The following is a 230,686-nucleotide window of genomic DNA, read 5'->3' as shown; positions in this document are numbered from 1 at the left end:
TTTAGTTGTGAGTTCTATACGGAAACCACGATTGCCATCACTGGCGCAGACATGGGGGCGACCCTAAATGACCAACCTATTGAAGCGTGGCAGTCTTATTCTATAAAGCAGGGGGATAGGCTGGCGTTACGAGGAGCTCGAGCGGGGATGCGGGCTTATCTTGCTGTGAAAGGTGGATTTAAAGCCCCTCAATCCCTTGATAGCTGCGCGACGGTAATCCGAGATCAGCTAGGAGGTTTGCATGGAGCTGGAGAAAAACTCAGCGCCAAGGACTTACTGCGTTACTCGGTCAGTAAACCTATTTTGACCAAACGGGTGCCCCACCACTTTATTCCGGCTTACAGCCAGTCTTTGATCCTTGAAGTGATCCTTGGCTATCAATCTGAAGATTTTTCACCTGTGGAGCGAGAGCGCTTTTTTAGTTCTACCTATACCCTGACTCCGCAAATGGATCGGATGGGCTGCCGTTTATCTGGTGAGGCGATTGAATGCCAGCGAAAGAACTTGGTGTCAGAAGGAATAGCCCTGGGTGCGATCCAGATCCCCGCCGATGGCCAGCCGATCATTTTGCTCAAAGACAGGCAGACTATAGGTGGTTACCCCAAAATTGGTTGCGTGACGGCAAAGGGGGTGAGTCAACTGGCGCAGTGTTTGCCAGGAGCTGAAATTCGGTTTGTTGAAAAGGATATATACCAAGCTGAAGCCGAACGAATGGTAGAACAAGAGTTTTTCCGAGGTTATGTGGGAAAGCGGCGCTGCCAGACAGCGCGTGTATCGACTAACTGAAAAAAGAAATATAAAGAGCAGCATTTGGATGTCGCTGCATTGAAACACTTACAGGAGTAATACATGACAACAGAGAGAGTGGTTCAACAACCTGCAAGCAGCCCTATTGCGCAGCCGTCAGTTCCGGGGCGTTTTAACTGGTCATTGATCATGGGCGCGGCATTCCTGATGGCAACATCGGCCGTCGGCCCCGGTTTTTTAACCCAGACCACTGTGTTCACCCAGACCCTTGGGGCAAGCTTTGCCTTTGTGATTTTGGTTTCGATCATTCTAGATATCGGCGCCCAGCTCAACATTTGGCGGGTAATTGTCGTTTCGAAAAAGCGTGCTCAAGATATTGCGAATGACTTGCTTCCGGGGCTTGGTATCGCAATAGCCGGTACTGTTGCACTGGGTGGGCTGGCCTTCAATATCGGTAATCTTGGTGGCGCTGGTATGGGGATGAATGTGCTGTTTCCGGGGATCACACCCGTTGCCGGGGCGGCGATCAGTGCGGTGATAGCCATTACCATCTTTTTGCTCAAAGATGCAGGTAAAGTGATGGATCGCTTTACTATTGTGATGGGCGGTTCGTTGATTGCGATGACACTGTATGTACTCTTTTCGACTTCTCCTCCAGTTGGCGCAGCGCTGTACCGTTCGGTCTGGCCGGAAAAACTGAATGTGCTGGCGATTATAACCCTGGTCGGCGGTACGGTGGGTGGCTACATCACCTTTGCGGGTGCACACCGCTTAATTGATGCCGGCGTCACGGGCAAAGAGGCGCTACCTCAGGTCAACCGGGGCTCGGTATCCGCGATTAGCTTGGCGTCTTTGGTGCGTGTGATTCTGTTCTTGGCCGCACTGGGCGTGATCAGTACCGGTGTTGTATTGGACCCGGAAAACCCACCGGCGTCGATGTTCCAGCACGCTGCGGGCAATGTGGGCTACAAGATTTTTGGGTTGGTACTGTGGACGGCGGCAATTACCTCGGTCATAGGTGCAGCGTATACGTCGGTGTCATTTTTGAAAACACTTCACCCGTTTATCGAGCGCAACTCTCGTGCCTTTATTATTGGCTTTATCATTACCTCTAGCTTGATCTTCTGCTTTATCGGCAGGCCTGTCACCTTGCTAATCGTTGCTGGCGCGCTGAACGGCTTTATCCTGCCGGTGACACTCGGCATCATGCTGATCGCAGCCCGTAAAGCATCCATTGTCGGCAAAGACTATAAGCATCCTGTTTGGCTATCAGTTTTCGGCTGGTTAATTACGGTGATGATGGCTGCAATGAGTCTTTATACCTTATACACCATGTTATTTGGTTGACCGGAATGATGCAGTAAAGCCCTTGCTGGCCAGTTGGTTAGTAAGGGCTTTTATATTCACTGCTTGTTTTTTCTTCGTACTATCACCAGTATCAAAGTGCATTTGAGTTGCCTGTATCTCTCATGTAACCTTCTTCGCCGTATCAATATTATGAAAAAACAAACAGCTATGTGGTGAAGAGAAAATGAGTGATCGATATGTAAAGGGAACGGACAAGCTCAATGAGCTTGATCCCAATGCGGTAGACGCAATGACGCAACAGTTCGCGGACATATGCCCAGATCTCGCCAGGTACACCATCGAATATCCGTTTGGTGATGTGCTCCAACGTGAGGGGGTGGATTTCAAAACCCGAGAGCTAGCCACCATTGCAGCATTAACCGCGATGGGCAATTGCCAGCCCCAGCTTAAAGGGCACATCAAAGGCGCGCTCAATATTGGCTGCACGCAAAAGGAGATCACTGAAATCATCTTGCAGATGTCGGTGTATGCCGGTTTTCCTGCCGCTATCAATGGCATGAATATCGCCAAGGAAGTGTTTGAAGAAGCGTAGAGGTGTCAGGTGTTGGGCTGGAATGGTGACAATGCAGGGTGAACGCTATGCGGGCATTATCAACGGAACCGCTTAGCCCGCGGAGGTCGATACAATAACCTAAACTCAAAATGTTAATGTCTAACGACAGTCGTTGGCTTCGAGCATTTGAGGTTGGAAAACATGAAAATCTATTTGTGGCATCTGTGGGAGCTCTTGAGGACGAGCTTTTGGTTTGTTCCTCTTTTTATGATGTTTCTCTCAGCTGTAATAGCCATTGCTACAATATGGGTTGATCTTCATGTTCACCTCTCTGGACTACCTTTGCAATCTTGGCTAATTTCAGCCAGCCCTGATAACGCGGCTGGCCTCATTTCGACGATCGCAAGCTCGATTATTACTGTCGCTGGGGTCGTATTTTCAATGACAATGGTGGTGCTCTCTTTGGCCTCCAGCCAACTAGGGCCGCGTCTACTGCGCAACTTTATCCGTGATCCCATCACTCAAATCGGGTTGGGCATCTTCACGTCAACCTTTTTATATTGCTTGCTCATTTTGGCCTGGCTACTCACCTTAGCGGAAAGTAATGTCAGGCTACAATTGTCTTTGAGTATTGCTATTTTTTTAGCACTAACCTGTTTGATAATGCTGATCCGATATATTCACCATGTCGCTGTGTTTATTCAAGCTGATACTTTGATTCAGTCTGTATCGGATGAACTGTGTTGTGCTATTGATACTCTTTATCCTGATGATATTCATGACGATAATACTGAACTTGTTATGAACGCCGGTATTGATGGGCCTCCTTCTCGCTTTCACATTCCGTCTTTATCCAATGGATACATTCAAGCTGTGGATTTGCAAAAGCTATTCTTGCTCGCTAAAGAACAGGAATCCACAATAGAGTTACTTTACCAGCCAGGTGAATTCATTATTGAAAATATCCCATTAGCGATCATTTACCATCATGAGAGCCCAAAGAAAACGGTGGTAAAAGCAATAAATCAATGCTTTATAGTGGGAGACGTCGCAACACCGGAGCAAGATATTGTCTTTAATGTGCGTCAACTTGAAGAGGTTGCTTTGCGAGCTCTTTCTTCTGGTATAAATGATCCTAGAACGGCGATCGCATGTATCAATCGGTTGACTATAGCCCTAGGGCTTTTGCTGCGGCGAAAGTTTCCTCCCAACAATCACTATGACGAAAACCAAAATTTGTGCTTGATTGTAAATAATGTGAATTTTGAAAATATTGCCGATGCCGCGTTTGATCAAATACGACACAACTGCAACCAAAATCATGCCGTCTCCCTTTCTCTGCTCGACAGTCTACTTATGCTTGCTAAGCAAGCCATACGAACCGTCGATAAACATGCCATTGAAAAACATGCTGTATTAGTTTCAAATGCTTGTATTGAAAGTTCTAATGAGCCAGTAGATAGAGCAAAGATAGAAATAAAACTTAAAGCAATAAGGGAGACCTTACAGCAAAACTCCGCAACCTTTACTAATATCTAAACACCCAAATATCAGTTTGCTTGTAAAAAGGTATCTCATATGGATCGCAAAGCACTTATAGACAACTTACATAAGCAGTTGCTTCGTTGGAATACAGAGATCGATAAACTGGAATTAAAAGCCCAGCAAGCTTCTGGAGAAGCGAAGCGTGATTTGGACAATACAGTAGCGGACATGAAGCAACGCAAAGAAGAGGCTAAAACAAGAGTTGCCGAGCTACAACATGCCAGCGATAGTGCCTGGGAGGAGATTAAAAATGGTGCAGATGAAGCCTTTGACTCGTTAAAGCGTGCTTTCGAATCTGCAAAGTCTAAATTTTAGTCTGGCTCTACGCCTGTGAGTGATGGTGGAATTAATTTAGGGCTGTTTTCAGTCCTATTATCCCCGTGAATCATCATCGAAACTACGATGGGTTGTATTGTCTGCATCATAATCATTTTGCATGATAATACCTTTACCCTCTTTTTTCTCAATATCGATACTCAATCTTTGGTAAAGCCCTAATGCCACGACAGAGATTGAAGAAACCAAAATAAGGCATGCTGGATAAATTAAAAGGTGTAAATCTTCTGTTCCCGCTTTAAATATGTATACCAAGCCTTCAATGCTAACCGCGATGGATATAATAACCATTATTTTAGTAATCGTTCTACGTGCTTCTTCTGGGTCACGAAGCTCCTTATCGTGAAAAACGTCTTCTTCTATCATATATCGAGCAACATCAACGATGGCAGCGGCGATAATCGTGGCGCCAATTGACTGAAGTATAAGAGGTAAAAACTCTTCTTTATTGTCTGCGAGAAGATGGATAATTATTTCGTATACAGACCACACCATCGTGATCAATGCAATGGCAATAAGTATCAAGGCTGCAAAAAAATGAATCACAGTCAACAGTTGCGAAAATATCTTCTCCATAAAACCCTTGTAAACAGTAAGCTTGAAAATGGTTAGTGAGAAATAGTGAATAGAGCAATATTAAATTATTATAGTATGAAACCTTGTTGGTGTTTTTACATCGCGATGTATAAAAGCTGATCTACAGCGCTGTTTCACCGTTCGGCTTGGGCTAAGTTGGATAGGTAAGTTCTGTTTCTTCGCCTGGTGGGTTTAGCCTTAAGGGGGGCGGGCTATGGTTCAATCTTTGGGCGTAAAATTACCTTTTGCCATTTCCAAGGAGCGGTTTGGCGGCCTGCTCTTGATCACATGCTGCCTACTGGCCTTTGCTTGGGCAACGCTTCACTTACCGTCTTATACGGCATTTAAACATTTCCCCCTTACAGAGAGTGTTACATGGCAGCTTTTTGTCAATGACGCCCTGATGGTGCTCTTCTTTTTAATGGTTGGCCTTGAGTTAAGCAACGAAGCAAAGAGTGGGGCATTTAGAACGCTTCGAGCCATATTGCTGCCATTTGCCTCTGCATGCATGGGTTTTCTTTGCCCTGCGGTGATTTACCTATTCTTAGTCGGTGGTGTTGCCTCACCGCTCGCTAATGGCTGGGCTATCGTCACCGCAACTGACATAGCGCTAGCACTGGGGTTGTTGTCATTGTGCAGCCGCGTACCTGTAAGCCTCAAAATGTTTTTGCTTGCCGTGGCTATCTTTGACGATGTGCTGGCGATTATCACAATTGCTTTGTTTTATACCGCCACCGTAGAGATGGCTTATGTGGGGTTGTCTTTGTTGATGACCACTTTGATATTCGTGTTGTCCTACCGTCAGGTCAAAAGTGCACTCTTATATGTGATGCTTGGTGCTGGCTTGTGGTTTGCACTACTGCAAGCGGGTATCCACCCTGTGCTTGCGGGCGTAGTTATTGGCATAGCCCTTAGCCAGAGTGGGTGTGCAATTGACCACAAGACAGAGTCTATCTTACAGTGGGCAGTCACCTTGCTGGTGCTGCCTTTATTTGCTATTTCGAACGCCGGGGTATCGCTGTCTGATGCGTTTAGTGCTGTCGGGTTTATCGAGCCCATTGCGATTTATGTGGCTATTGCGATGCTGGTCGGCAAGCCTTTGGGGGTATTTGGCACGGTGTGGCTGGGGGTTAAATTCAAGCTATTTGAACTGCCGGAAGCGACGAATATGCTGATGGTTTTTGCCATGTCGATTTTTTGCAGTATTGGCTTAACGCTGTCACTGTTTATTGGTGAGCTGTCAGATTTGGAAAGCGGCCATTATAAACTGGGTATTGTATTGGCGGCCTTGATAGCGAGCCTGTTAGGCTTGGTGATAATGTCCATTGCAACCAGGCAGCGCAAGGAGGTTATAAATACAGGGGTTATTAATAAGAAAGGTGAGAATTAAACTTTCCTAGTGAAGTTGAATGTTTATGAGCAGGGGGAGGTATGCCTCACCCTGCTTGATGTTGTTTTTGTATGAAGTTGTTTTTTATGAAGCTGTTTTGTAAGAATTTGTGCAGCAATTTTTACTGCATCAAGCTCTTGGACTTGATTGCCTTTTTCGACAGCTCCTTGGCGAATTCGGCAATATCCGCTTCAATAGTCCGCACTGCCTGCTGCATCTCATCCATATCGATGTTTTTGATTTCCCGCTCTTCCATTACGATGTCGCCATTGACGATGGTGGTGCTGACATTGCTTGGGTTGGCCTGGTACACCAAAGTCGCGTACGGGTTGTAATTGGGCATCATGTTCGGCGACTGGGTCTCGACAATGATGATATCGGCCTTCTTGCCCACTTCCAGCGAGCCGATCTGATCTTCCATGTGAAGTGCCCGTGCCCCACCGATGGTGGATAGCTCAATTACTTGCTCCGGGATCATGATGGTGCGGTCGTTATGCTTGAGGCGCTGCATATTGGCGGTATAGCTCAAGGTACGCCATAGGTCGACTTGGTTTGAGCTCATTGGCCCGTCGGTGCCTAGCCCCAAACGCAGTCCTTGGCGGTACATTTCCCATGCCGGGGCAATACCGGTTGCCCCTTTGGCGTTGGCCATCGGATTGTGCGCCACGCTGGCATCTGCTTCTTTGATCAGATCAATGTCATTCTGGTCAAGGTGGATACCGTGGGCCAGTACCATGCGGTTATCAAGTACGCCAATTTCCTTCAGCCAAGCGACTGGACTAAGCTTCTGGTCATTGCCTTCGATACGCTCGGCTTCATTGCCAAACTCGGCAACGTGGATCAGCACTGGTGCATCCAGCTTGGCTGACAGGCGGTTGATTTCCTGCAGCTTCTCTTTCGAAACAGTATATACCGCGTGCGGCGCGAAGGCCGGGGTGATCAGAGGATCGTTCTGGTACTGCTCGATAAACTGGGTGGCGTAGTCGATGCCGCCGTAAGGCTCCGGTGCATCAACTACCGGGAATTTAATCACAGTTTCACCGAGTACCGCACGCAGGCCGACTTCCTTGGTGGCTCGGGCCATATCATCAACGTGGTAGTACATGTCGGCATAGGTGGTTACACCGCTTTGGGCTAAATCCACAGCACCTAGTTTCGTTGCCTGGTAAATCAAATCACGGCTGAGTTTTTCTTTTTCCAGCGGGAAGAAGTAGGCAAACAGACGGTTCTCAATTCCTTCTTCACCCAAGCCGCGGAACGCGATCATCGGCAGGTGGTTATGGGTATTAATCATGCCCGGCATAACAATGCCATCTTCGGCATCAATGACTTTGGGGGCCTGATAGCGGTTAAGCAGGCTTTCATCACCTACTGCCACAATGGTGTCGTTTTCGATGACGATAACACCATTTTCAATTACATCTTTTTCATCGTTGATGGTAAGCACCTGGCCATTGGTAATGATCAGGCTAGCATTGTATTGAGATTCGGCTTGAGGCTGGAAAGCGGTAGAACAACCAGCAAGTAGCAAAGCGGTTGTGATGATGGAAATTTTAGTTTTCATTGTACTCAGTGGACTATTGATAGAAGGCGCATGCATTGTAGGTATCATTATTCCGCTTGGCAATCGTTTGCTTGGTGGTAATCACGTCGACTTCACGAAAAAGTTACGGTGGGAGTGTGATGTTGGAACATTGATGCATGGCAAAATGAATGTCGTTAAATGACCTCCATCCCAACAGTTTGGGTTGTTAATATCACGCCCGTTTATTTTGATGGCAGAAAACTACTCAAAGGTAACTAATATGAAAAAATCAGCACTTGTTGTCGTAGTGACCGCCGTCATTACAGGGTGCGCTGCGAATCCTGTGACTTACGAAGGCCAACGAGTACGTTATATTGATAATGACCGTGTTGCCGTCGAAATAGAACGGTACTGCGAATGGCTGGGGGATGTATCAGGAAACCAAGGCAATTTCTTTACTGCAGATCTGACGTCTGAGCGAAACATGATGGAAGGAGCACGCAATGATCTCCGGAACGAAGCTGGAAAGCTCGGGGCGACTCACGTTGTCGTGCAGAGTCACAGCTCAGTTCAACCCGAATATGCGATTGGCTCAATTGGACATAATTTCACAGGCTCGGCCTTTAAATGTGACTCTCAAGAAATCAAACAAGCAAGGGCTGAAGAAGCATAATAAGCTAGAGTGTCAGGCAAATATTTTGTCTGTGGGAGTTTAGCGTGCTTTGGGTAACATGAGGAAATATCAGCACCTTGGCTAATCTTATTAGCTATGAGTCTCGTATGCTTAATATCGAAATGGAGAACACAAGATGCTGACTATTTTTTACGACGGTGCCTGCCCGCTGTGTGCGCAAGAGATGGATGCCCTCAAGCGCCATGACTCTAATAACGCTATCCAGCTTGAAGATATTCACCAGGACGACTTTTCCGAGCGCTTTCCTGATGTAGATCCTGACGCGGCGATGAAGATCCTCCATGGGGATCTGGACGGTAAGCCATTGTATGGGCTGGATGTGACGTATTACGCTTGGAGTCTGGTCGGTAAAGCATGGCGAGTCGCGTTTCTGCGCTGGTGGTGGATAAAACCTTTTGCTGACAGGGCTTATCTGTTCTTCGCCAAACATCGTCAGCAAATATCTAGGCTGTTTGTTCGTCGCTCCCGCTGTGACAGCAACTCTTGTTATAAATAACCGCCGTAATCGTACCCCGCGCCATCCAAGCTCAGGCACTTGGGGTTGTAGGTCATGGTATCCAGTGCCTGTTTGGGAACAATCGCCATCGTGCCGTCGGTGTAGGTAATCTCTGCCGCATTGATGATGGCGCAGGCAATACTTGTCGAATCAGAAGCTTTTTGTGTCCAGACGTGGCTCCACAATGGATGTGTCCCTCCTCCCGGTTTCAACGTTTGGCTGAAGTGTAGAGGTTGAACGCCTTCGACTAATGCCCCTTGCTGGTCATAGGCACTGACATGGAAAGTCATTGACTGGATTTCCCTCGGCGAAGTGTTGCGCAGGTAAACCCGAAAACTGGTTTCCCCCTGATGATTCGTTTTTGTGGTGCCGTAGTGGGTAATGGCAATGAGTTTTTGCGGATCGGCCTCGGCTTCCAGTTCAAACTGGTTTCTCATTTCACAGCCGGAAAGGAGCCATACCGCAAGGCTTATGCCAAGGGGTTTCCCAAGGTTGCGCAAGAGGAGTTTCGATGAAATGAAAAGCCACATGAGATTCTGACATTAAGAAAACCGGGGTAGCAATATAGCAATAACCCCACCTGATGAAAATCTGGCGGGGTTACTGCACAGTTGGTAGATACCTAACGCTTAGCCAATAGCGATTTTCTCCTCAGCTTGTTGGATATCCACACTGTCGTTGTTGAAGTCGATGAGTATGGTGTCTGCGCCGGTAAAGATTGCCAGTGTCTGATTGCTAGCGAGCTGATGGGCGATAGGCTGCTTCTCACAGCAAGAGACAATCAGGTGTTCTTGTTGCTCTGGCAACGTCCATTCAAGATGGTACATGTGCTCGCTGGCATCGGAGATCACCTCTTCATCGTGGGAGGTATCGTTGTCATAGCCAAAGGATAACTGCGGGCTGATTTGGTCATGGCTTGGCAAGCTAACCTGATAATGACAGCCTTGCCCTGCGAGGTTAACGTGCGGGCCATCAGTAAAGGCACCAAGTGGGGAATGCAAGCGCCACTGGACCGGCTGCGCCTCGTGCAAGGAGATTTGATCGCAGATCAGCATTCCCTTGCCGTCCACCATCACAAGGGTACGGGTGTAACGATAAGCATCTTCATAGGCAAGTGCCAGCTCGAGCTGAACCAAGCTCCAACCCATTCCTTGTTCCTGTCGAAGTACCTTTGCAGTCGCAGCTTCGTTATCAAGGATTTGGCCATTCCCTTTTTCTTTACCGCCAAATAGCGGCAAGTTATGGGCCTGGGTGGTGCGGGTCCATTGGCTGTGGTGGCCGCTGCCAAAACGGTATCCGTAGCTGCCGCTTGGTGTCAGGATGCTTTCGCCATTATCAAACAAGGCGATATTTCCCTGATCCGCATGGCGGTGGGAGCTATTGCCAAATTGGCTGGCCCGGTAGTATAGCGCCAGCTCATTAGCCTGCATTTTGCCAAGCCCGGCAAAGGCATAGTATTGGCTATATAGCGTTTCTTCGTTATTTAAGCCTGCTTTATCTATGCCTTTTACCTGAGGTGTGTTTGTTGGCGTATTACCTTCAGCAAAAGCCAATTGCTTAACCGTCGGGACGACATCAAGCAAGTGCAGATGGAATACCTCGATTTTCGCTTCTAGTTGTTTGCAGGTTTCACGGGCGTGTTCATCACCGAAACGCTCGGCATAGATCCGCAGCGGGTTCTGGGCAAAAAAGCCCGGCCACTCGCAGCCATCGCGCTTGCACCAGAAGCCATCACCGAACGGGTGGATGTCTTGCTCAGGTGCCACAAAATCCATCGCAAACTGGCAGTAGTTTTTGTAAAACGGGTGGTCATAGAAAGAGAACCCGCTTAGCCGTTCAACCGAAAGGAAGAAAGGGTGGTGCCACTTGCTGTAAGACGATGAGTAGAACGGCCCTTCCGCCCAGCTGCCGTCTTCGCCGCCATAAAATGGCAATACACTCTGGTAGATCATCAGGGCGTAGTTGAGCCAGCGTTCGCACACCTGCTCATCATATTCCTTATGCAGTGCCAGTGCCGCGACACCTAGGTAAGCAGGCAAACGGGAAGTGTGTGAATGGCCCGGGAACTGCTTGAACTGATCTTGCTCTAAGCGCTGTTCCATTTGATAGGCAATACGAACCAGCATTGGCCTGATAAAGTCTTTTTCGCTGTCGGTCAGCAGTGGTGCCAGCCAGTGGTAGGCAAGATACAGGTTGCGGGCCAGAGACAGGCCGACCTCGTCGCCCCAGGTACATGGGCGCAATAGTGAAGCCGGGCCTTCCGGGTTCCATTCCGCCAGTCGCAGCATCAACTGTACGGCCAGCTCACCGCTTTCTTCTTCGCCCCAGATTTTGTAGAGCAGGGTCAGGGCCATCAAATCGCGGTCAATCCAGTTGCGCACGTTGGCAATGGCGGTGCGTTTGCCTTCTTCCTGCCCGCGGCGGTAATGCGTCGGGTAGCTGATGGCATCAATATCAACTAGCTTCGCCGTGTTTTGGAATTTCTGATAAGACTGCGCTGAAAAATCACGAACGCTCGGGATATCCTGGTCAAAATACATCAAAAACTGCTGGTGTTCGCTGCACAGCTCGAACAGCTCTTTGGCGCTTGGCGGCAGGTATGTCTCAGTTTGGCTGTCAATGGCAAACGTCATCCACTGCGAGGTGTTGTTGTCGGTGCCCTGTACCCGCCAGCGATATTGGCCTGAGGACAGTAGGAACGGCAGGCGAAATGGCGAGCTGACATTCTCCCAGCGCCATTGCAGTTGCTTTTCGACATGCTCCAGTTCGATGCTGTAGGTGGCTTGGTAGTCTGACTGTGGCCAGTTGAAACTTGGCGGGTTAACCCGGGCAGGCTTGTTTTGTTCCGGGGTCACAAATTTTTGAAAGTCATGGGTTCGGCGTAGAGACAACATATTACACCTCCTTGTTGTACCAAATATAATCGCCGCTTTGCGGATTGATTTCCCCGATCTGCTTGGCAGGGGATCCAGCCACAATCGCATGGGGAGCGACATCACGGGTAACGACCGCGTTGGCGCACACCAAGGCCGATTTGCCAACGGTGACCCCGGGGGTGATCACGACACCTGATGTCAGCCAAACACCGTCTTCAATGACGACTTTGCCTTTTTCAAGGCAGGTACGAGCGCTGAAGTGGCCCGTTGTCGGATCAAAAAGGTGGTTGGATGCCACGATAGAAACATGCGGCCCAATCAACACATTCTCGCCGATGGAGACGTCGCCGTTGATGTAGCTATACAGGCCGACATAACTGTTTTTGGCAATTTGGTTTTCGCCGATGCGGACGATAGCGCCCGGGGCAATGCGCACCCCTTCGTTTTGGAAGCCGAGGATTTGGGCGCGGGTATTGTCATCCTCGAAGTTGTTGCTTTGGGTGGTGTAGAGCGTGAATTTTTTGAATTCTTCTTCGCTGAGCTCGCCCCCAAAACGTTTTTGTACTGACATGGTTGTCTCCCGAAAAGAGATAGGAGCAAGGCGCTCCTATCTCTATTTATTCAAAATAACTGGTTGTTCAAAATGCTATTTATTAAAAATATACTTTGGTAAATCGCTTAGTTGGTTGCCAACTCGGCACTGGTTGCTTCATTCAGCTTGCGCTTGGAGCGCAGCAGCAGGAAGCCGATAAAGCCGACAATCGAGGCAACCACAACAAACAGCGCACGGCCCCACAATGGGTTTGGAACAAGGGCCAGCGAGGCGAGGAATACCGCTGCAGTTAGAAGCATCTTGCCCAGCATGTCGTGCTGTTTGTTATCCATGCGGATGCTAGCTTCCGTATCTTCAACCACCACTTCAGTGTCGATGTTGTTGAAGAACTTGTTGATTTCCGCTGCGCGCTCTGGCGATGGCTCTTTGTAGAAGAAGCGCGATAGAACAAAGAACGGCAGGGTAATAGACATGTGTCCGATAACACCCAGGGTGACAGACTTCATTTCGGCAAATTCACGGGCGCTGATTGGTGCATCTAGGCCCAGGACCGCTTCAATGGTTTGCGGGGTGATACCGAAGGCGATGATGGCTGACACGCCCATACCGACAAGGATTGTGCCCCAGCCAGCCCAGTCAGGTGTTTTACGGATGAAGAAACACATGATGGAAGGAATAAGCACCGGGAAGCCAACCAGCGTACCGACCAGCATCATCAGGTCAAACAGGCCGAACTCTTTTAGCGAGGTGAGGAACAGACCGGTTACGATGATCACTACACCGAATACCGCAGTTAGGATCTTACTCGCTAGCATCAGGTGTTTTTCAGAGAAGTCTTTACAGAAGTAAGGTTCGTAAACACTTTTCAGGATGATACCTGCGTTACGGTTCAGGGCTGAGTCCATTGAAGACATAGTGGCCGCAAACATTGCCGCTAGCATTAGGCCAACCATACCGACAGGCATTTCACGGCTAACGAAGATGTAGTAGGTCGCATCGGCTACTTTGTCGCCCAGTCCTTCCAAGCCCCAAGTCGCTACATCTGGGTAGTTTCCGGCAACAAACCAGGCTGGCAGGAACCAAATCATAGGGCCAAGGATCATCAGCGAACAAGCTAGAAGCGCAGCCTTACGGGCGTTCTTGGTATCTTTTGATGCAATGAAACGGTAGGAGTCGACCATGTTATTGGTGCTGAAGAACTGCTTGATAAAGATACAGATAAACCAGCCAACAAATAGGTGAGTGTAGCTATAGCCGTCACCGATAAGCTGCTGGGTTGGCAGGCCAACTTCCATCAGGTTACCCACACCGCCCGATTTCCAGATTGCGACCATGGCAGCCACGAACGTCATCACGGTAATGATGATCATCTGCATGAAATCTGATGCGATTACCGCCCAGCTACCACCGACCAGCGACATGAACAGTACAACCAGGCCGGCACCGATGATGGTTTGCTCGAGAGGAACCCCGACAACAGCACTGGTAAATACGGCTAGGCCGTTTAGCCAGATAGCCGCCTGAAGCACACTGAGTGGTACGTTGGCCCAGGTGAAAACTTGCTCGTTTACTTTACCCAGGCGCAGTCTTACACCTTGTAGTGGGCTGATCACACGCATTTGGCGCGCTTTGGCGGCAAAGAAGAGGTAGTTACAGAAATAGCCGAGGGCGTTGGCAATAAAGACCACACCCACTGACATGCCGCTAGTTAGCGCTTTACCCATCAGGCCGGTAAAGGTCATGGCGCTTAGTGCCATCATGAACGCACTGGAGCCCACCATCCACCAGAGCATCCGCCCGCCCCCGCGGAAGTATTCACTGGTATTGGCGGCAGCAGAGCGGAAGACCCAGCCGAGGCTCATCAAAAAGACGAAGTACACGAGTACGACAAGAATATCGATATCCATATTTGTAGGTTCCTATTGTGATAGGGCAAAGGTGTTATAAGGCAACGTTGAGATGTCTCATCCCTTTTGTAGTTGTTTTGGTGCAAGTAACCATGCGGATAAAAAGCATGAGACCTGATACACGTTTCACTATAGAGACCCTTATCAATCCATGGAAATGATATTAATGTATAACAATAATACAAATGGCGAATGGGCAGTTGGATGGATATAAAAACACTCAGAACTTTCATAACCGTGGCGAAATTAAAGAACTTTTCAGCTGCAGCGAGGGAGCTGCATACGGTGCAGCCAACGGTGTCGCGCCATGTGTCCGAGCTGGAGAATGAACTGGGTGTGAAGCTGTTTCAACGCACAACCCATCAGGTTGAGCTGAGTCAAGCGGGAGCAATACTGCTGCCTGAAGCGCTGAATATTATTGCCAACGACCAACGGGTAAAGTCGCTTGTGGGGCAATCCATGGAGCAAGGGGAGTGCCAAATCAATATTGGCTATTTGGCGACGGCCTGTTCGTTCTTCTTGCCGACGCTGCTGAGCAACTTCATGGCGACCAATCCCAACACCCAGGCTAATCTTTTCGAAATGGCGGCTGACGAGCAGTACCAAGCCTTAACCGAAAACAAGATTGATATCGCTTTTTCCCGCCGCCAGCCAAAGCTGGACGGTAACCAGTTTATGGTCGAGAAGATCTACTCTGACCGGCTAATGGCGATTTTGCCGCTTAACCACCCGCTGGCCGAGCGCAAGTCGCTTACCTTGAGCGAGCTTCGTAACGAGCGGTTTATCTTGTTCAGGCCTAATGAGTGGACCGAGATGTATGAACATATCTTGCTGCTTTGCCAGGAAAATGGCTTCTCGCCTAACATCACCTGCCACCCAGATAATATGCGCCATCTGGTGACGTCTGTTTCTTCGGGGCTCGGGATTTCCATTGCTCCCAAGTGCATCAAATTCATTGCCCAGGATAACTGTGTCTGTGTGCCAATTGATGAAGTGAACTTGGTCTTGCCGCTCTACATGTATTACAAACGCGAAGGGCTTGCGCCGCAGTTGTCAGAGCTGGTCAAAGCGTGCCTAAACAAAGCGCCAGATATCCAGCTGATGCTGCAAAGCTGAATACTTGCAAAAAGCTGCCTCCAGCAAGCTGAAACTTCCAGCAATAAAAAAACAGGCTTACCTCTCGGTAAGCCTGTTTGTCATCCAAATGTGGAGCAATTGGAATTCGATAGAGTCAATGGATTAAGCGCTAGCCTCAGCTTCAGTAGCAGCTGCAGCCGGTACTTTCTTGCCAAGTTTCTTCGCCATAGCTTCTTCCATTTTCTCCAAGCTGACGCCTTTGGTTTCTGGTACATATTTCACGACCACAAACATACAGATTAGCGACAGGGCAGCGAACAACCAGAAGCTGAATGCGCCGTTGAAGTTCTCTTTCAGGAAGGCATTTTCGTTCAGCATTGGGAACGACTGGGTAACTAGGAAGCCGGTGAACCACTGCGCACCTACTGCGATAGCCATAGCACGGGAACGGATGCTGTTCGGGAAGATTTCAGAAATCATTGTCCAACATGCGCAGCCCCAAGAGGTTGCGTACGATACTACGTATAGACATAGGGCAAACAGTGCAGCGTAGCCTTCAGTGCCGGTGTACAGCACGAAGCCAACCACTGTCATACCCACAGCACAGCCGAACGTACCGTATTTCATCAATGGCAGACGGCCGACTTTATCAATCAGGTACATACCCAGGGCGTTACCCAGGATGAATACGACACCGACGAAAGTAGTCTGGAACAATGCGTTCTCTGTGCTGCCTGTGATTGGGCGCAGGATTTCCGGCGTGTAGTACATGATGACGTTGATACCGGTCAGCTGCTGTGCTGCGGCGACGAAGGTACCGATGACCAAGATAGCGAACAGCAGCGGTGAGCGCAGGCTAACTTGTTTTTTGCCTGGTTGATTGGAGTCAGCAAGTGATGCCTGGATTTCGCCGATCAGCTGGTCAGCATGTTTCGGGTTAGAGATGCGCGACAAAGTGTCCTTGGCTTCAGAAAGTTTGCCTTTTAGTACCAACCAACGTGGCGACTCAGGGATAAGGAACAATAGACCGGCAAACAAGGCTGCAGGAATAATTTCTGAACCCAGCATCCAGCGCCAGCCCATATCAACCAGCCATGCTTCACTCATGCCTTTAGCAATCAGGTAGTTAACATAGAAAACACCGGTTTGGCCGACAACAGCGGACTGCTGGAACATACTCACGGCACGGCCACGGAAGTCTTTCGGTGCCACTTCCGACATGTACATTGGCGAAACCACACAGGCCAAGCCCACAGCCACACCACCAACGATGCGTAGCATAACGTAGAAAGTAAAGGTGGTTGCCAGCGCAGAACCGATGGCGGAGATCATGAAGAGGATAGCGGCAATGAAGAGGGTTTTACGACGTCCGTATTTTAGAGCGGACCAACCGGCGCTGACGGCACCGATAATACTACCTAGAACAACACTTGATACAGCCCAACCGGTTTGTGCCGGGGTTAAGCCAAAGTGCTCTCTGATAGGACCAATAGCGCCTGAAATAACAGCGGTATCGTAACCTAATAAAATTCCCCCTAGGGCTGCGATACAACAAATTCGAATAATGTAAGCAAAATTATGTTTTCGGGCTTCTGCCGCGGTTGTGGGTGACATGTGTTGCTCCTTGATTTTTTCCCCTTCTCTCACTCAACCATCGAATAAGCATGAGCTGGGTAGCGGTCCGATACGCTCATTACTGTAGGGCATAGGTATCGGCTGTTTAATTCACCCTTTTATCTGTAGTAGTTATATGTTGCTTTGAAAATATTTTTTCATAAGGTGATGGTTTTATCATATGGAGTTGATCTTGATTCGACCATACCCAAAGTGGGTTTTTATTCGTAAATGATATCTTGATCAAATTAAGAAAAATATTTTTCAAAATCTATATTGATTATAAATATCTGTTTTTAAAGTATTTTATCTGTTTGTGATCTTGCTCAAAAATCCGTCTCAAGCCGCGTGGCGACTGGGTTTTTTCCGATTTTTCCAAAAAAATGAAATCCTTTTCAATAATCGAAAAATATTTTTCATTTTGATTTTTTTGGTTATAGTAATTTCCAAGTTAAGCGAACTGGTGAAGTGAGCGAAGTTCTTTACCTTATGTGAGAAAGACATAACCCGAAGAACAAAAAAGCTATCTCATCACGTTAAATATTTTTATTAAGTTATTTTTGGAGAACAAACATGAGCAATGTGCAATACGGAATCAGCCCACTAACTTGGACTAACGATGATATGCCTGAACTGGGCGGCGAGATCCCATTGGAAACATGTTTGAGTGAAATGGCTGAAGCGGGCTTCACTGGTACTGAGCTAGGGACTAAATACCCACGTGAGCCAGAAGTACTTATCCCTCTTCTAGAAAAACACGGCCTGGTTCTAGCTTCTGGCTGGTACAGCGGTAACTTGATGACGCTAACCGCAGAAGAAGAAATCGCGGCGATGCAAGAGCACATCAAGCTACTTAAAGCGGCTGGCTGTAAAGCGATGGTATTTGGTGAAGTGAGCAACACAGTTCACGGCGACATCAACACGCCTCTTTCTCAGCGCGTCATCCTGACTATGGATGAGTGGAAAACTTACTGTGAGAAGCTAACCACAGTTGCTGAGTACCTACTAAACGAGCACGACATCAAGCTGTCTTTCCACCATCACGTGGGCACCATCTGTGAAACAGAAGACGACATCAACATCATGATGGAGCTGACTGGCGATGCTGTTCACCTAACGCTGGACACTGGTCACATCACATACGGCGGCGGTAACCCTGTCACTATGATCAAGCGCTGGGGCCACCGCATCGGCCACATGCACTTTAAAGACCTACGTCTAGAAGTGATGAACGCCGCTCGCGATGCAGACAAATCATTCCTTAACGCAGTGCTTGATGGTGTATTCACCGTTCCTGGTACTGGCGACGTGGATTACGACGACGTGTTCGCTGCACTGAAAGAGCGCGACTACAAAGGCTGGCTACTGGTTGAAGCAGAGCAAGACCCTGCCAAAGCACACCCACTGACTTTCGCTAAAACAGCCTACGAGAACATCACTGGCTACGCGAACAAGTACGGCCTGTAACAAAGAACCCCTGGGGGTGATAGCCCCCTAAAGTATCCCCGGCTGCGCCATTTGGGAGGTGGGCCGGGGTAGGGATACCCCATCGGGTACTGATTATCGAGGAAGACAATGAATACTGTACGCCTGACTGTTGCTGAAGCGCTTGCTAAGTACCTTGCAGCACAAATGATTGAAATTGATGGAAAGAAAGAACAACTTTTCGGTACGGCCTTTGCGATTTTCGGTCACGGTAACGTGACGTGTTTTGGCCAGCAGCTAAAAAATATTGAAGATAAGATCCCAACCTGGCGCGGTCAGAACGAACAGTCGATGGCAACAGCGGCCATTGCGTATGCTAAGGCTAACCAGCGTCGCCGTATCGGTATTGCAACTAGCTCTATCGGCCCAGGTGCAACTAACATGGTTACCGCTGCCGGTATCGCTCACACTAACCGTCTACCTCTTCTACTTATTGCTGGTGACGCTTATGTTAGCCGTCTACCAGATCCAGTTTTGCAACAGCCGGAGAACTTCGAAGATCCGTCTGTAACTTCAAACGATGCCTTCAAGCCGCTAACTCGCTACTGGGACCGCGTACTATCGCCATCTCAGCTAATGCACACGCTGCCACAAGCGCTTGATACCATGCTTGACCCAGCCACTTGTGGCCCAGTATTCCTTGGCCTGCCACAAGATATCCAGGGCGTCGCTTACGATTTCCCTGAAGTGTTCTTCGCCGAGAAAGTTCACCGTATCCGCCGTCCAGAGCCTGAAATGGTTGTTCTGGAAGAAGCGAAAGAAATCCTGATGAAGGCGAAGAAGCCACTGATCATCTCAGGTGGCGGTGTGCACTACTCACTAGCGACTGATGAGCTAGCTGACTTTGCTGGCAAGCACAACATCCCTGTGGTCGAGACCATTGCTGGTCGCGCTACTATGCTACAGGACAACCCGCTGAACGCAGGCCCAATCGGTGTTACCGGTTCAAATTCTGCCAACCACATGGCTAACGAAGCGGACGTGGTACTGGCTATCGGTACCCGCCTGCAAGACTTCACGACTGGCTCTTGGTCTGTGTTCAAGAATCCAGAGATGAAGCTGGTCAGCATCAACGTGGCGAAATTCGATGCCATCAAGCACATGTCTTACCCAGTATTGGGCGATGCCAAAACATCGATGACCAAGCTGTCTGCACTACTTGGCGACTGGCGCTCAGGTGACGAGTGGTCGGCAAAAGCCAAAGCAGAAGCGGACGAGTGGAAAGAACTGGTTCACCGCCGTACTCACCCGCAAGAGGGTGATCTTCTTCCTGGCATGTCTTCTTACGCAGAAGTGATCGGCAAGCTAAACAAGTCGATGGAAAAAGGCGATACCGTACTGACGGCTGCAGGCGGCCTGCCAGCTGAGCTGTCAATGAACTGGCAGAACTACCAGATCGGTAAGTTCGATATCGACTTCGGTTACTCATGCATGGGTTATGAGATTGCCGGTGGCTGGGGCGCGAAAATTGCCAACCCAGACAACGACGTTGTAGTGCTAGTTGGTGACGGCTCATACCTTATCCAGAACTCAGACATCTACTCATCAGTACTGACTGGCCACAAGATGATTGTAGTGGTGTGTGACAACGGCGGTTTCGCGGTTATCAACAAACTACAGAACAACACCGGTAACGAGTCGTTCAACAACCTGCTTGAAGACTGCCGCCGCCCAGAAGGCGAGTTGGCCCGTGTCGATTTCGCCAAGCACGCCGAAGCACAAGGTGCGATTTCCGAGAAGCTGACCTCTGTCGACGAGTTCGATGCAGCATTCGCCCGCGCTAAAGAAGCTGACCGTACATACGTAATCGTGGTTGATATTGACCCAGTATCACCAGCGGCATGGTCTAAGTGTGACTGCTGGTGGGAAGTAGGTCTGCCTGAAGTGACTCGCAACGAGCACACCGCGAAGAAAGTCGCGGATTGGGAAGAAGGCCGAGCAACCCAGCGCCGTGGTGTATAGGGACGCGGTGTTCAAGCCCGGTTCCTAACATAAACGAATTCAGAACATTTAAATCTTAATATTTCCAATAATTTACCCGCAGGTATCACAGCTGGCTACACGAATAAAAAGCTGGTTGTGATGCCTGCCAAGGAGTGAACCATGTTTAATGAAGAACGTCATTTTGACCAACCAATCCGCTGGGCAATGGTAGGCGGCGGTCGTGGTAGCCAGATCGGTTACTCGCACCGTAATGCCGCACAGCGCGATGGCCTGTTCAAGTTGGTAGCCGGTGCATTCGACCTAGATCCAGCACGTTGCCGTGACTTCGGTGAAAACCTAGGTCTTGACGGCGACCGTTGCTACGCCAACTACAAAGAGATGTTCGAGCAAGAAGCACAGCGCGAAGACGGCATCCAGGCGGTATCTATCGCAACGCCAAACTCGACACACTACGAAATCTGTAAGGCGGCGCTAGAAGCAAACCTTCATGTAGTGTGTGAAAAGCCAATCACTTTCACTACGGAAGAAGCAGAAGAGCTAAAAACAATCGCTGCGCAGAACAACCGTGTTATCGGTGTGATGTACGGCTACAGCGGCTTCCCAATGGTCCAGCAGGCGCGTGAAATGGTTCAGCGTGGCGACCTAGGTGAAGTTCGCGTGATCAACATGCAGTTCGCCCACGGCTTCCACAACGAAGAGTACGAGCTAAACGATCCAGGCCTGAAGTGGCGTGTAAGCCCAGAAGTTTCTGGCCCAACTTACGTGCTAGGCGATATCGGCACACACGCATTCTACCTATGTGAAGTGATGACCGGTCTAGAAGTCGACCGTCTATCTTGCATGCGTCAGAGCTTCATCAAGTCGCGTACGCCGCTAGAAGATAACGCCCACGTGATGATGGAATTCAAAGGCGGTGCAGTCGGCACGCTTTGGGCATCAGCCGTTAACTCAGGCTCTATGCACCAGCAGAAGATCCGCATCGTAGGCTCTAAAGCGTCTATCGAGTGGTGGGACGAGCAGCCAAACCAGCTTCGCTACGAAGTTCAGGGTGAAGCACCACGCATTCTAGAGCGCGGCATGGGCTACCTGCACCAGGATGCACCGGGTGTTGCCGCTAACCGTGTTGGCGGTGGCCACGCAGAAGGTTACTTCGAGTCTTGGGCAAACCTATACCACCGCTTTGCACTGGCATTCGACGCGGCAGACCGCGACGACCAAGCAGCGCTTGCGGATATCTGGTTCCCAGGTATCGATGCCGGTATCGAAGGCGTACGCCTATGTGAGAAGTGCGTTGAGTCAGCAGACCAGAACGCAGCTTGGGTTGATTACGAGTAATAGGAACGGACCATGACAAAGATTGCACTTCAGCAAGACCGCAAGCTGGATGCCATCGTGTTGGGACGTGCGGGCGTAGACCTTTACGCCCGTGAATCAAACACGGACATGGCAGACATTTCAGGCTTCAACAAATTCGTCGGTGGCTCGGCTGCCAACATCGCAGTAGCTGTGAGCAAACTTGGCGGCAAGGTCGGGTTTATAGGCTGCGTTGCTGATGATGCCTTCGGTGGCTATGTGAAGCAGTACATGTCAGGCCAGGGCATCAACCTAGACGGCATGATGACAGACAACTCGGGCTCGCGCACTTCTGTTGCCTTTACCGAGATGAAGCCAAGCGACTGCACAGTATTGATTTACCGTAACAAAGCGTCTGACTTGACCATCAAGCCAGAGCAGGTAGACCCAGAGTACATCGCGAGCTCGAAAGTGTTGGTAGTAACCGGTACTGCGCTTTCTGAAAGCCCAAGCCGTGAAGCCACACTGATTGCGATGGAACATGCGCGCCGCAGCAACACACTGGTTGTACTTGACGTTGATTACCGCCCGTATTCTTGGCGCACCGATGTTGACGCGTCCATCTACTACGGAATCGCAGCTGGCTTGTCCGATATCGTTATCGGCAACCGCGAAGAATTCGACATGATGGAAACCGTGTTGGCTCCGGGCAACAAAGATGACGATGCAACGGCAGAGCGCTTCCTGCGAGCTAATACCCAGGTTGTCGTGATCAAAGCCGGTGAGTTTGGCTCTAAAGTCTACTGCCGCGACGGTCACAAGTTCCAGCAAGGTATTTTCCGCGTTGAGGTTCAGAAGCCATTTGGCTCGGGCGACTCATTCGCTGGCGGCCTAATTTGGACACTGGTAAATGGCGGCGAATTGGAAGACGGCGTCAAGCATGGTTCAGCGGCTGCAGCGATTAACGTTAGCGGCAACAGTTGTACCGAAGCGATGCCAACCAAAGAGCAGTTATTCGACTTTATTGAGACCAGAGAGCAAAGCCTTTAACTAGCGCCAAGCGTTAAGGAAGGGTCATTTTGGTCAGCCGGGCCAGTATCGCATGGCTTATCAGTCTTCCATCGGTACATACCATCGAGGTCCGGCTTTTTTATTCCCCCAAGCCTATAGCGATAGGCGCCGATTAACAGAATCAGATAATTAAAAGGCTGCACTGACTAATCAAAAACAATAAGTCGGGCAGTGAGGAGAGAGCCATGGGTAAGCATATCCCGCCGTTTGATAACAAGAACCAACCAATCATCGATATTAACGACGAAGTGACACCTCTATGTTACTTCAACCAAGTTCGCCTAGCGCAGGGCGAACAACACCAGCATGTTGTCGAGGGCTATGAATCTGTCATCGTCCTGGCTGGCGGTACCTGTTCAATCACAGTGACCAATGGCGAGAAGACCGAAGTATACGACAACATCGGTAAGCGTAAATCGGTGTGGGATGGCAATCCTGAAGCGGTATATGTCCCGCTTGGCTATAGCGCAACCGTTGATTGTGTTAGCGACACCGCTGATGTGATGATTGCGGGCGGTAAGTTCGAGCAGTCTCTGGAACCTTTCTGCATCCGCGAAGAGAATGTCGATATCGTTCAGTACGGCTCTGATGACACCAAAACCCACCGTAAGATCAAACACGTACTGGGTCAGTCAAACTCTGACAACCGTGGCCGCCTATTGGTGAGCGAGTTGTTTACCGTCGGTGCCGGTGGTTGGTCTGGTTTCCCTCCTCACAAGCATGATGAAGACCGCGTTAAGCCTGACGGCAGCAAAGAAACTTTGTACGAAGAAGTGTACCAGTTCCGTTTCAACCCAGATTTCGGATTCGGTGCCCAGTTCCTGTACGAGCACGAAGACGATTTCGGCCCGGTGTACCACGTGCGCACCGGCTCTGTGATTGCTATCGACAAAGGCTACCACCCAAGCGTCGCGGCACCTGGCTACGAAATGTATTACTTCACCATCATCGTGGGCAAAACAGAAAAGTCGCTGATCCAGCACTTTGACCCGCACCACGAATACCAAGTAGAGACGATCCCTGGCATCAAGGACATGATCGCCAAGTTCAAATAACACGGAGGCTTACTAATATGCTCGTTAACCTAAAAGATCTTTTGCCAGAGGCTGCAGCCTCCGATTATGCCGTACCTTGCTTCAATGTGTTTGGTTACGAAGATGCCCGTGCCGTGGTAGAAGCGGCAGAAGAAGTGAACAAGCCAGTGATCCTCGCTTGCAACAAAGATGTGGCTGATTTCTACGGCGTTGAGACCGCAGCGGCGATGTTCCTGACCTTGGCGAAAAACAGCACGGTGCCAGTATGTTTGCACCTAGATCATACCTACGAGGAAGAGATCGTTTATCGTGCCCTGAAGGCGGGTTTCAGCTCAGTGATGTTCGATGGCTCTCAGCTATCGCTGGAAGAAAACATTGCCCGTACCCGCGCGGTGGCAGACGTTGCCCACGCAATGGGTGCTTCAGTTGAAGGCGAGATTGGCTCGGTGCCTTACGATGAAGGCCGTGACCACATCAAATCTATCTATACCGAAGCAGAAGAAGCGGCACGTTTTGCCAAAGAAAGTGGTGCCGACTGTGTGGCCGTTTCAGTAGGTAACGTACACCGCCTTACCGAGCCGACTTGTACCATCGATTTTGGCCGCTTGGACAAGATCGCCAGCATGGTCGATGTCCCGTTGGTTATCCATGGTACGAGTGGGATCCGTAACGAAGACATGGAAGTGCTCAAGCGCACCCGCGTATCGAAATTCAACATCGGTACTTGTCTGCGTCAAGCACTGGGCCATGGTCTGCGTGATTTCATGAATGAAGAGCCAGAGAAATTTGACCGCATTTACTTCATGAAGAAGGCAATGCCTGCGGTGAAGGAAGAGGCGATTCGTAATTTCAAACTACTGTCGTAATAAATGTCGTGACCATTTGCCCTGTTAATACAGGGCATTTTTTTCGCAGGAGAGCATCAATATATGGAAGTAACCGAGCTTGTTCCCACCGATTTAGACACCCTCAAAGATCACATTGTCCGTCGCTACGACGATTTAAGCCCGCGCCTGCAACAGGTGGCTGACTTTGCCATGGCCCAGCCAATGCTGGTCGCGGTTGAAACCATGGTGACCATTGCCGAGCAGGCCAATGTGCCGCTGTCTACCCTAAGCCGCTTTTCTAATGCGATGGGTTTCTCTGGGTTCAGTTCGATGCAAGCTGTCTTCCGCGAACACTACTTCAACCGCCCGCGGGATTATAAAGAGCGGGTGCGCAAGGCGAGAAACGAGGCTGAATTTGGCCCCGATTCCGCTGCGGCTATTTTCCATGATTTCGGCGCGGCAAATATCGAGGCTTTAGAGCAGCTGCAAATCACGGTATCACCGCAAAAGCTGGATAGGGCTGTGGCTTTGCTTGAAGGGGCAGGGACGATTTATATCCAAGGTATGCGACGAGCCTACCCCGTTGCTTTCTATCTCTGGTATGCCTTGATGAAATCAAACAACAACGTTGTGCTGGTTGATGACAACGGCGGCATGCTATCGCCGCTGACCCGCCAGATGAACGAAAAAGATGTCTTGGTCACTTTCACCTTCAGCCCTTATGCTCCGGAAACCACCGACGTTATTGAGCTGGCTTACAAAAAGAATGTGCCGATTATTGCCATTACCGACAACCAGATGATGGAGCAGGGCAACAAGATGGATGTCTGCTTCGAGGTGCAGGAAGGGGATAATTTAGGCTTCCGCTCGCTGAGTTGCTCGGTCTATCTGGCCCAGACACTGGCGGTGAGTTTGATGTGCAAAGATACCAATTAGAGCCTCGCATGAGGCTCTAATTTTATTGATTGGATTCACTAACAGCGGTTATTCGCCACACTCTTCATTGAGGTAGGCTACCGCAACCGTTTGGGCTTCGGCATTGGTGTTTAACCTCTGGCCACAATGCTGATAATGCGGGGATAATCATGCCCACTTTATGCTGTAAACCTTCGAAGGTAAAATGATGTATCTGATTTATGTTATAGACACTAAAGTGGTTTAAAGTAGACAGGCTGTAAATGGATTCATATACCCAAATGGAAGGGGAATATCGCAATGAGAAAGTTAACGGGATCAACGTTAGTTCAAAAAGAGGCACTGTTATTGGTGTCTTTGGTATTTATCGTTGTTTTTTTGATTTTTGTTCTTGTCTCTGGTGTTTATAAAGAAAACCTTTTCGCGTTACTCATACCTATATTTGTGAGTGCTGTGGCTTTTATTTTATATAAGAGAAAACTCAGTGATGTGTCATCTGAAGTAATAGATTATGGCGATTACTTACTGTTTAAGAAAGGTGGTACGAGCCAGCTTGTCGATTTCAATGAAATTAAGCACGTCTACGGAGAGAAAGGAAAACCGGAAAGAATCATTATTGAGCTTAAAGAAAGCGGCACTATAGGGAAAAGCCTTGTATTTGCGGCTCCCGATAGGATTTTTCAATATACAGAGCATCCACTTGTGATTGAGCTAAGAGCGCGAATGGAAGCTACTTAACCATTTGGATATCGACGCCAAGCAACAATTAGCGCATGCGCTGAGCCAATATCGGGGCGCGTTTATCTTGGTAAGCCATGATCAGGACTTTGCAAGGGCGATTGAGTTTGAGCAGCAATTGAACTTGGCTAAAAGGAGATAGACAGCCTGCTTAAAGTAGAAAGCTGATAGGCTTGGCATGGTTTCAGAGCCTATCGTAAAAATACACATCCTATGACTTGAGAAACACCCCGGCAAAATGCACCAAGCGGGCTTGGTTTAGCTCATTGGCCGCCCCGCTGACCCCTGCCACTGCCGTTAGCTTTCCATCGAGGTACAGGGGAATAGCTAGGCAATTGAGGTTGGGCTCAGCCTGCTCTAAATCCAAGGCATAACCTTGCTCTTTCACTTGGCTTAGCTCTTGTTCTAAGGGTGGGGGGATTTGACCGCCCAAACGTAGAGAGCGTTTCAACTCCTCATCAAAAGCCAAAAATACTTTGCCTATCGCTGAGGTTGCTAGGCCTTCGCGTTTACCTCGTGGGCTGCGGATAGTCAGAGGGTTGGCACGCTCAATTGCATCAATATAGAGGTATTCTTGGCTGCCGCTTTGTACGGCTAGGTAAGCGGTATTGTCGGTAAGCTGGGCCATATGTTTGAGCAAAGGGGCGAAGTGTTGGCGGATAGACTCGTCATGTTGCTCTAACGGTTTGGATAATTCCCTTAAACGCAGGCCAAGGGCGTATCCCTGTTTGCTGCGGTTGATATAGCCAAGGTTGCTCATGGTCGCAAGGATGCCGTGCACAGTACTCTTGCTCAGGGATAAAGCCTTGCTGATTTCCTGCAGGGATAGCGGTTTGCCTGCTAGCGAGAGAAGCTCAAGCATGGCAAAGCCGCGCTCAATAGATTGGATCGTTTTAGGCTCTTTGGTATTGAGCTCTTTTGTCTTGGTCTCTTGGGTTTTGGTTTTGTTAGTTTTAGTTTCTTTGGCCAAAATGGATCCTCAACTACAGCACTTTATCAATATTGCTGACCAGATAGTCGATCAGTGTCCTGACTCGAGTTGGGAGGTATTCTCTTGACGAGTAATAGACCCAAACTTGAATCGGCTCTCCCCAGTAGTTCTCTAGCAGCGGCACCACTTGGTTTTGCTCCAGCTCTTGTTTGAACATCCAAGTGCCCAAGCAACTGATGCCGGCACTGGCCAAGGTGGCTTGCTTGGCTGCCCGGAAATGGTTGACGATAAGCTTGCCCTTGGGCTCGTAGAGCTTGTTGCCTTCACCATCATTTAACCGCCAACCGTGGAATCGACCTGATGTAATAGAGCGCACTGGAATACATTTGTGCGCATCCAGCGCCTTGATGGTGGTCGGCTTGCCATGGCGCGCCAAATACTCGGGAGTCGCAAACACCCCGATACCCACCTCAAACAGCCGCCGCGCGATCAGGCGCGAGTCTTGGTTAATCGCAGTGCCGATACCCAGATCAAAACCGTGCTCAACTAGATCTACGACACGATCATCAAAATGAAGATCACAGGTGATCTCCGGATAGGCTTCCATGAAGTCCAAGATCAACGGCAGGATATGTTCTTGCCCGATGGAGCTAGCGGGCAGGTTGATCTTGAGTGTGCCGCTGAGGCTTTGCGAGTCATCGGTGATCCGTTCGATGGTGTGCTGGATAGATTCGACAGAAGGCGTGAGGCTATCAAACAACTGCTCGCCCATCTGGGTCAGGCTTAGCGAGTGGGACGAGCGGTGGAACAGCTTAACCTGCCACTCTTCTTCCAATTTACCAATGGCTTTGCTGACTGCTGGTGCGGAGATCCCCAGTGCCCTTGCAGCCTTGGCAAAACTGCCGGTTTTGGCAACCTGGATAAAAATGGGAAGCTGGGTCGGTAATGCTTTCATTAACTAATGGTTACCTTGCTAATAACTCAATGCACACTACAGGTTAATGAGGATTTGTTCAATACTGTATCCAACACAGCAAAGTTCAACATAACAGCAGAGATGAGCGAGACAGATTATGACCATGCCAACCCTACATCAACTGATTATAAACGGTGATATTGACGGCTTTCGTCAAGCCATTGAGATGAAGGCTGATGTGAACCAGCTTGATCCGGTGATGGGCAATTCACCGATGCACATTGCCGCGCAGCAAGACTCTGCAAGTTGGGTTGAGGCGTTGCTGGCTGCTGGGGCATTTATCAACCTGCAAACGCCCAAGCATGGCGTGACCCCGTTGATGGTCGCGGTGTGGCACCGCAAGCCGTCCGTGGTCGAGGCTTTGCTCAAGCAGCCAGAAGTGAATGTCGAGATTGTCTCTACCTTTGGCCTGAAAGCCGAGCAGCTGGTGGATTTTGGTGCGTCAGAGCAAGATGTTTTTGGCTTGCAACAGGCCGATCAACTTCGCCAGTTATTTGATGCCTACCGCGATCAGCGATCTCGTTCTCAAGCTCAGCTAAGTGCCTACCAGCTAGTGACGGATAACAGCTTGGATGATGAGGAAAAGGCTCGCCAGCTCAAGGCTCATTTCCAGGGAATAACGGATAACGCCATGCTCAACACCCCATCGGCAATTACTAGCTCGGGTAATGATGAGCATACGGCGGTGATGGTCGCTGCCCGTGACGGGTTGGTCGAAAGCCTCAAGGTACTGATGGAGCAAGGTGGCGATCAGACAGTGCCGGATCATTACATGAAAGCCATTCCGCTGCATAAAGCCGCCTATAACGGCAGGGCTGATGTGATAGAACTGCTGTCACACTATCCGGGCTTCAAGGAGACCTTGGACGCACAAGGGCCGAACAACGGTTATACCCCGCTGCATGATGCCGTTTGGCACGGTCATACTGAAGCGGCAGCGAAGCTCATTGCATTTGGTGCCAGAACAGATTTAACCGGCTTTGACGGTAAAACACCGCTCGAGTTGGCAAGAGAATATCAGTATTCATCGATTGTTGAGATGTTGGAGAAAAAAGCATGAAAGTCCTCGTCGTTTACTGGCACCCAGAGCCAAAAAGTTTCAACGGTGCAATGTTCAACCAAGCAGTGTCAGCACTAGAAGCGGCTGGTCACGAGGTCGAAACCTCCGACCTTCATGCTATGGACTTTAATCCGGTTTCGGGCCGTCATAACTTCCAAACGGTTAGAGATCCTGAGTTCTTCAAGCAACAACTGGAAGAGATGCATGCTAGCGATCACGATAGCTTTGCCCCTGAACTTGAGACGGAAATTCAGAAAGTTGAGTGGTGTGATTTGCTGATTTTCCAATTCCCGCTGTGGTGGTTTAGCATGCCGGCAGTGATGAAGGGCTGGGTAGAGCGCGTGTTTGCCATGGGGCGCACATACGGCGGTGGCCGCTTCTATGATAACGGGGTGTTCAAAGGCAAGAAAGCCATGCTGAGCCTAACTATGGGGGGCGGGGAGGATATCTACGTCAAAGGTGGCTGGAACGGTGATCTGGAAGGGATCTTACGCCCTATCCATCGCGGTATTTTGGAGTTCAATGGCTTTGAGGTGCTGGAGCCTTTCTCGGTATTCGGCCCTGCACGAATGAGCCAGGAGCAGCGTGTAGCTGAGCTCGAAAGATACGCTGCGAGATTGCAAAACATCTTCGCTGACCCTGCGATGGCGGTCGGTCAGTATTAACTTGATACCCATCTAACGCTGAAAAAGCAGAATAGTACTGATGACATTAACAATAAATTATGTTTTGGCTGTATTCATTTTGGAGGTTTCGATATGATTTATACCTAAATAAAATAATGCCGCAAAAGCCTGCGGCTTAATGTGGTCGGCGGTGATGATCCTGGACAGTGATATAAAATTACAGCGAGTCAGTGTGATTTATGTTCTCCCTCTTGTATTGATATTTTTTACTGTGCTGTATGCCAGTGAAAGGAGTATCGAGGAAGCGACGAGAACTATCGCCCAGAATTTTGTCGATACTGCAGAGCGGGTGATTGCTGGTGTTGAAATTGAAAACCGGACTAATTTGCTATATCCGGAAGACTGCCGCCGTATTCAGCAAAATTTGCGCTACGAGCGTGATATTGAAGAGCTTCAAATTGTTTCGGCCAATCAGGTCCACTGCTCATCAATAAGAAGTGATAACCCCAATCCGCTCATTAGGCCAGAGGCTCTTTCTGAAGAAATTGTTTATCTTTATTCTCTGCCCGTCGAGGGAATGGGGGAGTCTATCGTTGTGGTCACTCGTTCAAATGAAGACGAGCGATACATGGCGATGGCGCTGGTGGATAGGGATTACATGCGCGCCACGGTCGGTTACCGCAACGACCACCGTGTAAAAAGCGCTGTCTTAATTATGAACGGCGAGGCTACAACGCCAGCTGATATGCTGGCTGCTACCAACCCTTCATACATGGCGTCTTCCTCCCTGTACGGTTTCGAGGTATTTGTAGAAGCAAGCGATCAGTTGGTGGAGGAAAAACGGGTATTCTATGCGCTTGTCTCTATCCCGGTATCTATGGCGGTACTGCTGGTTATGGTGGTGTCGCGATTTCTGCTCAAACGCAATCGGTCGATGTTCTTCCAGCTGAAACAGGCGCTTATTCGCCGTGAGTTTGTGTTGCAATACCAGCCGCAAGTCGATGCCAACACCCTTGAAGTAAAGGGTGTTGAAGCCCTTGTCAGGTGGCAGCATCCTGAAAAGGGGATGTTATATCCGGACGTCTTTATTCCTCTGATGGAAGAATTCGGCTTGATCAATGGCCTGACGGATTACGTGATTGATGCGTCTCTCAAGGACTTATCCGCCATACAGTTGCCCGAAGGGTTTCATCTTGGCCTCAATGTCCCACCAAGTTACATCAAAGCGCCTGCTCGCTGGGTGTATTTGCGGCAAAAGCACCGGGAATTTGCCGCTAAGGGCATTAGACTAGGGCTTGAAGTGACGGAGAGGCAGTTTCTTGATAAGGAAGCGAGAATTGCCTTGGAAACCATGCGTCAGGTAGGTATAGAGATTTTATTGGATGATTTCGGCACGGGGCAAACCTCGCTGTCGGTTCTGCAGGAAACCAAGATTGATTTTTTGAAAATCGACAAATGCTTCGTTGACTCCATCGGCCATGAGAGCGTGAATACTCCGGTGCTTAACGCGATAATCAACCTAGGCAAGCTGCTGGGTGTGACTATGGTGGCCGAGGGGGTGGAGAATGAAATACAGGCTAATTATTTGCTTGAACGAGGCGTGGTGCTTCAGCAAGGATATTATTATAGCAAACCTAAAGAAATTGGCGATATTGATATTCGCTTGAGTCATAAACCTGAGCTTATTAGCGCCCTACTCTGAAAAAGTATCTACTTGTCGCTTCATTTGCGGTACTGATCCGAGGTTAAGCGATACTTTTCAGAACTCAGTAAACAGAGCGGTTGTCGATGGCATCATCCCAGCGCTCTATCTCTTTTGGCATAACAGGCTTCAGATTCCCTGCTTGTTATTGAGTGACCCGCCTCAGCTTGCTCTTGGCCTTATCGAACATAAAAGGAATAAGGAAGATAGCGAAACAGACCAGCCAAGGGCGCACATCATCTTTGACGTATAGACTATACCCAGCCGCAGCCAGCAGGTAGATAAAAGGGATAGTCTTGCTGTGTGTCTTGAGGAATCGCAAAGCCAGAAAATAACACGCAATGGCATTTAAACCCAGCCATATTAACGATTCTGTTGCCCCAATTGAATTGCTCATTGGCGCAGGTAGGTATACCTGAGAGTAACCGCTCATAGGGGAAATCACGCTAGCAGCTAAATGAATACTGATTCCCGCACTCAGTCCAGCGGCAATAGGTTTACTGTAATTGGATCGCAGCAATACCATTACAAGTAATGGCAGCAGTATGCTGTGGGTGAGGATAGAGCGGTGATGGAGCAGGGACATCAGGTGTTTATCAACATCAGGCCAATATAGGCCGAGGTATAGAAACAGCGCGAAAACCACCAAGAGTAAGTGCTTCATGAAATGTCCCTTTCAAAAGGAAAATAATAACTTAGCTTGGCGGGAGGGGGTAGAGGGGAAATTGCGTGTATTAAGAATAGGGCAAGATATCATTTGCTGTATCCTTTAACTGGTATGTTTTGTTGTGAGTGCTGTTTGCTATAATTTCCGTTTTTATTTGAATTAAAGTACTGATAGATATATGAATAAAGATGTTGTTGCGGGCCAAGCGGTGTACTCGAAGAAAGTCCTCTCAATCTATGACCTCTGGGTTTTAGGCTTTTCCAACCACTACCTATGGAAATGCCCAACACGTCTAATCAGCCAGCAGTTTGCCGATTTAGTTACAGCTAACCACCTTGATGTCGGGGTGGGTACAGGGTATTACCTGAAGCAAAACTTGACGGCTGGTGGCCAAAGAATTGCGTTGGTTGATCTGAATGAAAACAGCCTCGAGTCAACGGCGAAAGCCATTGAGCACTTTAAGCCTGAGGTCTACTGCCGCAATGTGCTCGAGCCGTTTGGGCTGGGGTGTGAGAGGTTTGACTCGGTAAGCATAAACTACCTGCTGCACTGCCTGCCGGGAAGCATGTCTGAAAAAAGCATCGTTTTCTCGCACATTAGGGAGGTAATGAATACTGGTGGAACGGTATTTGGCAGTACGATTCTCGGCCAGGGGACGTCGAAAAATGCCTTCGCCGAGAAACTGATGTCGTTCTATAACAAGAAAGGTATATTCTGTAATAAGAACGATGAACTTGGCGCTTTAGAACAGGCCCTGCATCAGTACTTTTCGAATGTGAAGGTAGAAGTGATTGGTTGTGTCGCCCTGTTCTCGGCAACCAAAGCATAATAAATTAATGCTCTGTTGTGAGCTTTTTTCAAAGAGAAAACCAATGATCCAATGGCCTTGTATATTCAAACTCGACGGTGACGATGAGCTGCTTTATCTCGCCTCGGAAGCGAGCCTCATCGCTGAGTTTGAGTCCCTTATCTGGAGTGATGATGACTATCTAGTAGATAGTCAGGGGCAAGGCTATAAGGTGCGCGAGGCTCAAGCGGGCGTTTTTGCCTATGAGCCTTGCGGCAGACCGTTCTCTGTCTCACAAGTTACCGATCTCATTCAGGCTCACGAGTTTTCAAAAGCAGAAGTCTGCCTGACTAAGATTCAGTTTTTAACTGTCAGTGAGGCGATAAGAGCTTTGGCGAATTAGCGATATGGCTTAGCGATATCACTCAGCGTGTTGTCCTAAAACCATCGCTCCAAACCAGCGCCCGATAGCAAGGACCAATAGTATCGCTGCATTCAGAAGAATGAACCGCAAGCAGGAGGACTGATTGTCCGTCAAAATCTATCGTTTTCCATTTATTGGCGAGAAATTCATAGGGTTTTCCATCAACCACTACCCATAAGAAGGTGCCACCTGAACCACCCCACATGGAAGCCGACGTTGAGCAAGAGAACTGCGATGCGTCCACGATTTCTTCTGGTTGGCCGTCACCGGTAAAGTCATGGTGTGAGATGGCCTGTTCAGTTGCATAGAATTCGCCATCCTCAAATCTGGCACATTCTTCCTTAGCATTTTGAAAAATCTCGCTCGCGGCTTGGGACTGCTCTGCGCCAAAAGCCAATGGGGACAAACAAAGAAAAATTAGGCTGATAGATAGAAGTGGCTTCATTCAAACTTTCCTATTTTCACTGCACGACACATTAAATGTAGCAATGAAGAGTGAAAAGCCGTTTATAAGATAGCTCTATTCATGTAGAGATCTTGCAGCGATTAATGACGATTGGAGAGGGTGGCAAATCAAGCATGGAGAGTTGGTAACGCCAAACGGATGGACGTTAACGCCAGACAGGATCGTAACGGGGAATGCTCTTTTACAAATCGATGCCGAGAGTGATCAATGCAGAGAGTAATAGGGAGATGAAGGCTGCGATTACCAGAATTGCTAGGATGATTAAAAAAAGTTGTCTTCAAATTAGTACTCTGATTAATGGCTTTTTCGGTTAATTTCATCACTGGAATGTACACATTTTCTAGTGATTTAACCTATAGGCGATCTTACAGAATCACGTATAATGCTTCGTTTTTCTGATAGGTAAGTATCATGAACAGAACACTGAAAGCTTGGCTCCTTTTCTTTGTACTGTTATTTGGCGGAATGTGGATGATTCGTGAGGTGACTGGGCCAACATGCCTGAATAAAACCTCCGTATCAAGCCATCTGCGTCAGGGAGTCAAGGTTTCGTCTCACAGTCGATGCCTGACACGTAGAGATCAAAGCGTGTGGGAAGTGTTAGCGATGGTCGTTACAATATTTGGTAGCGGATGGGGGGCTATCCAATATTTCCAAGCCCCTGAACGTAAAAGACTTGCCAAATTAGAAGCTGAAGAAAAAGCCAAAAATACCGAGTGGGATCAAAGCCTGAGAGAGGCTCAAAGACAGCGGAAGATAGATCGAGATAGACAGAAAGTAAGTTATAAGAGTTCTAGAAAAAGCGCAATCGAGGGAGTGATAAGCCAAGAAGAACTTGCCAAAATGAACTATGCCGAAGCAATTCTTAACGGAGATACTGAACTTGCTGAGAAGATACGTAAAGCAAGAATAAAATGAATTTTTTTGTTATCTCTTCAAAAATTTGGAAACCGTCGAACCGTACTTAGCTGTAGGGTATAACGACTCCATAAACTTTCCCCCGTATTACTAGGCGGGGGAAAAAACATCCGAGCACTGTAAAAACTATGATGAATAATATGCTCTATTTAGTAATGATGTGGTAGCCCGGTAAGCGATGAATTACAGAGCATAAGTCAGTTACAGGTATATCCAGTTTCATACCCATAGCTATGACCAGTAAAACCTCTATAAATTTGGTTTTTTTATATAAATCATGCTCTTCAATATAAAAGTCATTTGCATGAGTCAAATCATTTCTTAGCCTACATACACTCGCAATATCATTCTTTGATACTGACCATTCATCAGAAGTATCAGTAGGTATTTGGGTATAAAAATCTTGAAGGCATTTTTCAGTGTTGTATTTAGATTGGTTGTATCGAGGCAGGCCCCTAAGAAAAGAGTTAACACCTTTGGTATCTTTAAATTTCTTTTTTAAATATGGTTTGGACCTTTGTATGACATCTGATAATAATTCGGAATCTAGATGATTTTTTGTCTTATAACATAATGATTCCAATATCCTAAAAAAACCAAGAAACTGCTCCTCCGGATTTTGCAGTCTCCTATATTTCAAAAACTTGTGGAAATGACCTTTGTGTTTATTATCCATACAAAAGTAATTATTTAAATAATTAGTTGACACCTCAGGCAAACAAAGGCTATCAAATGCTAAATCAACCCCTAATGGAAAAAAGTCATAACCCTGATCGTGTTTTGGTAATGTGTTTTGGACTGGAAAATAAAGCATTCCTTCACACTTTCTACCATAAAAATCATACCCTAATGTGATACGCTCAACTTCAAAGTCATTACTTATGAAGAACGCTAAAAGGGTATATATTTCATCATATTTTGATTTAATATTAGATGAGTTAATGGTTTTATTAAAATATAACGTGAGAGAAGGAGGGAAACTCAATCCTGCGCTAAATTCTGGTGAAGAAAAGTGGGTTGATAAGTTATAAGAAATAGATAAATACGAGCCATCATCAATTAATAAAGATAACTGATTTAGAAGCTCGCCTGATTCAAATATACTCTCCCTTTTTCCATATATATCAATTATTTTTTGCTGTTTTTTTGTTGTCCCAATCCATCTGCTGATAGATTTAGATTTAATATCAATTAGATTAAAACATTTTTCATCATAAAAATGATCAGTTGGAACAAATACCACGAAATCAACTGAGTATTCTCGTTCAAAATAACCAATATTTTCAGGATAAGAGTCTATTGCTCGACTTACTCCTCGAGTTGCCCTAAGGTTATGTAATATAAAAGTCTTATTTATATCATTGCATATTAATTTATCTACATCATTCCAAAAGTCAGGATAACTTCTTCCTTCTCTCGTCTCACCCATAACTTTTAGAGTAATAGCCTTTGGGGTCAATGTTAATGTTCCCGCAAACCTATTACCATTTTCACCTAATGTGACATTAACCTCATAATTTTTATATAAGTCTAAAGTATCTTCATTTATATCCATAATAATTCACTTATCATGAAGCAGAACATTGTACTAAACAAATCTGCTTCGTATACACCCCACGCAGAATAAGTGGTGAACATTATGCTTCGTTATGTTAAATGCCTAACATAGCTTGCTTTTCCAAGCCATTCGTCTACACAACATATTAATACTCTTATTTTTGCATATGAATGTTAGCTAAACCATACTTGTGTGGCATGAAATTTAGTTACTTTTCCATAAGGCGATTTACATCAAACAAAACGAAGTTGCTGTGGCCGCAATTTGGCGGAAAAGTACAGGTTACAGACGAAAAAAAGCCGGCAGCCTTGCTATTCCTGCAAAAACTGCTTGGCCATTTCGACTTCCTGTGTCTTCATCAGCTGGTGGGCGGTTTGCATGTGCAGCAACATCACACGCCTGGCTTGCTCGGCATCGCCGTTTCGCAGTGCTGCAACGAGCTGCTGCTGGCTTTGCACGCCGGTTTGCCACAATTGATGGTTTTCTGGCTCGTAGAGTTTTTTATAGATGGTGAGATCGGTCAGCATCTGGGCCGTGAAACGGACGATGAACTTCAGCAGTTCATTGCTCGAATAGCTGGCTAGCAGGCTGTGAAATTCAATCGAGGCGATGTGGTGCTCACGCTCCTGGTAGATATCGGCAGGAGGGGTGGCATATTTTTCGATTTGCACTTCAAGGAGCTGCAGCTGCTCTTCTGACAGCTGCCCTGCCAGTGACGCTGCGACGTCGGGCTCCAGCGACTGGCGGATCTGGTACAGATCGGTAATGGAAATGTCTTTGAAGAAAAAGTAATTGCTGAGCAGGGAGTTCGCCTTGCCCTCACTCATGGCGGAAACGAAGGCGCCGCCTTTGGGGCCCGTTTTTGTCGCTAATACCCCTTGCGCTTCCAAGATACGCATACTCTCACGGACCGTGCCTTTCGACGCATCGAATAGCGCCATGATCTGGAGCTCATTGGGAAGCCGATCTCCAGGCCGCAAACGTTGTTCGACAATCCATGATTTGATTGACTCTGCAAGTTGCTGGGGACGTCTGCCTTTAGTACTGCCTGTCACGTTTACCTCGGGGGCTGGGGTTTGATTATTCGATTTGCCGTTAGCGGTTGATTCTTACCAATATTCTCTCGGTTGTCATCATCTTTTCTTCCCGCGAAGGCAGATAAAAAATATGCCTACAGTAGATTATTATCAACAAAATTATAACTATTTATCATGATAAATGGCTTTATTTTGATATTTATCATGATAAATTAAATGCAAATTTGATGGAAAAAAGAACGGTTTTGACATGACGGGACTAAAGGAGTCTGCCAGCCTGACTTGGGAATGGCTGGAAGAAATAGCATGTTGTTCGCAAACGACCGATCCGGATCGGGAGGGCGTGACCAGGTTGTGCGCTTCCGACGAGCACGGCCGGGCGAACGACAAACTGCGCCAATGGATGCTGGCTGCCGGCATGCAAGTAACAATGGACAATGCGGCTAACCTCATCGGCCGCTATCCCAGTACCGCCCCAAATGCGAAAATGCTGATTTTTGGCTCCCACCAGGACACCGTGCCCAATGGCGGCAAGTACGACGGCATTCTTGGGGTGATCGCGCCGCTTGCGCTGGTCCACTATTTCAATCAGCACCGAGTTGAGTTCCCCTACCATATCGATGTCATTGCATTCAGTGACGAGGAAGGCACCCGCTTCCAGTCTACCTTACTCGGCTCCAAGGCCATTTCCGGCACCTTCGATCCAGCGATGCTGGACGCGGTCGATGCCAAGGGCATCACGATGCGCCAGGCGTTGGCGCAATTTGGCTGTCGCCCTGAATTGATCAGCCAGGATGCCTATTCGCCGGAACAGGTGCTGGGCTTTGTCGAACTGCATATCGAACAAGGCCCGCAGCTGGAACAGGCTGATTTACCGGTTGGCGTGGTGAGCGCTATCACCGGTATTGAGCGCCATACGCTGTCGATAAAAGGCAAGGCAGGCCATGCCGGGACGGTGCCTATGAACATGCGCCAGGACGCGCTGGTGGGGGCGGCGCAGGTTATCCACTTCTTCGATCAGCTCTGCAAGGGGCAGGATGATTTGGTCGGAGTGGTCGGTAAAATTGAGAACTTCCCCAACGGGGTCAATGTTATCCCGCAGCAGACGGATATCACTATCGAGCTGCGTTCGCCAAACGATGCGTCACGGCTTGCCGCCCGCGAGGTGTTGCTCGCCGAAATTGACCGGTTGATGACGACATATGGCTTGGGCTATGAGCACGCGCTGATTTATGAGCAGGCAGCGGTGACATGTTCGCAGGATTTGTCGTCGATGCTGTCGCAGGCAACCTCAATGGCGGGGATCGCGCCGGTGCAGTTGTTCAGCGGGGCTGGGCATGACGGGTTGGCGGTCACTCACCTCACGGATATCGCAATGCTGTTTATGCGCTGCAAGGACGGTGTGAGCCATCACCCGGATGAAGCCATCACCCAGGCTGATCTGCAGTCAGCGCTGGAAGTGCTTCAGCAGTTTTGTCTATTGCTCAAGGGCGATAGCCGCTGTAGCTAGGAGAGGCTACAGGTTTTGGACCAGGCCTGCTCGGATGGCAGGCTGTTTATTTGTACGACGGAGAAAAATATGGATATAACGGATAAACTGGCTTCTGAGGGAAAAAAGCCGTGGTATAGGAATATGCCAGACCCGATGGTGCTCATCTTTATGATTCTGGTGGCCACCTATGTGCTGACTTTTATTGTGCCGGCAGGCGCGTTTGAGCGGGTCGTCACCGGCGGCCGTACCACGGTGGTGCCGGAGTCTTTCGCCTACCTAACCGATGCACCCGCGCTGCACCTCTTTGATATCTTTGTGGCTATTCCCAAAGGCCTTATCAGCGCCGCACCTTACCTGTTTATCGTGTTCATTGCAGGCGGCCTGTTTCATATCTTGCAAAAGACCGGCGCGCTCGAGAACGCGATAGGTGTGGCAGTCAATAAAGCGGGCATCGAAAACCGCAATATCATCATCACTATCGGTACCTTCATTTATGGTTTCTTCGGTGTGGCCGTCGGGTTTGAAAACAATATCGCCCTGGTTCCGGTGGCGGTGCTGATTTCATCGGCGGTGGGCTATTCGAGCCTCGTCGGGACGGTGATGGCGGTGGGCGGGATCGGCATCGGCTTCGCGCTGTCACCGATTAACCCTTATACCGTCGGTGTGGCACAAGGGGTTGCTGAGCTGCCGACGTTTTCCGGCGCATGGCTGCGAGCCTTGCTGGTCGTCACATCGCTTGCCCTGCTGGCCTACTTTATCTGTGCCAAAGTAACCAAAATGGAATTCAAAGAGCCCGAGGGGGCTGAAGGGCTCAAGAAAGATCTGGCGGACTACCGACTTGCAGGCAAAGACAAGGCAACACTGGGGGTATTCTTGGTCGGCCTTGGCATCATGCTGTACGGCGTGTTTGCCAACGGCTGGTATATCAATGAAATTGCCGGTCTATTCCTCGTCATGGCGATTGCAATTGGCCTGGTTAACGGCTTGAGTGCCAACGGTATCGTCAAGCAGATGATGGAGGGGGCTTCCGGGGTGACCGCGGGTGCCTTGGTGATCGGTGTGGCGGCGTCTATCCAGGTGATCTTGGACCAGGCCCAGATCATCGACACCATCGTGAATGCTCTGAGCGCACTGATTCAGGATATGCCGATTGCGGTATCGGCGATTGTCGCCAGTGTGGTGCAGGGGGTGATCAACTTATTTGTTCCGTCGGGCTCTGGCCAGGCTCTGGTTACCATGCCGATCCTCGTGCCGGTAGCCGATTTGGTGGGTATGAGCCGTCAGCTGATGATCACGGCTTTCCAGGTGGGCGATGGCCTGACGAACCTGATTGTGCCGACATCCGGCGGTACGCTTGCGATGCTGGCACTGGGCCGCGTGTCCTACGAGCAGTGGTTGAAGGCGATTTTGCCATTCATGCTGATGGTCTACGCGCTATGCTGGGTTGCGTTGTTTGTCGGCCAACTGGTCGGCTATTAAGGGCAATACAGGCTGGAAAACGATGACAATTTCACTTATCCACTTCAACCCCCAGACCGGTACATCCGCCTCCATCACGGCAACGGGCGGTGTGTCCGTCGGTGGTTATGTCAACCATAGCTGGCGGGGGCTAGGGGGGTGTGCGACTCAGGGGCTGTACACCAACCCCTGGTATGCCGAAAAAGCCAAACAGCTGCTGGGCGAGGGTTACACTAGCCGCGAGGTTATCAAACGGCTGAAAAGTGAAGATGCGGGGTATCAGCAGCGACAGTGCATGGTGATGGATCGCCATGGCAACGCCGGCGTTATCGATGGCGGGGAGAATATCCCTTACATGGGGTCTGTGGCTTTTCCCCATATCGCGGTTGCCGGCAACATGCTGGAGAGCGAGCGGGTACTTACTTGCTTTGCCGAGTCCTTTATCACCGCGGTCTGTACGAATGCCGAACAAGTGCTAGCTGGCCGTGAGGCTCCACGCTATGCCGAGGGCTACGAACAAACCCTGCCCGAGGGGCTGATCTGTGCTCTGGAAGCCGCGCTGGATTCCGGCGGTGACAAGCGGGGTACCTATTCGGCTTCCTTGCGTGTTGAAAGTTTGGCCCAGGCGCCGATAGATATCCGGGTCGATTGGTCTGATAACAGCTTGATCGCCGATATGCGAAAGGTGTTGGGGCATGTGAGAAGTGCTGATTTCCAATCGTTCTTGAGCCAGCTGCCCACGACGTAATCCCATACTCGACGGAATATAACGGCTACCGAAAAGGTCGTAGAGCGTTAAAAGCCCGACATCCCCTAGATCGCCGTTAGGCCGCTGGCAGGTTGCCGCGAAGCTTGGCGGCTTCTTCAGCGCCGCTTTCTTATCGAAAGCGGCGCTGTTTTATGTATTCATTAGTCGTTGCTTACTGGCTCAACAAGGTAGTCATGGATAGTCACTTTTCCATTATCGTCCAGGCTTACCGACCAAGTCTCGTTGACCAGCAGGTTAACGCTCTCGCCTTTGAGCGCTGACTCAGCAAAGCTCTCCGATTGCAGCCGGATACGGAGTTCAACCTGGTACAAGTAACCTTGAGTGTCACCTTGCGGTTTGATTTCAACTTGCTCCACCTGGTGGTCACAGCCCGGCTTGAAGGTCGCACGGGCAATGGCATACCAGTCGCGGAAGCCCTCGTGGCCGATAAAGGTGCCCTCTGGCATAGTGATATTCACATCGTCGGCCAGGAACTCGGTGAAGAAAGCATTCACTTCCGGCAGCTTGTCGAACTCGGCAAACCAGTTGGCGACGAACTTCTGGATTTTGTTATCAGCAGGGCCGGTGATAGTTTCAATTTGTGCCATTAGTTTGTCAGCATGGGCACGGGCGCGGCCTTCTACTTCGTCTTGGGTGTTGTAGACACCAGGAATGTAGACCATGCGGTGGCTGTAAACCGGTTTGTGGTACACCATGCCAGCAAGGTACGCAGTCTGCTGTAGCGGGTACATAAATTGCTCAACCGTAAAGTGGTTGTAGCCCAGAGGGTCGTATGACTCTTCCGGCCCGCCAATAGTGAATGACAGGATGAAGTCTTTGCCTTCCAGTACCGTTTTATCGCTTCCAATCAATTGGCTCCTCTCAGGTTGAATAACAAAGGGCAGGACATAACGGTGGACATGCCGCTGGGTCTCATCGTCAATGATACCGATGTGATGGTTGATGCAGCGGTTAATGGCTTAGGGATTGGCCGGATTATTGAGCCGATGATTGATGACTTGTTGGCAGATAACCAACTTGTCCCAGTGCTGGAACCATACTGGTACCCCTATTCTGGCCTTTATGTGTATTTCCATCAGAACACACAGAAGGCCAAGCGGGTGCGGGTGCTTATTGATTATTTGATAGAGAAGCTGGCTGCAAAAAAAGAATAATCAGCAGACGGATGGTAAGGCCTGGCAAAGGGATACGGAAAATAAAATAGAAACTATCTTTTAAAAATGCTCTTTGAGTATTTTTTTGGGTCTTGGTGGGTATAGGTGTTAATTTCACACCTATAATCATAAATGTCACTCCGATAATAGTAAATTCAACTATCAATATAGTAATTTCTCAATTTTCACTCATTATATAATCAACTCTCCAAGAGGGAGGGTTATTATGAGCATTGAAGCATTTTTGAGTTGTCCATTATTAAAAGATATACCAAATGATATTTATATGCCGTCACCATATGTACGACCATGTCGACCACAGGATTTAAGTGTAGTCGATTTATCTGAACCGATACGCTTAGATAATTACTCATCAAATGAAAACTTAGTTATTCAACGTGCTCTATTGAATGCATATGAACTAGACTTAGTCTTCATACCAATAAGAAAAAAGTTTCTCTTGAAGAGTACCGTTATTGCTAATGAAGGAGAGTTAGAGATATATTTCTCGCCAGATAAACAAGTCAATATGAAGGCGGGAGATAAAATTATTATCCCTAAAGGTATTATGCATATGTCAAAAATAATTTCAGACAAATGTTTATACTCGGTAAAGCACTTGGAGGAAATTTAATTGTCTGTTATATCATTCAAGTTAGATGAAGCTAACCGTATATCAAGTGATACTGGAGGGTATTTTGTTAAATATACCAAACAAGACAATAAATATTGGGTTTTACCTTCAGAATGCCCACATAGAAGTGGACCACTTCATCTAGGTAAGCAATGCCGACAAACAGGAGCAATTGTATGCCCTTGGCATGAAAACCGAATTAGTATGCGTTGCTTAAAACGTAACTCTATGCCTGTGGTTGTGAATAGAGATACGATAAATATTGTCTTTTCAGATGATAGTCATAAAGTGTGGAAGGAATTTCATTTATGAGGTACTCATCATGACTAGCAATGTAATCAAGGTTTACGCACTGCTTGCGATTACAGTACTCTTTGATATGTCAATACAGATTGCAATGATCTGGAAAATACTTGAGTTGACAGGATCTACCGTATATATGGGAATTATTGTCAGTATTGGTGCTTTCACCCCATATATCATTTCAAATATAAAAAGATTAAGTGGTAAAATATATCTTACCAGAAATATATTCTTTTTGAGGTTGTTGTTGTTCTTCATAACTCTTATATCAATTATGACTAACTCTGTAGAGATAACTGCAGTTATCTTTTTGATTGCAATCATATCTTCATGCAATATGATATGTGCAATAAATATGTTTGAAATTAAAAACTCAAGTTTTGTTAGGGACGAATTGATCGAAGCATCAAATGCCTCTAGAATTTTACAAACAACTATTCAAATCGGTGCATTTTTCGGCGCGTTATTGGGAGGTTGGCTATTAAAGCAGTATACCTTGAATGAGTTTTTTTCATACATATTAATTTTATCTGGCTTGATTTCTTTATTTAACTTATTTATTCCTAGGCACCAAAGTGTTGCCCAAAAAGTTAATAATCAGGAGATACCAGAGTTATCACAGCGGGAGTCATTCTTTGTTCCCGTTTTACTTACCGTGCTGACAGGGTTACATATTGGCTCTTTCAATGCTTTCGTTCCCATATTTTATCAACTTTATCGTGACTGGGGGCCTGAAGTATTAGGTCTAGCATCTGGTTTGGCAGGGGTAGGTGCTCTAGGGGCTGCATTGTTACCACAAAATAAGTGGGTGTATTTAACCAGTGCTTTTTTGATAGTGATTGGTGATGTAGGTTTGTTTTTATTAGAATTGCCTTACTTATCTATATTATTTTGTTTGTTTATTGGGTATGCAGTCAATTCAGTGAGAATTTCATCCCGGACAGATATACTTAAGTCAAAAGCAAATGAAATTGATGTTAATACTGCAATAAGTAATTCTAATTATTATTTCTACATTGTTTCTGGCACCGTTCCAATGTTGATAATTATGAGTTTGTCTTTCTTTTCATTGTCACCACTGATATATGGCGTTGCGTTAGTGTTAATTGGATTGGCAACCTCAATAAGTATTCTTATTCTCACTATAAAGCAGAGTGTGAAGCCTGCTCAGGTATTAGGAGAGTCCTGTGATTAGTAAAGTTTTGATAGTTAACCCTGGTTCAAGCGGGCGGCTTATTCGTCCAAAATTACAGGCGCTGGGTCTTGTATGCGATGTTTATTTTGAAAATATTGAAGATCCTTATAGTATGCTAGATCGAGAGAATACGGAACTTTATAATTCTGACATATCAAGTGTTGAGATCAATGATATAACATTTCTTGGCTACGAAGCGATTATTGCTGGTTCTGAGCTTGGTGTAGAACTCACTGATATAATAGCGGATAAATGCGGTCTTAAAGGTAACTCGGTCGAAACAACGGAGCTAAGGAGAGATAAGTATGCTATGCAACAAGCGTTAAAACGTAATAATCTTTCCTATATTGAAACTTATAAGATAAACAAAGACTGTCTGGGCTTATCTTCTCTAAATACCAATCATGCCGAAAAATATATTGTTAAACCCTTGAACTCCGCAGGATCGGAACATGTATATTTTTGCAATAGTAGAGATGAAGTTATTAATAAAATATCATCATTACCTTGGGAGAAGGCTAACTATACAGGCAAAATCAATGAATACTTCTTAGTTCAAGAGTTTATTCAAGGAGATGAGTATGTTGTTGACTTAATTGTTAATGGTGATGATATTTCGGTATTGTCAACATGTAAATATCAGAAGGGAAAAGGAAGTAATCCCTTTTCTTATAATCAGCTTGAATTATTAGATCCTAAAGATAAAGGTTATTCCAAATTGCTAGACTACGCAAAAAAAGCAACAAAGGCACTAGATATTTGTTTTGGCTTAGTACATATGGAAGTTATTTTATCGCCCGAACGTGGACCTGTAATGATAGAAGCGGCTAACCGTTTGCATGGTGGAGTTGCGCCGAGCCTGTTTGAACAATGTTATACAACAAGTTTATTGGATGCACTAGCCAAACTAATCATCCATAACACTGTTCCTAAGCAGGGCAGTGAGTTGTCAAAGCCAGGAAAGATCTATTTTTATTCTAACTCTAACCTGCGAATGTTCAGTGGATTTAGTGATACCGATAAAGACGAGCTCCTTCGCATACCATCAGTTATCGACTATCTGCTGACAGTTACCCCTGGTAGTTATCTCCCGGTGACAGTTGACTTGCTAACTTGTCCTTGCCTTGTATGGATGGCCAATGAATCAGAAGAGCAGCTTCAATCTGACACCCTGCAAGTTGAACGCGTTTTGAGTCAAGTTTTTGGAAGGCAAAGGCATGGTTAAGTTAACAATTAAAGATACCCAAGAAATTGTTGAGGCAGAACAAGGTGTTGCTGTTAGTGATCTATTTGAATTTGATGGACTGCGTAGTGTTCCATTTAATTGCATGAGAGGGAGTTGTGGCTCATGTGTCGTAAGGCCGTTAAGCAATATTTGGCATTTGGGTGAAATGGCGTTTGAAGAAAGGTTCAAACTCGAATCAATGGATCTTAGTCCAAATGAACATAGGTTACTTTGTCAATGCCACTTGCTAGATGATTCAGAAGTAGAGTTAGTGTAGGAAAATAATGAATATTGAATCTTTATACAAAAAAAACATTGAGTTATTTAATGCTATTAATCTTGATTATAAGTCTTATAACCATGAACCCATCTTAGATTATGCGACAGATTTAAAAGTATCCCAGAAACTAGGTTGGACTGCAGCCCCGAGCAAAAGTTTATTTTTGAAATAAAAGTAGGGTTATTTATGATTTTATGTCTAATACTGGAAGGATATAAACCATCTCAATACCATTAATGCTTTTTATAAGCTCTTTCATTTCATATAGTACTGGAAGACGGGAATTCGCTACTTTAATCATGCAATCGAACTCCCCATAAATTGACTCCAGCTCGAAGTGATAATGGTAGCACTTTAATAAATCGAATATTTTTTGACACTTAACTTTTCCGGCCTTTACTAGTAGGTATGAATGTATTTCAGTGCTTTTTTTTTCGTCAAAACATGTAGAGACTGTAAATCCTGTAATTACCTTTTCGTTTATCATGTTTTGTATACGTTTATCGACAGCACTTCTTGATAAGTTAACTTCTTCTGCAATTTTCTGTATAGCCATTCTAGAGTTTATTCTTAGAAGTGCGAGTATTTTTTTGTCTTTATTGTCTATTTTCATACTTGAACCATTTATAAATACCACTTTAATTCCCTTTAGGTATATCCAGTTAAGCGGCAAATAATACTAGGAGAAGGAAGTACACCAACGTAACCACTTGGTGGGTGAGTTGCAGTGCCTAATACAAAAATATCTTGTGAAAAAATATGCTTTTTTTCATAAACGTTGTAGCTATTTAGTGGTGTTTATCGATATGATGAAATTCTAAGTGAATGTTTAACCTATTACTTACATACAGATAGCGATAAAGGTCACAGGTAATGGCAAAATCTACTGAAATTTATTTTCTATTATCTCCTGATACACATTTACTGGATTTAGCTGGCCCTTGCCAGGCATTTCATGAAGCAAAAAACTATGGCCTTGATTTAACCTTGCACTACATAGGGGCAAAACGCTCTCTGTTAAGTTACCAGGGGTTAGGCCTTTCAGGCATTGCGCCACTACCAGTGTCAATACCTGAGAAGGCAATAATTGTTGTCTGTGCTTCAAAGTACAGTGATGCCATCGACTGCAACGATACGGTTCAGTGGCTCAAAGTAGTACCAAGACCCTGTACAAAAATAGTAGGTATCTGCACTGGGACTTTTTTATTGGGTTCGGCCGGTTGGTTAGATGGCCGCTCTTGTACTACACATCATCAGCTTACCGCGCAACTAGCCGCCCGCTTTCCTGAAGCGAATGTTCTTCATGACAGAATTTATGTTCATGATGGCCAAGTGTTTACCAGCGCAGGTGTTACTGCTGGTATAGATTTGGCACTGCAACTCATTGAAAATCTCAGTAGTCCGGCTTATGCAATGGATATTGCCCGTGAGCTTGTCGTGAACAGACGCCGTATGAGCAATGATCCTCAGCTATCTAAGCAAATCAGTTACAGAAGCCATATCTCTCCTTTGGTTCATTCGATACAAGACTATTTGCAATTGCACTCGGATGAAAAGTTATTGTTAAATGATATCGCCAACATTTTCAGAGTGTCTGTACGTCATATGCAGCGTGAGTTTAAAAGTGCGACAGGCATTACAGTTCGGCAATACCTCGTCGAAATTCGTTTGGAAGATGCTAAGGGTTTTCTTGAACAAGGCTATACGATTGAATCGGCTGCATATAAAGCGGGCTTTCCGCAAGCAAAAGCCCTCCGCAGCGCTTGGAAAAAGAAGCATCAGTCACTCCCTCGCCAACTGTAGCACTTTTTCTTTCATTACCGTGTTATAACGAATGTTCAAAGTGCTCTAGAAAAAAAGATGTCGATAGCATCGTAGACAGTTTGGTTGCTTCCTGATTGTACTTAAGTGGCACATGACCGCCTTCTCCACGGAATGCATATGGGTCATAAAATGTTGAGTCTTGCTGTATTAGGTCAAAGGCGTGGGTCGCATTTGGCAATACTTTTAGCGTTGTGTTGGCGCGGCTCTCTGGCGGTAGTTGCTCCACCAAGTTAATGCAGTCCTGTGGGCCGTCGTATTGGTCCTCTTCGCCTGAAACGATTAATAATTGTTTTTGCCCGGCAACCTCCTTGAAAGGATATCCTGGTACTTTATTGTAAGCCCAGCAGACAGGGTAATTGGCGACTAATGCTGTGATAGCTTGGCTTTCTTTGGCTCCAGACATCAGCATAGCCACGACGCCTCCCCAAGAGAAACCAATCAATCCTAGCTTTTCACTATCGACATCTTGCCTCGATTTAAGATATTCAATGGCGGCATATATATCCGGCAGGGTGTCACGTACATGTTTGGGTCTTGATAACCCGCCTTCAAGCCCCCTTGCTGCCCACATATCAATTTCAAGTGTCGCCATGCCCGATTGATTAAAAGCTTTGCTATACGTTGTACCTCTCGCATCTACTCCACCTGAACCATGCACAATGATGATGGTGGGTAAGGGAAGCACAGCCTGCTTGGGCTTGGAGAATCGTGCAGCGACGGTACGCGGTTTTTCTTCACCTGTTTGAAAGGCAACATAGGAATGTTTGTATGTTTGTTGAGGTGCTGTCCCATGAGCATACCCGCTCAACAAAAAAATACTCACGCAGGCAAGAAGAAGCGGATGTAACTGTATTCTCATTAGACCACTTCCCTCAGTTGTTTCTTATCGGATTGAACCAAGGCCTGTTCAATATCATCAATTAGGTCATTTGATGTTTCTAAACCTATACATAAGCGAATTAACCCATCGCTTATCCCGTATTTTTGTTTTTCCTCTTCGGTATAACGACCGTGTGTCGTTGTTGATGGATGGGTGACCATCGTTTTCGTGTCACCAATATTGGTGCATCTCGTGATCATCTTGAGTGAATCTATAAATTGCCAAGCGCTTTCTTTCCCTCCGCACACCTCAAAGCTGATAACTGGGCTGTGTCCGATTTGTTGAGTTGAAATGATATCTGTTTGTTCATGGGCCTGGTTAAAAGTGCTATAGACAGTATTAATATTGGGATGGCTAGACAGCCATTCAGCAATAATTTTTGCATTTTGTATATGTAGAGCCATACGGGCTTTTAGAGTATCTAAACCATGACTCAGTACCCAGGCTGTAAAGGGGCTCATACAAGTCCCCGAGCTTCTTAGGAAGTCTTTTAGTGGGGAGATCATGGCTTTTTTGCCGGCAATGACGCCACCTACTGTTCTTCCTTGCCCATCTATAAATTTTCCTGTTGAATGCAAGACTAAATCGGCGCCGTGATCAAGTGGGCGTTGGTTTACTGGTGACAGCAATGTATTGTCTACAACCAATAATGCACCATTAGCTTTAGCGAGGTTTGACAGCCATGAAATATTGGCGATTTTCAGCAGGGGGTTGGTTGGCGATTCTATTAATACCATTTTTGGTTTTGTTTTGAATGCCTTCTCCCAAGCTCGGTGATCATCAACATCGACACTGGTTGCCTTAATACCAAACTCCCCAAAGTATTGCCGATATAGATGAGTCGTTGTGCCAAAAATACCACTTGCGAGGAGTACATTATCTCCCTGTTTAAGATAGGTGATGGCTAAGGCAAGATAGGCCGCCATCCCTGATGCAAACGCGACGGCATCTTCTGTATTTTCCATCTTGGCGAGCTTTTGCTCAAAATGTGATACCGAAGGATTAGTAAATCGGCTATACACATTTCCTTCGACTAATCCGCTAAAACGGTCGCTTGCTTCCTGCGCATTCACGAAATCATAAGCAGATGTCATTGATATCGGCGCTGCGTGGCTATCACCACCTTGGGGGTATTCTTGATGTATAGCTAAAGTAGAGAGATCCATATAAATTCCTTTTTTATAGACTTGGGTTGATAACACTAGGGAGTCGCTGTTACCCGCGATTTGGCACTGGGATTGTGCGAATCCGAATAATAGAAAAACAAACCTATTCCCATCGATATCAAGCACAAACCTGTCACACTCCATGTAATCAGGTCGTAACTACCCGTCCAGTCGTATGTCAGTCCACCTAACCAAACGGTGCCAAAGACAAATAATTGATGAACGGTAAATAGACAACCAAATATTTGTCCTTTGATTTTTTCACCGTAAGCTTTAAGACACATAAGAGAGGTTACAATGACTGTGCCCATGTAACTGAGGCCAAATAACACGGCAAATATGAAGCACATGAATAAGTCTTGAGCATAGATAACAATCACAAGTGATATCGCTCGCACCAAGTACAATATCGATAAAACAATCGCTGGTGTTGAGAACCGCAGTATATAACCAATGACAAAAGCCCCGATTAGTTCTGCCGCCCCTAGTATGCTAAGCGAAGAGGCCACAATAGTTGCACTGCTATTAGGATTGCTAAACCTTTCTTGTAGCAAAGGCACTAAGTGCACATCAATATAGGCCATCGAGGCACCACATCCGCCAAAAGATATCGCAAGCAATATGAATAATGGTTGACGCAAGTGGTGGAACCACGGCTCGGAGGTAGTGTTCATGCTCTTTACGGTAGAAACAAATTGCCTTCGCGGGAAAACTTTGCATAACCATAAGCAAGCAGGAAAAATGACAGAAGCAAAGACGGCCAAAATGATGAAGCTAAGTTCTTTCCAGGTTAAAAAACGATTTAGCCAGACCCATAAAGGTGACAACACCATAAACCCGATTGCAGTGCCGTTTGTTATTGCTGCATATGCCATGCCTTTGTTTTTATTTGCAAATATCTTATCCACCAATAATGCAAGAGGGACAAAGGTCATTGCAGTCAGTGAATAGGCAGCCAGTACACCAAATAAAAATAAAAAGGCCCAAAAGTTAAATGGCAGCATCATTGCTAAATAGGTAACAATTGCTACAACAACACCAGAAAGTATTGTCAGGGCTGGGCCTATTCGATCACATATCCAACCTACGACTGGAGAAAGGATGCCTATCGAAAGGCCAAACAAGGCACTGCTCAGGGAAAACATTCCTCGACCTAGCCCACATAGACTGGCTAAGTCCAGAAAATAAACTTGATAGCTCCCTTTAATCGATGAAGCCCAAAAAGTGACTAGGATCCCGACAGTAATAGCAATGATCTTTTCCTGATGTGCAAACGCCATTAAGCCTCCACAGTTTCGTCCTTGCTAGCCTTGGTTTGATCCAATTTGTCATAACCAAAGTGCTCATAGACTCCCTGATACATGCCGTAAAACAAACGGCAAGTGCGATCAATGGCATCAATGGCTTCTGCTTGCATTTGAGGTGTCGTACAAAGATCGGCCAATAATGCCAAGCCTTGTTGTACATGGCCTACATCTTCCTCCTGATGAACAGAGAAAAAAAGCAGATCCTTTTCAGTGAGCCCGTATACTTTACCTAAAATATTATGCCGAGCTTGATCGCCAACACTTTCAAGGTTTTGCCCTTCGCTGGCAACGAGAACAGCAGCTGCACCGATATGATAAAGCTCAGGATCCTTGCAAGGCTTCATCCGGTAATCGATAAGAGCTTGAGTTTGGTGTAACGCCACAGCGGTATCTCTTTCATCGTCACTAATACCGATGGCTTTGATGAAATCTTGCATTAAGACGACATGATTCTTGGTGTTAGACAACCTACCCGTCTCTTCCTCGTACATATTATGAAGCAGTGCCCTTTTATGTTTTGGCAATGGGCAATAAAAAAATAGGCATTCAATATAAGTTAGGAAGTGTTTGGTTAGCTGATAACCTTGCAATGTGGTGAATTTCAATAAAGCCTCATTGGGGTTATTCTCATCCATTAGATATTTAAATAAGGGATGACCAAGGGTTAGGTGATCCTCCAAGGTGCTCTTCATTAAAATGCGAAAATCTTTTTTATTTAATAACGTCGTGCCTACTGACATTGTTCCATTCCTTTTTGAGAGAAGTGCTTAAATCGATTCCATAGATCGATTGTTTTTTGATGCATAAAGTAGCCATCATAAGATTGATGTCCATAACGGCTGTAATCGCTTAAAACGCCATACGTTTCAAAACCACATCGCTGCCATATGTGATGAGCCTTGCTTCCACCCCTGACATCTAGGGTGAGCAAGTCGATATTCTGAGCTATACATGCTTGAGCAATCTCAGCAAGGGTTTGTTGCAATAATCCCGAGCGGCGCAACGATGGGTGGATCATGCCTTTTTGAAGATCACATATATGACGAGTTGTTTTCTGGTGGCTCTTTTTTAAGAAGCAGCAAACAATTAAGGACTCTTGTTTGTTTCCAATTAAGATCTGCAAAGTTTTCGATGTGATTTCATTGGCCAGATCGTCAAGGTAAAGGCTGGAATCTGTATCATTGAATGTTTCATCAAAACCTAAAATAGCCTCATCTGCTTGGCTGGCTTTGAGTAACTCAAGCAGTTTGTTTCTATGAACATTGAATGTTTCAATATTATCGATGAGTATGTAGGCAATATCCTTTGCCATTATCAATCTCCCTTAACACTTTAATTTCAAATTTATAATGAAATTAAAGTGGCTGCTTTTCTAGGCATAAAAAAGACATTTTTTAGGCAAATTAATGACATTCAAGTAAAGATAATGTGGTTCAAGCAAAAGGAAAAAGCAGGTGTTAATAGTGATGATGCTAAAGATCCACCTTAATCACTGTGTGCTAAATGATTTTTAGGTAAAAGATATTCTCATCGCAACGCGGTTTGGCGTTTCGGCGAGGATCAGCACCCCGCCGGATTGGTACTCTACTCGATAGGCGCTATCGAGGAAGGCATTTGAGTGCTAGAAGCCGGAAACGCCTTGATAGATAGCCGTTAGACCGCTGGTGAGGCAGAGTAGCAAGGCGAATTTTCTTACCGCGCCTTGAGATAGGTTGCCGACAACCTTGTTCGCCATCCAGTAGCCCAAAATAGCCGCTGGCAATAATGGTAAGGTGATCCGAATGTGCTCTATGCTGAAGTGGCCGTAAAACGACAGCACAACCAGCGACATGACTGAAGTGATCACAAAGAATGCTGACAAGTTGCCACGAAGTTTGGCAGCTTCTTCGTGCTGCATCAAAAGCGCCATCGGCGGTCCACCGATGGAAGAGCTGGTACCCATCACACCAGACATAAAGCCGGCAACCAGCATTCTGTTTGGTGTTGGTTTCAGCCTGTAAGGCAGCGCACTGATTGCAACGGCAATCAGCACCATGGCTCCGAGCCATAACGACAGCGTTGCGCCCGATACCACGGTAAGTAGGTAACCGCCCAGCAGTGATCCGGGCACCCGCCCAATAATGGCCGACTTCAAGCCGCCGATAGACACACTGCTTCGTAGTTTGAAGGCATTGATCAACGAGATCACTAACGCCACCAAACAGATAGGGGCCGGTACATAATGGGGTGAAAGCTGAAACAGTAACGGTGCAGCAACTATCGCTAAACCAAAGCCGATAGCGGTTTGCACAAAAGAGCCAAGAAAGATCAGGGTGGCCGCAAAAAGGACTGTCGACTCAAACATGGAAGATACTCAAAATACCAACAATAACAGCTATTTAGTGCTGTCATTAAAATAGGTCATAAGCATATCATGATGAGCCGATGAGGTAGAAGGATACCTAGCGGGATTTTAGGCGAATAGTTTCAATTTCTTCGGCATCGATGTTGAGTGACTTAAGAAATTCCTGATGGGCACCGGGTTCCACTTTTCAAATTGCTTGTGCCAGTTTGTCATGTCTTCTTCATTAAAGCCTGCTTCACGCATGATCTCGACCCAACGGGCTTTGGTGAGGTTGTGAAAGGGAGTAGTGTAATGGATGATTAATGCTTGTGGTGGTATGTTAAGTATCTAATTTAAAGGGATAAGATAAGGATCGTTAAGGATGGACGCACTGATTGAACAATACACCAGCGCAGATGAAGACAGTCGTTTAACTCGGCAATACATTACCCGCATGGAGTTTGATACCACCATGCATGTCTTATATGGCTGGCTAACACCGGGGACCTGTGTGGCGGAACTCGGAGCGGCGACGGGGCGTTACTCACTGACGTTTGCCCAAATGGGCTGCAAGGTTACTGCGGTTGAGCTGGTACCTGATCAGGTCAGGATATTACGAGAGAAAGCAGGAGTGTCTGATATCGATATAGATATCCACCAAGGCTCTGCCTGTGAAGTATCGTTTATTGCTGATAACTCGCAAGATCTGTGTGTGATCCTTGGTCCGCTTTACCACTTGCAAACAGAACAAGAGCGCAGGCGAGCACTGGAAGAGGCGATGCGTATTCTAAAACCCGGCGGGGTAGTGGCGGTTGCCTATATTTCACGTTTCTTTGTTGCTGGTCTGTTTGCCCAACAATTTCCTCACCTGATGACACCGCATGTGCTTGATGAGTTAAAGAGAGGTGGCTTAGTGTCATCTCCTGAAGCGGCACAGTTCTTCAATGTCGGCTATTTTGCGACTCCAGAAGAGATGACTTTGTTGGTTGAAGAACGGGGCTTCGCCATTGAGCGCCATATAGCAACCGATGGTTTTGGCCGATATTTAGCAAGCGGGATAAACCACTTCAACCCGGAACAGTACGACGCTTGGCTAGCTTACCACCTTGAAACCTGTGATGAGCCTAGTTTACTGGGGGCGAGCAATCATGGTTTGGTGATTGCCAGGAAGTGTTGTTTATAAAGCTTCATCGGCGTGACCGGCGCACCATAAAAATCCACTGTTTTGCCCGTCACTTCGGCTCCAAGCTGAGTCAATATCGCGACGGTGGTATCCCTAGCATCGCTGACTATGTAGTCGGAGATGTTGGCAAAGATATCGCTTAGTGACTCGGCAGCCAGCTTTTTGCCGATACCAAAACCGCGGAAGTTGGCGTCGATAAAATAGCGCCCCCAGTGCCACTCACCATCTATTTCCCAGCAGGCGACCGCACCTATGACATATTCGCCGCAGCGGGCAACCCACCATACATAAGGCTGGTCAGGATCAAGAGGGATAAGCTCCTCGGGAATGCCTTGCTCACCATTGAAGACATGCTTGATAAGGGTATCGACTTCGTGCTGGTAATTGGGGCTTAGCCTCTCGACTTTGACCCGGAAACCGTCAGGTTGGAAGTTGCTCTTGAATGCGTTTAATCGCAGCGTTCGCAGGCCATTTTCTATGCTATTAAGCTGGTCAGTTTCGAGTCCTTCAAGGAAAGCCGCGAAAGCGGTGTCAGCCGACTGGTTGGCATGCTGCAGGGCTGCTTCGCCATCAGGCAGGAGCTGATAGATTTTCTGGCGCTTGTCAGCAGGATCAAGTTCAACGGATAGGTATTCTTTATCGATCAACGTCGTCAATGTCCGGCTCAGTGACGCCTTTTGGACATTGAGCTGGATCGCCAACTCATGAAAAGAAGTACTGCCATTGCGATGCACATAGGTCAGGATGTGGGCCTGTGATAGGGAGAGGTTGGAGTTCAGGCAGTTTTTGTCGAGTAGCCCCAACTCCCTGATGAGATAGCGTAATTCACTGCGTATATTGCTGATAGTTGTCATTGGTTCAGACATGGAGCACTTCCTTTAGGCGTTGTAATACACTTACGCTACCGCCGATTGTTGATAGTGTCAACAAAACTGCCTGTCTACCAGTCTCTGCTAGTTTTCTCTAGGGCTGTAAAGCGTTTTGATGGTCTTTTTCAGCCAGGCAATTTTGGGGTTTTGGCTGTTGCGCTTGTGCCAAATCATAGTGAACGGAATTAGCAGCGAATCAAGCTGCGGCTGCTCCAACGGGATCGGCAGCGAGACCAAGTCTGGGTGCATTTGCTGGCAATAGCGTTGGCAGTACTCCGGTGCTGTCGTGATCATCTGGTGACCGGGCTGGGCTGCCATAAACAGCGATTGCTCGAAGCTTGCCATGGTCAGGGCGACATGGCGGGTGAGCCCTTGCTCTGCAAGCACTTCATCCAATGCCCAGCTTTCGCTTTTCTCCCAAACGATATTGATATGTGGGTATTTGAGGAAGGCCTCCATGTTCCATTCCTTCTGCAGTGCCGGGTGATCTTTGCGCAGGTATATCTGCGGCAGATCGGTAAACAGCACTTCAAAATCGATGAAATAGGGCAGTAAATCCAATGACTCTTTCGAACGGGGATGACTCTCCCTGCCGGTAAAACCGATATCGGCCTCGCCGTGGGTAATAGACTCTATTGAGTCGTAGTCCCAATTACTGACTTTCACTTTGGCATCTGGGTAGCGTTGGTATATCTGCTGAGACAACTCATTGAACATGATCAGCAGCAGCGGTGATTCCATGGTGAGGTTGAAGTGCACCCCTTTGGGCGTTTCATCACCGCGCTTAGCCAATAACTGGCTGCCTATTTGCAGCCAGTCAGAGAGATCTTGCGCCATGCTGAGTGCCAGCGGTGTCGGCTTTAGCCCCTGAGGAGTCTTGACGAACAAGGGATCGTCAAACCACTCCCTGAGCTTGCTGAGGGATTTGCTGACCGTTGGCGGGGTAACATTTAGCTTCTTGGCCGCCTTGGTGACGCTTTGCTCCTGCAGCAATAGCTGCAGGGTGAAGAGCAAATTGAGATCAAGGCGTGCTAGTGATTTCTTCATTGGCATTACAAGAGGTTGGCATCGAAGGCAGTGCTACCAATAATATTAGAGCCGCTGAAATAACACCACCCAAAGCCAAAATGATAATCAGCATATTGAGTGCCGAGACACCCATCAGACCCATCAACCAGATATAAAACGCCGAGGCACAGACTTGGGCAATACCAAGGATGGAACTGGCCATTCCTGCGCGAAGCGAGAAGGGGCTCAATGCTTGGCTCATAGTGACGCCAAATCCAATCGAGAAACCGGCACAGATAAGGCCAAAGCCCATCAGGTTAGCCTGCTGATCTAACACATTCAGCCCCGAAGCCATCAGGACGATTGCCGCAGTGGCAAAAAGCCCTTGCGAGAACAGCATCAGGCTTCGCTGCTTGAAGATATTCAGCAGGAATGGGGCGGAAAATGAGGTGATCATGCTAACCAGTGCGGTAAGCGCCATGGTGGTTGAGTAGCTGCCACGATCAAAGCCCATCACGTCCATAACAAGCATGGGCGAGACATTCACATAAGTCAGAATAGTGGTTACGCCGATTGAAGTGATGACAACGCGGCTGATGAAAAAGCGCTCGAGGAAAGGCTCGGTAGCATCAAGCGTGGCATCGCTGGATTGCTGTGAGTCAGGTCCTTTTATACGTTTTTTGCTACGACGGTTCACATTGCTTTCTTTAAGTACAAGGGTTGATAGAAGGCATACCACCACACCCATACCTGCCATGGTGGTGAACAGGCTTGGCCATGGGAACTTGAGCATGATCAGGTGGCCGATCACCGGGGCAATCACAGGCACTATGCAGGTAATGCCATTGAGCATCGACAACACCTTGGCCCGGCGCTGGTCATCGAGGGTATCGCGCAAAATTGCAAAGGCGACCACGTAGCAGGATCCCGCGCCGATCCCCTGGGAAAAGCGGGCAATCAAGAAGGTGGTGCTGCTTTCCGCCTGGCCGCCCAATAGCGAGGCGAAAATAAAGATGATGGCGCCGGTAGTAACAACCGGTTTGCGGCCGATGGAATCAGATAGCTTGCCTGCAAAGAACATGGTGGTCGCCATGCCTGCGAGGTAGACCGAAAAGGCGATGTGAAGCTGTGACTCTGTAGCACCGAGGTCGCTAGCAATTTGTGGCAGGCCGACCAGATACAAGTCAATCGCTGTTGGGTAGAGCAAAACAAGTGCAAAACTGCACAGAAGAAACCGGATCATAAATACCTCTTTGTTGTGTCGCGAGAAGTGTAGAGGTGATCCGGCAGTCTAACGAGTTGCCATTTTGACAACAGGTATTTCCATTGGCGACATGGATGTCACCATGTGCTGAGGAATGACAGCTGTTCGAGACTAGCCTTGACTGCTACTTGGCTACTCAAGGCAGAGCTGGCGGGCAACGTTGCCTAGTTCATGTTTCGTCTCTTCAATATCTTCAATATGGTGGTGAACCGTTTTTGAGTTTAATGTCATAAAAGGGATGGTAATAACCGCCATTAGCTCACCCAAGGCACCAAAGATCGGAAAGCTGATATTGGTGACGCCTGAGATCTGTGGACTCGGCCCGACGTAGAAACCCTCTTTTTGGGTTTTGTCTACTTGCCCCAGAGCATGAGTGATTTCACTTTCGGTTGCGTTTGTTTTTTCAAGGATTTCTTGGCGTTTCTCTTCACTTGAGAAGGTCAGCAAAACAATTCCAGAACCGGAGGAGCAAATATCTAGACTAGCGCCTAGACGTAAGCCAAACCCCATTTTATATGGGCTTTCTTGCGCACCGATAACCACTAGTTCGCCATGTTTATATTGACTTAGGTGGCATGATTGATTGACCTTCAAACACAATTCTTCCATCAAGGGTATGGCGCGCTTAAGCATTTGGGCAATTGGAGGATGCTGGTTTGATAGGACAAACATCTTAAGGCTTAAAGAGTAGGTCAACTGCTCGCTGTCACATTCGATATATTTTCGTTCTACCAGCACTGACAGCATACGAAAAATCTCACTGACACTTCGTTCTAGTTTTTCGGTGATTTGTTTTTTGGTTAATGGTGTAGGGCTTGCAGCAAGCAGTTCAAGAATATCCAATCCTTTTTCAAGCGCTGGCGCTCTGTATTCTGTTTTTTTGTCGTTCGTCATGGTCATGTAATGCTGTCATACAGATTACGCCAGTATGACAGCATGCGTATAGCCTTAAAAGAAATAGCGGTAAAATTAGCGAATCAGCCCCATCCATTGGGGGATAGTCATTGATATTGCCGGAACGTAGGTTACCAGCATCAATACAGCAAAGATCATCAAGAAGAACGGTAACAGTGTGCGAATAACACTGTCGATGCTTATTCCACTGACTTTGCAACCCGTAAACAAAATAGGTCCTACCGGAGGCGTTATGGTGCCCAATGAAAGGTTAAAGACCAGCAAAATACCAAACTGGACAGGATCCATGCCTAGCGATGTACAGATCGGTAGGAAGATCGGGGTAAAGATAAGAACCGCTGGTGTCGGATCCATGAATGTGCCGACAAACAGCAGAACGAGGTTGATAATCAAGAGGATCAAAAATGGGTTATCAGTCAGTCCAAGGAGACCGTCGGCTATCATGCCTGGGATCTGGGTAAACGCCATAACCCAAGACATAATTGAAGACGTTGCCAGCATGAATATAACGATGGCTGACATTTTTGCTGTGTTTAAAAATATCTTGGGTAATTCCGATATTTTCAGTGATCGATAACAAAATGTTAGGAATAGGGCATAAACCACCGCAATGGCCGAGGCTTCGGTGGCAGTAAAGATACCACCGAGGATACCGCCGATAACGACCAAGACCAGGGTCAGGCTGGGGATGGCTTGCAGGGTAACGGTGATGCATTGCTTCAGCGTCATCGAGTGCTTGCCGACATAGCCTCTTTTTTTGGCCATGAAACCGGCAATGATCATGACGCTCAGGCCCCAGAGAATACCCGGTAGGTAGCCACCAACGAATAAGGCTGAAACAGAGACACTACCTGCAACGGTGGCATAGACAATTAGGGTGTTACTGGGTGGAATAAGCATGCCGGTTGGGGCCGAGGCAATATTCACAGCTGTACTGAATGCCGGGTCATAGCCTTCCTTCTTTTGGATGGGAGACATAATCCCTCCAACCGCGGCGGCAGAGGCTACACCCGAGCCACTGATAGAACCAAAAAGCATGTTGGATACCACGTTGGTCTGTGCCAGCGAGCCTGGGAAAAAGCCACTGATGATCTTGGAAAAGTTGATTAGCCTGATGGCGATGCCACCATTGTTCATGATGTTGCCGGCAAGGATGAAGAATGGGATAGCCAGCAGGGCGAAAGAATCTAACCCTACGAACATCCTCTGTGCCGATGTAGTCATGGCACCGGGGAAGGGCAGAATAACCGTCATTGCTGCAAAAGAGGCGGCGCCAACACTGATTGCAATAGGTGCCCCAAGGACAAGCAGGAAAATAGCACCAATGAACATGACCAAAGAGGCGGTAAGTGCAATATCCATATCAGACCTCACTGTGCGAAGATTGACGATTTAAGGCTCTTAGTTGGTTGATAAGGCTTAACTCGTTGTAAATAAAGTAGAAAAATATCAAGCCGCCGGCGATGGGAATGGCAGAGTAAATCACGCCCATGGGAATTTGCAGGGCTGAATCAAGTTGCCACATCTGCCGGACTGCACTGTTATATCCGCCTATGATCATAATGGTGTAGGCGAAGCTGACAGTGACCAGCTCGATGAACATCTCTGTGAGCAAGCGGAACTTCTTATTGAATTTATCTTTTATAAAGCTGATGGCCATGTGCTCCCGTAAGCCGAACACATAAGCACTACCGAATAGAATCAACCAGATGAAAAGGTATCGTGATAACACTTCACTGACGGCACTGGGGCTATTAAACAGGTACCTTGAAGCAACTTGATAGGTGACCAACACTGTCATTGTGCCTACTATCGTGATCAAAAACAGCGAAAGAATTTTGTCTATCCACTGCTTGAGAAATGTCATTCCTGACAATAGATGAGAAAGTATATTTTTTTGCATGGCTGTGACCCGAAAAGGGAGCCAGACAACTGGCTCCCAATATTAACTTATTGCAAGGCGGCTATTTTTTGGAACAGGGCTTTTTGAGCTGGAGAGTCAGTTAGCGCTTGTTGCAACGGCTGGCAGTTTTCTTGGAATGGTGTGATGTCAACCTCGTTAAATTTTGCGCCATGGGCTTTGGCTGTTTCCATTGCGGCGCTGATACGGTCGTTCCAAATTTTGAATTGCTCAGGAGTGCTCTCCTTGGCTAAGCGACGAAGTGTTTCTTGATCTTCTTTCGACATGGTGTTGATGAAGTAGCTACTTATCACCACCAAATCAGGTACCATCAAGTGGCGGGTTGATGAAAAGTAAGGTGCGACTTCGTACTGCTTCAGATCGGCATAGGTAATTTCGTTGTTTTCTGCACCATCAAGAACACCCTGTTGAATGGCGGTGTAAACCTCACCCTGGCTCATTGGTACCCCGGTTCCCCCCATGCATGAGAGCATTTTGATCATTGTTTCTGATTGCATGACCCGGATTTTATTACCTTGCATATCGCCGACTGTGTTGACCGGTGCATTTTTGGTGTACATGCTTCGTGCACCCGCCGTGTAAGCTGTCAACACCTCAAATCCAAATCGGTTGGTGGAAGCAAAGAGCTCGTCCAGTGCGCCGGAGGTGAACACTTTTTCTTGGTGCTCTGGACCGGTATAGACATAAGGCATACCGATAACACGGTAGGTTGCGTCGTAGTTTTCGATAAGTGGGTTAGCAACCACCGCCATTTGGATCGCGCCATTTTGAACCAGTTCTAGTGCGGCGCGCTGATCACCCAGTAATTCATTTGGGTAAATTGAGAGTTTGTAGCGGCCATCAGTTTCCTCATTAAGCTTTTGGCCGAAGGCTTGCAAGGCCTCGTATTGAGGGTGGCTATCGGATTGGTTAAAAGCTGCTTTAATTTCGATAGCTGCATTGGCAAAAGTTGATAAACCCAGAGTAGCGCTAATCATTGCGGTAATAGCAGTGAGTTTCAGTGTTTTTTTCATAGCTAGAGTCCTTTTTTATAGGGTATGTATTTATCGATGGCAGTTATCGAATTGCAGACATTTCAATAAAATCCATGTCATCAAAGGTTTGGTTTTCACCTAGCATTCCCCATATAAAGCTATAGTTGCTGGTGCCGCAGCCTGAGTGAATCGACCAGCTAGGTGAGAGAACAAGTTGCTTGTTCCGCACAACAATGTGCCTTGTTTCCTGTGGTTCTCCCATGAAATGGAAAACAACGTTATCCGGCTTAATGTTGAAGTAGAGATAGGCTTCCATGCGGCGCTCGTGAGTATGAGCTGGCATGGTGTTCCAGACAGAACCAGGACAAAGGTGCGTGACTCCCATGCACAATTGACAAGTAGGTAGTACATCTGGATGAAGGTATTGATTGATGACGCGTTGGTTGGCACTTTCATTTGAACCGAGCTCAACAACTCGGGCTTCGTCACGAGCAATCCTTTTTGAAGGGTATGAGCAGTGAGCGGGGGCACTTAGGCTATATAGTGTTGCTTCATGTTCTTCGTCTAAGGAGCGAAAAGTAACATTTGTTTCCCCCATACCTAGATACAGTGCATCGAGGTGTTCCAGTATGTACGTATGACTGGATGTTTTCACTTCAATGTTTGATTTCCCAAGATTGACCATCCCCATTTCTCGACGTTCGAGAAAATGCTGAGTACCAAAAACGTCATTGTCGATAAAACTATTCAATGCAAGTGGTGTTGTATTTGGACATATACCCAGTGCCACAACCCTGTCTATATGGCTGTAAAGTAAGGTTATTTTTTCTTTGTTGAATAGTTCCTCGCTAAGAAACTCGCTTCTTAGTCTAGTGGTGTCGTAGTGCTTTGCATCCTTGGGATTGCTGTTGTAATTGGTAAACATCTATCGCTCCTTTGTTTGAAATTAGTGTAAGTTAAATTCATATTTGATCAATATCGTTTAAATATGAATTATTGGGTGGTGAGATGTTTGCCTACTTGCAGTGACGAAAATCCGCATTTTTTGTGACTTTCATCGTTTTTTGTGGCAGAAATTGAGTGAAAAATTTGAACGGGGAACAGCGTTTCAATTTTGTGGTGTTGTCAGATGTGTATGGCGTTGCGGGAAGGTAGATGTAGATCAAGAGGGGGGAAGCTTCTTGTCGAATAGTGTTGCTTGAGCTGTGCGCTTGTACTCACTCTAAAGTATGAAAGTGATTGTGATATAGAGGCTTTTTAGTGCTGTTCACTGTGCAGCCTCAATAGACAGACTGTTATTAACTTGGGCTGAATTAAAGCATATCAATGGTCATGCTCGCTGAGTCAATCAACTCAATCGCTTCTTCATTGCGGGTTTGAATCAAAGCCATAAATAGCAAGTCAGTAATACAGTTTTGGGCTGTCCGGGAGTATATGGCCGAAGTGCGAGCTTGAGTTTCATCGGCAATAGTATCGAGCTGGATATCAGCCATACGCCGGATTGGGCTGTCATTGAGCCCTGTAATGGCAATGAGTGTTGCGCCCCGCTGTTTGGCTATCTCTGCGGCAATGACCACCTCTTTCCGGTTTCCGGTAAACGAGCACACCACCATGGCATCATTGGCATTGAGTGTTTGTGCAATGGTGATTTGAACATGGCTGTCCATTTCACACAGTGCCGTAATGCCGATCTTCATCAGTTTATAGGACAGATCTTTCATAACGATGGCTGAACCACCCAGCCCGACAAGGTGCACCTTGTTGGCATCATTGAGCACGGTTACTGCCTGATCCAGGTTTTCGTAGTCCAGGGCATTGGTGGTTTCTACAATGGCGGAGAGCTTGCTTTGCGAGAGCTTTTGCGCCATGACCTTGGCGGTGTCATTTTGCTGGATATCACCGTGTAGGGTACCTGATACATCGAGTACCTTTTTACGAGTCAACTCTTCGTTCAGGGCTTGCTTGAGAGCCGGAAACCCTTTGAATCCTAATTTCTGAGCCAGTTTAATGATACTGGACTGGCTGACTCCGGCTTGCTCGGCAAATGCCGAGGATGATAAGCCGACCACGCTCTCTGGTGCGTCAAGGATCACCTGGGCAATCTTCTGTTCGTTGTTGGACAAGCGGTCAAATTGGTTGGAGATTTTTGCAATTATTGCCATCGTTGTTCCTTAGCCGGTCGTTTTGATGAGCTGTTCTTCTTCTGCTCGATGTATTTTCTCTCATTGGAATAAAGTATTCCACTTTGGGTACTTAATTATTATTCCAAATTCGACCTGTCTATTCCTAAGCTTTTATACTTATGGTTTTTATAAATCAATAGATTATGTTTTTGTGTTGGTTTTGGTTTGTTGGCTTATTCTTATTTCTACTAGTGTTTGGAATAGATTATTCTGTGATGTTGGTAACAAATTAAGAATACTTTATTCAATATTATCTCCGCATTGATTTTGGGAGAACACCATGACTATTAACTTAAACACCCTAATTACGGAAAGCCGTAACCCAGCCAGTGCCCGCATTGATGAGCTGAGCACCTTCGACATGCTGGAAGTGATCAACGGGGAAGATAAAAAAGTCGCGATAGCGGTGGAAGAGACCCTGCCGCAGGTTGCCAAACTGGTAGATGCCATTGTCTTGGCGTTTGAGCAGGGCGGTCGCTTGATTTACACCGGGGCAGGGACATCGGGTCGATTAGGTATTCTGGATGCTAGTGAGTGCCCGCCAACTTATGGAACTCCTGCCGAGCAGGTTGTTGGCCTGATTGCCGGAGGCCATAAAGCGATTTTGAAAGCAGTCGAGAATGCTGAAGATAATGTCAAGCTTGGCCAGCAGGATTTAGTTGATTTGAATTTTGGTCCAAAGGATGTGCTGGTGGGCATCGCTGCTAGCGGCCGTACGCCTTATGTCATGGGAGCAATGCAGTACGCTAAATCGGTCGGGGCGACAGTGGGTTGTATATGTTGCAACCCCAATGCCCCCATGGTCGATGAGGCCGATATTGCCATCACACCCATTGTTGGTCCGGAAGTCGTCACCGGCTCATCGCGAATGAAAGCAGGCACGGCACAGAAACTGGTTTTGAACATGCTGACGACTGGGGCAATGATTCGCACCGGTAAAGTGTATGGCAACTTGATGGTCGATGTAGAAGCGACCAATGCCAAGTTGGTGGAGCGCCAGAAAAAGATTGTGATGGAAGCGACAGAGTGCAGCCGCGAAGAGGCTGTCGAGGCGCTGGATGCGGCAAATGGCCACTGTAAAACGGCCATTGTCATGATCCTCGCTGGCGTTTCTGCACCAGAGGCCCATGAACTACTTGCGTCCAGTGATGGATTTACCCGCAGAGCAATTAATAACGCACAATAACGAACAGTAATGACAAGGAACGAATGATGGCAAAAATTACCTCTGGGATGATAGACAGCATCCTGTCGGCAATCGGCGGTCAGAATAATGTTGCCCGCTGTGGCAACTGCATGACCCGACTGCGACTGGCTTTGCATGACGAGATGCTGGCCGACCACGATGAAATCAAGCGTATCGCTGGTGTGATGGGCGTGGTTGAAAGCGACAGCCAACTGCAAATTATCCTAGGTCCTGGTAAGGCGCAAACAGCGGCTGAGATGATGAATGCTATGCTGGGCAGTGTTTCTGCGGTCAGTGCTGATGCTGGGTCGCTCAAAGATATCGCATCGGCTAATAAAAAGCAGATGAAAGAAAAACAGACCAGCGCAATCCAGCGTTTTCTGTCAAAGTTTGCCACCATCTTCACTCCGTTGATCCCCGGCTTTATCGCCGTCGGTCTATTGCTGGGCTTTGCTACTTTGCTCGAACAAGTCTTTATTCTGGGTAATGAAGCGCCGAATGCCCAGCTTGTCGAGTTCACCAGTTACATGAAGGTGTTCAGCAAGGGGATGTTTGCCTTTTTGAGTATCTTGATTGGTTACAATGCCCAGCAGGCATTTGGTGGCTCGGGGGTGAACGGTGCCATTATCGCCTCGCTGTTCGTACTTGGTTATGATCCGGAGGCAGCCGCTGGCATTTACTCCGGTATGGATAACTTTTTCGGCATGCCGATTGATCCTCGCGGTAACATTATCGGGGTGTTGATTGCGGCAATTCTAGGGGCCAGCGTTGAGCGTCAGGTACGAAAATTCATGCCGGATAACCTTGATATGATCCTGACTTCCGCAGTGACCCTGTTGATTATGGGGGCGGTGACCTTCGTTATTATCATGCCGCTCGGCGGCGTGTTGTTTAATGGTATGTCGTGGTTGTTTGTCAACCTCAACGGTAACCCGATCGGCAGTGCGATTTTGGCTGGTTTGTTCCTGCTGTCTGTGATGTTCGGTATCCACCAGGGTTTTGTACCGGTTTACTTTGCCCTGATGGATGTCCAAGGCTTTAACTCATTGTTCCCTATCCTTGCCATGGCCGGTGGTGGCCAAGTCGGCGCGGCATTTGCCTTATACATGCGCGCCAAGAAAGACTCTATGCTGCGCACTCAGGTTAAGGGCTCCATCGTTCCGGGTATTCTGGGTATCGGTGAGCCATTGATTTACGGTGTCACCTTGCCACGTGTTAAACCATTCGTAACCGCTTGTTTGGGTGGTGCTGTCGGTGGTTTCTTTGTCGGGTTGGTTGCTTACCTTGGCCTGCCAGTAGGTCTGAATACCGTGTTTGGCCCTTCGGGTGTGGTTGCGTTGCCATTGATGACGTCAAATGTGGGTATCTTTGCCGGGATGGCGGTGTATGCGGCAGGTCTGGCAGTTTCCTATCTTGCCGGATTTATCCTGACCTGGATGTTTGGCTCTAAGGATGTTGATTTGTCTTAGTGGCCTTAGAATGAGAAAAGCCGACCCTTCACAGAGGTCGGCTTTTTGTTGCCTGCTGCTTGGATTACCAAACAGATAGGATTAACCAAACAGGTAGGTATACATGTAACCTGCACCAATCGCCATGCCTAGGATGACGGTTAGGAAGGCGGCAATCATCTGGTTCTTGAAGATAGACTTGAGCAAGATAACTTCAGTCAAACTTGCACCTGCACTACCGATGATCAAGGCCATTACTGACCCCATCGCCATACCTTTTTTCACCAGGGCTGCACTCAATGGGATCACCGCTTCAGCTCGGATGTAGAGCGGAATACCAATCACTGCCGCCACTGGGATCGCATACCACATTCCTTCGCCTGCATACTTGGCAATCAAGTCAGTCGGGATGAAACCGTAGATGAAAGAGCCAATCAAAATGCCTAGCGTCAGGTAAGGCAGTACTTGCTTGAAGTCTTTCCAGGTAGCGTGCCAGATGCGTACCCAGCGGCTTTCTTCTTTCACTGTCAGTACGGCTTCACCACAGCCACTGATTTCTACATTCACTTCTTCTTTGCTGCCACAGCATGAGCTGGCAACAGGTGCTGGCTTAGGTGTTGCTGTGCAGCTAGAACCACTATCAGCAACTTTATAAGCCTCTTCACGGACATAGCGTTCGAAACCAAGTTTCTCGAGCACGTATCCGGCAATGACTGAAACAGCTAGAGCGACTACAAAGTAGAACACCGCCACTTGCACGCCGAAGGTCACCACAAACAAACCAATGATCACTGGGTTAAGCAGTGGGCTGGCGAACAAGAACACCATCATCGGGCCAAAGCCGGCACGGGCACGAAGCAGACCTTTTAGGAAAGGAATGGTCGAGCACGAACAAAATGGCGTGATTGAACCAAGTAGCGCAGCAATAAAGTAGCCTTTGCCGTTGCGTGAGCTCAAGATCGACTGGATCTTCTCCGGTGTTAGGAACTCCTGCAGGACACCGACTAGGTAGCTAATCACTAAAAATAGAACGGTTAGCTCTGCTGCTAGGAATAGGAACATACCGGCAGCTTCTTTAAACATGTTAACGAATTCAGGACTCATGGTTACGGCCTCATTTGTTCGTATATTTCGATATATGCCGAAATATAGGCTCGAGGTAGATTGGTGTCAATTAATTATTTCTAAATTTATCGAAATAATTTGGGGTGAAAATTATTTTGTTGGCGAAGAGATGCTTAAGAGGTTGGAATTAAAGGATTAATAATAGAAGGCGACAAGAGGCTAGGATCGCCCCTTGTTTTGTCTGTGGAGATAGTTTCAGCCGGAAGGGCGGATCGTCAACTCAGTCTTCTGCGACAAAGACGTACATGTCACCACGACAGTGGTTGACGCTGTACTCGATGACCTTGCCCTTGGCATCATGGGCAATTTGTTTTATCAGCAATACCGGGACGGCTTCGTCGAGGCTGAGGTGACCGAGGAACTCGTCGGTAGGTAACTGGGCACTGACCCAGCTTTTGGTGCCGGTCAGGGTGATATTCTGGCTGCGGAAGTAATCGTACAGCGAGAGCTGGATTTCGTCGGCATCGGCGATCAGGCCGACAGGAACATAAGATTCTTCGACCGATACCGGTTTGTCATCGATATAGCGGATCCGCTTGAGCAGGAAGACATCCTCGCCTTCGGCCAAGCTGAGCTGCTTCGCAACATCACCATTGCATGGGATGACTTCTTTTTTGATCCACAGGGTATCGGGACGTTTGCCTTTCAACACCACCTGCTGGGAGAAACCCTTGGGCTCTTTGAGCGAGTACTCGAGGGTGTCGCTGATCATGGTACCCGAGCCGCGAGAGCGTACGATGACGTTTTCTTTGTCCAGTACATCCAGCGCTTTGCGCACCGTAATGCGCGAAATGCCCAACAACTCGCTCAGCTCCCTCTCGGTGGGCAGGTAGTCGCCGCCGACTAACAGTTTTTGTTGGATGGCCTGTTTGACGGTTTCAGCGACTTTCACGTACAGCGGTGACTTGTCCTTCTGTTCGATACGCTCTTTGATGAGACTGATCAAGCTATTGTAATTATTCATTTATTCATGCTTTGCCTTGAGTACTGGTTTGATTATACCCAAGCCGCTAGGTTGTAGCCATAACGCTAGGCCAACTGTGACGGCCATCAACACGGCGCAAACTTGGTAGGCTATCTGGTAGCTTCCGGTGCTGTCGACAACCAGTGCGGCAAGCATTGGACCGATAAAACCACCCATGCCCCAGGCGGTATAGAGAATACCGTAGTTGGTGCCGTAGTATTTCAGTCCGTAGAACTGGGCCATCAAAGAAGGGAAGACAGCCAGCAACGCGCCGTAGCCTACCCCCGCCAATCCAGCACCGACTATCATCAAAGTGCCGCTTTGGTAGTATGAGAATAACAGCATATTGAGACCCTGTAACACGAAGGCCAGCGTCAGCGTCGGTAAAGCGCCAATACGGTCTGACAGCACGCCTGTTGCTAGGCGGCCACCGGAGTTGAATAGGGCCAGAGCGACAACCAAATAAGCGGCGTCATGGATATCAGCCTGAACAGAGGCAATGGAGGTGATGTTAGCAATAACCATCAGGCCAGCTGTCGAGGAAAAAGCATACATTACCCAGAGCATGTAGAAACGAGGCTGGCGAATCATCGCGCGCCAAGGCGTATCTTGGTTTGGTGTTATGTTATTAACGGATGCGGTACTGCTTTGGGGCGTGACTGAGTCAGATGGGCTTTTCGCTACTGGCGCGGGCGGGAGATAGCCTGACGGCGGGTTGTCGATGGTACAGGCCAGCGGCAGGGCGATCAGCAGCAGGGCAGAGCCAAGCAGGTAAAAGCTGGTGCTGATGCCGTATTGGGCAATCATGAAGCTTACCAACGGGGCCAAATAGACCGATGCGATACCAAAAGCGGTAGCGATCAATCCATTAACCCAGCCTTTGCGGGAAGGGTGAAACCACTTCATGGCAACGGGATTGAGGCAGGCATAGCCAAATCCTATTCCGCAGCCGGTCAATAGGCCGAAGGTGAGGGTGAGCATCATAGGTGTTAGATGCAGCCCCGACAGCAACAAGCCAATACCAGCAAGGAAGGTACCAGCGATAAGCACTTTGCGCGGGCCGATTTTGTCCTGGATGATGCCTGCGGCTAATACCGCCAGCGCCAAGACGCCGATTGACAAGGTGTAAGGGAGCGAGGCGTGGGTGTTGCTCCAGCCAAGCTCCACGATGAAGGCGTTTTTAAACACGCTCCAGGCATAGAGGATACCGATACACAAGTTGATACCGCAGCAGGCACCAAGCACTCGGGTTGCTTTTGTATTATTCATGGGGGTGTTTTCTTTTTTATTCAAAGCTGCTTTGCAGGTAGGGATAGCCAGCCAAAGGTGCACAGGCCCCTTTGGCTGGTGGATGTATGTTTTATGGATTTATCAGTACCTGATTTACCGATTGAGTGAATCAGTAGCGGGATAGGTACTCTGCCAGTGCTTGGCGATCAGGTGCGCAGTCGCCGCCGCGATGGCTGACCACATAAGAAGCGACCGCGTTGCCGAGCAATACCGCATCAGGCAGCTCCCAGCCCGATGCGAGCCCGGCTAATACCCCACCGGCATGGGAGTCACCGGCCCCGATGGTATCGACAACGGTGGCCGGAAACGGCGAAACATTACCTGTTTGGTTGGCATCGGCGAACAAGGCGCCGTCACTGTCTATACGTAAAATGAGCGGGCACTGGTATTGTTCGAACCACTGGCGAGTAAAGGTCTCGGCACAGCCCATACCCAGCACTTCTGCTTCTTGGCGGTTGAGCGAGACAATCGGCTTTAAAGCCAGCAGACGTTTGAAGAGCATATCTGGAACATCGGCAATACGTGGGCCGAAATCGACGAAAGCATCAACCGTATCTGGTAGTGACTCCAACCAAGTCACCAACTGTTCACCACTCGGCGAGGCCAGCTGATAGCCCGACAGGTAAATCAAGGCATCATCGGCCAGAGGAAGGCTATCGAGGATATCTTCATCCCAATGGTTTTCTACCCCGCTGACGGAGATAAAGGTTCGCTCGCCGTCCGGTTCAACCAGTGCCATGCACCAGCCATTGTCGCCTTTGTCCGTTTGGATCTCGCTGGTTATGCCATTTTGCTCCAGGCTACGGCTGATAAGGCTAGCCCAGTTGCCCTGGCCGATCGGCAGGGCGTTGAGTGAGTCGATCTCTAGGCGCTTTAGGGCGATTGCAATGTTGAGGGCGCAGCCGCCAATATGCAGCCCTTTCTCTGTCACTTCCAAGTCGCCGCCGCGCACAGGCAAGGCCGCCGCCTCGGTGACAATATCAATCACCGCTGCGCCGATCAGGCACAACTGACGTTGATTGTGCAGGCTCGGTAGTAGGGTTGTCAGGGCATTATGCGGCATAGGTTTTCTCCTTGTTGATCCGCATTTTAGTGAAGGCTGTGCTGTAGCGGGTGAAGTCAAGCTGGTTGGCTTCATCTAGCTGACGTTTCAGCTCTGGGTCAATGCCTTCGATGCCAGACAATGCACCACAGATGGCGGTTGCCATCGCACCGATCGTATCGGTATCACCGCCTAGGTTGGCACAGAGGATCGCACAGCGGTTTGGATCAGTACCAGCCAATTCAACCATGGCAATCGCTGCTGGAACAGATTCGATAGTGCTGGTGCCGGCACCGACCAAATCATAGATTTGCTGCATCGCGCTCTCAACACCTGGGTTGCTGCGGGCGATAGACAGAGCCAGCTCGATACGTGCCCCCATCGAAGCGCTGAAGGTGGTGGTATTTTTCTCTTGGGCCGCTTTTGCAATGGCAGGCAGCTGATCACTGATGATTGTCCAGCTGTCACCGTCGATCGCTTTGGAGACTGCCCAAGCAATGGCTGTGGCACCGGCAATGGCAACATCAGATTTGTGAGTTGGGCTTGAAGCCAACCAGACCTGATCGATAAAGCTATCCAGGTTGTGGGTTGGTAGTAGGCAGCCCAGCGGTGAAACACGCATCGCCGCGCCGTTGGTCACGCCGTTATTTTCCAGTTCGCTGATTGGTGTGCCTGCCTTGATGGCGGTCATTGCGGCTTTTGATGACGGGCCAAAGACATTCTTGTTGAAGGCATCGAACCCTTCTGCCCAGATCATCACGTTGCGGGCAATAAGGTCTGGGTTGATTTCACCATCGCACTCAATCAAGGCGTCAGCAAGTGCCAGTGCCATGGATGTATCATCGGTGAAGTGGCAGGCATCGAAATAGCAAGCGGCATTGTTTTCTGCCGGGCCCGGAAGAAAGCGGTCAATCCAACCAAAATGGGCTTTCACTCGGCTGCGTGGCCATAGCTCGGAAGGCATCCCCATTGCATCACCCAGTGCCTGACCGTAAAACGCTCCAAGAATGCGACTTTCTGTATTGTTATTCATTGACTACACCTTATCAAAATATTGCGTCATGCCCGCCGCAAGCATGGCGGGCGAAAAAGTAAATTATGCGTTGGCCGGTTTGCTGTCGGCCGGGTCTTCATCCTTGATGGCGATCTCTGCGATTTCACCGTCGGACTCGCGGAAGAAGAACATGAAGGCGATCAGGATGACGGCAATCATGATGGCACCGAAGCCCCACATTCCAGACCAGTTGAAGGTCAGGCCGTTTTGCGGCTCAGGGTAAGCGAACATCTTCTCCATCAGCACGCCACCGATGCGATAACCCAGTAGGCTACCCAGACCCTGACAACACAGGGTGATCAAGCCTTGCGCGGCGATACGCATGTGCTTAGGCGCTTTCTTGTCGACATAGATGTAAGCGGTGACGAAGTAGAAGTCGTAGCTCACACCGTGCAGCAGGATCCCGGCAAACAGTAGCGAGTACAGGTACCATTGCTCGGCGCTGCCGTAGACGAAGAAGCCGTAGCGGATGGCTGCTGTGAATAGACCAAGTAGTAATACCTTTTTAATACCATAGCGCTTGGTAAAGAAAGGAAGTGCCAGCATGAAGAAGATTTCAGAGAACTGACCCAGGGTCATCCAGCCTGTAGCATTGCTCATGCCTACTTCAGTTAGGTAGCCGTTGGCAAAGATGTAATAGAAGGCTAGCGGCATGCTGAACATGAACGAGCAGACAAAGAAAGCCAAGAAATTCTTGTCACGTAGCAGTACCAAAGCATCGAGGCCCAGCATCACTTTAAGGCTCAGTTTGCCGGTACTTTTTGGTGGTGTATTCGGTAGCGACAGGGCAAAGACACCCAGAAGTGCTGAACTTGCTGCGGTGACCAGTAGCGGAATATTGGTTGCCGAGATATCGCCGTAGCCCAACCAACCCGGTAGGAAGCCACAAACAATACCTGAAGCGATCCAGCCAATCGTGCCCAGTACGCGGATACGCGGGAAGTCACGCTCAACATCATCGACGTTCGAGAACGCGATACTGTTGGTCAGGGCGATAGTAGGCATGTAGGTGAGCGAGTAAACCAGCAGGAGCGGGAAGAACCCAGAAAATGTGGTTTGCTGCGCGGCCAAATACATCAGTCCTGCCCCTGCTAACAACATGACAGATAAAACTTTTTGGGCAGGGAAGAAACGGTCGGTGATCGAACCTACCAAGATCGGCGAAATGATCGCGGCGATTGCGGTACAGGCATAAGACCAAGCGATCTCAGTCGGGGTAAATCCATTGGTGTTAAGAAACTGCCATAAAGGGACGAACCACGCCCCCCAGATGAACCATTCAATGAACATCATGAATGACAGTTTTGTATTTGTTTTTGTCATCGCTTTTTTCCTTTAGTAGTAGGGCAAGACCAAATCTATTACTAAAGTAATACCAAAACAATACCAAATGGTTTAAAAAGTGATCAGGTTAACTATTATTGATGAGCTGACAAATAGAATCAGCCACTTAGCAGAACCTTGAAACAGGCGTGCAAGAAGCCATATCTATAGCCTAGCGGAGACGGTGAATGTTCGATGATATTCCTTTTCGAGGAAATAAGAGTGGGGACTGTAGTGTTGTTTCTTGCAAGGCACCATGGGTTACCTTGGTACATTCAATGAGTTCGTTATGATTAAGTTGTCGCTGGGCAAGATCGAGGGATATCGCATCAAACCCACCGTCATAACTATCACGGAGCTCAGTGGGTGTCTTGAACCCCACATCATAGCAAAGGGTGTGTGTAGAAATGGTATCTGGCTCTTGCTGTTCGGTATTCAGGCTTGCAAATAAGATAAGTCCTGCGATGGCTGAAGCTGATGTGTATTGGATAATCACGAAGCGCCCTAATGCTTAATGTTAAAATTGAGCGCGAAGCTTACAGAAGTTGAAAGGCGTGGACTTACCATATTGTGCCAGCAGGGCAGGCTGACTGGCACAATACGGTTTACTTTGCTGATTAGACATCAGTGATTATTGGCAGGATGCTGGACCTTTTTCTTCCCACACTCCCCATTGGCCAGTCGTTCCAGGTTCTTCACCCTTAGTCCACCACTTGGCACGCCATAGTTTGCCATTGTGGGTGACTTCGTCATTGGCCACATACGTTGCTGCGCTGTCCCAGGCATTTGGACAAACAGGCTGGCTATCATCATAGACCGTGACTTTCCGCGCTTGGTTGGCACTGTTACCTGCGTTGTCAGTGACGGAATAGGTAAGGGCGTAATCACCAACTATGTTAGTGTCTACATTACCGGTGACTTGGATACCGGCTGAGATATCATTGCCGTTATAGTCGGCAGCAGTGATCCCCGTCATTGGGTCAAACGCTGTACCGCGAACAACTTGCGTATCTGCGATACCGGTAAATACTGGTGATTTGTCTGGCTCCGGTGGCTGCTGGTTATGGATGTAACTGCCGTAGTCTTTGATGAATTTTTCATTGTAAGCCTGACCGGCACTGTTTTTACCCATATCCCAGTTGACCGACCAGGTCATCACACCGCGCAAAGGTTGGCCTTGTGCCTTCAAGCGATCGAATGCGGCATATAGGGTATTGGGATCCTCAACAAAACCGTTGTTGGCTCCATCGATGTTGGCAGGAATACCAAATACCAATTTGTCATGAGTGATGGTTGTGTAACCCCGGGTGCCATTAATGAGTGAGTCGGAGATATAGTAGATAAACTCTTCTTTTCTAGCATCATTCTGTGAAAGCCAGCCAACACCGCCATCCACGTAAACACCGTCCCCGCCTTGGTTATAGAATTGTGGGTTGATGAAGTCATAGTCGCCTGCCAGTCCCTCTAGGTAAGGTAGGTATTTACCATTGGCGATGGTGAGGTAAGGGAATTCCGGTGCCATGGTGATCATGAAGTTCTTACCTTGGGCACGGTAATGATCTTTAACTAGCCTGAGGGCGGCAGGAATAACGGTTTGGTTATCCGCGGCGGTAATGGCAGTTTGCTCCAGGTCGATATCCAGCCCGTCGAAACCGTATTTATCTGTCAGGCGGATGACTTCATCGGCGAAGGCTTGTTCATCACCGGCCTTGAGCTCGACGTGTGCATCGGCGCCACCCAGCGCAAGCAATACACTTCGGCCTTGGCTGTTCAGGGTGTTGATCTGGTCAATGAAAGCTGACTCGGTCAGGCCAATATTCGGGTCTAGCTCGAAGGTTGGAATGCGGCCTGCATTGAGATTGTACACTTTCATGAAAGAGACATTGACCACATTGTAATCAGGATGTACTTCCGTTAAGTCGACACAGGGAGCATTACCGCCACGATAGCCTGCACCGTCACACCAGTTATGCCAGTAGCCGACCACTACATTTCCGCTCTGCGCCACCATTTCATTGGCGTGTGCCGAGATAGATACCGTTGCACTCCCCATCAGCAAAGCGGAAGTGAGGAGGGTCAGTGGTAATGGTTTCATGTTCACTCCTTTGATTCATATTGGATTTGTCTGATTGTCTTGCTTTGTAGTTATGGGTGTAACTTAATACATGCATAAGATGGGATAAATAATTTATGAAGCAAAAAAAGATCTAGATTCAAAAGATTAAATGCAAGTTGTTGCTGTCTTGATTAAATGACGATGAGTGTCTAAAGAAGCGTATATCCCCAAGAGATTACAAGCTGCTGATTCAGGAATTTAATTCACATTGTCTGCTTTTTCGTACATTCTCTATCCCTGAACATGTACATATTCCTTTTTCTTTAGTTGGTACTATTTTGCTTATATTGAATATGTTTATGGCGATTTCTTATCCTGCCGTACTCTCTAACCTTCTGCTGTGACAGCTTTTTCTCACGAGTCAGAAACAAGATATTTTTTGGCTAATAACCTTGTAGTAAATGATGAAATGGATACCCATTCATCACAAATAACAGGCAGCAAAAAAACAGACTGCCCATAAAAATGATTATTTAGGCTAGGTTTGGAGTGTTTGAATGAATACCTCCCGTTTTATACTGGCTGTCGTATTGGTTGCGGCAGTCACAGCTTGTCGTGAAGACTCTGATGATCCCATTGCCGCGGTAGATACTGCATCAGGGACTGAAGGTACAGAAGTTGTGCAGGAGCCTGCCAGCGAGCAGCCGGATGAATCACCGCCCGCCGAGGCGCCGCCTCCACCCGTAGAGGGTGGTGGCGATGAGACGCCACCGCCTCCCCCCCCGCTAGAGGCTAAATTAGATATTGATGGCTTGCCTTTACCTGATCTCTCGTCCAGCCATGACTATGAAGCGTATCTGGCGGCGCAGCCTAAGTACTATACCCGGATCTCCTCGCCGTTCGGCAATGTGGATTCGCAAAACAATACCCCATTTGACAACCGGGTAACCAATGCCGGAGCCAACTTGGGACGGGTGATCTTCTACGATGTCCGCCTGTCAGCCAACAACAGTGTTGCCTGTGCTTCCTGCCATATCCAGAAACACGGTTTCACTGATCCGAAGACCTTCAGTGATGGCTTTGATGGCGGGAAAACCGGCCGCCATTCGATGAGCTTGAGCAATGCGGCTTACTACCGTAATGGTAAGTTTTTTTGGGATGAACGCGCCGATACACTGGAAGACCAAGTGTTGATGCCTATTCAGGACGAGGTGGAAATGGGGATGAACCTGTTCGATCTTGAAGTGAAAATGGGCGAAACGAGCTACTATGCCGAGCTATTTAACGAGGCCTTTGGCGATGAAGCAATCACCAGTGAGCGTATATCGCGCGCATTGGCCCAGTTCATTCGTACCATGGTGACCTATGAGTCCAAGTACGACCAGGCTTTCACTGCCGGCGAGTGGGATGACCCCAATTTTGAAGCGGTATTTAGCGAGCAGGAAATGCTGGGGCTGAAACTCTTTTCCGGCTTTCCCGGAACTGAGCGTGATTCGCTTGGCTGTATCGCTTGCCACCAGACTAGTGCGCATACCATGGACCAGGCGCATGTTAATGGCTTGGATGCCGATACCAGCAGTGATCAAGGCGCAGGGAACGGTTTCTTCAAGTCGCCGTCATTGCGCAATATCGCCGTCGGCGCGCCTTACATGCATGATGGCCGGTTTGCGACTCTGATGGAGGTGGTGGAGTTCTACAACAGCGGTATTGAGCGCCACCGGAACCTGAGCCCAGACTTAACCAGCAATGGCCAGACGGGCGGCACGCCGATTAGGATGAGCCTGAGCCAGGAAGAGAAAGAAGCCTTGGTCGCGTTCATGGAAGCGTTGACGGATGAGAACTTCCTCGCCAACCCGATCTACAGCGATCCTTTCTTCCCCAACACGGTAGAAGGCCAGCTGCAAGCGCAGCAGGCTGAAGAGCAAGCCAGCGAGGATACGCCTGAGGGAGGCAAGTAGCCTGGCCGGCAAATCTGCTGCAAGCAAATAACAGAGACAAAAAAAACCTGCAACAAGGATGTGCAGGCTGTTATGAAAGGAACAAAAATGACGAGATATGAACTTGTCACTTTTAATAACGCTGGTGGCGGGCTGTGAGATCACATTTGGGTGACTTGATAGCTGTTAGCCACCCCACCCCTTGCTTCCTCCCGAAGAGCGACTGCTGCTCCAGCCAGATTTAGCGGATACCGTTGAACCAAAACCACCGCGGGAAATTGTACGACTGACCGTGGGCTTGGGCTTCATGTGGTCTTTACTGACCCTGATTTTGGTTTTCTTGTAGCTGCTGCGACCATAGTCATAGCCATCGGCAGTAGTCCAGCGATCATAGAAAATACTGCCGGGGTAGTAGGAGCGGAACATCGGCTGCGAATAATAACCGCCGCGATCCCGGTCGATCATGCGGGCAAACATGAACCCAGCCATGGCGGGCATAAACCAGTTATTGCCTTGTGGTTGCATACAGGCGTTGGTACCGAACTCGGCTTCACAATCGTAGCGGGAGTTGTACTTCGGTGCGGTACGGGAGGCTTCCTGCAAGGCAAACTGGTAAGCCGCCTGGCACTCTTCGGTATAGTTTGGATTGTCATCGACGCAATCGTTGAGGGTTTCGTATATGACGGCATCATCACCGCTGTCGCTACAGCCCGAAAGCACAGCAGTTGCCACGACCGCTGTGATGGGGGCCGCCATCGAGCCAATAGATACTGGGCGCCAGTTTTTCTTCATACTGGCGAGAACGACATGTTTACTGCGTTTCATGGCGTCCCCCTTAATACGTCATACAGGCGGCATTGAGTAGGCCTACGGATACAGAAGTAGCCGCCATGACAATCCCGGCAGGTATTTCACCTGCTTCGATACGCTCGACAATCCTCGGCATAAAACCAAAACGCAAAATCGCAAAGGCGATCAGCTGGGCAAACAGTGCCACTACGCCCCAAATGGCGAAATCGATAAGGTTGACCGAGTTACTGGCAGCACCAGCGATTGCGAGGCAATAGCCAATAATCGAGCCTGACAGGCCGATTGCCGCCGCGATATTCTGATCTTCTTTTACGAGTTTCCATTCATCATGCGGGGTAAAGCGAACGTAGACGAACTTGAAAACCAGCAGAAAAGCCAGCGATAGGGCAAAGTAGAGCAGAAATGCGCCGAGGCCGGCAAGTGAGTTGGTTAGTACTTCCATGTTAATCCTATTCGTTCTGTAATGTATTGAATATTAGCCAATCAGTTTGAAATCGGTGGGAGATAAATCGAAACCAGTACTGAGAGCCAAACATCGCTCGGCCTGGTTGCGGTAGATTTTCTCCTCGCCTGCCACGAGTAGGGATTCGAACTGCCCATTGCCTGTATCTCGTTCGTAAATCATGACAAAATGGTCGGTCTCGCTGATAGTGCCGTTCTCAAGCCAGGTTTTCTCGGTCATCGCGACCGGGCGGGAGTTGTCCCATACTTTGTCAAACTGAAAGTCTTCCAGCTCCCAGCTCGGTTTGACGATGTCATGATCTAGTAGGTGCTGCCATTGGCTTTGGCTATCGATAGGACGCGACTCGTAGAAATAATAAAGCTTTACTTCGCTGATATCGGCTTCGGTATTGCCGTGGGTTAATATCTGGATAAAGCCATCATCGTCGGTGTAATAGCGCAGTAGCCGGGTTTGTTCGTCGAGATGAACTTCGCCCACCGCCTTAATTAATTGGGTTCGGGATGCCCCCTCGATAATTAGCTCCGGCTCAATTAACCTCAGTTTTAGATCATCAAGCTCGAAGGCGCCACCCAACCTTAAGCCTAAGATCTCTGGGCTGCTCGGAGTCGTGACCTGCGGTTGTTTCTTCTTGAACCAGTCAAACATAAACACTCCCGTGTTATCTGGTGTAATAAGTTGATAACTTGATGCTCGCTAAGTGCATTTTGACCAGTCGATCTGCTCTACTCGTTCGTCGGCAATATAAAACAGCTTGGCACCTGGCGGGACGTTTCGCTCTAGCGGTGGGTTTAACTCAACGCCTTTGCCTGTATCGATGGCAATAAGGATAGCTTCATATTGTTGTTTGAAACCATTGAACAGTGGGGCAATCGAGCTTGGTGTGGCATCTGTTGGATATTGTACTGCGTACTGGGTCATCCCCTTATGGGTGCTGAGCAGTTCGTGATGCAGTTCGCTCGAGCCTGGGTCAATCGCGGCTTTGGCCAACATCTCGACAGCTACAGATGGAATACACTCCACGTTAGGGCAGTGGTGCTTCAGTAGGTCGCTCAGTGATTCGTCGTTGAAATAAGCCAAGATATGGGCGTTGGGGTTCTGGTTGGCACAGAACAAGGCCGCAGACAGCGTCACGTCATCTTCACTGTTGTCGATCACAATACAGCTTGCGGTTTCAACGCCAGCCCTCGCCATTGAAAGGCTGTCGGTAAAGCTTGGTGTGCGGACGAACTCAATTTCGCCGGGGAGCGGGTTTTCTATATCCGGGCGAACACACAGTACGATGTCGCGGTGTCCTTTCTCTTCGTATTGCAGCATTTTGACCAAGTGAAGGGTGCGCTGCTCGTTCCACCCCAGCACAAGAATGTGGTTATCCACCGATACTTTCCTCCGGCCTAACAGCCCCTGTTTCCAGTAATCAATAAAGACGCTAGCAACCCGGCCAATGGCTAAGGCAAAAAGCCCGAGCCCACCTGGGATCACAAACAGCATCACAACCCATTTTCCAGCCACGGTTGTTGGCGACATATCGCCATAACCGACCGTAGAAGCGCTAACGACCAAGTAATACAAGAAGTCGGTCGGGGTCTGGATCAGGGCTGACTCGCCAACGGCAAACAGCAGGGCGTAGCTGATAACCGTGTAGCCAATCACCAATAAAAGGAGGTTTCTGCCACTTAGCGCATGGAAGTTCTGGGCCGCCCAGCGCCGGAATAAAAGCCACAATGACATACTGCCTCCTTATCAAACTGCGATTACTGACCCAAGATACGCTTCAGCTCATCTTCTGCTGAGGACTGCTTACCTGCAGTGATCCCTGCATCGGCCAATTTCTTGTCTAGACTGCTGCCCGATTGCTCTTCGGCCATTTCTGCAGCGGCTTCGAGTTGGGCCGATTTTTCGGCCTGACGTTGCTTGATGCGCTCGAGCGATTCAACCGCAGTGTGCATCTTTGCGTTGGCACCGACGTTGGTTGCCGACACAGCCGACTGGGCTTTTTGCACTGCTTCGTTGGCTTTAACCACATCCACTTGCTGCTCAAGCTGGCGTAGCTTGTCTTTTGCCTGACTGATGTTGGTACGCATCTTCTGCTCAGAGGCGACGAACTGATCAAGGTAGGTTTGCTCTGCCTGCTGCTCGTTGCGAAGCTCGGCGACCTTTTGCGCGCACTCAAGAGCTAGATCTTGCTGGCCTTTTTCCATCGCACCTCGGGCATGGCCCTCGTACTCTTTGATGCCCTGCTGGAAACCATCGACTTTCTGCTGCGACATCTTGCGCTTGGCAACGATGCTGACCAAGGCTTCGTCTGAGCGGCGTAGCTCTTGCTTGGCTTCTCGGATTTCCTGATCGAGGATACGCAGTGCTTGGTTGTCGGCGACTGCTTCGGCGGTTTCATTCACACCGCCTTTGATCGCGGTGAACAGTTTTTTCCAGACGCTCATTACGCAACCTCCTTGAGGTGATCTTGGTATAGCTCGATGAAGGCTTCGACATTGCGGAACAGGGTCGCCACTTCAATCACAATGCTTTCCGCCTTGGACTGGGAAGATAGCGAACCAAAGGCTACGTAGTAGTCGTTGCCGCCAATCTCATTGATCCCGATGGTCGATAGCGGGAACATCTTGTGGGTGCGCAAGATGTCATTGTTGAGCGAGGCAATGTTATTAACTTGCTCTGCCGGGAACAGCAGCACCTCTACCAGAATTTGCTCGCCAGAAATGGCCAGGAAGGCGTCAATATTATCTTCGTTACGAACGACCAGTGTTTGGTCATTTTGATCTACTTCCCAGCCTTCGTGCTCACTGAGAAGTGGGATTAGTTCAGAAACTTGCCACGTCATAGTTGCTACCTTTTGGTTTAGGTGTCAGCGAATTGAATGAAAAATCTACTCTTATTATGAGGTTAAATTATTCAATTACCATGAAATGATGTTTTTTTGTTGTGTTTTTGTGAGCTATTTTATGCCGCTTGATTACATGCGATATAGTGTGGTTGGTCAAAAAAGCCCCCTGACCGTCCGAATGAATCAGGGGGAACCTTGGGACTTTCCTGGAGGAAAGTGATGTTATAAAGCGAGTTCTTGTTCTAGCATCTGGATCATCGCCGCTTCGTCATCGCAGTTTCTTAACTTATCGCGAAAATCTTGGTGGATCAGTTTGCGAGCCAAGCCTGAGAAGATCCGCATATGCTGATCACCCTGCGCTTTATTGAGGGTCAGCATAATGATGAAGTCCACATCACCCGAGTCAGACTGCCAATCAATAGGCGTTTGCAGCTGGGCAATGCTGATGCTCGAATGGCGGATATTGTCGGATTTGGTATGCGGGATGGCAAAACCATGTCCGAGCCCAGTTGAGAATACTGCCTCACGGGCCCAAATATCGTCTTCCAGGGCATAGGCATTGTCGGTACGTTCTTGTACGCCCAAGTTGCCGACCAAGGCCTGTATCGCCTCTTCTTTGTTGGCAAAATCCGCATGCTTGAACACACAGTCGATGCCTAGCAGGGGCTTGTCTTGCGCTGTTGCTGATGTTTTGTCCAGTAGAGCTGTGACATCTGCGATAGTTGGGCACTGGCATGCCTGCTCGAATAACTGTTGGCAATGGGCAAGCGTTAAGCCATGAAGAGCCGCTTTTGTCGCGGTGATTTTGGGTGCACTCATGCTGATCTCATCCAGTCCTGAGCCCACCAGTAAAGGCAATACTTTGTTATCAGCACCTAATTCACCGCACAATCCAACCCAGCGGTTGTGCTCGTGGGCCGTTTTGACCACGTGTCCTAGCATACGCAGGAAGGCGGGTGCCAGACTGTTGTAGAGGTGCGAGACTTGTCCGTTGTCACGGTCTACTGCCAACAAATACTGGGTCATATCATTGGAGCCGATACTGAAGAAATCTACTTCTTGGCAGAACTGGTCGATGATGAAGGCGACTGAAGGCACTTCGACCATGATCCCCAGCTGTAGCTGAGACGAGTAGGCAATGTTGTCGCGATCAAGCTCGGCTTGGACATGTTTCAGCTGCTGCTTGACCCAACGGATCTCCTCGATGCTCTGGATCATCGGGATCATGATCTTGGTACTGCCAAAGACAGATGCACGGAGGATTGCCCGAAGCTGGGTGCGGAACAGTTGCTCGAACTGTGGGTAGATCCTGACCGCACGGTAGCCTAGGAACGGGTTGGTCTCTTGCGGCAGGTTGAGATACTCAATCGGTTTGTCACCGCCGATATCCATGGTTCGGATGATCACCGGCTTACCCTCGGCGGCTTCTAGCGCTTCGCGGTAGTGGTTAAATTGCTCGTCTTCATCTGGCGCGCTATGGCGGTCCATGAACAGCATTTCGGTTCTGAACAGGCCTACGCCTTCTGCGCCAGTGGCAAATGCCGCTGGTGCTTCAATTGAGCAGGCAATGTTGGCGGCAATTTCGACTCGGTGGCCATCGTTAGTGACCGCTGGCTGGTGGATAAATTGCTCTTTTTGTTTTTTCTCTTGTTGGTTGAGCATTAAGGCGCGTTGGAAGTAGCGTTGGACAGGCTCACTGCATTCTGTGGCAAGGACACCGAGCTGGCCATCGATAAATGCCTGGGTTTTGAGTGCTGAGCTGCACTGGTTGGCCTCTATGCCTGACAGTGTTGGAATGCCAAAGGCCCGAGCCAAGATGACGGTATGCGACGTACTGCCGGCATGGGTTAGCACCAGCCCCTGCAGGTGGGTTTTATCCAAACCGATGAACTGGCTCGGTGTCAGATCACTTGCCAGTATGATAGTCGGCTCTGTCAGTTTACATTCTCGCTGACATTGAACTTCTGGGTAAGCGCAAGTTAGCAGTTGGGTTGCGACATCTCTGATATCCAGTACCCGCTCTTGCAAATAAGCACTGGCAGATTGTTGTAGCTGAGTACTGAGTTTGTCGACAATGGCCAATATCGCGTTGGCAGTGGAGTGGGTACTGAGCAAGCTCGTGATGCCATTGATGAAGCTGCTGTCGTTCACTATTGCCAGATGCGCCGTGATAATGTCTTTCTCGTGATGACTCGCCGTGGCTGCCATCGCTGATAGCTGGTCGATAACCTTCTGGTGGGCGGTTTGGAATCGTTCGGTCTCTTGCTCGCAAATATCGGTCGCAAACTGGTTAAGGTTGGTATGGCTAAACTCGATTAACTTACCGTGGCCAAGGCCGGTAGCGAGACGGGTTCCGTGTAGCAATGTCGGTTGATGGCGCATCAGTGACTGGGGTAAGGGGAACTCACCAATACTTGCCACAGGAGTTAGTGCTTCATCGCAATGGCTAAATTCAGTGGAAATAAAGTCTTCGAGGGCACGGCAGGCCTGTTCGCTGTCATTTCCATCAAAGATCAGGGTACAAGCATCGTCTAATAGGGTATCGGTGCCTACCAGCGACAGAACACTTTTGGCATCACCTTGGTGATTGTTGCGATGGTTAACCAGCGTGATCTGGCAATCAAATTGGCCGCAGGCTTTTTCGAGATGTGTCGCCGGACGGGCATGAATACCATTGGGTAATTCACAACGGAAAGCAAATTGGTGTTTCATGGGTACTACTGCCTTGTAATTAGTGCGCTAACAGCTGCTGACATTGAGAAAACACCCGGCGAGGACGCTGCAGGGCATCTTGGATAGTGACTTCGAGGCAACGTTGGTTCTTGAAGCGATCGCTATGCTCGATGTTGATATCGGCTGCGAGCACCACCACATCGGCGGATTTTATATCTTGCTCGCTGAGGCGGTTTTCGATCCCCATCGCGCCTTGCGTTTCGACCTTGATGGTAATGCCAAGTTTTTTGGCGGTATCGATCAATTTGTCGGCGGCCATATAGGTATGGGCAATCCCCGTTGGGCAAGCAGTGATAGCGACCACTCTCATCATTTATCTCCAATCGTTTGAAATCCTATATGAACACTATAAGGAGAGGCGGGAGATGTCGGTAGAAGAGAAAACAACCCTTTACTGGACTTTTGTAGCGCCGGTTTCCAACCGTGATAATCGTCCCATTTTACGAGGTGTTAGTTGATAAGACGGCGCTAATGAAAGGGTTGAGGGAGGTGGTTTCAGGGAGCCAGCTCTGCGCGGGCTATTCATTTTGCTGTGTGATTAGCATTTTTAAGGCATGTGCTTGGCATATTCTTAGTTCGTCTGATTATCGACAACGGTATTCGGTTGGGGTTTTGCCCGTTTTGCGTTTGAACACTCGGCAGAAGTAATTCGGATCATGATAGCCGCAGCGTTGAGCGACTTCTTCAAGCCGGAAGTTGTAGCGTTTTAGCATAAACTTGGCGCGCTCCAGCCTGACCCATGAAATGTAATCGGCAAAACGCATATGCCCTTCCTGACGAAACAGCCGAGACAAATGATTCGGTGAGATATTGAAGCGGGCTGCAACGGTATTACGGTTGATATTGCGGTGGAAATTCTCCTGGACGTAAATACAGATCCCTTTGAACATGTCTTCGCCACGGCGACTGGTATCTTCTGCTGGCTGGGCTAGCATGTCCTTGCAATAACTGAGTAGTGCAAGTAGCAGAAACTTATCCGCGGGTTGTTTGTGTTTTTCGTAGGCGAGAGTCGACAGTGCCGTCAGTATGTGGTCGATGGCTCGGCCAGTCCGTTGCGGCACACTGTATTTGACCACATCGTAGAACCCTTCCTCGTCCTCGTGTTTGCTGACCAGGCTGAAACCGAGCTGGCTTTTACCAAAAAGCAGGCTGAGAACCGAACATTCTTTGTCCCAGCTCGGCTTGTTCCAAGCATTGGCAGGTATAAACAACGCATCGCCAGTGCCAAGTAAGACGTTTTCGATTTGATGCTGTGGGCTTTCCAGTAAGTTTTCGTATTGACCATTGAATACCAACTCAAGCCGCGGAAAGTTAACTTGGTAGCTGGCTTCGGGGGGCGGAAGATCATCACCGGCAAACCAGATGGTGCTGAATGCCGTGCTGTCAGAAATCACATTATCGAGAAGATCAGTGAAGGTTTGCTTCATGTCAATACATCTACCAAATCACTCGCGACTAGCGCAGTGTTATCAAAAAGAGAGGCTAGCTCTGAATACGCATTATCTGAAGACGTATAAGCTACTGAAGGCTAACCATTTATATGATACCACTCTAATATCCACTACTTCGAAATGATATTCTGTAAACTGTTGAGTAAGTATCATTTTTCAGAGTAATAACGTGCCAATGCCTTGGCGGTATAAAGCCAAGGCATTGCAATGAGGATTTAAGCAGAAGCGAGGTGCGCTTCGATTTTATCCATGATTTGAGGGGCTTTCTTCACGGCATCAGCTACGCCAACACGAACAATTTTCTTGCCCTTGAAACGCTCTTCGTTTTTGATTGCGATATCTTTGGTCAGGATGACAATATCGGCATTTTCTACTTCGGCTGACAGGATTTCATTTTCAATCCCGATAGAGCCCTGAGTTTCAATTTTGACTTCCCAGCCTTTGGCTTTGGCCGCCGTTTCCAGGGCTTCGGCTGCCATGTAAGTGTGGGCTACGCCGGATGGGCAAGAAGTTACGCCTAGTAGTTTCATGTGGTTTTCTCCCGAAATATTGTTAGTCGAATTCTAATTCAAGGGTGTCTTCCGCCGAGTCTTCTTCAACTTTGGCGTCAGGACGTTGTTCGATAGGTTTTTTCAATGCATTGACCATTAGGGCGGTAGTGAGGGCACCGGCGGCAATACCGACGATGTAGAACAAGCGCCCGTCCACGACTGGTATTACAATCAGGCCACCCCATGGTGCATGGTTGAGGACATTGAACATGAAGCCGACGACGTTACCGACCATACCGCCAACCACGATAGAAGGTAGTACGCGCATTGGGTCAGCGGCTGCAAAAGGAATTGCCCCTTCGGTGATACCAATACATCCCATGATCCCTGCAGCTTTACCGGCTTCGCGCTCTTCATCGGTGTAACGTTTTGGTGAAAGCAGAGTCGCTAGGAACATACCTAAAGGTGGAACACAGATAGCGATACCGACACCACCCATCAGCCAAGGCTGGGTACCGACTTGGGTTTGGGCGAACAAGGTCGCGACTTTGTTGATTGGGCCACCCATGTCAAAGGCGGTCATGCCACCGAGCACCATACCCAAGAAGGCTTTAGAGGCACCTGCCATGCCCTGTAGCCACAGGTTCATGCTTTCCATTGCCATTGCAATCGGCGTACCGATCACCCAGATCACCAAGCCCGAGACAATAAAGGTGCCGCCGATAGGTAGAATAAAGTAGGTTGAGATGGCTTTTAGTTTATTGGATAGCGGAATGCGCTTGAGTTGTAGGACAACGTAACCGGCAATAAAGCCAACCACAATCGCACCAAGGAAACCGGCTTGGACTTGGTTGGCCAGGTAGGCACCAATCATACCCGGGGCAAGTGCTGGTCGGTCAGCAATTGAATAAGCAATGTAGCCACCAAGCACGGGCACAAACAGGGTGAAACCTGCGATACCCATGTCCCATAGGCCTTCAAGAAATACGCCTTCCGGTACCGCACCTTTACCACCTAGCATCACTGACAGGGCAAGTAATACACCACCGGCGACAACGAAGGGGAGCATGTGGCTGGTACCCGTCAACAAGTGTCTTTTTAACACTGACAGTTGGCTTTTCATTTCGAATTACTCCATGTTTTTATGGTTTATTTTTTCAGTTGGCTCGGCCGCCAACGCAATAGGGTTGAGCGATGTTCTAAGACAGAATGCTGTCTGGATGGCTGTAATTATGGGACGGTCAACACGACGAAACTATTGGATAAATAGGCCATTAGCTGGACTTTTGTACCCTACGAAATGAGATGTGATTTAGCTCTCAGGCCAACAGTGAAGCGGATCACTAAATCGCTAAAGATGTGTGAATGATGGTAGTGAAAGGTATTAAAAGTCCAGCTGGTGAGAAAAAATCCAGCCAGTGATTAGGTTATTGAGTTCTACTTATGAGACAAAGCGGAGAAAATCCCTATACACTGCCGTTTTTTTGCTAGTATTCCTTTTTGTTGGTGGATATATAAGCACTTGAATCATTGGTGGGTTTACAAGTTCAATGGTTGCGATTACTATACGCCGCACTTACGGAGAGATGGCTGAGTGGTTGAAAGCACCGGTCTTGAAAACCGGCATACGTTAATAGCGTATCTAGGGTTCAAATCCCTATCTCTCCGCCACATTTAGAAAAAGCCCAGCAGAAATGTTGGGCTTTTTTTGCACCTGTTACTTGGCAAAGAAATAGATGGGTGAAGGGCTTTAGCCCAAGGCCGCAATCATCTCCTTGGTGACTAATGTGATCCCTTTGTCAGAGACCCGGAAGCCATTTGCGATATCTTGCTCTCTATCGTATCCAATGGTCATGCCGGCGGGGATATGGCATTCAGTATCGACAATAACCCGGCGTAATTTACAGTGTTCACCGATATCGCAGCCGCGCATCAGAACGGAATATTCGATCAGGCTGTGGGAGTGTGTATGGACACTTGAGTACAGAAGAGATTTGCGAATTGTCGAGCCGGAAATAATACAGCCGCTCGAAACGGTGGAATCCAATGCGGTCCCTCTTCGATAGTCATCATCGAAAATAAACTTTGCCGGGGGTAGCTGCTCTTGATAGGTCATTATCGGCCATGATCTATCGTAAAGATTGAACTGAGGCTCAGGCTCTATCAACTCCATATTGGCCTCCCACAATGAATCCAGTGTACCGACATCTCGCCAGTATGGCTTCTTGCTGCTGTCAGGATCGGCGAAAGCAAAAGCGCAGATATTATGGTTATCGATTATTGATGGGATAATGTCGTTGCCAAAGTCATGGCTGGACGTATTATTAATGCCATCTTTTTCCAATTGTTCAAATAGAAAATCAACATCAAAAACGTAGTTTCCCATGGAGGCGAGACATAAGCCCGGTTTACCGGGGATCTCTTTGGGGGCCGCGGGTTTTTCATTGAATTCGACGACCCTGTTGTTTTCATCGATTGTCATCACGCCAAAGCGGCCGGCAGCCTCTTCAACTGTCGTTTCTAGACAACATACGGTCATGTCTGCATTATTTTCTACATGTTGCGCAATAAGTACGCCGTAATCCATACGATAGACGTGATCGCCAGACAGGATCAGCACATATTTAGCCCCTGTCTCGCGAATAATGTTGGCATTCTGACTGACCGCATCCGCAGTACCTAAGTACCAGTCATCCCCTTTCTGTTGTGACGCTGGCAGTATTTCAACAAACTCAGACAAATCGGCCTTAAACTGTCCCCAGCCACGATTGATGTGGCGGATCAGGGAGTGAGATTTATATTGAGTTGCAACACCAACACGGCAGACACCGGAGTTAAAGCAGTTCGATAATGGAAAATCAATAATGCGGAACATGCCACCAAAATAGACGGCGGGTTTAGCGCGCCACTTTGTTAATTCGAACAGTCGGCTACCTTTTCCTCCAGCTAAAATAATGGCATAGGTGTTTTTAGTTAAGAGACTGATGTGACGATCGTAATTGTGCAACATCCTTAATATCCTATTGTGATCAGAGGTTTTACATCCATTGACCAGACAAAGATAGTAAAGATTTGCGTGATGAAAATGTTCAATGCTGATTTTCATTATTTTTCGACGAAAAGGTACAAAGCCCACAGTTTTCACTGCGGGCTTTGTCGTCGTTGCGGTTGGTTTTTTACTGAGTCACAACTTCTTGTTCAGTACTAGCGTTTTTGCCTGCCTGCTTCTTTTCGAAGCGGGAAATCCACCACCATGCAATGGCAGAGAAGACCGCGGTCATGAAGACATTGATGAAGAACGCACGGACAAGGTTAACGCCTGTTGGGAAGGCTGATGCCGTCATACTCACCACGAAGATAACGATAAGTACCGATACAATCGCCATACCAACATTGCGCGAGCCCATACGGAAATCACGCGGGGTGTCATCGTATTTCCAGCGGAACACGAAGTAGGCAGCCATGATGAAGATCGGCGGTAGCATTGCGGTGCCAGCAGTCAAGTTGATGGCCTGGTTCATCATATCCTGCACAGACTCAGAGCCGAAGCCGTTAACAACTAGCATTACAACAACGAAAGCGAACTGCCACCAAGCGGCGCGAACCGGTACACCGTGCTCGTTAAGCTCTGTGGTTTTTTCACCGTAAACGCCTTTCGGGATTTCAGAGAAGTGGATTTTCACCGGGGCGGCAGTCCACATCATCATTGAGCCGAACATAGCGATGAACAGAATAATACCGACAAAGCGGCCAACCAGTGCTTGTGAGATCTCGAAGTAGTTTGCCATACCGGTAAAGATTTCAACCATACCACCGGCATAGGTTAAATCTTCACGGGCGACGAAGACGTTAACCAGCAGTGAACCGACAGCGTACATTGCACCAATCAGAATACCAGCGGCAATAATGACTTTAATAAAGGCTTTTTGGCCGCCTTTCACATCTTTGAGGTAAGCTGCCGCTGTTTCAGCACCACCGGCTGCCTGGAAGATCCAACACATGATACCCAAGGTTGCCCAGTTGATGGTTGGGCTCATGGCTTCCATGGTGATAGGCTGGGCTGGGGTGTAGTCACCGCTCAGAGCCATCAAGGCACCAAGGACATAGATGCCGAACAGGGCAAACACGCCATAAGCAACGATTTCCGAGATCTTACCCAGCCAAGTCGCTCCTTTGGTCGAGATGTGGGTAGCAGCCGCAAACAAAACAATTGAGATCAGCGAGGTAACCATTGGCGAGAAGGTGTATTCGTAACCCAGCATTGCGTAGGACGCATAGGCGATAACGTTCGGTAGTAGCGACACAAACCAGAACAGGTTAACGAACCAGTAAAGGAAAGAGCCAAGGTAAGCCGCTTTGGTGCCCAGTGGTTGTTTCAGCCAGTCGTACATGCCCGATTCGGAATTCTTATTGGCCGATACAAATTCGGCAATGATGAACACGAAAGGGATAAAGTAGACCACGGTTGCCAACAGGAATATTGGTGCGGAGCTCAAGCCCAGCTCGATGTTGTTGTTCACGATGTTGCGTACGTTAAAGACGGCAGCAAACGTCATTGATAGCAAAGCAAACTTGCCAATCGTGCCGCGTAAGGATTCAGACATTGTGTCCTCCGTTGAATCACGTCAATTATAGAGTTAATCGCTATTAAGCGTGTTGTTATATAAGGGCTTGGGTACACCAAGCCCTCTTGTCGTTGTCTATTTACTTATTGAGGAAGTAGCCATCTTCGATGGTCACTTTCAGCACGACCTTGCGCACCCGGTTATCACCGTGGAAGCGATACGCCTCGCGGTTGTCGAAAATCGCCACTTGGCCTTCGTACAGCTCGCGGGTTTCGCCTTCGCCTCGCAGGTATTCGCGGTCGGTTTCGTCGCGGTAGGCTTCCACCACCTCAAGCGCCGCTTTATCGGCGAACTCGACGGTTTCACGGCCTTCCAGGTAGTAATGCACGTCGAAGTAACGGCGGTTGCCTTCGAAGTTCTCTGTGTTGCGGGCAACACCGTCTTCAATCATGTAAACCAGCGAATCGCCGATGGAGTGCATCACGTCATCTTTGATATGGGCGATATTCTCAATTGCCTCCACGCAGCGGTTCCATTTACGGCCATCGCGGTACACCACTTTGAATTGCTCTAGGCTCTCTAGCACGATCATGATTGTCGCCTCGTTTACTGGTTTTTTTGGTTAGAAGTAGCGGTGAAGAAGCGGTTGCCGAAGTCATGGCTGGCCATGGTTTGCGCGCTGCAATCTCCCGCCTGTAATGGCATTAGGGTGAGGCCGTAGCGGAACTCATCCATGTAGACTCGGTAAGAGTCGAGGACTTCACTGCCCCAAGAGTTGGAGCCGAGGCCCATCACTTTGTGGTCAAGGTTCAGGGTGATGAAGCCACTCTTAGCCAGTTCAATAGTGTGCTGAGCTTGATGCAGGTTCTGGTTGGTGTAGAACCATGCACTGAAGTTGATTTCCTGCTGTGGTTTAACCAACAGGCCAGCACCGTGACGGTTGGTCAGTGCTGCCCAGCGAACATGCTGACGGTTACCGTTGTTTTGCGGAAACGGGTAGTTCTCGAACATGTCGTCAACAGTGCTCTGGTAGATATCAATCAGGTTGGCCTGCTTGCTGTCCTGGTAGTTTTCTTCCGGGCCGCGGCCGTAGTATTTCACCTGGTCGAAGTCGCCGTTGATCCCCAAGTCCAAGCCGATAACCGGAATGACATGTGGGTAATCGCCGTAGCGCTCGCCACTCAGTTCGATGTTGAGCTGGCCTTCCGCGTTGATCTGGTAGCGGTACTCGCAGCGCATACCGAAATCAAATACCGGTGGTGCAACGATGCTGGTGGTAGTGATTTCAACGGTGTTGGTATGTTTAACTACGTCGATAGTGCGGAAGTGCTCCTGCATAATTTGCAGGTGTGCAGGCTCCCATAGCCCTTCGTGCTCTTGCTTATGGTTGTCGATCATCGGCTTGAAGAAGTTCAGCTTAGGCTCTGACTTGATCAGCTCCTCGCCATTAACTACCCACGAGGTCAGCTTGCCGTTGATTTTCGAGAAGTTCAGCGCAAAGTTATTGCCAGTGATCACTGTGCTCAGGCGATTTTCTTCCACCATCAGTGGTGTCGCATTGTGATTGACAAAACGCGTTTCATTCGCCGTGTTTTCTTTAAGCTGGTATTGGTAAACCGCAATTTCATGGTTGGCCGCGCTGTAAAGGGTGCGGCTGTCTTTGCGGACGGTGAAGTTGATGAACACTTCACGCTCATCCAGTTCAGGGATGGCAATAGTGACTTCACGGCCTGAGTTGGCAGCAAGATCGTCAACCTTGAACTGCACGGTGCGCAGGGTCTCACCTTCGGCACGGATATCTGCAGTGATGGTGTAATCGTTCAGATCAGAGAACCACAGTTTGTTCTCGACCAGGAATTTACCAGCCTGCTCGTCGACGGCACGGATCTTCACCGGTGCAATGACTTGCTTGTATTCTTTTAGGCCCGGGCCAGGGGTTTGATCTGGGTAGATCAGGCCATCCATACAGAAGTTATAGTTGTTCGGGTAATCGCCGTAGTCGCCGCCGTATTTGTAGAATTCAGTACCGTTGTCGTCACGGGCCAGAATACCGTGGTCACACCATTCCCACACGTAATGGCCTTGGATATGGTCGTGCTGGTAGAACACGTTTTGGTACTCGGTCAGGCCGCCCGGGCCGTTACCCATGGCATGGGCATATTCACAGATGATGCGAGGTTTCTCGTGCGGATGCTCGCCGAAGTAGTTCATCAGCTGGGCGCGGGAGTACATAGTCGAAATCACATCGACGACTTCTGCGTCGCGGTCTTCTTCGTAGTGCACCAAACGGGTGTCATCAATCGCCTTGGTGGCTTCATACATCGAGCGGATATTGCAGCCGTAACCGGACTCGTTACCCAGCGACCACATGATGATCGATGGGTGGTTTTTCTGCGCGTGAACATGGCGCACTGCACGGTCTACAAACACCGTTTCCCACTCGGCATCGTCGGTGATGCGGCTCAGATCGCCGACATTGGCAAAGCCGTGGGTTTCGACATCGGTCTCAGCCATAACGAACAAGCCGTAGATGTCACACAGCTCGTAGAAGCGCGGATCGTTAGGGTAGTGCGCAGTACGAACCGAGTTGATGTTGTGCTGCTTCATCAGGATCAGATCTTTTTCGATACGCTCCATACCGACAGCACGGCCTTTGAGGTGGTCGTTGTCGTGGCGGTTAACGCCGTGCAACATGACGTATTGGTTGTTGATGTAGAACAGGCCATCACGGACTTTGATATCACGGAAACCGACACGCTGTGGAATGATTTCCAGGGTGTTGCCCAAATTATCTTTAAGCGTCAGGACTAGCTGGTATAGATAAGGATTTTCCGCTGTCCAGTGGGTCGGGTTGTCCAGCTCGATGGCAAATTGTGTCTGAGCCTGTACCTGTGAATTGGCATCGATAGTCAGGTGAGAACATGCCCCCTCGGCAATGATCTGGCCCTTGTCATAAAGCACGTATTCCAGGGCAAAGCCTGATGCCTGAGTGGCAGACAGGTTTTCTAGATCGACAGCGCAAGAAAGTGTTGCTTTTTGGTAGTCCTCTGCAAAGTCGGTGCGAACGGTGAAGTCTTGGACGTGAACTTGCTCTTTACCGACAAGGTATACGTCGCGGAAAATACCGGCTGTCCACCACATATCCTGATCTTCAATGTAGGTGGAGTCAGCCCACTGCATCACTCGTACCGAAAGCAGGTTGTTACCTTGCTGGACGTATTGGCTGATATCGAACTCGGCCGTTAGGCGGCTGCCTTTGCTGAAGCCGACATACTCGCCATTGACGTAAACTTCGAAGTAAGTCTCAACACCATCAAACTTGATGATGGTCTGCTTGTCTTGCCAGTTGGCACCCAGTGTGAAGGTACGCTGGTAGGCACCGGTTGGGTTTTCTGTTGGAACGAACGGGACATCGATAGGGAACGGGAAGCCCTCATCGGTGTACTGCAGAACGCCATGGCCTTCCATCTGCCACATGTTAGGGACAGTAATGTGGCCCCATTCTGCCATTGGCTGCAAGTAAAACTCTTCAGGTACCAAAAGCGGGTGGTTGAAGTATTGGAACTGCCACTGGCCGCTGAGCAACATGAAGTTGCTGCTTAGCTCACGCTGGAAAGTCTGTGCGTTGGTTAGGGAGTTGTACGAGAAGAAGTATGCACGTGGTGCAAGACGGTTCTCATGTAGGTGAAGGAAGTTTTCCCAATTGTTCACGAAATGCCTCCGGTTCAATACCGATGTATTTTTCTGCTATGACCAGGATATTGGTCTGGTAACTTGCAAATCAGTTTAGTAAAAGTTTTACTAAATGAAATCGGTAAAATTTGGATGCTTTAACTCGATCACGATTTTTACTATTGATTCGCTCAATAGTGTGATGGTGATTAAGAATTTCAGGGCGAGGTTTTTACTGAGTAAAGAGGCGAGGTGGTAACCAGTGCTTATTGGTGGGGATGTTGATAGAAGGCATTAAAAAAGCGCTTAATATCAGCGCTTTATAATAAATCTGACGTTAAATGAAGGCTATGTTACTTCGTAGTATCCCGTAGTTTAAGCTTGCTTGGTACATAGACCTGCAGCGGTAGCGTCCTGCCGTCGCGTAATTTCTCAACCAGTAAGTTAACCCCTTGAATGCCCATCATTTCTGAGTGGATACGAACCGTAGACAATGACGGGAAGGTAAATTTTGCAGTTGGAATATCATTGACACTGATTAGGGCGATATCTTCAGGGATCTTAAGGCCGTGCTCGTGAATTGCCCGCAATACTCCGATGGCGATGGAATCTGAAGCCACAAACAACGCTGACGGATAATCACCGGTCGCGAGCATTTCTTTAGCTAACTTGTAGCCGGATGAGCTGGAGAAGTCGCCGCGGTAGATATCCTTGCTGGATACCACCCCTTTAAGCTGGCCGTATTCCGTAAAAGCTTCTTCTCGAATATCAGCGACTTCCGGTAAATCCTGGCCGCCGATAAAACCAATGCGTTGGTAGCCCTGAGCAATGAAGAAGTCGGTGATTTCCTTGCTGACCCTTGCCAAGTCAATATCGACAGAATCATATGGCGAGTGGGTATCACTGAAATCAACAAAGCAAATGTTGTCTGAAAGGCTTTTTACTTTATCAAGGACATTCGAGCTGTTGCGACCGACTAGAATGATGCCGCTAACTTTACTGTTTTTATCAGCAATTTCACCGTTATAACAGTTGGTTAGTTCTATGCCTAGCTTACTACACTGGGTCTCGATGCCATAGCGGATAGAAAGGTAGTAAGGGTCGTTAACTTCGGCTTCCTGCTTGTAGTTGTACACAGCCATGAAGTGCTGTTGTTGCTTTTTGCTGGTCGCTAACGCTTTGGTGTTGCTGGTTTTGTATTCCAGCTTTTCAGCGATTTCGAGAATTCGATGTTTGGTTTCTTCTTTGACGCTTAGTGTCGGGTCGTCGTTGAGAACTCTTGAAACCGTCGCCAGAGATACGCCCGCTTCTGTCGCGATATCTTTCAGTGTCGCCATTTACTTGTATCCATTGGCAAGGCTCACTCACCGTGAGCGGTCTATCAATCATGTTATTGTAATCAAACTCGGCTATGAAGTTCTACGTTTTACTAAAATCATTTCGAATAAACCGGCGCCGTATACGGTTAGCTTGATGTGACTGCGCTCATATCGCTCACAAAAACAACATGGCCACTTGCCTTCTTCTTCGCTTCTGGTAAGTTAAATGTGTTTTAGTAAAATTTACTTCAAAAGGAAATGCACAATGGAAACCATCGCTTATTCAGATTTCGCCAAGCTAGAGATCCGTACCGGTAAGATCATTGAAGTTGCCCGCCATCAAAATGCTGACAAGCTGTATATTGTCCAAATCGATGTGGGTGAACGTACTCTTCAGACCGTGACCAGTTTGGTGCCTTACTACACCGAAGAAGAGTTGATGGGTAAGCAGGTGGTGGTATTGTGCAACCTAGCTAAAGCTAAGATGCGCGGTGAAACCTCAGAGTGTATGCTGCTGTGTGCTGAAACAGATGACGAGTCGGAAAGTGTATTGCTAACCCCTGAGCGTGCGATGCCGGCCGGGGTGAAAATCGTATAATCATTTTGATAGGGATTGCTCTATTTTATGCGGACAAATGAACTTATTGCCAAGTGGCTGGATCAAGATGAAGGCCGGTTTAGGGCGCTGCAATGTGCCCGCCAATTGAATCTACCACAATGCTACTTGGCGGCAGGATTTGTCCGCAATCTCGTCTGGGATCATCTTCATGGGTATAGCGAACCAACGCCGCTCAATGATGTTGATGTGGTTTATTTCGACCCTGATGAAGACGATCCCAATCAATACCTGCTATATGAGCGGCAACTGATGCAAATGCTACCGCTATTCAACTGGCAGGTACGTAACCAAGCATTGATGCACCTTCGCAATGGCGATACCCCATATTTTGGAACGCTGGATGCCATGAGCTACTGGCCTGAGAAAGAAACCGCAGTGGGTGTCCGGCTTAACAGCCAAGGGGAGTATGAGTGTATTGCAGCCTTTGGTTTTGAGTCCTTGTTCGGGTTGCAACTTACCCCTAATCCTAAGCGGCCACTTTCACTGTTTACCGAGCGGGTCAATGGTAAGAACTGGTTATCACATTGGCCAAAACTGCAAGTGAAGCGGTAAACTCAGCGAGTTCAAGATTTAGACCAAAACATCCCCTCAGCTGACAGTATCAGTGAGGGGATGCAAATCTAATTAGGCAGTTAGAACAACCTTACCGATAGCTTGTTTGGACTCCAAACGTTGGTGGCCTTTAGCAACCTCCCAAATGCTGTACTGGCTATCGTCTATGAGTGGTTTGATTTGCCCTTCATCGACGAGCTTGGCGACATGACCAAGGATTTCACCGTGAGCCTTGCGGTTGATGCCATAAACCAGAGGGATCGGCATCAATACGCTGTGGAAGCTCAGGCCTTTCAAAGCAACTTGCAATGGGTCGTTGATAGGCAGGATAGTCGCCACCTTGCCGTTATAACGCACCGCTTGGAAACTATTCTGGATGTGATCACCGGCAATCGTGTCGAAGATGGCATCAAAACCCAGCCCATCAGTCAGCTGCTGGGTGTAGTCCTCCACTGTTTGTTGCTCAGCGTTAATCACATGGTCGGCCCCCAATGTTTGTGCAGTTGCGAGGTTTTTCTCCAGCGATGTGGTGGCAACGGTTGCGCCAAGCGCTTTAGCCAGTTGAACCGCAATATGACCGACACCGCCGGTAGCACCGTGGATCAGTACATTGTCACCAGGTTTGATGTGCATTTTGCTGACTAGGGCTTCCCAGGCGGTGATGGAGACCAATGGTAGTGCAGCGGCTTCGCGCATGGAAAGTGATGTAGGCTTGTGTGCCATCAAATCGGCATCGACCAGCATGTACTCGGCCAGTGCCCCGTTGGTACCGGCAATACCGCCAGCACAACCGTAGACCTCATCTCCAACCTTGAACTGTTTAACACCTTCGCCGACTTCGACGATAACCCCGGCAACATCACCATGCAGGATTTCCGGTAGGTTGGCCGACCACGGTGTTTCGGCCGAACGCAGCATGGTATCAAGCGGATTGACACTGGTCGCCTTCACCTCGACCACCAAATGACCTGCCTTGGCAGTCGGTTTCTCACGTTCAACCTGTTGGAATACATCGGCGTCGCCCAGTGAATCAATAATCATCGCTTTCATTGTTTTACCCTCGTTTGATGAAGCGAGGCCAGTCTATTGTTTGCAATAGCTGCAATCCATGCGCCACAAAGCAAGTGTATTTTGCCTTTTAAGCAAGATATGCTCTGGTAGAATACCGCTTCGCAACAGGGGCAAGAGATGATCAAACGACTACAATATTTCAACGCTGTGGTGGAAACCGGCAGCATTTCCGAGACCAGCAGGGTGTTCGATGTCCAGCCATCATCGGTGTCGCGTCAATTGGCGGCGTTGGAAGAAGAGCTTGGGGTGAGGCTGATTAACCGTAATACCCGGACCGTATCGCTTACCGAAGCTGGCCAGACATTCTACAGCTATTCGCAACACATAGTGGCTAGCCTGGATGAGGCTCGCAGGACAATTAATGATTTGCAGGACATCCCTAAAGGGAAACTGGTGGTCAGTTCCACGGTTGGCTACGGCGAGGCGGTGATCCTGCCATTAATCAACGAGTTCCGGCAACGCTATCCCGAAGTTGAAATCAGCCTTGAGCTTAGTGAAAGGGTCAAGGATCTGATCGAAGACAATATTGATGTGGCGATCAGAAGCGGAGAACTGGCAGATTCGTCTTTGGTTGCCCGCAAGCTACAAGATAACGACTTTATACTGTGTGCAAGCCCTGAGTACTTGGATACTGCTTCTGTTCTTTTATCTCCTGAAGCATTGGCAGAGCACCAGTGTATTCGATACGGTTATCCAGGTTGGCAGCACTGGTACTTGATGGGGGAGTCACTTGAAAAATTAACCATCGGCAATGGGCTGGAAGTGAATACCGTCAATGGGCAAAAACAATTGCTGCTTAGCCATTGCGGTATTGCGCTTATTCCATATTGGGCTGTTGCCAATGAACTCAAAGATGGACGGTTGCAACAGCTACTGCCTGACTATCATTTCAGTCCGCAAGCGACAACAACAGCGACCTATGCGATTTATTTGAAGCGGGAGATGGTTTCACCCAAGGTGCGGGTGTTTATTGATTACCTGCTAGAGCAGATACACAGGGGCAAACAGAATGTTTGATTTTAGCGGGATTGGCTATAATCAGAAGGCGTCATGAACACAATTGTTAAGGGTGATGATTCTATGGCTACAGATTTTGACTCCTTGCTTCCTAACCTAAAAGAGTTCTCGATACCGGATACGCCTTTCAAGGTTGTTGATCCTACGGCTCTGCCAGACGGTACCCGCCAAGCATTTGATGAGTTTTTATCGGGTTCGACATTACCACAGGCTTTCTGTGCCTATAGCCACGACTACTCGCAGTTTTGCAAGAAAGTCAGAAATGGCGAGATAAGTATTGGCTAAGGGGTAACTAATATGTGATGCCAAGGCCGCGTTCTGCGGCCTTGTTTATTTTGGTCTGTTGGCATAATTAATGCTGTATATAACAGTATATTCCTAACTTCTCTGTAAAGGAGAAATATGATGAAACTCTCTAGTATCGATATGCCAGCCGTACATGAGCTGCAAGCCCTTGGTTATACCAAGTCAGAGTGTCTGACTATTATTGAACGTGAAATTTACCGTCTGACTTCAACAGACCGTTCATACATTGACGCGATATACGATAGCCAGCAATTGAGAAAAGACGAGGCGTTAGCAAAAGTGCGGAGTATGAAACGCACACGCTTCTTCCAGTATATCCAACGCTTTGTTTTTCTTTGAAAGGCTTATGTATTTGTTGGTAGCACATCTGCTTCATCCTATATTGATTCCCATTTTGCAAAAACAGATACCCCCGTCAAACTGATATAGGATGGGTATCTGTGACTATACTCTCAACACGTTTGATACGTGGTTGAAGAGGTATTCCATGACTTTCCTGATCACTTGGCAGGTATATCAAGGTCGGTTGCACCCGGTACTTGCCCACTTCGCCAAAATATCCGAAGAGCAAGATAAGGCACTAATGGGGCCGGATATCAAAATGATTGGCCGTTGGCATGATTTGGTCAGCGGCACTGGGGTATGTATCGTCGAATCTGACAGTGCAGAGGCGGTTACTGCCTACGCATTGAAGTGGAATGGTGAGATGGATATTACGGTGCAACCTGTGGTTGATGATGCTATGGCTCGAGAAATGGGAGAGAGGCTTTCACCATAGCATTCAAGCCATAGCGAAAGCCTGAGATAAAAAGCGCCTTCCTCATTCCGCTTCAGGAGAAGTGGTGACTAGGTGGGAAGAGGAAGGCTGAAGGATTGCTCGAAATGCTGCTCTTCCTGCCGGGTGCTCAACTGGCTTTGGTGCAGCATCAGTATTGATTGAATGATTTTAGTACCCAGCCCCATGCTGCCATTTGGCGCTTGTGGGTCAATGTCATTTTCCAAAGATATACCTAACCCGATTGGCTCTGGTTTGATAGTGAGCCTTACCTTACTTGATACCGGAGCATGGCGGATGGCGTTATCGAACAAGTTGGTAAATAGCCGTTGTAATAATTGTTTGTCCCCAAAAACGGTATCTTGCTTGGGAATATTTAGTTTAAGTTCAACCTGCTTCTTGTTGGCTACCGGCTGCATAGTATCGATAACGTCTTGAAGAATATTACTGAGTTTCAAGGCCTCAAATTTCGGCTCGGTCAGCACGGATTGCTTGCGGGCGACATCAATTTGCTGCGCGAGCATTTCTGATAGCTTTTGCGCATTGCGATGGGCGGTGTTAATGAGTGGATCTGGTCTATCGGCTTGTATTTGCCATGTTTCCAAATAACCCAACACGCTGGCGAGTGGCGTTTTGAGATCATGGCTCAGTTGTACCAGCAGTTCTCGGCGCTTTTGTTCTTGATGCTCAAGCTGGAGGAATTGCTGGGAAATCGTTCGTGCCATCAGGTACATCTGCTTGGCGATGGCTTTTAGCTCGGCCACGTTGAGCATGGCCTCGGGCTTCAAGCGGTAGCCATTTTCAGCTTGCGTCTTCAAGTCTTGGGCAACGTTTTTTATTGGGTTGAGCAAAGCTGACTTGGTGAGCTGATAAACACTCAGGCTAAAGCCGAGTACGAGCAACAGCGCGGCAGCGGTCACCCAGGCGATGGGCGAATGAAGCAACGAATTGATGTCACTGAATTGGGCGGCCAAGGCGCGTTGCTCACTGCCTATCACCACATACAAATACCCCAGAGTCGTGTTGCCTTCCATAATCGGCGCGACAGAAAAAACTTTCTGACGTGACGCATTGCGCGGATCATCACCCAAGATAGGGAGTGGCTTACCAGCAAGAAAAGCGTTAATTGGGGATAGGTTGACTTGCTGCCTAAGTTCTCTCCCCTCTGGTGCTGCGTGGCTCTTGATATGGCCGTTGTTATCTAGGAAGTAAATTTCAAAGTCAGGGCCGAGCAGCATTAGGGTGTGGAAGATAGATTTCAATGCTTTAGGGTTGTAGTCGCTACCTTCCATCAAGGGGCTGTCGTCACGCATATGGGCGGCGAGCTCACGGTGTAGGTTTTGCTGGGTGCGTTGCTCGACATAAGTTTGTTGGTAATTGAACAAACCGCCAATGACCACAATAGACAGAAGAAACCAGCAACCTGTGAGAAGGACAAGCTGAGTTTTGTAATTCATTGCGCTCTCCTGCTTTACTCTCGTAACTCTATAGCCCTGGCAATCAGGCTTCGAATTTATAGCCCACACCCCAAACGGTTTGGATGTATTTGTGATCGTCGTTACTGGCGTTGAGCTTGGTTCTTAAACGGTTGATCGTGCTACACACGGTATGGTGGTAGCCGGAAAACTGGGTTTGCCAAACCGCGTCGAGTAATTCATCTTTGCTGTACACTCGACCTGGTCGCTTGGCCAAGAAATGCAGTAAGGTAAATTCGGTGGCGGTGAGCGAAATGGCGTTGTGTTTGAATTCAACCTGATGTGTTACCGGGTTGATGATTAAATCACCAAAACTCAACACATTGTCTGGGTTGTTTTCCGCAATATCTGGGGCAATATCTGGGTCATTAACCGCTGCGTTACTGAAGTGCTGGCGGCGCAGCATTGCCCTGACCCTTGCTTGAAACTCCAACACGCTAAAAGGCTTGGTCAGGTAGTCATCCGCGCCTGATTCCAACCCTTCGACTTTATCTTTTTCCGCATCTTTGGCGGTAAGTACCAGTACGGGAAGCCATGGTTGGCTGCCTATCTGCTGCTGGCGGATTCCTTGGCATAGGCTCAAGCCATCGCCATCTTCCAGGCCTCGGTCAAGCACAAGCAGATCAAAGGACTGTTTGGCCAATGCCTGTCTGGCGAGCTCTAGGCTAGTGGCCCGGATTACATCATGCCCTTGAAAGGACAAGTGCATATTGATCAGATCGGCAAGGTCGTTGTCATCTTCAACGATGAGGATCATAGCGGCTGGTACCTGTTTTTCGGCTAAGGTCATTGTCATACCCAATCATCTGAAGGAGCTAGCTCCCTCAGATGACCGGACTTTGGCAGTTATCTTTCACTCAATAATGAAAAGACAATTTTCCCTGCTGTCATTCGGTACGAGTGATGATCAACTGGGCGGCTGGATTCTGGAAACGATGGGTAGCATCGAGCACTGAGGTGTCCAACCCGTCGTCTTTGCTGATCACACCAGCGTGGAACGAGACTCGGTCGTTATCGTCCCGTGCACTATTGAAACCCTCTCCGCCAGCCGCTGGCCCTGGGATGGTCTCTGCTGCTTCATCATTGGCTTCGGTGCCTGAATCCCATGCAGGCATCGCGATGCGCACGCTTTCACCCACAGCCAATGAAGCCAAGTCCATCGCCGTTTCAGCCACAAAGGCATCATTAGTATTTACCAGCATGCTGGCAACAGACAGATAAGGCGAGGCCGAGGTGTCCATAGTCACTGTGACGGTGTCATTGCCTGATGGTGGGATAACGCCGCTGCCTGCCATTTGTACCGATACACCCTCGATCTGTTTGTTCAGCAGCGCACTGTTGTCACCGCTTTCAGCCAGCATCTCCAATGCTTCCGATGCGGGCTCACCAATAGTGAATAATTGATAATCACTGCTGTGGCCGATCACTGCCAATGGTGACAGCGGCTGATTAGCTGAGGTGTTTTTGACTTCAACACTGAAAGTCGCGAATGTTTCTTCCGGTGGCGCTGGATCGTCGTCGTCCGAATCAGTCGGGCAACCGGCCAAAAGCGCAACACTGGCCGCGAGCAAGAGTAAGCGATAATTCTTCATGCTGCCTCCTTACTTCACGGTGACGGTAACAACAGCAACCGGGTTGAGCCAGCGGTAGGCTGTGCTGCTGATATCACTGAGACCACCGGCAGGATCGGTATCTCCGAGGTTCCCAGGGTGGATATGAACGGTGTCATTGGTAACTACTGTTTCTACCCCAGTACCGCCTGTGCCGAAGTTGATAAAGGGTGGGGTTGGCATGCTGCCGACAAGTTCATCGTTGGCTTCGGTACCGGCATCATACCCATTGAGGCGAACGGTGTAGGTACCCGGCGTTGATGGGATGGGCCAGCTATCCAAGCCAACAAAGCCATCATTGGTTGGCAGCAGCATTGCGGTAATGGTTAAGCTGTCGGCATCGCCGGTATCCATGGTGGTTGTAGCTGAATCGCCGGGGTTAAGGATTCCTTCAGCGGGGTCGGAAACCACCACGGCTCCCGCATTACTGGCAAGTGAGGATAAAGGGCCGATATCGCCGCCTTCAGCCATCAGCTCGATTTCAGAACCTGCAGCTTGACCGCTGCGGAACAAGAAAATGTCACTGCTGTGTGCCGCGACCAATAAAGGGGTGAAGTAAATGTTTTTGGTCGCATTGGTAATAGTGACATCAATTTCTGCTGCTTGGGCTTGGCCTGCGCTCATGAAGACTGCTGCGATAGAGAGGGCCGTAAGTGTCTTGTTCATTGTTCTTTCCCTGTGTTGGTGAGTTATCTTCACTATGGCGGGCAAATCTTGCAGGACTCTCCAAAAATTCTCACAAATTTCTCATAAATTAATGTGGAGGAGGGAGAAGGTATTCGCACTAGTCAGGTAGTCTGGAGTGGCTAAACCGTTCAAGTATCTGATATCAAGAAGGTAGTGGTTTTAATATCGCTAGGCTTTGAATAGCCACCGATTCAATAGACACTAGTTAGCCTTTCTTTGTACTGCTTTTCATACTCTACAGGCGACAACTGGTTATTGGAACCGTGTCTACGTTTAACGTTGTAGAACATCTCTATATATTCGAAGATATCCGCCCGAGCTTCTTCTCGAGTGGAGTATATTTTCCGCTTAATTCTTTCTTTTTAGCAGTTGGAAAGAGTTTTCGGCGACGGCATTATCATGACAGTTGCCTCGGCGACTCATACTTGATTCAAGTCCATGTTGTTTAAAAAAACTATCCCAATCATGGCTCGTGTATTGGCTTGCGAAGTACACCGCGGCTTTTTTTAATATGTCCGTTCTTCAGTGACTCTTTCTAATTCCTTTTTGAGCCGGCGGATGTCAGAACGGTTCAAGTCAGGCAGAAAGGAGGTCGCAAGGCCCGTGAGGCAAGCTGCGAAGTTCGTTACGCGCCAGTGACAGTAAAGATCCCTGCCAATAAAACAGGTGAGCCAGTTCGAACAAAAGATGAGGCGAAGCGTATTCTGGATTACTACGAGAAACGTTGGTTAATTGAAGAATTCCACAAAGCGTGGAAGAGCGGCGGTACCCAAGTTGAAGACTTACGGATGCAAAGCAAAGAGAACTTAGAACGAATGGTGGTGATACTGGCTTTCATCGCAGTGCGACTTCACCAGCTGCGCTACCTTGGACTCAACAAAGAGGAAGCAGAAAAACAGAGCTGTGAGACAATATTGAGCCCACTAGCTTGGAAATTACTATGGTCAAAACAGAAGCAAACTAAGCCGCCAAAGCAAGCCCCAAGCCTGTACTGGGCGTACATTAATCTCGGAAAGCTAGCTGGTTGGTTGGGAAAGGCTATGGGAAGGATGGTTCATGTTACAAACCATCCTTGAAGGTTACCTGCTTGTCCAGTCCCTTGACCTATGATGTGTTCAAGAGACAGGGCACTGCCGGGCTTTTTGTTGGGGCAAAACAGTCTAGGATGAGTGTTATCGTTTTTAGTCTAATGCAAGCTCACGAAGCTTATCACCTTTCACTTTCTCACGAATACGCTGGAAGAAGGCGTAGAATCCAGGGGTAATGATAGTACCTAGGATAAGTACACACATGATACCGCCAAGCAGCGTTATACCCGTACCAACCTGAGCGACAGAGCCCGGGCCAGAAGCAAATGCTAGCGGTACGATACCTAGGATAAATGACCAAGAAGTCATGTTTACCGCCCGGAAACGCATCACACCACCTTTCTCAGCTGCTTCGTCAATGGATAGACCTTTATCTTCGCGCTGGTTCTTCGCGAATTCGACAATCAAGATTGCGTTCTTCGCACCGATGGTGATAAGTAGGATCAGACCAATCTGGCTGTATAGCGTTAGCGATAGACCCGTAGCAACTAGAGCAAAATACGCACCCAACGCGGCAGTTGGTGCTGCGATGATGATCGCAATAGGCAGTGCCCATGACTCGTACTGTGCAACTAGGAAAAGGTAAATAAAGACCATTGCAAAGATGAAAGCAAAGATAATTGCGTTACCTGCCAACTTCTCTTGCAGTGCCATAGTTGTCCACTCGTAAGTGTAACCTGTTGACAGATTATCAGCAGAAATGGCTTCAACTGCGGCAATCGCCTGACCCGATGAGTAACCCGGTGCAGGGTTGATGAAGATCTTCACCGCAGAAAGCATGTTGTACTTAGTCGTCACATCTGCTTCGAGACGAGATTCAACGTTAACAACGGCACCTAGTGGAAGCATTTCACCTGATGCAGACTTAACATGGATATTTTTCAGGTTGTCGATGTCTACACGCTGCTCAGCTTTGGCTTGCATTGTTACGTAGAAAGTGTTGCCCCAAAGCGAGAAGTCACCTGCACGAGCTGTTGCTAGGTACGTCATCAACGTATCGTTGATTGCCGTTACAGACACACCGTATTGACGTGCTTTCTCACGATCTACATCGATATAGTAGTGAGGCGCGTTGGCACGGAATAGCGTGTACGCGGATGCAATTTCAGGTGCAGCATTAAGTGCAGTAATTAGCTCATTCGCCGATTGTGCAAGTTCTGGCTGAGATACACCTGTGCTGTTTTGTAGCATGTACTCCAAACTTGTACCAGAACCTACACCAGAGATAGCTGGCGGTGCGATGGTCATCGCAAAGCCACCAGTAATAGCCTGTAGTGATGCGTTTAGGCGTGCTTGAACATCAAATACAGTATTGCTACCTTCTAGCTGCTTACGCTCTTCCCACGGTTTCAGTGCGATGAACATGGTTGCGTTGTTTGGCTGAATCGACAGCGTTAGGATACTAAAGCCACTTGCACCACCTACTAGGTCAACCGCTGGGTCTTCTAGAATGATGTTCGTTGCTTGCGCTAGTACTTCATCGGTTCGATTAAGCGCTGCTGCGTCTGGTAGCTGAATTAGGGCAAGTAGCGCGCCTTTATCTTCAGGCTCTACGAAAGCGTTTGGCACATTTTGGTTTAGCACATACGTTGCCGCCAACGTACCACCAAAGACAATCAGTAGCACTGAAGTCTTGCGAACTACAACGCTTACCGCTTTACCGTATACGTTAGTGATCTTGTCGAAGCCGTTGTTGAAAGCAACGAACCATTTCGCAGGCTCTTCCACTTTCATAACCAGTGAACAGATCGCTGGTGATAGCGTTAGGGCGTTAACCGCAGAGATCAGTAGCGAGATACATAGCGTAATACTGAACTGCTGGAACATCACACCTGTGATACCAGGAAGGAAACTAGTCGGTACGAATACCGCAAGCATTACTAGCGTAGACGCAACAATTGGACCCGTTACATCTTGCATCGCAATGTACGTTGCTTTCGGTGCAGAGAGCTCTGGGTTCTCTTTCATTACACGCTCAACGTTCTCGATAACCAGAATCGCGTTATCTACCACGATACCGATCGCTAGGATCATACCAAACATAGTGATGGTGTTGATCGTAAAGCCGAACAAGTTCATAAAGAAGAACGAGCCAACTAGCGATACAGGGATCGCTACCGCAGGAGCGATGGTCGCACGGATACTACCTAGGAATAGGTAAGTAACCAAAACAACTAGAATAACCGCGATGATCAGTGTTTCTGTTACCGTAGAGATAGAGTCCGATACGAACTCGGTTACATCGTACGGGTAAGCAATCGCAACACCGTCAGGCAGTTCAAGCGAGTCAAGCAGTGCTTTTACTTGTTGACCAGTCTCAAGTGCGTTGGCACCTGGTGCTAGCGAGATGTTAAGCATCGCCGCTGGCTGGTTGTTTAGCGTCGTCGTTGTTTCGTAACGGTTATTGCCCAGCTCTACATCTGCAATATCACGTAGGTAAACATTTGAGTTGTCCGCTTCAGTACGAACAATAATGTTCTCAAAATCTTCAACCGTTTCTAGGCGACCTTGAGTTAGTAGCGGGATCTGCAACATGCTGTTGTCGTTAAACGGACCTGCACCCAATTTACCCACAGGGAACTGGCTGTTTTGATCAGCGATCGCAGCACGAACTTCTGCTGGCGTCACTTTTAGCGCAGCCATTTGGTCAACGTCTAGCCATATACGCATTGCATAACGCGTACCCAGCTCAGTCATGTCACCCACACCAGGGATACGAGATAGGCGGTCAACCATGTTCTGAGACATCCAGTTATCGAGATACTGAATATCATGCGAGCCGTCTTGCGAGTACATTGCCAACGCCATCAAAGTATCTGATGATGCTTTTTTAACGTATACACCAAGGTTACTTACAATCGGTGGCAATGCCGGCACGGCTGCGTTTACGCGGTTTTGCACGTTAACCTGCGCCATGTCCGGATCAGTACCGATTTCAAAAGTAACACGTAGGATGTAAGTACCGTCGTTGGCAGAACGCGAGTCCATGTAGAGCATGCCGTCAACCCCGTTCACCTCGTCTTCAATCGGGGCGGCTATCACTTGCTCAATCGTTTCCGCACTCGCACCAGGGTAGAAACCAAAGACATTTACGGTTGGTGGCGTAATTTCTGGATATTCAGAAATCGGCATCAGTTTAATCGCAATCGCGCCGAGCAAGCTCAGTACAATCGAAATAACCAATGCGAATTTTGGTCTAGAAATGAAAAATTTACTTAACATTCTTTTATCTCTTATTGCACTTGAACAGGCACATCAGGACGAACGCGGATCAGGCCATCTGTAATGACTTGCTCGCCATCATTCACGCCTGCGGAAACGAATACTCGGCCGTTGTTACGTAGAACAACTTCAATATCACGACGCTCAGCCTTGTTCTCGTCATTAATGACATAAACGTACTGAACAGTCAGGTCACGAATAAGCGCAGATTCAGGCAACCAAACACCATCTTCCGCTTGATTGTGCTCAACAGTCACGTGCGTGACTTTATTTGGCTTATAGCCAAGCTCGCTGTTGTCAAAGCTTGCAGAGATCTGGATTGTACCCGCAGTTGGGTTCACCTTATTTGCTACATAGTTCACTGCGGTCGGTGTTTGCGTATCGCGTAGGCGAATGCTTTGATTCTCCTCGCTCTCTAGACCGAACTTTTTGTAACTGTTGTAATCCATGGTGAAGGTCACGTTCATTGGTGTGAGCTGAACGATGTCGATCAGTGCACCTGTTGCTGGAGCAACAAGATCACCTTGGGAGAAACGTGCTTTACCAATTTGACCACTGTATGGTGCTACGATTTCTGTTGACTTCAGATCGTACTCGGCTTTTTCTAGGTTGATTTCAGCGGCAGTCAGTGCTGCTTTTGCTGAATCCAATTGAGCTTGAGCCATTTCTAGATCAGACTGAGTTGAGCCACCTGGGCCCTGTAGCTTAACAACACGATCGAAATGAAGTTGTGCGCTCTTGTGAGCTGCCGTTGCTTGAGTCACGTTTGCTTTTGCTAATTGCTGGTTGTGACGGTAAGTGGTGTCATCAATTTTAAACAGCACGTCGCCTTTAGTAACCATTGCACCGTCAGCTACTAACTGATCAACAATGTAACCTGAGACTCGTGGTGTAATTTGGGTATGCGCTTGTGGATCAAATTTCGCGACAAAATCTTTTGTAGGGTTTACCGATGTGAACTCTGCTTCGATTGCACTTACTGGTACACCTGCCGCATTTACTGCGCCAGAGACGGCCACCGCTAAAATGCATAGCTTATGGATGTTTTTAAACATTTGTTGCCTCGCATATTTGTATTTATTGTGTAATTGGTTCGATACTGGCATTCAATGCAGTGATATCTGATTCAGAGATCTCACCGGCTAGGAACTTGATAAGTAATGCCGCCTCAATGAAAGAAAAGTACGCATTGTTTAGCTGAGATTCAGACACGTAGTAGTCGCGAGTGGCGTCTAGCACTTCACTCATGTTACGTGCGCCCAGCTCGTAGCCACGCTGAACAGATTCCAGTGCCTTACGTTGAGAAACAACGGTCTTTTCAAAAGCATCAATTTGCATTTCTGTCGCTTCAGCGTGTCTGATGGCATAGCGAACATTTTGGTAGGTTTGGCGATGTGACTCTTCTTGAACCTGGTAGGCAATGTCTAGTTCAGTGTTGGCAATATCCACCAACGCAGACAATGATGAACCTGTGTAAAGAGGCACGTTCATCGCTAGCACGACTTCGGCTGACGTTAAACTTTCATCAGCCGAAATTTGCCCACCAGTTACATTTTCGGTAAGGTCGCCATGAAGCCGCTGGTTCACTCGACCAATTAGAGAAAGCTGAGGCTTGTGGCCTGCTTTCGCGCGGTTCACTTCTAGCCTAGATTTTTCAATCGCAATACCCGCCAGTTGAATATCACGGTTGTTGACCATCGCCGCATCTAGCCATGAAGAGCCTGTCTCAGAAACTGGTAGGTTTGGAGTGAAGCCTACGGTCTTAAGCGGCTGTACAGAGCTGAACTCGTGTCCAGTAATGGTTTGCAGTGCATCAAGTGAAAGCTGGTGGGCCGTTTGCGCTTGAATGACCGCTACTGCGGATTGATCACGACGCGCCTGTGCTTGAAGTAAGTCGATTTCAGAAGAGATCCCAGCTTGGCTGCGCCGTTGTGTGATTTCTAGATTTTCAATTAACGCTTTCTCGTTGGCTTTTGCATTATCAAGCAGTGACTTGGTGCGAAGCACTTCGAAGTAAGCATTGGTGGTTCGAAAGATCAGTGCTTCGTGTGCTTTAGTCACTAGCAATGATGCGCTTTCGCTGTTTTTATCTGCAATCGCGACACCTGCACGCACAGCAGGCGTATAGATAGCTTGACGTAGGCTAATACCGCCTTCAGTCAGGCTACCGCTACCGCCATGAGTCGCCTGGATTTCATCCGAGTCAAAAAACGCAGAGGCGTTAAAATAAGCATTGATTTGCGGTAAAAGCTGGCCTTTCTGTGCGTCAATCGCATATTCAGACTGCTTCTCACTCAGCACGGCTATATTGAGCAAAGAATCATTTTTCAATGCAAGATCATAGAGGTTTTGCAAGTCAGTGGATGCAAATTGACTTGCGTTGGCACCACAAGATAACGCGCCAACAAGTAGGGTACACAGTTTTATTTTCATATCGTTTAGTCCAACGAATATTGTCGTGTTGACGCTCGCTTGAAGTATGTTTGAACTGAGCGTCCATGTCCTTTTCGTACACGTGCAGGATTAGGCCTTGGCAAAATTACCCAAGGCCTGAAATGTTTAGTATTGCCAGTCCATACCTAGCATGATGCGGTGGTTATCACGCTCATCACCGCTGAACAGTTTGTACTGCGAGTAGCTGTATTCAGCGCCGATAGTGAGGTTTGGTTTGACCGCCCACAGCAGGTTTGCCATGGCATATTCGGTTGAGGTAAGAGTAACAGCGTTGATCTCTCTTTGATTTTCCAGTGGCTCAGAAGAGACAGTACCGTAAGCAAAGACAGACTTGAGATCGTCTTGCCATTTGCGCGTGTAGGTCGTAACAAGGCTGTCTGTTGCCCGCAGATCAAGGTCTTGAGAGCTTTCATTCCAAGTCGCTCCCACACCAGCTAAACCAAGTAAGTAGCGGTCTGTACCTTCACCAATATTCCCAAGAATCGTAATGCGATCTTTGTCGGTGAAATCCCAGCCAGCCGATAGCTGAACACCATAACCCCACTTGCGGTGAGTGTTGCCATCGTTGGTGACGCGAAGTTCATTGAATAAACTGGTTGCTCGAACCCAAGCGTCTTGGTTAACCCACTCTGCCGCTAGTGCAATTGCTGGTGAAGATCCTGAATTGTCGAGATCAGTTCCCAACAAATTGATGTCGTCGTTAGTGCTGCTTTCTAGGGCGACATCGTATTTAAACGCACCTGCATTTTGTGTCCAACGAACCAGTGGCTGGCGCTTGAATACCGCACCACTCACGGTTGCTTCAGCCACAGACTGAGGGATGTTGCGAAGATCCATAAAAGTAGACCAAGTGTGGCCAGCCAACAGTTGACCTTGCTCCATCGACCAAGCCACGTATGCTTCGCGTAGGCGTGGTGACATACCGCCGTCGTTGTTTTCGTTAAAGTCCATCACCACTTGTGAGCGAAGGCTTGAGCCACCAGCCAGTGTTTGACTGGTGCCAAAACGAACTTGTGACAGTGAAGCATCGATTTTGGTATCGCTGTTCTCGCTAGGAAAAGCAAGAAGAGCAGAGCCTGGTATGTTGATACCAACGCCCGCTACATCAGTATCGTAAAGAAGTACGGTTTTGATTGAACCACCAAAGTGAAATTCGATGTCAGACGCTTGGCTTTCGGCGTAACTACCTGTACTTACTAGCGCGAGTGTACACGCTAAGGTAATATGTTTGATTTGCATAAGTAATATATTAGTGATTGATATTATGTAAAAAGATGAGTTCAACCTAGAAGTCGTGACGAACACCCAGCCAAGCTTTGGTTTCCCAGTCTGCATCTAGGTCAGTGCCGTTTACGCTAATGGTTGATTTTGCGAAATCGAATCGAGTGTTGATCCACGTTGAACGATTGCTGTTTAGCGGTGCGTTAAGTCCAGTTTTCACTGTAATGTTTTGTACATCTAGTGTATCGCCAGACAGATTTTGAATTTCAGGAGTCACAACAACGTAAGCACCAGTGTCACCGATATATTTTGCGGTAATTAAGCTTGCGCCAAAGCCAGTTAGATCATCTTTAGTACCATCTGCAAGTTCCATGTTACCTGCAATCACATTCGCCATTGGGAATACAAGCAGGCCACCAACAGAGGCAGGGTTCACAGCAGCCACACCGCCAACAGCCAACAGATCATTTTTTACTGCGTTTGTGCGCGTGTTGATGTAGTCAAAAGAGACACCCGCTTTTGGCGTTGAGTTAATACCAGTGTCGAAAACATGGAAGTATTGAACGCGAGAGTTTTGGTAATCTAAACCAAACTTGTTTGAATCGTTGTCTTCATTGTCAAAGGTAGCTTCGGCAAGTAGGGCAAACTGTTGACCATTTTCCATACCACCAGCCACTTGACCTTGCCATAGCAGGCTAGAGTCGCCACTAACCATAAGGGCAGTTTGGGTATAAACATTGGTTACGTCGGCTGGATCAATAACTTCATCTGCGAATGTAGGCGTAGATAGAGCGAGTGCAAGGGGAGTCAGTAAAACTAACTTTTTCATGATATTCTCTTTGAATAGTTTTTTTTGAAATGTTATATCGGTAATTACCTCAATGGAGTACCCTATAAATAGCTATGGTAATTTAAATCCTAGGAACTAGGATGATTAGAAGCCATTTATAAAAACTACATTGAATTATTTAACTTTTATGTAAATAGGAAACCCAATTTAATTAAAAAGCAAAGCTTTTAATTAAATTAACAAGTGAGTTTCACCAGCATGGTGTTAGTTTGAAATCAGTATTTCATTAAACTCAAAGTTCAAATAAATCAGTGCAAATAACCTAGTTTATGCACTGTATAAATTTATTTTTTTGTAGAAAATAAATGCCATTCTAAAATCTAACCCTATATTTCTAATTCTGTTTGTTTTCGTATCTGAAAACTTATATTGTGATTTTAAGTTATGGTGGTTTTACATACAACAAAGGGTGTCACTTTACGACATGGTTATTTTTTGGTGGCGCAAAATGTTTAAGTTAAAATAATGTAAACACGTAAGGCTGATCAAATCGATTATTTCTCTTGGCTGCCAGTGTTATTTTGGATTTTCGCGAGGAGGGAGCCTCAACTATTTCAGTGGGTAACACTATTGCTTCAAAACGGTATTACTTCAAAACGGTTTAGTTTCTCATTTTTGAATGCCTAATGACATTTTGCGTCATCAAAGATGGCTCATGTCGTGTGCTGTAGGACGTTGGTTGTATAGCTATCTGTGGTTTTATATATTAAATATAAGTTTACGTTAATGAGTTGAGCGATGAGATTTTTACGTTTAGGCATATCTCTGATTTTAATGAGTCTACTGCCAATTAGCTTTGTTAGTGCATCAGAAGTGGAATATGACTATTCCTTTAATGGTGAAAAGTTTCTTAGCTGGCGTTCTTTAGTACTGCCTACGGTAACGTTGGACAACCCTTTTGAGGGTATGCCCTACCAACAGCTTGATTTACTCCGTACCTATACGACATTAACGGAGCGCCTTGCCAACCAATCTTCTGAGTTTAGTGAAGAAGCCATTCAGTCGTTTAAGACAGCGCTTAAAGAGGCTGATACACAACTTGCAGAAGAAGGACTCAATGCGAAAGAGCTATATCAAACCCGTAATAAGATCATGGCCCAGCGTGAACATCAGTTAAATACACCGAACCCATTGGTTGTTGACAAAAAATGGAAAGTGGCTGGCTTTATGGCGCCAATCGAATTCGATGGCACTAAAGTAATCAAGTTCTTCATGGTCCCAATAGCAGGTGCGTGTATCCACACACCTGCGCCACCTCCAAATCAAATTATTTTAGTTGAATACGAGAAAGGCGTGGAAATTAAAGGCCTTGAGTATGGCTTCTGGGTTGAAGGTGTTCTTGAATCAGATGCTGTTACCGACGTAGCAAGTTATTACGATGGTGAAAGCGTCGTAGATGCAATTTATACAATGAAAGCAGAAAAAATCCGTTTCTTCGAATAACAATAGGAAAGATAATGAAAGTATCTACTAAAGTCCTCTCTACTACCGCGTTAGCTGTTGCAATGGCGTTAGCTTCTCCGCTAACACTTGCAGAGGATACAACTTCATACCTAATCAAGAATGCTCGTGTTTTTGACGGCCAAAGCGACAAGCTGAGTAAACCTCAGTCTGTGCTTGTTGAAGGCAATATCATCACGAAAATTTCTGCTTCAATTAAAGCGCCTGAAGGCACGGAAGTGATTGATGCTGCAGGTAAAACGCTTTCACCTGGTTTCATTGCTGCACACGAGCACCTAGTCGGCCAGATGTCATTCGGTGAAATTTTCTCTAAAGACACGCGTTACAAAGCCTACGTTGCGACACAAACTGCTGAACAATACCTAATGAACGGCTTCACCTCTGTACGTGATGTTGGTGGTAACACGTTCTCGCTAAAAGATGCTATTGATGCGGGTTACATTAAAGGTCCACGTGTTTACCCATCTGGCCCAATGATTTCTCAAACCTCTGGTCACTCTGACCACCGTTTCCAGTCTGACGGTAACGCAATGAAAGGCGGTACTTGGGACACAATGGAACGTGAAGGCGACATGTTAATCCTTGATGGTGTGCCAGAAGTTCTAAAAGGTACACGTGAAGTACTACGTCAAGGTGCTTCACAAATTAAGATCGCTGTTGGCGGTGGTACAGGTTCATACGCTGACCCACTAGATACAGTCCAATATACTCCTGCTGAAATCAAAGCAGCAACCGATGCGGTTGGCGACTGGAACACTTATGTGACAGCACACGTCTACAACAGTGACGGTATCCGCCGCGCAGTAGACAACGGTGTTAAGTGTATCGAGCACGCTAACCTAATCGACGAAGAAACATTACGCTACATGATGGACAAAGACGTATGGCTATCGCCACAGGTCATCGTGTATACGTACATCCCTCGCGGTTACACAGAAGATCAAGCCAACAAGCACCGTCAAGCGTTTGATGGCATCGATAACCTGTTCCGCACGGCTAAGAAGATCGGTTACGACAAGATCGCATTCGGTACTGACATCATTACTGATCCACAAATGATCCGTGACATGAACCAAGAGTTCGTTCACCGTACACAGTGGTTCACGCCAGCTGAAGTTATGAAGCAAGCAACCTACAACACCGCGCAGCTTCTACAAATGTCTGGTCCACGTAACCCATACCCAGGTAAGCTAGGTGTAATCGAAGAGGGCGCGCTAGCTGATATCCTTCTAATCGATGGTAACCCGCTAGAAGACGTTGAAGTTCTAACGAACCCAACGGACAACCTTAAACTTATCATGAAAGACGGCGAAATCTTTAAGAACACGCTGTAATTCTCTGATTAATATATAGAACAAAAGAGCAGCTAAATCTGGCTGCTCTTTTTATACCAATCGGTATAAATAATACTGATCAAGTGTTTATTTTGGCTGGTATTACTCCAGTGATAAATAATCACGCTTTGTCAAAATAAAACTCCCTGGACATTATCATGATTAAAAATGTTATTAGGTGCCAATACCTTTATACTTTCTTAGCAATTAGCTTCCTTATTTGCAGCGGCCTTATGGATATGTTCACTGGCGCACCACTCAGTGTTGCAAATGTACCCTTCTCTATTACGTTGTTTTCATTATACTGCTTCTTTATTTACAAATATTCAACTAACCGTCGTGTTTACCTAATTACGATGATATTGTCTATTATACTCTTCTGCCTTGGCGGTGTATTTGGCAACCTACATGAGTACTTCACGGTTGGCCTAGACGGCTACCACAGCCTAGCTATTTTTATCGTTGCTGTTTCAATTAATGCTTTCGGTAGCATTGTCAACATCATTGCACTTGCTATCACGTTGAAATCAGGTAAGGCGAGTTGCTGACTTTAATGTAAGGTGGATAGTTTTATTACACCCGACTTCAATTTCCCCACATTAATCGCCCCGACTTCAATTATGAAGAGGGGCACTCGATTGATATTAAGCACCAATTTCCATCCATTCTCAGATAACCATCAATACTTAGTAAAGATATAGCTCCTTAATTTAAGGAGCTATATCATCGCTCGCGAAGATAAAACACAGCTATGGCAAGTACGCTTTCAACACCAGATTGGCGAAGTTGAGCAGTGCCAACCAGCAGCAAAGAGCGAGTTGCCATTTTTCATCTATCTATACCTTGATTGTCATGCCATCCGAGAGCGAATGTCGATAGGCGCGGACAGCAGGAATGATACCCACTAGCATACCAGCTAACTGCACAAGTAATAACAACAACAGCTCATAGTTGGTTGGCGCTGTGATCGGAATAAGCAAACCAAACTGTGATTGAATAATTGGCTGAGTGAGCAGCAATATCAAGTACAACAAAGAAGTACCGACGACGACACCCAGTGCCGTTAAGAGGGTCGCTTCACTGGTAAGCAGAAAGAAGATATGACCGGGCCTTGCTCCCATAGCCCGAAGGATTGCCATCTCTCGGCGTCTTTCATTGAGGCTGGTTAACAAGCTGGTGAGCATTCCTAACAGTCCTGCGACAACGACAAACCCTGAAACGACTAATAATGCTTGCTCGGCGACAGACATCATGCCCCACAATTCATGAAGGGCGATACCCGGCATGATGGCGCTTAGTGGTTCTTTGGGGTAGTTATTGATCTCGCGTTGCAGGGCAAAGGTTTGCATTTTGGAATTAAGGCCAAGCAGAACGGCAGTGATTTGCTTAGGCTCAAACTGTCGGGCCGCAAGGACGTCGGCACCCGGTGTTGACCCAAGGCGGGCACCGCTTTCCCAACCGACATGAATAGCTTCTATGGCTTCAAGCGATACATGCACGCTACGATCTACCGGCGTGCCTGTCGGCTCAAGGATCCCCACAACCTTAAATGGCAGGTTATCATGACGGTTAAAAGACAGATCGCTAATACCATGGGCAATAATGATCTCATCGCCGATCTTATAATCGAGCTTTCTCGCTACATCCGCACCGATCACCGTTTCGAATAGACTATCGAAAACTTCCCCCTGGGCCAGTTGTAGCGGCTGCTTCTGGCCGTATCGATAATGTTTGAAGTAAGCTCCGTTGGTACCTATGACCCGAAAGCCTTGGTGCGAGTCGCCAAGAGAAATTGGAATCGCCCATTTGACGGAGCGATGCTGGCTGATTTCTTGGTAGCTTTGCCAATCAATATTATTGGTCGCATTTCCGATCCTGAATACCGAATAGAGTAGTAGGTTAACCTGACCGGAACGTGAGCCAACAATGAGGTCGGTTTCCGAAATAGTATTGGCGAAGCTGGATTTGGCCTGGGTTCTGACTTTTTCAACGCCAAGCAGCAGGGTCACTGAGATGGCTACGGTTAATAAAGTCAGTATTGCCGTGGCTTTTCGGTTAGCCAGGCTTTGCCAGGCCAGACGTATGATCGCTGCCATTATTGTTCCCTTACAGCTTGGTTAATAGTGTTTAGATTGATACTGCGATCAAATAGCGGTTCGAGTGTCTCATCATGGCTGACAAACAATAACGTGGTGTCAGACTTGTCGCACTCCGCCATCAGTAATTTGATAAAAGCTTCGCGGTTGTCATGATCCAGTGCCGAAGTCGGCTCATCAGCAATTAACAATTTAGGCTTGCCAATCAAAGCTCTTGCCGCTGCGACTCGTTGCTGCTGTCCGATACTGAGCTCACTGATAGGTCGAGCTAAGCACTCACTCGGGAGATGAAGTTGGGAAAGTAGCTCTTTGGCCTGCTCGTACATGCCTCCGTTAATTTGTTGCTTTCTTAATTCTGAAAAGCGACAAGGGAGCAGGACATTATCAATGACTGACAGATAAGGGAGTAGATTGAACATTTGGAAGATATAGCCAATATGGTCGGCCCGAAAACGGTCTCTTGCTGTTGGCTTTAGGCTACTGAATGGTTGTCCAAGCAGCTCGACGGTACCGGATGTCGGTTCGTTTATGCCTGCTAGCAGGCTAAGGAGACTTGATTTACCGCTGCCGCTAGGGCCTTTGATGAAAACTTTTTCACCTTTGTTAACCACCAGTGAAGGGATTTCCAGTAATGGCTGGGTTTGGCTAGGCCATTGGAAGGTGAGTTTGCTGATCTCGATGATGTTCATGATCTGTCCTGAAATGGGGAATTGCTTCCCCATCTTGGTTACTTTGGATTAGAAACGGAAAGCGGTGGTGTTTGAGGTCAGCGGCCCACCTTTTTGCCCTGTTTCCGTGATGGCGTTAACAGTGATGCGCTCGGTGGTTGGGAAATGTGTAAACCACTGAGTTTTAACATCTGTTAATTGCTCAATGTTGCCACATTTATAGATATATTGCGCAGTGAATTCGCCGTGTGCACCATGGTCATGGTCATGGTCATGGTCATGGTCATGGTCATGGTCATGGTTATGTTTGTCGTGATCGTGGTCATCATGACCGTGTTTATCATGATCGTGACTCTCATCTTTCTGAGAGGACAGTGTTTCTGAAACTTGACTATCTACCAATTGGCATTTTGCGCTAGCTGTTAGCACCCAAGTATCGCTCGGAGAGTTTAACTGCGCGATTGCGTTGTCAATCGCCGCTTTTTGCGCGTCAGTATGAGGAGCGTGCTCAAAGCCAACCACATCGGCACCCGGCGCGTGAATCTCCATTAATAAGTCTTGGCCATCTTGGGCGATATTCACTTCCACTACGCCATGGACGTGGGCGTCATGCTGGCGGAAGTGGTCGTCTGCTGCGGCAGAACTGGATGCGGCCAAGCCGAGAGCGACGAACAAAGTGGTAATGGGGGGAAGAGAATGATTTAAACGCATGGTTCCCTCAAAAATTAGTAAATAATTAAGTGGTGGTATGGCACCTTTCAAATAGATTAACTCTATCGCTGCCATTTACATTTTGAATTTTATGGTATTGAACACTAGGTACACAATTAGTCAGGAACACTTTACGACACGGATATCTTTGTATGGCATAAAACATCATTTAAAAATTCAAATTAGATAGAAAGCAACTGAACAGGCCCAAGTCCGACAATGGTTGAAAGAACAGATAGCCGTAGCGGACTAAATATTGTTCGCTTTTTCTGTCAACTTAGGGAAAGCTATCCATTGGCTCACAAACTCCATATCGTCTTAGACGGGGCGGGATATCACCGCAGTGATTTGGTCAAAGATGCGGCCTTTGTATTTCGTTTCGAGCTTCATTATCTTCCACCACACAGCTTTAACTTGAATCTTGACGGGGTCTCCCCCGTCCATTTTTTGAAAGCACGGTTGAAATTGCTCATGTCGTTATAGCCGACTTGCCAAGCGATCTCTGTGATGCTGGCTTCGCTACCGAGCAGTAAGGCAATAGCCTTGTTTTTTCGTGCTGTCTCGTTCAGCGCCTTGAATGTGGTGCCGCGCTTAGCAAGATGCCGTTGCAAAGTCCTTGGCGTTACCCCCAGCACCTGAGCAAACCAGCCAAGTGAGAACCAAGGTTCGGGGGAAAAGGTTTGAACAAGTCGTGTAATGGTATCTAGCCAGTCATGTTGAGACTCTACTAACATCATAGGCGGGCAGTGATCCGGCAAAGGGATAGCTATCGCCCCGTACGGTTGGCTAAACTTTACTGTGGTATGCCTTAGTTCCTCTGGGAGGGTTGGCCATTGTGGATGGGAAGACATCATTTTCACGGCCGTGGGTCTCCACTTGCAGCCAAGAAACGGGTAGCACAGATTAAGGAGATACATAATTCGTAGCCACTCCATAGGCATGAACCCGAGCGTGTTAGAGGGGATCGGGCTCCGGTAGCATAACCACCATGTCCCTGCCAGCTGTTCGCTCCAGTACACGAGGTTATTGCTAAAGGTGTTCATCTCTGTGATAAACACCTGCACGGCTTCAGCGAAGGTGTCGCAGCGGTCAAGCATATTGCCGAGGGCTGGTGATATATCGATTGGAAAGGTTCGCCGGCCGATATCGACCCCTATGTGTGGCCCAAATTCTGCGGTGAGCTTCTGGGCAAAGCCCAACAACAAGTTCCCGGGTAGGCATTGGCTGTCATGCATATGTTCGACGGGTAACCCTACTTCGCGGGCCAGTTCGCGCCACTCTAGCCCATGTTGGTTACACCATGAGATGACCGAGTTGAGTTTGCGTGCTTCAGTAACTATCGGGGTATTTTTGAAGTGTAGTGACATTGCCGCTCCATACCTATACTTCATCACACAAATTTACTAAAGCTAAGGCTATGCTCAAATTAAAAAAATAGATCGAAATTTATGATATTTACATTAGTTTTTAATTATATTAAAAAGAGTCTCGGTATACTATTATAAGCAAACATATTGCGACATGAAGTTTGTTTTATGGCGCAAAGTGTTTTTGTGGTGTTGTGATTTAAATGAGGGAGTGGTAGTGAAGTTAAATATTACACAAAGTGACTATATTAATAAGGTGATAAAAGCTTGTCGGGAGTTAGTCGAAAATAGCAATGTTAATATTGAAAAATACCTTGAGCTGGAAAAACCGTTGCTACAGCATAATACATTATATGCAGAGACATCATATAGGTTTATAGAAGCAGTTAGTCATTTGCTTGATGATAAATATTTAGGCTTCCTTTTGGGTGAAAAGCTTTTCGAAAATGATCTTAGTAATAAAAGTTTGCATGACAATCTTTTGGTATCTTTAATCAATGTGTTCTCAAAACAAACAATGGTTGCATATTACGCTACATTTCATCTGGATATAATAAAAGATCGTATGATTATTGGTTTGAAAAGAGAGAAATCAATTAGACACTCAAGCCAGTACATGGATGAAGTTATATTGGGTTATATTGTTAGTTTAATTAAATACTATGTTGTAGATGCGTACTCCCCAGATAAGTTAATTATTCAATCTCATAAGGACATATTTATCCCAGAACGTCATCAATTATCATCCAATGTTATGTCAGGTCGATACGAAGTATCTATAAATATACCTGTGATTTGGGTTAATGATATGCCTATGAAAAGGAAAGAAGAAGAGCTAGAGAACAAAGTAGAGACCACGATTGAGAGTATTTTACGACTGTGTAGTTTTAATGTTACCAATGTGGATTGGAATATTAATCAATTATCAAAAGAGTGCCATTTGTCGGTGCGAACTCTACAAAGGTTATTGGCGAATCATAAAACTTCATTCAGGAAAATTATGCTTCAGGAGAAGTTAAGTTACGCAAAAAATAAACTCAATGAAAAAATATCGCCAAGAGAAATTGCTACTCAGTTAGGTTTTTCTGATGTCACAGCGTTTGGTCGCTTCTTTAAAAAAGAGAGTGGAGTGACAGTTACTCAATATTGTGATGATAAGTGATATAACCGTCAGGGCTTCCGCATGAGTGCTCAAGATTCAGCCATAGATGCAAATCCAGTCAGAAGAATTTGCTCTAGGAACAACGGATTGATCATACAGCGCTTCTGTTTCATCGGCACACTGATTTTGGTCGGTTCAGTTCTCAGCACCTTCAGCGCCTTGTGCTCCCGAGTTCCACCACAAATTTAATTGTCACTCTATGCCAATTTAGTAAAGATATGGCGTAAAACTAATATTCTCTTGGTGTAGTCCCTGTCATCTTTTTAAAAAAACGACTGTAAGCCGAATACTCAGTGAATCCGAGCTTCATAGCAATATCCCTGTGATTATTTCCCTTGGTCAGCTCAGACTTTGCTATATCTATTTTTTCATTCAACATGATTTTTCTAAATGTTGTATTTCGATTGGCTAGTATTCTTTGAAGCGACCGTACTGATAGGCTACACTCCTTTGCCAGTTGATTGATATTCCATTTAGGATTACTCAAGTTTTCTCGACATTTTTTTCTAATCATTTTGAGGCTAAAACTATCTAGTGGATCTTCACTAGTTTTATAACCCAGTAACCAAGATACGGGTATGTTAATCGAAAATGCCGTATTACCCACTTTAGATTTTTGATATGGATAAATATCAGGGATTTTGACTTCAACCTCACTAGTAATAAGTATGCTACTAGGTTGGAATTGCGCATAATCAGCCTGTTTGATCAGTGTAAGTAGATAGCCAATCATTAACGAATTTAACTCTTTGGTCGAGACCCGAACTCTTTGTATACGTTCAAGTCGGATTTGCAGTCTCTCCCCGATAAAATCGATATGAAATGTCGCATAATTGGAAGCTGTTATGTGATAGGCCAAAGTTTCAGTTAACAATTGAAACCAGCTAACTCTTCTATCGCCGTTTTCAATAAGATCTTCCTCAGCCAAACATTGACCTACTTCAAAGGGTAAAAACTCTCCAGAATAATTCATATCTGCGTGTTGAAGATACTTATAAAGGGACTCTGCAAAAACTAAATTTTGAGCACTGCAATCATCACACAAATCATGTTTATGACCGTCTGCCTCCAATAGAGCAGAGCATAACGAATGAATACGCCTTTTATATCGACTATCGGTAACATTAAAACTCGCCAAAGTAGCCCCCCAACTTTGACTCAGATAAGACTAAATGCATCAGTTACACCTTTAATTAAACACAATGTGACACAACACCAACTTTAGTGGCACATAAAGTTAAATGCAATGGATAAAATTTGCTGTATTCATTAAATTGGTAGCTAACAACAGAAGCGAACTCAATGTTTATGTATCTAATGAATTTTCTAAAGAAATTGCCTTACCTAATCTTGATCGTTTTATCGACGGCGATAAGCGCTTCAGAATTACTGACTTTTCAAGGCAGTGATGGCCAAAGTTATTTGAACTGGAGTTCATTGGTTAAGAAAGTCGAACCTATCGACAACCCGTTTTTAACCATGAGCCACACCGACCTTGAAATGATGAAAGACTACGCTTCACTGAATCGAAGAGTAGAAAGTAATTCGAGCGTCTTCACTGAAGAAGACATTCGTGCATACCAAAGTGAAATGGATTCGATCGCAGTCGAGCTCAAGGCTTCTGGACTGAACCCACTAGAACTGATCGAAGCTCGAAATAAGATTATGGAGCAACAATACCATCAGATTACTAGCCCAAATCCTGAGGTGGTCGATCAAACATGGAAGATGCTCGGCTTCATTGCCCCGATTGACTTTGACGGAACCAAAGTAACCCGATTTTTCCTAGTACCAACAGCCGGAGCCTGCATACATACCCCAGCTCCACCTCCCAACCAGATTATCATGGTTGAATTCGAGCAAGGTATTGAATTAAAGCGCTTGGAAGACCCAATTTGGGTGGAAGGAAAACTTGAGTCAGAGATGGTTACTGGCGTAGCTAGCTACTACGATGGTCAATCTCAGGTTGATGCCATTTACACAATGAAAGCTGATGAATCGCAGTTTTATAAATAACCCACTAAACCATAGTAAAAACTAAAAGGTAAACTATGAAACCCCAGAAACTATTCACCTCAACAGTGATTGCTGCCGTATTAGCGGCATCACCTATGGCTTATGCCACAGAAGAAGATACTGTTCAGCGTACTCTGATCAAAAATGCAAACATCTTTGATGGCACGAGTGACAAGTTAACATCGTCGATGAGCGTGCTAATTGAAGACAACAAAATCGCTAAGATCTCTAAGTCTATTCCAGCAACCAGCGACATGATGGTCATCGATGCGGCTGGCCGCACAATGTCTCCTGGCTTTATTGACGCGCACGTTCACCTAACTTGGAACACGGGAATGTGGGAATTCATGGACTCTCCAGGCACTTACATTGGTGCGCTGGCATTGAAAGAAGCAGAAAACACTTTAATGCGTGGTTTCACCACAGTACGTGACACAGGTGGCCCTTCTCTTGGTCCTAAGAAAGCTATCGATCAAGGTCACTTCCCTGGCCCTCGTATCTATTCTGCCGAAGCAGCTATCGGGATGACTGCAGGTCACGGTGACTTCAGAACGCTAAACACAGCACCAAGACAATTCGGCGGCCCAGCGCTAACAGAATTGGAAATTCATGGTGGTGCGATTATGGCTGACGGTGTACCAGAAGTGCTAACCGCTTCTCGCGAGCAAATGCGTAAAGGCGCACACTTCCTTAAGATTTTTTCCGGTGGTGCAGTAAGTGGCCTTCGCGACCCACTAGACATCATGGAATACTCAATGGAAGAACTAAAAGCGGCAGCTGGCGAAGCAGACCGTTGGAACACTTACGTTGCAGTACATGCTTATACCGACCGCGCGGTGCGTGAAAGCTTAGAAGCGGGCTTCTTGTCCATTGAACACGCAAACATGCTGACTGAAGAGACAATGAAACTAGCCGCTGAAAAAGGCGCATTTATTTCCGCGCAAACAGGTTTCTTCCTAGGCCCAGTACCTGCTCACTTTAATGAGCAGCAGGCTGCTCGCCAAATTGAAGCAGCTGAAGGCCTAGATACCATGATGAAAATGGCCAAGAAGTACAACGTAGACGTGGGCTTCGGTACGGATTTCATCGGCTCATTTGAAGCAAAAGCGCTACAAAACCAAGAGTTCACCAACCGTTTGAAATGGTTTACTCCTGCTGAGATCATGCAGCAAGCGACTTCGGTTAACACTCGTGTACTTGAAATGACTGGTCCACGCAACCCTTACCCAGGCAAGCTAGGTGTGATCGAAGAAGGTGCTTACGCTGATATTCTACTTATCAACGGTAACCCACTAAAAGATATTTCTATCTTGACTAACCCTGAAGAAAATCTAGCGCTGATCATGAAAGATGGTGAAATCTTCAAAAACACGATTAACTAGAATGTAAACCCTACGACCATCACCTTTTCAGGTGATGGTCAGTCCAGCTTGAGCTAACCACTTGAAAATGAAACGCCGAATAAACTAGATCTATCTCCTTCACCAGGTTTTCCCGCAAGAGGTCTGAACCTTACATTATCATTGGCTATTGCAATGACCCGGTGAAGTTAGTTTTTCCTTTAGAAAACTGTTTGGCTTTATATTGGTTGATATTCGGTATCGTCACTGAGTAGCGATCAGACTCTTCGCGCATTCTTGGCAGCAAGAGCGACAAATACTTCTTAAGCAGTTCAAGCTTGCCATCGACCGCCAGTTCGCCAAACGTACTGAGGCACATAAACACACGACAACGCTCAGGGTGATCTGTTCAATGAAGTGGAAAGAGAAACCCACTCCGCGGAGCAGAAAGTCGTCGTCACAACTACCACTAAAAAGCCCCGCGGGAAACGCAAGATACTTCCTAAAGAGCTGTCACGTGAACGTATTATCCTTGACTTGGATGAAGAAGAGCAGGGGAAGAGCGGCTCTAGGCCCTTGGCTGTGGGAAGAGCAAAAAGCAAAAACTGTAGTTTGGCAGGGGGAGGCTTTTCTAAAATTTTGGATAGCCCATAGCCCCTCTTGAGAATTAATCTGCACTCCCTTAGATTACGTATTGAGGTAAAAGCGTTTTATAGGAGATCGCCATGAACCGGGTACACCCCAAGTCGCTATATGGTAGCAAGTGGACCAAAGTGGAAGTCGCAGGGCGTGAGAAGCATTTTATGGTGATTGACGTCGAGTACGATGAAAACCAAAAGGTGGTTTTCTGCCTGATTCAAGCTGTGATCAACCACCGCATGTATGAGCTCGATTGGCGCGAGCTCAAAGATAGCAGCCGTTGGCTGATGGGGTGGAAATAAAGGGCTGGAAATCCCCCTCAAAAGATATCTTTATCGTTATCATAAAGAACCCGAATTGCCGCTAGCCATTATCAGCGTTATAACCCGCATCCTTTTCTAATAATGTGAAAACGTGATGCAGAAGTTGATCGATGCGCTGGCGACCCAGGGCTATTTTGTGTGGGATGGCTTTCTCTCTCCTGAGCAGGTAGATGACCTAAAAACGTGTTTGCCAGAAAAGTGGACCAAGGCGCGAATTGGCCGCAACGATGAAGTGGCACGAGAGTCATCTATTCGTAGCGACAAAATCCATTGGCTGGCAGCGGATCAAGGCATCGCAGTGCAAGACTTTTTAGAGCGAATGGAAGTTATTCGCCGTGAAGTTAATCAACACTTCTTCCTCGGTCTGTTTGAATATGAAGCCCATTTTGCCAAATACGAAAAAGGGGACTTTTACCAAAAGCATCTCGACTGCTTCCACGGCAATGAAAACCGCCGTTTGACTACAGTTTTTTACATGAACGACAGCTGGGAAGAGCAAGATGGCGGCGAACTGGTGGTTTACGATTTGGAAGATAAGGAGCTGATGAAGCTTGCGCCCAAGTCAGGTCGCTTGTTCGTATTTTTGTCTGAGCAATTCCCTCATGAAGTATTGCCTACCAATATGGAGCGCTTCAGTATTGCCGGCTGGTTCCGGACCAACGGCGTTAAAAACAATATGCTGGATATAGCGCAGTAACTTTTTAGCCATACTCTGAATCTTCAGAGTATGGCTATTTATTTCATAGTAGATTTAGCCCGAATGCCGCTTTTACGTTATCAAGTGCCTGCTGCGATTCTTGCTTGGCTTGTTCGGTTCCCTTCTTTAATACCTCAATCAAATACCCTTTATCCGCAATTAATGCCTGACGACGAGCACGTATCGGCGAGATAAGTGTTTGCAGACAGTCGGTAAGGATTTGCTTGGTCTTGCCGTCGCCCAAGCCACCACGCTGATAATGATCTTTTAATTGAGCGACATAGTCAGCGTCAGGGTGGAAGGCATCTAAGTAAGTGAATACCACATTGCCTTCGATTTGCCCCGGCTGGTCGACAGTGAGGTGGTTGGGGTCGGTATACATGGCTTTCACTGCTTGGCTAATGGTTTTGTCGGATGCGTCCAGCGTGATCACATTACCCAGAGATTTAGACATTTTGCTTTTGCCGTCAGCACTAGGCAGCCGACTGATATTGCTCAGTAATGGCTGGCATTCTCTTAGGACTTCGCGATTAGCAAGGGCGTTGACCTTCCTGACGATTTCATTGGTTTGCTCAAGCATAGGTAGTTGATCATCACCCACAGGCACGAGTTGTGCTTGGAAAGCAGTGATATCTGCCGCTTGGCTAATGGGGTAGGTTAGAAACCCTGCAGGAATGGAGCGGCCAAAGTTCTTGCCTTGAATTTCGCTTTTGACTGTTGGGTTGCGCTCCAGGCGAGCAATGGAAACTAGGTTGGCATAATACATGGTCAGCTCGGAAAGGGCTGGAACACCTGACTGTAAGCAAATAGTGGTTTTGGCTGGGTCTATCCCGACGGCAAGGTAGTCTGCCACCACATTGAGAATGTTGTCGGCGACCTTGCTCGGGGTGTTGCCATTATCGGTAAGACCCTGCATGTCAGCGACCAGAATAGTTTGCTGATTGAGATGCTGCAGCTCAACCCTTTGTTTCAATGAGCCGACATAATGGCCGAGATGGAGCTGGCCCGTGGCGCGGTCGCCGGTCAGGATCTTTTGGTCTCTGACGTCCTTGCTGTCACTTGTAGTCGTTGTGGCTTTCGCCGCTGTTGTAGTTGGCGTGATTGGGGTATCTCGCATTGTATGTCTCCGTATTATCGCAAGTTGATAAATCAACGCCGGAGACAAGGAGGAAAAGTTTGTTCGTAGCCTGCCATCCGGCGGCTTTGAACAAATATGACTATTCAGCACCGCTCTTTAATGAAGAGAGTGCCACCAAGAAAGGTTGATAGAAGGCTTGGAGATAATCATTTGCATGCCATTAACCTATCACTGTTTTTCGAGCTCAGTCAATAACGACCCGTGAATAAGCTAATTCAATGGGTGAGTGGTTTAGACCTCGTAACAAGTCATGCGGTTTTACAATGCAAATCAGGGCTGCACCTGGACACAGCCCTTTACAGTTTTACATGTAGGACACGCGCAATTTACTTATCCTGATTGGCTTGTTCAATCAGCCGGGTGCGTTCGTTGGTTCCCCTGTTGCGGATTTCATGCATGACAAAAATCAGCGCATCGCGTGTCCATGGCTGGCCTGATTCCTCATCATAGTCATGGGGGAGCTCGATACCTTCGGGTGCGTAAGCTTCGATGCCTGCATCTTTGGTGGTGTTAATCGTACGTAGACTGTGTTCATAAAAGCCGACTACAACGGCTTTACCTAGTTTATCGGCTCCACCTGCCAGCTTCACTATTTCTTCGGCAACGCCAATGGTGCTTAAGTAAATGATGGTGCCATCAGAACCGATTTTTGGATATATCGCAGTGAGATCTTTGGCTTCCACGCGATCGCCAATCTCTTGGGCAATCTCCCATTGGGCATAGACGGGTTTACCGGTTTTTTCGTAGATTTCTACTACAGTATCAGCCAGTGCTTTGTTCATCGGCCCTGGTGATTGGTTGCCGTTTTCGGCAATTCGGTTACCGAAGGCATAGGCGATAATGCTATCAGCTTGATCAAGAGGAAGCGGTTCACCCTGCCAGGTAAGCAAATTGTTCATGATGAACTCAGCAGTGTGCGCCGCCACTTTTTCATCTTTTAATTGTTCTGTTAATTTGGCTTCCATCGCGGCTTGTAAATCGGCATCAGAGAGTTGTGCCGCGATAACTGAAGGGGAGGCTAAAGTAATGGCTGAAATAATGACTACAGCCGATTTGGCGATCAGGTTCATATTAATTCCTTCCATTTTGTAGGGGATAAAACTCCAAGTTAAAGGCTAGCATGAATTGGAAAAATGAATTGAAAATTGGCGATTAGTGCCGGGGGTGTTTTTGGGGAGGGGGGGAGAGGATCACATCGCATTTAGTCGCAAAATTGTGCGACAGATCTGAGAATTGATATTCTACTGCAAGCACTAATTTTCTTTTACTTGTGTTAACTATACTCAGGGTGTGGTTTTTAAGTGCCTGAATTTAATGGCCAATATAAAGGGTTATTTCTGACATTTTGGCCGAAAGTCGTTTTGAAAGGAGGTTGGAATGCGGTTAGTAGTGGCAGTGGGATTAGCGTTGGCATCATCAATAGCTATGGCTCAAGTTGAGTCGCAGCAGCCTCTTTTTCTCTCAGATAGCTTACCCGAGCAGCCAACCTATAAATCAAAGTACTCTAAATCTCCCTATACCAATACCACTTGGGAGCAGGTGCCGCGTGATGTATCGGTTTATGGCTCGCCATATAACGTTGCCTTGTTCTCCGGTGAAAATGGCGAAGATATCGATCGCCTATGGTCGCAGACCAAGTCTATTTTCTGGTATGGCGTCGGTGTGGCGGGTTTTATTGCCTTGTTGCCGGAAGACATCTCTAACTGGGATACCAGTGATGACCGCCTGCTGGAAAAATGGTGGGATAATGTCAGGGATGGGCCGGTATGGGATAGGGATGTTTGGTATATCAACTATATCGGCCATCCGTATTTTGGCGGCGTGTATTACCAAATCGCCCGTAAGTCGGGATACCGCCAGTGGGATGCATTTGTCTATTCCTTCATGATGTCGACTTTCTATTGGGAGTATGGTGTTGAGGCGTTTGCTGAAGTTCCTGCTGTACAGGACTTGGTTGTCACCCCTGTACTTGGCTGGGTTTACGGTGAGTGGGCCTTCCATAAAGAACGTGAAATCATTCAGGGAGGGGGGAAAGTCTGGGATTCAGAATGGATGGGTAACACGGCGCTGTTCCTGCTTGACCCCGTTGATACCCTTGGCCGCGGGGTAAACCACTTGATGGGGCGTGATGTGGTGAAAGCCGGTACCGGATATATCGGCTTTCAAGATGTCGCTCTTCCCAACGGCCAGACAGACAGCCAGTTCAATATAAATATGAACTTCCAGTTCGGTGAGGGGGAGACCAGCCCTGCGATGCGCCGCAGTTATACCCGGGTTCGCAACGTCACAACCCATGATCCGGTGGATTACGGCATTGTCGGTATTTCGGTTGGTGGTCGCTATCTGGATTTGGATGAAGAGTGGGGGATAGAAAATAGTTGGGCGCCAATGATCACTTTGGGTGTGTATTACACCCCATTTTTATCATCCCGGCTGCAATACACCCGCATCGATACTGACAGCAAGACTACGGGTGAAAGCATCACCTATGAAAATTACAGCTTCGATTTCCAATATTATTTCTTTGGTGATGATGATTTTCGTCCTTATATCAATGCTGGGATCGGTGAAACATTATTGGAAAAAGACCGTGATACCACTACCTTCCAAGTAAATGGTGGGCTTGGCTTGCACTATAAACTAAACAGTAACTGGGCATTGCAGGCCGATTGGGTGCATTTCTACAGCGGTAAACTATCAACCAACGATGATTTATTTTCGGGTCAGTTGGTCTATCGTTTTGGCCGCGGCGAAAGATGGTGAAAAAGCATGGGTGCGTAATAGTACGCACTTTTTGCCTTTATTTATGCCGAGTTGACCTAGTTCTCAAAGTGGTGTTTTTCTGCTCGTAAATTATACGCACGCGATATTAATCACGGTTTTTAAATCTCTAGGCCAGATACTAATTTCGAATAACAATAAATAATTGAAATTAGATAATGGTGCGATCATGAAAAATGGAATTATCAGTTTACTTTCCCTTTCTGTCTTAATTGGTCTCAGCGGTTGTAACAGCGATTCTGACACTATTGATTATGGTAAAAAGGCGACCAGTTACCTCGTAGACATTGCCGATGAAATTGAGGGTATCGGTGCACGAGAAGCTAGCACGCCTGAAGAAGCTGCCATGGGCAATTGGCTATACGACAAGTTGACTGGCTTTGGTTACGACGTTGAGGTTCAGCCTTTTACTTATCAAAAAGGAGATAAGCTTTTATCTTCGAAAAACTACATTATTGAAAAACAGGGGGCGAGTGAGAAAACTATCGTTCTTGCTGCGCATTATGATTCAACAGGCTCAGATCACGGCTCATTAGGTGCAACGGATAACGGTGCTGGTGTTGCTGCTGCCGTGGCGATAGCAGAAAACCTGATGCAAGAGTCGCTACCCTATACCGTGCGTATTCTCTTCCCCGGAGCAGAAGAAAATGGTTTGAACGGTTCGCTGCATTATGTTCGCCAGGCACTGGACAATAATCAATTAGATAACGTCATCGCTATGATTAATTACGATACTGTCGGTGGTGGTGATTACGTTTATGTTCACGCCGCTCACTCTGATTATGCCGAGTATCAATCCACCTGTGATAAGTTGGGATTAACCGAAACGGACTATAACTCTCAAACCCATGTTCGAGATGCCATGTTGCAGGCGTCTATTGATGTCAAAGGTGAGGATGGCAAATACACCGTACACCCAGCATTCCCCGGATACCCGGAAGGCGAAACGGGCTCATGGTCTGATCATGCTGGCTTTGCCTGCGCGGGTATTCCTATCGCTTATGTCGAAGCGACCAATTTCAATATCAACGGTCAATGGGGCTATGACGGTTACTCTCAGACAACAAACCCTGATGCATGGGACTGCTATGATGCTGAGAATAAAACGGCGTGTGACCGCGATACTGAATCGAAATGGGGCAAAATCTGGCACACTGAACTTGACCGTTTAGATAAGCTGGAAGAACTATTTCCCGGTCGAGTGGATCAACAATTAAGCGATAATGTGAATGTCGTATTGAGGCTGTTGACGTCTGGTAATTATATCGATGAAAAATAAGATATAAACGATAACAAAGGCCATCGCACCTTCTGATGGCCTTTGTTATGTCAGGGTTAGTGCTTGCTTCTGGTTGATTGGAGTGGGCTTTGGGCTGGACTTCACAATTTGCGGAATAATTCTCGGCAGGCATGCCTCGGTTATCGTATATTCGCTTCTGTTTTACCGACCGGCGTACAGAGGAATAATGGCTAAGCAAATTGCCCAGAATGAGAATCCGCAAGATAGCTCTGATGCCGACGCTTTGGGGCCGCTAAGCCTTTTTTCCTCGTATGAATCTATCCATATTGAACTGCGCAAGCCGCACCACATGCCTTGCTACCATTGGCACGGCCAGATTGAAGTGAACATTCCTTTCGGTGATGATGTTGACTATGTCATTAACGACCACCCTTTTACTATCAATAACGGTCATATCGGGATCTTCTGGGCTACCACGCCACATCAACTTACCGAGCCTGGCAAGTCGAGGAATATGGGAATTTTGAACATACCCATGCATTACTTCCTGGCGTGGCCGCTGGACGAAAACCTGCTCAATCAGATCACCCATGGCACGGTTGTTCAGTCTGCGCTGCCAAACCTGGTGACCGAGCAGCAGATTGCGTTCTGGATGGAAGAGAGCAAAAGCAATGATATTGGCTTTCGCCAGCTGGCGGCCGATGAAATGTCTTTGATGCTCAAGCGGGTGTGCCTGACGGGGTGGGAAAAGTTGACCCATACCATGGAAAGCAAAGGCAGTATGAAAGGGCTCTCAAAGCACTCGCAGTTCCACGTCCAGAAGATCTTGGAATATATCGCTTGTAACCATGACACGCCGCTCACGGTGAAAAACATCGCTGAGCATGTTGGCTTGCATACCAACTATGCGATGAACTTGTTCCAGAGTGTGATGAAGATGACCATTAAGGAATATGTCACTTCCATGCGCATTAACCATGCTCGCGCACTGTTAGCGGATACTAACCGAACGATTCTCGATATCGCGCTGACGGTGGGTTTCAATTCCAATAGCCGGTTCTATGAAACTTTTCAGCGTTATATGAAAATGACCCCCACGGAGTTTCGCAAGCTTAGTCGCAAGAGTAATAATTTGGCTCAGTATGATAGTACTTTGGATTTCCAAGGCATTCCGAAATGATCCCTGCAAGCCTGGTTCATAGGATTACGCCGCTTGGGTTTATACGGTGTCCACGTTACACTTTCATTTCTATCACGTTTCAATGAAAACACCGACACCATGAATTCCAGCCATAAACTTCAGATCATTGATCTTATTCTCGACGATTTACAACAAGCCTACCAAGGGGCGATGCATGCGGCTGATCAGGCGCACAGTGCGGCAACCGATGATCAGAGTGTTGCTGAAACCCAATATGATACCTTGGCGATTGAAGCGGCCTACCTAGCGCATGGACAGTCACAGCGCGTCGCCGAGTGCTTGGCAGATATCAATGCTTACGATCAGTTGAAAACGTCACTGCCGAAAGCATTGGATGAAGTCGTGCTGGGATGTCTGCTCCATCTTCTTGATGAAGACGATAATGAAAAGTGGATATTCTTTGGGCCTGCAGCAGGAGGCATCAAGCTGAAGCTTGAAAATCACGAGGTTGTTGTGGTCACACCGTCATCACCTTTGGGTGAAGCCTTGCTGGGGTTGACGCTTGGCGAAGAGGCCGAAGTGCATATCGGCGGTAAGGTGGTTTTCTATGAAGTGGATGGTATCTATTGATGGTAAGTACTGACTATCAATATACCAAGAGCTAATAAAAATAAAGGGGGAAGCATGCTTCCCCCTTTGTCTGTTTAGTGTCTAGCTACTATTAAGCTTTTGGCTCTTGTTCTGTTTCGGCCATACTGAACATCGAGCGGTTCGGGTTATCCATCATCTCGTCATACAGTGCCACAGTTTCCTTGAACTGCCCCTTCTCTTTGCTTGGAACCGATGAAGCCATTGGGATATTGGCGGTCATTGGGTTCACTGGGCGGTTACGAATATGGAATTCATAGTGGATATGCGGACCGGTTACCCGACCTGTTGCACCAGCAAGGGCAATGCGTTGACCTCGTGATACTTTCTGGCCTTTGCGAACTAGGATCCTGCTGTTATGCAGATAGCGGGTACGGTAGTTAGTACCGTGCTGGATCACGACATATTTACCGGCGTATGGGTGATTAACTACTTGGGTAACAACGCCGTCACCGGTTGAAATGACAGGTGTTCCAGTTGGGGTAGCAAAATCGACCCCGTTATGCGGGGATACACGACCCGTAACTGGGTGTAGTCGACGAGGGTTGAAGTTGGAGCTAACGCGGTATGTGCGGTTACGCTCGTAGGGGTAGCGCAAGAATGCACGTTGCAGACTCTCGCCTTTGGAGTCATAGAAGTTACCATCGCTATGTAGATAAGCGGTGGTAGCTCTGCCTCGGCTGTGAATACGGATGGCACGCAGTTCATGCTGGCCGGTAATTTCGCCGTCGACCGACTGACGGGAAACAACAACTTCGAACTTGTCGCCAGCGCGCAGGTCACGAGAGAAATTCAGTTTCTCTCGCAGCAGGCTGGTGATTTCATAGATTTCAGTTGAGTTCAGCCCCGCCTTTTGTGCCGAGACCGAGAAACTGCCATGGATCTCACCGCTAGCAATCACGTCATCCCAGTTACCAGGAATGGTGATTTCCTCAACTTCAAAGCTGTTATCTTCTAATCGCTGATAGGCGACTTTTTGAGCAACGCTAAATTCCAATTCCAGACGGTTGAGCTGACCTTCGGCCGAATTGACCCAAAATCGCAAAGTATTGCCCGGTTGCAGTGTATCAATCTTCAAATGGTTGAGATCGGCTTCCTGAAGCTCTTGAATCGACCGCAAAGGAATATTTAGTCGGGAGAAAATTTGGCTAAGCGTATCACCCTTCTGGATGGTATAGGCGTAGCGAGGCGGCTCATAGACTGGCTGATCGGCTTGTTCGCTTGGAGACCAAGGGGTTGATGAGATCGCAAGGTTTAGCGGAACCGTGCGGTGATTGGTGCTGGTTTGTGTCAGGAGCGCTGCAATCGTTAGTAGCGAGAAGCCAGCGATCCCCAGTAATTTGGTCGACATCCACTTTCGAGAAAGCGTCGAGTTTTGCGTAGACATGGTAAAAGAACTCGTCGTTTTTTTGCTGATTTTTCTTGATAAAGGTTCTTTATCTCGGGTTATGTCGCCCTGTTGGTATGGCCCATAACCATGAATATTTTTTGAATGACTATAACTATGCATCCCTAAAGAAGCGCTAGTCTGCCATAAAGAGACATTGTGTGTGTTAAAAAGGTTCCTCGATCCCAAAAAAATCAGTTTTCTTGCGTAAAAGATATTCGTTTTGTGAAGTATGTTTGATTTTTTGCGGCTTAGATTAACGCGATTTGATGAAAGCAGAAAAAAGTAACTCTTAACATTGCTCTGACAGAGTATACGCAGCTAGTTTGATATTTGTGGCTAATAATGCATCGCAATGCATTTGGGATAAAGAAAAACAGCAGAAAGAGTGGTTTACAATTGGTTAAAAGGTGAGCGAGTTTGATGCCGTGGAGTAGATTAACAATCAGCGCCCTTAAAAGAGCGCTGTATGTTCTTTAGCCAAAATTAAATAAACTTAATTTTTACGGCCTGTAGGTTTTTGTTTGAATCGTCCATGACAAACTCGACCAAGCTACCTGATGCCGGTTGGCCTTGGCTCGTAATGTTGGTGTCACAGAAGCGAATGTCACCGCCAAGATCGCAAGTGATAAGGCCGGTGCGGTTAGCTGGGTTGTAGCTGCGGATAATTCCGGTATGTGAAATCATAATTTTTCCTTGTGCCCAAACTCTGCATTCTGTCCCGGCAGGCTTTTTCGCTGTTTGCCTATTTACCTATAAAAAAGGAACTTGCATTGAGTTTGTGGCTATCAAATTGAGTACAAATGCTGAAGACAGCGCTTGTCCTGCCGGATACCAGCAAGTGCTGATCCGGTTTACTCATTGACCTTTCTATTGGTGTATTCGTCAGGAGATCACCTAGCTCACTGACTCATCACTGCAGAATGCTCGCAACTTAGCACGCAGTGGCATAGTAATAGGAATAATCTTCTAGGGGTGCATCTAACTTTGGCGAGAAGTGAGGTGTCGACTTCGAAAATCATTGTCGGTCTGAGTAGCAGACCGGATCAAACTAACGCTAAACGACGCGGATGTAAATACATGTAATTGCAAAAAAGTGTGATCTTTGATGGGGTATGTCGGTATTAATAGGTTAAATGATCAGTAAATGTAGGTGTTTTGGCTCAATGAATGAGCCAAAACCATTGTTATGTGTGTACTAGTTACCAAAGCTCCGGCTTGTCAAACGCCTCAACACAAGATGAACTACCCGCTATCGCTGCAAGTGGCTGCTCGGTCAGTGATTGCGCCATCCAACCGTGCGGGTAGGACAATGGCAGTGGTGCCTGAAACTCTTGTTCGGTAATACGCTCAAAACCGATTTTGGTGTAGAAGCTTGGATCACCATAGGTAAATACAAGATCCACGCCATGTTGTTTAAGAGCTTCCAAACCTGTTTTGATCAACGCCTGGCCAATACCTTTACCTTGACTTTGCGTGCTAACGGCAACAGGTGCCAGCAAGAAAGCGGTTTTGTCTGATTCGAATGTTAGGCGGGTAAACAGAATACTGCCAACGATCTCGTTTTCGTCTTTGGCGATAAAGGTGAAAATATCTTCACTCTTTGTCGATTCCAGTAACTCACTGACGAGCTGACCAATCACTTTGCCTTCATTTTGACCTTCTGAATCTGAGAACGTTTGGGTAAATAACTCGATAATGGTTTCGGATTGGCTTTTCTCATCGATGCCGTAATACATTTTTATCTCTCCTCAAAACTGATGGCAGTAGTATGAACTGTGAAGCTGTAGACAGGTCAATACTGAATTCGGCGAAACGGCAAAAATGTAGCAATTATATGCTGAGTGGTTCATTTACAGTGAATTATCCAGTTTTTTGGGCAATAAACGTTTTTTGTTTGCAACCTTGTTTTTTAGTGATAGGGTGAATTGACCGTAGGTGTTTCAACCTTCATTTGGATTCAAGGATGGATTTATGAGTTTGAAAGAAGACAACAACTGGCGCAATACCGAGCGAGACGCGCAATGTGCCGAGTATCAACTTTACGTCGAGCAGATGAAAAGCCTAGGTTTATCTTGGGTCGACTTCAATGACTGGCTAGATTACTAGCATTAACCACAGACTAATTTCCTAATAGCCTATCCATTTTTCGTACCGCGGTTGCTAAACCGCGGTACACAACATCTTCGTTTGTCCCGTATGACTAATAATTCTACGCTTCCAGCCTCTTGCGATATGTTACAAACCAACAGTGAAGTGATGGCCAACGGTGAAACGCGCCATAGAATGAAAGCCAGCGATGGCTCCGGTTATATCCGTACTCGTTACCCTAATGCTAAAGGTGCTTGGCAGAACAGCCACTATCATATATCGACTTTCGAGACTTATATCGTCCAGTCGGGCACGATCCTCTACGCTGAGCTCAAGGATGGAGAAGCTCGTATTAAAGAGGTAGAAGAAAATGAAGTGATCACGGTAAAACCCGGTGTTCACCATAATGTTTATGTCTATCCGAATACTGACTTGCACACCGTCAAGCACGGAGTAACTCAAGCGAATGACTGGCATGCCAGTGCAGAACTTGACCGCCTGTTAGTCAAGTGCCGTAGACAGTGTTTTTTCGTTTAGGACAGCAGGCAACATCGTGAAAATAAACGGGGAGGCAGCAATGCCTCCTTTTTCGTATTGGCTAGAGCCTGAACAACTCAACGCGAAGGTGGTTTTCATCTTCGTAAGCGATAACCGATTGAAAGTCATTACACTTATCAATAACCGCCGAGAAGGTGTCTTTGTCATCTGTATCACCGATGAACAAGATCTGGGTCGACTTGGTCATCAGGCCCTCTTCGTCGAAGCTGGCTTTCAAATCTTCATCCACCACGCAGACCAAGACTTTGCCGTAGCGGGCATTGAGGTCAATTTTGTGTGCTTGGGAATACTGCACTTTGGTTTTCAGGTCAGATTCAATGTTGTCAACCAACCCGACAAAGCGGTACAAGTCGGTGGAGCAAGTCTGGGTGAGCTGCTCTACTTCATTGCTTAGAGTGGTTTCCAAATCACCCTCAGGGTGGCGGCCAACATTGATCCACTGCTTGGCTGTTTTTTTGATGGCTCGGTATCTGTTGGATTTAGCTATACGTTTGAAGTACTTAACTAAAATATTATTTCTTTCAGCTAAAGTAAGGTGCTTGTCCAGTTTCTGAAATTCGAGGTGCAATAAAGCGTTGGTACTAACATCTAGCAACTGCTGGGTTTGGTTCATTAACGTACTATCCAAATCTCTACAAGATTATCGAGCCCATTATATCGAACTTTGAAAAAATTTTTTTACATTTTCTCTCATTTACTGCCAAATGAGAGAAAGGGGAGTGGCAGCGTGTTGTGTAAGGTGGGATATAGTGCAGCCTAGCTGGGGGCAAAGAACCTCGAGATAGGCTGGATATTTCGAGGCTTTTCATGAATGGAGCCCACTGGAAAGGTCCTGGGTGGGGCGTATACCCTCAATAGAATTAGTAATACCCAAGCGCCAGTTCGTTTTGTAGTCTTGAGCGGAATGTTGACTTCAATATCTCGCCAAGCTGGGTATTATTGCTTAAATCGATGATTGTGAGTGATTCGATCCAGTAGATATCAGCGAGTAGGTGTATATCCTTGGCTAGTTCGAATAAACTAGCGATTGATAAATTATTAATATTATCATTCCATGCTGGTGTTATATCTATAGTAATTGATCTTTTAGATTGGTTGTTTTCATGGCTAATATCAAAATTCTCATGAGAAGCATCTATTAATATTATTTCACACTCTCCTTGTCCTTTATCATCGATATTATAAACTCGGTCGTTGATATAAATGTTTATGCTGTTATCTTTTTCTAGTGAACCATAGAATGACATTTTTATTCTCTACTGACTGTTGATGTTGAAATCAAGCTAACATCACTATTATCCACCTGCTATGAATAAGAGAAATTCAAAATTGTTTTCGATGTTAATGGCATTATATATACCGCTATGTATCTGTAATGCCCAGAAATGAATATCTGTTAAACATAGGACTCTCAAGACTCATAACTTAATATTGTCACCAGCAAACTAATTCCCCCTTTGAAAATTAATATAAATAGAGATGATGATGAAAAATTACCTTCTATATACAGCAGCTGCACTTACTGGTTTCTCGACAATGAGCTTTGCCAATGAGCCTTCTCGGTTAAGTGGTGAAATCATCGTGACATCGGGGTATATGTCGACGAATTCGAACTTGAGTACTGATGGTGATGCGCGCCTAAAAGATAGAAACAGTAAAGGCTCTCATACCAATGACGCTATTGTTGCTCCCCTAGGTAGCCTGACTTATCGATTGGGTGATGATAACAACCAACGGGTTTATCTGGGTACCTCACGGGATGACCTTGCGGTAGGCGATCTGGCCTTTGAGGTGGGCTACCAATATGACTTTGCCAATGGTACCCAATTGGATGTTGCTTTTTTGCCAACGGTCGTTTCGGGTGAGGTATGGGCCAACCCATATCAAGAAACGGGCAATCGACAAAAAACAGATATTGAAGGCCATGCCTTTCGTGTAAAGCTGAATAATATTAATAACTCTGGTATGTCGCTCGATATGGCGTATGCCACTGCAGAGGTGGATGACGAGCAAATCATTGATCCGGAATTGCGTCGTGACCATGATACCTACTTCATCAAGGGCTCACACAAAACGATGCTGAGCGAGCGCTCTGGTTTAGTCTCTTCCGTGTCGTATACCCACCGGGATGCAAAGGGCAAAGCAGAGACATTTGATCAATACAAAGCCGAGGTGACGTATTTTACCTCTGTCGATGCACACAGCTTGGCGCTGACGGGCGGCTATGCGCACCGGGATTATGATGGCAACAACCCAATTTTCAATAAAGAACGTTCGGATAATCGCTACAAGGTCTTTTTAGCCTATGAGTATGCTGATTTTGCCGGCTGGGATAACTGGAGTCTGGTGTCATTGGCCGGGGCAAATTTCAACACGTCAAACATTGATTTCTATGAGAGTGAAGAATACCTGATGACAGTCGGTATGAGCTATAAATTCTGAAAACAGTGTTTTCGATAACAAAGGCAGGTAACCAGTTGCGAGAGCTGGTTACCTGTCGAATGAGGTGTTATTGGGTCATGCCGGGCTGAACCACACTATCGAAGAAAGTTTGCATGGTTTGATGAATAAATTGATTGAGCGGGTAGCCTCGCTTGGATTGAAGGTAACAGCCAGAGATTGAAAAAATTTTCAACTTCTCGGGCATCTTGGGTAGTGGGTAGAAAGCCAATTTGTCACTATAGTTTTGTTGATAACTGCTGCCAAACTGAATCGCGTCTGAGTTTTCCAACTTTTTGATGATGACCGGTAGGCTATGTGAAACCAGAATGGTTTTAGGTGTATACCCTTTATTGAGATACAGTTCATCGAAAGCGTAATGCTTGCTCTGGATTGAGCCGGGTATTAGGCGCACCAATGGTAGGTGATGTATCTCCTCCCATTCGCTGGAATTGCTCAAGACCGGGTGGTCTTTCCTGGCGACAAGGCAAACTTCAAGATCCGTCAGGTGATGGGTATAGATGTCTTGGGGCAGGGGATAGAGGGTAAAATGGATTAGGTAGTCGATTTTTCGGTCCAAAATGTCCTGCAGTGAATTTTGTTGCCAATAGATGAGTTCCAAGCTGGCTTTGGGCAGTGCTTCATTGAGTGCTTGGTGGATGCCTGTTCCGAAAATTTCCAGTAGGCTCAACTCCAAGGCAATAACGACTTTTCCCTCAAACGTTTTCGGTTCAAAACTTTGGTATGATTCAAGCACATTCACCACAGGGTTGAGCATATTGTCTGCCGCTTCTGCCAGTTTTTCGGCGAGCTCTGAGGGCTCGACGCCATGGGCTTTGCGGATAAATAACTGGTCGCCAAATGTTTCGCGCAATTTTGCCAATCCTCGGCTGACACTGGTTTGCGAAATACCGAGTTTTTCTGCTGCAGTAGACGTATTCCGAGTTTCAACAACCGCACGAAGCAGTTTTAGCAGATTTAAGTCAAAATCTTCGAGTTTGGTTTTCATTTTCGCTGTCTACTCCATAGACAAATTTCAATATGAATCTGTTACTAACATAGCATATGCAGATTAATTTAAAAGATTAGTCTTCAATGTATTAATTACTTTTGATATCGAGCGGGTTATACTGATTCTATATCTTCTCTTCTTTGAATATTTTTAGGTTGATAAGTTATGCAGACTGTTGTCATTGATGGTTTTGTCTCATTTACGCTGGCGATTTGTTTATTGTTTATTGGTAAATTTGCCACCATGCGGTTTGAAACGCTAAGAAAGTACAGTATTCCTGAGCCAGTCATCGGTGGCTTTACATGTGCAATTGCTGTTGCTGTTATTTATTACTTCTTTAATACCACGATTGAATTTGAGCTCGAGGCAAGGGATGCCTTATTACTGTATTTCTTTGCTGGTATTGGATTGAGTGCCAATATCAAAACCCTATTATCTGGCGGTAAGCCGCTTTTGATACTGACACTGCTGGCGGTGGTGTATATCGTTTTGCAGAATATTGTCGGTGTGAGCATAGCGTCCTTATTTGGCTTCGAACCTTTATTGGGCTTAATGGCGGGTTCTATTTCCTTGATTGGCGGGGTAGGAACTACCATGGCCTGGTCGCCAACCTTTGCAGAGATGGGCTTAGAAAGCGCCGCTGAAATCGGTATTGCCAGCAATACCCTCGGACTTATTTCGGCGTGTTTGGTCGGTGGGCCTATCGCTAACTACTTGATTAAAAAGTACCGATTGGAAGCCAATGCCGATCATCAATTGGATATCGGTGTCTGTCATAATGAAACCGTTAAGCTGGATCACTTCGGTTATCTTTACGCGTGGTTGATGCTCAATCTAAGCCTAATGCTCGGTTATTTTGTCGATATTGCGCTTGCATCGTTAGGTCTTCAGCTACCCATGTTTGTTGCTTGTCTGCTGGCGGGGATCATTATCGGTAATTTCAAATCGGTGGTGTTAAAGAAAAAAACCAGTAGGAGTGCCCAATTGGGCCAAAGCCTGATCTCAGATATTTGCCTGGGGATGTTTTTGACCATGGCCTTGATGGGGCTCCAGCTATGGCAACTGCAAAGTTCGGTACCATTCTTAAGCGTTGTGATGTTTTGCCAGGTGGCTCTATCGGTAGGATTTACGCTATTGGTGGTATTCCGCGCGATGGGTAAGAATTACGAGGCGGCAGTTATCAGCTCGGGTTTTGGTGGGATCACTTTAGGTTCAACGGCAACAGCCATTGTGAACATGACCGCGGTAACCCAACAGTATGGCGCTGCACATAAGGCTTTCATCATTGTCCCATTGGTGTGCGGCTTCTTCATTGATATTGCCAATGCGCTGATAATTAATGGCTTCCTGCAGTTTTTTTAGGTGTTTCAGCTAAATATGCCCAACATTATGGTGTTGGGCTTACATAAACACTTACCCTTCATTTCTTAATCTTATCAAACATTGTTTGATACTTTTTTCTAGTCCCAATTCTACCCGCTCCCAGTTAAATGATTTTATGTCCAACGCAAGGTTATTCGCCGGTATCGTCGCCTGCATTTCAGAGTTGTCTGGAAAACGGTGACTCCAATGATGTGGGTTCAGTCCTTGGGCATAACCGTAACAATAAATATGCTGCATGTAGTCTTGGTCAAAAGGAGCATGCTCTGGTGCATCCGGTACTTGATGATTGATGTAGGAAAGGTTAAATGTGGAGTTGGTTAGTTGGCTTTGCTTATATATTTGTACCAGGTTGTTGCGCCCTTGATGCTTTAGCATGGTTGATATGGAACGCCCTGTGATATCGGTAAGTCTTGGTTGCACGGGCTGCCAGACATTGCCAATACGGGAGTTATTGATTAACCAAATATGGCTTTCCCTTCTGTCTGATAGACTGATACCGAGCTCGGAAAATTGACTGTTTTCGACCATTTCAAACTGTTCAATGTCTAAGTCTTCTGGAATAAAAAATACCTGAGCGACCACTCCACCATCAACATGTAATTCATCGTATATAACACCATCGACCTCTACGGGAATGAGTACGGGTTCAAATAGGCCGGGTATTGATGCTGATGCGATAATGACGCTTTCGAATAGGTACTCTGCTTCTGCTCCATCTAGCATGGCTATCACACCCATATTCCAAATAACCGGGCGCTGCGAGTCCAGATCTGTTGTTTTTACTAAAAAAGTTCTGCCGCGCAAATGTTGCTCCTTTACTCTATCCATCATTTCGCGGTCAATCTCATCACGAACTAGAGCTTCAAACTTCGATGTGTCGAGCAAAGAGGGGCTGGAGAATAATTGCCAAAAATATCTTGTTTGGTATAGGTCTTCATCAGAGGTTTGTGTGTAAAATTCTTCAAGCTTATGGTTATAATCTTCGCCGAGGAATGCATACAAACCCAGTATTGCACCAGTGCTGATCCCTGTTACAAATCGATACTCGGGACGTTGACCGCTTTTAGTCAGCCCATTCATAAGGCCTGCGCCATACGCACCATTTGCGCCGCCACCCGAGATAGTTAGGTAATGTTGCGGCTTGAGTGTTCCCTCTTCATCGACAATAAGTGAACGGTCAAAAGAGTCACTTCTTTCGAGCTCAATAGCAAGATAGTCCTCTATCAAGAAGGGTTGATCACCCCAGGCTCTAATTTTTTGAGAATCGAATAACCGATCGCTAGACGATAGTTGTACTAAGGGGGCATTTCGGTGCATTTGATTGCTACAAGCAGCAATTAATGAGGCGAAAAGAAAGGTGATCAACGTTCTTAACATAATTAAAATAGGCCGAGTAAGCTGGAAACGATAAAGATTATTTAAATATCAGTTAAGCATGAATGTAAAACAAATCAATGGTTTTAAAATAAATTTTTGAAAAATGCGAATACATTAATCTTAATGGCTTACATAAGCCGATTTAGAGAAAACTAGTTTTGAAGCCCCCACCCAGAGGTAGTGACAAATGTTCAAGTATAAACAGGTGAAATGTAACTGCTTTAGCGCCCTGTTCTTCCTAGCTTTCCTGTTCAATGTAAGTGCTCATGAAGTTGAAAAACGAGCGCTCAATGGCGGCACGGGAACTAAGATTTTTTAATGGTATTGTATGTTTTCGGGATGCTTCTATAGTCGTCCACCCTCTCACCAAAATATCAAAGAGAGCATGGGTAATTGAATCCCAATTTTGTTTGTTCTGCCCATGACGCATTAGAAACATTTCATACATGTTCATCATATCCTCCAAAAAATCGAGTTATTTGATTGGGTAAGGGAAATCTTTCAGTATCTGTCTACTTTCTATTGCAAGCCTACAAATAAAACTTTAATCGAATGGCTATAGGATACTCACTGTTTATCTGTTCGCTCTATTTATTGAATATACTCTGGGCTTTTGGAATAAATAAAAAGCCTGAGCAATGCTCAGGCAGATTATTTTACTACTGGATGTCAGAGAGTTTATTCTGCTGTCATTGGCTTGATCTTAAAGAACAGCGCATAGTTCAACGGAATGACGACCAAGGTCAGTACCGTCGCAAACAGCAGACCAAACATAATGGTCACCGCCATGCTCTTGAAGAACGGGTCAATCAGTAATGGCGCGACACCAAGGATGGTTGTGGTTGCCCCTAATATCACTGGTCTTGCCCGGCTCATGGCCGCATCAATGATGGCATGGTAGGGCGCTTTACCCGCCCGTACCTCGTTGTCGGCCTGATCAACCAGTACTATCGCATTTTTCACCATCATACCGACCAAGCTCAGGAAGCCCAATGTAGCCATGAACTCAAACGGCGTCTGGAAGAGGATCAAACCAATGGCCACTCCAACAACCGCAAGCGGAACCGTCAACCAGATAACCAGTGCCTGGCGGATACCATTGAACATGAATACCACTGCCAACACCATCGCTGTGAATCCGTAAGGTGCCGATAGCATCAGGCCTTCATCGGCTTCTTTCGCTTCCTTGTATTCACCGTGCCACTCAAGCTGGTAACCCACAGGCAATGGCATGTTTTCGATTTCAGCCCTAATTGACTCGAACGCCGTTGATGTTAATACCCCCGAAGCAGGGTCGGCCTGTGCCATAATGGTCGGAATTCGGTCCACACGCCTTAGCATCGCATCCTGCCAGACCACATCGTTGGATTCGATCAGCTGGCTCAATTGGATGAAACTACCTGCTTTTGAGCTAAACACCTGGGTGCTTTCAATCGCATGTTGATGGTTGCGTTCATCCTGTGGTGCGCGCACAACAATGGGTACCAAGTCGTTGCCTTCGCGGTAAACACCTACCTGTCTGCCAGACAAGGTCTGCTCGATTGCGTTGTTCAACTCTTGGGTCGTCAAGCCGAACTGCTGCGTTTTCTCTGCTGAAAATACAGGGCTTAACACTGGCACCTGCTGCCTCCAGTCATCTTGTACCGCAATCAGGTTCGGGTTGTTGTGCATCAAGGTTTTTGCCTGCTCAGCCAATTGGCGAAGCACTTCACTATCAGGGCCTTTAAATGCCGCTTCTATTTTCTTACCGCCGCCTGGACCTAGCATGAACTTCCACACATTGATCGAGGCATCTTGGTAGCGATCGCCCAGTTCAACCTGTAGGTCGGCTACCAGCGCTTCGATAATGTTGTGGTCATCGACATCGACCAATAGTTGGCCATAACTCGGGTTTTCAGGTTCGGCAGAATACGTCAGCATAAAGCGCAGGCCGCCCGAGCCGATAAAGCTGATGGTATTGGTGACGCCGTCTTTTGCCCTTACGTCTTTTTCAATGTTCAGCATGATGCTTTCGGTGCGCGAGATGTCTGAGCCTTGTGGCAGGAACACATCAATCGCAAATTGTGCCCGCTGTGACTCGGGCATAAAGCCCGGAGGCACATAACCGAATGCTTTGACACCCATAACGAAAACCGCAATGACTACCATGATGCTGGTTTTTTGGTTGTTGAGCACTTTAACCAGTACCTTGTGGTACAGGTTGCTGACTCGACTCGGCTTGGCATTCACCTTTTTCGCATTGATTTTAATAAAGTCATGGCACAGCAATGGGGTAACGGTAATGGCCAATACCCAGCTCAAGAACATCGAGTAGAGGATCACCCAGAATAGTGAGCCGGCATATTCTCCCATGTTTGATGGTGACAAGCCGATAGCACTGAAGGCACAGATCCCAACAATAGTGCCGCCGAGTAGCGGCCACTTGGTTTCTTCGACGATTTCAGCAGATATTTCCTCACGATTAGCTTCCGGATTCTTCTGCAAGCGGGTCAGGATGCCGTCGGTCACTACGATGGCGTTATCAACCAACATTCCCAAGGCAATGATCAGAGCGCCCAGTGAGATACGCTGCATGGCAATGTCGTCTATGAGCATCACAATCAGGGTGCCAGCAACGGTCAACACCAGAACGAAACCGATGATGATGCCGGTACGCACACCCATAAAGAGCAACAAGACGACAAAAACAATGACAACCGCGGCAATCAAGTTATTGATAAAATCGGCGACTGACGCTTTTACCGATTCAGACTGAATTGACACATCATGCAATTCAATGCCTACTGGTCGCTGGCTTTCCAGCTCTGCAATGCGGGCAGTGACCGCGTCACCCATTTCAACAACATTACCGCCAGCGACATTTGAGATCCCAAGGCCAATCGCACGCATACCGTTGTAGCGCATCAGCACGGATGTCGGCTCCTGGTAGCCACGGGTAACCGTTGCGATATCACCAAGGCGCATAATGGTGTTGTTTTCACCGATACCAATTTGTAAGTTTTTCAGGTCATCAAACGTGCGCACGGTTGAGGTCGGCACCACGGCAACGCGCATGGACTCGGTTTCCAATGTACCTGCCACGGTGACAATATTTTGCTTTTGCAGCACTTGGTAGACTTGCTCAGCAGAGAGGCCAAACTGCTCCAGGCGGGCACTGGCAATCTCGACAAAAATCGCTTCCTGCTTTTCTGCCATGGTGGTGGTTTTCGAAACCCCGGGTACCAATACCAGCTCTCGCCTGAGCTCATCAACATAATCTTGCAGCTGCTTATCGGTGTAACCTTCACCGGTAACCGCATAGAACTGGGCAAAAACATCGGCAAAGTCATCGTTGACGATGGATGGCCCGGCACCCGGCGGTAGCATACGCTGGGCATCACTGATTTTCCTGCGCAGCTTATCCCAGACCTGCTGCAGCTCGGCATCGGTTTTAGAGAAACTGCGTTTGATTTCAACAGTAACTTCCGACATCCCTTGCTTGGAGACTGATGTCACTTCATTCAATTCTTGTAATGACTGTACCGCTCCCTCGATAACATCAGTGACCTCATCTGCAACTTCTTGTGCAGTGGCGCCTGCGTAAGGCGTCACGATGACGGCTTGGCGGATCACAAACTCAGGGTCTTCAAAGCGGCCAAGCTTGAGGTAGCTGAGGTAGCCCCCGATCAAGGTCAGGGCTATCAAGACCCAAACACTGGTGCGTTTCGCTAATGTGTAGCGAGCGATATTCATTATTTAGCCTCCATCAGAGTGGGTCTTACCGTCATGCTTTCAGAGAGGTTTGCAGTGCCTGCCACTACGATTTGCTCACCAACTTCTAAGTTGGCAGTGACTTCTACTCGGTTTCCTTTTAGCGTACCTGTCTTAATGAAGCGCTTTTCTAGCTGGTTTTCACTGTTTACTAACCACACATATTGATGGCCTTGGTTATCGGGGATTACCGCTGACAGTGGAACTGAAATAGAAGACGATACGGCTTGATTGTCTTCACCTGGGACAACCCTGACAATCATGCCCGGTAAAACTGTTGTGCCTTTGAGATCAACAAAACCCATTGTCACCTCGTAGGTTTGGGTAACCGGATCTGGCTTGGTTGAGTAGGTTTTCAATGCCAGTTCAAACTGCTTGCCTGATAACGCAGGAATTTGTGCCATCACTGTTGGTTGCTGCTGATCGTCTTTAAGCATCAGCCTTTCTGGAACATCGATGACCACCTCCATGTCTGATAGGTTATGGACCGACAAGACCGCTTCATTGGCCTGTACCAGCACATGGGTGTTGCGGTGCTTGCGGCTGATCATGCCGTCGAACGGCGCTAGCAGGCGAGTTTCTTCTAACCGGCGTTTAGCCTCATCCAAGCGGTGGTTGGCTAAACGAAAGCGAACTTCTATCTCTTCCAGTTGGCTCTTTGAGATAGCCTGGCTGGATTCAAAAATAGATTTGGCACGCTGGTATTCGGTTTGCGCATTGCGCATCTCAACCCGTGCTGCGTTTAGGTTGGATTCCGCGTCTTTAGGGTCAAGCCTTGCAAGCAGCTCGCCTTTCTTCACTTCATCGCCTTCCTTAACCAATATCTCGACCAGGCGGCCAGATACCCGAAAAGAAAGATCGGCACGCTGCGAGGCTTGAACGGTGCCGCTTAGGCTTAATTCTGAATGATTGGAGAAGGTGACAATTTCCGTCATAGCCGGACGTACCACATCAGCCTTTATTTCTGATTCTGGCTCTGAATTACACCCTGTTAAAATGACAGTGGACAATGCCAAGCCAATGGCGATTTTGAATAGCTTATAATTCGGCATGGTTAGTCGGGGTAATGGCATTGCTAATATCTCCATTGTGATTAAGTATTCTCTTTTACTTTTAATCTATTGTTGAAATTGAAAAAAGTTTTTTGCGGATTATTGTGATATGGGTAATGATAAGTTTCATGCATGGTAGATACTATGTTTAAGAGATATTCAAATTTGGCTAGGCATGCCTTCACTTTAAATTGCTTTTTAAACAATGGTTTACTGGTTTTTTTTGGGTGTTATAACTGTGGTGGTTGGGTTATATGTGTGGTGGCAGTCCTTGCCGCTATTGCTTGTGTTGGGTTTGGCTTTGAGGTCGGCGTTGATAGTGTGGGTTGAGAAAGGCTAGAAAGAAATAAGGAACTTTAATAGGTGGCTACTTAGGTCGACTCGGATAATAGTAATAATGAGTAGTGCCCAGAAAAGAGACTCAAAAATTAAATACCATTTTACCATGTTGATACTCCTTTATTATACCTATTAGTACCTGAACGTTATTATTGCCCTAAGTGTTTTAACCAATATGGTTGTTGTCATGAGGGAGTGTAATGAAGAAATGAAAAGGCTGCGATGTTTAAGAGATATTCATATTTGGGTTTAAGAGATACTCATATTTGATATGGCGGCTTACCTTAGCGTAAACTGTCGCTAACATCTCTCTTGTGTTGCCTTAACGCTGGAAAATTTGATGAGCCAGAACGATATCCTGCAAAAAATAGCCACCTTTACTTCAATAGAACAGGCGCTGGAGTACTTCGACATTGACTTCGATAGCAAGTTTATCAATGAGTACCGTACCCAGCTGGTTAAGCGCTTTAATGGCTACCTGTTGATTTCAAAACCGGATGACTGGTTCTCTGCCCGCCGGGCACTGAAAAATGCTTACTGCAAAGTGCAGCGTGGCCGGTTGGATCCGCATACCCGATCTGCGTGCAGAGGGTGTACCTCGTGTCAGCGCCGATAAAAAGCCGAACCAGCAGGGGAAGACTGATCCGGCCAGGGGATTAATATCCTGTTGCCAGAGTTAGATTGGCACGACAAGGATATCAACAGGGGATTTATTGATCAGGTGTTTGGAGTAAGAAATGATATTGCTCCAGAAGTCATGGTGATGGCCGCAGATGATCAGCTCCACCCCGTTGTCTTGGATAATCCCCTGTAGTTTGCTGCTCAAGTCACCGGTACCTACCAAGAAGTGTTTGATGGGATAGTCGGTATTGGTTTCGAAGGTTTTGAGCTTCGCCATTTTGGCTTCGCCCAAAGGGTTTTCGTTGGGGGTCTTCTTGATATCAACCAGTTCTGGGTAGATCTCCCCGTGAGTGCCGTCAATGTGGACAAAAGAGACCTCTGCATTGAGTAGCTTTGCTAGAAAAACAGCTCTATCAATTAGCACATTGGTTTCTTCGGTTAGTTCAAGTGCAACTAGGATATGTTTGTATTTCATCACGCCGCCCTCCTGCTGAATAAAAATATCCTATAACCCCAGCATAGTTCGGGTCAGAAAAAAATAGTGTCGAAGATGTCTCAGAATGGCTAAAAGGCATATAATTTATTGATATGTAATACAATAGTGCTGCGTTGTGATATGCGATAAGTTATCACTGATTCATCAACTGTGATTTTCATGAATTATTACCTTTGTCACAGCACTGTCAGCAGGAGTTTGGGTATGCTGAGAATTGTCTATAATCAAGTGACGTTATAGGCATTATGTCCCCTGTTTATTTGTGAAGGAAAGCAAATATGACCTGCCAATCTGCTGTGGTGACGCCAGACATCACCTTGATGATGTCGGCATGGTTTAACCAAGACTTCCGCCTCTCTAACGACTTCCCTGCCTAGTCTCTTTGCTCGGGCTTTCCGGGCCATTGTATCCATGTAAACCGATGACATCAGTGTGACTTCCACACCGTTGAACTATTTGTATTTCGCCGCTGGCAGATGACTGTACGTGGCACTATTGGAGAAAGAGATGAAAAGGATCCCAGAACCATTCCGTATCAAGATGGTAGAGCGTATTCGGATGACGGATGAAGAAGACCGTCGTCAGGCGTTAATCGAAGCGGGCTATAACCCATTCATGCTTCGCAGCGAAGATGTCTATATTGATCTGTTGACCGACTCGGGTACCGGGGCGATGAGTGATAACCAGTGGGCAGGGTTGATGATGGGGGACGAGGCCTATGCTGGTAGCCGCAACTATTACAATCTCTGCCAGGCGGTTAAGCACTTCTTCCGTTACAATTTGACCGTACCGGCCCATCAGGGGCGAGGCGCCGAGCAAATTCTGTTTCCATGCCTGATAGAGCGGATGCGTAGCGTCAGGGGAGGAACAGATGCAATTTTCCTTTCCAACTTCCACTTTGATACCACCGCCGGTCATATTGAAATGAGCGGCGGTAAGGCAATTAACCTGCTGACTGAAAGTGCATTCCATACGTCGACATATGACGACTGGAAAGGCAACTTTGACCTCGAGAAGCTCGAAGCGGCGATTGAGAAATATGGTTCGATAAACATTGCCGCCATCATTACCACGGTGACCTGCAATAGCTCGGGGGGCCAGCCGGTCGCGATGGAGAACATGCGGGCGGTGTATGAACTGGCGCAGAAGAATGATATTCCGGTAGTGATTGACTCTGCCCGATACTGTGAAAATGCGTACTTCATCAAGCAGCGTGAAGCGGGCTATGCGAATAAATCTATTTTGGAAATCATCCGCGAGATGTACCAATACGGCGATATCCTGACGATGTCGGCGAAAAAAGATCCCATGGTCAATATCGGGGGCCTGTGCTGTATCAAAGATCATGAAGGTCTGTTCCAGGCAGTGAGGACCCGTTGTGTGCCGATGGAGGGCTTTGTCACCTATGGCGGCATGGCCGGGCGAGATATGGAAGCCTTGGCGCGGGGGCTTTATGAGGCCGCTGACGAGGACTTCCTCCATTACCGGATCAGCCAGGTCAAATACTTGGGTGACCGTCTGCGCGAGGGCGGCGTTCCCATCCAGTATCCGACCGGTGGCCATGCGGTGTTTGTCGATGCCAAGAAGATGTTACCCCATATTCCTTCTCACCAATTTCCGGCCCATGCCCTGTGCAATGAGCTTTATCTCGAATCTGGTGTCAGGGCGGTGGAGATTGGCTCGCTGCTGATGGGGCGGGATCCGCTAACCGGCAAGCAGAAAGATACGGCGTTGGAGCTGATGAGGCTGACGATTCCGCGGCGGGTTTATACCAATGATCATATGGACTATGTCGCTGATGCACTTATTGCCGTTAATCAGCGGGCGGGTGAAATACGAGGTCTGGAGTTTGACTACGAGCCGCCGGTACTGCGTCACTTCACTGCCAGGCTAAAACCGGTGTCGGACTAATTACGGTAGTCACAAAAGCACCATATAGATGGGATAACCACCGTGAGTCATCGGTTTACGGTGGTTTTGACGTATCTCTAACGTAGCGATGACGCTGCGCCCACAATCATAGCGCTAAAATATATACCAAGTTTTATGAGAATGCTCATTAAGGATATCAAAATGAAAAAGACCTTACTTGCACTGGTTGTGGCTGGCTTCGTACTGGCGGGATGTGATCAAAAAGCCACACCGGAATCCCCATCTCAAACAGAGACCGATGCTGCTGTGGTGGTTGAAACCCCAACCCAAGCTGGTGGTGCTTCAACAACAGAAACACCGGTGACCTTGCCAGAAGTGGAGCAAGAGGAAGCTGTTCCAGCACAACTCCCTGAAGTGACACAGCCTGTAGCCGATTCGGCTCACAGCGCCCGCAATGCACTGGATTGGAATGGTACCTATACTGGCATCCTGCCTTGTGCTGACTGCGAGGGCATCAAGACAGAGCTGATCGTAAAAAAGGATGGTACGTTTATCCTGACCGAGGTGTACCTGGGCAAGGAAGACAATACCTTTGAATACGAAGGCTCGTTTAACTGGAACACCGCAGGTAACACTATCGCCCTTCCGGGGGCAGGTGATGATGTCGTGCAGTATTTTGTTGGCGAAAACCAGCTGTTCCGCCTCGACAAAGAAGGCAATCGCGTAGAGGGCGACTTGGCAAGCCATTACGTATTGCGTAAGCAGTAACAACCAATGAAGAAACAGCCACCGAAAGGTGGCTGTTTTGTCTTGTACGTATCGAAAGTCTAGTCGACAAGCTCAACATCTGTTTTTGGTACGCAGCAACAGGCGAGTACTTTGCCTGACTCCTTCTCACCCGGTAGCAAGGCTGGGACATCGGGTTGATCCACTTCGCCAGATTCCAACGTCATTTTGCACGCCCCGCAGAATCCGGCACGGCAGCTGTTGGAGACATTGAGGCCAGCGGCTTCAGCCTGCTCAAGCAGCGTCTTTTGGTTATCGCCACTGAACAAATTACCGTTGATACTGATAGTGACTTCTTTGGTTGTATTGATTTCGCGAGTGAGTGGTCCAAAGGCTTCTTGATGGTACTGCGCTGCATCAAGGCCCGCTTCCAGCATCAATGCTTTGGCATCGTCCATGAAGCGGTTCGGGCCGCATACAAATACCTGGCGTTCGCACAACGCATCCAGCTGCTCGAGGTGCACAGCCTCAAGGCGTCCGGATAAACCGCGCCAGTTTTTGTCAGGCCGGCTGAGGGCGATCATCACTTTAAGCTGGGGGAATTGCTTTTCTAGCTTCTTAAGCTCATCAAGGTAAGGAATATCCGCTTGGCTGCGGCACTGGTGGTAGAAAATGACATCACGCACTTGGTCATGGTCGGCCAGGTAGCGCAGCATCGAAATCATTGGTGTTACACCGCTTCCAGCAGACAGTAACAATAGCTTGTCGGTGTGGTGGCCTAAGTGGAAGCTACCGTCTGGCTGCTCGGCGACTAAAGTGTCTCCGACTTGAAAGTGGTCATGCAGCCAATTGGAAATGCGGCCATCGTCAACCCGCTTTACCGAAATCCCAAACCGGCCCGGTCGAGACGGGCTGGAGGACAGGGTATAGCGGCGGGCGACGTACTCCCCATTGATTTCGACCTGTATCGGCAGGTGTTGTCCCGGTTGGTAAGTCGGCAGTGATTGCTGCTTGGCCGGTTCCAGCCAGAATGTACAGAAATCACGGGCGATCTCTTCACGCTCGACACAAGTTAGGGTAAGGGATTGCGTTCCGTTATCGGGGTAAATTTCTTTGGGTTTGGTCTCGAGAACTTCAACTTTGTCACCCGACCTGATCAAACCTTCGTTAAGGGCAACCAAGTTCTGGCCGAAGTACACCTCGCCACTGCCGTCTGAGCGGAAGGAAGACAGCGTATTGAGCGGTTCTTTCAATTGATTGAATTCGCCAGTAGCAGGATCAACCGTGGTTAGAATGCAGCGAGAGCAAGGCTTCACGGCTTCAAATTCCACGTCACCAATGCGGATACGCTTCCAGCCATCTTCGGCAAATGGTTCGGTACCTGAAACAACAAGATTGGTACGGAACTGATCCATGGTGTGGTGCTGTGGGCTTCGGGCATTGAGAGCATCCAGTGATGCCTCACTGATGATCAGCATCGGATAGCCATCAGCAAAGCTGACATTTTGGCTGATTTTGGCTCTTAGGCGTTGGGACTGCTCGCCGGTAAATAGTAGCTGGACTGGCTCGCCAATGATTGTGCTGAACCAGTCGTCGGCGGCTTTGGTAGTGAGGTAAGCATTGAAGGTGTCCTTCCATACAGTCGCTTCAGATTCGGTCATCGCAAAGTCGCTGTACTGCAGTTTCAATGATGGCTGCTGCGGGTAGCTAAGCACCAAGCCATTGGATAATAGTGCCGCTGACACTTTGACCAGTTGCGGATGTTTTCTTGCCGTAATCATGCTGCCATCAGGCCGGGTAACCATGAAGCGGCGGTCAAAGCTTAAACCTTGTTGCTCTACCCAAGCCTGGGATTGGCTAATACCGGCAATCGATTTAACCGGGAAAACGTTTATTTGGCTTAACGCCGGATTTTTGGCTGATTGGCTCACAGTTATCATCCTTGTGTCGTTATTCTTTGTTCGGATGGCGCCATTCTACCAAATTGCTTTTTGCAAAGGTGCAAAATTCATTCAATATATTATTGAGATTCTCGCAGTAACTAAGCACTTAATTGTTTCCACCTCGAATTTGTGCTTTGCAAATTTATACTTATTTACAATATCGCCTTTTAAGATTATGAAAATTATGAATGTTTGTAAGAAATGAGTTTGTTTGGTCGTTCATAATAACTGGAAAATTAAAATGTAACTAAAGAGGGAACTATGAACCTACTTCGGCATTATGGGGTTAGAGCCAAATTATTGTCACTGATCGCCATTACGGCCATTTTAATGCTTTTTAGTACAGTATTTCAGGCTAATCAGAGCTTTCAGAGTGATATTGCAGATCGCAAGGAATCGATGCAGGAGCAAGTGAAAGCGGCCATTTCCTTGGTGCAATATTATTCGGATAAATACCCGCTTGATTTGGACTTGGCCCAGCAGGAAGCCAAGTCGGCGCTCTCAGCAATGCGTTTTGATGGCGATAACTATTTTTGGGTGATCGCTACCGATAACTCGCTTGTTATGCACCCGCTTCGCCAGCAGCAGGAAGGCCAATCAATGCAGGCGGTAACGGATGCCTCAGGCAAGCAGCACTGGCTGGAAATGACCACCATTGCTCGCCGTTCTGGTGCGGGGTTCTTGGATTACGCCTGGATTGCACCGAGCGGTGAGGTTTCCGAGAAAATCTCCTATGTCGAGAACTTTGCCAAGTGGGGATGGGTTGTAGGTACAGGCGTCCACTTATTGGATATCGAAGAGCGTTTCTTTGACGGCATTGTATTCCAACTGGGTGTAAGTTTGGCTTTCATCGCACTCTTGGTAGGGCTTGGGGTTTGGATCAGCAATGACATCAGCCAACCGCTCCAGCAGTTGACAGAACGGGTTCGTAAACTAGAGCGGGGGGATTTGACCCAGAACTTCTCCATGGATCGTATGGATGAAATCGGCCAGATTGCAGATGCGTTGCATCGGGCTTCTTCTGCAATGCGTACAACACTGCAAGCTGCTAGTCAAAATGCTGAGCAGTCTATCAGCATGGCAGGCACCATCGCCGCGGCCAGTGAGCAGTGTGCCCAGTCTATTACTGAGCAGAACCAGCAACTTGCCCAACTGGCTACTGCGATGGAAGAAATGAGCGCTACGATTTCTGATGTGGCTCAGAATGCCGAGACGGTATCGACGTCTACTGCAGACATTAACTTCCAAGTTGAAGCAAGTAACCAGCGGATGCTGCAGGCGATGGCTGCAATCCACTCTGTGTCAGAAGGTATCGCAAACTCCGATCAACGGGTAGAAGAGCTCAAACATGGTGTGGAAGAGATTGGTAATGTCACCCAAGTTATCCAAGGGGTGTCAGAGCAAACCAACCTGTTAGCACTTAATGCAGCGATCGAAGCTGCCCGTGCAGGTGAGCAGGGCCGTGGTTTTGCCGTGGTTGCTGATGAGGTGCGCAACCTTGCCAGTCGCACCCAGCAGTCAACCATCGAGATCCAAGAAACCATAGATAAGCTAACCGAAAGTACGCTCAATACCGTTAAATCGATGGCAGAAAGCACCGAGCAAACACAATACAGTGTTGAGCATACCGAGCAGGTTCAAACCGAACTGAAACGTATTGCCGGCTTAGTGACTGAAGCCAATGACATGATCATGCAGGTGGCGACCGCCGCTGAGCAGCAGGGAGCGGTAACCGAGGAGGTTAACAATACGGTTAACCTTATTCATACCGCTACCGATGATATCAACAAGGCCGCCCAGCATTTGGCTTCTGAAAGCCAGTCGTTGAGTGAAGCGGCTGCGACTTTGGGTGATCAGCTCAAGCAGTTTAAAGTGTAAATTACCGCGGCTCCTCACTACCTTCAATTAATAAAGCTCTAGTCTACAGGCTAGAGCTTTTTCTTTTTTATGACCTGTTTTATCGACTTCTTTAGTCAGTGCCTGATTTAACCATTGATCAAATTGCCCTTTAGGCAATGCACCATTAATGGTATCGACCATCTGGCCATTCTTGAACACCATAATTGTCGGGATGCTGCGGATACGGTATTGCGCAGCCAGAGCTTGTTGGTGCCTTGTCATCATGAGAGGCTTAGTAAACCCTCCGGCTATTTACCTCTACAAGGAGTTCGTTGACTTCAGGGAGTCAATCAACGGCCTGGCAGCACTGGTTGAGTCCGAGACTGACGTACCCTGAACTCTGGCGCACTGTTCCTGTTCACCAACAAGCAGCGTGACAAATTAGCACCTAGAAAAAGCCAAGTTCAAATGGCCTGTCAGAGAGAAAACAGGTGTTTACCCTCAGCCAATTTGAACTGGATAGACTGCTTGCCGGCTTCATGATTATTGGCCGTAAACCAATCAAAACACACTATTATACAATGATTTAAACTCTATAACAGTCTGATATGTCAGGAGGTTTGGCAACCATTTTGATATAATAGTAGCTATAAAAATGACGCCTGAAGTTAACCCTGACAGCCAAGATGTTGCTGTCCTCCAAGCGATGGGAAGGCAGCTTATGGCTGAACAACAAGTACTACCTAGTTAAGTGTATGGAAGAGTTAGCTCAACCAAAACCTGATCTCGACTCTTTTCTTCCATGGAACTTCACTTATTAATACTCGTCCCCCGTGGGCTCATCGGGCGCATACTCAATAAGTATTTTTTAATAACCTAAACAACCGCGTACTGAATGAAAATACCTCAAATAATTAACGTCAAAACTTAGGAGATAAGTTATGAATAAAACTCTACCGATAATGATAATTCCGCTTATGGCCGTACTTGCAGGCTGTGGTGCACAACCCACCGACGTTAAACAGGATTACCAAATCATCACAAACGCAGATGGACTAACGAAAACCGAGGAGAACAACGGCAGCATATTACTGATTAGGGAGGGGGCTCCTGCGCTTAACGAATACAATCGATTCATTATTGACCCAGTTCAAATCATCTATTCTGACCCAAATATGGACGACCTTTCGCCCAAGCAAGTGGCTCGAATGCAGCAGTACCTGCAAGATGCAGTTATTACGCAGCTTAGAGATGGTGGCTACCAAGTAGGCACAAAAAGCGCACCTTCTACGATGAGAATTACGTTTAAGATTTCTGGTTTAAAAGCGCCTTCAGCAGCCGCTAACATCACCAGCGCATTAGCCCCTTTTGCCATTAGTGTCGGAGAAGTGACTATTGAGTCAGTATTTACGGAAGCCAGCTCAAACCGCATCGATGCCATTTCAGTAATGAGCTCAAAAGGCTCTCGCTTTATGAATGCCACACCATGGTCAACATGGGCAGATGTAGAAAGTACATTTGATCAGTGGGCAAAATCTTTCCGCGAATCTCTTGATAAAGCTCACCAAGAATGACAACAAGTGACGTACGGTTATGCCCTTAGCCATTACGAACCGTGTGAAAAAATGATCAGCCATTGGGCGAAGATTTGGCTGATCGTTTAGATCTTGTGTTACTACTTTGGTCGTTTAAAGCGATCTCTAGTTTCAGCAACTATAAAGAGGGATGTAACAATGTTTAAACGGAGTCGTTTCGCTGTAGTAACCTTGCTAATAGGAAACAATGTTGGAATTTCTCATGCTCATAACGATAGCATCAATGAGTGCCTATTGAAGCGCCTTCAATCTGCTGGCAATGATGTCACCGTGGGAGAACTCAATCGTATGTGCAAGGAAGAGCTCGAGTTAGCATCCCAGAAACCTAGCGAGCTGCGAGCACAGGCTCCTAGTGATGATCGTAATAGCGTAGTTGAGATTCGTCGTGAAGCTGATTTAACCATCCGCGAGTCTAATTTCGTCATATCAACCTATAAGCCTAACTATTTAATAGTCTCCTATGACAGCTCCCCAAATAATGCATCATTTAACGCTCCTGAAGGAACATTTGATGAAGAAGAAATTAAGTTCCAGGTAAGCTTTCAGATACCCATTGCGACTGAGCTATTTGATGGCGATACCGACTTGATGTTTGCCTACACCAGTACCGCTTGGTGGCAATTATTTAATGAAGATATTGACAATCCATTTCGTGAAACCAACTATGAACCTGAAATATTTTTCAATCATATTGCCAACGCCGATGTATTCGGTTTGAAACTGACGGATTGGAGTTTCGGTATTAATCATCAGTCAAATGGACAATCAGGTGAGTTATCCAGAGGCTGGGACCGCCTTGTTGGTACCGTTGCATTTGAGATAACGGATGATTTTGTTATCGGTTTGAAAGCTTGGCATATTTTGCGCACTCAAGATCGAAACACAGATATCGAAAGATATATGGGGTACGGTGAGATTGGGCTCGGTTGGGCACCTAACCGAAATACTTTTACGGCATTGTATAGGCCTGCAACTGAAGGTCATGCAACTCAGCTAACTTGGAGTTACCCTGTAAGTGAATATCTGCGGGTGTACGCGCAATACTGGAATGGCTACGGTGAGAGCTTGCTTAATCAAAGGGTGCGAACTGAGCGCATTGGTCTAGGTATTGCACTTAATGATGTTCTTGAACGGTAAGGGACCGTCTGAATGATGGTGTCCCGCTCTGAGATAAGTTGACATATTGGAGACTTATCGATGAACACATCAAAGATAAAACAAACACAGCCTGATTACACATTAGGCTTTAACTCGCTGTTGTTGCTCAGGTAGAAAAAGGCGAGATGACCTACAAACCCGCCCAAGCCGACTATGGCATTCAGGGACGAAGCACTGTTCTTGTATGGCTAAAAAAGCATGGTGAGTTAGATTGGTCGAAGCCAATTGAGCACTTTCCTACTATGCCTAAATCAAAAGAAACGCCAGCACAGAAGATTAAGTGCCTAGAAAAGGTCCTTGCCGACGCTGAATTAAAGAACATAATTTACGGCGATATGGTGGAAATCCTTAAAAAGAACACGGAATAGACTTGAAAAACGAGAACCTGTTGGTCAAGCCAAGGAAGAACTACCCCAAGACTACGAACAGCAAGCACTGGCTCAGGAAGCACCCAAACCTCTTATCTTAAAGGAGCTTATGGTTTTAGTGAAAGAGTCGATATCGATATTACAACGACTTAAGACCGCATACGATCCTGGGGATGAGAACCCCTAGTCCCGAGTGAAGTGCATGAAAAAGCCAGCAGGGATACCTACTGGCGACATAACAAGCGTCAACCTATTTTAGGACTAGACAACGACCTGTTTTTATCGACTTATTTAGTCAGTGCCTGATTTAACCATTGATCAAATTGCCCTTTAGGCAAGGCACCATTAATGGTATCGACCATCTGGCCATTCTTGAACACCATAATTGTCGGGATGCTGCGGATACGGTATTGCGCAGCCAGAGCTTGTTGGGCTTCGGTATCAATTTTGACAAAGCGTACTTCGCCGTTTCGCTCTTTGGCGACATCTTCAAAGATAGGGGCAAATCCCACGCATGGGTTACACCAAGGGGCCCAGAAATCAACCACAACTGGTTTATCGCTCTGGATAAGGGAAAGAAAATTATCAGTCGTACCTTCAATAGGCATACCGTCCAGTAAGCGATCCTTACAGGCACCGCAGTTTGCGATATCGTTCACTCGCTCCGTAGGAATACGGTTCATGGCCTTGCAGTGAGGACAGCGGGTAGTCATTGTAGTCATAATCGGGTTCCAGTAAGTTTTGTTTCTTACTAATTTAACGACTACCCAAGTATATGCAAAGCAGGATTAACAGATTGTATTGATAGAAATAATCTATCGGTTAGGTTTACCTCAATGTTTACGTCGATATTTGTTGTTAGTTATTCATTAGTGAGTAAAAGGCTTAGTGGATCAGCCCAAGTTCCTTAGCTTCCTCGATAGATAGGCCACTGGCTCGAATGTCGCGAAGCATCTCAATACGGCGGCGCGCTTCTGCCTGCTGGCGTTTGTTTTGGGAGATGTGTGAAGCCGTTTCGTCTTTGAAATCCCACTTTGAAGACACATCAGACATTTCATTGTGATCGATAGAATTGATAGACACATTAACCTCCTGAAGAACCTCTGCGTCGAAATCAACTTATCTTTATCAAACGATTTTGCCGACGTTAAGACGTTAAAATCCAGTTTGTGACACATCCCAAAATTGTGCAAAAACTATGAAAACTTGCTTTTCTCCTTACTCAAACAGGGGTACTGTTGATGGTTCCACTCCCGTAAAAAAATACGTTGTCAGATCACTTTTTTAAATCGACTATATTCCCCCACTGGCTCAGCAATTTTATGCTTATTGGTAGTTTGATAATTAACCAATCAAGTGGTTGTTTATTGGCGATTTTGTCGATGATTTGGATTTAAATCCTTATCTCTCCGCCACATTCGAAAGCCTCGTCAGACGACGAGGCTTTTTCGTAGGCGCGGAAAGACACCTTATGCTGTCTCAGCAACCTTTGTTGGAGCAGGGTTGCGGATGAGGTAATCAAATGCCCCTAGGCTTGCTTTGGCACCTTCCCCCATGGCGATAATGATTTGCTTGTAAGGGACAGTGGTCACATCACCTGCGGCAAATACCCCCTTCATCGAGGTTGCGCCGTGTGCGTCGATTTCGATTTCACCGCGAGGAGAAAGATCTACTTTAGTTCCTTTCAGCCACTCACTGTTTGGCATCAGACCGATTTGGACGAAAATACCCGCTAGTTCGATTTGCTTCAGTTCGTCGGTATTGCGGTCTTTGTATTCAAGACCGGTTACTCGGTTACCGTCACCCAGCACTTGTGTCGTCTGTGCCATCTTGATGATGTCGATATTCGGCGTTGCGTTTGCTTTATCAATCAGAACCTGATCGGCTCGCAGTGTATCGGCAAATTCGAGAACCGTGACATGCTCAACGATACCGGCTAGGTCGATAGCCGCTTCGATGCCAGAGTTACCGCCGCCGATCACGGCTGTCTTCTTGCCTTTGAACAATGGGCCATCACAGTGCGGGCAGTAAGCAACACCTTTATTGCGGTATTCTTGTTCACCCGGTACGTTCATCTCACGCCAGCGAGCACCTGTGCTGGTGATAACAGTGCGCGCTTTCAATACCGCACCGCTTTCTAGTTCGACATGGATGTAACCATCAGCTGTTTCTTCTGCGTCGATGATGTTCGCTGTGCGCTGCTCAGTCATTACCTCGACGCCGTATTCTTTCACGTGCTCTTCCAAGCTAGCGACTAGCTTAGGACCGGTTGTCGCTTTTACTGAGATAAAGTTCTCAATCGCCATCGTATCCATAACCTGGCCGCCGAAACGCTCAGCCACGACACCTGTACGAATACCTTTGCGGGCGGCGTAGATAGCCGCTGAAGAGCCTGCAGGGCCACCGCCAACAACCAGTACGTCAAACGGCTCTTGCTTGCTGAGGCTTGCCGCCTTCTTCTCTGCAGCACCGGAGTCCACTTTGTTGAGGATTTCTGCCAGTGACATACGGCCTTGGCCAAAAAGCTCACCGTTAATGAACACACTTGGCACGGCCATGATGTCGCGAGATTTCACTTCGTCTTGGAATGCTGCGCCGTCGATCATGGTTGTTTTAATTAGCGGATTGATAGCTGACATCATATTGAATGCTTGTACTACCTCGGGGCAGTTCTGGCACGATAGTGAAATAAAGATCTCAACGTTCAGCGGTTGGCTGAGTTCTTTGATTTGCTCAATGGTTTCGGTATCAAGCTTAATGGGGTGACCGCCACTATGAAGCAGGGCAAGTACCAGAGAAGTAAACTCGTGTCCCATCGGCAGGCCGGCAAAGCCAATCGCCGTGCCTTTTGCTTGGTTCACCACCTGCATGATTGGCTGGCGCGAGCTGGCACTGTCATCGCGTGTTACGTTAATTTTGTCTGTTAGCGACGCGATATCATCTGCTAAAGCCCGAAGCTTGTTAGCGGTGTCGCTGTCATTAAGGCTAAGTACAAGTTGTACATCTGTTTTTAGGTTTTCTAGGTATGCTTTAAGCTGCTGCTTCATTGCTTGATCTAACATAATCGTGCCTACTCTTAAATTCTGTTTTTGGTATCGACCAATACCTTCTTGCTTTAAAGGAATGTAAAAAGGGGGCGCAAGTCGGCAAACATTTTGTGGGGTGGATTGTTTTTTGGATGCGGATAGCTTGTTTGGGGGCGGCACGCCCCAGCCCTTTAGGAGGAAAGCCAAAGCGTGCCTGTCAAACTGAATAGTGTCCGCTATTCAGTAGATCTTAGATTTTACCAACTAGGTCTAGAGATGGTGCTAGAGTCTCTTCACCTTCTTTCCATTTTGCTGGGCAAACTTCACCTGGGTTAGCGGCTACGTACTGTGCAGCTTTTACTTTGCGAAGTAGGTCTTCAGCGTCACGGCCGATACCTTCAGCAGTGATTTCCATCGCCTGGATAACACCCTCTGGGTCGATTAGGAAAGTCGCACGGTCTGCAAGACCCTGACCTTCACGCATTACGTTGAAGTTGTTAGTGATAGTGCCAGTCTGGTCACCTACCATGAAGTACTCGATAGTGCCGATCTTGTCTGAAGTGTCGTGCCACGCTTTGTGAGAGAAGTGCGTGTCAGTTGATACTGAGTAAACCTCAACGCCACGAGATTGAAGCTCTGCGTATTTCTCTTGAAGGTCAACAAGCTCTGTTGGACATACGAAAGTGAAGTCTGCTGGGTAGAAGAAGAATACGGCCCACTTGCCTTTAACGTCCTGTTCTGTAATTTCTACGAATTCGCCGTTTTTGAATGCAGTCGCCTGGAATGGTTTGATTTCTGTATTGATCATGCTTTAACTCTCTTTCTCATTTATTCAAAGTTGACGCTGTCCCGCGTCGATGGAGATATAATGCATTGACCCCGAAAAATTGGGAAATTGGACGTTCCAATTGATTCGATAGGTAAAATCTATTCGAAAAATGAGTTTGTTATAGAATTTCGATTGGCATGAGTAGCATAGATTTCAAGAATGGAGAGTGGAAACCGCTTGTATATCTCTCATAACATGTGCCGGGTTGGGGCTGGTGGTATATTCGAGTAATAAAAAAGGCGCTATAACCTAGCGCCTTGAATATTTGAGTTAAACGTGAATTAGCCTAGTAGTTCTTTAGCTGTTTCAACCACGTTCTCAACAGTGAAGCCGAACATCTTGAATAGCTCGCCTGCAGGAGCAGACTCACCGAAAGATGTCATACCGATGATACGGCCGTCGAAGCCCACGTACTTGTACCAGAAGTCAGCAATACCCGCTTCAACAGCAATACGTGCAGTCACGTCTGATGGCAGTACCGCTTCACGGTAAGCTGCGTCTTGCTTGTCGAATGCATCGGTAGATGGCATTGAAACAACGCGTACTTGCTTACCTTCTGCTACTAGCTGTGCAGCGGCTTCTACCGCTAGCTCCACTTCAGAACCGGTTGCGATAAGGATAAGCTCTGGCTTGCCTTCGCAGTCTTTCAGGATGTAAGCACCCTTAGCGATGTCAGCAACCTGCGCTTCGCTGCGCTCCTGCTGGGCTAGGTTCTGGCGCGAGAAGATCAGAGACGTTGGGCCGTCTTTACGCTCGATAGCCAGTTTCCAAGCTACTGCAGACTCAACCTGGTCACATGGGCGCCATGTGCTCATGTTTGGCGTCAGGCGAAGAGATGCCATCTGCTCAACCGGCTGGTGAGTCGGGCCATCTTCACCCAGGCCGATAGAGTCGTGAGTGTAAACCTGGATGTTCTGCACTTTCATCAGTGCTGCCATACGCATTGCGTTACGCGCGTATTCCATGAACATTAGGAAGGTTGCACCGTATGGTACAAAACCACCGTGTAGCGCGATGCCGTTCATGATAGCTGTCATGCCGAACTCACGTACACCGTAGTGGATGTAGTTGCCAGAGAAGTCATTCGCTTCTAGCGACTTAGAACCAGACCACATAGTCAGGTTAGAAGGCGCAAGGTCAGCCGAGCCGCCCATGAACTCAGGTAGCATCTGGCCGAACGCTTCTAGTGCGTTTTGAGAAGCCTTACGTGATGCGATGTTGGCAGGGTTGGCTTGCAGATCGGCGATGATTGCGTTTGCTTTTTCTTCCCACTGTGCTGGTAGCTCACCGTTTACACGGCGTTTGAACTCAGCGGCTAGCTCTGGGTGAGCGGCGGCGTAGGCGTCGAACTTCTCGTTCCAAGCTGCTTCTTTTGCTGCGCCTGCTTCTTTTGCGTCCCACTCAGCTGCAACATCGGCAGGGATTTCGAATGGGCCGTGGTTCCAACCCAGGTACTCACGGGCTGCTGCAATTTCGTCGTGGCCTAGTGGTGCGCCGTGACAGTCGTGAGAGCCAGACTTGTTAGGCGAACCGAAGCCGATGATAGTCTTGGTACAGATCAGTGTTGGACGTGGATCTGCTTTTGCTGCTTCGATAGCCGTATTGATAGCGTCTGCATCGTGGCCGTCTACTGCTGGGATGACATGCCAGCCGTAAGCTTCGAAACGCTTAGGCGTATCGTCAGAGAACCAGCCTTCAACGTGACCGTCGATAGAGATGCCGTTGTCATCCCAGAATGCGATCAGTTTGCCTAGACCTAGGGTACCGGCAAGCGAACACGCTTCGTGAGAGATACCTTCCATCAGACAGCCGTCGCCCATGAAAGCGTAAGTATAGTGGTCTACGATGTCGTGGCCGTCACGGTTGAACTGGGCTGCCATCGCTTTTTCAGCCATTGCCATACCTACAGCATTGGTGATGCCCTGGCCTAGGGGACCTGTTGTTGTTTCGATGCCCGGTGCGTAACCGTACTCAGGGTGACCCGGTGTTTTCGAGTGCAGCTGACGGAAGTTTTTCAGGTCGTCAATTGATAGCTCGTAACCTGTCAGGTGAAGCAACGAGTAAATCAGCATTGAACCGTGGCCGTTAGACAGCACGAAGCGGTCGCGATCAGCCCACTCTGGGTTTTGCGGGTTGTGGTTCATGTGGTCGCGCCACAGTACCTCGGCAATATCTGCCATCCCCATCGGTGCTCCTGGGTGACCAGAGTTTGCCTGCTGTACACCGTCCATGCTCAGGGCACGGATTGCATTTGCCAACACTTTACGTTCCATATTTGTATCCACTATGAATTTGTCTTAATCGAAAAAGGAAGAAAGCGGCAAATGGCCGCTTCCTAAAATTATATCTGTAGGATTACAGACGCTCTGCAATCATGGCTTCTAGTTTGCCCTGATCGATAGCGAAGTTGCGGATGCCTTCAGCCAGTTTCTCAACGGCCATTGCATCTTGGTTGTGATCCCATAGGAATTCTGCGTGAGTCATCGCGGCTGGACGCTCTTTGGTGTCTGTCGTCGCTGACAGTTTCTGTACCACTTCGCCTTGTGCTTCTTCAAGTTCCTGAAGCAGCTGCGGGCTGATAGTTAGGCGGTCACAGCCAGCAAGTTCAAGGATTTCACCGGTGTTACGGAAGCTAGCACCCATTACCACAGTGTTGTAACCGTGCTCTTTGTAGTAGTTGTAGATGTTAGTTACTGAGATAACGCCTGGATCTTCCGCCGCTTCAAAGTCACGGCCTTCTTTGGCTTTGTACCAGTCCATGATGCGGCCAACAAATGGAGAAATCAGGTAGACACCGGCTTCGGCACAGGCACGCGCCTGAGCAAATGAGAATAGCAGCGTCAGGTTACAGTTGATGCCTTCTTTCTCCAGTACCTCTGCGGCTCGGATACCTTCCCAAGTTGAAGCCAGTTTGATCAGTATACGGTCATTTGGAATACCTGCATCGTTGTACATTTTGATCAGCTGGCGTGCTTTGGCAATGCTGCCTTCTGTGTCGTAAGAAAGACGCGCGTCAACTTCAGTTGAGATACGGCCAGGAACCACGTTCAGGATCTCTTTGCCGATGTTCACTGCCAGCATGTCACAGGTGTCTTGGATTTGTTGTTCTTTGTTGTCACTTTGTGCTTTGGCGTACGCAATAGCTTGCTCGATTAGAGGGGCGTATTCGGCAATTTGGGCCGCCTTTAGGATCAGAGATGGGTTTGTCGTCGCGTCTTCTGGTTTGTACTTGCTGATAGCTTCGATATCACCGGTATCAGCAACAACAGTAGTAAGCGCGCGCAGTTGTTCCAGTTTTGTACTCATATCTTCCGACCTTATCCTCGTTGGGCTTGTTTCAATGCTAGCTAAAAATCCGGCGAGCAAAGTGATAATTACATCTTCTTAATCTTTCCGTATCAGGTCAAAAACATGGTTGATGAGCGGATGGATCGCTTAAGAACAATTGATACTTCGATAATTAGCGTTTTGGCATATTTTGTCAATCATAAAAGTACTCAAACCGTGTTTTGATCTCAGATTTATCTAGCGGCTGTGCTTTCTGGCCAATAATTTAGTCGCGGCCTAACCATTTAAGGAATAGACGGGATGCTATCATGATGAGTATATGATCATCTAATGGATCATATGTTCGGTTCAGGCGTGATATAAGCTGGGTGAAAAGCCGGTGAGTTGTTGCTTAGCGATGGATATTTTTGTGTTGGTGATTTACCGGCAAAAATGAACGGCTCCGGGAGTGGCGACACTCCCGGAGCAGATTGCTGGTAGGTAGGGTTATAGGGTGACGCCGATGGAGAGAATGATGACGTTTAGCGCAACAAAGAAGGCAACCAGCGGTGCGATAAATTTCAGCCAGGTCACATAAGGGATACGCGCAATGGCCAGACCGCCCATCAGTACGCCGTAAGTTGGGGTTACAAACAGGACAGTACCAATTCCGCTCATAAACGCGGTAACGACTAATTCGCGGCCAGTGTTGGCAAAATCACTCAGTGGAGCCAGGATAGGCATGCTCATCACCGCCAGACCGGAGGTAGAAGGTACAATGAACGACAGCAGCATTTCAATGCCGTAGACGGTGTTGATAAACAGTACCGAGCTCTTGCCGGCCACAAGCCCTTCGGCATAGTTAAGAATGGTATCGGTGATATTGCCCGCTTCCATTACGACAACGATACCACGTGCAACACCGACAATTAATGCAACCCCGATGAGATCGGCAGCGCCGGCGACAAACGAGTTAATCAGGTCATCTTCGCTCAGGCGGCCGACTATCCCGCACAGGATCCCCATGAAGATAAACAGGGTTGCCATCTCAGCCATCCACCAACCAAGAACGGATACACCGTAGATCATGATAGCGAATGTCAGGATAAACAGTACCAGTACCGCTTGCTGCGGGCCGGTAAGCACCGGCAGGCTGCTGGTGGTGTCTTTGTTGCCCAGAAAATGCTGTTCGTGGTCATTACGCAGGTGGGCAAGCAGTGATGACTCTGGATTGTTCTGGACCTTTTTGGCGTAGCGCATGACGTAGCCGATACCGACAACCAGGGCGATTGCCAGAATCGCGAAACGCAGCTCTACACCGCTGAGGAAGTCTACGCTGGCCGCGTTAGAGGCGATCACCGTACCAAACGGGTTGATAGTCGAGCCCAGGGTGCCGATCCCGGTACCGACGAAGATCACGGCTACGGCTACCAGAGGGTCAAAACGTGCAGTCATGAAAATGGGGATAAGCAGGCCGTAAAATGCCAGTGATTCCTCCGCCATACCGTAAGAAGTACCGCCGAGCGCGAACAGAACCATCAGGATCGGGATCATATAGATCTCTTTGCCTTTCAGGCGCACCATGATCCGCGCAATACCGGTATCAATAGCCCCGGTTTTGGTGACTATCCCTAAAAAGCCACCGACCATCAGGACAAAGAGGCTGACATCAATGGCCCCGATGACGCCGCTGATAGGATCATAGAAACCGGAGATGGGTGCCATCAGTGTGTCGAAAAAACCTTGCGGCGACGATTCAATGACTTGGAACGAGCCCGGTAAAGGGACTTCACGGCCAAGTTGTTCGTTCATCTCGCGGGTGTATTTTCCTGCTGGCAGTATGTAGGTCAGCATGGCAAAAAAGGCTATCAAGAAGAACAGGATAGTAAATGTATTGGGAAACTTTTTAATTTTTAGCATGGTGCTTCCTTAGCAGGATGTGGTTGGATCCTGCATTAGTTAGGTCGAAATTAAATGAAGCGTTTGGTGACGTATTCGGATGTCATGCATTGCAGGACACCCCCGTATGAGAGTTCGAATTCGACTAGGCTGCCTGTGTGGTAGTCCGTCTTGCTGTCATTGATGTCGATGATCAGGTGGTCGCTACTGCCACCGATAACGATGATGCCCTTGTCTTTGGGGGTGATCTCGCTGATATCGACATCTTGCTTGCCGATTGCGCAAATGGCGCGCTTGCGTAATCCCCGGTCAACAAACTCAGGCTTGTTGCCAAAGGCATCGAGGGCGGTGGAATTGATCGGGACTGAAGGTTTTATTTTGAGCTCGACGATTTCGGCGGTGAGATCAAAAGTATCTTGCCGGGTATTGGGGATTGGATCATCGTTTAAGCCAATACCCATCAGGAGTGATGCCCCGAGCCTGAGCTGATTGATATCGTGTGGAAGCTGACCGTTGAGCATCAAGGGCAGAGCGGCCGAGCTGGCGCCGGAGATGTATTTCAGCGTGATGCCTAATTCAGATTCAATCTGCCTGGCGAGGCTGACCAGTTTGCTCTGGTTTTCTGCTGTGGGCTCCACTCCACCGTAGCAGGCGAGGTTGGTGCCGAGACCAACTACCTCTATGCCTGGCAGCGCCATTGCTTTGTGAGAAAGCACGATCGTCTCTTCTTCAAAGAACGCCCCCTCGCGGAGATCACCCAAGTCATGCATGAGGATAATCTGATGAGTTTTATGCTGCCGGACTGCCGCGTCAGACAGTGCCTCCAATGTCTTGAGTTCTGAGTTGAGGGAGATATCGGCATAATGCACCACATCGTCGGCCTCGCTGATGGCGGGTATCCTTAACAGCATTTTTTCCGCATCAAGTCGCTGGAGCTTTTTTAAATTGGCAATGCGTGAATCGGCCAGCAGGTGAATACCGCCGTCGATAATGGCCTGGCCAACCTCCGGATAGGCGCAGGCCAGCTTGGTTACGCCGGCGGGGGATACGCCGTAGTTGTGGCAGGCGGAAACCATATTCTGGGTATTTTCGGTGATCGTATCTAAATGAATGTTAATGCAAGGGTAAGTGCTCATATCATTACCTTTAGGCAATATTGTTATTTGCTATTATTGAGCGCTATTTATGGGTAAAGATAAATTATGAGTTTTGTATGGTTACTTTGAAAAATGACAATGTATTATTTTTGATGAAATAAAATCCGCAGGATAAGCAATTTTATCCTGCGGTAATAATAATTGTATTTAAAGCACAGTTTATTATTTTGAGAGGGGGAGCGGTGATTGTTGTTGCTGGTGCGCCATGGTGATGGCACGAATTAACTCAGCGGCGGCCTTTGATAATTCTTTTGATTCAAGGGTGGTCAAATGAAATTTGGCAAAATACTCCAGAGAAGGGGCGTTAACTTTGACCATTTCTCCTCGCTGCGCCCAAATCGATGCGTAGTGATCTGGCAGATAACCAACAAAATTGCCGGATAGGATGAGATGGGCGGTGGCTTCCATGTTGGTACTGCAGGCAAGATTGAGCATATCTTTGGTACCGCTAAGCGGGGTGATTTTGTGGGACAGACCACGCTCTACAACTGGAAACTGGCGCAGTTCCTGGGGGGTGATCTCCTTTGATATAGCGAGTATGGGGTGATCGGGTACGCAGTACAGGCACTGTCTTTCGCCAAACAAGTAGGTATATTTTAATCCGTCTTTGGGGACTTCGGAAGAGGTGATCCCCACTTCTGTTTTACCGTCGAGCAGCATCATTTCTATTTGGTAGGAATCCCAGATATCGGTGTTAATAGAGACTTTCGGGTGCTCACTGCAAAAGCGCCTGATGGCTTGTTGGATTTTGCATTGCGGGTTGGTGGCAATATTATCGGTTAAGGTCAGCTTGATATGGCCGTGGGATACATTTCTGATGCTATCGAGCTGATCTTCAAAATGGACAATATTATCAAATAGTTCCTGGCATAACTGGTAAACCTTGAGGCCATCGTTGGTAAGACGAAAGCCTCTGCGTCCCCGGTGGCAGAGTGTCATACCGAGCCGGGTTTCCAGATCGTTCATTCGAGTGCTAATTGTTGATTGGTGCATATTTAATTTAAATTGTGCGGCGGAAAAACCACCTGAATCAACGATTGTCACAAATAAGTGGAGGAGTTTAATGTCAAAGTCATTAATTTTTCGCATCTCATATTCTCATTTTTATTATTGATTTTATGATCGAATCATATGCTGTTCTGAGATCTATACCCAAGTTACCTCAAGGTGCAGGATTCAGAGGGTTGTCAGCGCATTCAATACAAGGCGAAGGTTTGCAGTAATGGCAGTCCCTTTCAAAAAGCTTCAACGAAGGAGTGAATGGGCTGGCATCCTCCCGAAGGGCGAGTTTTATAAGCTTTTATACTGCGTTATTGTTTCTTGATTTAGATCCACTTAATCTTCAAAACAACGCCTTGTCTATAAGCTTATAAATTCTCGCTGAACCTGCCTCTTGAAGTAGCTTGGGTATATCACACTGGTCTTAATATTCAAGCCAAATAGGTGCACATCTGGCGAATTATAAGCTGTCAGAAATAAACGGGTTATTGTGCGGTGCCATTAAACCGGAAGAATAATGGCACTGCGTCATCAAGCGCTGAGGGTTAGCTGATGGTGAATCTCCTCAATCAGCAGCGATAATCGCTGTTCGAGCAATGAAAGAGCGTCATCTGAAGGGAGCTTACCGGCCTTGATGTCCTTTTCGACCGCTGCTGCCGTTTGCTGTACATGGATGCCGCCGATGCTGCCTGATGCGCCTTTCAGGGAGTGGCTAATCAATAGCGCGGAATCGAAATCTTGTTCAGCCAGGGCTTGCCTTAACTTTTTCATATCCAGATTATGCTCGTCGGCAAACATCTGCAGGAACTGGCATACGATATCGTGGTCATCGTCCATCATCTCTAGCAGGCTTGTCAGGTCGATTTGTTTAAAGCTGTCTGGATTAAGGCTGCCCTCGCCCTCGCCGTTTGTAGGCTGGCTGCTGTCGTGGGGGGAAGCCGCTTCATGGAGGCGGGCCTGCCCCTCAGCTTCCAGGTCTGAGCGCAGCCGAGCCATATGGGTGATCTTGCTCTTAAAACGCTGGAGGGCATCGAGGAGCTTGCGCTCATCCAGCGGTTTGGTGATCATGCATTCGACGCCGGCTTTGAGCATATTGCGCTGGGTTTCGGCAAAGACATCGGCGGTACAGGCAAATATCGGTGTCTCGCACGCCGGAGGCGGCAATTTGCGGATCCGCTGGGTTGCCTCGATGCCGTCCATCACCGGCATGTGGTTATCCATCAAAATCAGATCAAAGGCTTGGGTTTCCAACACCTTCAGGGCTTCGGCGCCATTTTCGGCAATCGAGGTGACAAAACCTCGTTGCTTGAGAAAGCTTTCGATGATCAGTACGTTGAGGTGGTTGTCCTCGACAATGAGGACGTGGAGGTTGGCAAAAGCCTGGCTGTCAAAAGTGACGCTGTTGTTTTCATCTGCGGTGTACTGGCCCAGTTGCAGAGCGACCTTGACCTGAAACGAAGAGCCCACCCCTTGCTCGCTGGAGACAGAGATGCTGCCGCGCATGAGCTGGGCCAATTGCTTGACGATACTCAGCCCTAGGCCGGTCCCGCCGAAGCGGCGGCTGGTCGAGGCCTCTGCTTGGGCAAAGGGGTCGAAGATCAGATCGAGGCGATCAGCCGGAATACCAATGCCGGTATCCGAAACCATGATGTGAAGGTATTGGTCACCGCTCGATTCCCCGTTTGATAATGCCAGAGAGACGGAAACCTTGCCTTTTTCGGTGAACTTGATGGCGTTGCTGATCAGGTTGAACAATATTTGCCGGATACGCGCCTTGTCGGCATAGAACCACTGGCGGCGGTCGAAGTCGCAGTAGATGTCAAACTCGATCCCTTTCTCTTTTGCCAGGGAGTGGTAGGTACTCTCTATCGCCCCCACCAGATCGGTAAAGCAGAAATGGGTAGGGTCGAGCTTCAATTGCCCTTGTTCAATCTTGGAGAAGTCCAAAATATCGTTAAGCAGTGCCATCATGTGTTTGCCCGATTCAAGCAGGGTACGCAAATGCTGTTCTTGCTCTTTGGTGAGATCGGTTTTGAGCAGCAGTTGCGACAGGCCCAGCATGCCGTTCATCGGGGTACGGATTTCATGGGATAAGTTGGCAAGGAAAGCTGATTTAGCCCTATCTGCAGATTCAGCTTTGTGCAGTGCTTGGTTGAGGCGCTTGGTATCATGGGCGATCTTATCAGCGCCCTGATTCAATGCATCATGCAGTACTTTGAATTCATAAGGTCCCTTGAAATTCTCACTACGGCTATAGTTACCCAGCCTGAACTGGGCGGCAAAGCGGGTCAGTGCAGCTATCGGGGCGGTAATGTGTCGGGTAAGCATCAGCGATAGCACGACGACAATACCTGCAGTCAGCATCAGTGCCAGCATGAAGTATTGCTCGAGATAGTCAATCACGGCCGTAACCGTATTCTCAGGCGTAATGGAGGCGAGGTACCAGGTTGGCCGGCCCGGTAGCTGAAAATCGAGTGGCGCTAGCGTGGTGACCATTGTCTGGTTTTGGCGGTTGGTAAAGCCGCGGAGATCGCCAGGGTTATAGGTTTCTACACCTTGCTGCTTGGACGCAAGCTGTTGGCGGATATAGGCTTGGAAATCATCAAAAATCACCAGGCGCTGGCCTTGGTGGCGACCGGAGAGGATGATTTCCGCCTTATCATTGATCAGCATGATGTAGTCACTGTTGCTGATCCGCTCACCAAGGAAGGTCAGCTGGGCATTGAGTTCATTGAGCTGATAGCGGATCACCAGAAAGGTTTCGCGGGTATCGTCAGTATGGTGCTGATGGGTAACAGTACTGAGGATGTACAGGTAGGCGATATCGTCCTGGTATTGCGGCGGTGAGATAAGCAGGCTGGCTTTACCGTGTGCCAAAGTAGCGAGTTGTTGGTTGATAGCCTTTAACCCCGCTTGTTCAAGGGTGGTGGCAATATCAGTCGGAGCCGATTCGGCTGAGCTTGCAACAACGTTTAAGGTTTGCTGGTGCGCTGCTATGAGGTGAATTTGGCTAAAGCTCGGATCGACCTCAGACAACTCTTTGAGGTAGTTGCTGATAAAAGTTTGCTGCTCCGGGGCGTGGCCTTCATTGTGTTTCAGTATGGGGAGTTCAAATACGGGGGAGCTGGCCAGCTTGCGGACACTCAACAGACGCTGGGCAAGAATATCATCAAGGTTATGTGCTGCTAGTTCGGTACGGCTACCTAATCCTTTGGCTATCTGCTCGGTGGCGACCATTGTGAGTTTGTCGCTGCTGAGCCAGTTATAGATAAAGGCCGGTACAATGCCGATAATGAGCATACTTCCGAGTAACATCGGCTTAATTCTGTTGGGTATCATCCGTGAAAAACTTATCCTAGTGAGCGCTTTGTTAAGAGTGTGATATATCTTCCATGAAATGATCAACTGCAATCGTGAAGGGATGGGGAGAAATTGGATCTCCCCATCATTATTTGTTTTGCAGGCGTGAATCTGCCAGTAAGCATTGAGAAATTAGCTAAGGAGCTGTTCCAGAGTGAGCGGGGTTGCGACTAGCCCCATCCGTTGTGCAGGTGTCACTCCTTCTTTATCCTGATGGCACAGGTTGTGCCATGCTCGGTAAATATCCAGCAATGGCAATAGACCTCCAGGGCGAAGCTTTCGGCGCGGTTCATTGATGAACTGGCTGAACTGATCTTGGAAGCGCTGCTGGTAGTGGGTGATCTCTTTATGCGTCGCGACTTCTAGCCATTTACCTTCATTTTCTTTTTCTCCACCCAAGTGGCAGATCCCTTTGCTGATGTCATCATGGCGGGTAAATGCCCAGCGATCACGCCACCAACCCATCAGCACAATATCGATACGGCCTGCAGGCTGGCCATGTTGCCACGCAGGATCGGATTCAACATAAATCGGATGAACCGTTTTGTCTTTGATGCGATCGCAAAATATCGAGATGCAGGCAGAGCGCAGCAAGGTTTCTTGTGGCATAAAAATAGCCAGCTCTTGATTGTGCTCCAGCATTTGCTGCAGGTGCATATAGTGGGCGTAGACCGTGTATTGTGGCCGGATCAAGCAGCCTTTGGACGGGTAGTTTAACCGCGGCTTGCTAGATAACGGATCTTCGAAGTTCGGCCTTGCCATGATTTCGCGGTAGACGGCATCGATATGGGCAAGCAAACCCTGAGGAACAGAAGTTGACGCTTCGACCAATTGTGCCGGAGGGGCTGACATAAACCTTGCGCCTTCATTGAACGGATCATGCCACTCGCTCGATTCCTCATGTTCTTCCGGCTGATAGTTGATGTCCTGCGCCAGCACATATCCCGACTCGGCTTCACAACTGGCGACCCAAAGCACACCGTTTTCGCTGTTTGGCTGTAATTCACTGATATCAGAAGCTAAGGAAAGCTCGGGTGAATGCTTGACCAAGCGGGCATCGAACATAGCAAGTTGCCGGCGGCAGCGGCTAGCAATATGAGACAGCTGATCGTAAAACGACTTGGGGTTCATATTGAGCCGGCGGCATATATCTCTGACCGGATAACCAGTAAACAGCATAGCTAACAGCTTCTGCTGAATTTGGTTCTTGCCATTAAAGCCTGACCAGCGGTCGACAAACGTGGTTTGGCAGCATTTGCAGCGATAGCGCTGGCGGTCGCCGCTGAAGCCAAAGGCATGATATAGGTGGCGGTGGGTCAATACCGGCAGCCCGAGGTTTTCACATTCGGGGTTGCTGCATGCTGGCATCCCACTACTTTGCTGTTGCTTTAAACGCAGGGCTTCTTCGACGACATCGTGATTATTGATGATCGGCGGGAAAGCCCCACACTCTTTGCAAACCAACATCGGCTTGTTCGGATTGTTCCGCTGAAGCACATAATGATGAGTATCTGTTGAACCGAAATTAGTGCAACTGACGGTTTTACAATGATTGAGTTGGTGACCGTTACAGGCTTGCGGAAGTAACGAAGCGTGAGTGTCGATTCGGCGTGTGTTCATCATGTCAGCCTAACCTTATCCATGGGCTTAAGCAACAAGCGCGTTATGTGTATTTGTTGGCAGGGGGAGCGCCCTATTAGGGGGTGGTACAGAGCAGGTTTCCCTGCTCTGTACCATTAGTGTCTACAACGGGCTTTGACTTAATATCTGCGCCGGCCTTCTATATAGAGGACCATTCAAATTGTGTAAGACGCCACATATTACAAAATTTTGAGCTGCGCGATATCAAGATAAAACGGTGCTGTAGAGACTAATAATTCTCGCTGTCTGTCATACCGATACCATCTATGTAAATGGTATTGGTATAAGGTGAAGCATGAAGGCGTGGCCGATGAATCGGGGTTACACCGGCCACAGGTAGGTTCATTACAGCTTGATAGCTGTTTCCAGAGCAACATTCATCATTTGCGCGAATGACTTCTGGCGATCTTCTGAACTTAGTTTTTCACCACGCTTGATGTGGTCAGAAACAGTCAGGATGGTCAGTGCTTTTGCTCCCAACTCAGCAGCAACACCGTAGATACCGGCTGCTTCCATGTCTACACCTAGCATGCCTAGCTTTTCCATCTTGTCGAACAGATCAGCTTCTGGGCTGTAGAACAGATCAGCAGAGAAAACATTACCGACACGTACAGGTACATTCTGAGCACGCGCTTCGTTTACTGCGGTTTCTAGCAGGCCAAAGTCAGCGATAGCGGCGAAGTCGTGGTTGTTGAAGCGAATACGGTTAACTTTCGAGTCTGTTGACGCGCCCATACCAATGATCACATCCATCAGTTTAACGTCGTCATGTACCGCACCACAGCTACCTACGCGGATGATGTTTTTCACACCGAACTCTTTGATCAGTTCGTGAACGTAGATAGAGCATGATGGAATACCCATACCGTGGCCCATTACAGAGACACGCTGGCCTTTGTAAGTGCCGGTGTAACCGAACATATTACGAACGTCACAAACAAGTTGAACGTCTTCAAGGTAATTTTCAGCAATGAATTTCGCACGAAGCGGGTCGCCTGGCATCAGGACTGTTTCTGCAAAATCACCAAGTTCAGCATTGATATGTGGGGTAGCCATAATTCACTCCAGGTATGTTGTTTGTACGTTATGTTGTCGCTGTATCGTTTTAAGAAAGTGTGCGTTTAAGAGAAAAAACGTTCAACGATGCTTTGGTAGGCAACGCCGCCAAGGTAAACACCGACGATTCCCATAATGCCTGGTAGTACTGGTGGCGCAGGCAGCGGAAGTTTAATGGCCGAGAAAAATAGACCAACTATTAATCCTGCAAAAGTTGCAAGCAGAATCTCACTCATGTGTTTACCCTCTATATTCATTGTGTATGACGACGTTGGATGGCTGCTCTGTATGGCGCCTTAATGTGCGTTGTCGTTTTGATGGATAAAGTGTAAGCAAGCATGTCTTTGGATCTCGCGATCCTGATCACATTTTATTGAGCTGTTAATCAAAAACAGATCGTTGATTACCAAATCTGTTGAAAGGGTGAGGGGTATCGTTTGCGTAAATGAAAGGTAAAAGATATAAACAACAGATGGAAAACTATATTAAGTAACTGAAAATATACAATTATATTGGTATATAATCCTTGGTTTGTTTGAATGGAAATAGCCTGAAACAATGTGAGTAAAAATGTGATGTTGTAATGGATTTCATCGCGGCAAAAAACTTAAATGGGCCCAATACTGCCCATTTATGTCGGGTGGGTTGTATAGCGTGTGGTGATTATTTTTCGTGTTTTCTGCTCTTTTGGTTTTAGGGGGATGCAGCCTCTGAGGACGAAGCGGAGGGGCGACGATAGATAGTCTTGCCCTCTTTGATGGTCTCGATAATTTCGATCTCCCTAATTAACCCTGGGGCAATTGACATCGGGTTATCTGAGAGGATGATTGCGTCGGCTTGCTTACCGGGAACTAACTCGCCTTTATTGTCTTCTTCGAAAAACTGGAAAGCAGCCTGTTTGCTCATGGCAGCCAAGGCTTGCAGTGGTGACAGCCTCAATCCGCTGCCCATAATTTCTTCATCTTTGGTAACCCGGTTGACTGAAGACCAGAGCGTAAAAATAGTATCGGGAAGCGTCGGGCCGGGGAAGCAAATATTACTGGCGGGTAAATCATCCTCAAATGCTTGCTTGATAGGGCTTTGCCCATTTGCCCGGCTGAGGCCAAGTTTTTCAATATCATCTTCGCCTTCTTGATAAATATTACTGGTGTCAAAACAGGCGACCAATCCAAGCTTGGCGTATTGTTGCAGTTGGTTATTGCGCATGAAACGGGACATCATTATTACATGGCGTTGGTCTTGCCCAGCATTAAGTTTGAGATCATAGCCAGCTTGGATGATCGCATCGATAGCGGCATCGCCCATCGCATGAATAAATAGCTGGAGTTCATTTTCGACCACAGACTGAAAGGTATTTTGAAAAGCACTAAATGGCATCAGCGGTTCGCTGCGCCAATTGGGCTCGGGTAAAGTACGGTTTTCTTGGTAGGGGTAGGCCATCCAGGCGGAGTAATCGCTAGCTGTGCCATCGAGGGCAAGATAGAAGCCAGGCACTTTGAGTCGGTTATTGTATTGGCCAAAGCTGACTTCATCACCTTCCACCAAGGCTTCCATCTCAGTGACGTTGGGGATCGCAATAATATCTAACACCAGCTTATTGGCGTTGGCATGGCTCTGCAAGGTAGATAGCGCCTCATTATTAATTCCAATATCAGCCAGTGTCGTGATGCCTTGGCTGGCAAATAGGGTTTGTACTTGTCCTATATCGCCTGCTTCCGCGAGCAGTTGGGAGAAGTGGCTATTACCGGCAATAAAGCTGGGGATCATGGTTTTGCCGTCTAAATCTATCATTTCGGTGAGATCGCCTTGGTGACGTTTTACACCAATACGGCTTCCAATCGCTTGTACCCTGCCATTCTTGAAAGCGATGGCGGTGACTTTTTTTGAGTGGTTTGCGAGTGTAATGATGTTGCCGTTGAAATAGATGGTATCGGCATCAGGGGTATCGTCGGTACTGTCGCAAGCCGTCAGCATGATAACGACAGTATTAATGAGGAAATACTTGAGAGCTGATTTGAGGTTGATGGGCATAGTTAAGATAACCCTCCGGCGATAGGCTAAATACGAAACCAGTTTTTTGAGTATAGGCAGGGTTGAACCGCAGCACGGAAAACAACAATGGAATTGGTAATTTGCTGCATTTCGCACTACCCATAATAAGGATGTGGTTCGTTTATTTGCTAAGGACTGGATGAATGAAAAGAATAGGGTTAGCGGCAACATTATTACTTTGCGCAGCACCGGCTGCGGCGGATTTGCTGGGGTTTTCCGTTGGGGCGACGGTAGGCGGTGCGAGGGTTGAGTACCAGGGTAACGATGATTATGGCGTCGAATATGGGATCAATGGCTCATATCATATTAATGATATCTTCAGCGTGAATGCCGGAGTGGTACAGGGCAGTGCTGATGTCGATGCGAGGGGGGGAAGCGCAAAGAACGAGATTGACTATACCGCGTTTCCATTAACTCTACGGGCGGATTTACCTTTGGTGATAGGGAGTGTTTACGGCAAGCTTGGTACCAATTATTACGACTATGATATCGACCGATCGGGTGTGCCGACAGAAAATGATGATGGCTGGGGATTTGCCGGAGGGGCCGGAGTGGTCTTTACCATGCTGCCATTTATCGATCTTTCGTTGAACTATGAATACCGCGATATGGGTGATGTGACTAATAATTCCATCTTGTTTGGGATCAGTGCAGGCCTGTAATCGCGAGCTAGAACCTCAGTCTCTGGGTATTTAACTTACCACACTGGCCATGCCTGATTGGTCAGTGTGGTGTTATGTAATTGGCCGTGAAGATAACTGTTAAAGGCGGGAATGCGTTTAAATTGCAAGTTTGGCATAACTGATAAATCACATAACAAAAGTTGTTTGATTTTACCGCATAGCGATGCATTTCACCTCTTTTACAAAACAAGATTCTGATCACCATAATGAAGGCCGTTTTTTTGTACAATGAGGTCAGTCCAGAAACCACCCCGGAGGTGCCCGATGAGCAACTATGAGCATTACCAATCCACAGTTGAACAGGTATACCGGGCCATCATGCGGAAAGTCGCTAAACCCTGGCACATAGAATATCTTCCTTCTATGGAAAACAGCCAACAGGCACTTAAGCTTGTTTCACCCAAAGGCACTATTTGCCAACGCCTTACCTTACCGACTTCATCTGCACAGCAGTGCTGGCCCAATCAAAGTGATGTCAGTCAGCAGATCACTGAATTTGTGGTAAGGGGAGCAGCCCGCCTTGCCCCGCTGCGTCAAAGCGCCTTTAGAAATAATTTCCCGTACTGGTTGGAAACTTGTATTCAGCAGCTGCACGCATTGTGTGATGTTAAAGATAAGCTGTTAGACATTGTCAGCAATGCCCGGTTTCCTTACCCGAGCCAGGTAAATATTGAAGGAAACTTCCTGCCTTGTTGGGTCTGGAGTGAAGATCAAGGCTATATGGCGGTATCGGTTGTGGATCGACGTACTGGGCGCTTTTCTGGGTTACGCCATGTCGAGTCGGGTCAGTTGATCGAGCAAGAACGTTGGCTGGGAGCCCAAGTGATTGATTCTGTCGAAGAGTCGATTGATACCATTGATCATTACGTTAATGAGCTAATTCAGTCCCAGAAGAAGGTTGATTTTGACGAGCCGACGTTGGCTGATGCGATCAGCAACCCTTGTGCCGCTACATTAAGTCCAGTTGCCAGTGTGGCGTTGACGGTGGCCGTTGTCGCTGGGTTTTTCATAACCTTTAAGTGGTTGCTCGGCTTTTAACCATTAATGCTGATTGTTTGACCAAGCCCGCATTATCCCAAGCCAAAGTTGTGGGAAACGCGGGTTTTTTCATGGCTAACGCCTTAAGAGTACCTTGGGAATAGCAGGGGATTGGGATAAAATCGCCATCAAAATGATCGGGGTAGGATGAACACCATGCATAATTTGACACTGCTTTCTGAAGCAGAAAAGAACCGGGTAGAACTGGACAAGCAAGCGGCCTATTCTGTTTGGCAGGTAAAGAACGGTAAGAAAGGTTACGAGGTATTTGCTGAAGTGGCCAACAATATTGGTGATGATGACGAGCGTGAGTTCTTTGAGCAAGCGGTGTCGAAGTACAAGATCAAAATGGGCGTTGCGTGAGCGTTAGTAGCAGAAGGGCTAATAGCAAGCGTTTGCTAGATTTGTCATTTTTATCTATTCAGATCATGATTATAAGGCGCGGTACGCGCCTTTTTTGATTCAGTTTGATATGTTAGCGCCCTAGTATGTAATTGGCGCCAATATATTGCTTTTTGGCAAGATGTTGCCCTGAAGAATGTGTAGTCAAGCTTGGGTAACTCCTTGCTAGGGCAGAAGGAAGAGATAATGAGCACAAGCAAGAAGGTTCTTGTTGTTGATGATGATCAGGAAATTCGTGAGTTGCTGGACGAATTCCTCACCAAAGCGGGATTTACGGTCATTACCGCTGCCGAAGGGGAGGAGATGAAACGCCGTCTGGCTATGGGCACGCCTGATTTGATCTTGCTGGATGTGATGATGCCTGGGGATGATGGTTTTACCTTGTGCCAATACATCCGAAAAACTTCTGATGTGCCAATTATCATGCTGACTGCGGTGTCGGATGAGATGGATCAGATCATTGGTCTGGAGCTAGGGGCAGATGATTACATCGCCAAACCGTTTAGTCCCCGCCAGTTAATGGCGCGAATAAAAGCCTTATTGCGTCGAGTCAAACCTACCGAAGCCCAGCAGATGCCGTCTGCTCCCAAGGCGATACGGTTTGCAAACTGGCGTTTGGATACAGCGGCCCAGCGTCTGTACGATTTAGACAAAGAAAAAGATTACGAGCTCAGCGGCAGTGATTTCGCGTTGTTGATGCTGTTCCTGACCCGCCCAAATGAAGTGCTAGATCGCGATACTATCTCTTTCGCGACTCGTGGTCGCGAGGCAACCCCGTCGGCCCGTAGTATTGATGTGCAATTAAGCCGCTTGCGCCAGCGTTTGGGAGACAAAGGAACCCAGCAACGTTTGATTAAGACAATCCGTGGTAACGGTTACTCGTTTAATGCCGAGGTTACCTACGAGGAGTAATCCGCCTCGTCCAGTTAGTGGTACTGTCTATGAATATTCGAAAGTGGTGGCCAAAGTCCCTGTTGGCCCGCACGCTATGGTTTACCCTGCTGGCGGTATTTCTTGCCCAAGTTATTGCAACCAGTATTTGGTATGGGCAATCGAAGCAGCGTGATTTGGAAGGTTTGGAATCAGCATCGGCCAGCATGGCCAATATGTTTGCTTCTACTGTGACCTTCTTCCAATCTCTACCGTTGGAATACCGTCATATTGTGCTCGATCAGCTGCGCAATATGGGGGGAACCCGTTTCTTTGTCTCTTTCAATCAAGAAGAGATCTTGATTGATCCGATCCCTGACTCTTTGATGAAGAGAACCGCTGTCGGAGCCTTTGAAGAGGTACTAGGCGAAAAGCTGCCGCGGCTTGATGTGATCCGGGTTGAATTCTCCCGTCCTGAAACCTTACATGTTCTGAAAAATGATATCTTGCTCAGCGATCTGCCTCGCTCATGGGCGCACTATACCCTGAGTCTTGAACCGTTCAACCCACCGATTTTGGTTGTGCAGTTGGAGTTGGCTGAAAACGAGTGGTTGTATATCGCAGCCTTGTTGCCGGCGCCGTATGTCACTTTGGAAGATGAGATCATCACGGGTCAGCAACTGGTGTTTATGGTGTTCATGACAGCGTTGTTGTTGGTGTTCACTTTCTTGATGATCCGTCGCCAGACCAAGCCATTGAAGCGGCTGGCGTATGCGGCCAATGCCATGAGCTTTGATATTTACCAGCCGCCGCTCAAAGAAGAGGGGGCTAGCGAGCTGGTGACGGCGACCCGGGCATTTAACCGGATGCAGTCACGGGTACAGCGCTATATTGATGATCGCGAGCATCTGTTTTCATCGATTTCTCACGATTTGAAAACACCTATCACCCGTTTAAGACTGCGCGCCGAGCTTATCGATGATGATGCCAAAGTCGAGAAATTCAACCGCGATCTCGATGAATTGGAGATGATGGTGAAAGGGGCATTGCAGACGGTAAAAGACACCGATCTGCATGAGAACTTGGCCCAGGTGGATTTGAAAGAACTGTTGTTCAGCATTGCCGAGCGTCATAACCAGCACCAGGTGAAAGTCAGAATTCCTAAAACCAAGATAGCGCCGTTAATGGGTAAACCGCTGGCGCTGAAGCGCTGTTTTAGCAATCTGATTGATAACGGCGTGAAATACGGTGATGAGGTGAGTTTGATCATCGTTGATGAAAAAGACTCGCTGATCCTGATTATCAAAGACAAAGGACCGGGCATCCCTAGAGATAAACTCGATGCGGTGTTCGAGCCCTATGTTCGGGTTGCAAAGGATGATGAAGGTCATGGCTTGGGGCTGGGTATTGCCCGCAATATCATCCATGCTCATGGCGGTGATATGGCAATCCATAATGCGGTAGATGGCGGGTTGGAAGTGAAAGTCTACATTCCCCGCTTGTTGAAAGAAGATTAAGGCAATGAACACGAAACACACCTTGATATCGGCTTTGATGATGCTCGCTAGCGGTGTGGCTTCTGCTGGAGAAGTGGAAGTCTTGCACTGGTGGACTTCGGGCGGCGAAGCGCGATCGGTCTCTTTACTGAAGAATAAAATTCAGGCTCAGGGTAATCACTGGAAAGATTTTGCTATCGCAGGTGGCGGTGGTGAAAGTGCGATGACGGTTCTTAAGACCCGTGCGGTGTCAGGAAACCCGCCATCGGCAGCACAGATCAAAGGCCATGATATTCAGGAGTGGGGCCGATTGGGCTTTTTGACCGATTTGAACGATGTCGCTGCAGAAGATAATTGGTCGAAAATCCTACCGCCGGTTGCACGCCAAATAATGATGTATGGTGGTGACTACGTTGCGGTGCCGGTCAATATCCACCGAGTCAATTGGTTATGGGCGAACCCCAAGGTGTTTGCTAAAGCGGGTGTAGAAGTGCCGAGAACGCTCGATGAGTTTTTTGTGGCTGCTGAAAAAATAAAACAGGCAGGATTTGTGCCGTTGGCACATGGTGGCCAGCCCTGGCAGAACGTCACCTTGTTTGAAGCGGTTGCTTTAGCAGTACTAGGCCCAGCCAATTACCAGCGAGCCTTTGTTGAACTGGATATGTCAGTACTCGGCGGAGAAAAGATGGTGGATGTGTTCACCCAGTTCCGTCGTATGCGTGATTATGTAGGGCCAAATTACCGTGGCCGAGATTGGAGTACATCTACTGCCATGGTAAGCAGTGGCGAAGCCGCCATGCAGATCATGGGGGACTGGGCGAAAGGGGAATTCGAAGCCGACGGCAAGGTACCCGGGAAAGATTACTTGTGTACGGCTGCACCCGGTACGCAGGGCCTGTTCACCTACAACATCGATAGTTTTGCCTTTTTCAAGTTGACCGATGAAGCCAATAGCCAGGCCCAGAAGGATCTCGCTCGGGCAATTCTGGACAAGGAGTTCCAGTCTACGTTTAACCTCAGCAAGGGTTCGATTCCAGTAAGGATGGATATGGATTTGTCCGAGTTTGACCAGTGTGCCAAAGATTCGCTGGTGGTTTTCAAGCAAAGTAGCCAATCCGGCGGTTTGGTACCGAGTGTGTCCCAAGGGCTGGCGACAACCAGCTATGTGCAGGCAGCGATCTTCGATGTCGTCAGTAATTTCTTCAATGCAAAAATGGCAGATCCGGAGCAAGCCGCAGATCGCTTGGCAAGAGCGGTGAAATCAGCCATGTAGTGGTTTGATTGTGTTTAAATCATTTAAAGGGCAGCCTAACAGGCAGCCCTTTTTTGTAATCGAAACAGCCTTCCCCTTTATGTTTTATATACTTATACCAAACACCCAGGCTAAGTCTGGATGTATAAAAGTTGAATATGGGTTACCGCTTGGCTGAAATGGTTAGGTGGTTAGCCTGTTATGCTAAGGGGGAGAGCAATGAAATTATTGTTTTTAGTGCGCCATGCCAAATCTTCTTGGGACGACCCTTCGTTAGATGATCATGAACGCCCTCTCAATAACCGTGGCCTGAAAAATATACCGAAGATGGTTCACCGGTTGAATGGTTGGCAACAGGGGCCGCAGTTGATTGTCACCAGCTCGGCACTGCGGGCGTCGCAAACGGCTTATTCTTTCTCAGAAGGGTTAGACTGCTCGCCTAAGCTGGAATCTGACCCAAGAGTCTATACCGAGTCTGCGTTTGAACTGATGGATATTATCCGTGAAACCAGTGATGTGGTTGAACGTCTTATGCTGGTGGGCCATAACCCAGCGATGACCGTGCTTGCCCAGATGTTTGGATTCAAAGAAGACAACTTGCCGACGTGTGGCGTTTTGGTGCTTGGTTTTGAGGTCGATTGCTGGCAGGCGATTGCCGAAGAACAGGGGACGGTGTTTTACTATGACTACCCCAAGCGGGTTCGAACTGAAATGGCGAGTAAAGATATTGATTTAATCTGAATCAGATACTTTCGTTCTGTTGAAATGATAACCATACGAATTTTGTGGGGTTTACAGTGGAAGTAAACCGCTATATCATACGCCGTACTTACGGAGAGATGGCTGAGTGGTTGAAAGCACCGGTCTTGAAAACCGGCATACGTTAATAGCGTATCTAGGGTTCAAATCCCTATCTCTCCGCCACATTCGAAAGGCTTGCAGAAATGCAGGCCTTTTTTGCATCTGGAATCTAGGGTTCAAATCCTCTAACACCTAGAGCGCTCCGCAACATTAGAGAAAGCCGCTGAGAAATCAGCGGCTTTTTTCGTTTAAGGCTTCTTCCCTACTCCGCTAAAGGAGCCTGCGCCTGCTTTTTCTTGAGCTTCATGGTGGAGTAGACCGAGAAAACGGCCAGGACAATGAAGGCCAGCGCGATAGGGCGTTCATACAAGAATGACCAGCTGCCATCGTACATCAGCAGAGATTTGCGCAGGTTGGTTTCGGCCATTGGCCCGAGGATAATCGCCAGCAAGATAGGCGAGGATGGAATTTCCATCTTATTGAGGATAAACCCTAGCAAGCCAAAGCTAATCGCAATACCGACATCGAACATCGAGTTGTTGATGGCATAGGCACCGATCACCGACAGGAAGATGATAATCGGGATCATGATGATCTTCGGCACTTCAATAATGCGGCAGAAGAAGCGGATACCGAGCAAGCCGATAAGCAACATCACAATGTTGGCAACCAGCATTGAACTGAATACCCCATAGACCACTTCTGGGCTTTGGCTAAACAGCAATGGCCCCGGCGTCAGGCCCTGTACAATTAATGCGCCAAGCAAAACGGCAGCTACCGCATCACCCGGGACACCCAGAGTTAGCAGCGGAACTAGAGAGCCACCGGTAACCCCATTGTTGCCTGCTTCTGCAGCTGCTAAACCTTGTACCGACCCTTTACCGAATTCATCCGGGTTCTTGGCAGAACGCTTGGCTTCGTTATAGCAAACGAATGCTGATATATCGGCGCCAGCCCCTGGTACAGAGCCGATAGAGGTGCCCATCAAACCACTTTTCACTGCGGTTGGCAGCATGGTTTTCAGATCTTTCTTGCTCAGTAGCTTATGGTCGAATTTTGGAGGTGCAGCTTTCTTCTGGCTATGAAGTTTCTCAAGTTGGTTGAGACCTTCTGAGATAGCAAACAAGCCAATCAAAACCGGAATCACATTGATGCCGCTGTACAAATCCATCACGTCAAAAGTAAATCTCGGTACGCTGCTGATAGGGTCTAGACCCACAGTGGAGACTAGCAAGCCAATGCAGCCTGCTAGTAAACCCTTGAGGATGTTTTTCGACGACACGCTGGCAATGATGGTGAGGCCGAACAAGGCCAGCGCGAAATATTCAGGCGCATTGAATTTGAGGGCGAAGTCAGCCAGCAGCGGTGCAATCGCGATCAACACGATGGTACTGATAAGGCCACCGATAAACGAAGCAACTGCTGAGATGCTCAATGCCCGGGCTGCTTGGCCTTTTGCTGCAAGGGTATGGCCGTCAAGCACGGTCGCCGCAGAGGCCGGGGTGCCGGGCGTCTTGAGCAAAATCGCGGCAATCGATCCACCATAGATACCACCGATGTAGACACCGATGAGCATGACCAATGCAGCCGTTGGCTCCATACCAAAAGTAAAAGGCAGTAAGATGGCAACACCCATGGTCGCGGTGAGGCCGGGTAGGGCTCCGAGGATGATCCCGCCCAGTACGCCGAAGATCAGTACAGGGAAAACACTTGGGCTGAAGGCGGTTAAGATGCCTGAAAATAAATGTTCTAACATATGCGGCCTCTACAGAATGATGCCGTCAGGAAGCGCGATCACAAACACTTCGCCAAACAGGTAATACACAGATACAACGAATACTGCTGCAATCACGTAATAAAGGGGCTTCTTCACCTTGAAGTAAATTAGGTACAAGGCAAAAGCAATAAGGCTGGCAAACAGGTAGCCGAGAAGGTGGATCAAGAAGGCATAGCCAATTAAGTAGGCGACACCAAAAACAGACAGCTTGGAAAATAGCGGTACTTCTTTCTCCTGGGTATTCTCTTTTTTGTCTCGTTGGTTTTTTTGCCAATGCTGAAAGACTAGCACCGACGAGATAACCATCATGGCAATCGTGACAACGGTTGGGAAAAAGGCGGCATCGACACTAGCATCCTGGAACATCGGCTTGTCGAATTGGCTGATAACGAAAAGGGAAGCGGCACCTAATAAAATGATCAGGGACGGGAAAAGAAAGTTTCTATTCAACATAGAATCCATCCTTGTGTTGAGCGTGTTCAAAAAAAGAGCCAGCATGGTGTGCTGGCTCCTGGGTATCATTAGTTAATTAGAGAGCCTAGTGCTTGCGTATCTTCGTAGACAAACTTGGTAAACTCTTCGGCGTTCAGGTTGTGAATCGTCATTGCACCAGTTTCCATGAATGACTTGAATTCCTCTGTCGCCATTGCTTGGTCGAATGCTGCACCTAGCTTTTCAATAATGTGGTCAGGGGTGTTTTTCGGTGCACCGATACCACGCCATGTACCGGTTACCACATCGACGCCTTGCTCTTTTAGAGTCGGGACATCTTTGATAAAGGCGATGCGCTCTTCAGACATCACGCCTAGGGCCTTTAGCTGACCAGAACGAAGCTGTGCAATAGCTTCACCCGGCGTCACCATAGTGACATCTGTGTGGTTGCCTAGTACCGCTGGAATCGCTTCCGAAGCACCGTTGTAAGGGATAGCGTTGAGCTTGATATCTTGGTCTTTTTCCAGTGCCATCAGATAGAAGTTAGGCGCGGCAGTAGAAGCAAACTTCACTTTGCCTGGCTCTTTCTTGGCATCTTCAATCAGGTCATTGATGCTGTTGTATGGGCTGTCAGCAGCAACCAGTACAACGGCTGGGTCAAGGTTAACCATTCGGATCAGTTTGAAGTCATCTGCTGTGTGGCGCATTAGGCCCATTTGTGGCAGCGAGGCAATCTCGCGGGTGACTACTGTTAGGGTATAACCATCAGCGCGCTGCTGGGCACCAAAGCTCATACCTACCGCACCTGCACCACCGGTACGGTTCATGATCGAAATATTTTGGCCAAGCACATCCTTGGCACTATTAGCCAACGTACGGCCAACAGCATCGGTACCGCCACCGGCACCAAAAGGGACAACCAAGCGAATGTTTTTGGTTGGGTAATCAGCAGCAACGGCTGTTGCTGAAACTAGTACACCTGCGGAGATCATGACTGCTTTTAGTAATTTATTCATATTTTAGATACCTATTTTATTGTTCACGTCGGTAGGTTTGAGTCGGGTTATTCGTTTTTTGGGTTTGGTAGTCGTTGATTGTGAGTTGCTCGATGGCCAGGGCAATCCAGCCACTGATCAGCATGTCATACCATTGCTGCACCCCGCTGCAGGCGACCACGACATTGCCGTAGACGAAGGAGCCGTAGTACAGCACATCGTCATCACGAAGCGACGATGGGTGGGCGGTTTGGTGATTAATATTGGCCTGAGAATCACGCCAAGCTTGCTGAGCTTTCTTGCGGGCAAGCAGATCAAAAGGGATCGTCCATGCATCCGGCTGGCCGATAGAGGTTTCAACCAAAATGGCTTCCTCAAAACTGGACTCCCAGGGCTTAAGGCGGGGATCCATCACTACGATATGTAGTTCTTGACGGTTGGTTCGTGAGAATAGGCGCTCGATAGCTGGCCTAACTAGTTCGATTGCATCTAGCGCAACTTGCTTCTGTGTGTTCATCCTTACACCTTAATTTCCTCGGTACACACTCAAGTTATTGTATTATTTTAGACTGATCAAAGGGGGCTTTAATAAAGTGATGAACTCATCACTGTTGTAAATATATATTCATGATTTTGATCACTTTAATAGGGGTTTTGTGCGAGATAATGGTGATGTTAATCACTTTAGCGATATAGTGCTACTGCTGGTTTATTTGTATTATTAAATAAATGTGTTGTGGAATCATATTACGAAGTGGCTCAAGTTAATTGTTGTTAATTTGAGTTATGTAGAACAAGTTGGGTAATCAAAAATGAGATGAATTTCAGGGAATAGAGAGCAGAAGGGGAAAGATAGCTAATCCTTTCCCCATACAAGAAGAGCCATAAGGGTTATGGCTAGAGCAGCCCAGCTTCACGGGCTTGATGAAGGACTGCTGGTTCAACAAGGGCGTACGCCGCGTCCCACAAGGAAGCGATATACAGTTTTTCCTTGCCTTTGGCTTGGCGTTCAAGCTCATCCAGCTTGTGCAGTTCGTCTAGGGTTAATGGTCTGGTAAATAATTCCTTTGCACGTTTAAGTTTTTCCATCTGCCATACTCCGCAATACTAAATTGCAAAGCCTGCTAGGCTAAAATCAGTTTCTTGACAGATGGCACAGAAATGATTTCAGCAGGCTTTTCAATTTAGGCTCAATAAGGGCTCATTTAAGCCCTAATCAAACAATTTGCAGGCAGCGGCGAATCTTAGTTTCTTTGCTCTAACTTTTATCTCTACCCTAATAGCTGCAGCCGTTTAATAGCGTGATCAACGCCGCAGTTGCTGATTTATTAAACAGCATTGTTTGAAGATTAGATCTACGTTATATCCCTTTAGTCGGTGTTGTAGAGGGTTACAAAAAAAGTTGACTGGAATAGCATATTACCCGCCATTGGAAGGAGGTGTTCACTGTGAACGACATGCAGCTAAGTAAAGTCTCTGCTGATCATTTATTGACTCAGTTGGAGCAAGGCGTTTTGACAATAACCATGAACCGCCCGGCAAAATTAAATGGCTGGACCATGGCTATGATGAACGCCCTGAAAGAAGTGTTTGAGAAGGCAAATGCTGAGGCCAAGGTCAAAGCTATTATTCTCACTGGCTCGGGCGACTACTATTCTGCAGGGGTGAACCTCAGTGGTACGTTAAAGGTGATGGCCCCACGTAAACTGCGCCAGTTGATTGCTAAAAATAATCAAGCTTTGTTCGAAGTATTCCTCGGTTGTACCAAGCCATTGTTGATAGCGGTGAATGGACCAGCAATAGGTGCCAGTGTAACCTCGGCGACTTTGGCCAATGGGATTATTGCTTCAGATACCGCGACCTTCTCGACGCCGTTTGCCGTTTTGGGTGTAACGCCAGAAGGGTGTTCCAGTGTGCATTTTCCCCGCTTAATTGGGGAGGAAAACGCGGCACGCATGCTTGGCAAAGAAGGGTGGAAACCCGATGCCCAGCAAGCCAAATCGATTGGGCTAATTCAAGAGGTTGTCCCAAAAGCCGAATTGCGTGAAAGGGCTGAATCTGTAATACGGCAATGGCTAGAGCAAGGGCAAGAGCGTCAGTTATTAGCGGGCAGTGAGCTGGAAGAGCTCAGAGCCGTTAACGCCCGTGAATCTGAGCAACTGGCCGATGCATTTTTGAAAGCGGCCTTCCTCAAACACCAAGCACAATTTCTGTGGCGAAAGAAAAAGTACGTTCCCTCGCTGGTGTTTTGGCTGCTTTGGGGAGGAAGGCCTCTGTGGAAGCTTGCTCTGTGAAAGCCCAAGATAGCTGAGCTGATGCTTGCCCTTAATCTATAGCGGTATGGGGATTTAGGGCAAGCATTACACACTAGTCAGAGAACGAAATTAAGTCTTCTCTAGCTATAATAATGAGCTCCTCAAGGTAATGAATTTCCTTGGAGTCATCATCAGAGATAGCATTAAAATACCGCCAATAAAGATTAACTAGGTGTTCAATGTAGTATTGCTGTCGTATTTTTAGGTCTATACCATTAGAAGAGTTCATTAGCTTAATCCTGAGTTTCGAACTCTTTTTCTCCATCTTTTATCAAGTGTACATCTTCCATGGACATATGAGAAAGGATGACAGATGAGCAGTTGCTACACTGATATTTTGCATATTTGTTTTTTAACAGTCGCTCTAATCTACTTCTGTGAATGCGGTGAAAATGAACAAGCCTGTTGCACGAAGGGCAGTTAAAGTAATTCATGGTGCTCCTTATGCTATTTTTTATTGCAGGTGCAATTGCGTAGAGGTGTTCTATATCCACAAACACAAATGAGAGTGTTTGTTTCTGAATTAATTAAAAAGCAATCAACCTGTCCGCATTTTGGGCGCTTGATTAGTTGGCAGTCGCATATTTTTTCTGACATCCTGATTGTCATCCTGTGTGATTCTTTTGGAACTGATGTCACAATGATGCACAACCAGTTTAATTTATTCTGTGATCTTTATTCCAGTTTTTAATGTGAAACTTGTTGCTATTGTGTCGTGTATGAATTTTTATGCTTTTTAGATCTGGTTTGCGAATTAAGTTATTGTTTTTAAATGACATAAGGTAATCGGTATATACATGCTGTATAAATTATTAGGCATCTAATTATTGCTAATATTTTTCTGGGTGTGCAAAATAATGCACATCTTGTGCTACATAATATACATTTCATAAACAATGACGCCTTCCCGCCGTCTTGGACAGCGGAAGGACCGTTTAACTAAATCGTTAATATTTTCAGTGGATATGACAGGCTCAGCTTAGGCTGAGCCTGTTGCTATCCCAGCCCGAAATTGTGAAGGTGTCATCCCCAGCTTTTGCTTGAACAGGCGGCAAAAGTAGTTGCTGTCGGTAAATCCGCATTGCTCAGATATCTGCTTTATCCGGCATTGATCCTGGGCCAGTAGTGTTTGGGCCTTGTCGAGCCGGCGGTGACAAAGGTAGTCCTTGAAACTGGTTTTACCCTGTTGCTGGAAGATATGGGAAAGGTAATTGACGGAAATGTAGAACTGTTCGGCAATCATCTCGCGGTTTAATTGCTGGTCAAAATGTTGGTCGATATAGCCGGTAATTTTCTGAAACAGCTCTTCTTGCCTTGATGGTAGGCAATCAGGCACCTTGCTCATTACCATGATATGGCTAAGGAGAGAGCGAATGACCAAGCTGATTGTGTGGTGATCGGCGCTGTCATACCCCAACTCTTCAAGGGCTTGCAGCAAGCCATTACCGATTTTTAGCTGGTGCCGGATCGTTGGGCGTTTGGCTACCTCGGTAAAGCCCTCGCCATTCCATTTCTGCAGGCTAAATCCCACCTTATGCGGGCTGATCATTAGGCTGAGGATGGTGACCTCTTCTTGCCACATGGGCTGGCTCCAGGCTTTGGCGGGAAAGTACACCACATCACCAGCTTCTAGGTTCTGTTGTATATGGTGGCTGCTGTCAACGGAGTAGTGGGTCACAATAGTGCCTGAAAGCACAATATCGATACGTGGAATATCTATTTGCCAAGCAAGTGCTGGAGCGGAAAGGTTTTCCGCGGCCACATAGACCTTTCTGATAGGCAAGGTGTTATCGACCAACTTGGTGAGCTGATGAATGATTGGGTCTTTACTATCAGGGTGCTGTTCTGCCGGGCTCATGAGACGTATCCGCTATTCGTTTCTGCTGCGATGGGAAATGAAAGTGCTACCGGAGTCGAGTGAAAATATTTTCATCAGCTACAAAACCTAGCGACGTTATTTTTCAGGCCCTGGGTGCACCGCCTTATTAATAAACTACCTGCTTACCAACGGGCTATCTGTTTATCAGATCTAATTTTAGTGAAAATATTTTCAGTTTTTGTTGTTTTGTGTGGTTGATCTCAAAAGTAATCTGAAAAAATTAACACAATAGGCAGCAGTTGGACGGACTAAAAATTGACAGGAGTGCCACTTAATGAGTCACACCATAGTTGCAATTACTGCTTGTGCTGCAGGTATTGCACATACCTATATGGCAGCAAGAGCGCTTGAAGCCTTAGAGCAAGAACATGGCCTTAAGGTGAAAGTCGAAACACAGGGCTCGATTGGCGCTGAGAACATATTATCTGAGCAAGATATTGCCGCTGCAGATGTAGTGATTATTGCTTCAGACGTTGAGATTGAACTTGCCCGCTTTGCCGGCAAGCGGATTTACAAAACCCGCCCGAAGGTGGCGATTAAAGATGCGAAAGCCTTGGTGGATGTCGCGTTAAAGGAAGCGGTAGTTTTCGGTGCCAAAGGGACTGAGGTCGGTAACATAACCTTGGGTAAAACCAATGAAAATGGTTTTATCCAGCATATCATGAGCGGGATATCGTACATGGTGCCTATGGTTATCTCTGCGGGTCTATTGTTGGCAATTGCCAATATTTTTGCTTTCCAAAAAGATGAACTTGGCCGCATGGTCGCCTGGGGGTTCGATCAGTCCGATCCGTTGGGTGACTTGATGTACCACCTGTTCTTGGTGGGTAAGGTCGGCTTTACCCTGATGATCCCGCTGTTTGCAGGGTTTGTTGCTAATTCTATTGCCTCCCGCCCTGCGATTGCTCCGGCGATGATCGGCGCCTATATCGCCAATGATGCCGGTTTCCTGGGAACCGAAACAGGTGGTGGTTTCCTTTCGGCCATCCTTGTGGCATTCATCGTTGGGTATTTCGTACGTTACCTGAAAATGATCCGCTGGCCTAAGCTGCTGCAACCGCTAGTGCCGATCATGATTTTGCCGCTGATAGCCACTTTCTTTATCACTATTGTGGTGAAGTACATGATTGGTGGCCCGATCGCTTCTGGCATGGGCGCGATGTACGATTGGCTGACATGGTTAACCACTAATTATTCGGCCTCGACCTTTATTATTGGTGCCATTATCGGTGCAATGATTGGCTTTGACTTTGGTGGCCCGGTAAATAAAACCGCGTTGATTTTTGGTACGGCGGTATTTACCGATACCGTGGCTAAATACGGCATTGAAGGGGCCAACTTTGTACCGGGTACGGCAGCACAGGCGGCGATTTCAGTCGCGCCATTGGGGATTTTCGTTGCTTCCCAATTATTTAAGAACAAGTTTAGCCCGACGGAAAAAATAGCGGCTAACTCAGCGTTTGGCATGGGTATTGTCGGCGTTACCGAAGGGGCTATTCCGTTTGCCGCTGCGCATCCTGTCCAGATGATCACCGCCAGTGTTGCGGGCTCTGCCTTGGCGGGTGGCTTAGTTGGATTTTTCGATGTTAAATTCTACGGGGGAATTGGCTCGCCGTTGGGCACCTTTGTTGGCTATATTGAGCAACCTATTCCGTTTGTTACTTGGATCCTGTGTACATTTGCTGGTATCACCTTGACCGCCCTTATCATTGGACTGTGGCGAAAACCGATAGGTGTTGAAACCCCTTCACCATCCTCAAAGACAGATACGCAACCAGCATCGGCTGACAGCCTAACCACTCAAGTGGCTAACCGCTCAGCTAGCGCAGAAACAAAACCTATTTTTCACCCTCAGCATGTCCTGTTTGATAGTGAATCCACCACCAAGGAGCAGGCGTTTGCATTTATCGCCAAGCAAGCCATGGCACTGGGATACGTTTCGGATGCTAAAGCTTATGAATCTGGTCTGAATGCCCGCGAACAGTCATCAAGTACTGGATTCACCGGGGGAATCGCGATACCGCATTGTAAGAATACCGCGGCAACACATGCTGGACTTTTCGTCGTTCGCTTCAGCCACCCTATTGAATGGGAAACCATGGATGAACAACCGGTTAGAACCGCTGTGGCGCTGAGTATTCCTGCCAGTGGAAATGAAGAGAGTGTCCATATGCTGACGAAGTTGTCGCGCAAAATGATGCATCAGCCATTCCGCGATACGTTAAGTCAGGCTGACAGCCTTGAGGTCGAAGAGGCGATTGCCACTGCGATTGCTTGATAGCGGATGAAGAGAGAAGTTAAGATGCAGAAAACATTTCATGTCATCCCGCATACGCATTGGGATTTCGAATGGTATTTTTCGACACATGAGTCACTGATCCAACTGGTTTACCATATGGAAGAAGTGATGTCAGCGCTGGAGTCAGGAGAAAATGACACTTACCTGCTCGATGGCCAGCTCAGTATTATCGAGGACTATCTCGAACAGTGTCCTGGGCAGAAAGCGCGTTTAATAAGCTTAGTTCAGCAGGGAAAGCTGCTCATTGGCCCTTGGTATACCCAGACCGATCAGTTGATTATTTCGGGCGAATCCATTGTCCGAAACTTAATGACGGGGATCCGTCTCGGCGAGCAGTTCGGCTCGGTGATGAATATTGGTTATGTCCCTGATGCGTTTGGGCAAAGTATTGATATGCCTAAAATCTATCAGGGATTTGGGATCGATAAAACGGTGTTTTGGCGTGGGCTATCAACCGATATATGCACCAGCCGCGAGTTCAACTGGCAATCTGAAGACGGTAGCGAGGTACTTGGATATAACATTAAGAACGGCTATTTCGTTGGCTCATACCTAATCGATAATGATGATCCAACCCCACTCTGCCATCAAGCGGAGGACGGTGTCCTAGGGCATCATATTGCTATTCCGCTCGGGGGAGATCAGCGCTATGTCGACCGCAATATCAAAGCGCGGTTAGCGGTGAATAATCAAAATTGTACTGACTATACCTTGGTTGAAAGTAGTTACGATCGCTTGTTCAAGGCCATTGCGGATGAGAAATTGTCGCTGCCGACGCTTAGCGGTGAGTTCATTGATGGCCAAGTCTCGAAGATCCACCGTTCTATCTATTCGTCACGTTATGATCATAAATTCCTCAATGACAGAGTTGAACGCCGTCTGAGCTATCAGCTGGAGCCATTAATGGTTATGGCCCAGTCGTGGGGGATCGAGGCGAAGCCGGCAATGGCGGCCAATATATGGAAAACCATTTTGCGCAACCATGCCCACGACAGTGCGGGTGGGTGTAATACTGATAAAACCAATAAAATTATCTTGGCCCGCTATGAGCAGGCGGATCAGATGTCTGGCTCGGCGGTGGATTACTTGGTACGAAAACTGGCAGAGTCACAACCTACAGCTGAGCAGGGAGGTATCGATGGGCGTTTAACCCTATTTAATACTTTACCGTATGCGCGTGAGGCGTTGATCAAAACGACAATATCAACCGTGAAGCCACACTTTACCTTGTGCGATCTCCAGGGTAATGACATCGCGTATGATGTGCTCAATACCGAACTTGTTTACCGTGGTTCGATACAGCGCGACAGCAAGGAAAATGATCCTAGCCTGTATTACTACCAGACTGAGATCGCGTTTGCTCATCCTTTGCCGGCTTCTGGCTTTACTAGTTTACAAGTTGTTGAAACTGAACAGCCATCGACACCCAATATTCAAAATCGTGAAACTGATGTATCTGAAGCGCAGATAGAGAATGAACGCTATCGGCTGGAATACCGCCAAGGCCAGTTCCACTTGTTTGATAAGCAACAGCAGAAATGGTGGAACAACTGTCTTTCGCTTTTGGATATGGGGGATGATGGTGATACTTATGATTACTCCCCGCCCGAGCAGGATTGGCTGGTAACACTGGACTGGCATGAAGCGACGCTTAGCGTTAACAAGGGGCAATGTGGCCAATCCCTTGTGGTTGAAGGGGTATGGCACTTGCCGAAAAATTTGGCAGAGCGTGCGAACAAGCAGTGCTCTGGGCAATTGGGCTACCGTATTGAATTGCAGTTGGAGACGTCGCCTGAGTTGAATCGTTCGCCAATTGTGATTGATGCAGAGTTTGATAATCAAGTCGAAGATCACCGGTTGCAACTGGTGGTAACAACGCCATTTGAGACCCAGACATCGTGGGCTGATACCCCGTTTGGTATTGTCGAGCGCGTCAATCAACATAAACACCTTGATGATTGGTGCCAAGCTGGCTGGAAGGAAGAGCCGAGCCCGATTTATCCGATGCTTCATTTCGCGAATATGCATAACGCAACAACCAGCATGACGCTGATGGCGAAAGGGGTGAAAGAGTATGAGGTTCGGGCGGATAACCAGTTGGCATTAACCATGTTCCGCTCGGTGGGCTGGCTAGGCAAGCCTGACTTACAACGCCGCCCGGGAATTGCCTCTGGGCAGCAATTCAAATATATCCCAACACCCGATAGCCAGTTACAAGGGAGGCTGAAGGTTGAGTGTGCGATGCTGGTTGAACCGCACTTTGATCCCGCTGATCTTCAACAGGCTTGGCAACACTATGCTGTTGAGCCATTGGTGTATCAGAATCAATCCCTCAACCAGTTCACTAACACCCTTAAGTATTTTGTGATGCACCCGCTGGATAATACGGTCGCTGACTATCAACAAGGCATTGATTTGCATTCCGATAATTTGGTGTGTAGTGCGGTTAAACCGTCAGAAGACAATACCGGTGTGTTGGTAAGGCTTTATAATCCAAGTTCTGAGTGTATTAAGGCATCGGGCACGCTTACTTTACCCATAGCGTTTTCGAATATTGTTGAAGTTGATTTGATGGAAAGAGAAATATCCATAGAATGTGAAATTCACGGTATGGTTGAGCTCGGCGAGTTTAAGCCTAAACAAATACGGAGTTTCGTTATTCGTTATAAGTGAAAGTGATTTAGGCATCATCTACACAAAAAATAGAGTTTCACGTTGTTAACCACCTTTTGCCGGCATTCAATGCCGGCTTTTTTGTTTTATATTTTTCCTTTAAAAAAGTAGATTTATTCAATCTTTCATATGAAGTCATTGGGTATAAATAACATCTGGGGGGATAATAAAAAATCCCAGCTTAAAAGCTGGGATTATTATTAGAAAAGTACAGAGTTAATCTTAATAAGTGTTGCGTAAGTGATATATGCGTAACTTTTCTGCTAGCTCATAAGCAGAGACAGTACCTTGGTAACGAACTTGCTTAGGGGCGCCGGTAATCGCTGAAGGGAGCAACGTAAAGCTGGAATCATCAAAGCGGCCTGGGCCATCGAATTCGAGGTGAACAAATAAGGCGGGGATGTGGCTATCTAGCTCAACGTAGATCCCCTTGCTATCTGTTTTTACCTGCCATTTGACTGTCGTTGGTTGGAGGTTAGCATGCTTAAACAAGGCTGGGTAATAGCTATTTTCGATCAGGGTATCACCACAGTGTAGCTGCACATGGAAGAAGGAGTCTTTACTTTCAAGTGCCTTTGTTTCATCAGCCGGATACTGCCAGACGCAGCTCGCTTCATCCGCTTCAAGCGTTGTGCTGATAGGCCACTGGGCGACTACCTCACCGTTCCATTGTATCTGGCGAACATGCCCTTCTAACGTACAGCTGTGATGCTGGTCATTGACCAGGTGAAGTCCAAGTTCATCAGCGTCTTTGATAAAGGTGGCGAGTTGTGGGGCAAAGAAACGCTTGGCGTGGTAGTGAAGTTGCTTCCAGCGGCCCGTGTATTCAATGCTTGACCATGAGCTTACCGGCCAGCAGTCATTAAGTTGCCAGTATAGGATGCCGCGACAGTGTGCTTTGTGGGCTCGCCAATATTCACTGGCCGTTTTGATGGCCAATGCCTGCTGGACTTGGCTAAGGTAGAGCATGTTGTCAAAACTGTTCGGGAAGCGGAAGTAGCGGGTGAACATCTCAGTAATAATACTGTTGCCGCGGCCATTTTTCTGATGCTGCTCGAAAGTGGGAGAAGTTACATTCCAGTCACTTTCGTCGGCGTAGGTTTTGACAGTGGGTAATGATGGCCAGGACTGGAAGCCAAACTCCGAGCAGAATCGAGGTTTCACGCTGTGGTAGGCATCGAAAGACTTGCCCGAGTGCCAAACATCCCAAAAATGCATGTCACCGCAATTATCGTCATGCCAAGCATCCCCAAAGTCGAGTTCGCCGTTACACGGGGAGCTTGCCCAGAAACGTCGAGTAGGATCTTCGGTCGTGACCACATCGGCCAGAACCCGGTTTAAGCGGTCATAGTTGACGACATATTTCTCACGGTTGGCTTTCGATTCGGGATACCAGCCAATAGCTCCGATAACTTCATTGTCACCACACCATAAGGCGAGCGATGGGTGGTCGGCAAGGCGGCGTACCTGATCGCGTACTTCGGCCTCGACATCAGTTAAAAATTCAGGGGTGGACGGGTAAAGGGCACAGGCGAACATCAGATCTTGCCAAACCAGCAGGCCCAATTCGTCGCACAAGTCATAAAAGATATCGTGCTCATACATGCCGCCACCCCAGACACGGATCATGTTCATATTCGCCGCCGTTGCATCTTCCAGTAGCTGGCGGTAACGCTGTGGGGTATGTGCTGAGGGCAATGCATCCAGCGGGATCCAGTTGGCCCCTTTTGCCATGATAGCTTTACCGTTGACCTTGAAGGTCATGGCGCTGCCTATGCTGTCTTTCGTTGTATCAAGTTCGAGTTCACGTAACCCGATTTGTTTGTTGATGGCATGATTGTTAAGCCTAATCTCGAGCGGGTATAGTGCTTGCTCACCGTAGCCCGCAGGCCACCAACGCTGCGGCTTACTCAGGGTGATCGTATAACAAGCCTGCTGTGGGCCCACTACATCGGTTGGTAGTTGGATCAGGTGTTCTTGTTGATCGAAGTTGATAACGAGCTGCTGCGGTTTATCTGACTGCGACGTTATATTGTAATCAACCGAAATATTGAGGTCGCAGCTGCCATCTTGGTGCCAGTGTTGGTTGGTGCGTACCTGGGTCAAGCGGGTTTGATGAACAGGTAACAAAATAATCGATTTGTAGATGCCACTTGCTAATAGGCAGATCCCCCAATCCCACCCCGCGTGGCACTGGGTTTTGCGCAGGGTGTTCATATGCGGAACTTTGTTGTTACCAACCGCCCATGGTACAGGGAAGGGCAGTTTCTCAGCGCGCCTGCTGGCTTCTAAATCATTACGGTTTAACTTGATTTCGATTTGGTTTTCGCCGTCAACAAGGTACGGCAACACGTCCACCCGATAGCGGCGGAACATATTACTGCATTGCAGGACGGGGTGATCATTGATGGATATGTCTGCCATGGTATCGACAAACTCTAAACAGAGGTCGACAGCCTGAGCGTCTAACGTTGATCTATCAAGGTAAAGCGTGCGGCGAAGTACCCAGTCACTCTCTCCTACCCATTGCACGTCATTTTCATTGCAACCAAGGTAGGGAGGGGGAAGCTGCTTCGCTGTGATCAGTGCTGAATGTATATCCCCAGGCAATGGACAGGCGATATTGATATGTGGGTGTTGTGGTGATGAGAGCTGCCATTCACCGTCGAGTAATAATGTCGACATTATGAACTCCTGACATGATTTTGAGTAAATATAGCTATCATTATATTTATCATGAAAAAAACAGGGGAGAGGATATATATATATAATACTAGACATATGTAGCATAACTTTATTTTTGTGAATTATCGTTATCATTACCTCCCTGTATATCCGCTTAATTCTAATTTCTAAAAACATGGATTAGATCATGTTTTTAAATTAGCTGTTCATTTGTGCTGTATTTGATAGGAATGTCATGTGTTAAGAATGATTTCAAATTTGTATATTCATCCTGAAAAAATATCCAGACGGAATAAATCTCCTGCTAGATATCGATTGGCCGCTATGTATAGCTCGATATTTGGTGTTTAGTGATTAAATGCCAGCAAAGAACGATTACAGCAGGCATGAATTGCACTTGATTTCTATTTAACGAAAAAAATAAAGGAATGAACATGTTTAGTAAACAGCATATTGCTATTTCTGCAATAGCGGTTATGGCGTCTTTTTCAACATATGCAAATGACGAAAATTCCGCGATTGAGCTTTATGGTCAGGTGGCTATATCTGCTTATAGTTTTGCTGAAGACGGTAAAGATACGGTGAACCGCATTGAAAACGAATCGCGTATTGGCTTCCGTGGCTCGAAAGATATGGCGCGTGCGCCAACGTTAGTCTGGCAAATCGAAGGGAATAATGTTGGTTGGAGTGATAACGAAGGCGATGGCCAGCTTGGTTTACGTGATACATATGCAGGCTTTCGCGATGATAGCTGGGGGCTGATCAAGTTCGGCCGGTTTGATACTCCACTCTACCGTATTATTGACTGGCCTTATTCTAACCCCGGGCTCGGAAATGTGTTTGACTGGGGATCGGATATTGATGGTGGGGCTAACTATAGCCGCCAATCGGATCAGATCAGCTGGGACAGCCCGAATTGGGCTGGATTTACCATGACGTTGGCTGCGGGGCGAGGTAATAACCCGGAAGATTCAGACAGTAACTTTTATGGCGCTGCAGCTCACTATAGTACCGGCCCACTTTTGCTGCATGCTGGGTATGAATATGGCACGGGCCGGGTGGTAGAAATTGAAGATGCGGCCAGTGACTCGACACTCACAGCGACCTCGGATTATATGACCTATTTGACCGGTTTTGAGCTGAATTTCGATAACGGTATTGGCTTTTTTGGTGCCTACAAAGTGATGTCGGCTGAATACTCAAACTATGATAACGCTGGCGCAGGATCAGGAACAATAGAAAACCTGATAGGTGGCAAACAAGATCAGACATCCTATTCAGTAGGGGCTTTATATAACATAGGTTATTGGCAGTTTAAGATTGGCTATGCCGCTAACAGCGATTTGGAAATTGACAGTAAGAAAGCGGAGGGTACTGCGGACAATGTTATATCCGGTCAGACAATCTACTTCATTGATAACAATGCGCTAATCTACCTTCGCTTGAAGGCGATGGAAATTGATGAGTCTGATATCACCGAAGCTCGACTAGGGGTTGAATACTACTTCTAATCACCATCACACCGTTTGGCTTTGAGGCTGAACAGAATCCCCCGGGAAGCACATTTCCTGTCCAACTAATGTGCTTCCCACCCCCGACTGTAAATCTTTTCACTTACTATGCAATAACATGTGTTTGACGCTGTTGTTATGAAATTCTTTTCGTTATAAATTGCTGTGAGTGCTTTGTTGAACCATCAAAGCTGTATTGCATGGAAGAGAAGATGAACAAAGATTTCCAACTGCTTTTTGAGTATGCCCGAATTAAATTCACCAGTACTGACAATAAAATTGCCGACTATTTTCTTGCTCGTAAGCCGTTGAAAAACATTGAAGAGTTGGCAGAAGAGATTGGGGTGTCAACAGCGTCGATTACGCGGTTTTGTAAAAAGGTTGGCCTGAATAACTTCAAGGAGTTTTTGTTTCTCTACCAGCAACAACTTGAGCAGGAGCAGCCACAGCATGTTGAGCCGAGCAGTTTGCATCATGATTATGTCGATGTGTTGAAAGCGTTTGATAAACGCCTGAATGCAGAGCAGGTTGCCCAGTTTAGCAAGGCGATTCATGATCATGATGTGATCCATGTGTTTGGCTCTGGCTATAGTGCACTTGCGGGGGCGGACCTAAAGTTTCGTTTTACCCGCTTAGGTAAATTTGTAGAAGTGGTGCAAGATAGCGACTCAATGCAAATGGTGAGCTCCATCCTTACTCCTGGTGCCTTGGTGATCTTGCTGACGCTAAAAGGGCAAAATGATCGGATGATCCGTTATTCGCAGGAGATGAAGGCCCGGGGGATCAAAGTACTCTGTGTGACAGCCAATGAGAAGTCAAAGCTGCTGCCAATAGCGGATGCATCGATATTGACAGCGTCGCTCAATGGTGAAGAATCGACCGGAATGATTTCTGGCCAGATGCCCATTCTAATGGCAATAGATCATATCTACTTCCGCTATGTTTCTGACTATCGGGATTCGATCCAAAACTGGGTTGTGACAGAGCAACCTTTTATGAATGAATAGCCCTGCTTCTGCGCTTGAGTTTTAATTTAGATTAAGGCGATGAATAAGTGAGCGGTCGGTCTTTTCAGGGGTTTACAGTAAGGCTCAAGCCCATTATTATACGCCGCACTTACGGAGAGATGGCTGAGTGGTTGAAAGCACCGGTCTTGAAAACCGGCATACGTTTGTAGCGTATCTAGGGTTCAAATCCCTATCTCTCCGCCACATTCTGAAAAAGCCGCTGAGAAATCAGCGGCTTTTTTTGTATGCATAACGTTCTGGGTAAGGGATTTGAATCAAATCCGCCATACCCAAAGCGCTCCGCCACATTCGAAAGGCTTGCAGAAATGCAGGCCTTTTTTGCATCTGGAATCTAGGGTTCAGCCGAGCAAAGCGAGACAACGTTGCTAGCCGAAGGCGTTTTAAAGCAACGGCCCGTAGGGCGAAGTAAATCCTCTAATACCTAGAGCGCTCCGCCACATTCTGAAGAAGCCGCTGAGAAATCAGCGGCTTTTTTGTGCGCGCAATGTTCCGAGTAAGGTATTTGAATCAAATCCGCCATACCCAGAGCGCTCCGCCATAATGATTTTCTCTTGATAGATATTACCTATTGAAACGATAAGTATAAACCGCGTGACCTATTTTCATAAGTTGGCATAATGAACTCATCAACAGGGAGCAACGAAGAAAAGGCTCCTGTTACAACAAAGACTTATCAATATTTAGGGGATCCATTATGTTCGAATCAAAAGAAGGTCAAGCCGTACCACAAGTCACTTTCCATACTCGTCAAGGTGACCAGTGGGTAGACGTGACAACGGAAGAACTATTCGCTAACAAAACCGTTATCGTTTTTTCACTACCAGGCGCATTCACCCCAACTTGTTCTTCTAGCCACCTACCTCGCTACAACGAGTTGGCATCAGTATTTGCCGAGCATGGTGTCGATGACATCCTGTGTGTTTCCGTCAACGATACGTTCGTGATGAATGCATGGAAAGCTGACCAAGAAGCTGAAAACATCACGTTTATTCCAGACGGCAACGGTGAGTTTTCGAAAGGCATGGGTATGCTAGTTGCTAAAAACGACCTAGGCTTCGGTGACCGTTCATGGCGTTACAGCATGTTGGTTAAGAACGGTGTGGTAGTGAAAATGTTCATCGAAAACGACGAGCCGGGCGACCCGTTCAAGGTTTCTGATGCCGACACTATGCTGGCTTATGTTGCCCCAGAGCACAAGCTACAGCAATCAATCACGGTATTTACCAAGCCTGGTTGCCCATTCTGTACAAAAGCGAAGCAGAACCTGATCGATAACGGCCTGAACTATGAAGAAGTGGTTCTTGGCAAAGACGCAACAACTGTTAGCCTACGTGCAATCTCTGGCCGTAGCACAGTACCTCAGGTATTCATCGGTGGTCAGCATATCGGTGGCAGCGAAGAGCTTGAAGCTTTCCTAGCTAAGTAATCGATAAATAAATCGTTAATTGAAAAAGCCAAGCAGGGTATTTCTTGCTTGGCTTTTTTCTATTGGTGCAATTGATTTCAATCTATCAGCGGCGCTGACGGCCACCACGAGATGAGCGTTCCTTGTGAGCTGATGCTGCTTTGGCCTGTGATTTCAAAATCGACTCCACCGTCAGCTCCATCGGCTCTTTGGGTTTAAGGCCATGCGGGAAGGTGCGCGCACGTGGTGGTAGATCGTATTCTTCTGCAGATGCTCGTGGCATGCGCTTGAAACGGTATAGGTAGAAGTTCTCAAGCTTCTCTCTCGCCCAAGCTGTCTTCTTTAGATACTTCACACTACTCGCAATAGAAGGGTTGGTATGGAAGCAGTTGATACGCATTGCCGTATCCAGGATCTCCCAACCGTAATAGTCCACCAACTCTTGCAGTAGGGTTTCTAACTTAAGACCGTGTAATGGGTTGTTTTGTTGTAATTCAATTCTTTCTTCATCGGTCATCATAACGAGTTCCTAAGTATCTAACTTAACCAAGGTTGGTTGGGTTATGTGGTATGGGGCTCGGGATTCTAGCAGAGTAAACCTCTCTTCCCTAAATTTATCGACTAATATGCCTCTAAATGAGACGCTGTCTCTCGGCCATGAAACACAAGGTTCTGATAATGTGCTGGTAAATGTCACTGAGCCTTGCTCTCGAGTGGAAGTAATTGTAAAGGTATAGCATAGGTTGTTTGGCGAGACTGACAAGGAGGTTAGGTTGAACACTATATGTCGATTCGCAACAGTGGCAGATGCTGAAGGGATCAGCCAAGTATCAAAGTTATTCTGGGATTTCGGATGATGGAGCAAAGGACAAGCTGTATCTGATGATTTTATCGAAATAGGCGGGCTTGTTGTTAACCCTGATTTCCGCGGTAATGGCATTGGCCGCGCTTTAGTCGATTATGCAGTAGCAACAAACAAGGGAAAGCGAACAGTTCGCTGTAATGAGAAAAGGTTTAGGATGAGCGAAAAAGTGAGAAGTGCGCTGGTGTGGTTAAAGGACATTCTTGATTCGCAGCAGGTGCAGTACCAGATAGTTGGCGGCTTAGCTGCAACTATTCACGGTGGTAGCCGTGAGGTGGCGGATATTGATCTATACATCCGAAGAGCAGATGCCGACAAAATCCTACCGCTAGTGAGTAGCTATATCTCTAAGCCTCTAGCCCATTATGTTGAAGGCTCATGGGATTTGGAATATTTTCAATTGAGTTATCATGAGCAGAAAATCGAAATTGGATTGTCACCCGGCACCAAAATAAAAGCAGCAGGCAGTGGTAACTGGGTTGAACTCAATACTGATTTCTCCCAATCTGTTGTTGGCAGTTATAAGGGCGTTGAAGTGCCTACAATCCCTGTTGCCGAGTTGATACGTTACAAGCGGGTGTTGGGTAGAGAGGTCGATCTCATTGATATCGATGAGCTTAGTGGTCAATTATCGTCAAAAGCCATCTGAGTAAAATCTAACTCCTGCAAGCCCGTTAATACCGAAAAGATATTACAGGAAGAGGAGTTGAGGCAGTGTTTGGAATAGAAAATCTTTGGCTTTTTGTGTTATCTGGCATAGTTCTAAACATGCTCCCTGGACCTGATTCTGTGCTTATTGCAGGGCGCGCGGCAAGCCAAGGCTTTAGGGCGGGCTCAGCTGCTGCGCTGGGTATCGGTAGCGGGATATTTGTCCACATTGTCGCAGCGTCGCTGGGCTTGTCGGCAATTTTATCAACGTCGGCAACAGCTTTCACCGTTGTTAAAATTATCGGTGGCTTCTACCTGCTTTATATGGCCTTTAGCATGTTCAAAGATAGTAACTCGCAGGCTGAATCGACGTTTAATGAGTCGGCATCTGCAGTATCGAAAAAGAGCTCACTGCTGAGTATCTATACCCAGGGGCTGATCACTAATGTGTTCAATCCCAAAGTGGCGCTGTTTTTCCTTTCATTTATGCCGCAATTTATTTCAAGCTCGAGCGAAAACAAGGCCCTCGCCTTTATGGTGCTCGGGCTAATTTTCAATTTTACTGGAATGATTTGGTGTCACTTTATCGCTTGGGTGTCGGCAACAATGAGCCGGAAGCTGTCTGCAAGCCAATCTGTCCGTAAGTGGTTTAGTCGGCTTGCAGCAAGCCTGTTTGGTGTATTCGGCGTGAAGTTGCTAGTTTCCACGCAGAGTTAAGTGCTTTTCACTCCTGAGCCCTGAGCCCTGAGCCCTGAGCCCTGAGCCCTGAGCCCTGAGCCTAAGTCGTTATTGATAGCTTATACAGTCGGCTGGATTTATATGCCAGCCCAGTTCCGCATAGTAAAATCAATCCACCAATGCCAAGGAAGATTGCGGCATCGCGCCACGTATCGGTAGAAACCGCAATCAAGCTGACAAGTATGCCCAGCACTGTCAAGGCACGACCCATAAACATCCCGTTGGTATGATCGATTGGGCTTTGCTCTTCTATGCTCATCGGCGTGTCCAAGCGGCGGCGGATCTCACTGGTGTCTTTCTTCGCTCTTGATAGCCAAGGTGTCAGCATGAAGAAACCACCGGTAAAGATGACATGGGAGATAAAGGTAGCGGCAATCTTCAGGTCAACTTGCTCACGCGCTGTTAAGCTGTAGTCGAACAGAGCGGCAAACCATTCGGCATTAAAGCCAAAATGGACGATGACGGAAACCACAAGGCCAACCAATATCGTTGCCCAGCCAGACCAACCAGGGGTTCGAAGGTTTAATAGTGCCAAGAAAGACGGGATTGATAGTGGCATTTGAATCATGGCGGTGAACAGCATCATGATATCGAACAGGCTGTAACCCTCAAGCCGAGAGAAGAACAGTGCAACGGCGCAAGCCATGACTCCAGTTAGTAGCGTCGCCCATTTGCCCAGTAGCATTTGTTGTCGGTCTGTCCCTTTAGGGTTGATGAGAGACAGGTAGATATTGTTCACCACGATGCCTGCATTGCGGTTGAGCGCCGTTGTCATTGGCGAAACGGTCGCCGCTAACATAGCAACCATGACCAGACCTAGTAGGCCGCTAGGCATATAGTGGTCGATGTAATAGAGGTAGGCGGCATTATCAGCACCGGCTCCCAGATTTGGATAACTGTCGATCAGATTGATATCGAGCGAGGCAACAAACCAAGGAGGCGAGAACCATAGCAGCGGGGCAAACAAGAACAATACGCCAGCCAGAGTGGCTGCTCGGGTAGCTTCTTTTTCGTTGCTGGTGATAAGGAAACGGTAGCTGCTAAGAGCATTGTTGGTATTGAGGGTTTGGCTCAACAGCATTGCACCTATCCACAATACGAAGATCTGCCAGATAGCAATGCCTTCACCCATGATGGTATGGGATAAGGATTCGACAGGTAGCACTGCGACCTCACTTGCTGCTGTGAAGCCAACAATCATGGTAATGCTAATGAGCAAGACAAGCTGAATGACATTCGTTGCCGAGACTGTCCAGACTCCGCCTGAGATAGCGATGAAGGTGACCAGCAAACTAATGCCGATGATGGTCATATCGATGCTGATCCCGAACGTTGCAGACAAGAAGGCTCCAAGTCCGTTAAGCCAAATGCCTGCCCCAATGAGCGTGATAGGAAAGCTCAGCCAGGTGAACGTCTGCTCAGACGCTTTGTTAAACCTTAGCTTTATTACATCCATCGCTGTATCGACACGTAAGCGGCGATAACGCTTGGCAAAGTAAAGCGCCGAAATAAAGAAACCGAGCGCATTACCCCAGAAAACAAACATCACACTGAGCCCGTCGGCATACGCTTTTGCCGCCGCCCCGGTAAAAGTCCAGGCTGAAAACTGAGTCATGAAAGCTGTCGCGCCTGCCATCCACCATGTCATGGCTCCGCCACCACTGATAAATCCGCTGGCATTGGTCGCTTTATGGCGAAAAGCCTGAGTCACTTTGATGATGAACACAAAGTATAGGGCGAGCATGGCCCAGTCGAGGTGCGTCACTGTAGTTACCTGTAGAAGATAGAGGTGAATATGTGAAACGATATTTTAATTTTTTAAGAATTGTAATTCAAATTGCAATTGTAAAAGCATGCTTCGAACTAAGAGCGCCACGTATTGGTTACAGATTTTATGGCATAGCAGAAGCCTAAGTTAGTAGAATTTCGAAATGTTTTTATGAGTTTGGGAGAGCCAGCCTAAAGAAGATGATAAATATTCATCTGTTTTATGTCTTGGTAATCTTTTGTATATACTGCCTTTGGTGAAATTAAATAGTGAGATTACATTCACATAATCCGATTTCATGACTACACCCGTGCGGATAAGTTGCTATTCTTTTCGAAAATTGTATAAACGTTTCGAATGGCGATTGTAACAACAATATCCCAGAGGTCTTTCAATGTCAGCTCACTCTCTTATCGACACTTTTCAGTCTTTAAACCGCTACCTTCAGTCTCAGGTTATTGGTCAGCCAGAGTTGGTCAAACAGTTGCTGATTTCTCTATTGGCTGATGGCCATATTTTGGTGGAAGGTCCGCCGGGATTGGCAAAAACGCGAGCGGTAAAAGTGCTAGCTGATTGTATTGAAGGCAGTTTCCAGCGTATGCAGTTTACCCCAGATCTCTTGCCTGCGGATTTGACCGGTACTGATATTTATCGCCCAGAGACCGGGACTTTCGATTTTCAGGAAGGGCCTATTTTCCATTCGATGGTGCTTGCTGATGAAATCAACCGGGCACCGGCCAAGGTGCAGTCGGCGATGCTGGAAGCGATGGCCGAAAAGCAAATCACCGTGGGCAAGAAAACGTATGAACTGCCTGATTTGTTCCTCGTAATGGCCACACAAAACCCGATCGAACAAGAGGGGACCTATCCGTTACCAGAGGCGCAATTAGACCGCTTTTTATTACAGCTTCAAGTCGAATATCCAGATAGCGACAGCGAGTTGGCGATTCTACGTCTCAATCGCGGGGAGGCGCTAGGCGTGAAAAGTGAGGAAGCCGTGCATCTCTCGCAGCAGGATATCTTTACTGCCCGCCAACAGGTGTTGGAACTTTACATGGCCGAGGAAATTGAGCAGTACATCATCCGCTTGGTTATGGCGACCCGAACGCCCGAACGATACGACGATCAGTTGGCGGGTTGGTTACAGATGGGCGTGAGTCCACGAGCGACGTTAGCCTTGGACCGTTGTGCCCGTGCCCATGCGTGGTTAGCAGGACGCGATTTTGTGACGCCGGATGATGTCATGACGATGGCTTATCCTGTACTGCGCCACCGACTGTTGCGTAGCTATGAAGCCCAGGCGGAAGGGATCAATAACGATTTCATCATTAAGCAGTTGCTGACTTGGGTAACAAGCGCATGATCCTGCCTGCCCATAGTGATGGCATACATTTGTCGCTGGCGGAACTGTTGCATTACCAAAAGCAGTCAGTCCGCTGGCTACCTCCTGCCCGCAGCATCTGGTCCTATCTCAGTGGCCAGCATGACAGTGCCGGTAAAGGGCGGGGCATGGACTTTGCCGAGGTACGTCCTTATCAAAAGGGGGATGACATTCGGTCTATCGACTGGCGTATTACAGCCCGAACGGGTAAGCCCCATACCAAGTTATATACCGAAGAAAGAGAGTGCCCGGTGATGCTTGCGGTTGATCTATCCTCGACTATGCACTACGGCACTCGATTATTGTACAAGTCGGTTCAAGCGGCACATATCGCCAGTTTGATTTGCTGGCTAACAGTGGCGCAAAAAGATCGGGTTGGCGCGGTTGTCATTGGTGGTAAGCAGGTAATTGATTGTCCGCCGACAGCCCGCCAGCAAGGGCCGCTACAGATCATGAATGCGATCAAACGTGTTCATGACAAAAGCTTAAAGGTGGCTCAAGAGCAGCATCAAGAGTCATTTTTATTGGCAATGAACCAGTTACACCGTCTCTGCCCGAAAGGCAGTGAACTTATTGTGATCAGTGACTTCAATCAGCTATCAGCCTGTACTGAAAAGCGATTGAAGCAACTGTCCCAGCACAATAAGTTGAGGTTGCTTCATGTTTTTGACCCCATTGAAAAGGGCGAAACCGCATTTCGGGGCCGCTACTGGCTTGGCGATCATCAACGGTCACTGCCGATAAGCTTCGGTCGCAAGTCCACCCTGCAGTCTTTACAAAATGATTTTGAACGTCATCAGCAGCGTTTGGCAACACTCTCAAATCAACTCCAATCACCTGTTTACCATGTCTCTGCTGGCAAACCGTTGATCGACCAGCTTGGAGGGTTACGTGGATAACGCACTGAATCTTGCTCCTTTGGATCTACCCGCAGAGCCTAGCTGGTGGCCATTGCCAGCATCAACGTTGATGTTACTTGGTGGCTTTGCTTTAGCTGTACTGCTTTGGCTTGGTTATCGTTACTACCAAGGTAGGCTCAAACGAAAAGCTTTGGGTCTTCTTTCACAGTTGGAGGGCCAACCCGATCTGCCTGCACTTGATAGTTTGCTGCGCCGTGTTGCACTGACCTATTTTCCGCGTAATCAAGTAGCTGGGCTATCTGGCGAAACATGGTTGGCCTGGCTCGATGAACAGTTGAATAAAAAAAGTGATGAACAGCTCGATAGCTCGACATTTATGCATTTGAAAGACAGTTGGCTATCCGGTCTGTATGGCAATAAGCCACTGGAACAAGATCAATGGCTGGCGTGTATCGCAGCCAGCCGACAATGGATTTTGCACTTCAAGACGGAGGGTAAATGTTAGCGTTTGATTACCTCGCCGTAGTGCTGTTGCTTCCACTACCATGGGTTGTCCGTCGTTTTTCCCGCGAAGTTGAGCCTGTATCCGTGTTGAGGCTCGGCCGCCTTCCCAATGATCTCGATGACAATATTCATAACAGCAGAGTGCCAATGGTACTGAGCATTGCCGCTTGGCTGTTTTTGCTCTCGGCCTTGGCCCGCCCCGTTTGGCTCGGTGAGCCCATTAGTGTTCCGATGGAGCACCGAGACGTGATGCTGGTAGTTGATCTGTCGGGCTCGATGGATATTGAAGACATGAATGGAGGGGGAGACGAAGCCATAAGCCGAATGACGGCGATGAAAAGCGTCCTTGTTGATTTTGTTCGTCGGCGTGAAGGAGACAGGCTCGGGTTGGTGTTATTTGCCGATCACGGTTATCTCCATACCCCACTAACACTGGATATCCGCAACCTGGAGCAACAAATCGAACAGTTAACGTTGGGATTAGTGGGCTATATGACCGCAATAGGTGAAGGTGTCGCCATTGCCACTAAGACTTTCATCGATAGTGAAGCTCCCCAGCGGGTCATGATCTTACTAAGTGACGGTAGTAATACCATTGGCGCGGTAGAGCCAATGGCGGCGGCAGAGCTCGCCAAGGATAGCAATGTCACCATTTACAGCATCGGCCTAGGGGCCGAATCCATGATGGTCGAAAATGCCTTTGGTGAACTGCACGAGACCAACCCGTCCTGGGATCTGGATGAATCCTTGCTCACGGACATCGCCGAACTGACAGGAGGTCAATACTTCAGGGCTCGCAATCAAGATGAGCTTGCCGAAGTGTATTCGCTTATTGATGGTTTGGAGCCGATCTCCGATACCGAACAAACCTGGCAGCCTCGCGATGATCTTTACTCTTATCCTTTGTTTGTCTCTTTGCTGCTAATGGTAATGCTGGCGATCTACCGGAGGCGTTATGGTTAATTTCTTTTCACCGCTATGGCTGCTAGGGCTTTTGTTGGCACCGGCATTTCTGTGGCTGAAATACCATCGACAGCAGCAGGGCCTGATCGCACCGCACCTTCAACAAGAACATTTTTATGCTCGAAACCGTTTCAGCTGTTGGGTCATCCTTGCCTGGGTCATTGCGATGGTTGCCATGGCAGGGCCGCATTGGCGAGAGCAGGACCGGCCTCACTCTGAGTTGGAGCGGGCTCGGGTGATAGTGATGGACATGTCGCAGGCTATGTATGGCCAAGATATCGCTCCGAGCCGGTTTCAGCAGGCCTTCTACAAAGTGACCGACCTGATCAATTTGGTGGATGAGGGGTATACCGGCGTGGTGGCCTATTCGAATGCGGGGTACACCATCAGCCCACTGACCCATGACAACAACACGGTACTGACCCAGATTGAACATTTGTCGCCGGATGTGATGCCGTCCACTGGCAAGAATGCCGCTGCGGGAGTAGCAGAAGCTATTGCATTACTGGAGCAAACCCAGTTCGGCTATGGCGATATTTTGTTGGTGACTTCAGGGATCAGCGAAAAGGAAAAGGCGGACATCGCTGCACTACTGGCTGATACGCCTTACTCACTATCTACCTATGCGATCAGTACTACCCAAGGGGCACCAGTGGTTGATAAGAATGGTAATCCACGTCTTGGCAGTGATGGCCACCCCGTTAAATCCCATCTGGTACCAGAGCGACTGAGCGCGCTATCGGCACAAACTAGCGGTATTTCGGTGACTTATCAGCACTCCCAGCAAGATATTGAGCAGCTTCATTCATTCCTGGCAAAAATGCGCAGTATCGAAGAGTTGAGCGAGCTGTCGGATGGTTTATCGAGCCAGTTTATTAACGATGGCTATTGGTTGTTATGGCCTTTGGCTGGTTTGTTGCTGTTAGCGTTCAGGCGTGGGGTACTTTGGTCGTTTGGCTTTGTGCTGTTGCTGCCTACGTCTCCCTCGGAGGCAAGTGATATCAGCCAGCTATGGAGCAATGCGGATCGGCAGGGCTATCAACAGTACCAGCAAAACAATTACCAAGAAGCCGCTAGCTTGTTTGTTGATCCAGCTTGGCAGGGCACTGCCTTGTATGAAGCGGGGGATTACCAAGGTGCAATAGAAGCTTTCTCTAAAGTGACGGATAGTAGCAGTGATTACAACCTAGGAAATGCGCTGGCCAAGGCAGGACGCTTGGAAGAGGCGCTGGTCAAATATCGTGAAGTGATAGAAAGCAATCCTGGGCATCAGGGGGCCATGTTTAATCTCAGTTTGGTCGAAGGGGCGCTGCAGGCGCTTGACAACCAAGACCGCGAGACTCAAGAGCAAAGTGGTGAGGCTGGGGATGATGGCAATTCCGATGAGGAGGAAAGCGGTGAAAGCGATGGTGACGAGGAGCGTGATGATACAGGCTCTGATGACAATAGTGGTGGCGAGGACAACCTAGAATCGGATCCCGACACGGAGAATGTTCCTGAGCAGCAAGGCGAAAGCGACAGCACTGGCAGCAGCGATTCACAGGGTAACCAGTCAGAAAACCCGCAGTTTTCGCCTGACAGTGGTGGTGATTTCCACCCTCCGCAGCAACAGTCTGGCGAGTCCGGTGAGTATGATGCCGATGAGTTTACAGCAGGTGCGAGCGATATCGATTTTGGCACGCCTACCGAAGAGGATATAGAGGCGATTCGCCATCAATTGAGTGAACTTGGCGAAATTAATCCAGTATTGAACCGTCTCACTCAAATTCAAGATGACCGCACCTTGCTGTTGAGAAACCTACTGCTATTGCAGGCTGAGCTGAAAGATCCTGCCGAACAAACCGAGATTGAGTGGTAACCGAAAATGATAAGAAAAGTTTTAGTCTTGTTGTGTGGCTTAGTACTAGCACCGCTAAGTGTTATGACATCTTTTGGTGCGATGGCAGATAGTCTGGAAGAGAACAGACTTGATGACTTAATTGGCTTATCGGCAGAGTTGGTGCGCGATACGGTTTATCCGGAAACGGAAGCGACTTACATCTTAAGGGTAGAATCGCGAGCGGATATTCATTTTTCTCGTGTGAACCCACCTCGGGGAGAGGGAGCTAATGTTCGACGAGGAAGCCAAGATCATGAGTATTATTTTGTTGGCAATGATGAGTTCAGGATTTCGATTTACCGCTTTTTGATCTCGGCGAAACAAATAGGTGACATAACCTTGGAAGGCGCGTCTTTAACCCATGTTGCGATCAATGAAAATGGTACCCGTCGTCGGGTGAGAAATCGGTCAAATTCCGTTACTTTGGTAAGCCGCCCAAAGCCTGAAAACTACCGAGGGTATTGGTTACCTTCGGATCAGGTAACCTTGGAACAACACTGGTCTACAGAGGCTTCAGCGTTGCAGGTTGGAGATTCTATAACCCGAACACTCCGTTTGGCTATTCAGGGTAGAAACATAGACTCCTTTCCCGAGTTGACGGTGGATTACCCTGAAAACATGAATGTCTACAGTGAACAGCCAAAGTTCAAAGCCATCGATGATGGAATGGAAATGACATTGAGGCAGGTCATAGTTCCCCGCGAAGAAGGGATGTTCGAAATACCCGGTTTGTCGATCCCTTGGTTCGATACCGTTAATAACAAGAGCACCGTCGCTACAGTTGAAGAACTGGCATTAAATATATTACCGAACCAGACGCAGACATTGGCACTTGATGAACTGGAGCCAGAAGTCTCTGAACACAGCTATTGGCGATATGCGACCTTGACTGTCTCTGTACTGTGGTTGGTCACGTTAATGCGTCTGTATCAGGTCCATAAGCGCCTTCAAAGCCTGCAAACCACATCAGCGTCCAAACAGTCTCGGGAAGAGTGCAGCCTGCATACTGCGCTTGAGCAAGGTAACCACCAAGATGTTGTAAAGGCTTGGGGGAATGCAAATACTGAGGTGAAGGGGGAGTGTGGCCGGTTAATGGATGCTTATTTCGCAGCGTTTTATAGTACGACACCAACGGATGGCGAGTCAGAGCGTGCAGCGGTGTTGACTCAGCTAAAGGCGATGAAGCGGGGCAGAAAAGCCAAGGTGGACTTTGCTCCGATAGAGCCATAAGAAGAGAATTAACAATTAAATTAATAACTAAAGCGGCTGAAGTCAGGCCGCTTTTTTGTCTTTTGTTCAGCACCTATTCAATATTTAACTTGGTTGCTGCTTGATTTGAAATTAATAATCACTATTAACGTTACTGTTATTTGCTTGTGTTTAAGTAAAGCAATGTAAATTATTTGCCTTTTATATAATTAAATAACCCATTATTTAGTTGAAATAGTTTATCCAAGTGATTTTATTTCGATGGGTTAAACAAGCACTAATTCATCAAGATGCTGAGTTCTGGTGTTTATCTGTTTGATTTTATTTGTTTAAATTGTTTTGTTGTGTCGAACGTAAATGGCTTGTTTCGATAATTTTCAACGTGATAGGCGTAAATTATAGATAAATGAGTGAAAGAAAGTTGAGATGTAAGCTTTATCGATTCGTATCTCAAGCCTGAATTATAGCCATGATAAAGTCATGATATTGGTATATGTTATAGTTATTGATAAGCAGAAATGTACCAGTCTTATCACGTGTAAAAATATTCTAGTTTCTTTGATTAACACTAATTTAGAAAGTGTTATTTACCTGTTTATTGAAGCTTTATCATTGAGGAGTAGATGATGGGGATTAATATAAAATTAATGACTGCGTGCCTTGTTGTTGTACTCGCGGGGTGCTCTTCAACTATCGCGCTGAAGAAAGGCGAAACCTGGGAGCAATTTGGCTACGATCTCGCCATGAGCGGCGGCAAGATGATTGAAACCTCTCGCCTCGAGTCTGTCGATGTAGCGGCCTATCAAAAAGGCTATGTTTCGGGCCTAAAGGCATTTTGTGAGCAAGATGGATATGATGTAGGCCTGAGCGGTTTGTTCTATCAGGGCACTTGTGATGCGATAAACCCTAATTTTGCTGAGCAATACAATATTGGTTGGGTTGATTATGAAATCAATCAGCTTAACTATGACTGGGAGCTTGGGACGTACGAACCGACCGTAGAAAGCTACGATTACTAAATCTCGTGCACTAAATTCCTTGCACATCTCGCCGAGCCGAGCCTCAAAGCCTGCTGATCCTGTCAGCAGGCTTTTTCGTTTTTGCCCTCCTGTTAGCAAGCTAACTGTCTTTATTTTCACGCTTTGACTTGATATGCATCTAGATGACCACACGCAGAGTAAATGGGTATTGGGTCTCATTTTTCAATATACGCCATTGTCGAAATGATTCGACTAAACTAGTATCCGACTTAATGATTTTAGTTGAGGTTAGCGCTTAAATCCATGCGCAACATAATTGGTAATGTTTTAATTTGCTGATTTTAAAGGTTTTGGTTGTTTTGGGTTGTTTTTCGAAACGATACGGCTTTGAGGCGTAAGAATCCCGCCTTTTTCCGTGATACAGGGCTTCCAGATAGATTTGATAATTTTCGGGAATGGTATGAAAACAGTGATAAAGCCGACCTTGCTCGCGCTTAGTATGACAATGGGTGGTTATGTAATGGCAAGTTCAACCATGTTTAGTGACATGATCAATGTTGAGCAAACAGAATCTGCGTCAACGGCACATTGGCAAGATGACAAAGAGAAGATGGATGCCTTCATCGGTGGTTTGATTAACCAAATGACTTTGAAGGAGAAAGTCGGGCAGTTAGATCTGCAAAGTGGCTTCCGTAATGTCACGGGCCCTTTTATTAATGAGTCCTATGAGCAGCAAATCAAAGATGGGCAAGTTGGCGCTATCTTCAATGCTTATGGTGCTGATTTTGGTCGTGAACTGCAGAAAATCGCCGTTGAAGAAACCCGCCTGGGTATTCCGCTGATTGTCGGCCACGATATCATCCACGGTCATAAGACCATCTTTCCGCAGTCAATTGGTGAAGCTGCCACATGGGATCTCGACGCTGTTAAACTCAGCGCCCGCGTTGCTGCAAAGGAAGCATCTGCTGATGGCATCATGTGGACATTCGCTCCGATGGCTGACCTAGTCCGTGACCCTCGCTGGGGACGCGTGTCTGAAGCGGCCGGTGAAGACCCATTCCTGTCAACGGCCATGGCGGTTGCCCGTGTTGAGGGGTTTCAGGGTGATGACTTGAGCCAAGAAGACACTATTATGGCGACAGCCAAACACTTTGTTGGCTATGGCCTATCTCAGGCTGGTCGTGATTACCACACCACGGATGTGTCGGAGCACGAGCTCTGGACGACGCAAATGCCTCCGTTCAAAGCCATGGTGGATGCCGGTGTTGCGACTTTCATGACCTCCTTTAATGACTTGAATGGTATTCCAGCCACAGGCAGCAAACGTCTTCTGACCGATATTCTACGTGACCAATGGGGTTTCGAAGGGTTTGTAGTCACCGACTACACCGCCATTAATGAGCTGGTTCCTCATGGCTACGCCCGTGACGACAAGCATGCAGCAGAGATCGCATTTAACGCTGGTGCTGATATGGACATGGTTGGCCAACTGTATATCAACTACCTCGAAGAGCTTGTTGCCGAAGGCAAAGTGTCTGAAGAGAAAATTGATACAGCTGTTCGCCAAATCCTCGAGATGAAATGGCGCCTTGGTCTGTTCGAAGACCCATACCGCTACAATGATGAATCTCGCGCCGAGCGTGAAATCCTCAGTGTAGAAAATCAAAATGCAGCACGCGATGTCGCACGTAAGTCTTTCGTACTGCTTAAAAATGACAACCAGACGCTACCGTTAAAAGACGACGAAATTAAGTCTATCACCTTGATTGGACCGCTAGCGGACAGCAAGTTTGACATGATTGGCAACTGGGCTGCCGCGGGGGATCGCAAGTCGCACCCAGTGACCGTGTTGGAAGGGTTCAAGCACCGTTTTGGTAAAAACGTCAAGATCAACTACGCCAAAGGTGCAAGCTACGAATACATCATTTCACAGGAAGAAATCGATGCGCTTCAGGGTATCGGTGTTCCACGTATTACAGCCGATGATTCATCGCTAGAGAAAGAGATGAAGCGTGCCATCGCTGCATCGAAAAAGTCTGATGTGATTGTCATGGTGATGGGTGAAGAGCAGCGCATGTCCGGTGAAGCATCAAGCCGCACGGAACTGACCTTGCCGGGCAATCAGCAGCAGGTGATGGAAGAGCTGAAAAAGCTTGGCAAACCTATGGTGCTGGTGGTTATGAGTGGCCGTCCAAACGACTTGCGCTGGGCTGATGAGAATGTCGACGCCATCCTTCATGCTTGGTACCCAGGTACCATGGGCGGTATCGCTCTTGCTGATGTCCTATCCGGTGATTATACGCCATCAGGCAAACTGCCAATGACCTTCCCGCGCTCTGTGGGTCAGGTGCCAATTTACTACAACGAGAAAAATACCGGCCGTCCGTATTTTGCCAATAATCCGAACCAACGCCAGGAACATTACAAGTCTCGCTATGATGATTCACCAAATACACCGCTGTACGCCTTTGGCCATGGTCTGAGCTACGCCCAGTTTGACTACGGCGATATTCGCCTGAGCAGCGAAGCGCTGACTGTCGATGGTGAACTGACCGTATCTGTCGACATTACCAACAGCGGTAATTACGCCGGTGAAGAAGTGGTTCAGCTATATACCCGCCAGCATGTCGGCTCGATTACCCGCCCGGTTAAAGAGCTAAAAGGTTTCCAGAAAGTGCATTTCGATAAAGGGGAGTCAAAAACGATTTCTTTCACTCTGACACCTGCCGATCTCGCGTTCTACCGCGCCGATATGAGCTGGGGGGTAGAAGCGGGCTCGTTTGATGTCTTTGTCGGCACCGCCTCGGACGATGTGAAAAAAGCAAGCTTCGAATTGGTTGAAAAATAATAATAAGTTAGCCCGTCTTTGACGGGCTTTTGCAAAGGAATCATTTATGAAAAAAGCGCTGATTTCATGCTTGGTCGCAGGGGCATTTACCCAACCCTTAGTCAATGCTGCGGTTGCAGAAGAGCAAAGCTCCGGGGCGAGCCAAGAGCGGCCTAATATCCTGTTTATCATGTCTGATGACCACGCCGTACAAGCGCTGAGCGCTTATGGTCACCCTATTTCCAAGCTGGCTCCGACGCCAAATATCGATCGCATTGCCGCTAACGGTGCACAGTTCCAACACTCATATGTCACCAACTCCCTGTGCGGGCCGAGCCGCGCGGCGATGCTCACTGGTAAGTTTGGTCACGAAAATGGCTTCACTTATAACGGTCAGATTTTCGATGGTAACCAGTTCAACTGGCCCAACGCACTGCAGGATGCGGGTTATACCACCGCCATGATCGGTAAGTGGCATATCAACCGTATCCCCAATGGCTTTAACTTTGACCACTGGGAAATCCTCAATGATCAGGGTGAGTACTACAACCCGGACTTCATCACTGCTGACGGTGTGACCATGGAGATGGGCTATACCACTGACTTGATCACCGATAAGACCCTAGAGTGGTTGGATGAAGGGCGGGATAAATCCAAACCTTTCGCCCTGCTGATGCACCACAAGGCACCGCACCGCAACTGGATGCCTGCACCTCGCCATACTCAGCTGTTTGAGAACGTTGAGTTTCCGCTGCCAGATAACTTCTACGACAACTACGAAGGGCGCAAAGCGGCAAGCAAGCAGTCGATGACGATTGCTAACCACACTCAGGACGGCCATGACATCAAAATGACTGTGGCCGAGGGAGAAGGTGAATGGCGTGAAGATATCTGGCCGCATTTGCTTGCACGGTTAACCGATGAGCAGCGTGCCGAATGGGATAAAGCTTATCAAGCCCGTAATGATCACATGAATGCCAATGAAGTCAACTGGACAGAAAAACAGATGGCGGAGTGGAAGTACCAGCGTTACATGCAAGACTACCTAGCGACTATTGTTGCAGTGGATGAAAGCGTCGGTGAGGTACTGGATTATTTGGAAGAGAATGGACTGAGCGACAACACCTTGGTGGTGTATACCTCGGATCAGGGCTTCTTCCTTGGCGAGCATGGCTTCTACGACAAGCGTTTTATGTATGAAGAGTCTTTCTCGACTCCACTTGTTATGCAGCTTCCAGGTGTGATCAAACCGGGTACAGTGGTCGATGAGCTCGTGCAGAATATCGACTATGCCCCGACCTTTATGCAACTTGCCGGTTTGCAGACACCGCAAGACGTCCATGGTAAATCGTTACTGCCACTACTGACAGGACAAGGCGATGGTGGTTGGCGTGATGCGCTTTATTACCACTACTATGAGTACCCAGGGTTTCATGATGTTGCCCGCCACTACGGGGTATCAGACGGTCGGTATAAATTAATCCATTTCTATAACCCTGATGATCAATGGGAGTTCTACGATCTGGAAGCTGACCCATCCGAAATGGTCAATGCCATTGATGACCCTCGCTATAAAGAAGAAATAGGGCGTCTTATTCACCGCCTTGCTGAATTGCAAGATGAATACGGAGTCCCCCCACTGAAGGAGTGGCGAGACGCACCTCTAGAGCGTCATCCAAACCCATCTTTGGAAAAGTTGTTTCCCCATAGCTTCAAATAATTCATATAACCGGTAACCGCAGGGCTACCGGTTTTGCCGTTTATATCCAAGCGTGAAGAAAGAGGAAAAGTGACGATGACAACAACGGTCACGAATAACTATAAAAAATTGTTTTCTGCTGGTTTGCTTGCAGCATCTATTGCCGGTTGCGGCGGAGGTTCCGGTGGGAGTGATAGCAAGCCGGGTACTCCGCCACCTGAATTAGAATGGCCGGAGCAAAATGTCTCTATCAGCGCATGGTCCTTTAATGGCGGCAGTGGTCAGAGTGTGGCGTCTGCAAAATTGGCGGGTAGTTATGCCGTTGCCGATCCTGCGGGTTTGAATATCGAAATCAGGGATATTCATCAAGCGCTGAAACACCGGATTGAGGCGTCGGATATCGTTGATCTACTGCCCGATATGAACCTCAACCATGATACGGCATTGTGTGGGATGACCTTCACGCCGTCGGGGCGTTTTCTCTACCTTGCCGTGTGTGACAGCGAGGGCGGTCAGAAGGATGATGCGATTCTGGCTTACAATACTAACACCGAAACCTTGACCGTTTTCCACCGTTTATCTCTGCAGGAAAACGGCGCGGGCAATGTGGCGCGCGTCGGTATGAACTATTTCTCGTCGACCCTATTTGTTGGTGGCGACTCAGCGGTTTACCGCATTGAAGCGGATCGCAATGCAGCCTATGAGGTCGAAAATAATGGCCGTCAGCTGGACGTGGATAAGGTTTCGGTAACGGGCACAGTGCAGGACATTGCTCTAGATATGGAAGCGGGCAATCTATTCCTTCAGACACCAAACAGCATCTACAAACTGGCGCACAATAGCCGCTCAGCCCAGCGAGTGTACCAGCAAGAGAACCTGACGGGTGTTGGATTCAGCCGGGTTTTTGGCAACGAAGAGGCGGCTGGCCTATATATCAGCCTAGAGCATGATGGCAAGACTGGACTACTGTTTTCGCCAATAGACAAAGTACGGAGCAGCGGTCAGCTATCGCCGGTTCAGTACCTGTTGTCGGAGACCCCATGGCATGATTTCAGCCTAACGGCTGATGGTCAGTTATTGTTTGTCGATGATAGTGCCTTCATGTTGCGTGATGAAAAAGATAAGCGGATGAGCTTTGATGAGTGGACGCGCGATGAGCTGTCTCAATACGTTAAGGCTATCAAAGGCCTAACAGCGTCGGGTATGTCAGGCAATTCCGCATCACCGGAAGGTTTTCTGCATCGCAAGCTTGAGCACACTAATCCAAATACCACACCTATTGCCGATAATGTCGGCTGGGCTCTGTATCTGCTGATGGTTGCTGACCAAGTGGAATATGACCCTGAGATTGAACATTATGTCGAGCTGCTGATAAAACGCCATGCCGGGCTGCATGAAGACGGTAAGGGCGGGGAGAAAAGTATCGATGGCCACTTTGTTCGAAACTACAACAGCGATGGAACAATCAACTCAAACAATCCGCAATATCAAGTTTACATCAGCATGAAATTCCTGCCTGCTGCCATCAAGGCTGCAGAGATGTACCCGGACAACCAGAATATTGTTAGCTATGCCAAATACCTTCAGCAAGTGTTCCAGCGCTCGGGGGATGTGGTAAGGGCTGAGCAGCGTATTACATGGGACTCAGACGATTTTGGCCCGGTACGCCTTAACCGCCAGATGTCTAATGAGACCTGGTTATACGGTGACATTGCTGCGGCCCAGGATCCTATTGCGACCCGTAACTACGGCAAATTTACCTATGAGAGGGAAAACTTCCTCTATGACTACGAGCTGCTCGATCAGCCCGTAATTAAATCATCGCACTCGGCGTTTATTATCATGGGGGGACCGCTTATTTTGGACCACCACTTCCATGGTAAGTCGTGGGCGGAACAAAATAATAACTACTATGCACTGACCCAATCGGAAACCGATGAGCTGGGCTTTACCTATTTTGCCGGATTCTCTGCAGGCCATAGCCCCAACTCGAACGGCAACTACTACAACGACGGCCCGACCGATCACCCTGATGATTTTATTCACTTCCCAGCCGTGAGCGGCTTTGGTCAGCTTGGAAAAACCGATGCGGTTGTTGGCGCTTACATGGCCTACCGTGACGGCCGCCGCCAGACCATGATCAGTGCGGGTGATGAAGATGCCCACCTTCTGATGCGTTGGTCAGCCAACATGCCTGACTACGATAAAATGAGCGTGGGGATTGCGGACTTTTGGTACGGCGCAATTGGGCTTGCAGAAACGATCCAGCCGGGGGTGGTTCAGCAATTTAGAAATACCTTCTATCGCCCTGAAGTCCAGATTGGTTTCAATGAACAAAATCGCCAGCAGGTACTGTACTCAACCATGACACCGAGGCTGGTCACGGGGATCCGTGCCGATGGTAGCAAGCAAGAGTTTGGCTATCATCGTTCACCATTTGCGGTGCCAACAGATGAGGTTTTCGCAGATTTTGATGTGGTTGACCCGCAAGGAGATTGGGTAGAACTGGACGATATCGTGGGTATTCACAACATCACGGCACCATTGGCTGGACGTGACGTCATATTCAAAAACCCAAATTTCGAACACGGTGTTGATGTGGGGTGGCAAACCCTTGACGGCTATGTAGTCAGCGGAGGTAGCATTCATGGAAATGGTGCGACCTTATCTCCGGGCTCTATTGTAAGCCAAGCAGTGCATTTACCGAATGGCATTGAGGGTAGCGAGTACCGCGTCTCGGCGCTCATTGAGCCTCAATCAGGGCAGGGTAAGGCGAGAGTGAGGTTAAGTTGGTCGGACACCGGCAACCTTGTTGATGCCTACGCGCCAATCGAGAGCGGCAATGTATTTGCTAACTGGGATGCTATCGTTAGAACGGTGGATACCACACAACCCGCTAATGCAAAGTACCTTCATATTGAATATATCACTGAAGGCAGCGGGACATTTGTATTTGGTAATACGGCACTGCAATCTTTTGGCGCCAAACAGCTGTTCCCGAATGGCGATTTCGAACAAGGCAGTGCGAATTGGTCATTGGATAGCAAAGTTTATATTACCAATGATAGTAATGACGTGATCCAAGGTAGTAACTCGCTCAAATTTGATTTGAACGGTGGCGTAACGAGTTGGCAAAGAGCCGAGCGGAGGCTCGATATATCGAACGATCCGGCGGGAACTCGCTATTTGGTGCGTTTTAAAGTGGGTGAACGTGAGCTTACCGACGCGAAATTCGAGGTTAAGTTTGATGTCGAAAACCCGCAGCGCCCACCGAACTCGGATGCGACGCCGACGGGGGATTGGCGTGACGTCGGCTTTATCGACAACGACACCCCAGAGGAGGTCACCGTCACTGTCCGAAAACGCCCGGGTGAAACGGCGCTGAATCTGGTATTTCGCATGAAGCAGGACAGCAGCAGTGCTGCCAGTAGCTACGTGGTATTGGACGATGTACGTGTATACCAGCAAAAGTTGTTGGACGATAATTACTGTAACCACAGCGCACAGTGTTATTAATTGACTAATAATTAGCGATTAATTGCTTTGTGAGAGAGAAGCCCAACTGCTACGTAGTTGGGCTTTTTTGTAGGTATGTATTCATCATGAACACTAAATAGCGTTCACGCTAGATAAAACGTTTCGAAATGAGTGAAAAATACGCAGCGCTATTTCAATAATTTCACGTTTAGAAAGTTAGAGCCATATCAAAGTTTTGACTAATGATGGCCGAATTAACAGCAACATAGTGCTTATCTATCGCTGTGTATTTGCCTCTTTAGCAGGTGATACAAAGGTGGCGATCTTGTTTAAGTTTCTGATTTTTATTGTTTTAAATGCTTCTTGGAAGCTGTTTGCTCTCCGGCTGACAAAAAAGTGTGACCCATGTACCTGATTTGCGACCTTTTGTTGACAGTAAATAGGGCATTACTTACTATTTGTAGAAACGTTTCAACACAAACAATTTTCTACGAAGAGTACGGTTATGGCCCAGGTCAAGCTGCAAAACATAAACAAAATTTATAAGAATGGTTATCACGCTGTTCATGATTTTTGTCTGGACATCAAGGATGGTGAGTTCATGGTGCTGGTTGGTCCTTCGGGCTGTGCCAAATCGACCACACTGCGAATGATTGCCGGGCTTGAAAGTATCACCAGCGGTGATCTTCATATCGGTGATAAGCATTGCAACTCAGTCCTACCGAAAGATCGTGGTATTGCCATGGTGTTCCAGAACTACGCACTGTATCCACATATGACTGTGCGTCAGAACCTGGCGTTTGGTTTGGAAACTCGCAAGAAATCGAAAGAGGAAATTCATCGCCGTGTGACAGAAGCGGCTGAATTGCTGGAAATCACTGAATTGCTTGACCGTAAACCGGGCCAAATGTCTGGTGGTCAATGTCAGCGTGTTGCTTTGGGCCGTGCCATGGTACGAAAGCCAGAAGTCTTCTTGTTCGATGAACCGCTGTCAAATCTAGATGCGAAATTGCGTGTTTCGATGCGGATGCGTATTTCTCGTCTGCACGATGAACTTAAGCAGAGCGGTAAACCTGCAACCATGATCTATGTCACCCATGATCAGGTTGAAGCATTGACCATGGGCGACCGCATCTGTGTGCTAAATCGCGGTGCCATTATGCAGGTTGATACGCCGATGAACCTGTACCACAAACCGGTAAATAAGTTTGTCGCCGAATTTATCGGTTCACCGACCATGAATATGCTGGAAGGCAAACTGATTAAAACCGAATCCAATAAAATGGCTGTAGAAGTTGATGGTCATTTATTCGAATTGCCAGAAGCGAAGCAAGCCCGAGCTGAACAATATAACAGCCACGAAGTTTTTTTAGGTTTGCGACCTGAGCATATTAATATCGGTGAAGCGAGCAACAGCTGCGAAGCCAAAATTACAGAAGTGGAAGAAATGGGTTCTGAGTCTTTTGTTTATCTAAATTTTGCAGGCAAGCAATTGATTTGTAAGTATGTAAATCCAGACATTGCATTGTGCAAACAAAGCATGCATCAAATTTATTTCAATATGGATAAGTGCCATATTTTCGATAGAAGCACCGAAGAAAATATTTTTATTCCGACAGAATAACAGACAGTTTTAAATTTATATTATAGGTATTTTAATTTCATGATTCACACTATTTCTGACTCAAGCCATGTAGTCTCAAATGGCTTACTAAACCTAGAATTTGCTGAGCATAATGTTCTGAAGAATATTAAATCTGGTAATGTAATGGTAAACCTTTACGAGCCAAGTGAATTCGAAGGTGCTTTGTCAAATGTATATATTCGCGTTAAAAGCGATGCTGGCATTTCATTCATGCCGCTTATGCACCTTAACCACAATATGCGCACTTTCCGTACTGAAGCGGGCTTGGTTGGCTGGGAAACAACGACAGATGCTTTCCGTGCAACGGTTGTAATTAGCCTGGACGCACAATCTGAAAAAGTATTCTTTACCACTCAGGTAGAAAACCTGCAAAAAGATGCCCTGAAATACGACTTGGTATTTGGCCAAGACCTTGCTCTTGCCGATGAAGGCGGCGTAAAAAGCAATGAGTGCTACGTCAGCCAATACCTAGACCATCAGGTATTTAACCTCGAACAAGCGGGTTATGTTATCTGCTCGCGCCAGAATCTGCCTCAGTCTACGGGTAACCCTTGCTCTCAAATTGGCTCACTGACTGATTCCATTGTTGGCTACTCCACTGACGGTTATCAGTTCTTTGGCAAAAACTATCGCTTTGAGCCTACGCCAGTAGTACTTTCTGAGCCAACTCTAGCTAACGAAAAACTGCAATTTGAAATGGGTTATGTCGCGCTGCAAACTGCGGACATTATACTGGCTCCGGCAGAGCAGTCTCAATCGGTATTCTACATTTCATTCGGTACTAACCTAGAAGGTTCGAATGTTGCTGAAGCGGGTAGTCTTGAGGCTATCAAAGCGGCATATTCAGTGCCGGCAATGACAGCGGCAACAGAGCAAACACTGCCTTCATTCTTCCTAAATGGCTATAACGTGCTTGTTGGTGACGAGCTCAGCGCAGAAGAAATCAAACACTTCTTCGGTGAAGAGCGTCGCTTTGCAGAAGAGCAAGACGGCAAGCTATTGTCTTTCTTCTATGGCAAGCAAAAAGGCGAAAGCCGTTATGTAACACTCCCTGCCAAAGAGCGTGTGCTTGAGCGTTCAACCGGTCACATGGTTTCTTCAGGCAACTGCCAGGACTTCCAAAATGCCGTGATGAGCTCAACCCACGGTATGTATGGTGTGTTCAACTCTCATGTCGTTATTGGCAATACCTCTTTCAATAAACTGTTGGGCGTAGACCGTACGTCTCTGAACCTATTCAAGTACAGCGGTCAGCGTATCTGGGTGAAGGAAGGTGAGGATTTCCGTATTCTTTCAATGCCTTCAGCTTACGAAACAGGCCTTAACTTCTCGCGCTGGGTATACAAATACCAGCAAGGTTATATCGTTGTAACCAGCTTCAGTGCGCAGGATACTTCTTCAATCCAGCTAGACATCGAAACCGTTAATCTATCTGATGCGCTTGAAGTCATTGTGACTAACCAAATGGTAATGGGTAACAATGAAAATGATGCCAACGTCGTGGTTGAGCACAAAGATGATTACATGACGGTATCTGGCGATTTCGAACTGATGAACTCGGTTCACCCTGAGCTGACCTACGCGATTCGCCCTGACGCTTCACTGGCTGAAGTGTCGCTAGTGAAAGCTGATGATAGCGTTCGTTACGTACTGTTTCAAGGTAAGGTACAAGACAAAGCAAGCCTGACGATTCAAGGTGCAGTGAGCGCTGAACAGGTAACGGCTCCGTTAGCACTGGACTTTGCTGCTGAAATTGAAAAATACCAAGCTTCACAGCACGCTCTGATCAATAACTTCCACATTGATTTCGAGAATGACAGCTACAACGCACAGAAGCTGAATGACACGATGCAGTGGTTCACACACAACGCATTGGTGCACTACAGCACGCCACACGGCCTAGAGCAATACTCTGGTGCGGCGTGGGGTACGCGTGATGTCTCTCAGGGCCCATTCGAATTCTTTATGTCGATGCAGCGCTATGATCGTGTGGTGGACCTACTGAAAACTATCTACAGCCACCAGCATATCGAAACCGGTACTTGGCCACAGTGGTTCATGTTTGATAAATACGCCAAGATCCAGCAGGAAGACTGCCACGGTGACATCGTAGTTTGGCCTTTGAAAGCCATCGCTGATTACATCACTGCCACAGGCGATCTGGATGTACTGAACATCGAAGTACCATACACCAGCATTGAAGACGGTTTTGCCTTTACACCGGAAACCTACACCCTGTTTGCCCACGTTGAGCGCCAGGTTAAGCACATTATCGACAACCTGATCCCTGGTACATCGCTATCATGTTATGGTGACGGTGACTGGGATGATACCCTGCAGCCGGCTAACCAAGCCCTGCGTGAAAACATGGTCAGTGGCTGGACTATCCCGCTAACCCTGCAAGCACTGAAGACGATGAGTGCCGCGCTTGAAGGTAACCCTGATTTCGCCGTTTTTGTTCATAAGATCAATAAACTGGCTATCGAAATGGAAGAGGATTACAACAACCTGCTGATCAAAGACGGTGTTATTGCTGGCTTTATCCACCTACCGAACAAAGACGTCGATCAGGTTGAGTACCTTCTTCACCCGTCAGACAAGAAAACAGGTATCAAGTACCGCCTGCTGCCGGCATCACGTTCTATTATCTCTGAAACGTTCGACAAAAAGATGGCAGACAAGCACATGGCCATCATTGAAGAGAACCTGGTTCACCCTGACGGCGTGCGCCTGATGGAGAAAATGGCGAAATACCAGGGGGGTAAGCAGAGCTACTTCAAGCGCGCCGAGCTGGCTGCAAACCTGGGCCGTGAAGTGGGTCTTCAGTACTGTCACGCTCACATTCGTTTCATCGAAGCACTATGTAAGATGGGTAAAGCGGATGAAGTTGCGCAGAACCTGTACAAGATTGTCCCTGTGGGTATACAAAAGGCCGTACCGAACGCAGAAGTACGTCAGTCTAACGCTTACTTCTCAAGCTCTGACGGTAAGTTCAATGACCGCTACGAAGCGTATCGTGATTTCGACAAGCTGAAAAAAGGCGAAGTCGCAGTGAAAGGTGGCTGGCGTATCTACTCAAGCGGCCCTGGTATCTACATCAATCAGGTGATCAGTAACGTATTGGGTATTCGTTTCGATAACGAGTCTTTGGTACTCGACCCAGTGATTGCCAAGCAAATGGGTAAAGTGACGCTGGACTTCACACTATACGGCAAGCCATGCCGCTTGGTGATCAACCCTGAGCAGGGTACTTACACACCGAAACGTGTTGAGCTTAATGGTGAAGAGCTTGCTATTTCGCTAATGCCAAATGCCTACCGAACTGGTGGTGCGCTCATCGAGAAGCAAGTTGTTGCCTCCATGCTGCAAGATACACAGAACGAGCTGGCTATCTGGCTGTAGACGTAGGGCCTGACACCCCGGTTTCCGGGGTGTCAACCTAATCATCAGTCGTATAATGTGTTGTGCGTCAATGTTACTCACTTTCGATTTGTAGAAACGTTTTACATGATCCGTTATAATTTACGTTGAGAACTAGCTATAAATACAAAAAATTATTTTTTAGTACGCAAGGCTGCAACTATTTACGGTTTAAGTAAGAGGAATAAGGTTTAGCTAATGAGGCCTACAATCAAAGATGTCGCTAGAGAAGCGAAAGTATCTATTTCGACAGTGTCTTACGCGATTAACAACAGTGATCGTATCAGCGAGAAAACTCGCAACCATGTACTTGAAGTCGCCAAGAAGCTGAACTATTCAGCAAACAGCAATGCTAAGCGCTTAAGACAAAAGAATGTGGGTGCCATTGGTATCTTCTTTAACTCTTGGTTCGGACCAATCTACAGTGAGTTAGTCCAGGGTATCGAGCGCAAAGTACATGAGATGGGTTATGACTTGATTGCATGTAGCCTGTTTGGTGGCGCGGAATCAACGGCACACCGCTACCTGAAAGATCACATGATTGATGGTGCCATTATCCTGAGCAACGCGTTCGATGATGATTTTCTTAAATCTGTGGCTTCCAAGGACTTGCCGATTGTCGCGCTAGACCGTGAAGTTAAAGCAGAGCACATCTACAACATTTTGATTGATAACTTTGGTGGCGCATTTGGTGCAACCAAGCAGCTTATTTCAAGTGGCTGTAAACAAGTGCATTACTTCTGTGGTCCAGACGACTCATACGACAATCAGAAACGTTTGGAAGGCTACATTGCCGCGCTTGGCTTCTACAATGTCAAATTTGATAACAACTTAATTATTAAATCTGATTTCACTGAAGAAGACGCATATTTAAAAATGAAGGAAATTATTGACCAGGGTGACGCACCGAAAGCAATATTTTCTGCAAACGATGAAATGGCTCTCGGTATTATCCGAGCTGCGAATGAAAATGGTATTAAAATTCCAGAGCAATTAAAGCTGATTGGTTTTGATAATATCAGAGAATCTGAAAGAACGACACCAGCATTAAGTACTGTTACTCATCATAAGTATGAAATGGGTGTTAAAGCTGTTGAAGTGCTATTTAGTGCAATGAACAGTGAAGAAGAAATCGAACAAGTAACAATTCTACCGACTCAAATTGTTGAACGAGAAACCGTGTAGTTTTTTTTTGATTTATTCTTTCTTTTAGGTCCAAAAAACATATCTAATAATTGGTTGCCATGAAATATTCATGGCAACAGCCATGTTTTGTGATTTGGGGCGATTTTATATAGCCTTATAAGGATAGCGAAATGAAATACAAGTGGCTTACAGTTCTCTTAGTTGCCATGGCAAGTTCTGTTTGTGCCAAAGAAAGAATAGAGTTTATGGTGTCGTCGGGTGATCAGATGGCATTTGTAAACGAAGTCATTAAACCTGAATATGAAAAGCGTTATCCTGATGTTGAATTAATTCTTACTAACGACGGCAACCTTGAAACTCGCATGGCAGCGGGTGATTACCCGAATG

199 protein-coding genes, 3 tRNA genes and 8 pseudogenes (2 of these 210 only partly in view) are annotated in these 230,686 nt (G+C 47.5%); 103 read left to right on the top strand and 107 right to left on the bottom strand.

From position 1 onward, the window contains the following. From R2X38_RS12180 to R2X38_RS12160, 5 genes are all read left to right on the top strand, one after another. Positions 1-786 carry the 3' portion of a biotin-dependent carboxyltransferase family protein gene (locus tag R2X38_RS12180; RefSeq protein ID WP_317522509.1) on the top strand. It extends 180 nt beyond the left edge of the window, so the window shows 786 of its 966 coding nt (coding positions 181-966); its start codon lies off the left edge, out of view; it ends in the stop codon at positions 784-786. 63 nt (positions 787-849) lie between these two features. Further along, the gene (locus tag R2X38_RS12175) at positions 850-2,094 is read left to right on the top strand and encodes an NRAMP family divalent metal transporter (protein ID WP_317522508.1); all 1,245 of its coding nucleotides are present in this window, start codon (positions 850-852) and stop codon (positions 2,092-2,094) included. Positions 2,095-2,278: 184 nt separating this feature from the next. Next, complete coding sequence (locus tag R2X38_RS12170) at positions 2,279-2,647, top strand: carboxymuconolactone decarboxylase family protein (RefSeq protein ID WP_317522507.1); 369 nt, start codon at positions 2,279-2,281, stop codon at positions 2,645-2,647. Between the two features lie 162 nt (positions 2,648-2,809). Next, positions 2,810-4,147 carry a DUF2254 domain-containing protein gene (locus tag R2X38_RS12165; protein ID WP_317522506.1) on the top strand — a complete coding sequence of 446 codons (1,338 nt, stop codon included), beginning with the start codon at positions 2,810-2,812 and terminating at the stop codon, positions 4,145-4,147. A 39-nt stretch (positions 4,148-4,186) separates the two neighbouring features. Further along, entirely contained in the window at positions 4,187-4,468 is a 282-nt protein-coding gene (locus R2X38_RS12160; RefSeq protein ID WP_317522505.1) for a hypothetical protein, read from the top strand. A 57-nt stretch (positions 4,469-4,525) separates the two neighbouring features. Here R2X38_RS12160 and R2X38_RS12155 read toward each other — a convergent pair whose 3' ends face one another. Next, positions 4,526-5,065 (bottom strand): hypothetical protein, encoded by a 540-nt coding sequence (locus tag R2X38_RS12155; protein ID WP_317522504.1) that lies wholly within the window; start codon positions 5,063-5,065, stop codon positions 4,526-4,528. Positions 5,066-5,279: 214 nt separating this feature from the next. Here R2X38_RS12155 and R2X38_RS12150 point away from each other — a divergent pair, with 214 nt between their 5' ends. Beyond that, positions 5,280-6,455 (top strand): Na+/H+ antiporter NhaA, encoded by a 1,176-nt coding sequence (locus tag R2X38_RS12150; protein WP_317522503.1) that lies wholly within the window; start codon positions 5,280-5,282, stop codon positions 6,453-6,455. 121 nt (positions 6,456-6,576) lie between these two features. On the opposite strand, the gene R2X38_RS12145 is transcribed toward R2X38_RS12150, so the two are convergent. After that, positions 6,577-8,019 carry an amidohydrolase gene (locus tag R2X38_RS12145; protein WP_317522501.1) on the bottom strand — a complete coding sequence of 481 codons (1,443 nt, stop codon included), beginning with the start codon at positions 8,017-8,019 and terminating at the stop codon, positions 6,577-6,579. Positions 8,020-8,260: 241 nt separating this feature from the next. On the opposite strand from R2X38_RS12145, the gene R2X38_RS12140 reads away from it, so the two are divergent. Together R2X38_RS12140 and R2X38_RS12135 are read left to right on the top strand one after the other, a co-directional pair. Then, positions 8,261-8,653, top strand: a complete 393-nt coding sequence (locus tag R2X38_RS12140) for a DUF4156 domain-containing protein (RefSeq protein ID WP_317522500.1) — start codon at positions 8,261-8,263, stop codon at positions 8,651-8,653. Positions 8,654-8,789: 136 nt separating this feature from the next. Next, the gene (locus tag R2X38_RS12135; protein WP_317522499.1) at positions 8,790-9,170 is read left to right on the top strand and encodes a DUF393 domain-containing protein; all 381 of its coding nucleotides are present in this window, start codon (positions 8,790-8,792) and stop codon (positions 9,168-9,170) included. Here R2X38_RS12135 and R2X38_RS12130 read toward each other — a convergent pair. The 4 genes from R2X38_RS12130 to R2X38_RS12115 all read right to left on the bottom strand — a co-directional run bounded on the left by R2X38_RS12130 (position 9,161) and on the right by R2X38_RS12115 (position 14,506). Continuing rightward, complete coding sequence (locus R2X38_RS12130) at positions 9,161-9,607, bottom strand: hypothetical protein (RefSeq protein WP_317522498.1); 447 nt, start codon at positions 9,605-9,607, stop codon at positions 9,161-9,163. The two genes, R2X38_RS12135 and R2X38_RS12130, sit on opposite strands and share 10 nt — an antisense overlap. Before the next feature lie 192 nt (positions 9,608-9,799). Further along, on the bottom strand, positions 9,800-12,064 hold the full coding sequence (locus tag R2X38_RS12125; protein ID WP_317522497.1) for a heparinase II/III family protein: 2,265 nt from the start codon (positions 12,062-12,064) through the stop codon (positions 9,800-9,802). A 1-nt stretch (position 12,065) separates the two neighbouring features. Then, positions 12,066-12,617, bottom strand: coding sequence for an acyltransferase (locus R2X38_RS12120; protein WP_317522496.1), 552 nt, complete (start codon positions 12,615-12,617; stop codon positions 12,066-12,068). 107 nt (positions 12,618-12,724) lie between these two features. Then, a complete protein-coding gene (locus R2X38_RS12115) occupies positions 12,725-14,506 on the bottom strand; it encodes a sodium:solute symporter family transporter (protein WP_317522495.1) in 1,782 nt (593 codons plus the stop codon). 204 nt (positions 14,507-14,710) lie between these two features. On the opposite strand from R2X38_RS12115, the gene R2X38_RS12110 reads away from it, so the two are divergent. After that, on the top strand, positions 14,711-15,622 hold the full coding sequence (locus R2X38_RS12110) for a LysR family transcriptional regulator (RefSeq protein WP_317522494.1): 912 nt from the start codon (positions 14,711-14,713) through the stop codon (positions 15,620-15,622). 123 nt (positions 15,623-15,745) lie between these two features. On the opposite strand, the gene R2X38_RS12105 is transcribed toward R2X38_RS12110, so the two are convergent. Beyond that, complete coding sequence (locus R2X38_RS12105) at positions 15,746-17,197, bottom strand: sugar porter family MFS transporter (protein ID WP_317522493.1); 1,452 nt, start codon at positions 17,195-17,197, stop codon at positions 15,746-15,748. Between the two features lie 573 nt (positions 17,198-17,770). Here R2X38_RS12105 and iolE point away from each other — a divergent pair. The 8 genes from iolE to R2X38_RS12065 all read left to right on the top strand — a co-directional run bounded on the left by iolE (position 17,771) and on the right by R2X38_RS12065 (position 26,504). Then, positions 17,771-18,664, top strand: coding sequence for a myo-inosose-2 dehydratase (iolE, locus tag R2X38_RS12100; RefSeq protein WP_317522492.1), 894 nt, complete (start codon positions 17,771-17,773; stop codon positions 18,662-18,664). A gap of 108 nt (positions 18,665-18,772) precedes the next feature. Next, complete coding sequence (gene iolD / locus R2X38_RS12095; RefSeq protein ID WP_317522491.1) at positions 18,773-20,644, top strand: 3D-(3,5/4)-trihydroxycyclohexane-1,2-dione acylhydrolase (decyclizing); 1,872 nt, start codon at positions 18,773-18,775, stop codon at positions 20,642-20,644. A gap of 141 nt (positions 20,645-20,785) precedes the next feature. Further along, positions 20,786-21,961 (top strand): Gfo/Idh/MocA family protein, encoded by a 1,176-nt coding sequence (locus tag R2X38_RS12090; protein ID WP_107298719.1) that lies wholly within the window; start codon positions 20,786-20,788, stop codon positions 21,959-21,961. Between the two features lie 12 nt (positions 21,962-21,973). Continuing rightward, the gene (gene iolC, locus R2X38_RS12085) at positions 21,974-22,969 is read left to right on the top strand and encodes a 5-dehydro-2-deoxygluconokinase (RefSeq protein WP_317522490.1); all 996 of its coding nucleotides are present in this window, start codon (positions 21,974-21,976) and stop codon (positions 22,967-22,969) included. A gap of 206 nt (positions 22,970-23,175) precedes the next feature. Continuing rightward, positions 23,176-24,045 (top strand): 5-deoxy-glucuronate isomerase, encoded by an 870-nt coding sequence (locus R2X38_RS12080; RefSeq protein ID WP_107298717.1) that lies wholly within the window; start codon positions 23,176-23,178, stop codon positions 24,043-24,045. 17 nt (positions 24,046-24,062) lie between these two features. Then, positions 24,063-24,890 carry a ketose-bisphosphate aldolase gene (locus tag R2X38_RS12075; RefSeq protein ID WP_187459937.1) on the top strand — a complete coding sequence of 276 codons (828 nt, stop codon included), beginning with the start codon at positions 24,063-24,065 and terminating at the stop codon, positions 24,888-24,890. Positions 24,891-24,953: 63 nt separating this feature from the next. Continuing rightward, the gene (locus R2X38_RS12070; RefSeq protein WP_317522489.1) at positions 24,954-25,787 is read left to right on the top strand and encodes a MurR/RpiR family transcriptional regulator; all 834 of its coding nucleotides are present in this window, start codon (positions 24,954-24,956) and stop codon (positions 25,785-25,787) included. Between the two features lie 279 nt (positions 25,788-26,066). After that, entirely contained in the window at positions 26,067-26,504 is a 438-nt protein-coding gene (locus R2X38_RS12065; protein ID WP_317522488.1) for a hypothetical protein, read from the top strand. Between the two features lie 211 nt (positions 26,505-26,715). On the opposite strand, the gene R2X38_RS12060 is transcribed toward R2X38_RS12065, so the two are convergent. Together R2X38_RS12060 and R2X38_RS12055 are read right to left on the bottom strand one after the other, a co-directional pair. Next, positions 26,716-27,393: an IclR family transcriptional regulator gene (locus tag R2X38_RS12060; RefSeq protein ID WP_317522796.1), complete on the bottom strand. Its 678-nt coding sequence runs from the start codon at positions 27,391-27,393 to the stop codon at positions 26,716-26,718. A 94-nt stretch (positions 27,394-27,487) separates the two neighbouring features. Next, complete coding sequence (locus R2X38_RS12055; protein WP_317522487.1) at positions 27,488-28,390, bottom strand: LysR family transcriptional regulator; 903 nt, start codon at positions 28,388-28,390, stop codon at positions 27,488-27,490. Between the two features lie 118 nt (positions 28,391-28,508). Here R2X38_RS12055 and R2X38_RS12050 point away from each other — a divergent pair, with 118 nt between their 5' ends. The 3 genes from R2X38_RS12050 (at position 28,509) to R2X38_RS12040 (ending at position 31,799) form a co-directional block, all read left to right on the top strand. After that, positions 28,509-29,471, top strand: coding sequence for an ankyrin repeat domain-containing protein (locus R2X38_RS12050; RefSeq protein WP_317522486.1), 963 nt, complete (start codon positions 28,509-28,511; stop codon positions 29,469-29,471). After that, a complete protein-coding gene (locus tag R2X38_RS12045) occupies positions 29,468-30,136 on the top strand; it encodes an NAD(P)H-dependent oxidoreductase (protein ID WP_317522485.1) in 669 nt (222 codons plus the stop codon). Before R2X38_RS12050 ends, R2X38_RS12045 begins: the two co-directional genes overlap by 4 nt. Before the next feature lie 193 nt (positions 30,137-30,329). After that, the gene (locus tag R2X38_RS12040; protein ID WP_317522484.1) at positions 30,330-31,799 is read left to right on the top strand and encodes an EAL domain-containing protein; all 1,470 of its coding nucleotides are present in this window, start codon (positions 30,330-30,332) and stop codon (positions 31,797-31,799) included. A 145-nt stretch (positions 31,800-31,944) separates the two neighbouring features. Here R2X38_RS12040 and R2X38_RS12035 read toward each other — a convergent pair whose 3' ends face one another. Next, a complete protein-coding gene (locus R2X38_RS12035; protein WP_317522483.1) occupies positions 31,945-32,463 on the bottom strand; it encodes a hypothetical protein in 519 nt (172 codons plus the stop codon). Positions 32,464-32,644: 181 nt separating this feature from the next. Here R2X38_RS12035 and R2X38_RS12030 point away from each other — a divergent pair, with 181 nt between their 5' ends. Together R2X38_RS12030 and R2X38_RS12025 are read left to right on the top strand one after the other, a co-directional pair. Then, on the top strand, positions 32,645-33,295 hold the full coding sequence (locus R2X38_RS12030; protein WP_317522482.1) for a class I SAM-dependent methyltransferase: 651 nt from the start codon (positions 32,645-32,647) through the stop codon (positions 33,293-33,295). Positions 33,296-33,338: 43 nt separating this feature from the next. After that, positions 33,339-33,656, top strand: coding sequence for a DUF4144 family protein (locus R2X38_RS12025; protein WP_317522481.1), 318 nt, complete (start codon positions 33,339-33,341; stop codon positions 33,654-33,656). A 22-nt stretch (positions 33,657-33,678) separates the two neighbouring features. Here R2X38_RS12025 and R2X38_RS12020 read toward each other — a convergent pair whose 3' ends face one another. Then, a complete protein-coding gene (locus R2X38_RS12020; protein ID WP_317522480.1) occupies positions 33,679-34,122 on the bottom strand; it encodes a hypothetical protein in 444 nt (147 codons plus the stop codon). Positions 34,123-34,222: 100 nt separating this feature from the next. On the opposite strand from R2X38_RS12020, the gene R2X38_RS12015 reads away from it, so the two are divergent. Together R2X38_RS12015 and R2X38_RS12010 are read left to right on the top strand one after the other, a co-directional pair. Then, complete coding sequence (locus R2X38_RS12015) at positions 34,223-34,363, top strand: DUF3653 domain-containing protein (RefSeq protein ID WP_317522795.1); 141 nt, start codon at positions 34,223-34,225, stop codon at positions 34,361-34,363. A 191-nt stretch (positions 34,364-34,554) separates the two neighbouring features. Beyond that, entirely contained in the window at positions 34,555-35,061 is a 507-nt protein-coding gene (locus tag R2X38_RS12010; RefSeq protein WP_317522479.1) for a hypothetical protein, read from the top strand. A 145-nt stretch (positions 35,062-35,206) separates the two neighbouring features. On the opposite strand, the gene R2X38_RS12005 is transcribed toward R2X38_RS12010, so the two are convergent. Beyond that, entirely contained in the window at positions 35,207-36,616 is a 1,410-nt protein-coding gene (locus tag R2X38_RS12005) for a HEPN domain-containing protein (protein WP_317522477.1), read from the bottom strand. A gap of 314 nt (positions 36,617-36,930) precedes the next feature. Next, entirely contained in the window at positions 36,931-37,674 is a 744-nt protein-coding gene (locus R2X38_RS12000; protein WP_317522476.1) for a FadR/GntR family transcriptional regulator, read from the bottom strand. Between the two features lie 232 nt (positions 37,675-37,906). On the opposite strand from R2X38_RS12000, the gene R2X38_RS11995 reads away from it, so the two are divergent. From R2X38_RS11995 to R2X38_RS11985, 3 genes are all read left to right on the top strand, one after another. Continuing rightward, entirely contained in the window at positions 37,907-39,166 is a 1,260-nt protein-coding gene (locus tag R2X38_RS11995) for a M20 family metallo-hydrolase (protein ID WP_317522474.1), read from the top strand. A gap of 69 nt (positions 39,167-39,235) precedes the next feature. Next, complete coding sequence (locus R2X38_RS11990) at positions 39,236-40,627, top strand: YfcC family protein (RefSeq protein ID WP_317522473.1); 1,392 nt, start codon at positions 39,236-39,238, stop codon at positions 40,625-40,627. 22 nt (positions 40,628-40,649) lie between these two features. After that, positions 40,650-41,354, top strand: a complete 705-nt coding sequence (locus tag R2X38_RS11985) for a DUF1028 domain-containing protein (RefSeq protein ID WP_317522471.1) — start codon at positions 40,650-40,652, stop codon at positions 41,352-41,354. A gap of 161 nt (positions 41,355-41,515) precedes the next feature. Here the strand turns inward: R2X38_RS11985 and R2X38_RS11980 are convergent, their stop codons facing one another. Beyond that, positions 41,516-42,226: an NAD(P)H-dependent oxidoreductase gene (locus R2X38_RS11980; protein WP_317522470.1), complete on the bottom strand. Its 711-nt coding sequence runs from the start codon at positions 42,224-42,226 to the stop codon at positions 41,516-41,518. Positions 42,227-42,274: 48 nt separating this feature from the next. Here R2X38_RS11980 and R2X38_RS11975 point away from each other — a divergent pair, with 48 nt between their 5' ends. From R2X38_RS11975 to R2X38_RS11955, 6 genes are all read left to right on the top strand, one after another. Beyond that, positions 42,275-42,529, top strand: a complete 255-nt coding sequence (locus R2X38_RS11975; protein ID WP_317522794.1) for a LysR substrate-binding domain-containing protein — start codon at positions 42,275-42,277, stop codon at positions 42,527-42,529. 226 nt (positions 42,530-42,755) lie between these two features. After that, positions 42,756-43,163: a hypothetical protein gene (locus R2X38_RS11970; protein ID WP_317522469.1), complete on the top strand. Its 408-nt coding sequence runs from the start codon at positions 42,756-42,758 to the stop codon at positions 43,161-43,163. Next, positions 43,164-43,475, top strand: a complete 312-nt coding sequence (locus R2X38_RS26795; RefSeq protein WP_411185089.1) for a Rieske 2Fe-2S domain-containing protein — start codon at positions 43,164-43,166, stop codon at positions 43,473-43,475. A 10-nt stretch (positions 43,476-43,485) separates the two neighbouring features. Continuing rightward, positions 43,486-44,661, top strand: coding sequence for a hypothetical protein (locus R2X38_RS11965; protein ID WP_317522468.1), 1,176 nt, complete (start codon positions 43,486-43,488; stop codon positions 44,659-44,661). Then, a complete protein-coding gene (locus R2X38_RS11960) occupies positions 44,654-45,886 on the top strand; it encodes an ATP-grasp domain-containing protein (protein ID WP_317522467.1) in 1,233 nt (410 codons plus the stop codon). The genes R2X38_RS11965 and R2X38_RS11960 overlap by 8 nt, the downstream gene beginning before the upstream one ends. After that, complete coding sequence (locus R2X38_RS11955) at positions 45,879-46,163, top strand: 2Fe-2S iron-sulfur cluster-binding protein (protein WP_317522466.1); 285 nt, start codon at positions 45,879-45,881, stop codon at positions 46,161-46,163. The genes R2X38_RS11960 and R2X38_RS11955 overlap by 8 nt, the downstream gene beginning before the upstream one ends. A gap of 187 nt (positions 46,164-46,350) precedes the next feature. Here the strand turns inward: R2X38_RS11955 and R2X38_RS11950 are convergent, their stop codons facing one another. Beyond that, complete coding sequence (locus R2X38_RS11950; protein ID WP_317522465.1) at positions 46,351-46,779, bottom strand: Lrp/AsnC family transcriptional regulator; 429 nt, start codon at positions 46,777-46,779, stop codon at positions 46,351-46,353. A gap of 260 nt (positions 46,780-47,039) precedes the next feature. Between R2X38_RS11950 and R2X38_RS11945 the strand changes: the two genes are divergently transcribed. Then, a complete protein-coding gene (locus R2X38_RS11945) occupies positions 47,040-47,969 on the top strand; it encodes a GlxA family transcriptional regulator (RefSeq protein ID WP_317522464.1) in 930 nt (309 codons plus the stop codon). 22 nt (positions 47,970-47,991) lie between these two features. Here R2X38_RS11945 and R2X38_RS11940 read toward each other — a convergent pair whose 3' ends face one another. The 7 genes and pseudogenes from R2X38_RS11940 to R2X38_RS11910 form a co-directional block, all read right to left on the bottom strand. Continuing rightward, on the bottom strand, positions 47,992-48,849 hold the full coding sequence (locus R2X38_RS11940) for a dienelactone hydrolase family protein (protein ID WP_317522463.1): 858 nt from the start codon (positions 48,847-48,849) through the stop codon (positions 47,992-47,994). Then, positions 48,849-50,036 (bottom strand): aminotransferase class I/II-fold pyridoxal phosphate-dependent enzyme, encoded by a 1,188-nt coding sequence (locus R2X38_RS11935; RefSeq protein ID WP_317522462.1) that lies wholly within the window; start codon positions 50,034-50,036, stop codon positions 48,849-48,851. Before R2X38_RS11935 ends, R2X38_RS11940 begins: the two co-directional genes overlap by 1 nt. A 35-nt stretch (positions 50,037-50,071) precedes the next feature. Then, complete coding sequence (locus R2X38_RS11930) at positions 50,072-51,316, bottom strand: MFS transporter (RefSeq protein WP_317522461.1); 1,245 nt, start codon at positions 51,314-51,316, stop codon at positions 50,072-50,074. After that, positions 51,316-52,083, bottom strand: a complete 768-nt coding sequence (locus R2X38_RS11925; protein WP_317522459.1) for an iron-containing redox enzyme family protein — start codon at positions 52,081-52,083, stop codon at positions 51,316-51,318. The genes R2X38_RS11930 and R2X38_RS11925 overlap by 1 nt, the downstream gene beginning before the upstream one ends. Then, positions 52,074-52,655 carry a hypothetical protein gene (locus R2X38_RS11920; protein WP_317522457.1) on the bottom strand — a complete coding sequence of 194 codons (582 nt, stop codon included), beginning with the start codon at positions 52,653-52,655 and terminating at the stop codon, positions 52,074-52,076. Before R2X38_RS11920 ends, R2X38_RS11925 begins: the two co-directional genes overlap by 10 nt. A 309-nt stretch (positions 52,656-52,964) precedes the next feature. Next, positions 52,965-53,687, bottom strand: a complete 723-nt coding sequence (locus R2X38_RS11915) for a sulfite exporter TauE/SafE family protein (RefSeq protein WP_317522456.1) — start codon at positions 53,685-53,687, stop codon at positions 52,965-52,967. A gap of 97 nt (positions 53,688-53,784) precedes the next feature. Then, positions 53,785-53,957: pseudogene (locus R2X38_RS11910) on the bottom strand (MerR family transcriptional regulator); the annotation flags it as partial. A gap of 91 nt (positions 53,958-54,048) precedes the next feature. Here R2X38_RS11910 and R2X38_RS11905 point away from each other — a divergent pair. Continuing rightward, positions 54,049-54,849: a class I SAM-dependent methyltransferase gene (locus tag R2X38_RS11905; RefSeq protein WP_317522455.1), complete on the top strand. Its 801-nt coding sequence runs from the start codon at positions 54,049-54,051 to the stop codon at positions 54,847-54,849. On the opposite strand, the gene R2X38_RS11900 is transcribed toward R2X38_RS11905, so the two are convergent. From R2X38_RS11900 to R2X38_RS11860, 9 genes are all read right to left on the bottom strand, one after another. Further along, complete coding sequence (locus tag R2X38_RS11900; protein ID WP_317522453.1) at positions 54,813-55,715, bottom strand: GNAT family N-acetyltransferase; 903 nt, start codon at positions 55,713-55,715, stop codon at positions 54,813-54,815. The genes R2X38_RS11905 and R2X38_RS11900 overlap by 37 nt on opposite strands. An 87-nt stretch (positions 55,716-55,802) precedes the next feature. Then, positions 55,803-56,765 carry an HTH-type transcriptional regulator YidZ gene (gene yidZ / locus R2X38_RS11895; protein WP_317522452.1) on the bottom strand — a complete coding sequence of 321 codons (963 nt, stop codon included), beginning with the start codon at positions 56,763-56,765 and terminating at the stop codon, positions 55,803-55,805. Beyond that, positions 56,740-57,969, bottom strand: a complete 1,230-nt coding sequence (locus tag R2X38_RS11890) for an MFS transporter (RefSeq protein ID WP_317522451.1) — start codon at positions 57,967-57,969, stop codon at positions 56,740-56,742. The genes yidZ and R2X38_RS11890 overlap by 26 nt, the downstream gene beginning before the upstream one ends. A gap of 153 nt (positions 57,970-58,122) precedes the next feature. Beyond that, positions 58,123-58,884 carry an IclR family transcriptional regulator gene (locus R2X38_RS11885; RefSeq protein WP_317522450.1) on the bottom strand — a complete coding sequence of 254 codons (762 nt, stop codon included), beginning with the start codon at positions 58,882-58,884 and terminating at the stop codon, positions 58,123-58,125. 75 nt (positions 58,885-58,959) lie between these two features. After that, on the bottom strand, positions 58,960-60,267 hold the full coding sequence (locus tag R2X38_RS11880; RefSeq protein WP_317522449.1) for a TRAP transporter large permease: 1,308 nt from the start codon (positions 60,265-60,267) through the stop codon (positions 58,960-58,962). 1 nt (position 60,268) lies between these two features. Next, entirely contained in the window at positions 60,269-60,808 is a 540-nt protein-coding gene (locus R2X38_RS11875) for a TRAP transporter small permease (protein ID WP_317522448.1), read from the bottom strand. Between the two features lie 47 nt (positions 60,809-60,855). Next, complete coding sequence (locus R2X38_RS11870; RefSeq protein WP_317522447.1) at positions 60,856-61,839, bottom strand: TRAP transporter substrate-binding protein; 984 nt, start codon at positions 61,837-61,839, stop codon at positions 60,856-60,858. A 43-nt stretch (positions 61,840-61,882) separates the two neighbouring features. Beyond that, positions 61,883-62,725 carry a 5-dehydro-4-deoxy-D-glucuronate isomerase gene (gene kduI / locus R2X38_RS11865; protein WP_317522446.1) on the bottom strand — a complete coding sequence of 281 codons (843 nt, stop codon included), beginning with the start codon at positions 62,723-62,725 and terminating at the stop codon, positions 61,883-61,885. A gap of 388 nt (positions 62,726-63,113) precedes the next feature. Then, positions 63,114-63,962 carry an SIS domain-containing protein gene (locus R2X38_RS11860; protein WP_317522445.1) on the bottom strand — a complete coding sequence of 283 codons (849 nt, stop codon included), beginning with the start codon at positions 63,960-63,962 and terminating at the stop codon, positions 63,114-63,116. Positions 63,963-64,263: 301 nt separating this feature from the next. Here R2X38_RS11860 and murQ point away from each other — a divergent pair, with 301 nt between their 5' ends. Then, positions 64,264-65,169 carry an N-acetylmuramic acid 6-phosphate etherase gene (gene murQ / locus R2X38_RS11855; protein ID WP_317522444.1) on the top strand — a complete coding sequence of 302 codons (906 nt, stop codon included), beginning with the start codon at positions 64,264-64,266 and terminating at the stop codon, positions 65,167-65,169. 26 nt (positions 65,170-65,195) lie between these two features. Beyond that, a complete protein-coding gene (gene murP / locus R2X38_RS11850) occupies positions 65,196-66,638 on the top strand; it encodes a PTS N-acetylmuramic acid transporter subunit IIBC (protein ID WP_317522443.1) in 1,443 nt (480 codons plus the stop codon). An 81-nt stretch (positions 66,639-66,719) separates the two neighbouring features. Here murP and R2X38_RS11845 read toward each other — a convergent pair whose 3' ends face one another. The 7 genes from R2X38_RS11845 to R2X38_RS11815 form a co-directional block, all read right to left on the bottom strand. Further along, the gene (locus R2X38_RS11845) at positions 66,720-67,721 is read right to left on the bottom strand and encodes a permease (RefSeq protein WP_317522442.1); all 1,002 of its coding nucleotides are present in this window, start codon (positions 67,719-67,721) and stop codon (positions 66,720-66,722) included. A 241-nt stretch (positions 67,722-67,962) separates the two neighbouring features. Beyond that, positions 67,963-68,706 (bottom strand): GntR family transcriptional regulator, encoded by a 744-nt coding sequence (locus R2X38_RS11840; protein WP_317522441.1) that lies wholly within the window; start codon positions 68,704-68,706, stop codon positions 67,963-67,965. Further along, positions 68,707-69,975, bottom strand: a complete 1,269-nt coding sequence (locus tag R2X38_RS11835; RefSeq protein ID WP_317522440.1) for an OFA family MFS transporter — start codon at positions 69,973-69,975, stop codon at positions 68,707-68,709. Positions 69,976-70,105: 130 nt separating this feature from the next. After that, complete coding sequence (locus R2X38_RS11830) at positions 70,106-71,059, bottom strand: PfkB family carbohydrate kinase (protein ID WP_317522439.1); 954 nt, start codon at positions 71,057-71,059, stop codon at positions 70,106-70,108. After that, entirely contained in the window at positions 71,049-72,071 is a 1,023-nt protein-coding gene (locus tag R2X38_RS11825) for an ADP-ribosylglycohydrolase family protein (protein ID WP_317522438.1), read from the bottom strand. Before R2X38_RS11825 ends, R2X38_RS11830 begins: the two co-directional genes overlap by 11 nt. A 63-nt stretch (positions 72,072-72,134) precedes the next feature. Beyond that, positions 72,135-73,415, bottom strand: a complete 1,281-nt coding sequence (locus R2X38_RS11820; RefSeq protein ID WP_317522437.1) for a nucleoside permease — start codon at positions 73,413-73,415, stop codon at positions 72,135-72,137. Positions 73,416-74,046: 631 nt separating this feature from the next. After that, positions 74,047-75,468 carry an immunoglobulin-like domain-containing protein gene (locus tag R2X38_RS11815; protein ID WP_411185179.1) on the bottom strand — a complete coding sequence of 474 codons (1,422 nt, stop codon included), beginning with the start codon at positions 75,466-75,468 and terminating at the stop codon, positions 74,047-74,049. A 560-nt stretch (positions 75,469-76,028) separates the two neighbouring features. Here R2X38_RS11815 and R2X38_RS11810 point away from each other — a divergent pair. After that, on the top strand, positions 76,029-77,429 hold the full coding sequence (locus tag R2X38_RS11810) for a cytochrome-c peroxidase (RefSeq protein ID WP_317522435.1): 1,401 nt from the start codon (positions 76,029-76,031) through the stop codon (positions 77,427-77,429). A gap of 165 nt (positions 77,430-77,594) precedes the next feature. Here the strand turns inward: R2X38_RS11810 and R2X38_RS11805 are convergent, their stop codons facing one another. From R2X38_RS11805 to R2X38_RS11755, 11 genes are all read right to left on the bottom strand, one after another. Beyond that, positions 77,595-78,233, bottom strand: coding sequence for a DUF1190 family protein (locus tag R2X38_RS11805; protein ID WP_317522434.1), 639 nt, complete (start codon positions 78,231-78,233; stop codon positions 77,595-77,597). 10 nt (positions 78,234-78,243) lie between these two features. Beyond that, positions 78,244-78,660, bottom strand: coding sequence for a DUF350 domain-containing protein (locus R2X38_RS11800; RefSeq protein WP_317522433.1), 417 nt, complete (start codon positions 78,658-78,660; stop codon positions 78,244-78,246). Between the two features lie 33 nt (positions 78,661-78,693). Next, positions 78,694-79,326, bottom strand: coding sequence for a YjfK family protein (locus R2X38_RS11795; RefSeq protein WP_317522432.1), 633 nt, complete (start codon positions 79,324-79,326; stop codon positions 78,694-78,696). 48 nt (positions 79,327-79,374) lie between these two features. Next, a complete protein-coding gene (locus tag R2X38_RS11790) occupies positions 79,375-80,409 on the bottom strand; it encodes a potassium channel protein (RefSeq protein ID WP_317522431.1) in 1,035 nt (344 codons plus the stop codon). Positions 80,410-80,432: 23 nt separating this feature from the next. Next, positions 80,433-81,119, bottom strand: coding sequence for a PspA/IM30 family protein (locus R2X38_RS11785; protein ID WP_317522430.1), 687 nt, complete (start codon positions 81,117-81,119; stop codon positions 80,433-80,435). Next, the gene (locus tag R2X38_RS11780; protein WP_317522429.1) at positions 81,119-81,517 is read right to left on the bottom strand and encodes a DUF2170 family protein; all 399 of its coding nucleotides are present in this window, start codon (positions 81,515-81,517) and stop codon (positions 81,119-81,121) included. The genes R2X38_RS11785 and R2X38_RS11780 overlap by 1 nt, the downstream gene beginning before the upstream one ends. A 225-nt stretch (positions 81,518-81,742) precedes the next feature. Beyond that, on the bottom strand, positions 81,743-84,232 hold the full coding sequence (ptsP, locus tag R2X38_RS11775) for a phosphoenolpyruvate--protein phosphotransferase (protein ID WP_317522428.1): 2,490 nt from the start codon (positions 84,230-84,232) through the stop codon (positions 81,743-81,745). A 19-nt stretch (positions 84,233-84,251) separates the two neighbouring features. Next, positions 84,252-84,563, bottom strand: a complete 312-nt coding sequence (locus tag R2X38_RS11770; RefSeq protein WP_317522793.1) for a PTS fructose transporter subunit IIB — start codon at positions 84,561-84,563, stop codon at positions 84,252-84,254. 274 nt (positions 84,564-84,837) lie between these two features. Next, entirely contained in the window at positions 84,838-85,680 is an 843-nt protein-coding gene (locus R2X38_RS11765) for an AraC family transcriptional regulator (protein ID WP_317522427.1), read from the bottom strand. A 239-nt stretch (positions 85,681-85,919) separates the two neighbouring features. Beyond that, positions 85,920-86,234 (bottom strand): PTS fructose-like transporter subunit IIB, encoded by a 315-nt coding sequence (locus R2X38_RS11760; RefSeq protein WP_044620522.1) that lies wholly within the window; start codon positions 86,232-86,234, stop codon positions 85,920-85,922. Positions 86,235-86,256: 22 nt separating this feature from the next. Beyond that, positions 86,257-87,318, bottom strand: a complete 1,062-nt coding sequence (locus tag R2X38_RS11755) for a PTS fructose transporter subunit EIIC (RefSeq protein WP_317522426.1) — start codon at positions 87,316-87,318, stop codon at positions 86,257-86,259. 457 nt (positions 87,319-87,775) lie between these two features. Between R2X38_RS11755 and R2X38_RS11750 the strand changes: the two genes are divergently transcribed. Continuing rightward, a tRNA-Ser gene (locus R2X38_RS11750) sits at positions 87,776-87,866 on the top strand. Positions 87,867-87,945: 79 nt separating this feature from the next. On the opposite strand, the gene glgC is transcribed toward R2X38_RS11750, so the two are convergent. The 5 genes from glgC to ebgR form a co-directional block, all read right to left on the bottom strand. Further along, entirely contained in the window at positions 87,946-89,301 is a 1,356-nt protein-coding gene (glgC, locus tag R2X38_RS11745) for a glucose-1-phosphate adenylyltransferase (protein ID WP_317522425.1), read from the bottom strand. A gap of 70 nt (positions 89,302-89,371) precedes the next feature. Further along, on the bottom strand, positions 89,372-90,799 hold the full coding sequence (locus tag R2X38_RS11740) for an amino acid permease (RefSeq protein WP_317522424.1): 1,428 nt from the start codon (positions 90,797-90,799) through the stop codon (positions 89,372-89,374). Between the two features lie 100 nt (positions 90,800-90,899). Then, positions 90,900-91,352, bottom strand: a complete 453-nt coding sequence (locus tag R2X38_RS11735) for a beta-galactosidase subunit beta (protein ID WP_317522423.1) — start codon at positions 91,350-91,352, stop codon at positions 90,900-90,902. Between the two features lie 14 nt (positions 91,353-91,366). Beyond that, on the bottom strand, positions 91,367-94,471 hold the full coding sequence (gene ebgA / locus R2X38_RS11730; RefSeq protein ID WP_317522422.1) for a beta-galactosidase subunit alpha: 3,105 nt from the start codon (positions 94,469-94,471) through the stop codon (positions 91,367-91,369). A 314-nt stretch (positions 94,472-94,785) separates the two neighbouring features. Beyond that, entirely contained in the window at positions 94,786-95,769 is a 984-nt protein-coding gene (ebgR, locus tag R2X38_RS11725; RefSeq protein WP_317522420.1) for a transcriptional regulator EbgR, read from the bottom strand. A 247-nt stretch (positions 95,770-96,016) separates the two neighbouring features. Between ebgR and R2X38_RS11720 the strand changes: the two genes are divergently transcribed. Both R2X38_RS11720 and R2X38_RS11715 read left to right on the top strand, forming a co-directional pair. Further along, the gene (locus R2X38_RS11720; RefSeq protein WP_044620558.1) at positions 96,017-96,349 is read left to right on the top strand and encodes a tRNA-binding protein; all 333 of its coding nucleotides are present in this window, start codon (positions 96,017-96,019) and stop codon (positions 96,347-96,349) included. A gap of 27 nt (positions 96,350-96,376) precedes the next feature. Continuing rightward, positions 96,377-96,922 (top strand): nucleotidyltransferase family protein, encoded by a 546-nt coding sequence (locus tag R2X38_RS11715; protein WP_317522419.1) that lies wholly within the window; start codon positions 96,377-96,379, stop codon positions 96,920-96,922. Between the two features lie 72 nt (positions 96,923-96,994). Here the strand turns inward: R2X38_RS11715 and R2X38_RS11710 are convergent, their stop codons facing one another. Beyond that, the gene (locus R2X38_RS11710; RefSeq protein WP_317522418.1) at positions 96,995-97,972 is read right to left on the bottom strand and encodes a zinc-dependent alcohol dehydrogenase family protein; all 978 of its coding nucleotides are present in this window, start codon (positions 97,970-97,972) and stop codon (positions 96,995-96,997) included. 138 nt (positions 97,973-98,110) lie between these two features. Between R2X38_RS11710 and R2X38_RS11705 the strand changes: the two genes are divergently transcribed. The 4 genes from R2X38_RS11705 (at position 98,111) to R2X38_RS11690 (ending at position 100,094) form a co-directional block, all read left to right on the top strand. After that, positions 98,111-99,010, top strand: a complete 900-nt coding sequence (locus tag R2X38_RS11705) for a LysR family transcriptional regulator (protein WP_317522417.1) — start codon at positions 98,111-98,113, stop codon at positions 99,008-99,010. Between the two features lie 33 nt (positions 99,011-99,043). Beyond that, positions 99,044-99,295, top strand: a complete 252-nt coding sequence (locus R2X38_RS11700) for a hypothetical protein (protein ID WP_317522416.1) — start codon at positions 99,044-99,046, stop codon at positions 99,293-99,295. A gap of 117 nt (positions 99,296-99,412) precedes the next feature. Beyond that, positions 99,413-99,655: a hypothetical protein gene (locus R2X38_RS11695; protein WP_317522415.1), complete on the top strand. Its 243-nt coding sequence runs from the start codon at positions 99,413-99,415 to the stop codon at positions 99,653-99,655. Positions 99,656-99,803: 148 nt separating this feature from the next. Continuing rightward, complete coding sequence (locus tag R2X38_RS11690; RefSeq protein ID WP_317522414.1) at positions 99,804-100,094, top strand: DUF3303 domain-containing protein; 291 nt, start codon at positions 99,804-99,806, stop codon at positions 100,092-100,094. Between the two features lie 68 nt (positions 100,095-100,162). On the opposite strand, the gene R2X38_RS11685 is transcribed toward R2X38_RS11690, so the two are convergent. From R2X38_RS11685 to R2X38_RS11665, 5 genes and pseudogenes are all read right to left on the bottom strand, one after another. Next, positions 100,163-101,548: a HAMP domain-containing sensor histidine kinase gene (locus R2X38_RS11685; protein WP_317522413.1), complete on the bottom strand. Its 1,386-nt coding sequence runs from the start codon at positions 101,546-101,548 to the stop codon at positions 100,163-100,165. 43 nt (positions 101,549-101,591) lie between these two features. Further along, on the bottom strand, positions 101,592-102,356 hold the full coding sequence (locus R2X38_RS11680) for a response regulator transcription factor (RefSeq protein WP_317522792.1): 765 nt from the start codon (positions 102,354-102,356) through the stop codon (positions 101,592-101,594). A gap of 97 nt (positions 102,357-102,453) precedes the next feature. Beyond that, positions 102,454-103,158 (bottom strand): spondin domain-containing protein, encoded by a 705-nt coding sequence (locus R2X38_RS11675; RefSeq protein ID WP_317522412.1) that lies wholly within the window; start codon positions 103,156-103,158, stop codon positions 102,454-102,456. Positions 103,159-103,167: 9 nt separating this feature from the next. Continuing rightward, complete coding sequence (locus R2X38_RS11670; RefSeq protein ID WP_317522411.1) at positions 103,168-103,842, bottom strand: spondin domain-containing protein; 675 nt, start codon at positions 103,840-103,842, stop codon at positions 103,168-103,170. A gap of 212 nt (positions 103,843-104,054) precedes the next feature. Then, positions 104,055-104,346, bottom strand: a pseudogene (locus tag R2X38_RS11665) (IS3 family transposase); the annotation flags it as partial. Positions 104,347-104,411: 65 nt separating this feature from the next. Between R2X38_RS11665 and R2X38_RS11660 the strand changes: the two are divergent. After that, a pseudogene (locus R2X38_RS11660) lies at positions 104,412-104,973 on the top strand (IS4 family transposase); the annotation flags it as partial. A gap of 71 nt (positions 104,974-105,044) precedes the next feature. Here R2X38_RS11660 and R2X38_RS11655 read toward each other — a convergent pair. The 5 genes from R2X38_RS11655 to R2X38_RS11635 form a co-directional block, all read right to left on the bottom strand. Continuing rightward, positions 105,045-108,173, bottom strand: a complete 3,129-nt coding sequence (locus R2X38_RS11655) for an efflux RND transporter permease subunit (protein WP_317522410.1) — start codon at positions 108,171-108,173, stop codon at positions 105,045-105,047. An 11-nt stretch (positions 108,174-108,184) separates the two neighbouring features. Further along, positions 108,185-109,228, bottom strand: coding sequence for an efflux RND transporter periplasmic adaptor subunit (locus R2X38_RS11650; RefSeq protein WP_317522409.1), 1,044 nt, complete (start codon positions 109,226-109,228; stop codon positions 108,185-108,187). A 22-nt stretch (positions 109,229-109,250) separates the two neighbouring features. Beyond that, positions 109,251-110,606, bottom strand: a complete 1,356-nt coding sequence (locus R2X38_RS11645) for a TolC family protein (protein WP_317522408.1) — start codon at positions 110,604-110,606, stop codon at positions 109,251-109,253. Between the two features lie 126 nt (positions 110,607-110,732). Beyond that, positions 110,733-111,866, bottom strand: coding sequence for a DcaP family trimeric outer membrane transporter (locus R2X38_RS11640; RefSeq protein WP_317522407.1), 1,134 nt, complete (start codon positions 111,864-111,866; stop codon positions 110,733-110,735). Positions 111,867-111,912: 46 nt separating this feature from the next. Continuing rightward, positions 111,913-112,677 carry a hypothetical protein gene (locus R2X38_RS11635; protein ID WP_317522405.1) on the bottom strand — a complete coding sequence of 255 codons (765 nt, stop codon included), beginning with the start codon at positions 112,675-112,677 and terminating at the stop codon, positions 111,913-111,915. Between the two features lie 759 nt (positions 112,678-113,436). On the opposite strand from R2X38_RS11635, the gene R2X38_RS11630 reads away from it, so the two are divergent. The 3 genes from R2X38_RS11630 to R2X38_RS11620 all read left to right on the top strand — a co-directional run bounded on the left by R2X38_RS11630 (position 113,437) and on the right by R2X38_RS11620 (position 116,041). Further along, positions 113,437-114,141, top strand: a complete 705-nt coding sequence (locus R2X38_RS11630; RefSeq protein WP_317522404.1) for a DUF3299 domain-containing protein — start codon at positions 113,437-113,439, stop codon at positions 114,139-114,141. 14 nt (positions 114,142-114,155) lie between these two features. Further along, positions 114,156-115,493, top strand: a complete 1,338-nt coding sequence (locus R2X38_RS11625) for an amidohydrolase family protein (RefSeq protein WP_317522403.1) — start codon at positions 114,156-114,158, stop codon at positions 115,491-115,493. Positions 115,494-115,855: 362 nt separating this feature from the next. After that, positions 115,856-116,041, top strand: a complete 186-nt coding sequence (locus tag R2X38_RS11620) for a hypothetical protein (RefSeq protein ID WP_317522402.1) — start codon at positions 115,856-115,858, stop codon at positions 116,039-116,041. Between the two features lie 288 nt (positions 116,042-116,329). Here R2X38_RS11620 and R2X38_RS11615 read toward each other — a convergent pair whose 3' ends face one another. Genes R2X38_RS11615 through zrgA form a run of 3 tightly spaced genes read right to left on the bottom strand, consistent with a single transcriptional unit; the run spans position 116,330 to position 118,968 of the window. Beyond that, entirely contained in the window at positions 116,330-117,589 is a 1,260-nt protein-coding gene (locus R2X38_RS11615; RefSeq protein ID WP_317522401.1) for an ABC transporter permease, read from the bottom strand. Next, a complete protein-coding gene (locus tag R2X38_RS11610; protein WP_317522791.1) occupies positions 117,589-118,278 on the bottom strand; it encodes an ABC transporter ATP-binding protein in 690 nt (229 codons plus the stop codon). Before R2X38_RS11610 ends, R2X38_RS11615 begins: the two co-directional genes overlap by 1 nt. Before the next feature lie 48 nt (positions 118,279-118,326). Further along, a complete protein-coding gene (gene zrgA / locus R2X38_RS11605) occupies positions 118,327-118,968 on the bottom strand; it encodes a zinc uptake protein ZrgA (RefSeq protein ID WP_317522400.1) in 642 nt (213 codons plus the stop codon). 252 nt (positions 118,969-119,220) lie between these two features. Here zrgA and R2X38_RS11600 point away from each other — a divergent pair. Further along, positions 119,221-119,388: pseudogene (locus tag R2X38_RS11600) on the top strand (transposase); the annotation flags it as partial. Here R2X38_RS11600 and R2X38_RS11595 read toward each other — a convergent pair. Next, positions 119,358-120,335 (bottom strand): AraC family transcriptional regulator, encoded by a 978-nt coding sequence (locus tag R2X38_RS11595; RefSeq protein WP_317522399.1) that lies wholly within the window; start codon positions 120,333-120,335, stop codon positions 119,358-119,360. The pseudogene R2X38_RS11600 and the gene R2X38_RS11595 sit on opposite strands and share 31 nt — an antisense overlap. A gap of 217 nt (positions 120,336-120,552) precedes the next feature. On the opposite strand from R2X38_RS11595, the gene R2X38_RS11590 reads away from it, so the two are divergent. After that, positions 120,553-121,497 (top strand): helix-turn-helix transcriptional regulator, encoded by a 945-nt coding sequence (locus tag R2X38_RS11590; protein ID WP_317522398.1) that lies wholly within the window; start codon positions 120,553-120,555, stop codon positions 121,495-121,497. A 229-nt stretch (positions 121,498-121,726) separates the two neighbouring features. On the opposite strand, the gene R2X38_RS11585 is transcribed toward R2X38_RS11590, so the two are convergent. After that, a complete protein-coding gene (locus tag R2X38_RS11585; RefSeq protein ID WP_317522397.1) occupies positions 121,727-122,635 on the bottom strand; it encodes a helix-turn-helix transcriptional regulator in 909 nt (302 codons plus the stop codon). Positions 122,636-122,814: 179 nt separating this feature from the next. On the opposite strand from R2X38_RS11585, the gene R2X38_RS11580 reads away from it, so the two are divergent. The 5 genes and pseudogenes from R2X38_RS11580 (at position 122,815) to R2X38_RS11560 (ending at position 126,512) form a co-directional block, all read left to right on the top strand. Next, positions 122,815-123,513, top strand: coding sequence for a DUF3299 domain-containing protein (locus tag R2X38_RS11580; RefSeq protein ID WP_317522395.1), 699 nt, complete (start codon positions 122,815-122,817; stop codon positions 123,511-123,513). A gap of 35 nt (positions 123,514-123,548) precedes the next feature. After that, positions 123,549-124,895, top strand: a complete 1,347-nt coding sequence (locus R2X38_RS11575; RefSeq protein WP_317522394.1) for an amidohydrolase family protein — start codon at positions 123,549-123,551, stop codon at positions 124,893-124,895. Between the two features lie 235 nt (positions 124,896-125,130). Continuing rightward, positions 125,131-125,408, top strand: a pseudogene (locus tag R2X38_RS11570) (IS66 family transposase); the annotation flags it as partial. 170 nt (positions 125,409-125,578) lie between these two features. Further along, positions 125,579-125,794, top strand: coding sequence for a TIGR02450 family Trp-rich protein (locus R2X38_RS11565; RefSeq protein WP_317522393.1), 216 nt, complete (start codon positions 125,579-125,581; stop codon positions 125,792-125,794). A 115-nt stretch (positions 125,795-125,909) separates the two neighbouring features. Next, positions 125,910-126,512 carry a 2OG-Fe(II) oxygenase gene (locus R2X38_RS11560; protein ID WP_317522392.1) on the top strand — a complete coding sequence of 201 codons (603 nt, stop codon included), beginning with the start codon at positions 125,910-125,912 and terminating at the stop codon, positions 126,510-126,512. A gap of 43 nt (positions 126,513-126,555) precedes the next feature. Here R2X38_RS11560 and trpS read toward each other — a convergent pair whose 3' ends face one another. Then, positions 126,556-127,629 (bottom strand): tryptophan--tRNA ligase, encoded by a 1,074-nt coding sequence (gene trpS / locus R2X38_RS11555; RefSeq protein ID WP_317522391.1) that lies wholly within the window; start codon positions 127,627-127,629, stop codon positions 126,556-126,558. A 347-nt stretch (positions 127,630-127,976) separates the two neighbouring features. Next, positions 127,977-128,720 (bottom strand): hypothetical protein, encoded by a 744-nt coding sequence (locus R2X38_RS11550; RefSeq protein WP_317522390.1) that lies wholly within the window; start codon positions 128,718-128,720, stop codon positions 127,977-127,979. A 307-nt stretch (positions 128,721-129,027) separates the two neighbouring features. On the opposite strand from R2X38_RS11550, the gene R2X38_RS11545 reads away from it, so the two are divergent. The 4 genes from R2X38_RS11545 to R2X38_RS11530 all read left to right on the top strand — a co-directional run bounded on the left by R2X38_RS11545 (position 129,028) and on the right by R2X38_RS11530 (position 133,442). Further along, on the top strand, positions 129,028-130,413 hold the full coding sequence (locus tag R2X38_RS11545) for a DUF3943 domain-containing protein (RefSeq protein ID WP_317522389.1): 1,386 nt from the start codon (positions 129,028-129,030) through the stop codon (positions 130,411-130,413). A 187-nt stretch (positions 130,414-130,600) separates the two neighbouring features. Continuing rightward, a complete protein-coding gene (locus R2X38_RS11540) occupies positions 130,601-131,710 on the top strand; it encodes a M28 family metallopeptidase (protein WP_317522388.1) in 1,110 nt (369 codons plus the stop codon). A 187-nt stretch (positions 131,711-131,897) separates the two neighbouring features. Beyond that, positions 131,898-132,851: a transcriptional regulator MelR gene (melR, locus tag R2X38_RS11535; RefSeq protein WP_317522387.1), complete on the top strand. Its 954-nt coding sequence runs from the start codon at positions 131,898-131,900 to the stop codon at positions 132,849-132,851. Positions 132,852-132,950: 99 nt separating this feature from the next. Continuing rightward, positions 132,951-133,442 (top strand): transcription elongation factor, encoded by a 492-nt coding sequence (locus R2X38_RS11530; protein ID WP_317522386.1) that lies wholly within the window; start codon positions 132,951-132,953, stop codon positions 133,440-133,442. Between the two features lie 91 nt (positions 133,443-133,533). Here R2X38_RS11530 and mepM read toward each other — a convergent pair whose 3' ends face one another. The 3 genes from mepM to R2X38_RS11515 all read right to left on the bottom strand — a co-directional run bounded on the left by mepM (position 133,534) and on the right by R2X38_RS11515 (position 136,586). After that, positions 133,534-134,847: a murein DD-endopeptidase MepM gene (gene mepM, locus R2X38_RS11525; RefSeq protein WP_317522385.1), complete on the bottom strand. Its 1,314-nt coding sequence runs from the start codon at positions 134,845-134,847 to the stop codon at positions 133,534-133,536. Between the two features lie 486 nt (positions 134,848-135,333). Further along, positions 135,334-135,534, bottom strand: coding sequence for a hypothetical protein (locus R2X38_RS11520; protein WP_317522384.1), 201 nt, complete (start codon positions 135,532-135,534; stop codon positions 135,334-135,336). 515 nt (positions 135,535-136,049) lie between these two features. Next, entirely contained in the window at positions 136,050-136,586 is a 537-nt protein-coding gene (locus tag R2X38_RS11515; protein WP_317522383.1) for an N-acetyltransferase, read from the bottom strand. 235 nt (positions 136,587-136,821) lie between these two features. On the opposite strand from R2X38_RS11515, the gene R2X38_RS11510 reads away from it, so the two are divergent. Together R2X38_RS11510 and R2X38_RS11505 are read left to right on the top strand one after the other, a co-directional pair. Beyond that, positions 136,822-136,956: a hypothetical protein gene (locus R2X38_RS11510; RefSeq protein WP_317522382.1), complete on the top strand. Its 135-nt coding sequence runs from the start codon at positions 136,822-136,824 to the stop codon at positions 136,954-136,956. A gap of 90 nt (positions 136,957-137,046) precedes the next feature. After that, entirely contained in the window at positions 137,047-137,475 is a 429-nt protein-coding gene (locus R2X38_RS11505) for a hypothetical protein (protein WP_317522381.1), read from the top strand. A gap of 61 nt (positions 137,476-137,536) precedes the next feature. Here the strand turns inward: R2X38_RS11505 and R2X38_RS11500 are convergent, their stop codons facing one another. After that, positions 137,537-138,109: a DUF2913 family protein gene (locus R2X38_RS11500; RefSeq protein WP_317522380.1), complete on the bottom strand. Its 573-nt coding sequence runs from the start codon at positions 138,107-138,109 to the stop codon at positions 137,537-137,539. A 247-nt stretch (positions 138,110-138,356) separates the two neighbouring features. Then, positions 138,357-138,743 (bottom strand): hypothetical protein, encoded by a 387-nt coding sequence (locus R2X38_RS11495; RefSeq protein ID WP_317522379.1) that lies wholly within the window; start codon positions 138,741-138,743, stop codon positions 138,357-138,359. Positions 138,744-138,981: 238 nt separating this feature from the next. On the opposite strand from R2X38_RS11495, the gene R2X38_RS11490 reads away from it, so the two are divergent. Beyond that, on the top strand, positions 138,982-139,938 hold the full coding sequence (locus R2X38_RS11490; RefSeq protein WP_317522378.1) for a DUF2860 domain-containing protein: 957 nt from the start codon (positions 138,982-138,984) through the stop codon (positions 139,936-139,938). A gap of 67 nt (positions 139,939-140,005) precedes the next feature. Here R2X38_RS11490 and R2X38_RS11485 read toward each other — a convergent pair whose 3' ends face one another. Next, the gene (locus R2X38_RS11485; RefSeq protein WP_317522376.1) at positions 140,006-140,944 is read right to left on the bottom strand and encodes a LysR family transcriptional regulator; all 939 of its coding nucleotides are present in this window, start codon (positions 140,942-140,944) and stop codon (positions 140,006-140,008) included. Positions 140,945-141,112: 168 nt separating this feature from the next. On the opposite strand from R2X38_RS11485, the gene gltS reads away from it, so the two are divergent. After that, positions 141,113-142,309, top strand: a complete 1,197-nt coding sequence (gltS, locus tag R2X38_RS11480; RefSeq protein WP_317522375.1) for a sodium/glutamate symporter — start codon at positions 141,113-141,115, stop codon at positions 142,307-142,309. A 51-nt stretch (positions 142,310-142,360) separates the two neighbouring features. On the opposite strand, the gene R2X38_RS11475 is transcribed toward gltS, so the two are convergent. The 3 genes from R2X38_RS11475 to R2X38_RS11465 form a co-directional block, all read right to left on the bottom strand. Next, entirely contained in the window at positions 142,361-143,707 is a 1,347-nt protein-coding gene (locus tag R2X38_RS11475) for a patatin-like phospholipase family protein (protein WP_317522374.1), read from the bottom strand. Between the two features lie 678 nt (positions 143,708-144,385). After that, positions 144,386-147,439: an efflux RND transporter permease subunit gene (locus R2X38_RS11470; protein ID WP_317522373.1), complete on the bottom strand. Its 3,054-nt coding sequence runs from the start codon at positions 147,437-147,439 to the stop codon at positions 144,386-144,388. After that, positions 147,439-148,530 (bottom strand): efflux RND transporter periplasmic adaptor subunit, encoded by a 1,092-nt coding sequence (locus R2X38_RS11465; protein ID WP_317522371.1) that lies wholly within the window; start codon positions 148,528-148,530, stop codon positions 147,439-147,441. Before R2X38_RS11465 ends, R2X38_RS11470 begins: the two co-directional genes overlap by 1 nt. Before the next feature lie 658 nt (positions 148,531-149,188). On the opposite strand from R2X38_RS11465, the gene R2X38_RS11460 reads away from it, so the two are divergent. Continuing rightward, positions 149,189-149,464: a nitrogenase-stabilizing/protective protein NifW gene (locus tag R2X38_RS11460; protein WP_317522369.1), complete on the top strand. Its 276-nt coding sequence runs from the start codon at positions 149,189-149,191 to the stop codon at positions 149,462-149,464. Positions 149,465-149,524: 60 nt separating this feature from the next. Here the strand turns inward: R2X38_RS11460 and R2X38_RS11455 are convergent, their stop codons facing one another. Continuing rightward, on the bottom strand, positions 149,525-149,944 hold the full coding sequence (locus R2X38_RS11455) for a universal stress protein (RefSeq protein WP_317522368.1): 420 nt from the start codon (positions 149,942-149,944) through the stop codon (positions 149,525-149,527). A gap of 528 nt (positions 149,945-150,472) precedes the next feature. Here R2X38_RS11455 and R2X38_RS11450 point away from each other — a divergent pair. Both R2X38_RS11450 and R2X38_RS11445 read left to right on the top strand, forming a co-directional pair. Next, positions 150,473-151,876: a tryptophanase gene (locus R2X38_RS11450; protein ID WP_317522367.1), complete on the top strand. Its 1,404-nt coding sequence runs from the start codon at positions 150,473-150,475 to the stop codon at positions 151,874-151,876. 162 nt (positions 151,877-152,038) lie between these two features. After that, a complete protein-coding gene (locus R2X38_RS11445) occupies positions 152,039-152,605 on the top strand; it encodes a copper resistance protein NlpE (RefSeq protein ID WP_317522365.1) in 567 nt (188 codons plus the stop codon). 59 nt (positions 152,606-152,664) lie between these two features. Here R2X38_RS11445 and R2X38_RS11440 read toward each other — a convergent pair whose 3' ends face one another. Further along, entirely contained in the window at positions 152,665-154,503 is a 1,839-nt protein-coding gene (locus R2X38_RS11440) for a hybrid-cluster NAD(P)-dependent oxidoreductase (RefSeq protein ID WP_317522363.1), read from the bottom strand. A gap of 264 nt (positions 154,504-154,767) precedes the next feature. On the opposite strand from R2X38_RS11440, the gene R2X38_RS11435 reads away from it, so the two are divergent. After that, entirely contained in the window at positions 154,768-156,384 is a 1,617-nt protein-coding gene (locus R2X38_RS11435) for a methyl-accepting chemotaxis protein (RefSeq protein ID WP_317522361.1), read from the top strand. 90 nt (positions 156,385-156,474) lie between these two features. Here R2X38_RS11435 and R2X38_RS11430 read toward each other — a convergent pair. After that, positions 156,475-156,624: pseudogene (locus tag R2X38_RS11430) on the bottom strand (thioredoxin domain-containing protein); the annotation flags it as partial. 662 nt (positions 156,625-157,286) lie between these two features. Here R2X38_RS11430 and R2X38_RS11425 point away from each other — a divergent pair. The 3 genes and pseudogenes from R2X38_RS11425 to R2X38_RS11415 form a co-directional block, all read left to right on the top strand. After that, a complete protein-coding gene (locus R2X38_RS11425; RefSeq protein ID WP_317522360.1) occupies positions 157,287-157,919 on the top strand; it encodes a DUF3313 family protein in 633 nt (210 codons plus the stop codon). Between the two features lie 159 nt (positions 157,920-158,078). Further along, the gene (locus R2X38_RS11420; RefSeq protein ID WP_317522358.1) at positions 158,079-159,077 is read left to right on the top strand and encodes a phospholipase A; all 999 of its coding nucleotides are present in this window, start codon (positions 158,079-158,081) and stop codon (positions 159,075-159,077) included. Between the two features lie 60 nt (positions 159,078-159,137). After that, positions 159,138-159,561: pseudogene (locus tag R2X38_RS11415) on the top strand (hypothetical protein); the annotation flags it as partial. 192 nt (positions 159,562-159,753) lie between these two features. Here R2X38_RS11415 and trxC read toward each other — a convergent pair. From trxC to R2X38_RS11345, 14 genes are all read right to left on the bottom strand, one after another. Next, the gene (gene trxC / locus R2X38_RS11410; protein WP_317522356.1) at positions 159,754-160,188 is read right to left on the bottom strand and encodes a thioredoxin TrxC; all 435 of its coding nucleotides are present in this window, start codon (positions 160,186-160,188) and stop codon (positions 159,754-159,756) included. A 163-nt stretch (positions 160,189-160,351) separates the two neighbouring features. Then, entirely contained in the window at positions 160,352-160,549 is a 198-nt protein-coding gene (locus R2X38_RS11405; RefSeq protein WP_317522354.1) for a hypothetical protein, read from the bottom strand. A 386-nt stretch (positions 160,550-160,935) separates the two neighbouring features. Then, a complete protein-coding gene (gene ahpF / locus R2X38_RS11400; RefSeq protein ID WP_317522352.1) occupies positions 160,936-162,528 on the bottom strand; it encodes an alkyl hydroperoxide reductase subunit F in 1,593 nt (530 codons plus the stop codon). A 214-nt stretch (positions 162,529-162,742) separates the two neighbouring features. Further along, complete coding sequence (ahpC, locus tag R2X38_RS11395; RefSeq protein WP_317522350.1) at positions 162,743-163,300, bottom strand: alkyl hydroperoxide reductase subunit C; 558 nt, start codon at positions 163,298-163,300, stop codon at positions 162,743-162,745. A 302-nt stretch (positions 163,301-163,602) separates the two neighbouring features. After that, the gene (tkt, locus tag R2X38_RS11390; RefSeq protein ID WP_317522349.1) at positions 163,603-165,594 is read right to left on the bottom strand and encodes a transketolase; all 1,992 of its coding nucleotides are present in this window, start codon (positions 165,592-165,594) and stop codon (positions 163,603-163,605) included. 82 nt (positions 165,595-165,676) lie between these two features. After that, on the bottom strand, positions 165,677-166,627 hold the full coding sequence (gene tal, locus R2X38_RS11385; RefSeq protein WP_317522347.1) for a transaldolase: 951 nt from the start codon (positions 166,625-166,627) through the stop codon (positions 165,677-165,679). A 468-nt stretch (positions 166,628-167,095) separates the two neighbouring features. Beyond that, positions 167,096-168,508 (bottom strand): YfcC family protein, encoded by a 1,413-nt coding sequence (locus R2X38_RS11380; RefSeq protein WP_317522346.1) that lies wholly within the window; start codon positions 168,506-168,508, stop codon positions 167,096-167,098. Between the two features lie 50 nt (positions 168,509-168,558). After that, positions 168,559-169,623, bottom strand: coding sequence for an alanine/ornithine racemase family PLP-dependent enzyme (locus R2X38_RS11375; protein WP_317522345.1), 1,065 nt, complete (start codon positions 169,621-169,623; stop codon positions 168,559-168,561). Between the two features lie 183 nt (positions 169,624-169,806). Beyond that, positions 169,807-170,733 carry a LysR family transcriptional regulator gene (locus tag R2X38_RS11370; RefSeq protein WP_317522344.1) on the bottom strand — a complete coding sequence of 309 codons (927 nt, stop codon included), beginning with the start codon at positions 170,731-170,733 and terminating at the stop codon, positions 169,807-169,809. A 441-nt stretch (positions 170,734-171,174) separates the two neighbouring features. Beyond that, positions 171,175-173,958 (bottom strand): hybrid sensor histidine kinase/response regulator, encoded by a 2,784-nt coding sequence (locus R2X38_RS11365; RefSeq protein ID WP_317522343.1) that lies wholly within the window; start codon positions 173,956-173,958, stop codon positions 171,175-171,177. 177 nt (positions 173,959-174,135) lie between these two features. Further along, positions 174,136-175,626, bottom strand: a complete 1,491-nt coding sequence (locus R2X38_RS11360) for a transposase (RefSeq protein WP_411185053.1) — start codon at positions 175,624-175,626, stop codon at positions 174,136-174,138. A 363-nt stretch (positions 175,627-175,989) separates the two neighbouring features. Beyond that, on the bottom strand, positions 175,990-176,700 hold the full coding sequence (deoD, locus tag R2X38_RS11355; RefSeq protein WP_317522342.1) for a purine-nucleoside phosphorylase: 711 nt from the start codon (positions 176,698-176,700) through the stop codon (positions 175,990-175,992). Between the two features lie 65 nt (positions 176,701-176,765). Beyond that, positions 176,766-176,936: a XapX domain-containing protein gene (locus R2X38_RS11350; RefSeq protein ID WP_107300564.1), complete on the bottom strand. Its 171-nt coding sequence runs from the start codon at positions 176,934-176,936 to the stop codon at positions 176,766-176,768. Between the two features lie 457 nt (positions 176,937-177,393). Next, positions 177,394-178,731 (bottom strand): amidohydrolase family protein, encoded by a 1,338-nt coding sequence (locus R2X38_RS11345; RefSeq protein ID WP_317522341.1) that lies wholly within the window; start codon positions 178,729-178,731, stop codon positions 177,394-177,396. A gap of 164 nt (positions 178,732-178,895) precedes the next feature. On the opposite strand from R2X38_RS11345, the gene R2X38_RS11340 reads away from it, so the two are divergent. From R2X38_RS11340 to R2X38_RS11305, 8 genes are all read left to right on the top strand, one after another. After that, positions 178,896-179,414, top strand: a complete 519-nt coding sequence (locus R2X38_RS11340; RefSeq protein WP_317522340.1) for a porin family protein — start codon at positions 178,896-178,898, stop codon at positions 179,412-179,414. A 285-nt stretch (positions 179,415-179,699) separates the two neighbouring features. Further along, a complete protein-coding gene (locus R2X38_RS11335; protein ID WP_317522338.1) occupies positions 179,700-180,473 on the top strand; it encodes a hypothetical protein in 774 nt (257 codons plus the stop codon). A gap of 156 nt (positions 180,474-180,629) precedes the next feature. Further along, on the top strand, positions 180,630-180,836 hold the full coding sequence (locus R2X38_RS11330; RefSeq protein WP_317522337.1) for a DUF3283 family protein: 207 nt from the start codon (positions 180,630-180,632) through the stop codon (positions 180,834-180,836). 225 nt (positions 180,837-181,061) lie between these two features. Next, on the top strand, positions 181,062-181,787 hold the full coding sequence (locus tag R2X38_RS11325) for a response regulator transcription factor (protein WP_317522336.1): 726 nt from the start codon (positions 181,062-181,064) through the stop codon (positions 181,785-181,787). A gap of 29 nt (positions 181,788-181,816) precedes the next feature. After that, positions 181,817-183,262 carry an ATP-binding protein gene (locus R2X38_RS11320; protein WP_317522335.1) on the top strand — a complete coding sequence of 482 codons (1,446 nt, stop codon included), beginning with the start codon at positions 181,817-181,819 and terminating at the stop codon, positions 183,260-183,262. Positions 183,263-183,266: 4 nt separating this feature from the next. Beyond that, positions 183,267-184,514 carry an ABC transporter substrate-binding protein gene (locus tag R2X38_RS11315; RefSeq protein WP_317522334.1) on the top strand — a complete coding sequence of 416 codons (1,248 nt, stop codon included), beginning with the start codon at positions 183,267-183,269 and terminating at the stop codon, positions 184,512-184,514. Between the two features lie 198 nt (positions 184,515-184,712). After that, positions 184,713-185,234, top strand: a complete 522-nt coding sequence (locus tag R2X38_RS11310) for a SixA phosphatase family protein (protein WP_317522333.1) — start codon at positions 184,713-184,715, stop codon at positions 185,232-185,234. Between the two features lie 92 nt (positions 185,235-185,326). Next, a tRNA-Ser gene (locus R2X38_RS11305) sits at positions 185,327-185,417 on the top strand. Positions 185,418-185,556: 139 nt separating this feature from the next. Here R2X38_RS11305 and R2X38_RS11300 read toward each other — a convergent pair. The 5 genes from R2X38_RS11300 to R2X38_RS11280 all read right to left on the bottom strand — a co-directional run bounded on the left by R2X38_RS11300 (position 185,557) and on the right by R2X38_RS11280 (position 189,587). Continuing rightward, entirely contained in the window at positions 185,557-187,050 is a 1,494-nt protein-coding gene (locus tag R2X38_RS11300; RefSeq protein ID WP_317522332.1) for a tripartite tricarboxylate transporter permease, read from the bottom strand. A 9-nt stretch (positions 187,051-187,059) separates the two neighbouring features. Then, entirely contained in the window at positions 187,060-187,524 is a 465-nt protein-coding gene (locus R2X38_RS11295) for a tripartite tricarboxylate transporter TctB family protein (protein WP_317522331.1), read from the bottom strand. 68 nt (positions 187,525-187,592) lie between these two features. Then, on the bottom strand, positions 187,593-188,519 hold the full coding sequence (locus R2X38_RS11290; RefSeq protein ID WP_317522330.1) for a tripartite tricarboxylate transporter substrate binding protein: 927 nt from the start codon (positions 188,517-188,519) through the stop codon (positions 187,593-187,595). Positions 188,520-188,535: 16 nt separating this feature from the next. Then, on the bottom strand, positions 188,536-189,015 hold the full coding sequence (locus tag R2X38_RS11285; RefSeq protein WP_317522329.1) for a hypothetical protein: 480 nt from the start codon (positions 189,013-189,015) through the stop codon (positions 188,536-188,538). 380 nt (positions 189,016-189,395) lie between these two features. Next, on the bottom strand, positions 189,396-189,587 hold the full coding sequence (locus tag R2X38_RS11280) for a hypothetical protein (RefSeq protein ID WP_107300554.1): 192 nt from the start codon (positions 189,585-189,587) through the stop codon (positions 189,396-189,398). Between the two features lie 368 nt (positions 189,588-189,955). Between R2X38_RS11280 and R2X38_RS11275 the strand changes: the two genes are divergently transcribed. Further along, the gene (locus R2X38_RS11275; RefSeq protein ID WP_317522789.1) at positions 189,956-190,792 is read left to right on the top strand and encodes an enoyl-CoA hydratase/isomerase family protein; all 837 of its coding nucleotides are present in this window, start codon (positions 189,956-189,958) and stop codon (positions 190,790-190,792) included. Positions 190,793-191,792: 1,000 nt separating this feature from the next. Here the strand turns inward: R2X38_RS11275 and R2X38_RS11270 are convergent. Continuing rightward, entirely contained in the window at positions 191,793-192,671 is an 879-nt protein-coding gene (locus tag R2X38_RS11270) for an AraC family transcriptional regulator (RefSeq protein ID WP_317522328.1), read from the bottom strand. A 295-nt stretch (positions 192,672-192,966) separates the two neighbouring features. Here R2X38_RS11270 and R2X38_RS11265 point away from each other — a divergent pair, with 295 nt between their 5' ends. Together R2X38_RS11265 and R2X38_RS11260 are read left to right on the top strand one after the other, a co-directional pair. Beyond that, positions 192,967-194,970, top strand: a complete 2,004-nt coding sequence (locus R2X38_RS11265) for a fructose-specific PTS transporter subunit EIIC (protein ID WP_317522327.1) — start codon at positions 192,967-192,969, stop codon at positions 194,968-194,970. A gap of 24 nt (positions 194,971-194,994) precedes the next feature. Continuing rightward, positions 194,995-197,664 carry a glycoside hydrolase family 38 C-terminal domain-containing protein gene (locus tag R2X38_RS11260; RefSeq protein ID WP_317522326.1) on the top strand — a complete coding sequence of 890 codons (2,670 nt, stop codon included), beginning with the start codon at positions 194,995-194,997 and terminating at the stop codon, positions 197,662-197,664. Positions 197,665-197,886: 222 nt separating this feature from the next. Here R2X38_RS11260 and R2X38_RS11255 read toward each other — a convergent pair whose 3' ends face one another. Further along, a complete protein-coding gene (locus tag R2X38_RS11255) occupies positions 197,887-200,349 on the bottom strand; it encodes a beta-mannosidase (protein ID WP_317522325.1) in 2,463 nt (820 codons plus the stop codon). 434 nt (positions 200,350-200,783) lie between these two features. On the opposite strand from R2X38_RS11255, the gene R2X38_RS11250 reads away from it, so the two are divergent. From R2X38_RS11250 to R2X38_RS11235, 4 genes are all read left to right on the top strand, one after another. Then, on the top strand, positions 200,784-201,860 hold the full coding sequence (locus R2X38_RS11250) for a porin (protein WP_317522324.1): 1,077 nt from the start codon (positions 200,784-200,786) through the stop codon (positions 201,858-201,860). A gap of 212 nt (positions 201,861-202,072) precedes the next feature. Beyond that, a complete protein-coding gene (locus R2X38_RS11245; RefSeq protein WP_317522323.1) occupies positions 202,073-202,867 on the top strand; it encodes a MurR/RpiR family transcriptional regulator in 795 nt (264 codons plus the stop codon). Positions 202,868-202,980: 113 nt separating this feature from the next. After that, positions 202,981-203,071 (top strand) — tRNA-Ser (locus R2X38_RS11240). Positions 203,072-203,582: 511 nt separating this feature from the next. Further along, the gene (locus R2X38_RS11235) at positions 203,583-204,314 is read left to right on the top strand and encodes a glutathione peroxidase (protein ID WP_317522322.1); all 732 of its coding nucleotides are present in this window, start codon (positions 203,583-203,585) and stop codon (positions 204,312-204,314) included. Between the two features lie 85 nt (positions 204,315-204,399). Here the strand turns inward: R2X38_RS11235 and R2X38_RS11230 are convergent, their stop codons facing one another. Beyond that, positions 204,400-204,813, bottom strand: a complete 414-nt coding sequence (locus tag R2X38_RS11230) for a VF530 family DNA-binding protein (protein WP_317522321.1) — start codon at positions 204,811-204,813, stop codon at positions 204,400-204,402. 370 nt (positions 204,814-205,183) lie between these two features. On the opposite strand from R2X38_RS11230, the pseudogene R2X38_RS11225 reads away from it, so the two are divergent. From R2X38_RS11225 to R2X38_RS11215, 3 genes and pseudogenes are all read left to right on the top strand, one after another. Beyond that, positions 205,184-205,255: pseudogene (locus R2X38_RS11225) on the top strand (GNAT family N-acetyltransferase); the annotation flags it as partial. 57 nt (positions 205,256-205,312) lie between these two features. Beyond that, the gene (locus R2X38_RS11220; RefSeq protein ID WP_317522320.1) at positions 205,313-205,804 is read left to right on the top strand and encodes a nucleotidyltransferase domain-containing protein; all 492 of its coding nucleotides are present in this window, start codon (positions 205,313-205,315) and stop codon (positions 205,802-205,804) included. Positions 205,805-205,923: 119 nt separating this feature from the next. After that, positions 205,924-206,520, top strand: coding sequence for a LysE family translocator (locus tag R2X38_RS11215; protein ID WP_317522319.1), 597 nt, complete (start codon positions 205,924-205,926; stop codon positions 206,518-206,520). 61 nt (positions 206,521-206,581) lie between these two features. On the opposite strand, the gene R2X38_RS11210 is transcribed toward R2X38_RS11215, so the two are convergent. Beyond that, positions 206,582-208,306 carry a sodium:solute symporter family transporter gene (locus R2X38_RS11210; protein WP_317522317.1) on the bottom strand — a complete coding sequence of 575 codons (1,725 nt, stop codon included), beginning with the start codon at positions 208,304-208,306 and terminating at the stop codon, positions 206,582-206,584. A 397-nt stretch (positions 208,307-208,703) separates the two neighbouring features. Between R2X38_RS11210 and R2X38_RS11205 the strand changes: the two genes are divergently transcribed. The 14 genes from R2X38_RS11205 to R2X38_RS11140 all read left to right on the top strand — a co-directional run. After that, positions 208,704-209,672: a MoxR family ATPase gene (locus R2X38_RS11205; protein ID WP_317522316.1), complete on the top strand. Its 969-nt coding sequence runs from the start codon at positions 208,704-208,706 to the stop codon at positions 209,670-209,672. Next, entirely contained in the window at positions 209,654-210,589 is a 936-nt protein-coding gene (locus tag R2X38_RS11200; protein WP_317522315.1) for a DUF58 domain-containing protein, read from the top strand. The genes R2X38_RS11205 and R2X38_RS11200 overlap by 19 nt, the downstream gene beginning before the upstream one ends. Further along, positions 210,582-211,055, top strand: coding sequence for a DUF4381 domain-containing protein (locus tag R2X38_RS11195; RefSeq protein ID WP_317522314.1), 474 nt, complete (start codon positions 210,582-210,584; stop codon positions 211,053-211,055). Before R2X38_RS11200 ends, R2X38_RS11195 begins: the two co-directional genes overlap by 8 nt. Then, complete coding sequence (locus R2X38_RS11190) at positions 211,049-212,017, top strand: VWA domain-containing protein (protein ID WP_317522313.1); 969 nt, start codon at positions 211,049-211,051, stop codon at positions 212,015-212,017. Before R2X38_RS11195 ends, R2X38_RS11190 begins: the two co-directional genes overlap by 7 nt. After that, on the top strand, positions 212,010-213,875 hold the full coding sequence (locus tag R2X38_RS11185; protein WP_317522312.1) for a VWA domain-containing protein: 1,866 nt from the start codon (positions 212,010-212,012) through the stop codon (positions 213,873-213,875). The genes R2X38_RS11190 and R2X38_RS11185 overlap by 8 nt, the downstream gene beginning before the upstream one ends. 6 nt (positions 213,876-213,881) lie before the next feature. Further along, complete coding sequence (locus tag R2X38_RS11180; protein ID WP_317522311.1) at positions 213,882-215,126, top strand: hypothetical protein; 1,245 nt, start codon at positions 213,882-213,884, stop codon at positions 215,124-215,126. Positions 215,127-215,731: 605 nt separating this feature from the next. Beyond that, positions 215,732-216,124 carry a DUF2799 domain-containing protein gene (locus R2X38_RS11175; protein WP_317522310.1) on the top strand — a complete coding sequence of 131 codons (393 nt, stop codon included), beginning with the start codon at positions 215,732-215,734 and terminating at the stop codon, positions 216,122-216,124. Positions 216,125-216,545: 421 nt separating this feature from the next. Further along, positions 216,546-218,933, top strand: a complete 2,388-nt coding sequence (gene bglX, locus R2X38_RS11170; RefSeq protein WP_317522309.1) for a beta-glucosidase BglX — start codon at positions 216,546-216,548, stop codon at positions 218,931-218,933. Between the two features lie 46 nt (positions 218,934-218,979). Further along, complete coding sequence (locus R2X38_RS11165; RefSeq protein ID WP_317522308.1) at positions 218,980-220,632, top strand: sulfatase; 1,653 nt, start codon at positions 218,980-218,982, stop codon at positions 220,630-220,632. A gap of 75 nt (positions 220,633-220,707) precedes the next feature. Beyond that, entirely contained in the window at positions 220,708-224,127 is a 3,420-nt protein-coding gene (locus R2X38_RS11160; RefSeq protein ID WP_317522307.1) for a hypothetical protein, read from the top strand. A gap of 466 nt (positions 224,128-224,593) precedes the next feature. Further along, positions 224,594-225,712, top strand: coding sequence for a sn-glycerol-3-phosphate ABC transporter ATP-binding protein UgpC (locus R2X38_RS11155; protein WP_317522306.1), 1,119 nt, complete (start codon positions 224,594-224,596; stop codon positions 225,710-225,712). A 39-nt stretch (positions 225,713-225,751) separates the two neighbouring features. Further along, complete coding sequence (locus tag R2X38_RS11150) at positions 225,752-229,135, top strand: GH36-type glycosyl hydrolase domain-containing protein (RefSeq protein ID WP_317522305.1); 3,384 nt, start codon at positions 225,752-225,754, stop codon at positions 229,133-229,135. A gap of 216 nt (positions 229,136-229,351) precedes the next feature. After that, entirely contained in the window at positions 229,352-230,338 is a 987-nt protein-coding gene (locus tag R2X38_RS11145) for a LacI family DNA-binding transcriptional regulator (RefSeq protein ID WP_317522304.1), read from the top strand. Between the two features lie 131 nt (positions 230,339-230,469). After that, positions 230,470-230,686, top strand: the 5' portion of a protein-coding gene (locus R2X38_RS11140) for an extracellular solute-binding protein (RefSeq protein WP_317522303.1). The gene runs 1,028 nt beyond the window's last position; the window shows 217 of its 1,245 coding nt (coding positions 1-217); it begins with the start codon at positions 230,470-230,472; its stop codon lies beyond the right edge, outside the window.

It is taken from the genome of Photobacterium rosenbergii, from assembly GCF_033022775.1.
Classification (GTDB): domain Bacteria; phylum Pseudomonadota; class Gammaproteobacteria; order Enterobacterales; family Vibrionaceae; genus Photobacterium; species Photobacterium rosenbergii_A.
Note: the sequence above shows the minus strand (reverse complement) of the source record. Positions and strands in the feature narration are given on the sequence as shown.

Coding starts and splice junctions, on each gene's coding strand:
- R2X38_RS11465 (WP_317522371.1), bottom strand. CDS start 148,530: ATGCCATTACCCCGACTAACCATGCCGAATTATAAGCTATTCAAAATC.
- R2X38_RS11975 (WP_317522794.1), top strand. CDS start 42,275: ATGCCGCTGGGTCTCATCGTCAATGATACCGATGTGATGGTTGATGCA.
- R2X38_RS11810 (WP_317522435.1), top strand. CDS start 76,029: ATGAATACCTCCCGTTTTATACTGGCTGTCGTATTGGTTGCGGCAGTC.
- R2X38_RS11840 (WP_317522441.1), bottom strand. CDS start 68,706: ATGAATAATTACAATAGCTTGATCAGTCTCATCAAAGAGCGTATCGAA.
- R2X38_RS11565 (WP_317522393.1), top strand. CDS start 125,579: ATGAACCGGGTACACCCCAAGTCGCTATATGGTAGCAAGTGGACCAAA.
- R2X38_RS11335 (WP_317522338.1), top strand. CDS start 179,700: ATGAGCAACTATGAGCATTACCAATCCACAGTTGAACAGGTATACCGG.
- R2X38_RS11505 (WP_317522381.1), top strand. CDS start 137,047: ATGACTAATAATTCTACGCTTCCAGCCTCTTGCGATATGTTACAAACC.
- iolE (WP_317522492.1), top strand. CDS start 17,771: ATGAGCAATGTGCAATACGGAATCAGCCCACTAACTTGGACTAACGAT.
- R2X38_RS11925 (WP_317522459.1), bottom strand. CDS start 52,083: ATGTCAGTAGGCACGACGTTATTAAATAAAAAAGATTTTCGCATTTTA.
- R2X38_RS11155 (WP_317522306.1), top strand. CDS start 224,594: ATGGCCCAGGTCAAGCTGCAAAACATAAACAAAATTTATAAGAATGGT.
- R2X38_RS12175 (WP_317522508.1), top strand. CDS start 850: ATGACAACAGAGAGAGTGGTTCAACAACCTGCAAGCAGCCCTATTGCG.
- R2X38_RS11970 (WP_317522469.1), top strand. CDS start 42,756: ATGAGCATTGAAGCATTTTTGAGTTGTCCATTATTAAAAGATATACCA.
- R2X38_RS11860 (WP_317522445.1), bottom strand. CDS start 63,962: ATGGCAATAATTGCAAAAATCTCCAACCAATTTGACCGCTTGTCCAAC.
- R2X38_RS11470 (WP_317522373.1), bottom strand. CDS start 147,439: ATGAATATCGCTCGCTACACATTAGCGAAACGCACCAGTGTTTGGGTC.
- R2X38_RS12035 (WP_317522483.1), bottom strand. CDS start 32,463: ATGAAGCACTTACTCTTGGTGGTTTTCGCGCTGTTTCTATACCTCGGC.
- R2X38_RS11165 (WP_317522308.1), top strand. CDS start 218,980: ATGAAAAAAGCGCTGATTTCATGCTTGGTCGCAGGGGCATTTACCCAA.
- R2X38_RS11260 (WP_317522326.1), top strand. CDS start 194,995: ATGCAGAAAACATTTCATGTCATCCCGCATACGCATTGGGATTTCGAA.
- R2X38_RS11325 (WP_317522336.1), top strand. CDS start 181,062: ATGAGCACAAGCAAGAAGGTTCTTGTTGTTGATGATGATCAGGAAATT.
- R2X38_RS11625 (WP_317522403.1), top strand. CDS start 114,156: ATGAAAGTATCTACTAAAGTCCTCTCTACTACCGCGTTAGCTGTTGCA.
- R2X38_RS11310 (WP_317522333.1), top strand. CDS start 184,713: ATGAAATTATTGTTTTTAGTGCGCCATGCCAAATCTTCTTGGGACGAC.
- R2X38_RS11300 (WP_317522332.1), bottom strand. CDS start 187,050: ATGTTAGAACATTTATTTTCAGGCATCTTAACCGCCTTCAGCCCAAGT.
- R2X38_RS11215 (WP_317522319.1), top strand. CDS start 205,924: ATGCTCCCTGGACCTGATTCTGTGCTTATTGCAGGGCGCGCGGCAAGC.
- R2X38_RS11425 (WP_317522360.1), top strand. CDS start 157,287: ATGAATAAAACTCTACCGATAATGATAATTCCGCTTATGGCCGTACTT.
- R2X38_RS12165 (WP_317522506.1), top strand. CDS start 2,810: ATGAAAATCTATTTGTGGCATCTGTGGGAGCTCTTGAGGACGAGCTTT.
- R2X38_RS11455 (WP_317522368.1), bottom strand. CDS start 149,944: ATGAAATACAAACATATCCTAGTTGCACTTGAACTAACCGAAGAAACC.
- R2X38_RS12075 (WP_187459937.1), top strand. CDS start 24,063: ATGCTCGTTAACCTAAAAGATCTTTTGCCAGAGGCTGCAGCCTCCGAT.
- R2X38_RS11705 (WP_317522417.1), top strand. CDS start 98,111: ATGATCAAACGACTACAATATTTCAACGCTGTGGTGGAAACCGGCAGC.
- R2X38_RS11930 (WP_317522461.1), bottom strand. CDS start 51,316: ATGGCGTTTGCACATCAGGAAAAGATCATTGCTATTACTGTCGGGATC.
- ahpC (WP_317522350.1), bottom strand. CDS start 163,300: ATGATCAATACAGAAATCAAACCATTCCAGGCGACTGCATTCAAAAAC.
- R2X38_RS11610 (WP_317522791.1), bottom strand. CDS start 118,278: ATGAACATCATCGAGATCAGCAAACTCACCTTCCAATGGCCTAGCCAA.
- R2X38_RS12050 (WP_317522486.1), top strand. CDS start 28,509: ATGACCATGCCAACCCTACATCAACTGATTATAAACGGTGATATTGAC.
- R2X38_RS11540 (WP_317522388.1), top strand. CDS start 130,601: ATGAAAAATGGAATTATCAGTTTACTTTCCCTTTCTGTCTTAATTGGT.
- R2X38_RS11815 (WP_411185179.1), bottom strand. CDS start 75,468: ATGGGGAGTGCAACGGTATCTATCTCGGCACACGCCAATGAAATGGTG.
- R2X38_RS11690 (WP_317522414.1), top strand. CDS start 99,804: ATGACTTTCCTGATCACTTGGCAGGTATATCAAGGTCGGTTGCACCCG.
- R2X38_RS12115 (WP_317522495.1), bottom strand. CDS start 14,506: ATGGATATCGATATTCTTGTCGTACTCGTGTACTTCGTCTTTTTGATG.
- R2X38_RS11615 (WP_317522401.1), bottom strand. CDS start 117,589: ATGGCAGCGATCATACGTCTGGCCTGGCAAAGCCTGGCTAACCGAAAA.
- R2X38_RS11720 (WP_044620558.1), top strand. CDS start 96,017: ATGGAAACCATCGCTTATTCAGATTTCGCCAAGCTAGAGATCCGTACC.
- R2X38_RS11700 (WP_317522416.1), top strand. CDS start 99,044: ATGAACACAATTGTTAAGGGTGATGATTCTATGGCTACAGATTTTGAC.
- R2X38_RS11290 (WP_317522330.1), bottom strand. CDS start 188,519: ATGAATAAATTACTAAAAGCAGTCATGATCTCCGCAGGTGTACTAGTT.
- R2X38_RS11380 (WP_317522346.1), bottom strand. CDS start 168,508: ATGCTAAAAATTAAAAAGTTTCCCAATACATTTACTATCCTGTTCTTC.
- R2X38_RS12090 (WP_107298719.1), top strand. CDS start 20,786: ATGTTTAATGAAGAACGTCATTTTGACCAACCAATCCGCTGGGCAATG.
- R2X38_RS11175 (WP_317522310.1), top strand. CDS start 215,732: ATGGGGATTAATATAAAATTAATGACTGCGTGCCTTGTTGTTGTACTC.
- R2X38_RS11770 (WP_317522793.1), bottom strand. CDS start 84,563: ATGAGAGTGGTCGCTATCACTGCTTGCCCAACGGGGATTGCCCATACC.
- bglX (WP_317522309.1), top strand. CDS start 216,546: ATGAAAACAGTGATAAAGCCGACCTTGCTCGCGCTTAGTATGACAATG.
- R2X38_RS11520 (WP_317522384.1), bottom strand. CDS start 135,534: ATGATTTCACATACCGGAATTATCCGCAGCTACAACCCAGCTAACCGC.
- R2X38_RS12140 (WP_317522500.1), top strand. CDS start 8,261: ATGAAAAAATCAGCACTTGTTGTCGTAGTGACCGCCGTCATTACAGGG.
- R2X38_RS11695 (WP_317522415.1), top strand. CDS start 99,413: ATGATGAAACTCTCTAGTATCGATATGCCAGCCGTACATGAGCTGCAA.
- R2X38_RS11785 (WP_317522430.1), bottom strand. CDS start 81,119: ATGAGCGTCTGGAAAAAACTGTTCACCGCGATCAAAGGCGGTGTGAAT.
- R2X38_RS11630 (WP_317522404.1), top strand. CDS start 113,437: ATGAGATTTTTACGTTTAGGCATATCTCTGATTTTAATGAGTCTACTG.
- R2X38_RS11715 (WP_317522419.1), top strand. CDS start 96,377: ATGCGGACAAATGAACTTATTGCCAAGTGGCTGGATCAAGATGAAGGC.
- R2X38_RS11285 (WP_317522329.1), bottom strand. CDS start 189,015: ATGAACACACAGAAGCAAGTTGCGCTAGATGCAATCGAACTAGTTAGG.
- R2X38_RS12055 (WP_317522487.1), bottom strand. CDS start 28,390: ATGAAAGCATTACCGACCCAGCTTCCCATTTTTATCCAGGTTGCCAAA.
- R2X38_RS11595 (WP_317522399.1), bottom strand. CDS start 120,335: ATGTCACTACACTTCAAAAATACCCCGATAGTTACTGAAGCACGCAAA.
- zrgA (WP_317522400.1), bottom strand. CDS start 118,968: ATGCGTTTAAATCATTCTCTTCCCCCCATTACCACTTTGTTCGTCGCT.
- murQ (WP_317522444.1), top strand. CDS start 64,264: ATGACTATTAACTTAAACACCCTAATTACGGAAAGCCGTAACCCAGCC.
- R2X38_RS11790 (WP_317522431.1), bottom strand. CDS start 80,409: ATGTCATTGTGGCTTTTATTCCGGCGCTGGGCGGCCCAGAACTTCCAT.
- R2X38_RS11985 (WP_317522471.1), top strand. CDS start 40,650: ATGACAATTTCACTTATCCACTTCAACCCCCAGACCGGTACATCCGCC.
- deoD (WP_317522342.1), bottom strand. CDS start 176,700: ATGGCTACCCCACATATCAATGCTGAACTTGGTGATTTTGCAGAAACA.
- R2X38_RS11315 (WP_317522334.1), top strand. CDS start 183,267: ATGAACACGAAACACACCTTGATATCGGCTTTGATGATGCTCGCTAGC.
- murP (WP_317522443.1), top strand. CDS start 65,196: ATGGCAAAAATTACCTCTGGGATGATAGACAGCATCCTGTCGGCAATC.
- R2X38_RS11235 (WP_317522322.1), top strand. CDS start 203,583: ATGTTCGAATCAAAAGAAGGTCAAGCCGTACCACAAGTCACTTTCCAT.
- trpS (WP_317522391.1), bottom strand. CDS start 127,629: ATGCGAGATACCCCAATCACGCCAACTACAACAGCGGCGAAAGCCACA.
- R2X38_RS11490 (WP_317522378.1), top strand. CDS start 138,982: ATGAAAAATTACCTTCTATATACAGCAGCTGCACTTACTGGTTTCTCG.
- R2X38_RS12080 (WP_107298717.1), top strand. CDS start 23,176: ATGGGTAAGCATATCCCGCCGTTTGATAACAAGAACCAACCAATCATC.
- R2X38_RS11360 (WP_411185053.1), bottom strand. CDS start 175,626: ATGATGAACACACGCCGAATCGACACTCACGCTTCGTTACTTCCGCAA.
- tal (WP_317522347.1), bottom strand. CDS start 166,627: ATGAGTACAAAACTGGAACAACTGCGCGCGCTTACTACTGTTGTTGCT.
- ahpF (WP_317522352.1), bottom strand. CDS start 162,528: ATGTTAGATCAAGCAATGAAGCAGCAGCTTAAAGCATACCTAGAAAAC.
- R2X38_RS12160 (WP_317522505.1), top strand. CDS start 4,187: ATGGATCGCAAAGCACTTATAGACAACTTACATAAGCAGTTGCTTCGT.
- gltS (WP_317522375.1), top strand. CDS start 141,113: ATGCAGACTGTTGTCATTGATGGTTTTGTCTCATTTACGCTGGCGATT.
- R2X38_RS11180 (WP_317522311.1), top strand. CDS start 213,882: ATGATAAGAAAAGTTTTAGTCTTGTTGTGTGGCTTAGTACTAGCACCG.
- R2X38_RS12135 (WP_317522499.1), top strand. CDS start 8,790: ATGCTGACTATTTTTTACGACGGTGCCTGCCCGCTGTGTGCGCAAGAG.
- R2X38_RS12030 (WP_317522482.1), top strand. CDS start 32,645: ATGAATAAAGATGTTGTTGCGGGCCAAGCGGTGTACTCGAAGAAAGTC.
- R2X38_RS11510 (WP_317522382.1), top strand. CDS start 136,822: ATGAGTTTGAAAGAAGACAACAACTGGCGCAATACCGAGCGAGACGCG.
- R2X38_RS11375 (WP_317522345.1), bottom strand. CDS start 169,623: ATGAGCACTTACCCTTGCATTAACATTCATTTAGATACGATCACCGAA.
- R2X38_RS11780 (WP_317522429.1), bottom strand. CDS start 81,517: ATGACGTGGCAAGTTTCTGAACTAATCCCACTTCTCAGTGAGCACGAA.
- R2X38_RS12130 (WP_317522498.1), bottom strand. CDS start 9,607: ATGAGAAACCAGTTTGAACTGGAAGCCGAGGCCGATCCGCAAAAACTC.
- R2X38_RS12120 (WP_317522496.1), bottom strand. CDS start 12,617: ATGTCAGTACAAAAACGTTTTGGGGGCGAGCTCAGCGAAGAAGAATTC.
- R2X38_RS11765 (WP_317522427.1), bottom strand. CDS start 85,680: ATGAAGCAAACCTTCACTGATCTTCTCGATAATGTGATTTCTGACAGC.
- R2X38_RS11835 (WP_317522440.1), bottom strand. CDS start 69,975: ATGAATAATACAAAAGCAACCCGAGTGCTTGGTGCCTGCTGCGGTATC.
- R2X38_RS11965 (WP_317522468.1), top strand. CDS start 43,486: ATGACTAGCAATGTAATCAAGGTTTACGCACTGCTTGCGATTACAGTA.
- R2X38_RS11460 (WP_317522369.1), top strand. CDS start 149,189: ATGAGCCAGAACGATATCCTGCAAAAAATAGCCACCTTTACTTCAATA.
- R2X38_RS11935 (WP_317522462.1), bottom strand. CDS start 50,036: ATGGATCTCTCTACTTTAGCTATACATCAAGAATACCCCCAAGGTGGT.
- R2X38_RS11220 (WP_317522320.1), top strand. CDS start 205,313: ATGAGCGAAAAAGTGAGAAGTGCGCTGGTGTGGTTAAAGGACATTCTT.
- melR (WP_317522387.1), top strand. CDS start 131,898: ATGGCTAAGCAAATTGCCCAGAATGAGAATCCGCAAGATAGCTCTGAT.
- iolD (WP_317522491.1), top strand. CDS start 18,773: ATGAATACTGTACGCCTGACTGTTGCTGAAGCGCTTGCTAAGTACCTT.
- kduI (WP_317522446.1), bottom strand. CDS start 62,725: ATGTTTACCAATTACAACAGCAATCCCAAGGATGCAAAGCACTACGAC.
- R2X38_RS12170 (WP_317522507.1), top strand. CDS start 2,279: ATGAGTGATCGATATGTAAAGGGAACGGACAAGCTCAATGAGCTTGAT.
- R2X38_RS11145 (WP_317522304.1), top strand. CDS start 229,352: ATGAGGCCTACAATCAAAGATGTCGCTAGAGAAGCGAAAGTATCTATT.
- R2X38_RS11205 (WP_317522316.1), top strand. CDS start 208,704: ATGTCAGCTCACTCTCTTATCGACACTTTTCAGTCTTTAAACCGCTAC.
- R2X38_RS11150 (WP_317522305.1), top strand. CDS start 225,752: ATGATTCACACTATTTCTGACTCAAGCCATGTAGTCTCAAATGGCTTA.
- R2X38_RS11760 (WP_044620522.1), bottom strand. CDS start 86,234: ATGAAACTACTAGGCGTAACTTCTTGCCCATCCGGCGTAGCCCACACT.
- R2X38_RS11710 (WP_317522418.1), bottom strand. CDS start 97,972: ATGAAAGCGATGATTATTGATTCACTGGGCGACGCCGATGTATTCCAA.
- R2X38_RS11445 (WP_317522365.1), top strand. CDS start 152,039: ATGAAAAAGACCTTACTTGCACTGGTTGTGGCTGGCTTCGTACTGGCG.
- R2X38_RS11330 (WP_317522337.1), top strand. CDS start 180,630: ATGCATAATTTGACACTGCTTTCTGAAGCAGAAAAGAACCGGGTAGAA.
- R2X38_RS12125 (WP_317522497.1), bottom strand. CDS start 12,064: ATGTTGTCTCTACGCCGAACCCATGACTTTCAAAAATTTGTGACCCCG.
- ebgR (WP_317522420.1), bottom strand. CDS start 95,769: ATGGCGACACTGAAAGATATCGCGACAGAAGCGGGCGTATCTCTGGCG.
- R2X38_RS11990 (WP_317522473.1), top strand. CDS start 39,236: ATGGATATAACGGATAAACTGGCTTCTGAGGGAAAAAAGCCGTGGTAT.
- R2X38_RS11800 (WP_317522433.1), bottom strand. CDS start 78,660: ATGGAAGTACTAACCAACTCACTTGCCGGCCTCGGCGCATTTCTGCTC.
- R2X38_RS11735 (WP_317522423.1), bottom strand. CDS start 91,352: ATGATCGTGCTAGAGAGCCTAGAGCAATTCAAAGTGGTGTACCGCGAT.
- R2X38_RS11530 (WP_317522386.1), top strand. CDS start 132,951: ATGAATTCCAGCCATAAACTTCAGATCATTGATCTTATTCTCGACGAT.
- R2X38_RS11435 (WP_317522361.1), top strand. CDS start 154,768: ATGAACCTACTTCGGCATTATGGGGTTAGAGCCAAATTATTGTCACTG.
- R2X38_RS12065 (WP_317522488.1), top strand. CDS start 26,067: ATGAGAAAGTTAACGGGATCAACGTTAGTTCAAAAAGAGGCACTGTTA.
- R2X38_RS11805 (WP_317522434.1), bottom strand. CDS start 78,233: ATGAAACGCAGTAAACATGTCGTTCTCGCCAGTATGAAGAAAAACTGG.
- R2X38_RS11955 (WP_317522466.1), top strand. CDS start 45,879: ATGGTTAAGTTAACAATTAAAGATACCCAAGAAATTGTTGAGGCAGAA.
- R2X38_RS12105 (WP_317522493.1), bottom strand. CDS start 17,197: ATGTCACCCACAACCGCGGCAGAAGCCCGAAAACATAATTTTGCTTAC.
- R2X38_RS11845 (WP_317522442.1), bottom strand. CDS start 67,721: ATGAGTCCTGAATTCGTTAACATGTTTAAAGAAGCTGCCGGTATGTTC.
- R2X38_RS11825 (WP_317522438.1), bottom strand. CDS start 72,071: ATGAATAACAATACAGAAAGTCGCATTCTTGGAGCGTTTTACGGTCAG.
- R2X38_RS12025 (WP_317522481.1), top strand. CDS start 33,339: ATGATCCAATGGCCTTGTATATTCAAACTCGACGGTGACGATGAGCTG.
- R2X38_RS11370 (WP_317522344.1), bottom strand. CDS start 170,733: ATGCGAAAAATTAATGACTTTGACATTAAACTCCTCCACTTATTTGTG.
- R2X38_RS11635 (WP_317522405.1), bottom strand. CDS start 112,677: ATGAAAAAGTTAGTTTTACTGACTCCCCTTGCACTCGCTCTATCTACG.
- R2X38_RS11830 (WP_317522439.1), bottom strand. CDS start 71,059: ATGCCGCATAATGCCCTGACAACCCTACTACCGAGCCTGCACAATCAA.
- R2X38_RS11295 (WP_317522331.1), bottom strand. CDS start 187,524: ATGTTGAATAGAAACTTTCTTTTCCCGTCCCTGATCATTTTATTAGGT.
- R2X38_RS12150 (WP_317522503.1), top strand. CDS start 5,280: ATGGTTCAATCTTTGGGCGTAAAATTACCTTTTGCCATTTCCAAGGAG.
- R2X38_RS11485 (WP_317522376.1), bottom strand. CDS start 140,944: ATGAAAACCAAACTCGAAGATTTTGACTTAAATCTGCTAAAACTGCTT.
- R2X38_RS11905 (WP_317522455.1), top strand. CDS start 54,049: ATGGACGCACTGATTGAACAATACACCAGCGCAGATGAAGACAGTCGT.
- R2X38_RS11795 (WP_317522432.1), bottom strand. CDS start 79,326: ATGTTTGACTGGTTCAAGAAGAAACAACCGCAGGTCACGACTCCGAGC.
- R2X38_RS11265 (WP_317522327.1), top strand. CDS start 192,967: ATGAGTCACACCATAGTTGCAATTACTGCTTGTGCTGCAGGTATTGCA.
- R2X38_RS11515 (WP_317522383.1), bottom strand. CDS start 136,586: ATGTATTACGGCATCGATGAGAAAAGCCAATCCGAAACCATTATCGAG.
- R2X38_RS12155 (WP_317522504.1), bottom strand. CDS start 5,065: ATGGAGAAGATATTTTCGCAACTGTTGACTGTGATTCATTTTTTTGCA.
- R2X38_RS11365 (WP_317522343.1), bottom strand. CDS start 173,958: ATGTTACTCGGAAGTATGCTCATTATCGGCATTGTACCGGCCTTTATC.
- R2X38_RS11670 (WP_317522411.1), bottom strand. CDS start 103,842: ATGAACAAGACACTTACGGCCCTCTCTATCGCAGCAGTCTTCATGAGC.
- R2X38_RS11650 (WP_317522409.1), bottom strand. CDS start 109,228: ATGTTTAAAAACATCCATAAGCTATGCATTTTAGCGGTGGCCGTCTCT.
- R2X38_RS11275 (WP_317522789.1), top strand. CDS start 189,956: ATGCAGCTAAGTAAAGTCTCTGCTGATCATTTATTGACTCAGTTGGAG.
- R2X38_RS11870 (WP_317522447.1), bottom strand. CDS start 61,839: ATGAAAAAAACACTGAAACTCACTGCTATTACCGCAATGATTAGCGCT.
- R2X38_RS12070 (WP_317522489.1), top strand. CDS start 24,954: ATGGAAGTAACCGAGCTTGTTCCCACCGATTTAGACACCCTCAAAGAT.
- R2X38_RS11560 (WP_317522392.1), top strand. CDS start 125,910: ATGCAGAAGTTGATCGATGCGCTGGCGACCCAGGGCTATTTTGTGTGG.
- R2X38_RS11740 (WP_317522424.1), bottom strand. CDS start 90,799: ATGTCTGAATCCTTACGCGGCACGATTGGCAAGTTTGCTTTGCTATCA.
- R2X38_RS11255 (WP_317522325.1), bottom strand. CDS start 200,349: ATGTCGACATTATTACTCGACGGTGAATGGCAGCTCTCATCACCACAA.
- R2X38_RS11995 (WP_317522474.1), top strand. CDS start 37,907: ATGACGGGACTAAAGGAGTCTGCCAGCCTGACTTGGGAATGGCTGGAA.
- R2X38_RS11500 (WP_317522380.1), bottom strand. CDS start 138,109: ATGAACCAAACCCAGCAGTTGCTAGATGTTAGTACCAACGCTTTATTG.
- R2X38_RS11580 (WP_317522395.1), top strand. CDS start 122,815: ATGAATTTTCTAAAGAAATTGCCTTACCTAATCTTGATCGTTTTATCG.
- R2X38_RS11280 (WP_107300554.1), bottom strand. CDS start 189,587: ATGGAAAAACTTAAACGTGCAAAGGAATTATTTACCAGACCATTAACC.
- R2X38_RS11350 (WP_107300564.1), bottom strand. CDS start 176,936: ATGAGTGAGATTCTGCTTGCAACTTTTGCAGGATTAATAGTTGGTCTA.
- R2X38_RS11160 (WP_317522307.1), top strand. CDS start 220,708: ATGACAACAACGGTCACGAATAACTATAAAAAATTGTTTTCTGCTGGT.
- R2X38_RS11820 (WP_317522437.1), bottom strand. CDS start 73,415: ATGACAAAAACAAATACAAAACTGTCATTCATGATGTTCATTGAATGG.
- R2X38_RS12010 (WP_317522479.1), top strand. CDS start 34,555: ATGAACAGAACACTGAAAGCTTGGCTCCTTTTCTTTGTACTGTTATTT.
- R2X38_RS11270 (WP_317522328.1), bottom strand. CDS start 192,671: ATGAGCCCGGCAGAACAGCACCCTGATAGTAAAGACCCAATCATTCAT.
- R2X38_RS11885 (WP_317522450.1), bottom strand. CDS start 58,884: ATGACGAACGACAAAAAAACAGAATACAGAGCGCCAGCGCTTGAAAAA.
- R2X38_RS11245 (WP_317522323.1), top strand. CDS start 202,073: ATGAACAAAGATTTCCAACTGCTTTTTGAGTATGCCCGAATTAAATTC.
- glgC (WP_317522425.1), bottom strand. CDS start 89,301: ATGAAAATCAGCATTGAACATTTTCATCACGCAAATCTTTACTATCTT.
- R2X38_RS11685 (WP_317522413.1), bottom strand. CDS start 101,548: ATGAATTACAAAACTCAGCTTGTCCTTCTCACAGGTTGCTGGTTTCTT.
- R2X38_RS11950 (WP_317522465.1), bottom strand. CDS start 46,779: ATGAAAATAGACAATAAAGACAAAAAAATACTCGCACTTCTAAGAATA.
- R2X38_RS11915 (WP_317522456.1), bottom strand. CDS start 53,687: ATGTTTGAGTCGACAGTCCTTTTTGCGGCCACCCTGATCTTTCTTGGC.
- R2X38_RS11440 (WP_317522363.1), bottom strand. CDS start 154,503: ATGATAACTGTGAGCCAATCAGCCAAAAATCCGGCGTTAAGCCAAATA.
- R2X38_RS11545 (WP_317522389.1), top strand. CDS start 129,028: ATGCGGTTAGTAGTGGCAGTGGGATTAGCGTTGGCATCATCAATAGCT.
- iolC (WP_317522490.1), top strand. CDS start 21,974: ATGACAAAGATTGCACTTCAGCAAGACCGCAAGCTGGATGCCATCGTG.
- R2X38_RS11230 (WP_317522321.1), bottom strand. CDS start 204,813: ATGATGACCGATGAAGAAAGAATTGAATTACAACAAAACAACCCATTA.
- R2X38_RS11875 (WP_317522448.1), bottom strand. CDS start 60,808: ATGCAAAAAAATATACTTTCTCATCTATTGTCAGGAATGACATTTCTC.
- yidZ (WP_317522452.1), bottom strand. CDS start 56,765: ATGAAGAAATCACTAGCACGCCTTGATCTCAATTTGCTCTTCACCCTG.
- R2X38_RS12005 (WP_317522477.1), bottom strand. CDS start 36,616: ATGGATATAAATGAAGATACTTTAGACTTATATAAAAATTATGAGGTT.
- mepM (WP_317522385.1), bottom strand. CDS start 134,847: ATGTCTACGCAAAACTCGACGCTTTCTCGAAAGTGGATGTCGACCAAA.
- R2X38_RS11450 (WP_317522367.1), top strand. CDS start 150,473: ATGAAAAGGATCCCAGAACCATTCCGTATCAAGATGGTAGAGCGTATT.
- R2X38_RS11890 (WP_317522451.1), bottom strand. CDS start 57,969: ATGATCCGGTTTCTTCTGTGCAGTTTTGCACTTGTTTTGCTCTACCCA.
- R2X38_RS12145 (WP_317522501.1), bottom strand. CDS start 8,019: ATGAAAACTAAAATTTCCATCATCACAACCGCTTTGCTACTTGCTGGT.
- R2X38_RS11940 (WP_317522463.1), bottom strand. CDS start 48,849: ATGAGAATACAGTTACATCCGCTTCTTCTTGCCTGCGTGAGTATTTTT.
- R2X38_RS11900 (WP_317522453.1), bottom strand. CDS start 55,715: ATGTCTGAACCAATGACAACTATCAGCAATATACGCAGTGAATTACGC.
- R2X38_RS11185 (WP_317522312.1), top strand. CDS start 212,010: ATGGTTAATTTCTTTTCACCGCTATGGCTGCTAGGGCTTTTGTTGGCA.
- R2X38_RS11755 (WP_317522426.1), bottom strand. CDS start 87,318: ATGAAAAGCCAACTGTCAGTGTTAAAAAGACACTTGTTGACGGGTACC.
- R2X38_RS11640 (WP_317522407.1), bottom strand. CDS start 111,866: ATGCAAATCAAACATATTACCTTAGCGTGTACACTCGCGCTAGTAAGT.
- R2X38_RS11655 (WP_317522410.1), bottom strand. CDS start 108,173: ATGTTAAGTAAATTTTTCATTTCTAGACCAAAATTCGCATTGGTTATT.
- R2X38_RS12020 (WP_317522480.1), bottom strand. CDS start 34,122: ATGAAGCCACTTCTATCTATCAGCCTAATTTTTCTTTGTTTGTCCCCA.
- R2X38_RS11675 (WP_317522412.1), bottom strand. CDS start 103,158: ATGAAGAATTATCGCTTACTCTTGCTCGCGGCCAGTGTTGCGCTTTTG.
- R2X38_RS11550 (WP_317522390.1), bottom strand. CDS start 128,720: ATGAACCTGATCGCCAAATCGGCTGTAGTCATTATTTCAGCCATTACT.
- R2X38_RS11420 (WP_317522358.1), top strand. CDS start 158,079: ATGTTTAAACGGAGTCGTTTCGCTGTAGTAACCTTGCTAATAGGAAAC.
- R2X38_RS11320 (WP_317522335.1), top strand. CDS start 181,817: ATGAATATTCGAAAGTGGTGGCCAAAGTCCCTGTTGGCCCGCACGCTA.
- trxC (WP_317522356.1), bottom strand. CDS start 160,188: ATGACTACAATGACTACCCGCTGTCCTCACTGCAAGGCCATGAACCGT.
- R2X38_RS11250 (WP_317522324.1), top strand. CDS start 200,784: ATGTTTAGTAAACAGCATATTGCTATTTCTGCAATAGCGGTTATGGCG.
- R2X38_RS12045 (WP_317522485.1), top strand. CDS start 29,468: ATGAAAGTCCTCGTCGTTTACTGGCACCCAGAGCCAAAAAGTTTCAAC.
- R2X38_RS11190 (WP_317522313.1), top strand. CDS start 211,049: ATGTTAGCGTTTGATTACCTCGCCGTAGTGCTGTTGCTTCCACTACCA.
- R2X38_RS11680 (WP_317522792.1), bottom strand. CDS start 102,356: ATGACCTTAGCCGAAAAACAGGTACCAGCCGCTATGATCCTCATCGTT.
- ptsP (WP_317522428.1), bottom strand. CDS start 84,232: ATGAAACACCAATTTGCTTTCCGTTGTGAATTACCCAATGGTATTCAT.
- R2X38_RS11880 (WP_317522449.1), bottom strand. CDS start 60,267: ATGGATATTGCACTTACCGCCTCTTTGGTCATGTTCATTGGTGCTATT.
- R2X38_RS11495 (WP_317522379.1), bottom strand. CDS start 138,743: ATGTCATTCTATGGTTCACTAGAAAAAGATAACAGCATAAACATTTAT.
- R2X38_RS11340 (WP_317522340.1), top strand. CDS start 178,896: ATGAAAAGAATAGGGTTAGCGGCAACATTATTACTTTGCGCAGCACCG.
- R2X38_RS12110 (WP_317522494.1), top strand. CDS start 14,711: ATGGATATAAAAACACTCAGAACTTTCATAACCGTGGCGAAATTAAAG.
- tkt (WP_317522349.1), bottom strand. CDS start 165,594: ATGGAACGTAAAGTGTTGGCAAATGCAATCCGTGCCCTGAGCATGGAC.
- R2X38_RS11920 (WP_317522457.1), bottom strand. CDS start 52,655: ATGGCAAAGGATATTGCCTACATACTCATCGATAATATTGAAACATTC.
- R2X38_RS11575 (WP_317522394.1), top strand. CDS start 123,549: ATGAAACCCCAGAAACTATTCACCTCAACAGTGATTGCTGCCGTATTA.
- R2X38_RS11345 (WP_317522341.1), bottom strand. CDS start 178,731: ATGCCCATCAACCTCAAATCAGCTCTCAAGTATTTCCTCATTAATACT.
- R2X38_RS11945 (WP_317522464.1), top strand. CDS start 47,040: ATGGCAAAATCTACTGAAATTTATTTTCTATTATCTCCTGATACACAT.
- R2X38_RS11475 (WP_317522374.1), bottom strand. CDS start 143,707: ATGTTAAGAACGTTGATCACCTTTCTTTTCGCCTCATTAATTGCTGCT.
- R2X38_RS11645 (WP_317522408.1), bottom strand. CDS start 110,606: ATGAAAATAAAACTGTGTACCCTACTTGTTGGCGCGTTATCTTGTGGT.